At 62.9% G+C, this 223,180-nt stretch carries 210 protein-coding genes and 4 pseudogenes (1 of these 214 cut by a window edge); 98 read left to right on the top strand and 116 right to left on the bottom strand.

Features of this window, described 5'->3' with window-relative positions; all coding sequences use genetic code 11:
* A protein-coding gene (locus tag ACF8SD_RS21970) for an autotransporter outer membrane beta-barrel domain-containing protein (RefSeq protein WP_392485134.1) crosses the window boundary here: on the top strand, positions 1-2,264 show its 3' portion. It extends 214 nt beyond the left edge of the window; 2,264 of the gene's 2,478 nt are visible here — the last part of the coding sequence; its start codon lies off the left edge, out of view; its stop codon occupies positions 2,262-2,264.
* Positions 2,265-2,360: 96 nt separating this feature from the next.
* On the opposite strand, the gene ACF8SD_RS21965 is transcribed toward ACF8SD_RS21970, so the two are convergent.
* Positions 2,361-2,984: a LysE family translocator gene (locus tag ACF8SD_RS21965; protein WP_173888821.1), complete on the bottom strand. Its 624-nt coding sequence runs from the start codon at positions 2,982-2,984 to the stop codon at positions 2,361-2,363.
* A gap of 131 nt (positions 2,985-3,115) precedes the next feature.
* Here ACF8SD_RS21965 and ACF8SD_RS21960 point away from each other — a divergent pair, with 131 nt between their 5' ends.
* The gene (locus ACF8SD_RS21960; RefSeq protein WP_392485133.1) at positions 3,116-3,925 is read left to right on the top strand and encodes an AraC family transcriptional regulator; all 810 of its coding nucleotides are present in this window, start codon (positions 3,116-3,118) and stop codon (positions 3,923-3,925) included.
* Between the two features lie 103 nt (positions 3,926-4,028).
* A complete protein-coding gene (locus ACF8SD_RS21955) occupies positions 4,029-4,643 on the top strand; it encodes a LysE family translocator (RefSeq protein WP_173888817.1) in 615 nt (204 codons plus the stop codon).
* Here ACF8SD_RS21955 and ACF8SD_RS21950 read toward each other — a convergent pair.
* Positions 4,591-5,316 carry a metallophosphoesterase gene (locus ACF8SD_RS21950; protein WP_173891683.1) on the bottom strand — a complete coding sequence of 242 codons (726 nt, stop codon included), beginning with the start codon at positions 5,314-5,316 and terminating at the stop codon, positions 4,591-4,593. The genes ACF8SD_RS21955 and ACF8SD_RS21950 overlap by 53 nt on opposite strands.
* A 227-nt stretch (positions 5,317-5,543) precedes the next feature.
* On the opposite strand from ACF8SD_RS21950, the pseudogene ACF8SD_RS21945 reads away from it, so the two are divergent.
* Positions 5,544-5,714 (top strand): annotated as a pseudogene (locus tag ACF8SD_RS21945) (nitrilase-related carbon-nitrogen hydrolase); the annotation flags it as partial.
* An 86-nt stretch (positions 5,715-5,800) separates the two neighbouring features.
* A complete protein-coding gene (locus ACF8SD_RS21940) occupies positions 5,801-6,043 on the top strand; it encodes a hypothetical protein (RefSeq protein ID WP_173888815.1) in 243 nt (80 codons plus the stop codon).
* A gap of 4 nt (positions 6,044-6,047) precedes the next feature.
* On the opposite strand, the gene ACF8SD_RS21935 is transcribed toward ACF8SD_RS21940, so the two are convergent.
* Positions 6,048-6,548: a methylated-DNA--[protein]-cysteine S-methyltransferase gene (locus ACF8SD_RS21935; RefSeq protein WP_173888813.1), complete on the bottom strand. Its 501-nt coding sequence runs from the start codon at positions 6,546-6,548 to the stop codon at positions 6,048-6,050.
* A gap of 221 nt (positions 6,549-6,769) precedes the next feature.
* On the opposite strand from ACF8SD_RS21935, the gene ACF8SD_RS21930 reads away from it, so the two are divergent.
* Positions 6,770-6,940: a hypothetical protein gene (locus tag ACF8SD_RS21930; protein WP_173888811.1), complete on the top strand. Its 171-nt coding sequence runs from the start codon at positions 6,770-6,772 to the stop codon at positions 6,938-6,940.
* A gap of 54 nt (positions 6,941-6,994) precedes the next feature.
* Here ACF8SD_RS21930 and ACF8SD_RS21925 read toward each other — a convergent pair whose 3' ends face one another.
* Entirely contained in the window at positions 6,995-7,354 is a 360-nt protein-coding gene (locus tag ACF8SD_RS21925; protein ID WP_173888809.1) for a hypothetical protein, read from the bottom strand.
* A gap of 210 nt (positions 7,355-7,564) precedes the next feature.
* On the opposite strand from ACF8SD_RS21925, the gene ACF8SD_RS21920 reads away from it, so the two are divergent.
* Together ACF8SD_RS21920 and ACF8SD_RS21915 are read left to right on the top strand one after the other, a co-directional pair.
* Positions 7,565-7,879, top strand: a complete 315-nt coding sequence (locus ACF8SD_RS21920) for a hypothetical protein (protein ID WP_173888807.1) — start codon at positions 7,565-7,567, stop codon at positions 7,877-7,879.
* 62 nt (positions 7,880-7,941) lie between these two features.
* The gene (locus tag ACF8SD_RS21915; RefSeq protein ID WP_392485132.1) at positions 7,942-8,193 is read left to right on the top strand and encodes a hypothetical protein; all 252 of its coding nucleotides are present in this window, start codon (positions 7,942-7,944) and stop codon (positions 8,191-8,193) included.
* Here ACF8SD_RS21915 and ACF8SD_RS21910 read toward each other — a convergent pair.
* From ACF8SD_RS21910 to ACF8SD_RS21875, 8 genes are all read right to left on the bottom strand, one after another.
* Positions 8,180-8,488 carry a hypothetical protein gene (locus ACF8SD_RS21910; RefSeq protein WP_009686623.1) on the bottom strand — a complete coding sequence of 103 codons (309 nt, stop codon included), beginning with the start codon at positions 8,486-8,488 and terminating at the stop codon, positions 8,180-8,182. The two genes, ACF8SD_RS21915 and ACF8SD_RS21910, sit on opposite strands and share 14 nt — an antisense overlap.
* 166 nt (positions 8,489-8,654) lie before the next feature.
* Positions 8,655-9,818 (bottom strand): ATP-binding protein, encoded by a 1,164-nt coding sequence (locus ACF8SD_RS21905; protein ID WP_392485191.1) that lies wholly within the window; start codon positions 9,816-9,818, stop codon positions 8,655-8,657.
* A 10-nt stretch (positions 9,819-9,828) separates the two neighbouring features.
* Positions 9,829-10,641, bottom strand: coding sequence for an alpha/beta fold hydrolase (locus ACF8SD_RS21900; RefSeq protein WP_392485131.1), 813 nt, complete (start codon positions 10,639-10,641; stop codon positions 9,829-9,831).
* 420 nt (positions 10,642-11,061) lie between these two features.
* The gene (locus ACF8SD_RS21895) at positions 11,062-12,915 is read right to left on the bottom strand and encodes a DUF1302 domain-containing protein (protein ID WP_392485130.1); all 1,854 of its coding nucleotides are present in this window, start codon (positions 12,913-12,915) and stop codon (positions 11,062-11,064) included.
* A 180-nt stretch (positions 12,916-13,095) separates the two neighbouring features.
* The gene (locus tag ACF8SD_RS21890; RefSeq protein ID WP_392485129.1) at positions 13,096-13,530 is read right to left on the bottom strand and encodes an acyl-CoA thioesterase; all 435 of its coding nucleotides are present in this window, start codon (positions 13,528-13,530) and stop codon (positions 13,096-13,098) included.
* A gap of 2 nt (positions 13,531-13,532) precedes the next feature.
* Positions 13,533-14,696 carry an iron-containing alcohol dehydrogenase gene (locus tag ACF8SD_RS21885; RefSeq protein ID WP_173888796.1) on the bottom strand — a complete coding sequence of 388 codons (1,164 nt, stop codon included), beginning with the start codon at positions 14,694-14,696 and terminating at the stop codon, positions 13,533-13,535.
* Positions 14,697-14,737: 41 nt separating this feature from the next.
* A complete protein-coding gene (locus ACF8SD_RS21880) occupies positions 14,738-16,525 on the bottom strand; it encodes an acyl-CoA dehydrogenase C-terminal domain-containing protein (protein WP_392485128.1) in 1,788 nt (595 codons plus the stop codon).
* Complete coding sequence (locus ACF8SD_RS21875) at positions 16,522-17,793, bottom strand: 3-hydroxyacyl-CoA dehydrogenase NAD-binding domain-containing protein (protein WP_392485127.1); 1,272 nt, start codon at positions 17,791-17,793, stop codon at positions 16,522-16,524. Before ACF8SD_RS21875 ends, ACF8SD_RS21880 begins: the two co-directional genes overlap by 4 nt.
* A 67-nt stretch (positions 17,794-17,860) precedes the next feature.
* Here ACF8SD_RS21875 and ACF8SD_RS21870 point away from each other — a divergent pair, with 67 nt between their 5' ends.
* Both ACF8SD_RS21870 and ACF8SD_RS21865 read left to right on the top strand, forming a co-directional pair.
* Complete coding sequence (locus tag ACF8SD_RS21870; protein ID WP_392485126.1) at positions 17,861-18,760, top strand: LysR family transcriptional regulator; 900 nt, start codon at positions 17,861-17,863, stop codon at positions 18,758-18,760.
* Between the two features lie 106 nt (positions 18,761-18,866).
* Entirely contained in the window at positions 18,867-20,825 is a 1,959-nt protein-coding gene (locus ACF8SD_RS21865) for an alkyl/aryl-sulfatase (RefSeq protein ID WP_173888789.1), read from the top strand.
* A 90-nt stretch (positions 20,826-20,915) separates the two neighbouring features.
* Here ACF8SD_RS21865 and ACF8SD_RS21860 read toward each other — a convergent pair whose 3' ends face one another.
* Positions 20,916-22,253, bottom strand: coding sequence for a DUF1329 domain-containing protein (locus ACF8SD_RS21860; RefSeq protein WP_392485125.1), 1,338 nt, complete (start codon positions 22,251-22,253; stop codon positions 20,916-20,918).
* Positions 22,254-22,402: 149 nt separating this feature from the next.
* Between ACF8SD_RS21860 and ACF8SD_RS21855 the strand changes: the two genes are divergently transcribed.
* The gene (locus tag ACF8SD_RS21855) at positions 22,403-23,365 is read left to right on the top strand and encodes a LysR family transcriptional regulator (RefSeq protein WP_173888785.1); all 963 of its coding nucleotides are present in this window, start codon (positions 22,403-22,405) and stop codon (positions 23,363-23,365) included.
* On the opposite strand, the gene ACF8SD_RS21850 is transcribed toward ACF8SD_RS21855, so the two are convergent.
* The 10 genes from ACF8SD_RS21850 to ACF8SD_RS21805 all read right to left on the bottom strand — a co-directional run bounded on the left by ACF8SD_RS21850 (position 23,350) and on the right by ACF8SD_RS21805 (position 31,459).
* Complete coding sequence (locus ACF8SD_RS21850) at positions 23,350-24,660, bottom strand: MFS transporter (protein WP_173888783.1); 1,311 nt, start codon at positions 24,658-24,660, stop codon at positions 23,350-23,352. The genes ACF8SD_RS21855 and ACF8SD_RS21850 overlap by 16 nt on opposite strands.
* Before the next feature lie 64 nt (positions 24,661-24,724).
* A complete protein-coding gene (locus ACF8SD_RS21845) occupies positions 24,725-25,888 on the bottom strand; it encodes an acyl-CoA dehydrogenase family protein (protein WP_392485124.1) in 1,164 nt (387 codons plus the stop codon).
* Between the two features lie 14 nt (positions 25,889-25,902).
* On the bottom strand, positions 25,903-27,450 hold the full coding sequence (locus ACF8SD_RS21840; RefSeq protein ID WP_392485123.1) for an AMP-binding protein: 1,548 nt from the start codon (positions 27,448-27,450) through the stop codon (positions 25,903-25,905).
* A 374-nt stretch (positions 27,451-27,824) separates the two neighbouring features.
* A complete protein-coding gene (gene trbK, locus ACF8SD_RS21835) occupies positions 27,825-28,031 on the bottom strand; it encodes an entry exclusion lipoprotein TrbK (RefSeq protein WP_392485190.1) in 207 nt (68 codons plus the stop codon).
* 334 nt (positions 28,032-28,365) lie between these two features.
* Complete coding sequence (locus tag ACF8SD_RS21830) at positions 28,366-28,722, bottom strand: hypothetical protein (protein ID WP_110678346.1); 357 nt, start codon at positions 28,720-28,722, stop codon at positions 28,366-28,368.
* Positions 28,723-29,290: 568 nt separating this feature from the next.
* A complete protein-coding gene (locus tag ACF8SD_RS21825) occupies positions 29,291-29,803 on the bottom strand; it encodes a GrpB family protein (RefSeq protein WP_392485122.1) in 513 nt (170 codons plus the stop codon).
* A gap of 257 nt (positions 29,804-30,060) precedes the next feature.
* Positions 30,061-30,306, bottom strand: a complete 246-nt coding sequence (locus tag ACF8SD_RS21820; RefSeq protein WP_392485121.1) for an alpha/beta fold hydrolase — start codon at positions 30,304-30,306, stop codon at positions 30,061-30,063.
* A gap of 138 nt (positions 30,307-30,444) precedes the next feature.
* Entirely contained in the window at positions 30,445-30,810 is a 366-nt protein-coding gene (locus tag ACF8SD_RS21815) for an alpha/beta fold hydrolase (protein WP_392485119.1), read from the bottom strand.
* Positions 30,811-30,971: 161 nt separating this feature from the next.
* On the bottom strand, positions 30,972-31,310 hold the full coding sequence (locus tag ACF8SD_RS21810) for a VOC family protein (RefSeq protein WP_349306028.1): 339 nt from the start codon (positions 31,308-31,310) through the stop codon (positions 30,972-30,974).
* Positions 31,283-31,459, bottom strand: coding sequence for a VOC family protein (locus ACF8SD_RS21805; RefSeq protein ID WP_249414381.1), 177 nt, complete (start codon positions 31,457-31,459; stop codon positions 31,283-31,285). The genes ACF8SD_RS21810 and ACF8SD_RS21805 overlap by 28 nt, the downstream gene beginning before the upstream one ends.
* Between ACF8SD_RS21805 and ACF8SD_RS21800 the strand changes: the two are divergent.
* From ACF8SD_RS21800 to ACF8SD_RS21790, 3 genes and pseudogenes are all read left to right on the top strand, one after another.
* Positions 31,449-31,723 (top strand): annotated as a pseudogene (locus ACF8SD_RS21800) (site-specific integrase); the annotation flags it as partial. The gene ACF8SD_RS21805 and the pseudogene ACF8SD_RS21800 overlap by 11 nt on opposite strands.
* Before the next feature lie 20 nt (positions 31,724-31,743).
* Entirely contained in the window at positions 31,744-33,330 is a 1,587-nt protein-coding gene (locus tag ACF8SD_RS21795) for an ABC-F family ATPase (protein ID WP_029885780.1), read from the top strand.
* 149 nt (positions 33,331-33,479) lie between these two features.
* A complete protein-coding gene (locus ACF8SD_RS21790; protein WP_173888777.1) occupies positions 33,480-34,673 on the top strand; it encodes an MFS transporter in 1,194 nt (397 codons plus the stop codon).
* On the opposite strand, the gene ACF8SD_RS21785 is transcribed toward ACF8SD_RS21790, so the two are convergent.
* Positions 34,644-35,681: an alpha/beta hydrolase family protein gene (locus ACF8SD_RS21785; RefSeq protein WP_392485118.1), complete on the bottom strand. Its 1,038-nt coding sequence runs from the start codon at positions 35,679-35,681 to the stop codon at positions 34,644-34,646. The two genes, ACF8SD_RS21790 and ACF8SD_RS21785, sit on opposite strands and share 30 nt — an antisense overlap.
* 201 nt (positions 35,682-35,882) lie before the next feature.
* Here ACF8SD_RS21785 and yghU point away from each other — a divergent pair, with 201 nt between their 5' ends.
* From yghU to ACF8SD_RS21755, 6 genes are all read left to right on the top strand, one after another.
* Positions 35,883-36,725, top strand: a complete 843-nt coding sequence (gene yghU, locus ACF8SD_RS21780) for a glutathione-dependent disulfide-bond oxidoreductase (RefSeq protein WP_392485117.1) — start codon at positions 35,883-35,885, stop codon at positions 36,723-36,725.
* Positions 36,726-36,910: 185 nt separating this feature from the next.
* A complete protein-coding gene (locus ACF8SD_RS21775; protein ID WP_392485116.1) occupies positions 36,911-38,614 on the top strand; it encodes an amidase in 1,704 nt (567 codons plus the stop codon).
* A gap of 93 nt (positions 38,615-38,707) precedes the next feature.
* Positions 38,708-39,376, top strand: coding sequence for a transcriptional regulator (locus tag ACF8SD_RS21770; protein ID WP_392485114.1), 669 nt, complete (start codon positions 38,708-38,710; stop codon positions 39,374-39,376).
* Positions 39,373-40,290: a pyridoxal-phosphate dependent enzyme gene (locus ACF8SD_RS21765; RefSeq protein ID WP_392485112.1), complete on the top strand. Its 918-nt coding sequence runs from the start codon at positions 39,373-39,375 to the stop codon at positions 40,288-40,290. The genes ACF8SD_RS21770 and ACF8SD_RS21765 overlap by 4 nt, the downstream gene beginning before the upstream one ends.
* 177 nt (positions 40,291-40,467) lie before the next feature.
* On the top strand, positions 40,468-41,565 hold the full coding sequence (locus ACF8SD_RS21760; RefSeq protein WP_009686603.1) for a carboxynorspermidine decarboxylase: 1,098 nt from the start codon (positions 40,468-40,470) through the stop codon (positions 41,563-41,565).
* Positions 41,566-41,598: 33 nt separating this feature from the next.
* Positions 41,599-42,843 carry a saccharopine dehydrogenase family protein gene (locus ACF8SD_RS21755; RefSeq protein WP_054903974.1) on the top strand — a complete coding sequence of 415 codons (1,245 nt, stop codon included), beginning with the start codon at positions 41,599-41,601 and terminating at the stop codon, positions 42,841-42,843.
* A gap of 61 nt (positions 42,844-42,904) precedes the next feature.
* Here ACF8SD_RS21755 and ACF8SD_RS21750 read toward each other — a convergent pair whose 3' ends face one another.
* Positions 42,905-43,768: a type 1 glutamine amidotransferase domain-containing protein gene (locus ACF8SD_RS21750; protein ID WP_392485110.1), complete on the bottom strand. Its 864-nt coding sequence runs from the start codon at positions 43,766-43,768 to the stop codon at positions 42,905-42,907.
* Between the two features lie 152 nt (positions 43,769-43,920).
* Between ACF8SD_RS21750 and ACF8SD_RS21745 the strand changes: the two genes are divergently transcribed.
* The 3 genes from ACF8SD_RS21745 (at position 43,921) to ACF8SD_RS21735 (ending at position 46,983) form a co-directional block, all read left to right on the top strand.
* Positions 43,921-44,829 carry a LysR family transcriptional regulator gene (locus ACF8SD_RS21745; RefSeq protein WP_392485109.1) on the top strand — a complete coding sequence of 303 codons (909 nt, stop codon included), beginning with the start codon at positions 43,921-43,923 and terminating at the stop codon, positions 44,827-44,829.
* Between the two features lie 100 nt (positions 44,830-44,929).
* Positions 44,930-46,150 carry a putative DNA modification/repair radical SAM protein gene (locus tag ACF8SD_RS21740; RefSeq protein ID WP_009686599.1) on the top strand — a complete coding sequence of 407 codons (1,221 nt, stop codon included), beginning with the start codon at positions 44,930-44,932 and terminating at the stop codon, positions 46,148-46,150.
* Entirely contained in the window at positions 46,141-46,983 is an 843-nt protein-coding gene (locus tag ACF8SD_RS21735) for a TIGR03915 family putative DNA repair protein (protein WP_173888760.1), read from the top strand. The genes ACF8SD_RS21740 and ACF8SD_RS21735 overlap by 10 nt, the downstream gene beginning before the upstream one ends.
* A gap of 33 nt (positions 46,984-47,016) precedes the next feature.
* Here ACF8SD_RS21735 and ACF8SD_RS21730 read toward each other — a convergent pair whose 3' ends face one another.
* From ACF8SD_RS21730 to ACF8SD_RS21695, 8 genes and pseudogenes are all read right to left on the bottom strand, one after another.
* Entirely contained in the window at positions 47,017-47,274 is a 258-nt protein-coding gene (locus ACF8SD_RS21730; protein WP_009686597.1) for a PAAR domain-containing protein, read from the bottom strand.
* Positions 47,271-48,083, bottom strand: a complete 813-nt coding sequence (locus ACF8SD_RS21725; protein ID WP_392546470.1) for a DUF6708 domain-containing protein — start codon at positions 48,081-48,083, stop codon at positions 47,271-47,273. Before ACF8SD_RS21725 ends, ACF8SD_RS21730 begins: the two co-directional genes overlap by 4 nt.
* A gap of 287 nt (positions 48,084-48,370) precedes the next feature.
* Positions 48,371-48,622, bottom strand: a pseudogene (locus ACF8SD_RS21720) (PAAR domain-containing protein); the annotation flags it as partial.
* Complete coding sequence (locus ACF8SD_RS21715) at positions 48,619-49,437, bottom strand: DUF6708 domain-containing protein (protein WP_392546469.1); 819 nt, start codon at positions 49,435-49,437, stop codon at positions 48,619-48,621. The gene ACF8SD_RS21715 and the pseudogene ACF8SD_RS21720, both read right to left, overlap by 4 nt.
* Complete coding sequence (locus tag ACF8SD_RS21710; RefSeq protein WP_392484523.1) at positions 49,430-52,654, bottom strand: T6SS effector BTH_I2691 family protein; 3,225 nt, start codon at positions 52,652-52,654, stop codon at positions 49,430-49,432. Before ACF8SD_RS21710 ends, ACF8SD_RS21715 begins: the two co-directional genes overlap by 8 nt.
* Entirely contained in the window at positions 52,651-53,574 is a 924-nt protein-coding gene (locus ACF8SD_RS21705; RefSeq protein ID WP_392484522.1) for a hypothetical protein, read from the bottom strand. Before ACF8SD_RS21705 ends, ACF8SD_RS21710 begins: the two co-directional genes overlap by 4 nt.
* On the bottom strand, positions 53,574-55,646 hold the full coding sequence (locus tag ACF8SD_RS21700) for a type VI secretion system Vgr family protein (RefSeq protein ID WP_392484521.1): 2,073 nt from the start codon (positions 55,644-55,646) through the stop codon (positions 53,574-53,576). The genes ACF8SD_RS21705 and ACF8SD_RS21700 overlap by 1 nt, the downstream gene beginning before the upstream one ends.
* Positions 55,647-55,969: 323 nt before the next feature.
* Complete coding sequence (locus ACF8SD_RS21695) at positions 55,970-57,595, bottom strand: methyl-accepting chemotaxis protein (RefSeq protein WP_392484520.1); 1,626 nt, start codon at positions 57,593-57,595, stop codon at positions 55,970-55,972.
* Between the two features lie 359 nt (positions 57,596-57,954).
* Between ACF8SD_RS21695 and ACF8SD_RS21690 the strand changes: the two genes are divergently transcribed.
* Positions 57,955-59,199 (top strand): DUF1835 domain-containing protein, encoded by a 1,245-nt coding sequence (locus ACF8SD_RS21690; protein ID WP_392484519.1) that lies wholly within the window; start codon positions 57,955-57,957, stop codon positions 59,197-59,199.
* Between the two features lie 35 nt (positions 59,200-59,234).
* Here the strand turns inward: ACF8SD_RS21690 and ACF8SD_RS21685 are convergent, their stop codons facing one another.
* The gene (locus tag ACF8SD_RS21685) at positions 59,235-60,368 is read right to left on the bottom strand and encodes an alanine--glyoxylate aminotransferase family protein (protein WP_392484518.1); all 1,134 of its coding nucleotides are present in this window, start codon (positions 60,366-60,368) and stop codon (positions 59,235-59,237) included.
* A gap of 153 nt (positions 60,369-60,521) precedes the next feature.
* On the opposite strand from ACF8SD_RS21685, the gene ACF8SD_RS21680 reads away from it, so the two are divergent.
* Genes ACF8SD_RS21680 through arsH form a run of 4 tightly spaced genes read left to right on the top strand, consistent with a single transcriptional unit; the run spans position 60,522 to position 63,387 of the window.
* Positions 60,522-60,869, top strand: coding sequence for a metalloregulator ArsR/SmtB family transcription factor (locus ACF8SD_RS21680; protein ID WP_173888746.1), 348 nt, complete (start codon positions 60,522-60,524; stop codon positions 60,867-60,869).
* A 21-nt stretch (positions 60,870-60,890) separates the two neighbouring features.
* Positions 60,891-62,174, top strand: a complete 1,284-nt coding sequence (locus ACF8SD_RS21675; RefSeq protein ID WP_173888745.1) for an arsenic transporter — start codon at positions 60,891-60,893, stop codon at positions 62,172-62,174.
* Positions 62,175-62,202: 28 nt separating this feature from the next.
* The gene (locus ACF8SD_RS21670; RefSeq protein ID WP_392484517.1) at positions 62,203-62,673 is read left to right on the top strand and encodes an arsenate reductase ArsC; all 471 of its coding nucleotides are present in this window, start codon (positions 62,203-62,205) and stop codon (positions 62,671-62,673) included.
* A 12-nt stretch (positions 62,674-62,685) separates the two neighbouring features.
* Positions 62,686-63,387 (top strand): arsenical resistance protein ArsH, encoded by a 702-nt coding sequence (gene arsH / locus ACF8SD_RS21665; RefSeq protein ID WP_125854409.1) that lies wholly within the window; start codon positions 62,686-62,688, stop codon positions 63,385-63,387.
* Positions 63,388-63,423: 36 nt separating this feature from the next.
* Here the strand turns inward: arsH and ACF8SD_RS21660 are convergent, their stop codons facing one another.
* Genes ACF8SD_RS21660 through ACF8SD_RS21650 form a run of 3 tightly spaced genes read right to left on the bottom strand, consistent with a single transcriptional unit; the run spans position 63,424 to position 65,058 of the window.
* Positions 63,424-63,873 carry a carboxymuconolactone decarboxylase family protein gene (locus ACF8SD_RS21660; protein WP_110678311.1) on the bottom strand — a complete coding sequence of 150 codons (450 nt, stop codon included), beginning with the start codon at positions 63,871-63,873 and terminating at the stop codon, positions 63,424-63,426.
* Positions 63,870-64,544, bottom strand: coding sequence for an FMN-dependent NADH-azoreductase (locus ACF8SD_RS21655; protein ID WP_392484516.1), 675 nt, complete (start codon positions 64,542-64,544; stop codon positions 63,870-63,872). Before ACF8SD_RS21655 ends, ACF8SD_RS21660 begins: the two co-directional genes overlap by 4 nt.
* Before the next feature lie 31 nt (positions 64,545-64,575).
* Positions 64,576-65,058, bottom strand: a complete 483-nt coding sequence (locus ACF8SD_RS21650; protein ID WP_173888725.1) for a GNAT family N-acetyltransferase — start codon at positions 65,056-65,058, stop codon at positions 64,576-64,578.
* Between the two features lie 94 nt (positions 65,059-65,152).
* Between ACF8SD_RS21650 and ACF8SD_RS21645 the strand changes: the two genes are divergently transcribed.
* The gene (locus tag ACF8SD_RS21645) at positions 65,153-66,583 is read left to right on the top strand and encodes a PLP-dependent aminotransferase family protein (protein ID WP_392484526.1); all 1,431 of its coding nucleotides are present in this window, start codon (positions 65,153-65,155) and stop codon (positions 66,581-66,583) included.
* A gap of 10 nt (positions 66,584-66,593) precedes the next feature.
* On the opposite strand, the gene ACF8SD_RS21640 is transcribed toward ACF8SD_RS21645, so the two are convergent.
* The 3 genes from ACF8SD_RS21640 to ACF8SD_RS21630 form a co-directional block, all read right to left on the bottom strand.
* Positions 66,594-66,851, bottom strand: coding sequence for a DUF2790 domain-containing protein (locus ACF8SD_RS21640; RefSeq protein WP_173888723.1), 258 nt, complete (start codon positions 66,849-66,851; stop codon positions 66,594-66,596).
* Positions 66,852-66,961: 110 nt separating this feature from the next.
* Entirely contained in the window at positions 66,962-67,432 is a 471-nt protein-coding gene (gene cynS / locus ACF8SD_RS21635) for a cyanase (RefSeq protein WP_173888721.1), read from the bottom strand.
* Between the two features lie 35 nt (positions 67,433-67,467).
* Positions 67,468-68,127 (bottom strand): carbonic anhydrase, encoded by a 660-nt coding sequence (locus tag ACF8SD_RS21630; protein ID WP_173888719.1) that lies wholly within the window; start codon positions 68,125-68,127, stop codon positions 67,468-67,470.
* Positions 68,128-68,237: 110 nt separating this feature from the next.
* Here ACF8SD_RS21630 and cynR point away from each other — a divergent pair, with 110 nt between their 5' ends.
* Positions 68,238-69,125, top strand: coding sequence for a transcriptional regulator CynR (gene cynR / locus ACF8SD_RS21625; protein ID WP_173888717.1), 888 nt, complete (start codon positions 68,238-68,240; stop codon positions 69,123-69,125).
* Positions 69,126-69,224: 99 nt separating this feature from the next.
* On the opposite strand, the gene ACF8SD_RS21620 is transcribed toward cynR, so the two are convergent.
* From ACF8SD_RS21620 to ACF8SD_RS21605, 4 genes are all read right to left on the bottom strand, one after another.
* Positions 69,225-69,701: a DUF1348 family protein gene (locus ACF8SD_RS21620; RefSeq protein WP_392484515.1), complete on the bottom strand. Its 477-nt coding sequence runs from the start codon at positions 69,699-69,701 to the stop codon at positions 69,225-69,227.
* A gap of 53 nt (positions 69,702-69,754) precedes the next feature.
* Positions 69,755-70,330: a TetR/AcrR family transcriptional regulator gene (locus ACF8SD_RS21615; RefSeq protein ID WP_392484514.1), complete on the bottom strand. Its 576-nt coding sequence runs from the start codon at positions 70,328-70,330 to the stop codon at positions 69,755-69,757.
* Positions 70,331-70,454: 124 nt separating this feature from the next.
* Positions 70,455-71,666, bottom strand: coding sequence for a chromate efflux transporter (gene chrA / locus ACF8SD_RS21610; protein WP_173888713.1), 1,212 nt, complete (start codon positions 71,664-71,666; stop codon positions 70,455-70,457).
* 159 nt (positions 71,667-71,825) lie between these two features.
* On the bottom strand, positions 71,826-73,208 hold the full coding sequence (locus ACF8SD_RS21605) for a PLP-dependent aminotransferase family protein (protein ID WP_173888712.1): 1,383 nt from the start codon (positions 73,206-73,208) through the stop codon (positions 71,826-71,828).
* Positions 73,209-73,330: 122 nt separating this feature from the next.
* On the opposite strand from ACF8SD_RS21605, the gene ACF8SD_RS21600 reads away from it, so the two are divergent.
* On the top strand, positions 73,331-74,200 hold the full coding sequence (locus ACF8SD_RS21600) for a DMT family transporter (RefSeq protein WP_173888710.1): 870 nt from the start codon (positions 73,331-73,333) through the stop codon (positions 74,198-74,200).
* Positions 74,201-74,210: 10 nt separating this feature from the next.
* Here ACF8SD_RS21600 and ACF8SD_RS21595 read toward each other — a convergent pair whose 3' ends face one another.
* On the bottom strand, positions 74,211-75,104 hold the full coding sequence (locus ACF8SD_RS21595; RefSeq protein WP_392484513.1) for a LysR substrate-binding domain-containing protein: 894 nt from the start codon (positions 75,102-75,104) through the stop codon (positions 74,211-74,213).
* A gap of 129 nt (positions 75,105-75,233) precedes the next feature.
* Positions 75,234-76,100, bottom strand: coding sequence for a 4-hydroxy-tetrahydrodipicolinate synthase (dapA, locus tag ACF8SD_RS21590; protein WP_392484512.1), 867 nt, complete (start codon positions 76,098-76,100; stop codon positions 75,234-75,236).
* 387 nt (positions 76,101-76,487) lie between these two features.
* On the opposite strand from dapA, the gene ACF8SD_RS21585 reads away from it, so the two are divergent.
* Positions 76,488-78,338, top strand: a complete 1,851-nt coding sequence (locus tag ACF8SD_RS21585) for an ABC transporter ATP-binding protein (RefSeq protein ID WP_173888704.1) — start codon at positions 76,488-76,490, stop codon at positions 78,336-78,338.
* A gap of 24 nt (positions 78,339-78,362) precedes the next feature.
* Here the strand turns inward: ACF8SD_RS21585 and ACF8SD_RS21580 are convergent, their stop codons facing one another.
* Positions 78,363-79,133: an IclR family transcriptional regulator C-terminal domain-containing protein gene (locus tag ACF8SD_RS21580; protein ID WP_173888702.1), complete on the bottom strand. Its 771-nt coding sequence runs from the start codon at positions 79,131-79,133 to the stop codon at positions 78,363-78,365.
* Positions 79,134-79,286: 153 nt separating this feature from the next.
* On the opposite strand from ACF8SD_RS21580, the gene ACF8SD_RS21575 reads away from it, so the two are divergent.
* The 4 genes from ACF8SD_RS21575 to ACF8SD_RS21560 are packed head-to-tail and all read left to right on the top strand — an operon-like array spanning position 79,287 to position 83,854.
* Positions 79,287-80,096 carry a shikimate dehydrogenase family protein gene (locus tag ACF8SD_RS21575; RefSeq protein WP_392484511.1) on the top strand — a complete coding sequence of 270 codons (810 nt, stop codon included), beginning with the start codon at positions 79,287-79,289 and terminating at the stop codon, positions 80,094-80,096.
* Positions 80,097-80,100: 4 nt separating this feature from the next.
* Positions 80,101-81,834 (top strand): FAD-dependent oxidoreductase, encoded by a 1,734-nt coding sequence (locus ACF8SD_RS21570; protein WP_392484510.1) that lies wholly within the window; start codon positions 80,101-80,103, stop codon positions 81,832-81,834.
* A complete protein-coding gene (locus ACF8SD_RS21565; protein WP_029887308.1) occupies positions 81,819-82,139 on the top strand; it encodes an NIPSNAP family protein in 321 nt (106 codons plus the stop codon). Before ACF8SD_RS21570 ends, ACF8SD_RS21565 begins: the two co-directional genes overlap by 16 nt.
* A 41-nt stretch (positions 82,140-82,180) precedes the next feature.
* Entirely contained in the window at positions 82,181-83,854 is a 1,674-nt protein-coding gene (locus ACF8SD_RS21560) for an FAD-dependent oxidoreductase (protein WP_392484509.1), read from the top strand.
* Positions 83,855-83,924: 70 nt separating this feature from the next.
* Here the strand turns inward: ACF8SD_RS21560 and ACF8SD_RS21555 are convergent, their stop codons facing one another.
* The 20 genes from ACF8SD_RS21555 to ACF8SD_RS21460 form a co-directional block, all read right to left on the bottom strand.
* Entirely contained in the window at positions 83,925-85,061 is a 1,137-nt protein-coding gene (locus ACF8SD_RS21555; protein ID WP_392484508.1) for an OmpA family protein, read from the bottom strand.
* Positions 85,062-85,082: 21 nt separating this feature from the next.
* Entirely contained in the window at positions 85,083-85,523 is a 441-nt protein-coding gene (tssE, locus tag ACF8SD_RS21550; protein ID WP_392484507.1) for a type VI secretion system baseplate subunit TssE, read from the bottom strand.
* 4 nt (positions 85,524-85,527) lie between these two features.
* On the bottom strand, positions 85,528-86,064 hold the full coding sequence (gene tssJ, locus ACF8SD_RS21545) for a type VI secretion system lipoprotein TssJ (protein ID WP_392484506.1): 537 nt from the start codon (positions 86,062-86,064) through the stop codon (positions 85,528-85,530).
* A complete protein-coding gene (tssG, locus tag ACF8SD_RS21540) occupies positions 86,045-87,136 on the bottom strand; it encodes a type VI secretion system baseplate subunit TssG (protein ID WP_392484505.1) in 1,092 nt (363 codons plus the stop codon). Before tssG ends, tssJ begins: the two co-directional genes overlap by 20 nt.
* Positions 87,100-88,869 (bottom strand): type VI secretion system baseplate subunit TssF, encoded by a 1,770-nt coding sequence (gene tssF / locus ACF8SD_RS21535; RefSeq protein ID WP_392484504.1) that lies wholly within the window; start codon positions 88,867-88,869, stop codon positions 87,100-87,102. Before tssF ends, tssG begins: the two co-directional genes overlap by 37 nt.
* 23 nt (positions 88,870-88,892) lie before the next feature.
* Positions 88,893-90,479 (bottom strand): type VI secretion system protein TssA, encoded by a 1,587-nt coding sequence (gene tssA, locus ACF8SD_RS21530; RefSeq protein WP_392484503.1) that lies wholly within the window; start codon positions 90,477-90,479, stop codon positions 88,893-88,895.
* Positions 90,476-93,808 (bottom strand): ImcF-related family protein, encoded by a 3,333-nt coding sequence (locus ACF8SD_RS21525; protein ID WP_392484502.1) that lies wholly within the window; start codon positions 93,806-93,808, stop codon positions 90,476-90,478. The genes tssA and ACF8SD_RS21525 overlap by 4 nt, the downstream gene beginning before the upstream one ends.
* An 8-nt stretch (positions 93,809-93,816) precedes the next feature.
* Positions 93,817-95,082, bottom strand: coding sequence for a hypothetical protein (locus tag ACF8SD_RS21520; RefSeq protein ID WP_392484501.1), 1,266 nt, complete (start codon positions 95,080-95,082; stop codon positions 93,817-93,819).
* Positions 95,037-95,231, bottom strand: coding sequence for a PAAR domain-containing protein (locus tag ACF8SD_RS21515; protein WP_236186141.1), 195 nt, complete (start codon positions 95,229-95,231; stop codon positions 95,037-95,039). Before ACF8SD_RS21515 ends, ACF8SD_RS21520 begins: the two co-directional genes overlap by 46 nt.
* A gap of 119 nt (positions 95,232-95,350) precedes the next feature.
* Complete coding sequence (locus tag ACF8SD_RS21510) at positions 95,351-95,959, bottom strand: hypothetical protein (RefSeq protein ID WP_236186124.1); 609 nt, start codon at positions 95,957-95,959, stop codon at positions 95,351-95,353.
* On the bottom strand, positions 95,880-96,857 hold the full coding sequence (locus ACF8SD_RS21505; RefSeq protein WP_392484500.1) for a hypothetical protein: 978 nt from the start codon (positions 96,855-96,857) through the stop codon (positions 95,880-95,882). Before ACF8SD_RS21505 ends, ACF8SD_RS21510 begins: the two co-directional genes overlap by 80 nt.
* A 209-nt stretch (positions 96,858-97,066) precedes the next feature.
* A complete protein-coding gene (locus ACF8SD_RS21500; protein ID WP_392484499.1) occupies positions 97,067-99,574 on the bottom strand; it encodes a type VI secretion system Vgr family protein in 2,508 nt (835 codons plus the stop codon).
* A gap of 2 nt (positions 99,575-99,576) precedes the next feature.
* On the bottom strand, positions 99,577-102,231 hold the full coding sequence (gene tssH, locus ACF8SD_RS21495; protein ID WP_392484498.1) for a type VI secretion system ATPase TssH: 2,655 nt from the start codon (positions 102,229-102,231) through the stop codon (positions 99,577-99,579).
* 147 nt (positions 102,232-102,378) lie between these two features.
* On the bottom strand, positions 102,379-102,870 hold the full coding sequence (locus ACF8SD_RS21490; protein ID WP_110679618.1) for an Hcp family type VI secretion system effector: 492 nt from the start codon (positions 102,868-102,870) through the stop codon (positions 102,379-102,381).
* Between the two features lie 15 nt (positions 102,871-102,885).
* Complete coding sequence (locus tag ACF8SD_RS21485; RefSeq protein WP_392484525.1) at positions 102,886-104,616, bottom strand: OmpA family protein; 1,731 nt, start codon at positions 104,614-104,616, stop codon at positions 102,886-102,888.
* A gap of 5 nt (positions 104,617-104,621) precedes the next feature.
* Positions 104,622-105,302 (bottom strand): type VI secretion system protein TssL, short form, encoded by a 681-nt coding sequence (gene tssL / locus ACF8SD_RS21480; protein WP_392484497.1) that lies wholly within the window; start codon positions 105,300-105,302, stop codon positions 104,622-104,624.
* Positions 105,299-106,654: a type VI secretion system baseplate subunit TssK gene (tssK, locus tag ACF8SD_RS21475; protein WP_392484496.1), complete on the bottom strand. Its 1,356-nt coding sequence runs from the start codon at positions 106,652-106,654 to the stop codon at positions 105,299-105,301. Before tssK ends, tssL begins: the two co-directional genes overlap by 4 nt.
* Before the next feature lie 24 nt (positions 106,655-106,678).
* On the bottom strand, positions 106,679-108,217 hold the full coding sequence (gene tssC, locus ACF8SD_RS21470) for a type VI secretion system contractile sheath large subunit (RefSeq protein ID WP_392484495.1): 1,539 nt from the start codon (positions 108,215-108,217) through the stop codon (positions 106,679-106,681).
* A 34-nt stretch (positions 108,218-108,251) separates the two neighbouring features.
* Complete coding sequence (gene tssB, locus ACF8SD_RS21465; protein WP_182389010.1) at positions 108,252-108,755, bottom strand: type VI secretion system contractile sheath small subunit; 504 nt, start codon at positions 108,753-108,755, stop codon at positions 108,252-108,254.
* Between the two features lie 496 nt (positions 108,756-109,251).
* Entirely contained in the window at positions 109,252-111,438 is a 2,187-nt protein-coding gene (locus ACF8SD_RS21460; RefSeq protein ID WP_173888692.1) for an OsmC domain/YcaO domain-containing protein, read from the bottom strand.
* Positions 111,439-111,682: 244 nt separating this feature from the next.
* On the opposite strand from ACF8SD_RS21460, the gene ACF8SD_RS21455 reads away from it, so the two are divergent.
* Genes ACF8SD_RS21455 through ACF8SD_RS21440 form a run of 4 tightly spaced genes read left to right on the top strand, consistent with a single transcriptional unit; the run spans position 111,683 to position 116,818 of the window.
* The gene (locus ACF8SD_RS21455; protein WP_392484494.1) at positions 111,683-112,138 is read left to right on the top strand and encodes a (2Fe-2S)-binding protein; all 456 of its coding nucleotides are present in this window, start codon (positions 111,683-111,685) and stop codon (positions 112,136-112,138) included.
* Positions 112,138-114,387 (top strand): molybdopterin cofactor-binding domain-containing protein, encoded by a 2,250-nt coding sequence (locus tag ACF8SD_RS21450; protein WP_392484493.1) that lies wholly within the window; start codon positions 112,138-112,140, stop codon positions 114,385-114,387. Before ACF8SD_RS21455 ends, ACF8SD_RS21450 begins: the two co-directional genes overlap by 1 nt.
* A 17-nt stretch (positions 114,388-114,404) precedes the next feature.
* Positions 114,405-115,748 carry a c-type cytochrome gene (locus ACF8SD_RS21445; protein WP_392484492.1) on the top strand — a complete coding sequence of 448 codons (1,344 nt, stop codon included), beginning with the start codon at positions 114,405-114,407 and terminating at the stop codon, positions 115,746-115,748.
* A gap of 50 nt (positions 115,749-115,798) precedes the next feature.
* Positions 115,799-116,818, top strand: a complete 1,020-nt coding sequence (locus ACF8SD_RS21440; RefSeq protein WP_392484491.1) for an XdhC family protein — start codon at positions 115,799-115,801, stop codon at positions 116,816-116,818.
* Positions 116,819-116,839: 21 nt separating this feature from the next.
* On the opposite strand, the gene ACF8SD_RS21435 is transcribed toward ACF8SD_RS21440, so the two are convergent.
* From ACF8SD_RS21435 to ACF8SD_RS21425, 3 genes are all read right to left on the bottom strand, one after another.
* Positions 116,840-117,628 carry an ABC transporter substrate-binding protein gene (locus tag ACF8SD_RS21435; RefSeq protein ID WP_173888682.1) on the bottom strand — a complete coding sequence of 263 codons (789 nt, stop codon included), beginning with the start codon at positions 117,626-117,628 and terminating at the stop codon, positions 116,840-116,842.
* 242 nt (positions 117,629-117,870) lie between these two features.
* The gene (locus tag ACF8SD_RS21430) at positions 117,871-118,068 is read right to left on the bottom strand and encodes a DUF1289 domain-containing protein (RefSeq protein WP_173888680.1); all 198 of its coding nucleotides are present in this window, start codon (positions 118,066-118,068) and stop codon (positions 117,871-117,873) included.
* Between the two features lie 7 nt (positions 118,069-118,075).
* Positions 118,076-118,393, bottom strand: a complete 318-nt coding sequence (locus ACF8SD_RS21425; RefSeq protein ID WP_392484490.1) for a hypothetical protein — start codon at positions 118,391-118,393, stop codon at positions 118,076-118,078.
* A gap of 314 nt (positions 118,394-118,707) precedes the next feature.
* Here ACF8SD_RS21425 and ACF8SD_RS21420 point away from each other — a divergent pair, with 314 nt between their 5' ends.
* Positions 118,708-120,456 (top strand): BCCT family transporter, encoded by a 1,749-nt coding sequence (locus ACF8SD_RS21420; RefSeq protein ID WP_173888677.1) that lies wholly within the window; start codon positions 118,708-118,710, stop codon positions 120,454-120,456.
* A gap of 138 nt (positions 120,457-120,594) precedes the next feature.
* On the opposite strand, the pseudogene ACF8SD_RS21415 reads toward ACF8SD_RS21420, so the two are convergent.
* A pseudogene (locus ACF8SD_RS21415) lies at positions 120,595-120,720 on the bottom strand (OprD family outer membrane porin); the annotation flags it as partial.
* Positions 120,721-120,908: 188 nt separating this feature from the next.
* Here ACF8SD_RS21415 and ACF8SD_RS21410 point away from each other — a divergent pair.
* Positions 120,909-121,559 (top strand): TIGR04211 family SH3 domain-containing protein, encoded by a 651-nt coding sequence (locus ACF8SD_RS21410; RefSeq protein ID WP_173888675.1) that lies wholly within the window; start codon positions 120,909-120,911, stop codon positions 121,557-121,559.
* 24 nt (positions 121,560-121,583) lie between these two features.
* Here the strand turns inward: ACF8SD_RS21410 and ACF8SD_RS21405 are convergent, their stop codons facing one another.
* Entirely contained in the window at positions 121,584-122,498 is a 915-nt protein-coding gene (locus tag ACF8SD_RS21405) for a LysR family transcriptional regulator (protein ID WP_173888674.1), read from the bottom strand.
* Positions 122,499-122,706: 208 nt separating this feature from the next.
* Between ACF8SD_RS21405 and ACF8SD_RS21400 the strand changes: the two genes are divergently transcribed.
* Complete coding sequence (locus ACF8SD_RS21400) at positions 122,707-123,093, top strand: VOC family protein (RefSeq protein WP_173888672.1); 387 nt, start codon at positions 122,707-122,709, stop codon at positions 123,091-123,093.
* Between the two features lie 41 nt (positions 123,094-123,134).
* Entirely contained in the window at positions 123,135-123,704 is a 570-nt protein-coding gene (locus tag ACF8SD_RS21395) for a hypothetical protein (RefSeq protein WP_173888670.1), read from the top strand.
* A gap of 34 nt (positions 123,705-123,738) precedes the next feature.
* Here ACF8SD_RS21395 and ACF8SD_RS21390 read toward each other — a convergent pair whose 3' ends face one another.
* The 3 genes from ACF8SD_RS21390 to ACF8SD_RS21380 form a co-directional block, all read right to left on the bottom strand.
* Complete coding sequence (locus tag ACF8SD_RS21390) at positions 123,739-124,179, bottom strand: VOC family protein (RefSeq protein WP_173888668.1); 441 nt, start codon at positions 124,177-124,179, stop codon at positions 123,739-123,741.
* Positions 124,180-124,246: 67 nt separating this feature from the next.
* Positions 124,247-125,173, bottom strand: a complete 927-nt coding sequence (locus ACF8SD_RS21385; RefSeq protein ID WP_392484489.1) for an alpha/beta fold hydrolase — start codon at positions 125,171-125,173, stop codon at positions 124,247-124,249.
* 153 nt (positions 125,174-125,326) lie between these two features.
* On the bottom strand, positions 125,327-127,831 hold the full coding sequence (locus ACF8SD_RS21380; protein ID WP_173888664.1) for a UvrD-helicase domain-containing protein: 2,505 nt from the start codon (positions 127,829-127,831) through the stop codon (positions 125,327-125,329).
* 184 nt (positions 127,832-128,015) lie between these two features.
* On the opposite strand from ACF8SD_RS21380, the gene ACF8SD_RS21375 reads away from it, so the two are divergent.
* From ACF8SD_RS21375 to ACF8SD_RS21360, 4 genes are all read left to right on the top strand, one after another.
* The gene (locus tag ACF8SD_RS21375) at positions 128,016-128,714 is read left to right on the top strand and encodes a pirin family protein (protein ID WP_054903943.1); all 699 of its coding nucleotides are present in this window, start codon (positions 128,016-128,018) and stop codon (positions 128,712-128,714) included.
* 124 nt (positions 128,715-128,838) lie between these two features.
* Positions 128,839-129,756, top strand: a complete 918-nt coding sequence (locus tag ACF8SD_RS21370) for an AEC family transporter (protein ID WP_173888662.1) — start codon at positions 128,839-128,841, stop codon at positions 129,754-129,756.
* Between the two features lie 32 nt (positions 129,757-129,788).
* Positions 129,789-130,400 carry a cell wall hydrolase gene (locus tag ACF8SD_RS21365; protein WP_054914184.1) on the top strand — a complete coding sequence of 204 codons (612 nt, stop codon included), beginning with the start codon at positions 129,789-129,791 and terminating at the stop codon, positions 130,398-130,400.
* Between the two features lie 231 nt (positions 130,401-130,631).
* Positions 130,632-131,483, top strand: a complete 852-nt coding sequence (locus ACF8SD_RS21360; protein ID WP_392484488.1) for a CAP domain-containing protein — start codon at positions 130,632-130,634, stop codon at positions 131,481-131,483.
* Positions 131,484-131,517: 34 nt separating this feature from the next.
* On the opposite strand, the gene ACF8SD_RS21355 is transcribed toward ACF8SD_RS21360, so the two are convergent.
* On the bottom strand, positions 131,518-132,492 hold the full coding sequence (locus ACF8SD_RS21355) for a GlxA family transcriptional regulator (RefSeq protein WP_029887073.1): 975 nt from the start codon (positions 132,490-132,492) through the stop codon (positions 131,518-131,520).
* 105 nt (positions 132,493-132,597) lie between these two features.
* On the opposite strand from ACF8SD_RS21355, the gene ACF8SD_RS21350 reads away from it, so the two are divergent.
* Positions 132,598-133,209: a LysE family translocator gene (locus tag ACF8SD_RS21350; protein ID WP_054912745.1), complete on the top strand. Its 612-nt coding sequence runs from the start codon at positions 132,598-132,600 to the stop codon at positions 133,207-133,209.
* A gap of 41 nt (positions 133,210-133,250) precedes the next feature.
* Here the strand turns inward: ACF8SD_RS21350 and ACF8SD_RS21345 are convergent, their stop codons facing one another.
* Both ACF8SD_RS21345 and ACF8SD_RS21340 read right to left on the bottom strand, forming a co-directional pair.
* Positions 133,251-134,453, bottom strand: coding sequence for an MFS transporter (locus ACF8SD_RS21345; RefSeq protein WP_392484487.1), 1,203 nt, complete (start codon positions 134,451-134,453; stop codon positions 133,251-133,253).
* Between the two features lie 104 nt (positions 134,454-134,557).
* On the bottom strand, positions 134,558-135,463 hold the full coding sequence (locus tag ACF8SD_RS21340) for a LysR family transcriptional regulator (RefSeq protein ID WP_054912743.1): 906 nt from the start codon (positions 135,461-135,463) through the stop codon (positions 134,558-134,560).
* Positions 135,464-135,780: 317 nt separating this feature from the next.
* Between ACF8SD_RS21340 and ACF8SD_RS21335 the strand changes: the two genes are divergently transcribed.
* Positions 135,781-138,198 carry a glucose/quinate/shikimate family membrane-bound PQQ-dependent dehydrogenase gene (locus ACF8SD_RS21335; protein ID WP_392484486.1) on the top strand — a complete coding sequence of 806 codons (2,418 nt, stop codon included), beginning with the start codon at positions 135,781-135,783 and terminating at the stop codon, positions 138,196-138,198.
* A gap of 128 nt (positions 138,199-138,326) precedes the next feature.
* On the top strand, positions 138,327-139,595 hold the full coding sequence (locus ACF8SD_RS21330; protein WP_009686532.1) for a carbohydrate porin: 1,269 nt from the start codon (positions 138,327-138,329) through the stop codon (positions 139,593-139,595).
* Positions 139,596-139,665: 70 nt separating this feature from the next.
* On the opposite strand, the gene argE is transcribed toward ACF8SD_RS21330, so the two are convergent.
* Together argE and ACF8SD_RS21320 are read right to left on the bottom strand one after the other, a co-directional pair.
* Positions 139,666-140,826, bottom strand: a complete 1,161-nt coding sequence (gene argE / locus ACF8SD_RS21325; RefSeq protein WP_173888657.1) for an acetylornithine deacetylase — start codon at positions 140,824-140,826, stop codon at positions 139,666-139,668.
* A complete protein-coding gene (locus tag ACF8SD_RS21320) occupies positions 140,819-141,496 on the bottom strand; it encodes a DUF1028 domain-containing protein (RefSeq protein WP_392484485.1) in 678 nt (225 codons plus the stop codon). The genes argE and ACF8SD_RS21320 overlap by 8 nt, the downstream gene beginning before the upstream one ends.
* 395 nt (positions 141,497-141,891) lie before the next feature.
* Between ACF8SD_RS21320 and ACF8SD_RS21315 the strand changes: the two genes are divergently transcribed.
* Both ACF8SD_RS21315 and ACF8SD_RS21310 read left to right on the top strand, forming a co-directional pair.
* Complete coding sequence (locus ACF8SD_RS21315; protein WP_392484484.1) at positions 141,892-143,211, top strand: flavin-containing monooxygenase; 1,320 nt, start codon at positions 141,892-141,894, stop codon at positions 143,209-143,211.
* Positions 143,211-143,627: a RidA family protein gene (locus tag ACF8SD_RS21310; protein WP_027593581.1), complete on the top strand. Its 417-nt coding sequence runs from the start codon at positions 143,211-143,213 to the stop codon at positions 143,625-143,627. The genes ACF8SD_RS21315 and ACF8SD_RS21310 overlap by 1 nt, the downstream gene beginning before the upstream one ends.
* A gap of 170 nt (positions 143,628-143,797) precedes the next feature.
* On the opposite strand, the gene ACF8SD_RS21305 is transcribed toward ACF8SD_RS21310, so the two are convergent.
* From ACF8SD_RS21305 to pgm, 4 genes are all read right to left on the bottom strand, one after another.
* Positions 143,798-146,203 (bottom strand): TonB-dependent siderophore receptor, encoded by a 2,406-nt coding sequence (locus ACF8SD_RS21305; protein WP_392484483.1) that lies wholly within the window; start codon positions 146,201-146,203, stop codon positions 143,798-143,800.
* A gap of 66 nt (positions 146,204-146,269) precedes the next feature.
* Positions 146,270-147,214 carry a FecR domain-containing protein gene (locus ACF8SD_RS21300; protein WP_392484482.1) on the bottom strand — a complete coding sequence of 315 codons (945 nt, stop codon included), beginning with the start codon at positions 147,212-147,214 and terminating at the stop codon, positions 146,270-146,272.
* Positions 147,211-147,723, bottom strand: coding sequence for a sigma-70 family RNA polymerase sigma factor (locus ACF8SD_RS21295; RefSeq protein WP_392484481.1), 513 nt, complete (start codon positions 147,721-147,723; stop codon positions 147,211-147,213). The genes ACF8SD_RS21300 and ACF8SD_RS21295 overlap by 4 nt, the downstream gene beginning before the upstream one ends.
* A 77-nt stretch (positions 147,724-147,800) precedes the next feature.
* Positions 147,801-149,438, bottom strand: a complete 1,638-nt coding sequence (gene pgm / locus ACF8SD_RS21290) for a phosphoglucomutase (alpha-D-glucose-1,6-bisphosphate-dependent) (protein ID WP_173888645.1) — start codon at positions 149,436-149,438, stop codon at positions 147,801-147,803.
* A gap of 204 nt (positions 149,439-149,642) precedes the next feature.
* On the opposite strand from pgm, the gene ACF8SD_RS21285 reads away from it, so the two are divergent.
* Both ACF8SD_RS21285 and ACF8SD_RS21280 read left to right on the top strand, forming a co-directional pair.
* On the top strand, positions 149,643-150,290 hold the full coding sequence (locus tag ACF8SD_RS21285; protein WP_173888643.1) for a DUF1345 domain-containing protein: 648 nt from the start codon (positions 149,643-149,645) through the stop codon (positions 150,288-150,290).
* 274 nt (positions 150,291-150,564) lie between these two features.
* Positions 150,565-150,825 (top strand): DUF1652 domain-containing protein, encoded by a 261-nt coding sequence (locus ACF8SD_RS21280; protein ID WP_009686520.1) that lies wholly within the window; start codon positions 150,565-150,567, stop codon positions 150,823-150,825.
* Here the strand turns inward: ACF8SD_RS21280 and ACF8SD_RS21275 are convergent.
* From ACF8SD_RS21275 to ACF8SD_RS21260, 4 genes are all read right to left on the bottom strand, one after another.
* The gene (locus ACF8SD_RS21275) at positions 150,822-152,912 is read right to left on the bottom strand and encodes a putative bifunctional diguanylate cyclase/phosphodiesterase (RefSeq protein ID WP_392484480.1); all 2,091 of its coding nucleotides are present in this window, start codon (positions 152,910-152,912) and stop codon (positions 150,822-150,824) included. The two genes, ACF8SD_RS21280 and ACF8SD_RS21275, sit on opposite strands and share 4 nt — an antisense overlap.
* 173 nt (positions 152,913-153,085) lie before the next feature.
* Positions 153,086-154,018: a catechol 1,2-dioxygenase gene (gene catA, locus ACF8SD_RS21270; RefSeq protein ID WP_173888639.1), complete on the bottom strand. Its 933-nt coding sequence runs from the start codon at positions 154,016-154,018 to the stop codon at positions 153,086-153,088.
* A gap of 35 nt (positions 154,019-154,053) precedes the next feature.
* Positions 154,054-154,344 (bottom strand): muconolactone Delta-isomerase, encoded by a 291-nt coding sequence (catC, locus tag ACF8SD_RS21265; protein ID WP_173888637.1) that lies wholly within the window; start codon positions 154,342-154,344, stop codon positions 154,054-154,056.
* 98 nt (positions 154,345-154,442) lie between these two features.
* Complete coding sequence (locus tag ACF8SD_RS21260) at positions 154,443-155,564, bottom strand: muconate cycloisomerase family protein (RefSeq protein WP_173888636.1); 1,122 nt, start codon at positions 155,562-155,564, stop codon at positions 154,443-154,445.
* 135 nt (positions 155,565-155,699) lie between these two features.
* On the opposite strand from ACF8SD_RS21260, the gene ACF8SD_RS21255 reads away from it, so the two are divergent.
* The 3 genes from ACF8SD_RS21255 (at position 155,700) to ACF8SD_RS21245 (ending at position 158,776) form a co-directional block, all read left to right on the top strand.
* Positions 155,700-156,572 (top strand): LysR family transcriptional regulator, encoded by an 873-nt coding sequence (locus tag ACF8SD_RS21255; RefSeq protein WP_009686514.1) that lies wholly within the window; start codon positions 155,700-155,702, stop codon positions 156,570-156,572.
* Between the two features lie 136 nt (positions 156,573-156,708).
* The gene (locus tag ACF8SD_RS21250) at positions 156,709-157,476 is read left to right on the top strand and encodes an SDR family NAD(P)-dependent oxidoreductase (protein ID WP_173888634.1); all 768 of its coding nucleotides are present in this window, start codon (positions 156,709-156,711) and stop codon (positions 157,474-157,476) included.
* A 28-nt stretch (positions 157,477-157,504) separates the two neighbouring features.
* Positions 157,505-158,776, top strand: coding sequence for a D-arabinono-1,4-lactone oxidase (locus ACF8SD_RS21245; RefSeq protein ID WP_009686511.1), 1,272 nt, complete (start codon positions 157,505-157,507; stop codon positions 158,774-158,776).
* 90 nt (positions 158,777-158,866) lie between these two features.
* On the opposite strand, the gene ACF8SD_RS21240 is transcribed toward ACF8SD_RS21245, so the two are convergent.
* The 5 genes from ACF8SD_RS21240 to ACF8SD_RS21220 all read right to left on the bottom strand — a co-directional run bounded on the left by ACF8SD_RS21240 (position 158,867) and on the right by ACF8SD_RS21220 (position 165,368).
* A complete protein-coding gene (locus ACF8SD_RS21240; RefSeq protein ID WP_009686510.1) occupies positions 158,867-159,664 on the bottom strand; it encodes a helix-turn-helix transcriptional regulator in 798 nt (265 codons plus the stop codon).
* Between the two features lie 114 nt (positions 159,665-159,778).
* Positions 159,779-161,011 carry an ethanolamine utilization protein EutH gene (gene eutH / locus ACF8SD_RS21235; RefSeq protein WP_029887056.1) on the bottom strand — a complete coding sequence of 411 codons (1,233 nt, stop codon included), beginning with the start codon at positions 161,009-161,011 and terminating at the stop codon, positions 159,779-159,781.
* 184 nt (positions 161,012-161,195) lie between these two features.
* Complete coding sequence (locus ACF8SD_RS21230; RefSeq protein ID WP_392484479.1) at positions 161,196-162,251, bottom strand: lipocalin-like domain-containing protein; 1,056 nt, start codon at positions 162,249-162,251, stop codon at positions 161,196-161,198.
* Positions 162,241-164,703 (bottom strand): FtsX-like permease family protein, encoded by a 2,463-nt coding sequence (locus tag ACF8SD_RS21225; RefSeq protein WP_392484478.1) that lies wholly within the window; start codon positions 164,701-164,703, stop codon positions 162,241-162,243. Before ACF8SD_RS21225 ends, ACF8SD_RS21230 begins: the two co-directional genes overlap by 11 nt.
* Positions 164,700-165,368 carry an ABC transporter ATP-binding protein gene (locus tag ACF8SD_RS21220; RefSeq protein ID WP_392484477.1) on the bottom strand — a complete coding sequence of 223 codons (669 nt, stop codon included), beginning with the start codon at positions 165,366-165,368 and terminating at the stop codon, positions 164,700-164,702. Before ACF8SD_RS21220 ends, ACF8SD_RS21225 begins: the two co-directional genes overlap by 4 nt.
* A gap of 200 nt (positions 165,369-165,568) precedes the next feature.
* Between ACF8SD_RS21220 and ACF8SD_RS21215 the strand changes: the two genes are divergently transcribed.
* Positions 165,569-166,636 (top strand): Rieske 2Fe-2S domain-containing protein, encoded by a 1,068-nt coding sequence (locus tag ACF8SD_RS21215; protein WP_392484476.1) that lies wholly within the window; start codon positions 165,569-165,571, stop codon positions 166,634-166,636.
* Positions 166,637-166,648: 12 nt separating this feature from the next.
* Positions 166,649-167,599 (top strand): PDR/VanB family oxidoreductase, encoded by a 951-nt coding sequence (locus tag ACF8SD_RS21210; protein ID WP_392484475.1) that lies wholly within the window; start codon positions 166,649-166,651, stop codon positions 167,597-167,599.
* Here ACF8SD_RS21210 and ACF8SD_RS21205 read toward each other — a convergent pair.
* Together ACF8SD_RS21205 and ACF8SD_RS21200 are read right to left on the bottom strand one after the other, a co-directional pair.
* Positions 167,579-168,319 (bottom strand): GntR family transcriptional regulator, encoded by a 741-nt coding sequence (locus tag ACF8SD_RS21205; RefSeq protein WP_392484474.1) that lies wholly within the window; start codon positions 168,317-168,319, stop codon positions 167,579-167,581. The two genes, ACF8SD_RS21210 and ACF8SD_RS21205, sit on opposite strands and share 21 nt — an antisense overlap.
* Positions 168,320-168,375: 56 nt before the next feature.
* Positions 168,376-169,713, bottom strand: a complete 1,338-nt coding sequence (locus tag ACF8SD_RS21200) for an MFS transporter (protein ID WP_392484473.1) — start codon at positions 169,711-169,713, stop codon at positions 168,376-168,378.
* Positions 169,714-170,274: 561 nt separating this feature from the next.
* Between ACF8SD_RS21200 and mrdA the strand changes: the two genes are divergently transcribed.
* Positions 170,275-172,170 carry a penicillin-binding protein 2 gene (mrdA, locus tag ACF8SD_RS21195; RefSeq protein WP_392484472.1) on the top strand — a complete coding sequence of 632 codons (1,896 nt, stop codon included), beginning with the start codon at positions 170,275-170,277 and terminating at the stop codon, positions 172,168-172,170.
* Positions 172,171-172,409: 239 nt separating this feature from the next.
* Positions 172,410-172,727: a DUF2388 domain-containing protein gene (locus ACF8SD_RS21190; RefSeq protein WP_009686497.1), complete on the top strand. Its 318-nt coding sequence runs from the start codon at positions 172,410-172,412 to the stop codon at positions 172,725-172,727.
* A 60-nt stretch (positions 172,728-172,787) separates the two neighbouring features.
* Here the strand turns inward: ACF8SD_RS21190 and glcC are convergent, their stop codons facing one another.
* On the bottom strand, positions 172,788-173,552 hold the full coding sequence (gene glcC, locus ACF8SD_RS21185) for a transcriptional regulator GlcC (protein WP_392484471.1): 765 nt from the start codon (positions 173,550-173,552) through the stop codon (positions 172,788-172,790).
* Between the two features lie 196 nt (positions 173,553-173,748).
* Here glcC and glcD point away from each other — a divergent pair, with 196 nt between their 5' ends.
* The 6 genes from glcD (at position 173,749) to ACF8SD_RS21155 (ending at position 179,924) form a co-directional block, all read left to right on the top strand.
* Positions 173,749-175,248: a glycolate oxidase subunit GlcD gene (gene glcD / locus ACF8SD_RS21180; RefSeq protein ID WP_392484470.1), complete on the top strand. Its 1,500-nt coding sequence runs from the start codon at positions 173,749-173,751 to the stop codon at positions 175,246-175,248.
* Positions 175,248-176,300, top strand: a complete 1,053-nt coding sequence (gene glcE / locus ACF8SD_RS21175) for a glycolate oxidase subunit GlcE (protein WP_392484469.1) — start codon at positions 175,248-175,250, stop codon at positions 176,298-176,300. Before glcD ends, glcE begins: the two co-directional genes overlap by 1 nt.
* Before the next feature lie 9 nt (positions 176,301-176,309).
* Complete coding sequence (gene glcF, locus ACF8SD_RS21170; RefSeq protein WP_392484468.1) at positions 176,310-177,545, top strand: glycolate oxidase subunit GlcF; 1,236 nt, start codon at positions 176,310-176,312, stop codon at positions 177,543-177,545.
* A complete protein-coding gene (locus tag ACF8SD_RS21165) occupies positions 177,538-177,936 on the top strand; it encodes a heme-binding protein (RefSeq protein ID WP_392484467.1) in 399 nt (132 codons plus the stop codon). Before glcF ends, ACF8SD_RS21165 begins: the two co-directional genes overlap by 8 nt.
* A 131-nt stretch (positions 177,937-178,067) precedes the next feature.
* On the top strand, positions 178,068-178,406 hold the full coding sequence (locus tag ACF8SD_RS21160) for a hypothetical protein (protein ID WP_033691133.1): 339 nt from the start codon (positions 178,068-178,070) through the stop codon (positions 178,404-178,406).
* Positions 178,407-178,490: 84 nt separating this feature from the next.
* Positions 178,491-179,924 (top strand): PLP-dependent aminotransferase family protein, encoded by a 1,434-nt coding sequence (locus ACF8SD_RS21155; protein WP_392484466.1) that lies wholly within the window; start codon positions 178,491-178,493, stop codon positions 179,922-179,924.
* Here the strand turns inward: ACF8SD_RS21155 and ACF8SD_RS21150 are convergent.
* Positions 179,917-181,110 (bottom strand): CynX/NimT family MFS transporter, encoded by a 1,194-nt coding sequence (locus ACF8SD_RS21150; RefSeq protein WP_173888610.1) that lies wholly within the window; start codon positions 181,108-181,110, stop codon positions 179,917-179,919. The genes ACF8SD_RS21155 and ACF8SD_RS21150 overlap by 8 nt on opposite strands.
* A 199-nt stretch (positions 181,111-181,309) precedes the next feature.
* Here ACF8SD_RS21150 and ACF8SD_RS21145 point away from each other — a divergent pair, with 199 nt between their 5' ends.
* Complete coding sequence (locus ACF8SD_RS21145; RefSeq protein WP_173888608.1) at positions 181,310-181,750, top strand: carboxymuconolactone decarboxylase family protein; 441 nt, start codon at positions 181,310-181,312, stop codon at positions 181,748-181,750.
* 45 nt (positions 181,751-181,795) lie between these two features.
* On the opposite strand, the gene ACF8SD_RS21140 is transcribed toward ACF8SD_RS21145, so the two are convergent.
* On the bottom strand, positions 181,796-182,806 hold the full coding sequence (locus tag ACF8SD_RS21140) for an AraC family transcriptional regulator (protein ID WP_173888607.1): 1,011 nt from the start codon (positions 182,804-182,806) through the stop codon (positions 181,796-181,798).
* Positions 182,807-182,976: 170 nt separating this feature from the next.
* Here ACF8SD_RS21140 and ACF8SD_RS21135 point away from each other — a divergent pair, with 170 nt between their 5' ends.
* From ACF8SD_RS21135 to ACF8SD_RS21125, 3 genes are read left to right on the top strand one after another with little or no spacing between them, the layout of a single operon-like run.
* Complete coding sequence (locus tag ACF8SD_RS21135; RefSeq protein ID WP_173888605.1) at positions 182,977-184,161, top strand: acetyl-CoA C-acyltransferase family protein; 1,185 nt, start codon at positions 182,977-182,979, stop codon at positions 184,159-184,161.
* A gap of 12 nt (positions 184,162-184,173) precedes the next feature.
* Positions 184,174-185,022 carry a 3-hydroxybutyryl-CoA dehydrogenase gene (locus ACF8SD_RS21130; protein WP_173888603.1) on the top strand — a complete coding sequence of 283 codons (849 nt, stop codon included), beginning with the start codon at positions 184,174-184,176 and terminating at the stop codon, positions 185,020-185,022.
* A gap of 12 nt (positions 185,023-185,034) precedes the next feature.
* On the top strand, positions 185,035-185,616 hold the full coding sequence (locus ACF8SD_RS21125; protein WP_173888602.1) for a TetR/AcrR family transcriptional regulator: 582 nt from the start codon (positions 185,035-185,037) through the stop codon (positions 185,614-185,616).
* Positions 185,617-185,664: 48 nt separating this feature from the next.
* Here ACF8SD_RS21125 and ACF8SD_RS21120 read toward each other — a convergent pair whose 3' ends face one another.
* Genes ACF8SD_RS21120 through ACF8SD_RS21100 form a run of 5 tightly spaced genes read right to left on the bottom strand, consistent with a single transcriptional unit; the run spans position 185,665 to position 192,165 of the window.
* Positions 185,665-186,042 (bottom strand): response regulator, encoded by a 378-nt coding sequence (locus tag ACF8SD_RS21120; protein WP_009686481.1) that lies wholly within the window; start codon positions 186,040-186,042, stop codon positions 185,665-185,667.
* Between the two features lie 45 nt (positions 186,043-186,087).
* Entirely contained in the window at positions 186,088-187,314 is a 1,227-nt protein-coding gene (locus tag ACF8SD_RS21115) for an ATP-binding protein (protein WP_392484465.1), read from the bottom strand.
* Positions 187,308-187,883 (bottom strand): chemotaxis protein CheB, encoded by a 576-nt coding sequence (locus tag ACF8SD_RS21110; protein WP_392484464.1) that lies wholly within the window; start codon positions 187,881-187,883, stop codon positions 187,308-187,310. The genes ACF8SD_RS21115 and ACF8SD_RS21110 overlap by 7 nt, the downstream gene beginning before the upstream one ends.
* Positions 187,880-188,701 carry a protein-glutamate O-methyltransferase CheR gene (locus ACF8SD_RS21105; RefSeq protein ID WP_173888596.1) on the bottom strand — a complete coding sequence of 274 codons (822 nt, stop codon included), beginning with the start codon at positions 188,699-188,701 and terminating at the stop codon, positions 187,880-187,882. The genes ACF8SD_RS21110 and ACF8SD_RS21105 overlap by 4 nt, the downstream gene beginning before the upstream one ends.
* Positions 188,698-192,165: a response regulator gene (locus ACF8SD_RS21100; RefSeq protein WP_173888594.1), complete on the bottom strand. Its 3,468-nt coding sequence runs from the start codon at positions 192,163-192,165 to the stop codon at positions 188,698-188,700. Before ACF8SD_RS21100 ends, ACF8SD_RS21105 begins: the two co-directional genes overlap by 4 nt.
* On the opposite strand from ACF8SD_RS21100, the gene ACF8SD_RS21095 reads away from it, so the two are divergent.
* Both ACF8SD_RS21095 and ACF8SD_RS21090 read left to right on the top strand, forming a co-directional pair.
* The gene (locus ACF8SD_RS21095) at positions 192,164-192,331 is read left to right on the top strand and encodes a hypothetical protein (protein ID WP_156326363.1); all 168 of its coding nucleotides are present in this window, start codon (positions 192,164-192,166) and stop codon (positions 192,329-192,331) included. The two genes, ACF8SD_RS21100 and ACF8SD_RS21095, sit on opposite strands and share 2 nt — an antisense overlap.
* Before the next feature lie 82 nt (positions 192,332-192,413).
* Positions 192,414-192,764, top strand: a complete 351-nt coding sequence (locus ACF8SD_RS21090) for a response regulator (RefSeq protein WP_392484463.1) — start codon at positions 192,414-192,416, stop codon at positions 192,762-192,764.
* 61 nt (positions 192,765-192,825) lie between these two features.
* Here ACF8SD_RS21090 and cobF read toward each other — a convergent pair whose 3' ends face one another.
* Both cobF and ACF8SD_RS21080 read right to left on the bottom strand, forming a co-directional pair.
* Entirely contained in the window at positions 192,826-193,575 is a 750-nt protein-coding gene (gene cobF / locus ACF8SD_RS21085) for a precorrin-6A synthase (deacetylating) (RefSeq protein WP_392484462.1), read from the bottom strand.
* Between the two features lie 68 nt (positions 193,576-193,643).
* Positions 193,644-194,933, bottom strand: coding sequence for an OprD family porin (locus ACF8SD_RS21080; RefSeq protein WP_392484461.1), 1,290 nt, complete (start codon positions 194,931-194,933; stop codon positions 193,644-193,646).
* 351 nt (positions 194,934-195,284) lie between these two features.
* On the opposite strand from ACF8SD_RS21080, the gene ACF8SD_RS21075 reads away from it, so the two are divergent.
* The 3 genes from ACF8SD_RS21075 (at position 195,285) to ACF8SD_RS21065 (ending at position 196,739) form a co-directional block, all read left to right on the top strand.
* Positions 195,285-195,644 (top strand): histone-like nucleoid-structuring protein, MvaT/MvaU family, encoded by a 360-nt coding sequence (locus tag ACF8SD_RS21075; protein ID WP_054905064.1) that lies wholly within the window; start codon positions 195,285-195,287, stop codon positions 195,642-195,644.
* A 226-nt stretch (positions 195,645-195,870) separates the two neighbouring features.
* Positions 195,871-196,398 (top strand): lactoylglutathione lyase, encoded by a 528-nt coding sequence (gene gloA / locus ACF8SD_RS21070; RefSeq protein WP_173888586.1) that lies wholly within the window; start codon positions 195,871-195,873, stop codon positions 196,396-196,398.
* Between the two features lie 98 nt (positions 196,399-196,496).
* Complete coding sequence (locus tag ACF8SD_RS21065) at positions 196,497-196,739, top strand: hypothetical protein (protein ID WP_173888585.1); 243 nt, start codon at positions 196,497-196,499, stop codon at positions 196,737-196,739.
* 75 nt (positions 196,740-196,814) lie between these two features.
* Here the strand turns inward: ACF8SD_RS21065 and ACF8SD_RS21060 are convergent, their stop codons facing one another.
* On the bottom strand, positions 196,815-197,636 hold the full coding sequence (locus tag ACF8SD_RS21060; protein ID WP_392484460.1) for a shikimate 5-dehydrogenase: 822 nt from the start codon (positions 197,634-197,636) through the stop codon (positions 196,815-196,817).
* Between the two features lie 159 nt (positions 197,637-197,795).
* Here ACF8SD_RS21060 and ACF8SD_RS21055 point away from each other — a divergent pair, with 159 nt between their 5' ends.
* Both ACF8SD_RS21055 and ACF8SD_RS21050 read left to right on the top strand, forming a co-directional pair.
* On the top strand, positions 197,796-198,143 hold the full coding sequence (locus ACF8SD_RS21055) for a hypothetical protein (RefSeq protein WP_009686467.1): 348 nt from the start codon (positions 197,796-197,798) through the stop codon (positions 198,141-198,143).
* Positions 198,144-198,237: 94 nt separating this feature from the next.
* A complete protein-coding gene (locus tag ACF8SD_RS21050; RefSeq protein WP_054905061.1) occupies positions 198,238-198,420 on the top strand; it encodes a hypothetical protein in 183 nt (60 codons plus the stop codon).
* A gap of 24 nt (positions 198,421-198,444) precedes the next feature.
* Here the strand turns inward: ACF8SD_RS21050 and ACF8SD_RS21045 are convergent, their stop codons facing one another.
* Positions 198,445-198,828 carry a chemotaxis protein gene (locus ACF8SD_RS21045; protein ID WP_173888581.1) on the bottom strand — a complete coding sequence of 128 codons (384 nt, stop codon included), beginning with the start codon at positions 198,826-198,828 and terminating at the stop codon, positions 198,445-198,447.
* Positions 198,829-198,986: 158 nt separating this feature from the next.
* On the opposite strand from ACF8SD_RS21045, the gene ACF8SD_RS21040 reads away from it, so the two are divergent.
* Positions 198,987-199,811: a S24 family peptidase gene (locus ACF8SD_RS21040; protein ID WP_173888579.1), complete on the top strand. Its 825-nt coding sequence runs from the start codon at positions 198,987-198,989 to the stop codon at positions 199,809-199,811.
* A gap of 38 nt (positions 199,812-199,849) precedes the next feature.
* Here ACF8SD_RS21040 and ACF8SD_RS21035 read toward each other — a convergent pair whose 3' ends face one another.
* Entirely contained in the window at positions 199,850-200,170 is a 321-nt protein-coding gene (locus tag ACF8SD_RS21035) for a DUF1654 domain-containing protein (RefSeq protein ID WP_173888577.1), read from the bottom strand.
* 226 nt (positions 200,171-200,396) lie between these two features.
* On the opposite strand from ACF8SD_RS21035, the gene ACF8SD_RS21030 reads away from it, so the two are divergent.
* Both ACF8SD_RS21030 and pbpG read left to right on the top strand, forming a co-directional pair.
* Entirely contained in the window at positions 200,397-201,071 is a 675-nt protein-coding gene (locus ACF8SD_RS21030; protein WP_173888574.1) for a polysaccharide lyase family 7 protein, read from the top strand.
* A gap of 282 nt (positions 201,072-201,353) precedes the next feature.
* On the top strand, positions 201,354-202,280 hold the full coding sequence (gene pbpG / locus ACF8SD_RS21025; protein WP_029887028.1) for a D-alanyl-D-alanine endopeptidase: 927 nt from the start codon (positions 201,354-201,356) through the stop codon (positions 202,278-202,280).
* A gap of 30 nt (positions 202,281-202,310) precedes the next feature.
* Here the strand turns inward: pbpG and ACF8SD_RS21020 are convergent, their stop codons facing one another.
* A complete protein-coding gene (locus ACF8SD_RS21020; protein WP_392484459.1) occupies positions 202,311-202,757 on the bottom strand; it encodes a hypothetical protein in 447 nt (148 codons plus the stop codon).
* 173 nt (positions 202,758-202,930) lie between these two features.
* On the opposite strand from ACF8SD_RS21020, the gene ACF8SD_RS21015 reads away from it, so the two are divergent.
* The 9 genes from ACF8SD_RS21015 (at position 202,931) to ACF8SD_RS20975 (ending at position 210,474) form a co-directional block, all read left to right on the top strand.
* A complete protein-coding gene (locus tag ACF8SD_RS21015) occupies positions 202,931-204,265 on the top strand; it encodes a lysine N(6)-hydroxylase/L-ornithine N(5)-oxygenase family protein (protein ID WP_173888570.1) in 1,335 nt (444 codons plus the stop codon).
* Positions 204,266-204,440: 175 nt separating this feature from the next.
* Positions 204,441-205,634 carry a PepSY-associated TM helix domain-containing protein gene (locus ACF8SD_RS21010; RefSeq protein ID WP_392484458.1) on the top strand — a complete coding sequence of 398 codons (1,194 nt, stop codon included), beginning with the start codon at positions 204,441-204,443 and terminating at the stop codon, positions 205,632-205,634.
* A complete protein-coding gene (locus ACF8SD_RS21005) occupies positions 205,631-206,170 on the top strand; it encodes a thiamine pyrophosphate-binding protein (RefSeq protein ID WP_173888567.1) in 540 nt (179 codons plus the stop codon). Before ACF8SD_RS21010 ends, ACF8SD_RS21005 begins: the two co-directional genes overlap by 4 nt.
* Positions 206,167-206,487: a hypothetical protein gene (locus ACF8SD_RS21000; RefSeq protein WP_009686454.1), complete on the top strand. Its 321-nt coding sequence runs from the start codon at positions 206,167-206,169 to the stop codon at positions 206,485-206,487. Before ACF8SD_RS21005 ends, ACF8SD_RS21000 begins: the two co-directional genes overlap by 4 nt.
* Positions 206,484-207,053: a DUF6162 family protein gene (locus tag ACF8SD_RS20995; RefSeq protein WP_392484457.1), complete on the top strand. Its 570-nt coding sequence runs from the start codon at positions 206,484-206,486 to the stop codon at positions 207,051-207,053. Before ACF8SD_RS21000 ends, ACF8SD_RS20995 begins: the two co-directional genes overlap by 4 nt.
* A 16-nt stretch (positions 207,054-207,069) precedes the next feature.
* Positions 207,070-207,972 (top strand): metal ABC transporter substrate-binding protein, encoded by a 903-nt coding sequence (locus ACF8SD_RS20990; RefSeq protein WP_392484456.1) that lies wholly within the window; start codon positions 207,070-207,072, stop codon positions 207,970-207,972.
* Entirely contained in the window at positions 207,969-208,715 is a 747-nt protein-coding gene (locus ACF8SD_RS20985; protein ID WP_392484455.1) for a metal ABC transporter ATP-binding protein, read from the top strand. Before ACF8SD_RS20990 ends, ACF8SD_RS20985 begins: the two co-directional genes overlap by 4 nt.
* On the top strand, positions 208,715-209,614 hold the full coding sequence (locus ACF8SD_RS20980) for a metal ABC transporter permease (RefSeq protein WP_392484454.1): 900 nt from the start codon (positions 208,715-208,717) through the stop codon (positions 209,612-209,614). The genes ACF8SD_RS20985 and ACF8SD_RS20980 overlap by 1 nt, the downstream gene beginning before the upstream one ends.
* On the top strand, positions 209,611-210,474 hold the full coding sequence (locus tag ACF8SD_RS20975) for a metal ABC transporter solute-binding protein, Zn/Mn family (protein WP_173888555.1): 864 nt from the start codon (positions 209,611-209,613) through the stop codon (positions 210,472-210,474). The genes ACF8SD_RS20980 and ACF8SD_RS20975 overlap by 4 nt, the downstream gene beginning before the upstream one ends.
* A gap of 29 nt (positions 210,475-210,503) precedes the next feature.
* Here the strand turns inward: ACF8SD_RS20975 and ACF8SD_RS20970 are convergent, their stop codons facing one another.
* The 6 genes from ACF8SD_RS20970 to ACF8SD_RS20945 all read right to left on the bottom strand — a co-directional run bounded on the left by ACF8SD_RS20970 (position 210,504) and on the right by ACF8SD_RS20945 (position 214,575).
* On the bottom strand, positions 210,504-211,559 hold the full coding sequence (locus ACF8SD_RS20970) for a DUF1615 domain-containing protein (RefSeq protein WP_392484453.1): 1,056 nt from the start codon (positions 211,557-211,559) through the stop codon (positions 210,504-210,506).
* 23 nt (positions 211,560-211,582) lie between these two features.
* Positions 211,583-212,134, bottom strand: a complete 552-nt coding sequence (locus ACF8SD_RS20965) for a hydrolase (protein WP_173888553.1) — start codon at positions 212,132-212,134, stop codon at positions 211,583-211,585.
* A gap of 57 nt (positions 212,135-212,191) precedes the next feature.
* Positions 212,192-212,911, bottom strand: coding sequence for a thioesterase II family protein (locus tag ACF8SD_RS20960; protein ID WP_173888551.1), 720 nt, complete (start codon positions 212,909-212,911; stop codon positions 212,192-212,194).
* Positions 212,908-213,129 (bottom strand): MbtH family protein, encoded by a 222-nt coding sequence (locus tag ACF8SD_RS20955; protein WP_009686443.1) that lies wholly within the window; start codon positions 213,127-213,129, stop codon positions 212,908-212,910. Before ACF8SD_RS20955 ends, ACF8SD_RS20960 begins: the two co-directional genes overlap by 4 nt.
* A gap of 93 nt (positions 213,130-213,222) precedes the next feature.
* On the bottom strand, positions 213,223-213,624 hold the full coding sequence (locus ACF8SD_RS20950; RefSeq protein ID WP_054905046.1) for a hypothetical protein: 402 nt from the start codon (positions 213,622-213,624) through the stop codon (positions 213,223-213,225).
* 66 nt (positions 213,625-213,690) lie between these two features.
* On the bottom strand, positions 213,691-214,575 hold the full coding sequence (locus ACF8SD_RS20945) for a LysR family transcriptional regulator (RefSeq protein WP_173888549.1): 885 nt from the start codon (positions 214,573-214,575) through the stop codon (positions 213,691-213,693).
* 146 nt (positions 214,576-214,721) lie between these two features.
* On the opposite strand from ACF8SD_RS20945, the gene ACF8SD_RS20940 reads away from it, so the two are divergent.
* Both ACF8SD_RS20940 and ACF8SD_RS20935 read left to right on the top strand, forming a co-directional pair.
* On the top strand, positions 214,722-215,741 hold the full coding sequence (locus ACF8SD_RS20940; protein ID WP_173888547.1) for an alpha/beta hydrolase: 1,020 nt from the start codon (positions 214,722-214,724) through the stop codon (positions 215,739-215,741).
* 183 nt (positions 215,742-215,924) lie between these two features.
* Positions 215,925-217,298, top strand: coding sequence for a hypothetical protein (locus ACF8SD_RS20935; RefSeq protein WP_392484452.1), 1,374 nt, complete (start codon positions 215,925-215,927; stop codon positions 217,296-217,298).
* Between the two features lie 64 nt (positions 217,299-217,362).
* On the opposite strand, the gene ACF8SD_RS20930 is transcribed toward ACF8SD_RS20935, so the two are convergent.
* Entirely contained in the window at positions 217,363-217,656 is a 294-nt protein-coding gene (locus ACF8SD_RS20930) for a DUF1330 domain-containing protein (protein WP_110678535.1), read from the bottom strand.
* A gap of 77 nt (positions 217,657-217,733) precedes the next feature.
* On the opposite strand from ACF8SD_RS20930, the gene ribBA reads away from it, so the two are divergent.
* The 5 genes from ribBA to ACF8SD_RS20905 all read left to right on the top strand — a co-directional run bounded on the left by ribBA (position 217,734) and on the right by ACF8SD_RS20905 (position 223,127).
* On the top strand, positions 217,734-218,855 hold the full coding sequence (gene ribBA, locus ACF8SD_RS20925) for a bifunctional 3,4-dihydroxy-2-butanone-4-phosphate synthase/GTP cyclohydrolase II (RefSeq protein ID WP_173888543.1): 1,122 nt from the start codon (positions 217,734-217,736) through the stop codon (positions 218,853-218,855).
* A 353-nt stretch (positions 218,856-219,208) separates the two neighbouring features.
* The gene (locus ACF8SD_RS20920; protein ID WP_009686436.1) at positions 219,209-220,234 is read left to right on the top strand and encodes an ABC transporter substrate-binding protein; all 1,026 of its coding nucleotides are present in this window, start codon (positions 219,209-219,211) and stop codon (positions 220,232-220,234) included.
* Positions 220,231-221,148: an ABC transporter permease gene (locus tag ACF8SD_RS20915; RefSeq protein ID WP_173888541.1), complete on the top strand. Its 918-nt coding sequence runs from the start codon at positions 220,231-220,233 to the stop codon at positions 221,146-221,148. Before ACF8SD_RS20920 ends, ACF8SD_RS20915 begins: the two co-directional genes overlap by 4 nt.
* Positions 221,149-221,154: 6 nt before the next feature.
* Complete coding sequence (locus tag ACF8SD_RS20910) at positions 221,155-221,961, top strand: ABC transporter permease (RefSeq protein WP_173888539.1); 807 nt, start codon at positions 221,155-221,157, stop codon at positions 221,959-221,961.
* Positions 221,962-221,978: 17 nt separating this feature from the next.
* Entirely contained in the window at positions 221,979-223,127 is a 1,149-nt protein-coding gene (locus tag ACF8SD_RS20905; protein ID WP_173888537.1) for an ABC transporter ATP-binding protein, read from the top strand.
* The last annotated feature ends 53 nt before the right edge of the window (positions 223,128-223,180 follow it).

The following is a 223,180-nucleotide window of genomic DNA, read 5'->3' as shown; positions in this document are numbered from 1 at the left end:
CCGGCGACGTGACGTTCGGCGCTGGCAAGGACAGTATCGACATGGCTTCCGGCACCATCGGTGGCAACGTCAACCAAGGCGCAGGCATCGACTACTTTTTGATGAAGGCCGGGGTCATCGCCGGTAACCTCAACCAAGGCGATGGCCTGGATATCTTCCGCATGATAGGGGGCTGGATCAAAGGTACGTTCGACAGCGGCGACTTCGCCGAAATGGACGGTGGACGCATCGGCAACGTCAATATGCGCCTGGACGAAAACACCTTCATCATGCGCGGCGGTGTTGTAGACCGGAACGTGATCACCGCCTTCGACAAGGACTATGTCGAAATCTTCGGTGGCAGCATCGGCGGCAACATCAGCGTCAGTGGGGGTGATGACCAGGTACTGGTGCATGGTGGCGAGGTGGGCGGCGATGTGCTGCTCAGCAGCGGCAATGACCGTTTCACCTGGGATGGCGGCCGCATTGGCGGGCGGGTCGATGCCGGGCCAGGTGATGACCTGGCGCTGCTCAAAGGGCTGAACCCCGAGGTGCTGAACATCACCCTCGACGGCGGTGATGGCAACGACAGCCTGACCTTCGACGCCAGCCAGGCCATTGGCGGTGCACACTACGTGAACTGGGAACAGCTGGCGCTCAACAATGCCAGCCAGCTGGCACTGGATGACACACTGGTGCTGGGAGACAGCAACAGCGGCACAGGCAGCATCGCTATCGACACCAGCAGTACCCTCACCTCGCGCCAAGGTGCGATCACCCCGTTCACCACCGGCCAGCGCGTCTCGGTCAACAACTCAGGTACGCTCGACCTGAGCGCAGGTAACGATGCCAAGGGCCGCCTGACCATCGAGGGCGACTACACCGGCAGCAACGGTAGCCTGCGCCTGAACAGTGTGCTGGCCGGCGACGGTGCTGCGTCTGACCGGCTGGTGGTCAGCGGCGGTGCCATTGGCGGCTCTACCCAATTGAGCATCAACAACCTCGATGGCGCCGGCGCCGCCACCACGCAGAACGGCATACAAGTGGTGGAAGCACGTGACGGCGCAACCAGTACTGCGTCGGCCTTCGTCCAGACCCAGACGCTTTCGGCAGGCGCTTATGACTACCGGCTGTTCAAGGGCGGGGTAACGGCAGGCAGCGAGAACAGCTGGTACCTGCGCTCGACCTTGGTGGCAGCACCCGCGGTCGTCGCCGAACCGGAACCCGGCGAGCCCCCAGCGCCTGCCCCGGCCGTAACCCCGCCGGTGGCTGCACCGTCACCCGGCCAGGTCGACCTGCCGGCACCGGTGCAGGGCGAAAGCCTGCCCCTGTATCGCCCGGAAGTGCCGGTGTATGCCGCAGCGCCAAGGGGCGCCGCGATCATAGCTCGCCAGGCCTTGGGCAGCTTCCACCAGCGCCAGGGTGACCAGCAGCTGCTTCAGGGTGAAGGTGGCTTGCCCGCCAGTTGGGGCCAGGCCTATGGCGGTACGCTGCGCCAGCAATGGACCGGCACGGTCAGCCCAAGCCTGGACGGGGACCTGTACGGTTTCAAGGTTGGCCAGGACCTGTACGCCACCGTCAACGACAGTGGCTATCGCCAGCACATGGGCTTTTACGTCAGCCACAGCCGCCTGGAAGCCGACGTCAAAGGCTTCGCCCTGGCCATGCAGGACCGCAGTGTCGGCGACCTGCAACTCGATGGCGACAGCGTGGGCGGCTATTGGACGCTGGTCGGGCCGCAGGGTGGCTACCTGGATGCCGTGCTGCAGTACACCCGCCTGGACGGGCGCGCCCGCTCCGAGCGGGGTGACAAGCTGAACATCGATGGCCATGCCTGGACGGCGTCGCTGGAGGCCGGCTACCCGATCGCCCTGTCCGACCGCTGGACGGTGGAACCGCAAGCCCAGTTGATTGCGCAGAAGGTCAAGCTCGACAGCGCCAGTGACAGTGTCTCGCGCGTCAGCCATGACGCCCAGGTCGAAATGACCGGCCGCCTGGGCGTGCGCCTGGAGGGTGCCTTCAAGGGCAGCAGCGGGCGCCTGTTGCAGCCCTACGCGCAGGTCAACCTGTGGCACGGCGACGGTGGCCGCGACACCCTGACCTTCGACGACACCGACAAGATCAAGACCGACTACCGCTACACCTCGGTGCAAGTGGAAAGCGGCGTGGTGGCGCAGGTCAGCGATGCACTGAGCGTGCACGGTGGCGTGCAGTACACCACCAACCTTGACAGCCGCCAGCAGGAAGCCAGCGGGGTGAACCTGGGCATACGCTGGGCGTTCTAGGGCCCTGTGTTGGCAATACATTCTCTTTTGGCGAGTGGCTTGGCCGTTTGGCCAAGCCACCGGCAAAAGTGATCAGCGTATTAACCGGGTTGAACCCTAGCGACGCGCCGCCAGTAGGCCGAGGCCAGCGCAGCCCAGCAGCGAGGCGCTGACCCGATTGAACAGGCGCCGCGGACCTGGCTGGCTGAACCAGCGCTGCAGGTAGGCACCAAGGCCTGCATAGAGGGCGATCGCTGCCCATTCCAGCACCAGGAACAGCGCTCCCAGCCAGAGGAACTGCTCACTGACCGGCATACGACTGTCGACGGTTACGAACTGCGGCAGGAACGCGGTGAATATAAGGACCGCCTTCGGGTTACCGGCCGCTACGAAGCATTCCTGCCGCGCCAGGTGCCACATGCCCCGCAACTCACCGCCGGTGCTCGCAGCCACGCCCACCGGTGCCCGCCACAGTTGCCAGGCAATGTAGAACAGGTAACCCGCGCCCACCACTTTGATGGCCAGAAACAGGTATTCACTGGTATGCAGCACCACCGCCAGGCCCATGGCCGCCAGCGCGATCATGCCACTGAACGCCAGGATGCGCCCGGCACCGGCCACGCAGGCGGTGCGCAGCCCGTAGCGGCTGGCGTTGTGCAGCGACAGCAGGTTGTTCGGCCCCGGGGCCATGTTCAGGGCGAAGCAGGCGGGGATGAAGAGCAGCAGGCTCGATAAGTCCATTGTTGTTTTCCTTTGGCAGCAGGCGCCTATTTCGGCGGGCCCGGGGCCATTCGGTCAAGTAACAGCCAGCGATAAAAACTGTACAGGTGCCTTGCAGCTGTTACCCTGCCGACAACCCCGAGGAGCGCATAATGCCCCGTACCCACGCCGCACTGTGGCGCGACCCGAACCTGCCGCACGTGGAAAGCCGGCGCGCCTGCCATAGCCGCGCCTGCTACAAAGCCCACAGCCACCCGACATTCTCCATCGGCGCAGTGGATGCTGGCCTCAGCCTGTTCAGCGGAGCTGCCGGCGGGCAGGCGCGGTTGACACCTGGAACCCTGGTGCTGGTCCCGCCCCGGCGCGTACATGCCTGCAACCCCGCACCCGGCTATGCCTGGAGCTACCAGATGCTGCATGTGGATGCCCACTGGCTGTCGCAACTGCGCCTGGAGTCGGAACTGGGTGACGGCGGGGCTGGCGCACCTGCGCGTATCTGCCGGGAGACACTGCTGTACCAACAGTTCTGCGAGCTGAACGGCCTGCTGTTCTCCACCGCCAGCAATGCAGAGAAAGACGCGGCGCTGGTCGCCTTTCTCGGTGACCTGGACTTTGCCGCACAGCCGCCTCTGGCACCGGCACCGGCATTGGCGACGACGGCCTTGAGCGGCTTGATCGCACGGATCGAAGCCCAGGATCCGGCACAGTTGAGCCTGACAGTACTGGCGCGGGAGGCCGGGCTTGGGCGCTATCAGTTGATTCGGGCGTTTCGTGCAGCCACCGGTTTCACACCCCATGCTTACCTGCTCAACGCCAGGGTCAACCTTGGGCGGCAGCTGCTGGGCAAAGGGCAGGCACTTGCAGAGGTGGCCTACCGGTTGGGGTTTGCCGACCAGAGCCATTTCCAGCGGGTGTTCAAGGCTCATGTGGGGGTGACACCGGGGCAGTTTCGCGGCGATTGAAGGTGCAGGGCCGTAAGACGAGCCTTGGCCCCTGCAATATTCTTCAATACGCCCGGCCGGCCCGGCAGCAGACTGCGGCTTTTCCCGCAGAGCAGCCCGGCCCATGCAAATATTCCTGATCGTCGCCCTCGCCCATTTCCTTGCACTGCTATCGCCAGGCCCGGACTTCTTTCTGGTCGCACGCACGTCGGTCAGCAGCGGCTGGCGTAGCGCCAGCGGCGTTTGCCTGGGGATCGCCCTGGCCAATGGTGCGTTCATCACCGTGGCCTTCACCGGCCTGTCGGTGCTTCAGGAAGGCAGCCCACTGTTCACCGGCCTGCAACTGGTCGGTGCCCTGTACCTGGCGTACATCGGTACGCTGTTCCTGCGCCATGCAGGGCATACCCGCCTGACGGCGGCCGTTGGCGAGCACACTGGGCAAGGGTGGTGGCAGGGTCTGGGCATGGGTTTGCTGTGTGCCCTTCTCAACCCCAAGAACGCACTGTTCTACGCGAGCCTGGCCAGTATGGTCGGCAGCGCCAGTGCCGGCTGGAAAGCCGCTTGCGCGCTGTGGATGTTCGGGGTGGTGCTGCTGTGGGACCTGATGGTTGCCATGGCCATCGGCAACCAACGGGTACTGAGGCGCTTCGCGCGCTGGCTGCCGTGGCTGGAACGCAGCTCCGGGATCATGCTGGTGCTCTTGGGCGCGGCTGTACTGTTACACCTGGCCTGGGGCTGACCAGCTTCAGGCTGCGCATGTCCACCAAGGTGAAGTGGCCGCTGGCCCAGCCGCCGGTGTCCAGGTGCCAGACATTGCCCAGCAGCGTGGCCTGCGGCACCGGCGTGTGGCCCACCAGCAAGGCACGCAGCCCTCGCACCGGCTCGGTATCGCCAGCCCTGAGCCGCCGCCGCGACCACTGGCACACCTGCCTGACTTTGGGGTCATCCAGCAGCTCCAGCCACGTTCTCAATTGCAGCCAATCGGCAGTCGGGCTGTCGGCATGCAGCAGGCCGACCAGGCCTGCCGCACTTTCAACCTCGATCGCAATCGGCAGTTGCTCGAAGCGCTCGACGAAGCGCAGTTGCTCGGCACGCGGCAGGTCGATGAACCAACCGCCGCCGGCTTCGCGATACATGGCCAGGTCCAGCTTCCCACCCCGCACGCGGGTAATGGCCAAGGCCTCATGATTGCCTTGCACGGCATGAAACCAAGGCTTGGCCAGCCACTCCAGGGCCGCTTCGTTGTCTGGCCCGCGGTCGACCAGGTCGCCCACGCTGAACAGGCGGTCCACGGCGGGGTCGAACCCCACCGCATCCAGGCATTGCTGCAGGCGCTGGAAGTGGCCGTGAATATCGCCCACTGCCAGGTCGCGGCCCCGCAGGTTGGCGATCATGCGCCGTAACCGTCCCATCTCACTGTTCCTCTGCTGGCGCTGCCCAGGCAGGGATGAAAGGCTGACGGACCCGCCCTCCCCCGCGCGCATGGCGCCCTTGATGAACAGCATGGCACAACCTGCCCCAACCGCGCAGGTCGTGGGACACTTTCGCCCCTTGTGCTCCCTGAGGGCCCCTTCACTGGTGCAGGCGTCGTGGCCGATAGTATGCTGGCGGCATCAACCTTTACCAGGGAAGGGTTTACATGAAGCTGTGCGCCGTACAACTGGCATCGCTCAAAGGCGAAGTCTCAGCCAACCTGCAGCGCCATCTGGCCTGCATCGAACAGGCTGCAGCGCTTGGCGCCGAACCGGTGGTGTTTCCCGAGTTGTCGCTGACCGGCTATGAGCCCACTGTGGCACGCCAGGCGGCCATGTCGGCGCTGCTGGCAAACTGCATCGGCGAAGGCTTCATCGTCGATACCCGCCAGGCCAATGCCAGCGCCCTGCCGCTGGGCCCGGTATGACCTATTTCGTACTGGCCGTGCTCAGCTATGCCTGCGCCTACTACCTGACCGGCCTGATCATTCGGGGGCAATTGGCCGACGTGGCCGAGCATTTGCGTCACCGGCCCGACGCGCCGACACCCGGCGCCTACCTGCGTGAAGTGCAACAGGCTGCGCGGCGGGCCCACCGGCACTACACCCTGATGGCAGGATCGGGACTGGCGGTACTGGCTTGCCTGATCGCCAGCTGGTTCGGCTGAACCGCTAAAGGTCCAGCGCCAGGCTCTGCCGCCCTTCCAGCGCCAGCAGGTATTGCTTGGCGGCCAGCCCGCCGGCAAACCCGGTCAAGTTGCCTGATGCACCGATGACCCGGTGGCAAGGCGCAATGATCGAGATGGGGTTGCGGCCATTGGCCGCGCCCACGGCACGCACCGCACTGGGGTTGCCGACCTGCCGGGCAATCTCGGCGTAGCTGCGGGTTTCACCGAAGGGTATGGCCAGCAACGCGGCCCACACCTGGCGCTGGAACCCGGTACCGGCAAAATCCAGCGGCAGCTCGAACTGGCGGCGCTTGCCGCTGAAGTACTCACCCAGTTGGCGAGCGGTTTCCAGCAGCACCGGGCACTGGTCGTCCCGGTACAGTGCGCCCAGGCGCACGCGGTTTTCGCGCTCGTTCTCCCACAGCACGGCTGCCAGGCGATCGCAGCGCGCTACCAGGGTAAGCGTGCCGACGGGCGATTGCATGATGGTGAATGCGCTGGACATCAGCGGGCTCCTGCAGATTGCGATGCCGCCACTGTAAGTATCTACCGTCTGTGGCGCATCCGCTTTCTTGCTCGGGTAACTGCCCAGCCGGCACTGATCCGCACCGGACGGGGGACTGAGGCGTTCACACTATCACTTTGTAATTAACCCTAATCGAACTGAATCACGCGTTGTTCTGATGGGTCGAGAATTATGAATGCAGTCAATTCATGAGGTGAACCATGACCATCGTGGCAGAAACGCTCGCCCAGCTCGCCCAGGCACTCAAGGCTCAGGGAGCGCGGCGCATCGCTGACCTTACCTTCATCCGTGCGCCCTATCGCTGCGGCAAGCGCTGGATATGCAGTGTGGTACGCCGAGGGGCCAGGCGCAAACTGATCAAGCAGTCGTGAGCCCGGTTGAAACCTGGCGCGGTCTGAAAGGACCCAGCCGCGCTCGGCGCTGTTTCAGTCCAGGCATTCCTTGGCCGCCTGGCGCAACTTGTCCCCGGACAAGAAACTGCCTTTGTAGAACGTAGCACGGCTGCCTTCGCCTGAATCGATCACCTCCAGTACATCGTCACTGGCCACGGCACTGGATGCCGTCAGCCGATAGCCATGGGCAATCGATTTCTGCGTGGCTTGCGGGGCCACAGCCTGCCATTTAGGCAACACGCAGGCCGCATATTCCTGGGGTGTTTTCGAAGTGAGTTTGCTGGCCGTCGGCTTGCCAGGCGTGGCACAACCGGCGAGGCCGGCGATTAACAATGAACTCATAAAAATACGAAAAGTATGCATTTGCAATTGACTCGTATGGATATGCTGCATTCTAACGAGACCGATACCGACTGACCAATCAACCAAGGTCTTGCCTTGAGAAGCCTGTTGTTCAACGCCAGCGCGTTACAGCGACTATTTGCTTCTAATGACGGAACGAATTGAATCCGCTCCGCTTCTGATGAGCAACAGGCAGCGCAGATTCGGGCTGGCCCTGTTCACTTACCTTGACTCAGTGCTCGCTTCGTTCAGGAGATTGCCATGCTCTGGTGGCTGGAACTACTCACCCAATATGCAACCGCCACTGGCTTGGCTGTCCTCTGTATCCTGGTGTTCTGGGCTTTTGGGCTGGCGTTCGGACGCGCCTATCTGAAGTTGCTTTCTGGCTTGCTAGCCACCATGCTGCTGATGATCGCCGCGTTCCCGCACGGCGTAGACTTCGCCCTGAGGAATCACCTCACTCCGGGTGACGCCAGCGCCCTGCTATTGTTCATCGCCGACGCATCGGGCGTAATCACCGCGGTGCTGCTAGCCTCGTTCTTCTTCGATCCGGAATTGTTGCTGGATGAGGCCTGATCACTCAGGCCCGCCTTGCCTGACCACAGGCGCAACAGCATCAGACAATCAGGCCCCCGCATATGGAAACGCTTCGCACCATCAAGTCAGATCTGGTCAGGACAGCAGAGCACCTGGACCAGCTTAGCCAGGCCATGAGCGGCCATGCGCGATTCATGACGGGCCGCGGCAGTTCGCCAGGCGACATCGATGTTACTGCGCACGTGCTTGCTATTGATGGGGTTGCGGAGCAACTGCGCGCCGTCGCTGGGAGAATGGACGCCGGTGAGCGCGCAGATGAAAGCTTACTGCAGCGCAGGCCTAGCGAAATTTGAGCTTAACCACTTTACTCAGTGCCCAGCCGCTGAAAACGTAGAACGCGTCCAGATAAAAGCGGCCTGCGTAATTGGGCAACGGCGCGTTGTTCAGCAGCACATCAGGATCAGGCGTGGGCGGAAACAGCGCATAAATGCCATTGGGCAGCACTGCTAGTGCCAGCAATAACAGGTAAGTCGAGACTTGCAACAGGGTGGCCCGGCTGCCGAACCGGACCGACCATTTCAAACCGTAATAGGCTACCAGGCCGGCAACCGGCAATACCCAGAAATGCGTCGGGATCCCAATGAACATTTCGGCGACAACGCTTCTTGCTTCCACCCGCTGCTCTCCATTCAAACTGCTTGAATATTGCGTAGTGCTGTATCACCCGTTTTGGATACCGCGCAGACACCCACGAGGAACGCAGCGCCATCATACTACTGAGCATCACGCGGCAAAACTGACAGCTCAGGAGTGACTACGCTGCGGTGGCCGGGGGCTCCCTGTACAACTGGACCATGAAGGTGGTGCCGTAGACGGCATGGGAGGTCATGGAGATTTGCCCGCCGTGGGCGTGAGCGACTTCCTTGACAATGAACAGACCAAGGCCGATGGACCGCAGCCCTTCCTGGCGGTCACTGCCGCGCGTCATTGGCTCGTACAAGGTGGGTATCACTGCTTCGGCGATGGCGGGGCCGTGGTTGTGCACACTGATCAGCACGCTGTCCGCGAAACAGTCAGTGGTCACCGTAATCGGCTGGCGCAAGTCACCGTAGGCAACGCTATTGGCGACCAGGTTGCCTATCATTTGCTGCAGCCTGTCCTGATCCACTTCGAACATGGCTTGCCCGCGGGAAAGATGGCGGATGCTGGCGTGGCAGAAGATGATCCTCAGCTCGCTGACACATTGATCCACCACCCGCAACAGGTCGACTCGCTGACGCTTGACGCTGATACCCTGGCCTAGCCTGACCGAGGCGAAATCCAGCAGGTCGACGATCATGCGCTGCGCGCGTTCGGCCGATGTGTTGATGCTGCTCAACAGGCGCCGGGCCCGCTCGCCTTGCGCATCACGCCCCAGCAGTTCGGTCGCCATCCTGATAGCCGTCATGGGGTTTTTCAGGTCATGGCTGGCAACCGCCACCATCTGCTCGGCCAGCAGCGCACGCCGCTGGGCGTCGGCGTAGGCCAAGGCCAGGTCGTCCTGTGCGCGCTGCAGGGCCCGCTCGGCACTGATTTTTTGCGCCAGCAGCTCCTCGGCCCGCTGCATGGCCTGAAACACCGTGTGCTCGTTGCGATCGCGCTCGCCGGTACTGAACAAGGCCAGCTGAAAACGAACCCCTTCAACGGTTTCCCGGCGCACGGCATTGAGCAGCATGGCCACCACGTGACCATCACGGTGACACAGGCCGACCTTCACCTCTGAAATCGAGCCCTGCAAGTTCAGCAAAGGCCCCCAGTGGGTCAGCTGGAAGGTACGGCCCACGGTGGTCAGCAACTGATCGAAACTGCGCTGTTTCAACTGCTCTACGTCATACCCCAGCCAGTTGCCAAAGGTGGCGTTGCAGCGCAGCAAGGTGCCGTCCGCCTCCATGACGACCAGGCCACAAGGCGCATGCTCGAAGTAAGACGCGTCGAACATCACGGTCGGATCATTCACGGCCTAGCCCCAGGCGCGTGAAAAACTCGTCCATGGCCGCGGCGCAGGCGCTTGAGGCGCTGAGCTGCGGGTAATGGCCCATGTTGTCCACCAGCACAAGCTGGCTGCTGGGCATCACCCTTTCCAGGTACTCGCCCACGGCCACTGGAACTACCGGGTCCGCTCTGCTTTGCAGGATCAGCGTCGGCACATTCAAGCCTTTCACATCCTCGCGGTGGTCGGACAAGAAGATCACGCGGGCGAAATGCCGGGCGATCTCCGCGTTGGTGCGACGGAAACTGCTGACCAACTCTTCCTGCATCGCAGGCTCACCCGACGCGCCCATCAACACAGGCGCCATGGTGCTGGACCAACCCAGGTAATTCTCATCGATCATCGACAGCAGCCCCAGCACGTCCTCCTGGCTGAAGCCGCCGTTGTAACCGTTCGCGTCGATGTAGCAAGGCGACCCGCCGATCAGCACCAGCCCCGCGATTCTGCCCGGCCGCCGTCGCTCGGCCAGCACACTGATCATGGCACTGACCGAATGCCCCGCAATAATGACCGGGCCTTGGGCGAATTCATCGATGATTTCGTTCAAGTCATCGGCATAGCCCCATAGGGTCGAGTATTTTTCTCTGTTGTGGGCAGCGAGGTCGGACTGCCCGGCACCGACCAAGTCATAGGTGATGACACGCATTTGTGGCGTGAAATGCGGCCACAACGCTTTCCACATTGACTGGTCGCAGCCAAACCCGTGAGAAAAAATCAGGGTCGCCATTGCGTCACCCGCGACATGTACGTTGTTACGCTTCTGTACAGTCATACATATCCCGATTGCGGTCGACATTGCGCTGATATTGCCAGCCAGTCCAATCTGCCTGAGCGCCCTGTGGGCTGCAGATCAAACTGCCTGTGGTGGTTGCTGAAGGACATTGAGCGCGAGGCCAACCCACTTTCGAAGCCTTAAATCGGCACCATACAGGATGCAGATGCATAGTTCCGAAAAAACAACCGTTCCCGCAGCGTTTGCCGTGCCCTAGCGCTCGGTCAAATGAACGCCGATGGCGAACGCTGCCACTACCAGCACCACCTCGACCACGACATACGCAACCAGAAACTCATCGGAAAACATGACACGATCTCTGAAACGCCGCGTCGCCCAATGCGGTGCGGGAATGGCTCAGAGCCATCAATGCTGGCAAAAGTTCAGCGACGGTGCAGCAGTGCCTGCCGCCAGGCGGCACTAGAAGTTGGCGCCCACGCTGAACGCCACATAATCGCGGTCGCCGCGGGTGCCATAATCGCCGTCGAGGTAAGCGGTATAGGCCAGGCTGGCCCAGTACTGGCTAGCCAGGCTGACGTCCACGCCCACGCTGATCGAGCGTGAGCCTTCGTTGAAAGCCGAACTGTCGGCCGGCGAAAAGCCCCTGACATCGTGGGCCCAGGCCAGACCTGGGCGAATGTCCAGACCCTGGATCAGGTTGGGGTAGCTCCAGGTCGCTCGCAGGCGGTATCCCCAGGCAAAGGCGGTGACAAAGCCCTCGTTGTTGCAGTCGCCCGGGCTCTTTGAAATCGCCAGGCACAGGCTGTTGTCGGCCAGCTCGCCGTTACCGTAGGCACCCGAACGGCCATAACGCGGCCCGAACCGCCCTTCCAGCCCGCCGACATAGGTCGCCCCAACCTCGCCCATCAGCAGCAACTGGTTCGCGCCCATGACCTGGCTGAATGCCTGCACCACCGATACCTGAGCCTGGGTCACCTCCTTGCGCCGGTAACCGTCGAACGGGGTGTCGCCCGTCGCCGGGCGCAGGCCGTCGGCGTTGAGCGGGCTGCGGCCAGGGGCATTGAGCAATGACTGCAGCACATCATTGCCGTTGAGCTGCACCGGCATGTTCGGCCGGTAGCTCAGTTCCCCCTGCACGGCGGCGCCGTTGCGCAAGGTGGTGGCGAAGGTCAGGCCGTACAGGCGGATGTCCTCGGGGTACTGCGCCTGGTACTGCGAGGTACCCATGCGCAGTGCGCCAGCCAGTGTCTGCCCGTTGCCGGACGCCATGAACGCGCCGCAACTGGCCAGCGCCACGCCGATGTTGCCGCACAGTTCACGGGCAAAGCCCGTATTGGCGTAATAGCGGCTGCTGACCGTGCCCAGGTAGGGCGAGCGGCTGTGGTAATTGGCCGCAAACAGGCCGAACTCGGTATCCAGAGGTTCCACGTACCAGTGCAACGACACCCCCCATTGGCCACCGTCGCGCGCATCCTCGTCGGCGCCTCGCGGCACGCGTACGCCCTCCTCCGTCAGCGTCACACCGAACGGCGCCAGGGCCTGCGACACGGCCGGGTTGGTCAGCGCCTGCCCGCTGACATCCAGGCCCTGGCAGCCTTCGGGCATGAAGTCGTTGCCGGAAAAGAATGTTGCGCAGTTTTCCAGCCGGGTCTGCTCCCAGTCCAACTGATAAAAGGCGTCGAAAGACACCGCCTGGTTGAGGTTCTGCGTGACATACAGCAGGTTGACCGGTGCCAGGGCGTCCTTCACTTCCGCGCCCGGCCGGCGCAGCGCCGCCTGGTTGAAGGGGTTGATCACGTTCAGCCCGCCCTGGATGAACAAGCTTTCCCCCCAGTTGACCACCTGCTTGCCCACACGCAGCGAACCGGGCTCACCCGCAATGTCATAAAGGCCGTAGGCGAAGGCATCAAGCAGCTCCGCCCCTGCGGTTTTCGCCGAGACCAGGCGGTTGCGGTCGTCGATGTCGACAGCCCGCTGGCTGTGGTCGCGCTGCGCAGTGTCGTACCAATAGGTGCCCCGCAGGAATACACCCAGGTTACCGCGACGCAGCTCCAGGTCATGGGTGCCTTTGAACAGCAGCGAAAAAACGTCGCCTGACCGGTAGTTGCGTCGCCCGTCATTGCCGTTGGCAGCCTGCAGCTGCTGGGTATCGGGGTTGGCAGTGCTGACGGCGGTGCTCAATGACAGGGCCGAATCGAAACGCCCTTGCAGCGGCCCAACGTCGAATTGCCCCCCCACAACCGGGGTTGCGAGCAGGCAGCACAGGGCCGCCAACGGCGCCTGGCGCCGGCAGGTTGAAAAGATTGCGCTCACTCTTGACCTCTTGTTGTTCTAGTAGTGAGGAAAATGACGGGTTCAGCGCGCTCGCGCCGGCCGCCCAGGCCGGCGCTGTCGGTGACGAGCAGTATCAGGGTGGGCTGACTACGCTCACAAATAGCGTGTTCGGATCAATGCCATGCCGCTTCGTTATGGCCCAAGGGCAACGGCGCGCAACTAAACCGGCAGCAGGCTGGCGAAGGCACTGCGCAATCTGGCGGGAATCGCGACCGGGCGGTTGTTGCGGCGATCGACGAACACATGGGTGAAGCGGCCAGCGGCGCAGGCCTGGGGCTCGCCCTCGACGAACACCGCCAGGGCGTAATGCACCGAACTGTTGCCCAACCGCTCGACGGCAATCCCCACCTCAATGCGTTGCGGGAACGCGACGGCGGCGAAGTAGTCGCAGGCGGACCCTGCCACGTAAGCCACCACCGGGTCGTGGTGAATATCCAGGCCGGCGTGTTCGATCAGCCAGGTGTTCACGGCACTGTCGAAAAAACCGTAATACACCACGTTGTTCACATGCCCATACAGGTCGTTGTCGTGCCAGCGCGTGGTGATTGGCTGGAAGTGGCGGTAGGCGCCACGCCGCGGGCGTTCCCTGGCCATGGTCAGAACGCCGCCTCATAGAGGGCCAAGGCATCGTCGAGCGTGACCTTGCGCGGGTTGTTGACCAACAACCGTTGCTGTTGCAGGGCATCCTCGGCCAGCAATGGCAGGCTGTGCCGCGGCACCCCAACATCCCGCAGCCGGCTGGGCAGGCCGCAGCGTGGCGCCAGTTGCTCCAGCTCATCGATGAACTGGTTGCACAGCTCATGGGGGTCGCCGGGCACCAGCCGCCCGCCCAGCAATGCCGGGGCCAGCGCAGCATAGTCGGCGAACGCTGCCAGCCGGTTGAAGCGCATCACGTGCGGCAGCACCAGTGCATTGGCCAACCCATGCGGCACGTGGTAGCGCGCCCCCAACGGGTAGGCAAGCGCATGCACCGCTGCCACCGGCGCGTTGGCAAATGCCTGCCCGGCCAGGCAGGCACCCAGCAGCATGGCCTGGCGCGCCGCCAGGTTGCCACCGTTGTGGACCGCCTGGTCGAGGTTGCCTGCCAGCAGCGTCAGCGCCTCCCGGGCCAACAAGCTGGACATCGGGTTGCGCTTGAACTGGCTGGTGGTGGCCTCGATGGCATGGACCATGGCATCTATCCCCGTGGCCGCGGTTATCGCCGGTGGCAGGCCCAGGGTGCGCTCGGCGTCGAGCAGCGCCAGGTCAGGCAACAACAGCGGCGAGATCACCGCCAGCTTGGCGGCCTCGCCGGTGGTGATCACGGCGACGGGGGTGACCTCCGAGCCGGTCCCGGCGGTGGTCGGTACCTGAATCAGCGGCAGGCGCTGGCCTTTGGCCTGGTCGATGCCGTAGACCGCCTCCAAGGTCTGCTCGCAGGCCGGGTGTGCCAGCAGCGCAACCAGCTTGGCGACATCCATCGAGCTGCCGCCGCCGAAACCGACGATCAGCTCGGCGCCGATATGCCGCGCCCGGCCCACGGCCGACAGCACACAGGCATGGCTGGGGTCGGCGCTGACCTCGCTGAAGATGGCCACGCTCAGGTGCGCCTGGGTAAACCCTGGCAGCAAGTCATCGAGCATGCCCAGGTTGACGATGCCGGGGTCGGTCACGATCAGCACGCGGCGCACGCCACGGCGTTGGCATAGCTGCGCCAGGCGCCCGGCGGCACCGGTTTCGCATAGCAGGTGGGGGGTGGTGGCAAAACTGAAAGGCTGCATGCTCATGTTCCTTGTTCTTGTGGGTGAACAGCGGGGCCAGGTCAAAAGGCAAAGTGCGCTTCATCCAGGCTCATCAGGCACTGTGCGCCGCCGCGCAAGGCATCGCAGTGGGCAGTGGCGCGCGGCAATACCCGCTGCCAGTAGAAGGCAGCCGCGTGCAACTTGGCCTGGTAGAAGGCGCGGTCCTGACTGCCTGTGGCCAAGGCCGCACTGGCGGTTTCGGCCGCCCGGAGCCACAGTGCGGCCAGCAGCACGTAGCCTGAATAGGCGAGGAAATCCACCGCCACCGCGCCGATTTCCTGGGGGTCGCAGCGGCAGGCATCCAGCACTTCGGCGCTCAGGTTGCGCCATTCCAGCAGGCGCTGGGCGACCGCCTGGGCCATCCCGGCCAGCGCCTCAACGCGGCAGTTGCGTGCCGCTGCAAGTAGCTCATCGATCAGCAGGCGCAGCTGCTCGCCGCCATCGCCCAGCAGCTTGCGGCGAATCAGGTCCAGCGCCTGAATGCCGTTGGTGCCCTCGTACAACTGGGTGATGCGGCTGTCACGCATCAGCTGCTCCATGCCCCATTCACGGATGTAGCCATGCCCGCCGTACAGCTGCACGCCCAGGCTGGCAGTCTCCTGGCCAACATCGGTGAGGAAGGCCTTGACGATCGGAATCAGCAATGCAGCCCGGCGCCCGGCGGCCGCCTGCAACTCGGGTTGCAAGGCACCGTGCTCCAGGTCCAGCGCTTGGGCGGCAAAGGCCGCCAGCATGCGGCAGCCCTCGCTGAGGGTTTTCTGGGTCAACAGCATGCGCCGTACATCAGGGTGGCAGATGATCGGGTCGGCACTGCGCTCGGGCGCCACCGGCCCTGCCAGGGCGCGCGACTGCAGACGCTCGCGCGCATAGGCCAAACCACCCTGGAAGGCTGCTTCGGCAATGCCCAGCCCCTGCAGCCCGACCTGGAAGCGCGCGTCGTTCATCATGGTGAACATGCACGCCAGACCCTGGTTGGCCTCCCCCACCAGCCAGCCGCGCGCGCCATCGAAGTTCATCACGCAGGTCGCCGCGCCCTTGATGCCCATCTTGTGCTCCAGTGCGCCGCATTCGAGCGCATTGCGCAGGCCCAACCCACCGCCGGCGGTGCATTCGAACTTGGGCACCAGGAACAGGCTGATGCCACGCACACCGGCCGGCGCATCCGGCAAGCGTGCCAGCACCAGGTGGACGATGTTGTCGGTGAGGTCCTGGTCGCCGCCGCTGATGAAGATCTTGCTGCCGCTGATGCGGTAGCTGCCATCGCCCTGCGGCTCGGCACGGGTACGCAGCAGCGCCAGGTCGGTGCCGGCTTGCGGCTCGGTCAGGCACATGGTGCCGGCCCATTCGCCGCTGACCAGCTTGCCCAGGTAGTCGCGCTTGAGTGCTGCACTGCCATGCCGGTGCACGGCCAGCACGGCGCCCTCGGTCAGGCCGGAATAGATCCGGAACGACAGCGACGCGCCCATCAGCATTTCATGGAAGCAGGCCGCGACCATTTGCGGCAGGCCCTGCCCGCCATGCTCCAGCGGGCCGGTCATGCCACCCCAGCCTTGCTCCACATAGTGCCGGTAGGCTTGGCGAAAGCCCTCGGGCGTGCGCACGCTGCCTTGCTCCAGACGGCAGCCCTGCTCATCGCCCTGGCGGTTGAGCGGCGCAACCACCTCGCCGGCGAAACGTGCACCCTGCTCAAGTATGCCGTCAATGGTTTCGCGGTCCAGTTCAGTGCCCAGGCGGGCACAGTGCGCCGTCACATCGAACAGTTCGTGCAGCACGAAGTGCATGTCACGCAGGGGGGCTCGGTAATTCATGCGCGGCCCCCTCGGACGTCGGCCAGGCGTTTGCCCTCGGCCACCAGGCGCATCAACAACCCGGCCGGGCGCCAATGCTCGCCGAACAGCCCCTGCAGGCGTTCCAGCCGCGCTAGCAGCAAGCTCAGGCCCTGCTGGTCGGCCCAATGCATTGGCCCGCCGGCCTGGTGCGGGAAACCATAGCCATGCAGGTACACCCGGTCGATGTCAGCGCTGCAACCCGCCACCGTTTCCTCAAGAATTTTCGCGCCTTCGTTGACCAGCGCCAGCAGGCAGCGTTCGCGGATTTCCTCGTCGTCGATCGGGCGCCGGTGCACGCCAAGGTCCTGGGCGACCTTGAGCACCAGCGCGTCGACTTCTGGGTCGTGCCCGGCTTCACGGCTGCCGGGGGCATAACGGTAGTAGCCCTGGCCGCTTTTCTGGCCGAACCGCCCCAGTGCGCACAGGGCATTGTCGACCTGTACCAGCGGCGCATCCATGCCGTGACCAGCCAGCTGGCGCGCTCGCCACTCCAGGTCGAGGCCGACCACGTCGTACATGCGAAACGGGCCCATGGCCATGCCGAACGTCTGCAGCGCCCCGTCCACCTGCCACGGCGTGGCGCCTTCGAGCAGCAGCTTGCGCGCTTCGGCCACATAGCTGGCGAGCATGCGGTTGCCGATGAAACCCGGGCAGTTGCCGGCCACCACCACTTCCTTGCCCATGCGCTGGCCGAGGTCCTGGGCCGCGTCGAGCACCGCCGGCGACGTGCGCTCCCCGCGCACCACCTCCAGCAGCTTCATCACATGGGCCGGGCTGAAGAAATGCAGCCCCAGCACCTGTTCGGGCCGGCGGGTCACCGCCGCGATGGCGTCGATGTCCAGCGCCGAGGTATTGCTGGCCAGGATGGCATCGGCCTTGAGCGTGCTGTCCAGGGTACGGAAGATCGCCTGTTTGAGCGCCAGGCTCTCGTACACCGCTTCGATCACCAAGTCGGCTGCGGCGAGGTCGTCATAGGCCATGACCGGGTGCACGCGCGCCAGGCAAGCATCAGCTTCGGCCTGATCGATGCGGCCTTTGGCAACCTGTTGTGCCCAGGTTTGCGCGATCATGGCCAGGGCTGCTTCGGTGGCGCTGGGGTCGTTGTCCAGCCACTGCACTGCAAGGCCTGCACCGGCCAGGCTGATGACGATGCCACGGCCCATGGTGCCGGCGCCGATCACCGCCACCTGCTGAACGTTGTAGAGGGTACTCACGGGTGACGCTCCTGATTCGAGGTGTGAAGGCATTGCCCTCACCCTAGTCAGGCGCCTACTATTTTTGAAATTCTCATTTTCCATCCCATGTATTTTTTGCATGAATATTGCCAACTTCGACCTCAACCTGCTGCGCGTGCTGGACATGCTGCTGCGCGAACAGAACGTGTCGCGCGCCGCCGAGCGCCTGGCGTTGACCCAGCCGACGGTCAGCAATGCGCTGGCACGCTTGCGCGACCTGTTGGGCGACCCGCTGCTGGTGCGCGTCGGCCGGCGCATGCGCCCCACCCCGCGCGCCCTTGCCCTGGAAGGTCCGATTCGCGCGGCCTTGCTGCAGATCGAACAGACCCTTGGCGCCGGTGACCGCTTCGACCCCAGGCTTAGCCACCGGCAACTGCGCATCGCCCTGACTGACTTCGCCGAACAGCTGTGCATGCCAAAGTTGCTGGCCACCCTGCAAACCCAGGCCCCGCACTTGCGCGTGGATGTGCTGCACCTGGCGCCCAACCTGCCTGCCGAAGCCCTCGACCGGGGCGAACTCGACCTGGTGCTGGGGCGCTTCGATGACGTGCCCGCCCGCTACGAACGGCGCCACTGGCGCAGCGAAACCCTGCACGTAGCCGTGCGCCAGGGCCACCCCGACGTGCAGGGCACGCTCGACCTTCAGGCGTTTCTCGCCCTGCGCCACTTGTGGGTGCACGGCGGCCAGACCCGTGGCATGGTCGACCAATGGCTGGGGGAACAGGGCCTGGCCCGGCGCATCGTCTACACCACGCCCAATTACCTGCAGGCCGCGCACCTGGCCGCCAGCTCCGACCTGTGCGTGGTGCTGCCTACCGCCTTGGCCCGCCATTTCGCCAGACTGCTGCCATTGCAGCTGTTCGAGCTGCCGTTCGCCCTTCAACCGTTCCAACTGGAGCTGGTGTACCTTGCCCATCGTCAGCACGACCCGGCTTTGGCCTGGCTGGTGGCGCGCATCATGGACATCGGTGCTGGCTGAGCCATCGCAATTGGGCATGGGGAGCCATGCAAGAGTGGTATTGGTTCGCCAGCGAGCTCTGTCCTTAGAGTGTTTGCCCTCAGAACAGAACAATAAGGACCACCCCATGCACCTGCGCACCCTGCCCTGCCTGCTGGCCCTGGCGTTGCCCCACGCAACGCTGGCCGTAGAGCCGGCCAAGCAAGCCAGCGAGTTCACCCGCCAAAGCAACCAGCAATGGTTGCAGCGCCTGCCCTTCGACGACCGCAGCGACTTCGACAATGCCCGCCGCGGCCTGCTCGAAGCCGTCGACCAGCCCGTGGTCAATGCCGCCGGCAAAACCGTCTGGGACCTGCAGCGCTACGCCTTCCTGGCAGGCAATGCACCGGCCACGGTCAACCCAAGCCTGTGGCGCATGGCCCAACTGAACACCCTTGCCGGGTTGTACAAGGTCAGCGAGGGCATCTACCAGGTGCGCGGCCTGGACCTGGCCAACATGACCCTGATCGAAGGCGAGCACGGCCTGATCGTGATGGACCCGCTGCTGTCGGTGGAAACCGCCCGGGCCGGGCTGGCCATGTACATGCGCCATCGCCCGCAGCGGCCGGTGGTGGCGGTGATCTACACCCACCCGCACGTCGATCACTTCGGCGGGGTGCGTGGGGTGGTCGACGAGGCGGACGTCAAGGCCGGCAAGGTACAGGTCATCGCCCCGCAAGGTTTCTTCGAACATGCCGTGAGCGAAAACGTGCTGGCCGGCCCGGCAATGAAGCGCCGTGCGCAGTACATGTACGGCGCGCCACTGCCCCGCGGGCCACGCGGCCAGGTGGATGCCGGCCTTGGCAAAGGCGTGCCGGCCAATGCCACGGTCAGCCTGATCGCCCCGACCCGGCTGATCGAACAGCCCTTCGAGACCCTGCGCATCGACGGTGTCGACATCGAGTTCCAGCTCACCCCTGGCACCGAGGCGCCGGCTGAAATGAACCTGTGGTTCCCACAGTTCAAAGCCCTGTGCATGGCCGAGAACGCCACCCACGTGCAGCACAACGTGCTGACCCTGCGCGGTGCCCAAGTGCGCGATGCCAAGGTGTGGGCGCACTACCTCGACCAGTCGCTGGTGCGCTATGGCGAGCAGGCCGAGGTGGTGTTTGCCCAGCACCACTGGCCCACCTGGGGCAGCGCGGCGATACGCGACTACCTGGCCGATCAGCGCGACATGTACGCCTTCATCGACAGCCAGACCCTGCGCCTGATCAACCGCGGCCTGGGCCCTACCGAAATCGCCGCCGAGCTGACCAGCTTGCCGCCCCGGCTGGCCAGCAAATGGTACAGCCGCGACTACTACGGCTCGCTCAGCCATAACGTGCGGGCGGTGTACCAGCGCTATATGGGCTTTTACGACGGCAACCCGGCAACCCTGGACCCTTTGCCGCCTGGCGAAGCCGGTACGCATTACGTAAAGGCCCTGGGTGGCGCCGAGCGGGTGCTGACCCTGGCCCGTGAGGCCTATAGCAGCGGTGATTACCGCTGGGTTGCCGAGCTGACGCGGCACCTGGTGTTCGCTCAGCCCGACAACCGCGCCGCGCGCGAGCTGCAGGCCGACGCCCTGGAGCAACTGGGCTACCAGAGCGAGAACGCCACCTGGCGCAACGCGTACCTGACCGGTGCGCAAGAGCTGCGCAACGGCGTGGCACCTGCCGCCAGCAAAGGCGGCAGCGCGGACGACCTGATACGCGCCCTGACCCCGACGCTGTTCTTCGACTACCTGGGTGTGCGCGTGGATGCCGCCAAGGCCGCCGAGCAGGACCTGACCATCAACTGGCACTTCACCGACCTGAACGACGACTACGCCTTGACCCTGCGTAACGGGGTGCTCACCCACCGCGACCACACCCGCCATGGGCAGGCAGATGTCGAAGTGAACATGAGCAAGGCGACCCTGGACCGCATCGCCCTGAAGCAGACCGGCTTTCTCAAGGAAGCAACCGTGGGTGATATCGCGATCAGGGGGGAGCGCGTCAAGTTCATGCGTTTCATGGCAGGGCTGGACGAGCCTGACGGGCGCTTCAATATCGTCACCCCTTGAATCACCAACAGCGCCGCCCTGAAACGAGCGGCGCTAAACCTGGCGCTTGCAAAGGGTATGACGGTGCTCGGAAGCGATAAGGGGCCTGTTTCAACGCAACCCTTGGCTGCGCAATGCGCCAGGGGAAAAGTAGGAAGCATGGGTGCGTACGTCGAAGACGTATGGCCTGGGCTGCTCGTTGGTCAGGCCAGACAGCTGGTAGCGGCCAGTGCGCAGGTCATAGATCGCCTCCATGGCATTGACCAGCGCCTGGCCCGTGACGTGGTAGTAACTGTGCGCCTGGGCGGTGCGCCACAGCCGGCCCTCATGGTCGAAGAAATCCGCCTCGAGGATGGCCCAGCTGTCCTCGTCCAGGTAATAGCGGCGGCTGGCGTACAGGTGCTTCGCCCCAGGCTTGAGGGTGCCCAGCACTTCCCACACCCGGTGCAGTTCGTAGCGTGTGGGTTGCGGGTTGACATGGCCAGGCCCGATCAGTGCGGCATAACCGAGCAGCGGCGAAGCCAGGCGGTAGCTGTTATACGGTACGTGCAGGGCCTTCTTGCCCACCAGGGTCCAGTGGTAGAGGTCCGGGGCGCCGTTGAACATGTCGCGGCTGTCGGCGGTGCGCAGGCCGGCCGTACCCGGGGTGATGCTGTCATAGGCCAGCGCCGGGGCGCGACGCACCCGCCGCTGGCTGCTGCTGTACAGCCACGAGAGGCGCGGTTGGGCAACCTGGTCGAGGGTTTCGTGCAGCACCACGGCATCGCCCGCCAAGCGCGACGGCGCGGTCATGCGGTAACTCAGGTAATACAGCACCTTGCCCGCCTGGCCGCCTTCCAGCACGTCGGGGCGGGCGAAGTTCTGCTGCAGGCTGATGGTCGCGAAACGGCCATCGCCACGCGGGGTAATGCTGTCCGAGGCCAGGCTGTAACTGCCGTTGCGCGGCCGGGTGAGGTGGTTCCACAGCACCTGCAGGCCGTTGCCCGGCCTGGGGAATGCCACCACGCCGGCGAAGCCCGCCACGCCGTTGCCGTGATTGACCAGGCGCGCGCTGGCGGCATTGTGCCGGGCCCAGTCGCTGACACGTGGCGGCACCGCGACACTGCGATGCGAGGGGTACACCGGCAGGCGAAACGACTTGGGATAACGCTGCATCAAGGCCACCTGCCCCGCCGTCAACTGTTCGCGGTACTGGGTGTAGTTGCTGGCGCTGATCACATACAGCGGCCGCTCATCGGCATAGGGGTCCAGTGGCGTGCCGTTGACCGCCAGCGACACTTGCCCCGCGTGCAGGCCGCCGTTCCAGGCCGGTATGCGGCCGTCACTACTGGGCCCGCGTTCGGCCCCCACCGGCGTCAAGTCTGCGGGCAATGGCGTGGCCGCCATGCACAGGCTCAGCAGGCTGGCGTTGATGCACAGGGCGCTGCGCAGCAGGGCAAATGGTTTCATCGGGCTTGGCCTCTTGTTGTTGTATGGTCCTGGCCGGCTTGCCTTGGCAAGCGCTTTCGGGGTGATACTAGGAGCCGCGCTCCGAACCCCACAAATAACGTGTTCGGATACGTGCCATATCAGTTCGGCATACCCTTGGAACCGCTCCGATGACCTTGAAACAGCTCCGCTATCTGATCGCCATCGTCGACGCCGGCAGCTTCTCTTCGGCTGCACGTCGCGCCTACATTGCCCAGCCGGCGCTGAGCCGGCAGATCAGCCTGCTGGAAAGTGAACTGGAAATGCAGTTGCTCGACCGCCAGCACGATGGAATAGCCCTGACCGATGCCGGGCGCCAGCTCTACGAGGTGGCCCGGCAAGTAGTACAGAAACTGGACTCGGTGAAGGATGAGCTGAAATCCAGCCGCGGCGACCCCAAGGGCCATGTGGCCATCTCCATTCCGGCCACGGCCGCCGACCTGCTGCTGCCGGAAATTCTCAGGCGCGCCGAACAGCGCTTCCCCGGCGTGACGCTGACCGTGTGGGATGGCCTCAGCCGTGAAGGCGGCCAGGCCATCGAGCTGGGCAAGGTGGACTTCGGCGTGGTACCCAATGCCGAAGAACTCGAGCATGTCGAGGCCGAGCCGATCTTCACCGAGGCGCTGTACTGGGTCGGTGCATCAGCCCCTGGCACCCCCGACACCATCAGCCTCGCCGAAGCCGCCGCCACCCGGCTGGTGCTGCCGCCCAGAACACTGCACCTGCGCCGGCGCATCGAGCAAGCGGCGATGCAGGCCGCCGTGCCCCTGGCCGCCGCCTACGAACAGCAATCGGCGCCCGGCATCGCCAGCCTGGTGCGCGCGGGCCTGGCAGCGACCATCAGCAACTGGCCGCCACTGAGCACATTGCTGGAACCCACGGCGGCGCGGCGTATCGTTGAACCGGCCATCAGCCGCACGATTGCCTTGGCGCATTCCCAGCACAAGCCCCTGTCGTTCGCCGCCGGTTGCCTGCGCGACCTGGTGCGCAGCGTGCTGATCGACCTGGTCAACAGCGGCCGCTGGCGAGGCGAACTGATCGGCAAAGAAGCACAGCCGCTGGAGGCCATGCCCGGCGCTCAGCTAGCGGTCTGAGCGCGCGCTTTCCCGCCAGCGGCCACCGGCACGCGCAGGCGCTGCTGGGTCAGCTGCGGGTTCAGCGTGGCCAGCCCCACCAGCCCGGCCACCACCAGCACCGCGCCACATACCAGAAAGCCTTGGGCATACCCCGCCGGGTGTGCGCTGCCTGCGCCTTGAACCAGCAAGCCCGTCACCAGCGGTGCTGCCAGCCCGGCCAACGAGGCAATGCCATTGCCCATGGCGAGGATGCCGCCGCGCTGGGCCGCCGGGGTGAACTCGGCGAGCATCGCCGGGCCCACGGAATACATCACCAGCGCCAGGCCCCCACTGAGCGTCAGCGCGGCAACCCTTGCTACCGTGCTGAGGCCAGGCAGCATCAGCGACGCCGACAACAGGCCAGCCAGTATCAGGCACACTGAAACGAACACGCCGCGGGCCACACGTGACGGCACGCGGCGGCGCATCAGGCGCTGGGAGAACCAGGCCAGCAGCAAGCTCAGCGGCGTGGTCACGACCACGAACATGACGAACAGGCGCCCGGTCTGCAGCGGGTCGATACCCAGGCCAACCTGGAGGTAGCTGGGCACCCAGGTCAGCGTGAGCGCCAACGACCAGTTGGCGGCGAAGTGGCACAGGTAGTTGCCCAGCACGCTGGGGTCCCCCAGCAGCCGGCGGTAGGCAATAGCCGGTTCATCGGCCTTGAGCTGGCTGGCGCGCAGGCGCTCGAGGGTGCCCTCCTGGCCCAGCCGCCACCACAGCAGGCACCACAGCAGGCCGATCAGCGCCAGGATGATGAAATTGGTCCGCCAGCCGTAATGCAGGCTGACCCAGGGGATCATCGCCCCTGCCACCAGCAGCCCCATGGCACTGCCGGCATGCAGCAGGGCCACTGGCAGGTTGCGCCGGTCGTTGGGGAACCACTTGTACAGTGCATGGGTGGCCACCGGCGATGCCGGCCCCTCACCGATGCCCAGCAGCACCCGGCAGGCAACGATGGCCCACAGTGAGGTGGCGAACAGCATGGGCAGCTGGATCAGCGCCCAGAACAGACCCATGCCCAGCAGCAAGGTGCGGGTGGGGCGCCGGTTGGCCATGAAGCCACCGACCACGGCGGAGATCGCGAAGAACCAGTGCAAGGCGCCCCCGATCAGGCCGAACTCGGTAGCCGTCAGGCCCAGTTCGGCGCTCATCGGCACCGCTACCAGGCCGATCACCACCTTGTCGAGAAAGTTGACCAGCATCAGCAGGGCCAGCAGCGCGGCCACTAGCCAGGCGGTACGGGGGTTGGGCAGGGAAGAATCCGCAGTCATGGGGAGTACTCTTGTTATTGTTGTGGGGCGGTGCAAAAAGGCCGCCGCCAGGGCGGCCCATCGGTCAGGCAGGCATCAGCACCCCTTTGGCGATGGTGTTGCGCTGGATCTCGCTGGTGCCGGTGAGGATCCGCATCATCCGCGTGGCGCGGAATATCCACTCCACTGGGTGGCCCTGCAACAGCCCCGCGCCGCCGTGCACCTGCACCGCCTTGTCGGCGATGCGGAACGCCGCCTCGGAGACGAACAATTTGCACATCGGCGCCTGGGTGCGGATATCGCCCCCGGCATCGTTCACCTGGGCCGTGGCGTACACCATGCTGCGCGCAGCGTGCAGCTCGGTGGCCATGTCGGCGATCATGTGGTTGACCGCCTGGAACATGGCGATGGGCTGGCCGAACTGCTTGCGGCTGCGCGCATGCTCGATCGACAGGTTCAGGGCCAGGCCGGCCATCCCCAGCAGGGTCGGGCAATGCAACAGGCGGTTGAGGGTGATGCGCCCCATGGCCAGTTTGAACCCCTGCCCTTCCTCGCCGATCAGGTTGGCCGCCGGCACACGCACCTGGTCGAGCAGGATGTCGCCATGGGCACCGCCACCAGACATCACCGCATAATCGCTGTTGATGCGCACCCCTGGGGCGTCAAGGTCGACGAAGAATGCCGAAATACCCTGGGCGCCCTTGCCTGGCCCGGTCACCGCCAGCAACACGGCCAGGTCGGCGTACGTGGCTCCGGAGATGTACCGCTTGCTGCCGCTGAGCACATAGTGGTCGCCGTCGCGACGTGCCTGGGTGCTGATGGCGGTCGCGTCGGAGCCAGCCTCGGCTTCGGTCAGGGCAAAGCACACGGCCTTTTCAGCACGGCACACCGGCTTGAGAAAGCGCTCGACCTGGTAGGGGCTTGCCACCTTGAACAGGTGGCCGACCCGCGGCGGCCCCGACAGCTCGCCCAACACGTGTGAGGCCAACATGGAACCGGTCAGCACCGTGGCCTCCTTGACCGCGCACAGGTCGGCCACGTTCAGGCCGGCACCGCCCATGCTTTCAGGCAGCATGACGGTGTAAAGGCCCTGCTCGCTGGCGAGCTTCCACACCTGGCGCAGCACCGGTTGCGGATGCGGGCGCGCCCAGTCCAGCTGGGCTTGCTGCTCCAGCGGGCGAACCTGGTCACGGACGAAACCTTCGATTGCTTCGATAATCTGCGCAGCTTTGGCACTGGGTTGGTACATGGTCATGCTCCTGGTCAGATGCGACGTTCGCTGTGTTGCCAGTAGGTGTCCCGGACCAGGCGGCGCACCACCTTGCCATTAGGGTTTTTTGGCAGTTCGCTGACAAAATCGACGCCGCGCGGCTTCTTGAAACCGGCCAGCGCCCGGCCGCAACGCTCGATCAGCTCGTCGGCCTGCAGCTGTGCGCCCGCCTTGAGCACTACCACCGCGCGCACCGCTTCGCCCCACTGCGGGTCCGGCACGCCGACCACCGCCACCTCGAACACCTCGGGGAAGCCGTAAATCACCTGCTCCACCTCGCTGGGGTACACGTTGAACCCGCCGGAAATGATCATTTCCTTCTTGCGGTCGACAATGAACAGGTACCCCTGTGCATCGACCGTGGCCAGGTCGCCCGTGAGGTAATAACCGTCGCGCATCACTTCGGCGGTGAGCGCCGGGGCGCGCCAATAGCCCTGCATCACGTCCGGGCCCTTGACCACGATCTCGCCGACTTCACCGGGTGCTACATCCTCGAAGGCTTCGTTGACTACCCGCAGGTCGGTCTCGAAGTAGCACCGCCCGCAAGAGGCCAGGCGCTGGTAATTGCCGTCTTCCACCAAATGGTCCTGCTCGGTCAGCACAGTGACCAGCGAGCAGGTTTCCCCGGCGCCGTAGCCTTGTACGAGGATTGGCCCGAACAGTTCGATGGCCTTTTTCACCAGGGCCGGCGCCATGGGTGCGGCGCCATACATGACCAGCTTCAGGCTGGACAGGTCGAAGTGTTCGACGCCGGGGTAGTTGACCAGGCGGTTGATCATTGCCGGTACCAGGAACAGCCGCGTAACCCGCTCGCGCTGGATGGTTTCCAGCAACAGGCGGTCGTCATACCGATCGAGCAACAGGTTGCAGGCGCCCACCGCCAGTAGCGGCATGATCTGCATGCCGCTGGCATGGGTGATGGGCCCCACGTGGGCCATGACGTCGCCCGGCCCGGAGCGGCGTATGGGGCTGGCAATGCTTTTGCGCACCAGGGCCTTGCGGTTGCCGAACGACAGCATCGCGGCCTTGAGCACGCCCGAGCTGCCAGAGGTGTAATGCAGCACGGCCAGCGCATCGTCGGCCGGGTCCAGCCCCAGCGGTGCCTCGCTGCCGCGCTCCAGCAACGCGCAATAGCCCAGGTCGCCCCCTTGGCCGTCCAGCACGATCAGCTGGCGCAGCAGCGGCAACTCCGCGCGTCGGGCTGCCAGCAACTCGGCAAAGCGCGCGTCGGTGATCAGTGCGACCGTGCAGGAGTCTTCCAGTACCCGCACCACTTCATCCACCGAAAGCCGCGCATTGATCGGCACCTTGACCATCGCCGCCTTGTACAGCGCCACTTCCGCTTCGACCAGTTCCACACGGTTGGCGGCAAGAATCGCCACATGCTCGCCAACGCCCACGCCAAGCGTACCCAGCGCGGACGCCAGGCGGTTGCTGCGCCGTTCCAACTGCGCGTAGGTCAGGCGCGTCTGGCTGTCCGCCACGGCGATGTGGTCCGCCCAGTAGCGGGCACTTCGGGTAATGATCGATCCAAGGTTCACGTTATTGTTCTCGTCGACAGAAAGACATCGACGATGCTAATCAGCTGTGCGCGTGCAGATGAAATACCAGATTCAGATGTGGGCCATACCTTTATTGGCTGGCATACCGCAAGCGGCCGCCGACAGCTCGGTGATCGTCCGGGGGATTGCGGGCGCTCAGCTGTAATACTTCAAAGGAGGTGTCAGCGCTGATGAAGCGCTTTTTTCAGTAAAAAACAACGCCCCGCACAAGTCGGGGCGTGTAAGGCCGATCAGTGGGCTTTCACACAGTCTGACTAGCTCTGCTCCAAACGGGGTTATTTCTCCATAACGTCGTTCGACCGAAGGTAAACCTGTATCGACGTGCAGAGCCGAGCATTGAATCACATCAGCGGTCAGAAATCGTCCGGTGGGCTCTTCTCGAACTTCCACTCCGTGTGTTTTCGAGCTTGTTCAAAACTCTTGCAGTTGTAAATGAATTCATTGCGATCAGCGTCTTTCGAAAGACTGGCGAGGGTCTGATCGTACGTGCTACCCGAACAATTCTTCTCGTTTGGGGCAGGTACTTTCTCATCCGCCTGTACTGACAGGCTACACGCCATAACGATGGCTGCGGAAATTCCCACTATGTGTTTCATAACGTCCTCATTCATGACTCAGGGTAATCCGGTACCCTGATCTACCTAGGCACGAGTGACAGGAGGTCCTGAATCGCCCGCGCATTGCACAGTTTGCATGGGTTGCTGGCCCCGGATCATAGCGGATGGGGCGAAGGATGTCTCGGTTCATCGGGAAGGGATTCCAGAGCGCATCCAGTCAAAGGCCGATGCTGCCGGATCCCATTTCACTGACTGGCCCAGGCAACGGTACCAGACGGAAAATTAATGCAATGCGTGCGAACTGGCCCAGCAGTAGATGCTGGGCCAGAAGAGTGAGTTAAAGCAATACAGTGGCCAGCATCCCCAAGGCCCCTAGGATAAAGCCAATGAGCGCTCCCCGTCCTGGGAATTCATGAAAAAGAGACCACACGATTACGGGCTCGAGAAGCAACAACGAGGTGACCGATACTACGGTAACGATCCAGATGTCACCGACTGCAACGTATCCAAGCCAGTATGCCGCCAGTAGGCAAATCCCTGCAAAACACATCAGCACCAAGGGAAAGCTGATAGCGCCCCATGAAGCACTTCCCGTCTGCGCGAGTTTAGCGACCACGACCTCACTGTAGATTGCACAGAACTCACCGACCACCATTAAACCTAGAGCAGAAACTCCGAATAATTCTTTGGACATATCAAAAACTCCTTCGTATTCAGGGCAATATTTTTCCGCTCCCAGCTAGCGATACCACTGACTAAGAGTTCGTTGCAGGAATACGAAGCCGCCTTGAACAGGCCTGAATTACCGAAATATTTTCCCATGCTCATGTCCTTCGAAGGAAGTGAGTCTCAGCACAAACCGAGACACCGGCCTGATAATACGGCCCTTGCCCCATTCTGAACAACCAGTACCGCGTCAGCATGACGAAAGCTGCCCGGTGCACCGAGTTCTTCATCACCAGGCAGCATCGGTGTGTGATCTGAAAGCGCAGACTGATGCGCAAGAGAAATCCAACGGGCGCCGCAAGACCGGCCTAGGCTCTGTACGAAAAGGGATGTCGCAAACACCGCATGGAACAAACCAGAGATACCGTAACGGCGCAAAACTCAAACCAGAGCCAGCAGTAATGGCGATCGGAGGCCTCGGTTTGCAGTGCTCCTTTGCGTGAGTGTCTGCAATGGGTCGCAAGCTTCCGGTCGTGGATGACCGCTACCGACCCAATGCAGACACTTGATACCGGCGCCGCTTAGCAACCCATCGGTCATCCAGATACGATGCCGGCATGCACTAGTGCCGCGATAATAAACGGAGACTTTTTCTCCAGATACTCAGCCATCCCACCTGTATTGCTCGACTCAAGTTGGAGCTTCAGTACTTCATACTGCTGGCGCATAGAGGCATCGCATCTAAGCAAATCTCTGAACCTCACCATCTGGGTGATCGCAAGGTGGCCACGGACACAAGCGTGGAGCTTGTGCGTGCGAATCCCATCCACATTACGCCGATAGAAATGATGCCCTTCCGATAAGTCGCTTCCTCGCACATATCCCAAGCCCATCAACACCTCGTCCCGCGCCGAGGCGTTGCTATGATCGTGAACCTCGATGAGCACATCGATCTCAGGCTTCGCCGCGAGCCCTGGAACGGAGGTACTTCCAACATGCTGTATGGCGATCAGTTCATCGCCAAAGGCCGAAGCGATGAGTGGCTTATCTGCCAGAAAGCGGGCGGGCCAAGTGGGGTCATAGGGAGTGATTTTGCTGGTCAGTGCCATTTCCGTTCCTTGGTGGCTAGTACCTGATACTCCGAATGTTCCCTCAATACTTGTGAATTCGCCAGCCACTGATAACGATACCCCGGCCATGCGACAATTCAGTAGATCAAATTCGAATCTGATCGAGTTTGGATAGCTGTCCTGTCTACCGTGTACTTCTGGCCGACTGCCCCCCATGCGGAGGGCAGCAATGGGTCGAGAGCAGCCGCGCACCATTACCCTTAACTAGGTTGTCGTGCGCTGCTCCGTGATTCCGATCAAACCTGATCGAGTATCTGGGCGATCTCCTGCGCAAATGCCTGTGGCTGCTCAAGCATTATCAGATGGCCCACCTCACGCATGATGGTGATACTGGCCGACTGGGCTATCGCCCAGTCAGGCACATCCCATTCGGCCCGGGAGCGCTCTCCGGCCAGCAGATGCACAGGTATAGAAGAAAATACCGCCTTCAAGGCATCGTGGTAATCATCACCTCCGGTCTCGACCAGCACTGATCGGGCCATGGCTTGCACTGTGCTGGAGGGTTGATGAGCCAACCAGGCCATAGCAACCTCAAGGCGTTGCTGGCTAAAAGCAACCCCTGCGCGCTCCATCCAGGCTTTCGGATTTGCACGATAGCCGGCTAGCAGAGCCTCTGTTTCTTACGCAGACATTTTTGCCACACTAGAAGACCAGAACGCATCTTTCAGTGAAAAATTGCCCTCTACGCTTGTGATGCTGGCTACTTGATCTCGATAACGCCTCGCATAGAGCATGGCTACAACCCCACCCACGGAGTGGCCGACCAGGTGTACTCGCCCACCTGAGGCGTGCTTGCCGATCTCTCGGTGCAGGTGCTCGATCTGAGAAGGGATATTCACGTTGCATGGCGTAACACCACTCAGACGGCCATATCCGAGGAGGTCAGGCACGATGACCGGAAGTGGACACAGGCGCTTATGCAGGGAGCTGTGACCAAGGCAGCCGATGAGGCCGTTGATGAACACGACCGGCGTTTGCTTGGGCATGAGTGCACCCGATGGCATGAAGAATGATCGATCTTGCACGCTTGAGTTGGGCTCTCGCCAGATTCTGTTTATTGCATTGACGCATGTACTGACGGTGAGCAAGCAATGAGCTTGCCCGTGAACCCGTTTGAAGACAGCACACCTCAGGTGAGAGCAGAAAGCTACTCAGCCGCCTGCATCAGCTCCAGCGTAATGTTATCTGGCCCGGTCACATACACCACCAGCGTACCCTTGCGTGGGCCTGCGGGAATCGGTTGAGGCGTCCCCCTGGCCTGCCAGCCCGCTTGCTCGATGCGACCAAGTACGGCGTGCATGTCTTGCTCCCTCAGTGCCAGATGCGCTGAGCCAATCGCAGATGCCGTAGGCGGGGTGACACCGTGGCGGGCACCCTGCGAATATTCCAGCAATTCTACTCGGCTGCCATCCGGCCTTTTCACTATCGCCGTTCGCACCTTCGGATCGGCGGTGCCGGTTACATCGAGAATGAATGGTCTTCCCATTCAGACTGGCGTTCGAGCGTGAACCCAAGCCCGATTGTCCAGAAGCGAATGGCTTCTTCCAGTGAGCCGACGGCACAGCCAATATGATCGGCGGCATATACGCTGTGGTTGGAATTCGTCAACTCATCCTTCAAGGGGGTGACGGCCACGTCGGACCTGCATCATCAATGCCGGCCGAACCTCGCAGGTTTGGGGATCAGGTACCGCCCCCGTATAACTGCCGCCACACCTATGCGACAATACGCTCAATGTCTGGTCTCAACCCCGCATTTATCGCCCAACAGCTCGGGCATGGCGTGCAGATGCTCTTATCGACTTATGCGCGCTGGATTGACTCGTCCAACCACTGGTCAGAACTGGAAAAGCGCCAGACTGGTCCCAAATGGGTCCGCAGCTGCGAAGAAGCCACGTAAGTTATTGATAGGTAAGCTCCTTGATCTCCACCGCCAACATCACCATGCAGTTCGGCTCCAAGCCGCTGTTCGAAAACGTTTCTGTCAAATTCAACAACGGCAACCGCTACGGCCTGATCGGCGCCAACGGCTGCGGCAAGTCGACTTTCATGAAGATCCTCGGCGGTGACCTGGAGCCTTCGGGTGGCCAGGTCATGCTCGAACCCAACACCCGCCTGGGCAAGCTGCGCCAGGACCAGTTCGCCTACGAAGAATTCACCGTCATCGACACGGTGATCATGGGCCACGGCCAGCTGTGGAAGGTCAAGGCTGAGCGCGACCGTATCTACTCGCTGCCGGAAATGTCCGAGGAAGACGGCATGGCCGTCGCCGAGCTGGAAACCGAATTTGCCGAAATGGACGGCTACACCGCCGAGTCGCGCGCCGGCGAACTGCTGCTGGGCCTGGGTATTCCGCTGGAGCAGCACTTCGGCCCGATGAGCGAAGTGGCCCCTGGCTGGAAGCTGCGTGTGCTGCTGGCCCAGGCGCTGTTCTCGGACCCGGACGTGCTGCTGCTCGACGAACCGACCAACCACCTGGACATCAACACCATCCGCTGGCTCGAAACGGTCCTCACGGCGCGTAACAGCACCATGATCATCATTTCCCACGACCGCCACTTCCTCAACAGCGTGTGCACCCACATGGCTGACCTGGACTATGGCGAGCTGCGCCTGTTCCCGGGCAACTACGACGAGTACATGACGGCGGCCACCCAGTCGCGCGAGCAATTGCTGGCGGACAACGCCAAGAAGAAAGCACAGATCGCCGAACTGCAAACCTTCGTCAGCCGCTTCTCGGCCAACGCCTCGAAAGCCAAGCAGGCCACTTCGCGCGCCAAGCAGATCGACAAGATCCAGCTGGCCGAGGTGAAACCGTCCAGCCGCGTCAGCCCGTTCATTCGCTTCGAGCAGACCAAAAAGCTGCACCGCCAGGCCGTGGTCGTCGAGAAAATGGCCAAAGCCTTCGATGACAAGGTGCTGTTCAAGAACTTCGACCTTACCGTGGAAGCGGGTGAGCGCGTGGCGATCATCGGCCCCAACGGTATCGGCAAGACCACCCTGCTGCGCACCCTGGTCGGCGAAATGACCCCGGATGCCGGTTCGGTGAAGTGGACCGACAGCGCCGAAGTCGGCTACTACGCGCAAGACCACGCCCACGACTTCGAAGACGACATGACCCTGTTCGACTGGATGGGCCAGTGGACATCCGGCGAGCAGGTGATCCGCGGCACCCTGGGGCGCATGCTGTTCTCCAACGACGAGATCCTCAAGTCGGTGAAGGTGATTTCCGGTGGTGAACAAGGCCGCATGCTGTTCGGCAAGCTGATCCTGCAAAAACCCAACGTGCTGGTGATGGACGAACCGACCAACCACCTGGACATGGAGTCGATCGAAGCACTCAACCTGGCGCTGGAAAACTACCCAGGCACCCTGCTGTTCGTCAGCCACGACCGCGAATTCGTTTCGTCGCTGGCTACCCGCATCATCGAGCTCTCGGCCGATGGCGTGGTGGACTTCAGCGGTACCTACGACGACTACCTGCGTAGCCAGGGTGTGTTGGTCTGATTGAGCCGTGAGGCCTGGCTGCCTTGGGCGGCTGGGCCTTGCGCCACAGTGCGAGGCCTCTCGACGAAAAATTCGTTAGCCTGCTTTCATTTCCTTCGCGCAACGGCCATGATGGGTTCACGCCCAACCGCCCGCCCGCGAACAAGCCCATGACCGCGCAACAACCTGCCCCCCCCAGCGATAGCTTGCACATAACCCTGCAAATCCTGTCGATCGTCTTCTACACCTTCATTGCCTTCCTCTGCATCGGCCTGCCGATCGCGGTACTGCCCAGCCATGTGCACGATCAGCTGGGCTTCGGCGCCGTGATCGCGGGCGTGACCATCGCCTTGCAATACCTGGCCACCCTGCTCAGCCGGCCATTAGCCGGCAAGGTAGCCGATAGCTTGGGCGGCAAGCGGGCAATACGCTATGGCCTGCTGGGTATCGCCGGCTGCGGTGTGCTGACCCTGCTTTCCGCCTGGGCGCTGAACCTGCCAACCCTCAGCCTGGGCCTACTGCTTGCCGGGCGCCTGCTGCTGGGCATAGCCCAGGGGTTGATCGGCGTAGCGACCCTGAGCTGGGGAATCAGCCAGGTCGGCCCTGAGCACACCGCCCGGGTCATTTCATGGAACGGCATCGCCTCTTACGGTGCCATCGCCATCGGCGCGCCCGTGGGTGTGCTGGCCGTGGACGGGCTGGGCTTCAGCGTACTGGGCCCGGCGTTGCTGGGGTTGGCAGCCATTGCCCTGCTGGTGCTGCGCAAACGCCCCGACGTGGCTGTGACGCGCGGTGAGCGCCTGCCCTTCTGGTCGGCGTTCGGCCGGGTGGCGCCGTGTGGTGTTGGCCTGACCCTGGCTTCCATCGGGTACGGCACCCTGACCACCTTTGTCACCCTGTATTACCTTGAGCGTGGCTGGGCCGGAGCAGCCTGGTGCCTGAGCGCGTTTGGCGTGTGCTTCATCATCTCCCGGCTGCTGTTCGTCAACGCGGTAAACCGCTTTGGTGGCTACAACGTCGCGGTCGCCTGCATGGCCACCGAAGTGCTCGGCCTTGGCCTGCTGTGGCTGGCGCCCTCACCGCCGTGGGCGTTGCTGGGCGCCGGGCTGACCGGCTTTGGGCTGTCGCTGGTGTACCCGGCACTGGGCGTCGAAGCCATCAGGCAGGTACCCAGCAGCAGCCGGGGTGCCGGGCTGAGCGCCTACGCGGTGTTCTTCGACATGGCCCTGGCCCTCGCCGGGCCGGTAATGGGGGCGGTTGCCGCGCACCTGGGCTATGCCTCGATCTTCTGCGTGGCCGCCCTGCTGGCACTGGCTGGCGTCGGGCTGACGCTGCTACTGGCGCGGCGTGGCCGTGGCCGCTGACCGCTCGGCCGATTGCGGCGCCCCCAGCGCCTCGCTGAAGAACGCTGCGGTTTCACGTTGCAGTGAGCGATGAATATGCCGACGGTCAACACCTTCGGCATCCCTGCACAGCACCGGCATGCGCTGGTATTGCTCGGCATCGCAATGGGCCATGAACACAAAATGCCCGGCACCGGCCAACAGCCGGTAATCCGGTGTGACTGGCAGCTTGCGGGCCAGCGCTGCGGCGTTGCGGTCCACCGCCACCAACTGGTCACTGTCGCCGCTGTAGATCAGTGCCGGCACCTGCACCCCGGCCAGCGCATGCCGCCCGAACAGCAGGCTGAGCGGCGCCATCAACATCACCGCGCCGACACGCGGGTCGGCCTTGGGGCCAAGCTCACTGCGGTCGGCTATCAATATGCCGTGGGTCTTGCAGGCGTCGGCGTCGTTCGGACGTTCCAGGCAGTACTGGCGCAAACGCTCCAGGTCCGGGTGCGCGCCAGACAAGATCAACGCCGTTTCACCACCCGCCGAGTAGCCGATCACACCCACCTTGCCGTCCGTCAGGTACGGGCCCACCACGCTGTCTGCGCGCGCCGCGGTGATTGCGGCGCTGAGCTGCAACGGCCGGCCATACAGATTGCTCAAGGTGCCCAGGCGGCTGTGGTCGCGGGTGTTGTCCCCGGGGTGGACCACCGCCACCACCACGAACCCTGCGCGCGCCAACGCCGTAGCCAGGTAATGCAACGCCAGCGGGCTGCCGGTATTGCCGTGCGACAGCACCAACAGCGGGAAGCGCCCCATGGCGATGGGGGCCTCTTCGGCCACGTCGAGCGGGTAGCCATCGATACGGCTACTGCGGGCCGGGCCCAGCGCTGGGTAGAACGCCAGCGCCTGCATGGGCCGGTCATCGACCGGGTCGGTCAGGGTCATGTGGTGCAGGCCTGCTGCCCATTGCGCAGCCTCGGCATGGGCCAGCAGGCAGGCGCACAGCGCCAGCGCCAACACGCAACGGGGGAGAGTCATCGGCCAGCGGCTCCTTGCGTGGCAATGCGATAACCCAGCATAAGCCTGGGCCCGCAGGCGCCGCATGAAAACTGGATGAAACCGACGTCATGCCAGGCCTGCACGCGCCGCCTGCATTTGCACCTGGCGGCGAACCCGTGGCATAGATGACGGTCAACGTTTTTATCTGACCGCTTCAGCGCCCTTGAAGGAGTTTCATGCATGAGCAAACCTGACTACGTGCCACCCAAGGTCTGGCGCCGTGACGCTGCATCCGGGGGCCAGTTCGCCAGTATCAACCGCCCCGTCGCCGGCCCTACCCACGACAAGGACCTGCCCAAGGGCAAGCAACCGCTGCAGCTGTATTCGCTGGCCACACCCAACGGCGTGAAAGTCACCATTGCCCTGGAAGAGCTGCTTGAACTCGGCCACGCTGGCGCGGAGTACGATGCCTGGCTGATCCGCATCGGCGAAGGCGACCAGTTTTCCAGCGGCTTCGTTCACGTCAACCCCAACTCCAAGATCCCCGCGCTGCTTGACTGCAGCCAGGAACCCCCAATGCGCGTATTCGAGTCGGGCTCGATCCTGCTGTACCTGGCAGAAAAGTTCGGCGCCCTGCTGCCGACAGCGCCTGCTGCGCGCACCGAGTGCCTGAACTGGCTGTTCTGGCAGATGGGAGCGGCGCCCTACCTGGGTGGCGGCTTCGGTCATTTCTACGTGTACGCGCCGGAGAAGTTCGAGTACGCCATCAACCGCTTCACCATGGAAGCCAAGCGTCAGCTGGATGTGCTTGACCGGCGCCTGGCCGAAAGCCGCTACCTGGGCGGTGAGGCATACAGCATCGCCGATATTGCCGTGTGGCCCTGGTACGGCCAGCTGGTACTGGGCAACCTGTATGGCGCAGCAGAGTTCCTGGCGGTGCACGAGTACCCGAATGTGCAGCGCTGGGCGCAAGAGATTGCCCAGCGCAAGGCAGTGCAACGCGGCACCCGGGTGAACCGCACCTGGGGCGACGAAGCCAGCCAGGTGCCTGAACGGCATTCGGCTGCGGATCTGGACAACTGATACAACGCGCGCCGAAGGTGGCCCTGTGGTGATACAGGGCCGCCCCTGCCAATGCCTGCCGCGTACTCGGGCATGACAATGCCCACCTGCACAAAACCATTTGCCCCTGCGCAAACCTGCGTCGGCGTAGCCCTTCTTGTACACTCCCCGCAATAGCCCCCACCTGTACATTGTTTGGTGAACGCATGATCGAGGTAACCGAGGTTTCCATTGCCGAGCTGCGCGACGCGCTCGAATCGGGCCGCACGACGGCGGTCGAGCTGGTCGAGGCCTACCTGGCCCGCATTGATGCCTACGACGGCGCCGACACGGCCACCGCCCTGAACGCCGTAGTAGTGCGCAACCCGCAGGCGCTGCAAGAAGCCGAGGCCTCCGATGCCCGCCGCGCCAAAGGCCAGTTGCTGAGCCCGCTGGATGGCATTCCCTACACCGCCAAGGACAGCTACCTGGTCAAAGGCCTGACTGCGGCATCGGGCAGCCCGGCCTTCAAAGACCTGGTGGCCCAGCGCGACGCTTTCACCATCGAGCGCCTGCGCGCCGCCGGGGCCATATGCCTGGGCAAGACCAACATGCCGCCCATGGCCAACGGGGGCATGCAGCGCGGTGTGTATGGCCGCGCCGAAAGCCCGTACAACGCCAATTACCTGACCGCGCCGTTCGCCTCGGGCTCGTCCAACGGCGCCGGCACGGCTACCGCCGCCAGCTTCAGCGCCTTCGGCCTGGCCGAAGAAACCTGGTCCAGTGGCCGCGGCCCCGCCTCGAACAATGGCCTGTGCGCCTACACGCCCTCGCGTGGGGTGATTTCGGTGCGCGGCAACTGGCCGCTGACCCCGACCATGGATGTGGTGGTGCCCTATGCGCGCACCATGGCCGACCTGCTGGAGGTACTCGACGTGGTGGTCGCCGATGACCCCGACAAGCGTGGCGACCTGTGGCGCCTGCAGCCCTGGGTGCCGATCCCTGCGGCCTCGGCGGTGCGCCCGGCGTCGTATCTGGACCTGGCCGCCGATGTCGGCGCCCTGAAGGGCAAGCGCTTCGGCGTGCCGCGCATGTACATCAATGCCGACGACGCAGCCGGCACTTCGCAAAAGCCCGGTATCGGCGGCCCTACCGGCCAGCGCATCCACACCCGCGCGAGCGTTATCGCCCTGTGGCAACAGGCCCGTCAGGCCCTGGAAGCGGCCGGCGCGCAAGTGGAGGAAGTCGATTTCCCGCTGGTGTCCAACTGCGAAGGGGACCGCCCCGGCGCCCCCACGGTGTACAACCGCGGCATCGTCAGCAAGGAATTCCTGCACGACGAGCTGTGGGAGCTGTCGGGCTGGGGCTTCGATGATTTCCTGCGCGCCAATGGCGACCCCAAGCTCAACCGCCTGGCGGATGTCGATGGCCCTCAGATTTTCCCGCATGACCCGGGCACCCTGCCCAACCGCGAGGACGACCTGGCAGCCGGCATGGACGAATACGTCAACATGGCCAAGCGTGGCCTGAAGACCTGGGACCAGATCGAGACCTTGCCCGATGGGCTGCGCGGCCTGGAGCGGACCCGCAAGCTGGACCTGGAAGACTGGATGGACGCGCAGGGCCTGGACGCCGTGCTGTTCCCCACCGTGGCCGATGTCGGCCCGGCCGATGCCGACGTCAACCCGGTATCGGCGGACATCGCCTGGAGCAACGGCGTCTGGGTGGCCAATGGCAACCTGGCGATCCGCCACCTTGGCGTACCGACCGTGACCGTACCGATGGGCGTCATGGCCGACATCGGCATGCCGGTGGGCCTGACCTTCGCTGGGCGGGCCTATAGCGACAATGCCCTGCTGACCTTTGCGGCCGCCTTTGAAGCGACCGGTTCGCGCCGCATTGTGCCGCCGCGCACCCCTGCCCTGGGCTGAGCCCGGCACGGCACCGCACTTCAGGCAACCTTCGCCAAAATCAACGTTTCGTGTAAATATACACAAATCGTTGATTTTAGCGGTTCGTTGCCCATGACACCCACTGCCGAGCGCCAGCTCACCCTCACCGTGCTCAAGGCCGCCATCCAGGCCTTGGGCAGCGTTGCCGCGCGCAACATGGAAATCCTCCTGCACGACCTCGACCACCCCGAGCACTCGGTGGTGGCTATCGTCAATGGCCACCTTTCCGGTCGCAGCATCGGCAGCCCGATCCTTGCCGCCCCGGAACAGGATCAGGGTTTCAAGGCACTGATGCAGGCCTCGGCCGACCAGCAGGGTTGTGAGCCGGTGGTGCTGCCCGACTACCCCACTACGCTCAAAGGCCGCACGCTGCGCAGCGCCACCGCGATCTTCCGCGACAGCAGTGGCCACCCGTTTGCCAGCCTGTGCGTGAACACCGATGTCACCGGCCTGGACGCGGCCATGCAGTTCCTCCAGCACTTCCAGCCCCTGGGCGCTACGCCAACCGCCACCGAGCCTGCCGACATGGCGCTGCTGATGAGCGAGATCATCCAGAGCGCACTGCAGCGCAACGGCCACGGGCGAATGAACAAGCAAGCCAAGCTCGAAGCTGTGCGCGTGATGCAGGAGAGTGGCCTGTTCATCGTCAAGGGCGGCGTCGAGAAGGCGGCCAGCGCGCTCGGCGTGACCCGCTACACCATCTACAACTACCTCGAACAACTGCGCGGAGCCAGCCTATGACCTTGCACATCCCTACACCCCTGATCGAATCACGCCCGCTGTCGCTGGCTGCCGGGCGCAACATCTGGCTCAAGCTTGATGCCCTGCAGCCTTGTGGCTCGTTCAAGCTGCGCGGGGTGGGCCACGCCTGCGAGGTTCACTACGCGCGGGGGGCCAGGCACCTGGTGTCGTCCTCGGGGGGCAATGCCGGCCTGGCGGTGGCCTACGCCGGGCGCAAGCTGGGTGTGCCGGTGACCGTGGTGGTGCCCGAGACCACCACCGAACGGGCCAAGGAACTGCTGCGCCTGGAAAATGCCAAGGTACTGGTGCACGGCAGCTCGTGGCAGGAAGCCAACGAACTGGCACTGACCCTGGTAGGCGCTGGCGATGCCTTCATTCACCCCTTCGACGACCCGCTGCTGTGGGCCGGGCATGCCAGCCTGGTCGACGAAGTGGTTGCAGCCGGCTCCAAGCCCGATGCGGTGGTGCTGTCGGTGGGGGGCGGCGGGCTGCTCAGCGGCGTGGTCGAGGGGCTGCAACGCAATGGCTGGGCGGACGTGCCGGTGCTGGCCGTGGAGACGACCGGCGCTGCCTCGCTGCACGCGGCCATGCAAGCCGGGCACACCGTGGAGTTGCCACGCATTGCCTCGATCGCCGGCTCGCTGGGAGCCAAGCGGGTGGCCGAACAGGCGCTGGCCTGTACGCATCGGCAACCGGTACACAGCCACCTGGTCAGCGACCGTGCCGCGCTGCAGGCTTGCGAGCGCTTTCTGCTAGACCACCGGCTACTGGTGGAGCCCGCCTGTGGCGCCGCGTTGGCGCTGGCCTATGACGCCAGCGCCATGGCGCGTTACCCGAACGTGCTGGTGGTGGTGTGCGGGGGTGCTACTGCCACCTTGGAACAGATACAGGCATGGTTGCGACAGGTCGACTGATACGGGTTGTCATCTGTCTGTTTCCTTTGCCGTGTATCACTGAACCCCACACTGCTGGCGAATCTGGCCGGCAGTGGCAGCCACGCAAAGGAAAAATGCCCTGCGCCCTTTCGATCTGCGGCAAGGGAAGGCACAATGCGTGTCCTTTTTTTGGCCGGCCTGGCCGGGGGCCTCTAAATGATCAAGACGCCGTACTACCTCATCGATAAAACCAAGCTGCTCAGCAACATGGAGAAGATCGCCTACGTGCGCGAACACTCCGGTGCCAAGGCACTGCTCGCCCTCAAGTGCTTTGCCACCTGGTCGGTATTCGACCTGATGCAGCAGTACATGGACGGTACCACCTCGTCGTCCCTGTTCGAGCTCAAGCTCGGCCGCCAGAAGTTCGCCGGCGAAACCCACGCCTACAGCGTGGCCTGGGCCGACGACGAGGTCGAGGAAATGCTCGAGAATTGCGACAAGATCATCTTCAACTCGATCGGCCAGCTGCAACGCTTTGCCGACCAGTCCGAAGGCAAGGTGCGTGGCCTGCGCGTCAACCCGCAGGTCAGCAGCTCCGACTACCTGCTGGCCGACCCGGCCCGGCCGTTCAGCCGCCTGGGCGAATGGGACCCGGCCAAGATCGAGCAGGTGATCGGCCAGATCTCTGGCTTCATGTTCCACAACAACTGCGAGAACGGTGACTTCGGCCTGTTCGACAAGATGCTCACGCACATCGAAGAGCGCTTCGGCCACCTGCTGCACCAGGTCGAGTGGGTCAGCCTGGGCGGTGGCATCCACTTCACCGGTGAAGACTACGCAGTAGACGCCTTCTGCGCGCGCCTCAAGGCCTTCGCGCAAACCTACGGGGTGCAGGTGTACCTGGAGCCTGGCGAAGCCGCCATCACCAACAGCGCCTCGCTGGAAGTGACCGTGCTCGACACCTTGTACAACGGCAAGCACCTGGCCGTGGTCGACAGCTCGATCGAAGCGCACCTGCTCGACCTGCTGATCTACCGCCTGAACGCCAAGATGGCCCCCAACGACGGCGAGCACACCTACATGGTCTGCGGCAAATCGTGCCTGGCCGGTGACATCTTCGGTGAGTACCAGTTCGACCGCCCATTGGCCATTGGCGATCGCCTGTCATTCGTAGACACGGCCGGTTACACCATGGTCAAGAAAAACTGGTTCAACGGTTTGAAAATGCCGTCCATCGCGGTCAAGCAACTCGACGGCAGCGTCGAGGTCGTCCGTGAGTTCGGTTTTGAAGACTACGTTTCCAGCCTGTCGTAAGGCCGGCTTCCCAAGTAAGGAGCAACAGGTAAATTGAAGAAGAACGTTCTTATCATTGGTGCAGGAGGTGTCGCCAAGGTGGTGGCCCACAAGTGCGCGCAGCATAACGACGAACTGGGTCGTATCGCTATCGCGTCACGGAACATCTCCAAATGCCAGGCCATCATCGACAGCGTCAAGGCCAAGGGCAGCCTCAAGGTTCCCGCCGACATCCAGGCCTTCTCGCTCAACGCCCTCGATGTCGAGGCGACCAAGGCGCTGATCCGCGAGACCGAGTCGCAGATCGTGATCAACGTCGGTTCCGCCTTCCTCAACATGTCGGTGCTGCGTGCCTGCATCGATACCGGTGTCGCCTACCTGGACACCGCCATCCACGAAGAGCCGGGCAAGATCTGCGAGACCCCGCCGTGGTATGGCAACTACGAGTGGAAACACCTCGAAGAGTGCCAACAAAAGAACATTACCGCCATTCTCGGGGTCGGCTTTGACCCGGGTGTGGTCAACAGCTACGCAAAACTTGCGCAGCAGCAGTATTTCGACAGCATTGATTCGATCGACATTCTCGACGTCAACGCCGGCTCGCATGGCAAGTACTTCGCCACCAACTTCGACCCGGAAATCAACTTCCGCGAGTTCACCGGGCAAGTGTGGAGCTGGCAGAACAGCCAGTGGACCAGCAACACCATGTTCGAAGTCAAGCGTACCGACGACCTGCCGGTGGTTGGCTCGCAAAACCTGTACCTCACCGGCCATGACGAAGTTCACTCGATTTCGAAGAACCTCAACGTGCCGAACGTGCGCTTCTGGATGAGCTTCGGCGAGCACTACATCAATGTGTTCACGGTGCTGAAAAACCTTGGCCTGCTCAGCGAGCAGCCGGTGAAAACGGCCGAAGGCCTGGAAGTGGTGCCGCTGAAAGTGGTCAAGGCCGTGCTGCCAGACCCGGCCTCGCTGGCCCCGGGCTACACCGGCAAGACCTGCATCGGCGACCTGGTCAAAGGCACCAAGAACGGTCAACCGCGCGAAGTGTTCATCTACAACGTGGCCGACCACGAAGAGGCCTACGCCGAAACCGATAGCCAGGGCATCTCCTACACCGCAGGCGTACCGCCAGTGGCTGCCGCCCTGCTGGTTGCCCGTGGCGAGTGGGATGCCAAACGCATGGTCAACGTCGAGGAGCTGCCAGCCGAGCCGTTCCTCAAGGCGCTGGACGTGATGGGCCTGCCGACCCGCGTCAAGGATGAAAAAGGTGATCGTCCTTGGGACGCTGAAGCCTAAGCGGTAAGCAAGAAGGGGCGCCACTGTGGCGCCCCTTCTGCTTTGGCTGGCTGCTTGCGCTTCAGTTGGTCTCGGCCGTGAGGCTCGCGCGCTCATCGAGTTTTTCCAGCAACGCCTTGGCCAGGGCCTTGTCCGAGAACGGGTTTTGCCCGGTAATCAACTCGCGATCCACCACCACATTCGGTTGCCAGGCCTTGGCATAACCCATGTGGCCGCCGGCCATCGCCATCGCGTTCGCCGGGTAGAACAACAAGCGCTGGTCCTTGAGCGAACGCTCGAACACCTGCTCCTCCGGGTCAGAGAAGATAGTCATCTTGTAGCCCTGGTACACCCAGTCTCTGGCTGCCGCCCGCTCCCCGCGGGCCAGCGCGGCCTGGTAGCCGACCGGATCCTGCTGCGCCGACAGCAAAGCGATCGGGCCGTGGCAGATAGCCGCTGTGGGTTTGCCTGCCTGGTGGAAATGCCGCAACAAGGTGCCGACGTCCGAGTTATTGGCCAAGTCGATCAAAGGCGCGTGGCCGCCGGGGATGAACAGCCCGGCATAGCGGTCGAGGTCGCCCGCCAGCACTTCTTTCACCGACAGGGTATCGCCGATGTCTGGCAGCCCCTGCACCACCTGTTCAATCCGGCGCATTTCTGTTGCATCACCGGCGAAATACTGTGGGTCGACCGAGCGCGGATCCACACGCGGGGCATTACCCTTGGGTGTCACCAGCACCAAGCGGTAGCCGGCCTTGAGCAATTGGTCGGCGGGCACCCCGAACTCATTGAGGTAATAGCCGGTGGCGTAGTGTTCGCCGTTCTGCAACGGCAGCTGGTGTTCGCTGGACAGCAGCACCAGTACCTCGCCCTTGGGCGCCGATTGGGCACCACCGGCAAGCAAAGCGCCGGTGACTGCCAGCGCCAGTGTGGTCAGCTTCTTCATGCGTCAACTCCTGATCAGGCAAGCGCCTGCAATACCAAAGTGGCGGAGCGCAAGGTGTAATTGGCAGCTCCGGGTCAGTCATCATTGGGGGAATGCTACCGCTGCGGCTATGATTCGATAATTCTAAAGTGATCATGGCTGCCATTCGAAATATGAATATCGCCAACAAGGATTTGAACCTGCTCTATCTGTTCCATGTGCTTTACCAGGAGCGCAGCGCCACGCTCGCCGCCCAACGCATGGCGCTTAGCCAACCTGCACTCAGCCACAAGCTCGGCAAATTGCGAGACCAGCTTGGCGACCCCCTGTTCGTGCGTGCGCCCAGAGGGCTTACCCCCACACCGCGGGCCCATGAGCTGGCGCCGGAGGTAGAACGCCTGGTAGCGGGCCTGGAAGGCTTCTATGAACGCTGCGAGGGGCAAGACTTTCTCGCCCGCCCTGCCCGCGTACACCTGTACAGCACCGATTATGTGGAGCAGACACTGCTGCCCAGGCTGTTACCGATACTGCGCAGCCAAGCGCCCAACCTGACGCTGGTTACACACAACACCCGGGGCGCGTTACCCCGAGAAGCGCTGGAAAAAGGCACCTGTGACCTGGCTGTCGCCGGCTTCTACACCGACCTGCCCGACACCTTCCACCAGCAGCGGCTGCTCAGGGAGCAGTTCGTAGTGCTTGCCTCGCGCAGCCATCCAGGCCTGGATAGCGGCCTGGACCTGGACACCTTTCTGGCCAGTGACCATCTGCTCACCACCCTGACCGGTGACCTTGATGGGCTGGTTGATCGCGCCCTGCACAGCCTGGGCAAGCAACGCCGGGTGGTGGCTGGCCTGTCCAGCTTCATCGCACCCATGCGCTTGCTGCGGGGTACCGACCTGCTTTTGACCTGCCTGCGCTCGCTAGCCCTCGAAGCTACCGACCGTGACGAGGACCTGCGCATGTTCCCGCTACCGCTGGAGCTGCCGCCGGTGGAGGTGATGCAGATCTGGCATGCGCGTACCCATGCCGACCCCTTGCGGCGCTGGCTTCGCCAGCAGCTGTGGGCCGTGGCCCAGCAATAGGGATGTTTCTGACGAATGTAGTCGGGTATGGCGCACAACCTCTTGCAATCCGTAAGATCTCAAAATACTGTATGAATATTCAGTACAGCGAGACGCCCTCATGCAACTCATCGCCAAACTCGGTATTCTGGCCGACGCTGCCAAGTACGACGCATCCTGCGCCAGCAGCGGCGCGCCCAAGCGCAATTCGCGCGGTGGCGATGGCCTGGGTGCTACCAATGGCATGGGTATTTGTCACAGCTATACGCCCGACGGCCGCTGCGTGTCGCTGCTGAAGGTGCTGCTGACCAATTTTTGCCTGTACGACTGCCAGTACTGTGTCAACCGCCGCTCCAGCAACGTGCCTCGGGCACGTTTCAGCCCGGAAGAGGTAGTGCGCCTGACCTTGGATTTCTATCGGCGCAACTGCATCAGCGGCCTGTTCCTCAGCTCTGGCATCATCCGTTCGGCGGACTACACCATGGAGCAGCTGATCCGGGTGGCCCGGCTGTTGCGCGAAGAACACAACTTCCGCGGCTACATCCACCTGAAGACCATCCCCGACGCCGACCCGCTGCTGATCGAAGAAGCCGGGCGCCTGGCCGACCGGCTCAGCGTCAACATTGAGCTGCCGACCGACGACAGCCTCAAGCGCCTGGCGCCTGAAAAGCAGGCACACACCATTCGCCAGGCCATGGGCGTCATTCACCAAGGGCAGCAGGCCGTAGCCAATGAGCCCAGGGCACCGCGCTTTACCCCGGCGGGGCAAAGTACCCAGGTCATCGTCGGTGCCGACAGCACCGATGACAGCACCTTGTTGCGCAATGCCGAATCGCTTTACCAGGGTTACGGCCTCAAGCGGGTGTACTATTCCGCGTTCAGCCCGATCCCCGACAGCCCGGGCAGCGTGCCGTTGGCCGCCCCCCCACTGTTGCGCGAGCACCGCTTGTACCAGGCTGACTTCCTGCTCCGGGGCTATGGCTACAAGGCGGGTGAGCTGCTGGGTCAGCACGGTAACCTGGCACTGGACATCGACCCCAAGCTGGCCTGGGCGCTGGCCAACCGCGAGGTATTCCCATTGGACGTGAACCGCGCAGAGCCGGCACTGCTGGCACGCATCCCCGGCATTGGCCTGCGCAGCGTGCAGCGCCTGGTGGCGTTGCGCCGGGAACGGCGTATCCGCTATGACGACCTGATTCAGCTGCGCTGCGTACTGGACAAGGCGCGCCCGTTCATCGTCACCAGCGATTACCGCCCGGCACAGGCCGAACTGCGCAGCGGGTTGCTGCGTGCACGCCTGCGCGAACCGCAGGCGCCGGTGCAGATGGGGTTGTGGGGGTGATTGCGCTCGACTGCGACGATCTGTTCGCCACATGGCGTGAACAGGCGCGGGTGTTACTGGGGCATGGCATCGACCCTTCGGAAATCACCTGGAACCAGGGCCCCATGGCGGATTTGCTGGCTGTACCCGCAGCGCTCCCTGCCGGCCCTGGCCCCTTCCGGGCCAAAGTCCCGGCCCAGTTGTTGGGGCAGTTGGAACTGGCCTCTCGCTACCGTGGCGAGCAACGCTGGAACCTGCTGTACGAAGTGCTGTGGCGTGTCGCCCACGGCGACCGCACCGCAATGCTGGCGGGCGACCGCCTAGGCAGTGAGTTGCAACGGCGCATCAAGCAGGTAACGCGCGAAGCCCATCATTTGCATGCTTTTGTGCGCTTCGTGCCGCTGCCCGAAGCGGTGGCTGGGCAGTTGCAACTGGATCTGGTGGCTTACCACGAGCCGGCACATGACGTTCTGCAGAGCGCCAGCGCGCACTTCGCCGACCGCCTGGGCAAGTTGCGCTGGCTGATCGCTACGCCTCAGGATGGCATTCGCTTCGACGGTGCCGGGTTCGACTATCAACGGCGCTGCCCGGCGCAATGGCGGCAGTGGGCGCGCAGTGCCGAGGACCCAGGGGCCGAGCTGTGGCGCACCTATTACCGCCATACGTTCAACCCTGCCCGCCTCAACCCTGATGCCCTGCGCCTGCACATGCCGGGGCGGTTCTGGCGGCACTTGCCGGAAGGCATGCTGATACCCCAGCTTGAGGGCCTGGCACGCCAAGGCAAGCAGCGGGACGGCCAGGCGCTGGAAGTGGCTGCGCAGGCCGGCAAAAAGATCAGCAAGACTGGGCGGTGATGCACGCCAGCCATGCAGTGCGCGCAAATCGCCTCACTCCAGCAACCAGCCTGCATCGCCTTCATCCAGCACGCCGCCATGATCAGTCCTGTCCCCCTTGCGCGCGACAGCAGCCCCCTCGATCAGGAAGTGCTCGGCCCCGCTTTCGATTACCGCACCGCAGGTAGTCCGGTCCCCCACCCTGGCCACTGCGCTGCCGTTGAATGTATACCCAGCACTCCCGCTCTCGACCTGGTTAGCGCCATGCAATGGGCAGAGATGTCGATGACCGACAAGCACAACAGGTTTCATCGCGCTTCGCCTGCGTGCGGTGCGGTACGTGATTCGCGATCAATCGCCACTGGCCAGTAAACCTTCGGCGCCAGGCAGTGCATGTGGCTCAGGCCATCATCATCATTCCAGTCGCGCGCGGGGTGTACGAACTTCGGGAGGGCCTCGGGGCCTTGCTGCATGAACAGTCTGGCGATGGCCCAGTAGGCTTCGCCGTGGTAGAGGTCGTGGCTGAAAAACACGCGGTCAATGACTTCGTTGGTTTCCGGGTTACGGACCGACAGCATGACGTTTTCGATCAGACCGCCGTGGCCGGGTGCGTAGATCCGGTAAACCTCGGCGGTAACGTCATCCCAGTTGTAGGCAACGGGTTGCACGCCCCAATGCTTTCGGCTGCAAACAAAAAATCGATTGAACCTGTACTGGTAAAGATAAATTCTTCGGCGCAGTCTATTGAAACGAATAGGCTCGTCTCTTGGAAGCACAAAATCAAGCTTGATGTAGGGCGATAGCACCCACGCCACGAGTAGCGGCGCAAGCAAGATAACAATATTCGTTATCCAGTCCCCCTGCCAATTATCGAAAACCAGCCAATACGTAAATAACGTCATCCCACCACCCGCAACAAGAGCGGCAGAGCCTATCAGCGCACCTAGCCCCCGCAGACGAATAGTAGCCCTTGGCAACTCCAAATAGACATCATCGTAATAATTGGGCGAGGGGTTGATGTTTTGTGGTTCATGTTTGAACGTTGGCCTTTCTTCGATACCGGGTAAATCATGACTCCAACTCAATTGCCGATGCGCTAACGGTCTGGACTTGACGTTCATACGTTCTCCGCCTGAACACGACTTCCAAGGCGTGTGCTTGAAATATTTTTATCTGGCCAATACGCAACCGTCAGCGTGGCCGATTTAATGGTGTGCGCACCAGCGGTCGGCATGAGCGCTATCACACCAGTCAATTCTAATGACGGCGCGCTTTCTGGATGCGCATGCACACTTTTCATCAATGAAACATCGGGGCGATAGTCAGGAAAACGTGGTGCGGCGAAATTTAAAAACTTGTTTGTTTGAATGAGAAGCTCCGGGCAATCAGAATTATGGCTGCCGGATGCCAGAAACCAGCCTGCATCGCCTTCATCCAGCACGCCGCCATGATCAGCCCTATCCCCCTTGCACGCGACAGCAGCCCCCTCGACCAGGAAGTGCTCGGCCCCGCTTTCGATTACCGCACCGCAGGTAGTCCGGTCCCCCACCCTGGCCACTGCGCTGCCGTTGAATGTATACCCAGCACTCCCGCTCTCGACCTGGTTAGCGCCATGCAATGGGCAGAGATGTCGATGACCGACAAGCACAACAGGTTTCATCGCGCTTCGCCTGCGTGCGGTGCGGTACGTGATTCGCGATCAATCGCCACTGGCCAGTAAACCTTCGGCGCCAGGCAGTGCATGTGGCTCAGGCCATCATCATCATTCCAGTCGCGCGCGGGGTGTACGAACTTCGGGAGGGCCTGGGGGCCTTGCTGCATGAACAGTCTGGCGATGGCCCAGTAGGCTTCGCCGTGGTAGAGGTCGTGGCTGAAAAACACGCGGTCAATGACTTCGTTGGTTTCGGGGTTACGGACCGACAGCATGACGTTTTCGATCAGACCGCCGTGGCCGGGGGCGTAGGTTCGGTAAACCTCGGCGGTAACGTCATCCCAGTTGTAGGCAACGGGTTTGACGCCCCAGTGTCTGGGGCTGAATAAATACATGTAATGAAATCTGAATTGATAGAGGTAGATTTTTCGGCGTAACCGATTGAAGCGAATGGGCTCGTCTCTTGGAACAGTCAGATCCAACTTGATAAAGCAAAGGATCACCCACAGCGGTAGCACAGGAAATATCACAGTCAAGACATTGGTGACCCAATCATGGGTAAACCCTTCAACCAGCAACCCCCAATACAACCATAGCGCCACGCCTAAGCAGAGCAGCATCGATGGCACACCCAATAATGCTACAACGCCTCGCAAGCTGACTGACTGCCTTGGCAACTCCAGATAGATCGCATCGTAATAGTTGGGTGGGGGTTTGATCCTGTCCAGACACCCACTGACCTTGGGCTCTTCTCCAACATGAGGGAGATCATACCTCCAACCCAAGCCGCGCTCACTTAGAGGTGGCGATGTGAGCTTAGTCATTCACACCTCGCCTGGTCATAGCAGCATAGGCATCCACGATTGAACGATCTGGCCAATACATGACCGAAAGCGTTGCTGCAGTAATTGTGTGCCGCCCTATGACCGGCATAAGTTCGACCACACCCGATATTTCCAACCATCGTCCGGTCACGCCTTCGGTCACTACATGCTTGACTTCTCTGACCACCTCAAACCGTTTTTTGTAGTCAGGAAGTCTAGGTGGTGAATATCGAGAATAGCTGGCCATTTTTGAAAGAGACTTTACTAATGAGTTTTCAAACCCTTCAGAAATCAGTGTTTCGCCACCGCTGTATTCGGGAAATGATCCATCCCCGTCACGATGCACAACAAGGGCCCATGAGAAAGCAGAAACATCCTCTCGATATTTGGGTAGTACTATTTTGAAAATCAATTTTTGCTCTATCTCAACATGGACTAACCCACCCATCCTTCTCATGGACTCTCTGGTATCTATCGAAGATGAAAAATGAAGGTTGGCTTTGACGCCAAGCGTAACCGCATTCAACTCAGAAAATGCGATATCTGCATACTCGGGGGCATCCCAATGAATCTTCGGATGTTCGTTGGCCCTACCAAAAAAGCAACGTTTTATCCAGACCTCCAATTCGCTCGACTCTTTTTTTAGAGCGCTTCTGCCAGCAGCATATCCAATAAGCGTAAAGATAATGGCCAACCCCAGCGGCCCGAATGTTGCTGATGTCAAAACTGCGCCTACAAAGGTTAGGGTGCCAGCGGTAAATGCTGCCAGAGACATAACATTCATATTTCGTGCTGTTTTATCTCCTTTGGCGGCAGTTTGTTCAGTAGCGACAACCGCTTGTGCGATATCAAAGACTCCAGCAACCGCGCTGAATATAGCGCCGAGTCGAATTAAAGCCGCCCCAGGAGCCGTTACGTTAAGAGCCCAAGGCGTGCTTGAACCCGCAGCGCCCCTCAACACCAGCCCCACCAATTCGATTTGCCCCCCAAGCACACCCAGTTGCGAACCCTGCAGCGCCAATTTGGCCTCGTACGCCTTAGGCCCAATCTCTGCCTCGGCCTTTTCCTGATTTCTGGTCAGGCTGTCATACTGCAAATACAGCCCACCGATCCCGAGTAGCACCTCCCAACTGCCTGCAGCCCCGCGCAGGCCTGAGAAACCGCCACGCACCAGCTGGCTGGCCTGGTGCGCAGTTATCTTCATCCCGTCAAGCAACTTGCGGGCATTGCTGTCGAGTGTACCTGCCGCGACCGAGATATCCACCATGGCCGCGTGCGCCGCACTGCTCGCCTGAGTCAGCTTGATGCTGGCCGCTTCGACTAACCGGCCATGCACTTGCGCAGCCGTGCCCTCGACCCAGACCGTGACACTGATCACGGTGTTGGTCAGCCGAGGGTCGAGCAGCGCGAGGCTCATCAACCCGTGCTGCAGGATCGGCCGGACCTTGCGCATCGCCTTGAACGAACCGACTTCAAAGTCATCGACACTGCGATACATACGGTCTCTCGCCTCAGCGAGGGAGGCATTTGCGCGGTGCTGCAACTGGCGCAAGTGCGCACTCTGCAAGGCGTAGTACTCGCCCAGCTTCATCTTCACTTCAAGCTCGATCAGTTGCACCCCGTTGTAAAGAAACTGGGTTGCGCTGTTCAGGTGCCGAACAGCGTTGTGGATGCCAGGCCCGAGGCTAGGCGCCAGGCGTTGACTGGCGGCATTCACCGCGCTCTGCGTTTCGGCGATGGCCTGCTTCAAGCTATTTCGCATGCGTAAACCGGCATCGTCGCTGGCGATGACCTTGCTCAACATGCCGAAGAGCTTGTCGCTGTCGTTCCAATTGATTGCCTGGTCGCCTGAAAAACTGGGTAACAGCGCGGCCAGCAAAGCGTTGTCACGCATCAGCAGCGCGCGGTAGGGAGGGCTATCGGGGTTTTGTAGCCAGACCTGCCACTGCCATTCGCTGGTACCAGCCGCAGGCTGACGGGGTTCAAGGCTGGCGATCACGGCCTCTGTGACCCCACCGCCCAAGCACAGCCCCATGGTCTTGGTATAGGCCACACCGGACTCGCGATCACGGCCGTCATAGTCGTGGCGCTCGGCCACCTTGAACATCGGGGTATCGAATAATGCAACATAGGCCTGCGCGTCCTGGTCGATGTAGCGCTGGAACTCGGCATCCTGCGCCTCGTACTCAGCTTGGAAAGCAGCCCGCTGCGGCTCGTGGTAGCGCTCTTCCAGACGGGCATCACTTTCTCGCTGCGCACGCTCGACCAAACGCTGTCGCTCGACTGCCGGGTCCACGAAAATTGGTGGCCCGTCGCCGGTCACCGGCTGCAACGACGGCACCCCTTGTGCCGCCCACTCCCGGTGCGTGGCGCGGATCACCTGTACGATCTGCGAGGTCTGTAACTGGTACACGCGTAGTGGGTCCTCACGCCAGGCCTGGCGCTTCACTACCCAGCTCAGCCGCTGGTGGTTGTATTCCTGAATGAGACCGACGGTGTCGTCCAGCACCAACGCCAACACACCGTTTGCCAACTGGTGGCGGTCCGATGCATTGACCACATAACCACGCAGGGCAAACCTGCGCAGCCAGCGGCTGTGGAAACCATGCACGCTGTCGAACGGTGCACACGCCTGCTGGCTGTATTCGAACACCTGGTTGTCAACTTGCAACTGGTCGGCCGTCATCGCCAGGCCCAGCAATTGCGGATGGGTACGCGCCTGGGTCAGATCAATCCCTACGAAGCGGTGGCTTGGTGCCACGCCTTGCTTGTAGGCGTTCAGCACACTCACCGGCCAGGCATCACTGGAAAAGGCCAGCCAGGCACTGTTGTATTTGTCGGTGTCGATCGTGACGAAGGCCGCCGGAATATCGTGGTTTTCCTGCGCACATTTTTCCGGCAGTGGCCCAGGTGGGCCGGCTGGAGGCGCATAGGGGTCAAAGCGTCGCAGATGGCCCTGTGCGCTGACGGCGTAGGCTTGCCAGACCTGCTGGTCAAGCAAGACATACAGGTAGCCCATGCGTAACGTGCGCAGGCCAGGCTTGGCGCAGATGTGCAAATGCCCCGCCACGGTAGTGATGCACTCCGGTCGGGTATCCGGGACCAGCGCACGGCGCAGGGGCAGAATGGGCAGCCCCTGGCGCTGACAAGACATGCAGTGGTCATGCGGCAGGCCGGCTTCAGCGACAGCAAGGGCGATGCGTTGACTGATGGTCATGCAAGGCGCTCCGCTTCCGGCAGGGATTGGGTCAGGTGCCGCCAATGCGCCTCGGAGTAGCGGGCAAGCAACGGCGCCAGCGCGCGCTGCTCTTGGCGGGCTGCATCTATCAGGCCGCGCACGGCGGCAAGGGAGGTTAGCTGGGGATGAATGCACAGCTGGTGGAGGGCCAGCACCACGATATCTTCCGGGTCGGTCAAGCCCAAGGCGCGTGCTTCCTGGATATGGTTGCCGGCTCGTACAGCCGCAAACGACGGTATCTGACACTGCAAGGTATTGTTCACGCCTGCTCGTAGAGCGCTCAAGCTTCGCAGCACGCGCTCGACCAATGCTCCATCCGCTTGCATGCGCCAGGCAGACGCGGGGAGCAGACAGCGTTGCCCGCTCTGCCCCTTGAGGTTCAGCAACTGCCCACTGCTATTGAGGAACAACCAGCGGCTGATGGGCCACCACGGCGCACGCTCCCCTTGCTTGAACGTTGCCGCAAGCAGCTCCAGGCGTATCGGCTCGTAGACCGGATAGAAGCTCAGTGTCTGAGCTGTGTCGGGTAACCGGCACAAGCGACTGAGGTGAGCTGCGATGTTGGCCGCTGGCTGTTCACTGAACACCCAGCCGCATAGGTAGCGCCTTGGCTGAAACAGCCCACGCACAGCTGCTCGGGCGGTCAATTCCAATATTGCGCGGCTGGGCAGCGCCCCGGGTACAGCCAGGCATACCAGTACAGGATGCAAGTGCGGCACATGCGCCAGGTCGAACCTGGGTACACGCATCAAAGCGCTTTCCCCCAATGCCTCGCGAAGCTGGGCGAGCAAGGCTGAATCGCCTTTGTCCTCGGGGGCAAGGGGGTCCACCAACACATAGCTGTACAGGTCGGGCGCATGCTGCTGTTCGATCACGCTGGCCAGGTCATCAGCCGTCATCAGAGCTTACCCTCACAGGTGCTGGCAGCGTTCGGCGTCAATGTCAGCGACTTAGCGCTGCCTGCCCCCTGTGCAGTCGCCTGGGTTTGCCCCAACAGGTTCAGGGTCTGGCCATTGAGGGTGATACCGCGCCGGTCCAGCACGATGCAGCCACCTGGGGTTTTCAACTCTATGCGCTCACTGGCATGCAGCTGATACACCGTAGTGCGCTGCTGCATGCCATTGCCGACTTCGACCCGTTGAGCACCTTTGACCACCAAGGCGCTGTCCTTGCCGACGAGAACCTGCTGACAGCCCAGGGTCGCTTCACTGCGGTTGTTACCGACCTGGTGCGTCAGGTCATGCTTGATTTCGACCTGGCAGTTCTGCCCGATGAACTGGTTGTGGTTGCCCCCGGTTTCCTGGCGATAGTGGTTACCGATGCTAAGTTGCTGATCATTGCCCACCTGCTCCAGCCGATTGCGCCCGACACGCGTGGTTTCGTCGTTGCCGACCACCGTGTTGTAGTCGCGCTGGGCATGAATGAACACCTCCTCCCTGCCCAGTTCGTCCTCGAAGCGCAGCTCATTGAAGCCATTGCCCTTGTGGGTCTGGCTCTTGATGGTCATGCGGGTTTTGTGCTCCGGCAGGTCATACGGCGGAAGCTGATCACCGCAGTAGGTACGCCCGATGATCATCGGTTGGTCGGGGTCGGCATTGACGTACTGTATGACCACGTCCTGGCCAATGCGCGGGATGGCCATCGAGCCCCAACTGCCGCCTGCCCAGCTTTGCGAAACCCGGACCCAGCAAGAGCTGAACTCATTGCCCTTGCTCTCCCGATCCCAGGGAAAACTGACCTTGACCCGCCCCCACTCGTCACAGTAGATCTCTTCGCCGGGCGGGCCGACCACGGTGGCCATGTGCGGGCCATCGATACGGGGTTTGGCCAGGGGGGCCGGGCGCCATTCGCGGGTGCCCGGCACCAGCATGGCACGCTGCACGTAGCGGGTGCCCTGGTCGGCGCTGGCTGCCTCTTCCTGCAGGCTGGTGAACTGCACGCCTTCATGGTGCACGCTGATCGGCCGCCAATGCACGTTCAGGTCTGCGCGCGGGTGCCCGACCAGCGTGAAGCTCAGCCCTGGTTGCAGGCGCACATCATCGCCCTGCACCTCGGCAACGTGCGCGTCGTGGCGCAGCGCCGCGAGGCGCGTGGCCGTGAACGGTACGCCAACCGCGTCCCGCTTGTAGCGCCCAGGGTAGTCGAAACGCTCGTAGGCCCGCGTTTGATGGGGGGTACTGCTGTCAGCGGCCCGATGCTCCTGGCGGTAGCGCGGGTGGGTGAAGGTGTAGTCCCGCTGCACCTGCCGGGTGCTGCGGACCTGCTCGCTGTAACGCAGGCGCCGCAGGCACGGCACGGCCTGATCACCACCGCTGTTGGCGTGATACAGCACGTGGTCGGGACCAATATCACCCTCATCTACCGCTTGCGGGTCATCGGCCCGGACCGCGCCGCGGCTGATAGTGCCAAACGCCAGCAGCCGATCGGTAATGACCAGGTGGTGCTGTTGTGGCGTGTGCTCGAAGCGGTAGACAAGGCCTTCTTCGGCTGCCAGCCGGGCGATGAAATCGAGGTCGGTTTCACCGGCCTGAACGCAGAATTCGCGGACGTGATGCTCGCCGAGGCTCTTGATTCCAAAGCGGTTGATGCCCTGGCGCTGCAACACCAGTTCAATAATCTGCGGCACAGTCTTGTGCTGGAAGATGCGCCAGTTCGAACGCAGCCTGGCGCGGGCCAGCTGCGGCTCTACCAACGCGTGGTAGTGGGTACGAAACCTGCCGGTTTCGCCTTGGCTGAAACTGCTGACCAGGCCGTGCACATGGCGTAGCGGCTGCTCGCCACGCCAGACCGTGAACAGCCCGGGCTTGTCGAGCAGCAGGCCGAAGTCGACATCTGCGTCGAAACTGATCAGTTCCAGGTGCAGTTGGAACGGCGCGCTGATGGCCTCGTCGAGTTCGAACGAAACCACTTCGAACTCAACCCGGCCGGCCAGGGCCTCGAAGCTGAACCGCAGATCGGACTGGCTAGGCATGCGGACTCCCGGCTACCACCTTGAGACAAGGCTGTCGAGCGACTGCAGCACTCCGGCGCTGCTCAGCGTTCAGGCGAAATCGGTAGCTACAAAAGGCCCTGTGGCCTTCAGGTGGGCGGTGCATGAAGAGGTCCTTGTCTTCCGGCAAACTGAAGACACGAACGCTAGCGGGGAACCGATTCTGCGAGAAGTCCAGCACTTCCCGGCGCAACGTAGGAAATGTCGACTGAGTTTTTGATGACCGGCGCGTGCCGAGAGACCGAGCGCTGCGCGAGGGGCGCTCGATCTCTGCGAGGCTCATAAATGTTCTGGGCCGAAGACGTTCAAACCTTGAACTGCCCGACCAAGGCCGTCATCTCCCCCACCAGGCCCGACAGTGCCTTGCTCGCAGCGCTGGTCTGCTGCGCCCCGGCCGCCGAATGGTTGGACAGTTCACGGATGTTCAGCAGGTTGCGATCCACTTCGCGCGCGACCTGCGCCTGCTCTTCGGCGGCGCTGGCGATGACCAGGTTGCGTTCGTTGATTTCGCCAATCGCGCTGTAGATACCTTCCAGCACCTGCCCCGAGGCCAGGGTCACGTCCAGGGTCGACTGCGCACGGTGGGTGCTGGCCTGCATCGACGCCACTGCCGCTTCGGTGCCGGCCTGCACGCGGCCGATCATTTGCTCGATTTCCTGGGTCGACTGTTGCGTGCGGTAGGCCAGCGTACGCACTTCATCGGCCACCACGGCAAAGCCCCGCCCCGCCTCCCCGGCACGCGCCGCTTCGATGGCGGCGTTCAGCGCCAGCAGGTTGGTTTGCTCGGAGACCGAGCGGATCACTTCCAGCACCTTGCCGATATCACGCACCTGCCCCACCAACTGCTCCAGGTGGGTACTGCTGGTCTGGATCTCGCGGGTCATGGCCTCGGTGCCGTCGATATTGTCGCTGACCTGGCGGCGGCTTTGCGTGGCTAGCTGGTTGGACTCGCTGGTGGTTTGCGAGGTGCTGATCGCATTGCGTGCAACCTCCTCCACGGCGGTGGTCATTTCGGTCACGGCAGTGGCTGCCTGTTCCAGCTCCAACCCTTGTTGGCGCAGGTTGTTGGCGCTTTGCTCGGTTACCGCGTCCAGCGCAGTGGCGGCTTCGTCCAGTTGCCGGGCACAACGCCCGATCTGGCCCAGGGTGTCGCGCTGGCTTTGCTGCATACGCTGCAACTCGTGGAACAGCTGGCCGATCTCGTTACTGCCTTGTGCCTGCACCGGCACGCTCAGGTCGCCCCCGGCAATACGCTGGAAGTGCTGACCGGCCTCACGCAGGGGGTGAAGCACTCGCTGGGCGATGAAGCCCCAGCACAGGGCTGCCAGGGCCAAGGTCAGCGCCAGCAGGCCGAGGCTGAGCAACTGCGCACGGGCCAGGCGGCGATCGGATTCGAGCATGATCTGCTGGCCACGCTGGCCCAATTCGCCAACCAGTTGCTGGCGTAGCGCCTGCAACCGGCCCATGGCGTTACCGGCGTCGACATTGACCTTGAAGTATTGCTCCAGCGAGCGCTGGCGGGTGGCCTCACGCTGCCCGGCCACCGCGGCGGCGTATTCGGCGAAGGTCGCCTGCAACTCGGTCGCCAAAGTGCGCAGGGCCGGCTCGCGGCTGTTTTCGACGAATTCGTCGACCAGCTTCTGGCTTTTTTCGTTCAACTCGAGCGACAGTGCCATGCGCTTGGCAGCACTGTCGTCGTGACCGCCGAGTTGCTCGATGAAGCCCGACGACACGTTGGCGCTGGAACGGATGGCCATCAGCAAGGCATTGTTCAAGCGGTCCGACTGGTGCGCAGTCTGGTCCAGTTCGGTGATCTGCTGGTCACTGCCAACCGCCGCTCGCCAGGCACTGAGGGTGGAAAACAGCAGGGTCAGGCTGAACAGCGACAATACCCAGAACATTCCGGTGCGGATTTTCAAGTTGGCAAGCATGCGGGCAGTACTCCTGGTTGGCACCACTTCTGGTCGATGATTCGACGGTGGGTGTGCTGCTATCGGAGCGGCGCGGCGCCGGCTTGAGGTGCTCAGGTATGCTTGTGGGCGGTAACCGAACAGATGTTGCCTGCATGCGGGGCCTCGCCAAGCAACCCGCGCGGTGCATGGCAGCGCATGCGTTGGCGGGCTCGGCAGGGAAAGCCTGGGTTTGCCAGCCAAGCCGCGATGCGGGTAAAGTCGGGCCCTGGCGCTGGCTGCGCCTGCGGTCCGCGCAAAGGGGTTGCCCGAGCCATGCGATAACCTGTTTCCATACCAGCTCCAGGCTTGTCGGCGGACCGAGCCTCAAAGGAGTTGGCATGCCCACCATCCATGCATCCCGCCACCATGGCCTGCTCGATCTTGCCGCTTTGCGCAAACGCGCCAAGCGTTTGCTCAACGCCCTGAAGCACCACCAGGCCGACGACGCCCGGGAACAGTTGCGCACCCTTGGCCTGCCTGGCCCCCATTATCGCCTTGCCGATACCCAATGGCTGGTGGCCCGCGAAGCCGGCTTCGCCAGCTGGCCCAAGCTCAAGGCGCATGCCGATGCCGTGGCGTTCGCCGCACGCCAGCCTGGCTTCGCTGCCGATGACGAAGCCGCTGTGCAGCATTGGCGCTGCGGTAACGATATTGCCCACAGCTTGCGGGTTGCGGGGTTTGCCGGCGCTTTCCAGATGTTCGACGACCCCATGGTGATGGGGCCGGTGCCGGCCCTGCCGGAAGATCAGTACTGGCCGGTGCGCGGCGCGTACATACAGCAAGCGTTCAACCTCAGCGCCGAGGCTGTCGCCCCGCGCCAGGCTGCACAACAGGCCGCATTGGCCGGTTTGAACGGCGACAGTCAGCTGGTGCTGTGGTGCGAAGCCGACGCTTACGACCAGTTGTTCCTGATCCGCGTGCTCGCCAGCCTGCCCTGTTTGCCGCGACGCCTGGAGCTGATCGAAATCGACCAGGTCCCTGGCGTAGAGCGCTTCATCGGTATCGGCCAACTGGCCCCGGATCTGCTGGCCTGGCTATGGCCACAACGTCGCGCGCTGGGTGAGGATGCACTGACCTTGGCGCGCCAAGCCTGGGCTGCCTACACCGCCGCTGAACCCCAAGCCTGGGCCGCCCTCGCTGGCCGCCAGCACCGGCCTTTGCCGCTGTTGCGCCGGGCACTGGCGCGCCAGCTGCAAGAACTGCCTGGTGCCAGCGACGGCTTGAGCCTGACCGAACGCCTGCTGCTGCGCGCTCTGGCATCGCATGGGGAGCTGCCAGCCGGACGCGTGTTTACCCAACTGATGCAGCAGGATGAGCCGCTCCCTTATCTGGGCGACATGATGTTCCATGCGCTGCTGCAGCCGTTGCTCCATGCACCCCACCCGCTGCTGCGCGAAGGCCCGGGCGACGCCTGGGCCCATCGGCCATTACGGCTGACCGCACTCGCCGAACAGGTGCTGGCCGGCCAGCGCCACTGGCTCGACCAGCACCCTGCCCGGCGTTGGGTAGGCGGGGTGTGCATCGACGCGGCTGACAAGCCTTGGGTGGTTAGCGAGCAAGGCGAGGTCTGGCGACGACAATAGCGAAGCGGCTTGGCTGCAAGGGTGGGCGGGAACCCTTATTCCGCCAGCACCTCCTCCAGCGCCTGCTCCAGCGTGCTGACGGTGCGCTCGATATGCTGCAGTTTTTCCAGCCCGAACAGGCCAATGCGGAAGGTCTGGAAATCTGCCGGCTCATCGCACTGCAGCGGCACCCCAGCGGCGATCTGCAGCCCGTGGTCGGCAAATTTGCTGCCGTTCTTGATGCCGGCGTCATCGGTGTAGCTCACCACTACACCCGGGGCCTGGAAACCGCTGGCGGCCACGCTCTTGATACCTTTGCCGGTCAACAGGGCGCGCACCCGCTTGCCGAGGGCCTGTTGCTCGGCGCGCAGTGTGTCGAAGCCGTAGGCGCGCATCTCGTTCATCACGCCGTTGAACCGTGCCAGTGCATCGCTGGGCATGGTCGCGTGGTAGGCATGCCCGCCCTGCTCATAGGCCTGCATGATCTGCAGCCACTTTTTCAGGTCGCAGGCAAAACTGCTGCTCTGTGTCTGCTCGATGCGTTGCAGGGCCAGGGCACTGAACATCACCAGGGCGCAGCATGGGGAAGCACTCCAGCCCTTCTGCGGCGCGCTGAGCAGCAGGTCGACGGCGCATGTGTGCATATCGACCCACACCGCGCCGGAGGCGATGCAGTCCAGCACGAACAAGCCGCCCACTGCGTGCACGGCCTCGCCCACCGCGCGCAGGTAGTCGTCGGGCAGCATGATCCCGGATGACGTTTCGACATGCGGGGCAAAGACCACCTGCGGTTTGTGCGCCGCAATCGCCGCCAGCACTTCATCCAGCGGCGGTGGCGCATAGGCCGCCTGGCGCCCGGTTTCCACCGGCCTGGCTTTCAGCACCGTGGTAGCCGCCGGAATGTTGCCCATCTCAAGAATCTGGCTCCAGCGATAACTGAACCAGCCGTTGCGGATCATCAGGCACTGCTGGCCAGTGGCGAACTGCCGCGCCACCGCTTCCATGCCAAACGTGCCACTGCCCGGCACCACAGCCACGCCCTGGGCGTTGTAGACCTGTTTCAAGGTGGCGGAGATGTTCTTCATCACGCCCTGAAATGCCTGTGACATATGGTTGAGAGAGCGGTCGGTGTACACCACCGAGTACTCGATCAAACCCTCGGGGTCGACACTGGGATAAAGCTTTGACATGGGCAGGCTCCTTTGGCAGAGACGTCATTGCCATCGACCCTGCCTCAAGCCCCGGCAAATGACAAGGTGCGGCCGCGCGGCAGATCACAAAGCCGCTTGGACAAAACATATGGAAATACGTATATTCGGATTTCCATATGTACAGACGCTGCCATGATTACCCCACCTGAAGTGTTCAAATGCCTGGCCGACGAAACCCGTGCTCGCGCCACCCTGCTGATCGCCAGCCTGGGTGAACTTTGCGTTTGCGAGTTGATGTGCGCGCTGAACGACAGCCAGCCGAAGATAAGCCGCCACCTGGCCCAGCTACGCAGCAGTGGCCTGTTGCTGGACCGACGCCAGGGGCAATGGGTGTATTACCGCCTCAACCCGGACCTGCCCACTTGGGTCGCCGCGGTTCTGCAGGCGACGCTACAGGCTAACGAGCAATGGTTGGCACACAACACCCAACGCCTGCAGAACATGGATGGCCGCCCTGTTCGGGGCTCTGCCTGCTGCTGATCAACAACGAGAAAGAACCCTATGCTGGTCGCCATTGCAGTCTTCGTTTTCACCCTTACCCTGGTCATCTGGCAGCCCAAAGGGCTTGGCGTTGGCTGGAGCGCCGCGCTCGGCGCGGTCATCGCCCTTGCCACAGGTGCCGTGTCGCTGCACGACATCCCGGCGGTCTGGGGCATCGTCTGGAACGCCACGTTCACGTTCATCGCCGTCATCATCATCAGCCTGCTGCTGGATGAAGCCGGTTTTTTCGAATGGGCAGCCCTGCATGTGGCGCGCTGGGCCAATGGCAGCGGCTACCGCCTGTTCGCCTTTTGCGTACTCCTCGGCGCTGCCGTGTCGGCATTGTTCGCCAACGACGGTGCGGCGCTGATCCTCACCCCCATCGTCATGTCGATGCTGCTGGCGCTGCGTTTCTCGCCAGCTGCCACGCTGGCTTTCGTCATGGCCGCCGGCTTTATCGCCGATACCGCCAGCCTGCCGCTGGTTGTCTCCAACCTGGTGAACATCGTTTCGGCCGATTACTTCGGGTTGGGTTTCGCCGAGTACGCTTCGGTGATGGTGCCGGTGAACCTGGCCAGCGTCGCCGCGACGCTGGTGGTACTGTCGCTGTACTTTCGCCGTGACATACCGCAGCACTACACCGTTGCAGCGCTGAAAACGCCCGGCGAGGCGATCCAAGACCACGCCACCTTCACGGTCGGAGGGTGGGTGTTGCTGGCGCTGCTGGTGGGCCTGTTCGCCCTCGAACCACTGGGCATTCCGATCAGTGCAGTGGCAGCCGTGTGTGCCGCCATACTGTTCGCGGTCGCCGCGCGCGGGCAGCGCATTGCGACCCGCCGCGTGCTGCGCGAGGCCCCTTGGCAGGTGGTGATTTTCTCGCTCGGCATGTACCTGGTGGTGTACGGGCTGAAAAATGCCGGCCTGACCGACATGCTCACCCAACTGCTCGACCGCCTGGCGCAACAAGGGCTGTGGAGTGCCACCCTGGGCACCGGCGTGATCGCCGCCCTGCTGTCTTCGGTCATGAACAACATGCCCAGCGTGCTGGTCGGCGCGTTGTCGATCCAGGCCAGCGAAGCGCAAGGCCTGGTGCGCGAGGCGATGATCTACGCCAATGTGATTGGCTGCGACCTGGGCCCGAAAATCACCCCTATCGGCAGCCTGGCGACACTGCTCTGGCTGCATGTGCTGGCGCGCAAAGGCGTGCGTATAACCTGGGGTTATTACTTCAAGGTTGGCATTTTGCTGACCCTGCCCGTGCTGTTGATCACCCTTTCGGCTTTGGCACTGCGCCTTAGCCTCTGATAGTCCGCCAACAAGCGGAGGAGCCCCCATGCGAGTTCTGTTCATGTGCACGGCCAACAGCTGCCGCAGCATCCTTTCCGAGGCCGTGTTCAATCACCTGGCGCCTGACGGCTTTGAAGCCGTCAGTTCCGGCAGTTTTCCCAAGGGCCAGGTGTTGCCTCGCAGCCTGACCACCCTGCAGCAGGCCGGCATTTCGACCCAGGACCTGAGCAGCAAGGGTAACGAGGCATTCGAGGGTTGCCCGCCAGACATCGTGGTCACCGTGTGCGACAAGGCCGCCGGCGAAGCCTGCCCGGTGTACTTCGGCCCGGCACTGAAGGCGCACTGGGGGCTGGAGGATCCGTCCGATGTAGAGGGCGATGAAGCGGCCGTCGACGCGGCTTTCAACGCCACGCTGGCGCGCATAACAGCCCGTTGCCAGGCATTCTTCGCCCTGCCCTTCGACACGCTGCAACGCGAACAACTCCAGCAAGCGCTGGATCACATTGGTGCGCTTTAAGCGGGAGGCCACATGAACGAGCAACTACCTAATCTTGACCTTTCGCTGTTCGATACGCCCCCAGCAGCCAAGCCGGCCAGCCAGCACGCGCCGCGCATCCTGCTGCTGTACGGGTCGACCCGCGAGCGCTCTTTCAGCCGCTTGTTGGTGGAGGAAGCCGCACGGCTGCTTGAGCACTTCGGTGCCGAAACCCGCACGTTCGACCCGTCAGGCTTGCCGCTGCCAGACGATGCCCCCGTCGAGCACCCCAAGGTCCAGGAACTGCGGAACCTGGTGCAGTGGTCGGAAGGCCAGGTCTGGTGCTCACCAGAGCGTCATGGCGCGATGTCTGCGGTGTTCAAGGCACAGATCGACTGGATACCCCTGGCGCTCGGCGCCCTGCGTCCCAGCCAAGGCAAGACGTTGGCCGTGATGCAAGTGTGTGGCGGTTCGCAATCGTTCAACGTGGTCAACCAACTGCGCGTGCTGGGCCGCTGGATGAGGATGTTCACCATACCCAACCAATCGTCCGTGCCCAAGGCGTACCTGGAGTTCGACGACACTGGGCGCATGAAGCCTTCGCCCTATTACGACCGGTTGGTGGACGTGATGGAGGAGCTGGTGAAGTTCACGGTGCTGCTGCGCGATCACCAGGAATTCCTGGTGGACCGCTATTCGCAGCGCAAGGAAAGCGCGGAACAACTCGCTGCCCGGGTGAACCAGCGCGCGCTTTGAGCGCCTTGCCGATACTACTATCCCTGCCACCAACCCTCATGCTTTAGCGGCCGGTCGCAAGCGGAAGCTGACACCCATGCGGTTGAAAGCGTTCATCGCGGCAATGGCCGCGGTGAGCTCGACCAAATCTTTTTCTGTGAACGCGGCCGACGCGGCCGCGTAGGCCTCGTCCGATACGTGCGTCTCACTGACCCGGGTCACTTCCTCTGCCCAGGCCAGGGCCGAGCGCTCCTGCGCCGAGAACAGGTAGTGCGCTTCATGCCAGACCGGCACCAACAGCAGTTTATCCACCGACATGCCTGTCTTGAGCAGATCACGCGAATGCAGATCAATGCAGTGCGCACAGCCGTTGAGTTGAGACACCCGCAGAAAAACCAGATGAATCAAGGGCGCCGGTAGATCGGTCTGCGTTGTCACGAATTGATGGAGCCCGGTGAGGGCCTTGGCGGCCCCAGGCGATGCGGTAAACCAGTTCAGGCGACTCATGCGTGTTGCCCCTGTGATAGCGGCTTGGAAGACGCGGCGAAGAACGCCTGCACTTCAGCCTGTGCAGTTGCCCTGGCCGCTTGCAGAAACTCCGCCCCTCTGGCTGTGCCCTCGAGGGTGAAGTAATTCACCTGCTTGAGGCCAATCGTGGCAAGCACGGCGGACAGGTATGGCCGGAGAAAGTCGGGTTGGCGGGCATTCGGCCCGCTGATGTAGCCCCCGGAGGCTACGGCCACATACACTGGCCGATCCACCACCGTGCCCACCTTGCCTGCCGCGGTGCTCAGGAACGTGATGCCGACCCGTACCACGTGATCGATCCAGGCCTTGAGCGGTGCTGGCACACTGTAGTTATGCATTGGCGTGGCAATCAGCAGCAGGTCGCAGGCCTGCAACTGGCCAATCAGTTCGTCGGAACGGTGCAATGTGCCATCTTGCGCTACGGCTTCAGGCCCTCCCGGGTTGGCCAGGGCCTGGGCATACCCGGCGTCGACGGGCGCCAGGTCATTGAGGTCGAAATCGGTGACCTGTATACCGCGCCTGCCAGCCTGCTCGGCCAAGCCGAGCAAAATGTGCTGGGACAGTTTGAAGCTTTCTGATGCCTGACCGTTCGGGCTGGCGATCAGGCGAAGAATGCGCAAAGGCGCCCTGGGCTGCTCTGACGACGTCATGAAGTCACCTCGATGAGAGACGTGCTGCCGCTCAAGGCGCAGCGAACTGTTTTTGGAAGCGCGTGGCGCTGTTGTGCAGGCCTTCACGGGAATAGAAGTGTTGCGCGCGGGTGTTGGCCAACCCGGTATCGAGCACCAGGCGCGCACACCCCGTGGCCTGGGCCAACCGCTGCAAGGCAGCCAGCAATCGTGCGCCCCACTGCTGGCCACGCTGCGTTTCGGCGGTGACCAGGTCGTCCACATACAGGAACCGCCCGTAGACCAGGTTTTCCTGAAGGCGGTAACCTGCCAGCGCCACAAGCTGGCCTGAGCCGAAGCCCCCGAGCAGCCGATAGCCTTCAGCGCGCATACGCTGGACGCGGCCGATGAAATCGGCCTCGCCAGCCAGATGCGGGCGCAGTTGCTGCATGACCGGGAACGCGAGATGCAGGTCATTCTCGCCGTCCAGATGGCGCAGGCCCGAATCAGCCAGGTCAGGCTCGCGCAGTACTGAAGGGGTCGGGGTGAACGTCATGGTGGCAAAGCTCATTCGATGAGTGACGGGGCTATGATGAACCACGTTCAACCCATTTGAATGAGCCAAGAAAGGGTATATGAACTAGGCCATGATGACGTTTTCTTCCCGAACCTTCGCACAGCTCGATGAGCGCTCCGCCGCGCCGCTCTACCGGCAACTCTACAACCGTGTGCTCGCCGCGATAGCAGCAGGCACCTTGGCGCCGGGTGACCGCTTGCCATCTGCGCGGGCCATGGCCAAGGAGCTGGGGGTGGCACGTGGCACCGTCGAGCTTGCCTATTCGTTGCTCACCAGTGAGGGCTACCTGCTGGCCCTGAAGCAGAAAGGCACCGTGGTCAACCCTGAGCTGCGCCCGCCCGCAGCCGCGGCGACAGCGCAGCCCCCGGCCAGTGATGGTCCCGAGGACCCGGACGCCCTGCGGCGCCCGCCACAGCTTTTGCCATTTCAACTGGGCTTGCCGGCGATGGATGCCTTCCCGCGCAAGATCTGGGCGCGCCTGGGTGCTCGCTACCTGCGCGGGATGCAGCCGGGTGACCTGGACTACCCGCCGCCCCTCGGGCTGCCAGCACTGCGCAGCGCGATTGCCTCGTACCTGCAGATGTCGCGGGGCATCGCTTGCACGGCCCAGCAGGTGTTCATCACCAGCGGTTGGCGCAGCAGCCTGTCGCTGGTGGCGCAGACGTTGTTGCGCAACGGCGAGCGCGCCTGGGTTGAAGACCCGGGTTATCCCGTCACGCGCCAGGTACTGCGCCAATTCGGGCTTGAACTGGAGGGGGTGGCAGTGGATGCCGAGGGCATGAACGTCGAACAGGCTATCGCCAACGCCAGCGCGGCGCAGGTCGCCATGGTCACACCGGGCCATCAGAGCCCCCTGTCCATTGCCTTGTCGCTGCCGCGACGGCAACTACTGCTGGACTGGGCCGCCAGCACCGGGGCCTGGATCGTGGAGGACGACTACGACAGCGAGTACCGCTATGTCAGCCGCCCGCTCCCGCCGCTTGCCAGTCTGGATCGCAATGGGCGGGTGCTGTATGCGGGCACCTTCAGCAAAATGCTGTTCCCCGGTATCCGCCTGGCCTACCTGGTGGTGCCACTGGCTCAGGTTGCAGCGTTCGAGCGGGTCACCCACGCACTGTTTTCCGGCGGTTCACCCTCGATGACCCAGGCCATGGTGGCGCAGTTCATTGCCGAGGGCCATTTCACCCGTCATATCCAACGCATGCGCCGGCTCTACAACGAACGCCGGGCCTTGACCCTCGGCGCACTGGAGCGGAGCTTGCCCAAAGGTTGGCATGTCGAGCGGTCCCCAGGCGGCATGCATTTGCTGCTGCGCCTGCCGCAGAGGGTAAGCGACACGTTCCTGGCGGAGCAATTGCTGGCCAAGGGGATCGCGGTACAGGCCCTGTCGCGCTGGCATCTGGCGCTTCCCCGCCGTTCAGGGCTGCTGCTGAGCTTCACCAATTGCGCCAGCGCTGCCCAGGGCGAGCAACTCGGCGCATTGATCAGCGAGATCCTCGGTTAGATGCTGTGGGTCAGTTGTTCGAACAGCCATTGCCCATGATGCGGTACTCCATGATATGCCGCTGGCCATTGGAGTCGTCGTAAGTCAGCTGCATCGGCACAACCTCACACACGTTGGGCACCGGCGTAACAGCCACAACGTGCGCGATATCCAGGTGCTGAGCGTAGCGATAGGGTTCGACCGTTGCCGGTACAGTTCGAATGCCTTGGTCATCGGCCATGGCAGCAGCGCCCAGGCTGCTCAGGAACAGAACGTGTAAAAGTTTCATGGTAATCACCTGTACTGAAGGCGCAACAAGGCCTGAGCGCCCAGTCGACGCTCAGTTGTCATGAATGTCGGGGGTTGACCCGGCGCAGGGATGCCCCGGGCTAAGCTGGTTCAGAAGGGCTTGGTAGGCAGGTACTTGCCGTCCAGGGTGATTACCGCTCGGTGGCCACCGTCCGGATCTTCAACCTTCTTGATGTCCAGCTTGAAGTTGATGGCGCTGATGATGCCGTCGCCGAACTTCTCGTGCACCAGCGCTTTGAGGGTGGTGCCATACACCGACATCATTTCGTAGAAGCGGTAGATGGTAGGGTCGCTCGGCACGCCGTCGAAAAAGCTGCCGCGGATCGGCATCGATTGCAGCAGTGCGACCTGTTCAGCATCAAGGTCGAGCTTCTCGCCTACGACCTTGGCGGCGCTTTCAGGCAGCGGATGCTGGCCAAGCAGCGCAGCAGTGACAAAGGCTTCGGACAGACCGGTACCGTCCACGATCTGCGCGAAGGACAGGTCCTTGCGGGCCTTGGCCTGGATGATGAGCTCGGTCAGTTCCTGGCGAGCGGTACGGGTGGCTTGAGTCTGGATCATGGTGAATCTCCTGGGTAGGTAAAGGTGCTGGTGGTTCAGGCAACATGCCTGCCGTGGTGGGAAATGGCGTGGACTTCAGGGTTTTGCGCGAGCGACACGAACGTGCCGGTATTGCCATCAAAGGCGTCGATGCGCCCGGTCTCGATGTCATAGACCCAGCCGTGCAAGGTGACACGGCCCTCTTCCAGCGCCAGGCGAACGGATGGGTGGGTCTGGATATTGGCCAACTGCGCGATAACGTTCTCGCGCACCATGGAAGCGACTTTGCTGGGCCCGTCTGCGTGAGGACGGGCCTCGTTAACCACCTTGGCCGAGTCGGCGTAGCGCAACCAGCCGGCGACGGCGGGCATGTGATCGAGGCATTTGCAGGTGGCGATGGCGGTCATCGCGCCGCAGTCGGAGTGGCCGCAGATCACGATGTCTGCGACGCCAAGCCCGGCCACCGCGTATTCGACCGAGGCCGAAACGCCACCTGGCTCAGGCCCATACGACGGCACGATGTTGCCGGCGTTACGGATGACAAACAGATCGCCCGGCTCGCGTTGGGTGACCAGCTCAGGCACCAGTCGGCTATCAGAGCAGGAAATGAAGAGCGCCTTTGGCGCTTGCTGGTTGGCAAGGTGCTTGAACAGGTTCACCCGCTCAGGAAATGCGTTCTTTTGAAACTTCAGAAAACCGTCGATGATCGCTTTCATGGCTGCTGTCTCAATGTCGCTGTGTGTGAGACAAAGATTAAGCAGCGCATGGCATAAGGTAAAAGTCTCATTTATTATGCAGTGGATCAGATTACCTTATGGATCCAGGCATGCTCGCTCGCCATATTCAGTACTTCCTGGCCGTTGCCGAACACCTCAGTTTCACCAAGGCTGCGGCGGCCCTGCATGTCTCCCAGCCGGCCCTTTCCCAGCAAGTCAGGCAACTGGAGGAAAGCCTGGGAGCCCAGTTGTTTGACCGGTCCGGCCGCACGACGCGTTTGACGGATGCGGGGGATGTCTATCTTCTTTATGCACGCCGTGCTTATCAGGAGCTGCAGGAGGCCAAGAGGGCGATACATGATGTCAGCGACCTGAGCCGCGGCTCATTGCGTGTTGCCGTAACGCCGACGTTCACCACTTATCTGGTCGGGCCGCTGATCGAAGCATTTCACTGCAAGCACCCCAAGATCTTCGTCACCCTCAAAGAGGTCTCTCAGGAGCGTATCGAGGAACTGCTGTTGGCGGGGGAGCTGGATGTCGGGATCGCATTCGATGAAATCCATGCACCGGATATCCAGGCCATCCCCTTGCTGAACGAAACGCTCGCGCTGGTCATGAACAGCAAGCACCCCTTGGCCGGGCGACGCTCCATCACCTCGCAAGGCCTGAGCGCCGAGTCGTTGGTACTGCTCAGCACAGCGTTCGCCACGCGCGAGCAAATCGACCGCTACTGCCGCACCTATGGCATTCGCCCTAAGGTCCAGATGGAAGCCAATGCTTTGGGTGCAGTGATCGAGATCGTTCGCCGGACCAACCTGTCGACGTTGTTGCCTGCCAGAATAGCTTTAGCCCACGACGACCTGGTGGCCATCACGCTGGAGCCGGAGCGCTTGCAGCGGCGAGCAGTCCTGATGCGGCGCAGGGACGCGTTTCTGAGCGCGGCGGTGCGCGCTTTCATTGAACTGGCCAGGGAGGTGTCACGCAATCTGGATGACTGAGGTCGGGCCTGATCGCCTGCGCGCAGCCCGGTATGGCAGGAAGGAAAAACTTGAACAAAAACCTGACCCTTCAAGTGGAAGGATCAGGTGGAAGATCACTTACAGCCCGAGCTCGCTCAGCCCAGGGTGGTCATCCGGACGGCGGCCCAACGGCCAGTGGAACTTGCGCTCGCTTTCCTTGATAGGCATATCGTTAACGCAGGCGAAGCGACGGTGCATCAGGCCATCCGCTTCGAATTCCCAGTTCTCATTACCGTAGGAGCGGAACCAGTTACCGGAATCGTCATGCCACTCGTAGGCGTAACGCACGGCGATACGGTTATCGGTAAACGCCCAGAGCTCTTTGATCAGGCGATAATCCAGCTCTTTTTTCCACTTGCGGGTCAGGAAACCTTTCGCTTCTTCGCGGTTGGTGGCGAACTCAACGCGGTTACGCCATTGGGTATCCAGCGTATAGGCGTGCGAGACTTTTTCCGCGTCGCGGCTGTTCCAGCCATCTTCAGCAAGTCGAACTTTCTCGATGGCTGTTTCACATGTAAAAGGTGGAAGTGGCGGGCGAGTTTGGGCATTGGACATGGTAATGACTCCAGTCGAGTTGGGCAGCAAAGTGTGATTACAACTTCAGGCATTCAAACGTCAGGCGCAAACTCTTTCAGCAAAAGTTGCGCAACTTCCTTGGCATCATCAGCAGCGTGATAATCCCCCATGATACGCGCCGTGGTGATAGCGCCTTCGATCAGGACAAACAACTGCCGGGCCAAGACCGGCGGTTGCCGAACATTCAATTGCTCAGCCAGTTCAAGCGTGTAGTCCAAGAGTTTCTGCTTGTGCAACTTGGCGATCTGGCGAATGGGATCTTCAGGGTCGCCGACCTCGCCTGCCGTGTTGATGAATGCACAACCGCGAAAACCCTCCGACTCGAACCAGCCTTTCAACACAGTGAACATGTTCAGTATGCGAGCGTATGGCGTGGCTGCTTTATCGCATTCAGTCCTGAACCACTGCATCCAGCGTACGTCGCGGGCCCCCAAGGCCGCAGCGGCAATATCATCTTTGGTAGCGAAGTGGTTGTAGATGCCCTTTCTCGACACGCCTGAAGTTTTCACCAGTAAATCCATACCCGTGGCATGAATCCCGTTTTCGTAGATGAGTTTCTCGGCGGTGGCCAGGATCTGGTCTCTGTGATCTATCGTTGGTCTGCTCATGGGGCGAATGTAGAACGATCGTTCTCTCCGGTCAAGCACCTTTTGGTGATTTATGTTTTCAGGGCTGCGGGGGCAGTGACGCAACGCTCCGGGCAATCCACCCCGCGATTGCAGCCATCAGTAATTAGCCTGTAAGGGCGATATCCAACAGCCAGCCCAGGCCGCCGCTGCAGAGTACAACCAGCCACGGCGGCAATTTCCAGAACATCAAGGCAACCAGCGCCACAAGGGCCAGGCCAACGTCATGTGGGGCGCGAATCGCACTCGTCCATACGGGCTGATACAAGGCGGCAAGCAATAACCCCACCACTGCCGCATTGATGCCCAGCAGTGCCGCGTGGGTGCGGCTGTTGCGCAGCAGCCGCTGCCAGAACGGCAAAACACCCACAACCAGCAGAAACGCAGGCGCGAAAATCGCCACCAGGCAGATCAGGCCCCCCAGCCAGCCGCTGGGCGCCTGGTTCATCGAGGCGCCGAGGTAGGCTGCGAAGGTGAAAAGCGGCCCTGGGACGGCTTGAGCCGCGCCATAGCCAGCCAGGAATGCGTCTTTGTCGACCCACCCAGATGGCACGACTTGCGCCTCCAATAGCGGCAGCACCACATGCCCACCACCGAAGACCAGCGAGCCGGAACGGTAGAACGCGTCCAGCATCGACAGCATCTGGCCGGGGAATAACGTTGCCAGCAGCGGCAGCCCCAGCAGCAAGGTCAAGAACAAGGCCAGCCAACATAAGCCTGCGCGACGGCGAATGCTGATGGGCAGTGAATCATGGCATGCCCCCGGCTGGGGCTTGAACAGCAATAGACCGATGAGTGCGGCAACGCCAATGACGCCCACTTGCCCTAAGGCCGAAGGCAGCAGCAGCACGAAACAGGTCGCTGCCGCCATGATGGCCATGCGCGGTGTATCGGTGCACGCATTACGCGCCATACCCCATACCGCCTGTGCGACTACCGCCACCGCCACCACCTTCAAACCGTGCAACACGCCAGTGGGCACCGCATCGCCATAGCAGGCCAGGCCTTGAGCGAAGAGGATCAAGGCAATCGCCGACGGTAGGGTGAAGCCCAGCCAGGCAACCAGTGCACCGCCATAGCCCAAGCGGCTCAGCCCAAGCGCGATGCCGACCTGACTGCTTGCAGGCCCGGGCAGAAACTGGCAAAGGGCGACCAAATCCGCATAACTGCGCGCGCTTAGCCACTGTCGACGCACAACGAATTCATCCCGGAAATAAGCCAAGTGTGCGACGGGGCCGCCAAACGAAGTCAGGCCCAATCGCAAAAAAATCAAGAAAACTGCCCAGTAACTACGGTTGGCCTGGGGGGTATCGCTCATATTCGTTTGATCCATGACTGGTGATTGCGCCAAACGATAATCCAAAATCCGAACGCCACAGCATGAACCTGGCATTGCCACCTGCTGAAGCAGATGCCACTGAACCTTACGGGTCACCGCCCTGCCGGGCAACGGGGATGGCGCCGGGCACTAGACCTCTCAACCGCTCAACGCCTGCGCCAACACTTCCCAGATTCTGTCATCTGCACATTGGGCCACGTTGAAACGCAGGAAATCACCGGCAGCCCCAGCCTGGCTGAATGCATTGCCAGGGGCCAGCACCACGCCTTCACTCAAGCAGGCCTTGGCCAGCGTGGCGGCATCTTTACCGTGGGGCAACTGGCACCACACGTACATGCCTGCCTGGGGCGTTATCCAAGGCTCTATGCCCAGGGCGCGCAGCCTGGCGACCGTTGTGGTCATTGCCTCGGCCAGGCGCTGGCGCACACCCTCCATGTGTTTGCGGTAGCCACTGTCGGTAATGGCCTGGTAAATGATGTCTGCACCAAGGCGGCCACCGCCGAAGGTGGTGGCAATCTTCAGATCGACCAGGCTCTCGATCCATTCACCACGCGCAGCGATGTAGCCGCAGCGAATGGAGGCGGAGATGGTCTTGGAAAAGCTACCGATCTGGATGACCCGCGAAAGCCCGTCGAAGGCCGCCAGGCGAGGTGCCGGCGTGGCCTCGAAATCCGCGAAAATCTCGTCCTCCACGATCACCAGGCTCGAGCTGTCGGCCAACTTCAGCAACCGGTGTGCCGTGACCGGCGACAGGCTGGCGCCGGTCGGGTTGTGAATGCCGGCATTGGTGATGTACAGCCGTGGCGCATGCTCACGCAAGGCAGCACCAAACGCCTCGATGTCCGGGCCTGCCGCCGTGTAAGGCACACTGACGATGTTCACCCTGTGCGCCTTGAGCAGGGCGTGGAAATTGAAATAGCACGGGTCGTCGACCAGCACCGTGTCACCCGGCTGCAGCAGAAAGCGGCAAATCAAGTCAATGGCGTGGGTGCCGGACTCGGTGAGCATGATGTGGTCTGCCGGGGCTTCGATCCCGGTCCCCGCCAAACGCCGCGACAAGAACTGCCTGAGCGGCGGATGCCCCAGCGGTGAGGCGTAGTCGGTGAGCTTCACGGTGTCGGAACGCGCCAGGGTGCGCAACGCCTTGCGCATGCCCGCCTCGTACATCCAGGCGGCAGGCAGCCAGCCACACCCAGGTTTCATCGCGTCGCTGGCAGTTTCCAAGGACTGGCGCGAGATCCACAGCGGGTCCACTTCACGGTCGAGCCTGGGCGCCAGTTCGGTCAGCACCAATGGCGCGACCGGCCCGGCGACGTAAAAGCCAGAGCCCGGGCGAGAATTGAGCAGCCCCTCGGCCATCAATCGTTCATAGGCTTCCAGCACGGTAGACACCGACACCTGCAGGGCCCGCGCCATGGCCCGCACCGAAGGGATTCTGGCACCAGGGGTATAGGTTCGCGAGGCTATCCGCGATTTGATTTCGCCCATCACCGCATCAATCCGCGTTCCGTTCCGGCTCATCCCACCCTCGACTGTACTGGTTTCATAGGCATAACAGTTCGGCTCAACTGTACTGGATTGTACATGGCCTTCCTCGTGCTGTCGGTGCTGTACTGGGGCCTGAATGAACAAAGGGTATGGCCATGGAAAAAGCAACAAGCGGGTGGATCAACGGGTTTATCGGCGTCGCCATCTTTGCCGGCTCGTTACCGGCTACACGGGTGGCTGTGGCGGCTTTCGAGCCCACTTTCCTGACCTGTGCCAGAGCGTCCATCGCCGGCCTGCTGGGTGCCCTCGTACTGATCTTGCTGCGGCAGCCTCGCCCGCAACGCGCTGACTTGCTGCCGTTGGCCGTGACTGCACTGGGCGTGGTGATCGGGTTTCCGCTACTGACGGCATTGGCCCTGCAGCACATCAGTTCTGCCCATTCCATCGTGTTCGTGGGGCTTTTACCCCTGTGCACCGCCGGGTTTGCGGTACTGCGTGGCGGGGAGCGGCCGCGGCCGTTGTTCTGGCTGTTCTCGTTTGCAGGTGCCGGGTTGGTCGCAGGCTACGCATTGCTCAATGGCGCCGAAGCGTCGGCAAGCGGTGACCTGCTGATGTTGGCGGCGGTGCTGGTTTGCGGGTTGGGTTATGCCGAGGGCGCGCGCCTCTCAAGAAGGCTGGGGGGCTGGCAGGTGATCAGCTGGGCCTTGATCGTGGCGCTGCCGCTGATGCTGCTGCTGACCATCACCAACCTGCCAACCGCGGATGTGTTGGCCAGGGCAGGCGCCCCTGCATGGTTCAGCTTCGGCTACGTGTCCCTGTTCAGCATGCTGATCGGCTTCGTGTTCTGGTACCGGGGCCTGGTGCAGGGTGGCATTGCGGCCGTGGGCCAACTGCAATTGTTGCAGCCCTTCATGGGGCTTGGCCTGGCAGCCGTGTTGCTGCATGAACACGTCAGCTGGATGATGCTGGTGGTCACGCTGGGGGCGGTGATGTGTGTGGCCGGGGCAAGGAAATACGCCCACTAGCCGAACCGGCTCAGCGAGGGCCGGCCTGGTCCTTGAGCCATTGCAGCACGGTACCAAGCGCTTTGGGTTGCTGCAGCTTGCGTGGCCATACCAGGTAGAACGACTTGTCGAGCCGCAACGCATGGTCGAACACCTGGCTCAGCCTGCCAGCGGCGATGTCCTCGTTGACAAAGGCCAGGCTGGCCAAGGCAATGCCCTGCCCGCTGATGGCGGCGTCGATAGCCAGCGAGGTCTGGTTGAAGCGCAGATTCCGGGCGCTGGGTTGACCGTGCTGGGGGAACAACTCGGCCAGGAACCTGGGCCAGAAATCGTGGGCGTCGTGCAGCATGACGAACGCTTGCAATTGCGCGAAGCTAGTGGGCGCGTGGCCTCCCTTGAACAGGGCCGGGCTGGCTACAGCGACAATCCGCTGCTCCATCAACCGCTCACAGTTCAGCCCCGCGCCGACGTCCGGGTTGCCATAGCGCACGGCAACATCCACGCTGTCAGTGCCGAAGTGCGACAACCGATCGGTCGCCAACACCCGCAAATCGATGTCTGGGTGGCGCTCGGCAAACGCGCCGAGCCGGGGTATCAGCCATTTCGAGGCAAAGGTCGGGGTGACGCTGACCGTCAGGTGGGCAGCCTGTGGCCGGAGCAGGCGCGTGGCCTCATCGATCATGGCCAGGGCGTTGCGGATGCTGGCGCTGTAGCCCAGGCCCGCATCGGTCAGCGCCAGGCCGCGGGGCAGGCGCTCGAACAGGCGCAGGCCAAGGCTCGCTTCCAGCCCGCGTACCTGTTGCGCAACAGCGGCCTGGGTCACGCCCAGCTCCTCGGCCGCCAGCCGAAAGTTCAGGTGGCGGGCGACCACTTCAAAAACACGTAGCGCGTTAAGCGAGGGCAACGCTGGGAAACCGTCTGGCATGGCTGTGGCATGGCTACCGAATCAAGGGGGCGGGATGCCTTCTTACTCTGGCACCCGGTGGAAACCTGGACGCGGTGAAGGCGCATGGGGCCGATGCTACTCCCCGTGCCCCCGTGAAGATACCCTGGCTCAGGCGCCGAGTGCGGCCAGCACCTCTTGCAGCTTACCCCGGGTCGCCGCCGTGCACGCCTGCATAGGGGCGCGCAACTCATCGCCAATCAGGCACTGCAGCATCAATGCCGCCTTGACCACAGCGGGGTTGGGCTCGGCAAAGGCCATTTTCAGCCATGGCAGCAGTTGGTAGAAAGTGCCGCGCGCGGCCGCCCAGTCACCTGCGTCCACCTGGCGCAGCATGCGCACGTAAAGGTCCGCCCGCACATGCGCCGAAGCCGAAATGGCCCCCGCGCCCCCCAGGCACAGGTTGTTGAAGATCTGCAGGTCTTCACCGGCCAGCACTTGGGCGTTACCGTCCTGGATCAGCGCCAGGGTGGTTTCCAGGTCGCCACTGCAGTCCTTGACCGCAGCAATGCGCGGGTGGCGCACGATACGCCGCAGGGTTTCCTGCTCGATGCGTACGCCGGTACGGTAAGGTATGTCGTAGACGATCACCGGCACGCGGGCCGCATCGGCGACGCTGCGGAAGAAGGCTTCGATACCCGCTTGCGAAGGGCGGATATAGCACGGTGCGGGAACCAGCAGTCCGCCCAGCGGCCGCTGCTGGACCTGCGCCTGGAAGGCCAGCAGTTCATCCAGGTTGTAACCCGACAACCCCATCACCACCCTCCCCGGCTCCACCCAGCCCAGCACGGCATCCAGCACCGCCAGTTGCTCGGCCTTGGACAGCGCCGCAGCCTCGCCCGTAGTACCGCACACCACAAAACCGGCCACGCCCTCTTCGAGCAAATGCTTCACCAGCTTTTCCAGCCCGGCGAAGTCGATTTCATTCGCGCGCATGGGCGTGACGAGGGCGATCCAGATACCACGGAAATTCGACATGCAAAAACTCCTGATGTTGACCGAAAGTCAGCGTCAGCAGGCGAAGAGTGGAGGAAGTCGGGCGGGGTTGCCTGGAGCCTTCTGTCTCGTCAGCCCACCTGACGAGACAGCGCGCCTCGGTCAGATGAGCGGCTGTTTCTTGGATTTCTTGGCAACGGCAACGCACGCACCAGCCTGGGCGAAGCCCGAAGCGAAGATGGCGTGGTTGGTCATGGACATACTGGCAAGCCCGTTGCGTGGAGATGGCTGGATAATGGTAGGGGAAGCAGATACCTGTCAAGCCTGCCGGTTTGATCGAATGTGCGCCGCAGGTGTCTATTGGCAGGCGCATTGCGCCCAGTGCTGTATGGTTACCGGTTACGCAAAATCAGATGCCCGGAGACAAGCATGCTTCGTATTTTTGAGCGCAGGCTCGACCCCTTCCCGCCCGACGAGGTGCCACCGCCGCCCATGGGGCTGTTGCGCTTCATGTGGGCCTGTACGCGCGGCGCCCGTGGTTACATCCTGGTGCTGGCATTGCTCAGTGCCGGGGTATCGGTCTATGAGGCCTGGCTGTTCGCCTTCCTTGGCCAGGTAGTGGACCTGCTGGCCGCCTGGCAGGCGGGCAGCACGGTCAGCCCCGAGGAAAGCCGCGTGCTGTGGGGCATCGGTATCGTGCTGGTGGTCAGCGTCGGGCTGGTGGCCTTGCGCACCATGGTGCAGCACCAGGTGCTGGCAATCAATTTGCCGCTACGGTTGCGCTGGGACTTCCATCGGCTGATGCTGCGCCAGAGCTTGTCGTTCTTCTCCGACGAATTTTCTGGCCGGGTCACCACCAAGGTGATGCAGACAGCACTGGCAGTACGCGACGTGTTGTTCACCCTTATCGAGATCCTGCCCGGGATCGGCGTGTACTTCATCGCGATCATCGCCCTGGCCGGTGGTTTTGCCCTGAAACTGATGCTGCCCTTCATTGCCTGGGTGCTGTTGTTCGGCCTGGCCATGCTGTATTTCGTCCCCCGCCTGGGCAAGGTCGGGCAGGAACAGGCCAATGCCCGCTCGTCGATGACTGGGCGGGTTTCCGACGCCTATACCAACATCACCACGGTGAAACTGTTCTCCCACTCAAACCGTGAAGCGCATTTCGCGCGTGCCGCCATGGAGGATTTCAAGCAGACCGGCTTTCGCCAAATGCGCCTGGTCAGCCTGTTCGAAATCGTCAACCAGGCGCTGGTCGTGGCCTTGATCATGGGCGCTGGCGGTTATGCACTGTGGCTGTGGCACCAGGGCCAGGTCGGCGCCGGTGCGGTAGCCGCGATCACCGCCATGGCCCTGCGGATCAACGGCATGTCGCACTGGATCATGTGGGAGATCACTTCGCTGTTCGAGAACATCGGTATTGTACAGGACGGCATGGGCACCCTGACCCGCGGCCCCAAGGTGCAGGATGCAGCGGATGCGACCACGCTGGTGAGCAAAGGTGGCGCAGTCAGTTTTGACCAGGTCAGTTTCAACTACAACGGCGAGCGCCAGGTGCTCAACGACTTGACCCTGCACATACGCCCCGGCGAGAAAGTCGGCCTGGTGGGGCGCTCGGGTGCCGGTAAGTCCACCTTGATCAACCTGTTGCTGCGCTTCTATGACGTGGACCAAGGTGAAATCCGCATCGACGGGCAGAACATTGCCAAGGTCACCCAAGACAGCCTGCGCAGTGCCATCGGCATGGTCACCCAGGACACCTCACTGCTGCACCGCTCGATTCGCGACAACATTGCCTATGGCCGCCCGGATGCGACCGACGCGCAGATTCGTGCCGCCGCCGCCAATGCCCAGGCCGCCGGGTTCATCGACCAGCTCAGCGACCGCCAGGGCAACAGTGGTTACGACACGCTGGTGGGCGAGCGCGGTATCAAGCTGTCTGGGGGTCAGCGCCAGCGCATTGCCATTGCCCGGGTGATGTTGAAGAACGCACCGATCCTGCTGCTGGACGAAGCCACCAGTGCGCTGGACTCGGAAGTGGAAGTGGCGATTCAGGAGAGCCTGGATGAAATGATGCAGGGCAAGACGGTCATCGCCATTGCCCACCGCTTGTCGACGATCGCGGCCATGGACCGGCTGATCGTGATGGACGAGGGGCGCATCATCGAGCAAGGCACGCATGCCGAACTGCTGGCCAAACAAGGGACTTACGCCCGGCTGTGGCAGCACCAGAGTGGCGGCTTCCTGGGCGAAGACCAAGGTATGGCCGACGCTCTGTAGACCCGGCGGCCTGCGGTGCTGGGCTCAACCCAGCACCGGCCGCAACAATGCCTGGGCCTCGTACAATGCCGGTAGATAGCGCAAGCGGATTTCATCCATGCTCAAGCGTGAGGCATGGGTGGTAATGGTCAGCGTCGCCTGCAACTGGCCGGTGCGGTCCAGCAACGGCACACCCAGCACGCGCATGCCGATTTCATATTCCTGGTCGACGATGCAAAACCCTTGCGCCTTCACCCGCTGCAACTCGGCCTGCAGCAGCACAGGGTCAGTCTGCGTATATGGCGTCAAGGCCTGCAGCGCAATGCGCGCAAAGTATTCAGCCTGCGCGCCCTCCCCCAGCCAGGCCAGCCACACCCGCCCCCCGGCCGTGCAATACATCGGCACCCGCGAACCTGGCCGGATCGATAACGACGTCACATGGCTGTAGCGGCTGCGCACCAGGTGAATGATTTCGTCCCCATCGCGGGTGCCCACCGACACATGCTCCTGAGTCTGCCGCGCCACCTGCTCGATGATCGGCCGCAGCATGCGCGGCAATTGCGCCGAGTCGACATAGGCCTGCCCAAGGCGCAAGGCCTTGGGTGTAAGCCAGTACTCACGGCTGTCGGTCTGGGCGAAGCCCTCATGCACCAAGGTCAGCAGAAAACGCCGTGCAGCGCTGGGGGTGAGGCCTGACAGGCGGGCGGCTTGCGGCACACTGAGGCGCGGCTGCTCGGCACTGAACACCTGCATCAGCGCCAGGCCCTTTTGCAGGCCGGCGATAAGGTCGCGGGGATGAATGACGGGGGTGGGCATGCCTTACCTCAGTGCGGGAAGCTAATCGGGCCGATCAATGCGATAAACGGAGCATGGTTGCGATTATCGCATCAACTCACCGCCAAGCGCATTGTTGTCTGCGTTGTACTGCCTCAACCTTGGTGCCACAACAACGCCAATAATGAGGTCAGCATGATTCGTGGTTCCACTGAACTGGTCGCCATCGTCGGTGCCCCCATCGCCCAGGTGAAGTCCCCGGAAAACTTCAACACCTGGTTCGCCAACCACCACCGCGATGTCGCCATGCTGCCCATCGACTTGCACGAGGCAGCGCTGGACAGCTTTGTCGGTGCCCTGCGCGGTTGGCAAAACCTGCGCGGTTGCGTGGTCACCGTGCCGTACAAGCAGGCCTTGGCCAAGCGCCTGGATGCCCTGAGCGAACGCGCTGCGGCCCTGGGCTCGGTCAATGTGGTGCGCCGCGAGCGTGACGGCCGTTTGCTGGGTGACAACGTTGACGGCGCCGGCTTCCTCGGCGCTGCGCGCAAGCACGGCTTCCTGCCTGCGGGCAAGCGTGCACTGGTGATGGGCTGTGGTGGTGTCGGCAGCGCCATCGCCTATGCCTTGGGCGAGGCCGGCATCGCCAGTATTACCCTCAGCGACCCCAGCAGCGAGCGCCTGGGCGCACTGTGCGAACTGCTTGGCACTGCCTTCCCCGGGCTCACGGTCCACACCGCGTTCAATGGGCTCGAAGGCTTCGACCTGCTGGCCAATGCCTCTGCGGTAGGCATGGGCAGCCGTGCCGAGTTGCCGTTGTCCGCCGCCGTGCTGGCCACCTTGCTGCCCGAAACCCTGGTAGCCGACGTGGTCACTGCGCCCGAGATGACTCCGCTGCTCAACCGCGCCCGGCAGGTTGGCTGCAAGATCCAGACAGGGCCGGAAATGGCCTTTGCCCAACTCGGCCATCTGGGCGCCTTCATGGGCGTGACGCCGCTGGAGATCTGAAGCCATGCCAACTCATGAAGCAACACCACACAGCTACGATCTGGTTGTGCTGGGCAGTGGCGCCGGCGGCTTAGCCACCGCTGCTACGGCCGCCTGCCGTGGGCTGAAAGTGCTGGTAGTGGAGAAGGCCGGGCACTTCGGTGGCACTTCGGCCATTTCTGGCGGCGCCGTGTGGCTGTACGGCACCGACCAGGCGCGCGCGGCGGGGGCCGAAGACTCCCCCGAGGCCATGCGCACCTACCTCAGACACGTGATTGGTGACGGCTACGACGCAGCCCTGGCCGACGCCTTCATCGAGCAAGGTCACCAGGCGCTGCGTTGGCTGGAGCAACACACCGAATTGCGCTATACCCTGCGCCCGCACTCGCCGGATTACTACCCGCACGCCCCCGGCGCCACCGAGTTTGGGCGCGCGCTGGAAATGGTCGAATACGACGGCAGGCGACTCGGTGTGCATTTCAAAGCGCTGCAGATGCCACCGCCCGGCATGCTGCTGTTCGGCGGCATGATGGTCAACCGCGTGGACATCCAGCACTTTCTCAGCATACGCCGCTCAGCCCGGTCACTGTGGCACTGCCTGAAGCTGTTGGCCCGCTATGGGCGGGACAGGCTGCAGCACCCGCGCGGCACGCGGCTGACGACCGGTAACGCACTGGTCGCCCGGCTCGCCACCAGCGCTTTCGCCCGTGGCACGCAACTGTGGTTGAACAGCGCAGCCGTGGAGCTTATCACCGAGCGCGGCAGGGTCACCGGCGTGGTAATACAGCGTGACGGGCGCCATGAACGGGTAATGGCCCGAGGCGGCGTGGTGTGCGCCATGGGTGGGTTCGCCGCTGGCGCGCTGGCCGCCAGCTACCGCCCAGCGCAAGCGGGCGCGCACCTGAGCATGTCACCGCCGAGCAACGACGGTGCCGCACTGCGCCTTGGCCAGGCAGTGGCCGCCGCGGTTGGCGACGGCCTGGCGGCGAACTTCTTCTGGGCACCGGTTTCCGAACTGCGCCATGCCGACGGTCGCCACGAACGTTTCCCGCACCTGGTGACCGACCGCGCCAAACCGGGCGTGATTGCGGTAGACGCCAGCGGCCGGCGCTTCGTCAACGAATCCGACTCGTACCACCATTTCGTGCAGACCATGTTCGCCAAAGGCATCAGCAGTTGCTGGCTGGTGTGTGATGGCCAGGCGATGCACCGCTACGGCCTGGGCCTGGCGCGGCCCAGCCCCGTGAACAACCAGGCGCTGGTCGATGCAGGCTACCTGTACCGGGCGACCACAGCGCAAGCCCTGGCCCAAGCCATCGGCGTGGACCCGGAGGGGCTTGCCCGCACCCTTGAGCAGTTCAACCGTGATGCCGCCACGGGCACCGACCGTGCGTTCGGCAAAGGCGGCAACAGCTACAACCGCTACATGGGCGACCCGCAGCACCAACCCAACCCCTGCCTGGCGCCGCTTACCCGCGCGCCGTTCTATGCCATCCGCCTCCACACCGGCGACCTCGGTTCGGCCTGCGGCCTGGTCACCAACACCGATGCCAATGTACTGAACCGCAACGGTCAGCCCATCGCCGGGTTGTACGCGGTTGGCAACGACATGAACTCACTGATGAAAGGCACCTACCCCGGGCCCGGCATCACCCTGGGCCCTGCCCTGACGTTCGGCTGGCTCGCTGCCAACCACATCGCTGCCCGCCTGCAGGCGCCCACCACCCCCACGGAGACCCCAGCATGTACTACGAACTGAGAACCTACACCCTCGACCCCCTGAAAATGGCCGACTGGCTCGCGCTGTACCAGAGCCACGCGCTGGAGGTGCAAAGCGAACATTTGGGCAACCTGGTGGGCTTTTTCACCAGCGAGTTCGGCGACGTCAACCAGGTGGTGCACATCTGGGGCTATAGCAGCCTGGACGAGCGCATGGCGCGCCGGGCGGCCATGGCGGCGGACCCACGCTGGGCGGAATTCTCGCGGCGCAACCGGGAGCTGGGGGCAGTCGTGCGCCTGCACTCACGGCTGATGCGGCCGACCGGTTTTTCGCCCTTGCAGTAAACCCTGCACACCCCTTCTGACCGCCCTTACGGAACAACGCCATGCAACCTCTGCAATGCGACGTACTGGTCATTGGCGCTGGTGCCGCGGGCCTGGCGGCCGCCGTGACTGCTGCACACCATGGCCAGCAGGTAATCATCGCCGAAAAGGCCACCCACCTGGGTGGCACCAGCGCCTGGTCGGGCGGCTGGCTGTGGATACCCCGCAACCCGCTGGCCGTTGCCGAGGGCATCGTCGAGGCAGGCGACGCCCCGGAGCGCTACCTGCGCGCGCAAGCCCATGTCAGTGAACTGGATGCGCGCCAACAGGCGTTTCTGCACCACGGCCCGGAAATGGTGGCGTTTTTCCAGCGGCACACTGCCGTGCAGTTTCAAAGCGGCAGCCGCATGCCCGACATGCACGCAGGTGACGGCAGTGCGCACGGCGGCCGCTCGCTGTGCGCACTGCCCTACGACGGGCGCCGGCTGGGGCCTTGGCTGCACAAGCTGCGCCCGCCGCTGGACATTGTCAGCCTGGCCGGCATGGGCATTGCCGGGGGCGCCGACATGGCCGCCTTCTTCAACGCCACCCGCTCGCCCAAGGCGGCCATGCATGTCGGCAGGCGGCTGCTGCGCCATGGCCGCGATCTGCTGCTGCACCGTCGCGGCCAGCAGCTGGTCAATGGCAACGCGCTGGTGGCACGCCTGCTGCGCAGTGCGCTCGATCTGGGCGTGACCGTGCTGACCGGCAAAGCGGCCACGCGCCTGCTGGGCTCAGGCCGGGTCGGCGGCGCACAGTTTGCCGACGGCCAGGTGATTCATGCGCGCCGTGGCGTGGTGCTGGCTTGCGGGGGCTTCCCGCATGATCGTCAGCGTATTGCGCAACTGGTGCCGCATGCGCCGCAGGGTCACCAGCATTATTCTGCCGCGCCCCGGGAAAACACCGGGGACGGCCTGCGCCTGGGCGAACGGGCCGGTGGCCAGGTACATAGCTGCGGTGCCCATGCCGGGGCTTGGGCACCGGTGTCGCAGGTGCCACGCCGCGATGGCAGTCATGGCCACTTTCCACACCTGGTCGACCGCGCCAAACCCGGTTTCATTGCTGTACGCAGCGATGGCCGGCGCTTCGCCAACGAGGCCGATTGCTACCACGACTTCATGAATGCATTGTTCGCCGCCACCCCGCAGGGCGAGCCGGCGCAGGCCTGGCTGATCTGCGACCATGCCGCGCAACGGCGCTATGGCATTGGCTGGGCCAAACCCTTTCCGTTCCCCACCCGCATCTACCAACGCTGTGGCTACTTGCACAAGGGCGACAGCCTGGCCCAGCTGGCACAGCGCTGTGGCATCGATGCGGCGCAGTTGCAGTGCACGGTGGCGGCGTTCAACCAGTATGCGGCCCAGGGCCTGGACCCCGTTCACGGCCGCGGCGTGTCAGCCTATAACCGCGCCCAAGGGGAACCCTTGCACGGGCCCAACCCCTCGCTACGGCCCCTGCTGAACGGGCCGTTCTACGCGGTCAGGCTGTTGCCTGGCAGCCTTGGCACTTTTGCCGGCCTGGCAACAGACGCGGCCGCCCGGGTGCTGAACGAGCAGGCGCAGCCTATTCCCGGGCTGTATGCGGTAGGCAACGATATGCACAGCGTGATGGGCGGGCACTACCCGAGCGGCGGTATTACCCTGGGGCCGGGCATGACCTTTGGCTATATCGCTGGCAAGGCGTTGAGCAGTTTCTAGTATCCGCTATCGAAACTACGCTTTCTTTTGGCACACGGCCTGGATGTTCAGTTACGCACTACCTCGTGTGTCAAAGGTCGGCGAGATCGTTGCACGCGCTGCTCTGTGGCAGCATTCGGATATCCACGCGCCGATTCTCAGCGCGCCCAAGCCGGGTAGCATTGCTACTGACTGGCTGGCTGGCGGCAACACCTTGCACAGCGAAGCAACTGTCCGGGATGTTACCCATGCGCTGCATCCAGTCGCGCACGGCCAAGGCACGGGCTCTGGACAGGTCGAGGTTTCTGCTCGCATCACCCCGTGCATCCGCGTGCCCGGAGATCACGATCAGCCAACCCGGTTTAGCCTTGATACCCACCAATGCATTGATCAGCGCTTTGGTTGAACCTGATTTCAGTTCGGCACTGCCCGCCTCGAACAGGTTCAGGCTATCGAGTTGGATGGGCTCAGGCGTGGGGGCGTCTTTGGCTTGCCTGGCTGCCCATTCTTGCCAGCCGAACCATCCCGCAAAGACACAGCAGACCGTCAGTGTCAGCAGCCAGGGCAACACCGCGCGCTTCTGCACCACAGGCTCGACCACAAAACTGTAGGCCGGTGGTGCTGAGACCACTGCGGCGATCTGTGGGCTAAGCGCTGGCGTAGCGGGCGCCCCCCATGGTTGCAATGCAAGCGCCATCGGCACGTCGCGGCCTCCCGACATGCGCTGCATCACGCTGCTGAGCTGCTGTCGGAACACCTTCAGCGAGGCCAAGGGGGCGTGGCCAAGCTGCTCCAGGCGGCGCTCCAGCTGCCCCAGTTCAGTGATCAGTTCCCCCAACGTCGCCAGGCTCGCTCCGCCCCACCCCAGCATTCGGACCAAAGGATGCAACCGGGCAAACAACCAAGCGATGAGATCGATACGGGCTGAAGCTTGCAACGGCCACAAGCGCGGCCACGCGTCCGTAAGTGTACAGAGCAGTGCCACGCCCTCGGTCAAACCCGCGAGCCCTGCACGGTAACTACGCGCCAAGATGAAGGATACTGCCGTCTGCAGCTCCACCCCATTGCGCTCGAACAGCCTCAAGCACAACGCTTCGACTTTTACCCAGTCAATGTCAGGGCACGCGGGGTGATCAAGCTTGGCCAACTCGCCGCGCAACACCTTGAACTCATCAAAACTGCCTGGGTCGCCTCCCAGGCGAATCCGCATTTCAAAAAGCGCCGTCATCTGGCCCCCTTGTCTGTAGGTCTATGGCTTGGTGAGATAGCCTTCCTGCTTCAGGTGACGCACGACCACCCTTCCATCTGGCGCAAGCGTGGCCCCGAAGGCGGCCCGGCCACTGCCGTTGATGCGAACTTCGAGTGCGTATTCCAGGTGGCCCGGCCGTCGCTGCGCCAGCAGTTGGATGCGGACTTCTGCAAGCCGTGGCTCATATCTGCGAAAGGTGCTCACGATGTCATTCATCAACCCATGGGCCGAGGCCGGCAACCCTTGTAAAACCGTGCCCATATCCGGTAAGCCATATTCCGGCAGATGGGCGAGGGTTCCGGCGCGGCTGTTCAGAATGCGCTGGAGATTGTCCAGAACCGAGAGCGTCAGTTGGTCATCCTCACTGACCCGCTGCAGTTCCAGCTCGCCGCTGTAATGCTGCAGCAGCGTTTCGTAAAGCGAAGGGCCTGGCTCGGTCATGTGCTCAGCCCTCGGCGCGCGGGCGCAACTTCAAGCGGTTGTCGCCCAGTTCAATGACCCTGGGCTGGTCCGGGGCGAGGTCATCACGCTGCAAGGTCAGGCGCCACGCGTCTTGCTCCAGGTCCGGGTTTCGGAACAAGGCAACAACGGCAATGTACCGGGACTCGCAGTGCAAAGGCGTACTGAGCTGAGCCGCTTCACCAGGTTTGACCACTACAGCCTTTTCGTTCAACAAGTCACTACCCAGCACACGCCCGCCGTGGCTGACCAGATCGTCGTAGGCGGCCCGGTCCAGTGCCTGGTGATCACGCAGTTGGTAGACCCGTATCAGCACCGGAACGGACAACCCGCTCATCTCGTTGCTGTCAGTATTCATTGCTGCCCGCCCCGTGAAATCCAGATGCAGTGTTTTGACTTGCTTGTAGAAGATCGCGTGGGTGGTGGAGGCTGTGCCGTCAACGACCTTTTGGGTGAGGCCGCAGCCGCCCAGCAGTATCGCCGACGCCACGGCCGTGAAGCGTTTAGAAGTGGTACGCCACATGCGCTACCTCCCTGTTGCAAGGGTTCAGTTTCAGGCCTTGATAACGACCCAGATTGACGGTGATGGTGTGGTCCGTAGCTTCTTCGCCTGCCGGCAAACCCAGCACTGCGGTCATGCCCAGCCTCACTCGCGTATGGCCAAGCACCGGTACGGGTAACAGACGCAGCGCAATGGAAAGCTGTAGCCTGGCCGTACAGCGCCACCCGAGGTACACCTCCAGCAGTACTTGCATGTCGAGCAGCAGCTGGCCACCAGGCAGCCACTCGCGTGCCTCATCCGGGTCATTGGTGTGCAGCAACAGGCGCAACTGGCTGTTCGCATCAAGCCCGACAGTGCCTAGCGGCAAGCCTTGGGAGAGACTGACCGGGTTATCCATTGCCAGGCTGGCTGGCCGCCCAAGTACCACTCGTTGCGGCCAATGGCCGGTGACATGTGCCTGTGTGCCTGGAGCCAGCAGCTTGACCAGCGCTGAAATGCCCTCGGCATTGCGGGTGGGCAAGCGCATAACGCTGAGCAGCGCCAGGAAGCGTGACATGGGCGTGGCAATACGCTCGGCCGTACCCGGTATGCCGAGCCCAATCAAACCCAACAGGCATTGCGAGGTGGTATCGCCCCCGCCCGCCTGAAATGTGGCGGGATACGAGTATTTACGCCAGATCCGGTAGAACTGCGTGAATACCCGATGGTTGAAGATGTCGAGAAACGCCTCAACGGCTTCGTGGCCTTCACGGCGCTGGGCGATGTCGTCCAGGTAGGCTGTTGGCAGCGGGGAATCGACACCGTACAAACCCAGCAGCCGCGTTCGTATCGTGATAGGTCGTTCGGGGCAGGTGTCGTCAGACTCAATGGCCTTCAGCTCACCTGCGGGAAACCCCATACCCGGATCAGGCCGAAAGCGAACCCCGTCATCACCTGGGTGGGCGGTGCTGCCTAACGGCGGGTGATCAGCCAGTACCTGCTCCAGTAGCTGGCACACGCGATACACATTGGCCGAGGCAACCTGCCCCTGCAGCACCTGCAAAAGCCCTGCTGCTTTCAGCCGGGAATACGCTGACTGTGATGTTCGCTCCATCGCAGGCACCTCCCCGTAGGTTGCAGGATCAAGGTCAATTGCGTGCACAAGTGAATATCGGCATACAGGGCGAAGAAGCGGCTGAGCATTTCACCGAACAGGCAAATGTCCCCCTCCCCCGAAAAGCCATTGCTGTCGAGCGTCACTTCGATATCCACGCCGCGCAGCAGAAAGCCTTTTTCGAACCGCTGGATAAGGTGATGCCTGACCTCAACGATGGCCTCCAGGCGACGGCGATTGGTTTCGCTACCCGTCCACTCGTACAAGGCCAGCGTGCCGCGCAGCACTTCGGCACTGTTGAGCATGGGCAGGAAGTTCGAGCCCAGATGGCTCAGCACTCGCCAGTGGAAACGGTCACGATTCGGCGGGTAGCTCGGCAGCGTGGGTGAGGTCAGGTTGCGCACCTGCAGCCCGGCCTGGGTGGACTGTGCGGTGGCGTCGAGCAACGTACTGCGCAGCGCCTTGCGCGGCAGTTGGCCATTGGTCCCGGTAAGGCGCAGTGACAGGCTGTTGCGCTGGAGCAGCACGTCCTTGTCAAAGCCTTCCCCGCCCAGGATCAGCCAGGTGTCATGCAGGCCATTGGCGCCCTGCCTGAGGCGGGTATGAAAATACCGCTCCGGCGCTTCATCGCGGAGCATGCCACCCTTGTGGCGAAAGCTGCTGAAAGGCACGTAGTCGTGCCGAACACTGTTCTTCGAACCGGACACCCTGTCCACGGAATAGATTTCCGTGTGCCCGTCCTGCAGCCGCATCGGGCGAAGCAAGTACTCGTTTTGCAGCGGGTCCAGGTTGAGTGGGTCGGCTTCCAGTGGAAACAGGTTGATCACTGGCACCGCGTGCAAGCGAATGTGATCCTGATTGGGTATGAAGGCGTGCGACCACGCTTCATCGAGCACCACTTCCAGTTCGAACCACGGGGCCTGCGCGGGGATCGCTAGCGACTCGAGCCCGCACAGTGTGACGAACATGAACTTCTCACGGAAGGTGAAGTACTCAAGCAACAGTTGATAGCCGCTGAAGGCACTGTCGCCCTTGGGCCAAAGACGGTCATCGTCGGCGAAGCCCTTGGGCTTGAAACGGGCGTCAAGTCGCTGGCGCTCTGCCTCGCCCGGTATTCGCACGTACAGTGCTTTTACCTTCAAGGTCAGTGCTTGATGCAGTGCGCTGGCCAACGCTGCATCAGCATTCAAGTACAACGGTAGTCGGGAAAGATCCAGCCGATTCCAGTCGGCCAGGTCCCCACGGACAAAACGCAGGCGCAGCACTGCGCGCCCGTCGGGTTCATGATCCAGACGTACGGCGCCCAGCTGGAGCGGTTGTAGTGTCAGAGCCTGTGTTGTGCGATAGCGGCAGCGGGTACGTTGTGGCCCCACTGGCTGAGACAGCACCTCAAAGCCCCTGGCAAGGGTTTCGCTGCTTTTCATCTGGCTCACATCGGGCATCAGCTCAACGATGGCCAGCGAGGGTATGGTGCGCAGGTAGTGCGGCCACAGCAGGCTGACCAGCCCCTCGGTCAGTTCGGGCAAATCGTCGTCGAGTTTTTCACGCAGGCGCCCCATCAGAAACGCGAAGCCCTCGAACAGGCGCTCTACATAGGGGTCTTGCGCGCCGGGTTTGTCCAGGTTCAGCTGCGCGGCACGGTCCGGGAACGCCTGGGCGAACTCTTTACCCGCTTCGCGCAAGTAGCGCATCTCGGCATCGAAGTAGCGCAGGGTTGGGTTGTCCTTATTCAAAACAGGGTCCTGATCAATGTGAGTTAGCTGCACAGCACCGCAGCACGTACAGGGTCAATGGCGACCAACGCCGCCAGCTGCCGCTCCATCTGCCGTGCCAGGGCCGGCCGGTCGGCATCGTTGCGCTGGGCCTTCAAACGCAGCAGTTTGAGCAAACGCGCCTTTACCTCGAAGATCAGCTCGGGCTCCCAGTCGGTCAATGCGTGGTGGTGCGCGGTGGTATCCAGCTCCGTGAACAAATGAATCGCCAGTTCGGCCTTGCCGTATTGCTCGGCCACCCGCGCCATCAGCAGGCGCAGCAACCAGCGCTGGCGCCCGGCCTGCGTATCCGGCCGGTTTGCCAGCCAGGCCAGCGCCTGCTCGACACCCTCAGCATCGGCTTGCGCCAGCGCCTCGGGTTCCAGTGCAAGGATGTCGCAACTGGCCATGGGGGTTGCCGAGGCTGCAGCAGGCAGCCATTGCGCGCCGCGGCAGTCGCTGACGTGCTGGTCGATCCATTCGCGTGTGGTTTCATCTGCGAAGGCCGAGCCATCGCGCCAATACAGCGTGTCTAGCCCGGGCAAGCGCTGCAGCAGCGTGTTCAGGTCATGTTTGATGACGGCTGCCCAGCTACTGTGCGGATGGGGAGACTTGCTCAAGGCCTGGTGCAGATACCATTGCAGGTCCAGCCAGAAGTGGTTGACGCCTTCGGCATACATGCGCTCGGCCTGGTCGATCAATTCGCTCCAGCGTTGCTGCACGTGCAAACGCTTGAGCTGGGCACGGTATTCGCCGCGAGGGGGCGCCAGCCGGCTTATGCCCTGTGCGTCTTGCGGCGGGACTTGGTGCACGGTGTCCCAGCGCAAGCTCTTCATCAGCCGATGGGCCGCCAGCCAGCCTTCGGGTTGCTCGCGCAGGTAGGTCGCTAACTGCCGCCCGCTGTCCAGCAAGTCTCGCCCGGACTTGATCGACGACGAACTCGGGCGGGTGGCCGAATGAGTTGGCGCAGATTCACTACTGGTTTGCGGAACGATCGCATCCACACCACCCGCCACTGCCAGGCGAGCGGACAGCGCGGTGTACAGTCCGTCCAGGCATGGTCGTTGGTCTTCTGGCCAAGCGCTGAAGGCCTGCTCCAGCCACACTAGCGCCGCCACGGTGCGCTGGGCCTCGGCCTTGACCACCTGGGGGTGCAACGACAGGCTGGCCAGCACTCGGCTGCCGGCGAGCCACTCCAAGGCCATTTTTCGGCTGTTGGGGCGCGCCGGCAGGATGTCCGCAGAATACCGCTCCAGCAACGCAGCCAGCAGGCTCAAGCCGTCTGCCAGCCCGGGCTCGCCATCGGTGTGCAGGCGGGCCCACAGGTAATACGTCGCTACGCGCAAGTCTTTGCAGGCATGTTGCAGCAACCGTTGCCCAAGCTGTGCGACCAACTCTACATCTGCACCGGACAGCCGGTTGACCTCTTCGCGCATGCGTTGGAAATCGTCGTCATAACCGGGGTCTTCACCCACGGGCGTATCAACGCTGATGGGGGACAGCCAGGCTTCCCAGCATTGGCTGTGTTCTCGGGCCAAGGCGAGTGCATCGCGATCCGGTAGGCAACTGGCGACCAGACTTTTAAGGCTCATTGCGGGCCTCCGCTCTGGGCGAAACGCGCATCGTCCACGAGGAAGATGTCGTTGGGCAGGCGGAAACTACGCAGCTTGAGCAGTGCCAGCGGGCCTTCACCCAGCTCCGTGCGCAGGTGCCAGGTCAGGCCCAGGCCGTCCGGCGCGCTCAGTACCACCCGAAAACGGCTGTCGCCGTCATCCAGCGGGGTGACAGTGGCCTCCTCCAGCAGGCGTATCAGTCCCCAGGTGCCTTGGTAGTCCGCATACAGCCGTTCGCCGCCATGGATACCGGTCCAGGTCAGGCTGATGCCGGGGTGGTCACCCTGCCCTGGCCAGCGAAAGCGCTGCCAGCGCTCACGCTGGTTGAAATAATGATGCTTCTCGCCGTTGAGCACGAAACTGGTCTGCACCACATCCTGCACGGGTTTGCCGCGCAGTTCGAAGCTCATGCCCATGCCACCGTCGGTATAGAGCACATCCGCCAATTGGCCGAGTTGGTTGATTGCTTCCAGAAAGGCAGGGTTGAAACGCAAGCCCTGACTCTGCCGAGGATCGATGACCCAGCGGCTGCCCTCCTTGCGTACCAGGCCGCTGAGCTGCTTGTTGAGGAACTGCTCGATGCGCCCGGAGTCGGCGCGAATCATCTGCCCGAGCATGGGCAACGATGCATCGCTGCTGGAAGCGGCAAAGGGGTAGCGGTTGTCGAAAGCGGCGTGCCACTCATCGACGATGGCGCGCTGCCAATCCCGGTTCAGGCCTGCGGACGATGGCTGCAGGATCTGCTGCCAGGCCTGCGCCAACGGCTGCACGAACAACGCATGGGCCACAGGCCCCCACTCGGCGCCCAGGCTTGCGGCAATCAGGCTGCCATAGGCCTGCGCATCGGTCAGGTCGACGCCCTTGCCTTGAAATACGGTTTGCGCCAGCACTTGCGTCATGGCCTGCGGGTCTGGGGCATTGGTGATCTGCTGAAGCTTCAGTCGCACGCTGGTGACGCGGGTGAGGAAGGCTTGCAGGCTCAGATGCTCATTGCCGGATCGGCCTTCGGGGTCTTTGCCCAGCAAGGCCATCAGTGGGCCGAACGTGCTGTCGAGTGGGCCGACCGAGGTTTGAACAAGCTGGTCGACCATCGGTGCGGCTTTCTGCCCGACCAGCTTCTGCGCCGACTCGATCAGTGAGTCGGCCAGCGCCTGACCACGGATACCTGCCTGGCCTTGGTAACTTAAGGTGTTCATCAGGGCGATCAGGGGCGACTGGCGGGCATCGCTCATCACCGTCAATTGGGTGATCACGTCATGCAGGCTTGTACTCTGCTGCCAACGCAGGCTGTTGAGAAAGGCCAGCCAGGCACTGCTGTAGTCCCTGAAGTAGCGCGCTGTGAGCCGCTCTCTAAGTTGCTCAGGATTCAGCTCGTCCGCGACATCGTTCACGTTGTCGCTCAATACCCAGTCGATTTCTTCACGCCGTGCATTGGCCGCGTCGTCAATAGCCATGCGGACCTGGCCCTCCCAGGCTTCGCGGGTGAACGCGCCGGGGACTTGCGCGCGGCTGGTGAACAGGGAGGTCGCGTCCGTGTCACCGACCATCTGCTGCAAGCCCATTGGGGCATAGTGATTAGCGGCGGTGTCGAGGACGTGTTGGTACAGCGTGGCTTCGGCGTTGCGTTGCCCCAGCTCAGCCATGAGTACTTGGCGAACTTGGCCAATTAACTTGGGGTTGGCCTTGATTGCCCACTCCGGATGATCGGGCAGATGCTCGGCGTAGAAGCGCCACATGGCTGACTGGCTGGCGCCCACAGTGGCGGCCAGAAAGTCTGCATCGGCCTTTTCCGGGCGGGCCAACATCAGGTAGGCCTTGAGCTGGGCATAGGCCTGCTGCGCACGCTCGGCGCGCGCCGGGCTGCCCGGTGCGAGCTTGACCAGCGCGGTAAGTTGCCTCTCCAGGTCGGACACGGCCGGGTCACGAAGCAGTCGGTCATTGGCGTCGACATACAGTGGCCAAACCGCCTCACGCAGGTCATCGGAGCGGTTCAGGCCAAAGCGTTGGTGCCAGGGGGCGCCGTGTTCGTTGCGGTAGCTCAGGCGGGACAGTTCACGGACCAGCTCGGCCAGGGCGTGCGAAGGGTCACTGCCGGTTTGGGGATGTTGGAGCGTCCGGTATGCAGCCTCCACTCGGCCGACTTCGACACGGTTGCTGGCAAAGGACAACAACAAGCCCATGCCCCAAATGGAAGCTAGGCCCAGCAGAAAAACGTAGGCGACTCTGACTGGGTGCCAACCTAAACGTCGGGTACGGGCAGAACGGTCATTGAGGATTCCTGACCAGGCAGGATCCCCAGGCCAGTGGTGTTCTATTGCTGACGCCGGTTCTGGACTCTGAGCGGGCAAGCTGAACCACACACCACGAATCTGGATGCCCGGCGTGGCTCTTCCTGAGAGGGATTCAATCAAGCGATACCATCGACCAGCACCCTCAACCTGCAGGTCACGAGCGAGCCGCAGAAGAAAGTCGTGGGACATGCAGTTCTGCATCTGCGCCAAACCTTGTTCGCGCATCCTGCGTTGCAGGTCGCCCACACGTTCATCCCAGTGAGCAACAGATAGCCGGCCACGCAGCGCACAACCGATCGATGTCACATTACGCTCTGACTGCTCCCAGTCACTTTCGCAGATGCGCCACAGGTGCAAAGGTAGTGTCCTACCAAAAAAGCGGCTTAGGTCTTGCAGTCGGCGAAAACCGCTACTCATTGGAATGCGATCGTCGGTTTGACGATCAGTTAGGGCCCATACCAGCGCATCGATACCTCGCCAACCGAACTGCTGTCGCCATTTTTCGAGCAAATGAGTGTCTAGAGTAGTTGAAACGCTCCCCCCATAAAGCAATACGACGCTTCGCGCTTCCAGCCAGAGCTTATCGACCAACCCAGGTGCGATGGAGTTCACCTCTGAGGGCCCTCCAACCACCAATAGCAAATACACCTTTCGGCGCCAGAACCAACCGTAACGCTGGTGCAAGAGCGAGCGAATTTTAGCGATATTCTCAGGACTCTTATCATCCTGTGAAACGAAAACCGGTTTGCTCTTCGATGCAAAGTCGCTTGTTTTTACAACTAGGCGGGCGTAAGCCACCCCGCCTATATGACGTATTAAAATCCAGCCGCCGCCCCCGATAAACAACACATAAACACCGACGACAAAGATCAACCAAAATAACTCTTGGTGTTTGCTCAAACCGAAAAATCCGCCATCTGAGTCAAAACGAATAAATAGCAATCCACAGAGCATCAGAAACAAAATAAACACTAGCGCACTTATTAACGCAACCACCCCCATTCGATTCTTATCCATAAGAACTCCTAGTGAGAAAGTGGTGAGACAGGTGTAACTACAAACACCCACAAATCAGATTCAGAAAAAACGTCTCCATTGACAACGAACTGCGCGCCCGCCCCGGACTGAATAGCTTGTGTTACGATAGTGATTACCAACCAAGGGGCAACGATACCTGCATGTCCGAGAAGCAAATCCAGATCATGCACATTGTTACCTGCGCGATCTGGCAACCGTGCGCTCGCAAGCATCATTGCTACCAATGAACTCATGTCAACATCAACACCCACACGCCATACATGCTCAACTGATGAGGCCTCTATAGGTACCCAACCTAACGCCTGCAGCGCGTAATGATTAGCGTCGCAACTGGTCCCTCGTATCAATTCAGGGCGATGTACAAAAGCAATCGGAGTATGGTAGCGCGGAGCCCCACTGCCTCCAAGCAGCAGGCCTGTTACAACTTCAGCAGTTCCCTTGGGTTGCTCCGGAAGAAACTGAAATGCCACTACAAGGAGAAGAGCATCTTGCTCACAATCTTGATCTAGCCATTTATCTACAGCGTCTAAACCCGAGTTATCAATAGCCACTAAGGACTGCCTTATCCCAGACTGCCTCCAAACATACTGCCAGATCCGGCGCAATTGCCCCTCCTCCAGTTCACTATTGGACTCCAATAAAAAATTGAGTACTAGGTCATCTGGCATTTTTGACAAGATGTGTGCTAGATCGCATAAAACCACCGTAAGAGCTTCAATTAGTACACTCTCAGGATCAGCATCACCCCCGCTATATAAACGACTATGGCGCACTGCAGTACCATCCAGCCTGAAAGGTTGAGTTCTAATCACTTTCTCACCTGACATCAAGCCCGCCATTCGCTGTTCGTCTATTCCGCCCTTAGGGCTGAGGGCCGTGCACATCCGAGCCTCAAGCACTTGTAAAGCGCGTCGACCTTTTTGAAATCTAAGCGTCAAATCTTGAGCTCGCGCATCGTCCCAGCCATCAGCAAGGCGGACCTGATAGATATAAGTCAGCCCCCGCACACAGAAGGATGTTATCCAGACCAAAAGTGAGGAATTAAACACTGTCCACAGGCTGCCACCTCGCCCCCAATAATCCGGAAACAACAAGTCAAATAACAAACCTACAAGCACGAGAACAAGCAAAACACTTGACCAGAGTAATAAACGGGGGCGTTTCGGCCTTGGAGCCATCCCTGGAACATCCTCAAGCCCTACAGCCATTATCCATTTACCCCAGCGCTCATCAAGGACGATACTAAAGTGCATCCACACCCACAACGGCTTCCCTCAAAAGCAACCGGGATACCATCGTCTATAAAATTCTGACGTCCTTCTGCAACTGCAGTGTTCCCATGCCCGACCACTGGGCAATGTACTGGATCGCCCTCACGAGCGACCTGAATACCGTTGAACATCATTGATGACGAGGAGGATAGAACTACACCACCGCCTGTATTTTTATCTCCCACTCGAATTATTCCTTTCATGACCACAACACTAAAACTGTATAAGAACACACTTATTCGACCTCACTTCACTCAAGCACATCCGAAGCACAAAATAATTCACCACACTCTCTATAATGCGTAGAACTCAATGAGCGCCCATAACTATCTTTCCTGCCAAACCATTCAACCGAGAATCCATCTTTGTTCCACTCAATTGATGAAAAGTCATTTTCTTGCTCTTCTAGCCCTGAGTTCTGGCTAGCCAACGAAATGGACTCTAGGCAACTGCTCACCAAAATTCTGGAACTCATCTCGCCATTGCTTCTCATTATCTGAAGCCACACCTCAGCACCCGAACCGCACCCCCCCTCTGGGTTGCCTGGGTTGGAATCCGAAACTTGAAGAACAGAAATATATCCATTACCACCCACACAGTGCTGCACGCCATCAAAGAATACCCCCCTGACTTCTACAGGCACTTTAAATATTCGCTCACTGCCTGCCCTCGTCTTCACCACTACCTTGCCATCCTTCGCTTCAAACCAAGGCAGTTCGCTTGCGGAAACAGTGACACATGCCACGGCAAAGTAAAAAGCTGCAAAGGCAGCTATTCCTTTACTCTTTAAGGATGTGATCAGCGTAACAAACCCCGCTGTATTGCCACGGATGATCCGCTGACTGCCCCTTACCGCCATCCTTGTACTTCCCTTTATCTCTCTCATGCAAGTCAGTCTCTGTCTTCCCTTCATTTTTATCTTTACTCATAGACCAACCAATATTTCCAGTCGCAGAGTCACATAATAAATTTTTCTTTCTAATCCATACTTCTGCCTCTTGATCCCATTGATGATATGAGCCACCATTCCAACGACTAAATATCTCATGCATTAATTGGTCATCCGTGTACTCTCTACCTTGCTGACCGAGATATTTTTTTGCTGCCGCGACCTTTTCTTTGTATATAGTTGACCCACCCAGAATATTTGCTTTCCAGTTCCATACCTGCTCGTAGCTCGGAGCAGGGTTAGTCATTTGCGTAATACCATATCCTTTGTCAAAAGCGGCGATTGGTTCACCATCTAAATTGATAAAATGCTTGGTATTCGTTTCCTGCTCTAACAGTTTATCGAAACCTACCAGATCCTCCATCTCAGCAACGTACTGAGCGACCACCTCCTTAGAAGGATTCACGCCTTTGATGTTAACGGTTCGCTTTATACTCTCACGCCCATTCGACACACTAACAGTTAGCTGCCCGCCTAAAACTTCTCCCGCAAACTCCGCGAGCCATACATTGTTGCGCGTAACAAAGGAACCTGACTGACTAAACGTCTGCAAGATACTATTCTTACGGGCTCGCTCTCTAAGACCGCTAATTTTCGCTTCCCATTCAATACTCCAAGACCAACTCAGATCATTTCCTTCACCCCCCTTAACCTCAAAATTAATCTCTGGAAGCTCGGCCTGAGCTGTCAGATTAAATATAGAGTTTTCAGTCGGGCGCACCCAAGATAAACCTTCACCCGCAGAGAGCACCCTGACAAGGCTGCCATCTCGAGCATTACTACTTGCACCATGAGAAACTTGCTGCATCACGACCTCTCAAATTATAACTTCTCGAACTCGACCAGCCACCTAACCAAATTCACATACCTAATACGCAAACCAGAAAAACATCCCGAACAGACCGCGCAATTAAGACAACTAATGCCACCCACTTGCACGATTTAAAGAACCGTAGAAAATCATCAAACCGTTGCACAGGCCACTGAGCCAACAAAGTGCTAGCGCTGACTGCTCTTTTAATTATTTTTGTTCACTATCTCCCTACCAAAATCGAGCGACAAGGCTTCTTCTTTTGAAGTCCTTATTCGTTCGGTACACCCTTGCCCATCAGTCACACCCTCCCATATTTCACCAGACTCGCTGACAACTCTATATGGCATTCCTACTAATGGATTTTTCCCTTTCTCATCGAAAAGTTGAAATTGCTCATCAAATTTCTGCTGCGATATCACCTTCATCGGCAAACTGGCAATTGCAATACCTTTTGATGATGCGCTTAATCGTTCAAAGTGCGCTGATCTGATCAGGTAGTCACCTTCTGTGCCTGATTCAATACTGCAAGCATCAATCGCTATGTAGCTGCCACCCGCATTGAGTGTTATTCTTTTCTTGGCAATAATCCGGACTTCATCCTCGGTGCTGGCAATCTCCAACCCATGCCGCGCCATTAGCGACAGTACATCGTTCTGCGCCTGAATACTCACCGGCCCCTGGTTAGCAATAAGCTTGATACCCAACTTGCGAACAAACACACTAAGCCCCTGCCCCACACCCACGAACAAGCGCTTGACCACACTCATGTCGGCTTGAGCGCCGGCGTTTAGCATCATGTTCTTCCGAGCAGCCAGTTGCAGGTGCCCGCCGCTGGTCAGCGAGATACCTTGCGGCGCACTGAGCAACAGCACCGAGGACTTGAGTTCTCTCAGGTCCTGCTTGAGCAGATCCAATTGAGCCTGGACATCTGCGGGCTCCGCCTTGCTCGCTTGGGCGTCATTAGACAGTACCTCCAGTTGGTCTTTGGCCTGATCCAACCTCTCCAACGCGGCAGCCATGTCGAGCATGTTGCCCTGGGCGCCAGGCTGCGCGTCAGCGCTGATGAAGACACCGCTGCCACCTCGGATAGCTGCATGCCCATCCGTTCGCAGCTCAGCTCCTCCTCCACGCCCTTTGCGGCCCCCATCCACCAGATGCCCCAGGTTCAGCTGACTCTTCCCACTGTGTTCAGTACTGAGCTTGATGTGCTCCTGCCCGCGCGTATCGTCCATGCGCAACTTGTTGTTCGCAGGTGTACGCAGCACGTTGCGCTTGTAGTTGCGCAGCGTGACATGGTCAGGGTGCTGGCTATCGTGCAGGGCATGCGCGATATAGGGCCGGTCCGGGTCGCCTTGCTCAAACGCCACTGCCACTTCCGTACCGCAGATCAACGGCAGGTGCAGGCCGTGGGTATCGCCGGCGTAAGGTCGAGCCAATCGGAGCCAGACACTCTCCTCTCCGGCTTTCCAACTGTCCCGGTCGAACAGGAAGTTCACCCGGTACCGGCCCTCCAGGTCGATATGGCCATAGGGGTCGTTCTGCTGCGTGCTGGTAACCCGCGCCGGTACTGTGCCCGCAATCTGCGGCTTGTTCGGCAGTGGCGGCCGAAAGCATATCGACTCTGAGTACGGTATCGCTTCGAAGGTGACTTCCAGACTACGGTCCCGAGCGGCCTCGACGGTCAAATGCGTCATGACGACCCCAGGCTCGAAGACCTTTGGTGCTCCATCAGTGATGGTGACGACTTGCCCTGGGGCGAGTGTCACGCTGCTGCTTACGCCGTTGCAGCGGGTTTGCCCATTGAGGAAGCGTTCATGATTCAGGCGCGCGTAGAAGTAGCCACTTTCGCTTTCCAGGTCCTCATCCTGGGCGATTGCGTCACCCAGCGCGGTGTAGGGTTCGCCGTAGTGGTAGCCCTCGCCATAGGTCGTCGTCGCCCCCCGACTGTGATCCACGTCCCCCTCCAGAAAGGCCGCAGCGTCGCGGTGGTAATAGGCACGCACGTTGATGTGCTGCTCCACCACCTCATGGCTGACCTGCAGCGCCCAGGCGCCATCCTGGCCGTTGCTGGCCAGGCCAGACAGTGGGCGCAGCGGCAGGCTGACGTCGAACTGGTAATGCTGCTGGTGATCGTGAAACTCGACAACGTCGATAAACAGCTTGTCGTTATGGGTGAAGCGGTACCAGATGCCGACCTCTGCCAACAGGCGACTGATGAAGGCAAGGTCACTTTCACCGTATTGCATGACCTGTTCGCGCTTGGGGTATTCGCGTATCAGGTCGAACAGAAAGTGCTGCCCCTCGAACCGGTGGCGGCTGCGCAGGATGTTTTCGACGATTTCCGGCACTGACTGATGCTGATAGATCCGGTATTGCTTGCCACGGCTAAGCAGCGCCAGGCGGGCCTGCAGGGTTACCTCATAACGGGCTTCATCCCTTGAGCTGGAGAGGTGTTTGAACCCCGTGATCACACCATGCAACGTGCGGGACGCGGCCCCGACGGACGACCCCATCTGAAAACTGGCGTCCTTCCCAAGAACCTTGGCTGCATCAATGTCCTGCGTGGAAGAGGTAAACGCCACCGTGTACTTGAACGGTTGGCTCAGCCACTCCTCCCCTTTGAACGACAGTACATCGAGCTCGACCGCATCCAGTTCGTCGACTGCAAGGGTGTAGTGGTTATGGGCGGAACCTCGTAATGACTTCGCCATGATCAACCCCTCTCGCCAGCCAGCAGCGCTGCTTCGTGTTCATCGGTAAAGCTCAAATTGATGCCGCTGTGCTCGCAGTACCCAAGCGTCACTGTTTGAGTTGGCTGGCAAAGGGCCTGGCGCTGCAGTAGCTGTTGGCTGAGTACCGGCAGAATCTGTTGGTTCAGCAAGCTGTCGATATTGCGGGCACCGGTATCAGGCAGCAGGCAGGCGGCGACCAGGGCTTGGTAAAGCGTGTCCTCCACTTGACACTGCAGGCCGTAATGACGCTGCAAACGCCTGGCAACCTCGCCCAGCTTGATCGCGACAATGCGTTTGAGTGCATCGGCCCCCAGTGGGCGGAAGATCAATGTCTGGAAGCGTGCCAGCAGAGCCGGCTGGAAGTGCTCACGTAGCACTGGGCGCAACAGCTCATGCAGGGCTGCATCTTCAGTGGCTGGGTGCTGCTCGATGCAACTGTGCAGCAGGTCGCTGCCGAGGTTGGAGGTCATCAGAATGACCGTGTTGCGGAAATCGATCTCCCGGCCTTCGCCATCGCGCATGAAGCCGCGATCGAACACTTGGTAAAACAGGTTGAGTACATCACGGTGGGCTTTCTCGACCTCGTCCAGCAAGACCACGCTGTAGGGGCGCTGGCGAACAGCTTCGGTGAGTACGCCGCCCTGGCCGTAACCCACATAACCAGGCGGTGACCCTTTCAGTTGGCTGACGGTGTGCGCCTCCTGGTATTCGGACATGTTCAGGGTGATGAGCGACTTTTCTCCGCCGAACAGGCTGCTAGCCAAGGCATGCGCAGTTTCCGTCTTGCCGATCCCACTGGTGCCGACGAGCAGGAACACGCCCATCGGCGCATTGTCGTTCGTCAACCCGGTTCGGGCGGCGCGCAGCCGCTGAGCCAGTGCAAGCAGAGCCGGGTCTTGGCCGACCACGCGTTCGGCGAGCTGTGCTTCCAAATTCAACAAGCTGGCGTGTTCGTCCTTGAGCAAGCTGCCAAGGGGAACGCCTGTCCAGTCGGCAATTACCTCGGCCACGCTGCGGCCACACACGTCGAGCGACAGAAGCGGCCGGCTCCCCTGTACGTAGCTCAGCGCTTGTTGCAACTGCGCGCAGGCCGTTGTGTCGACCTGTTCGGCCTGGCGGGCATCGAGCAACTGGCGCGTGAGTTCGAGCTCCTGTTGGTACTGCAACACCAGAGCGGCCTGCTGGCTCTCCAGTTCGACCAACTGGGCATCGATCTTCGCCAGCCGGGGCTCAACCCCCTTGCCCGTAAGCTGTGCATCCTGTTCCAACGCAGTTCGCTCCGCAGCCAGGGCTGTTTGCTGCGACTTCAACTGAACCAGCGCCGGCGGCTCACAATCGAGGCTCATGCGAACGCGTGCGCAGGCGGTATCTATCAGGTCCACTGCTTTGTCAGGCAGGCGGCGCCCCGTCAGAAAACGTCGGGACAAGCTGACCGCCGCCTGTACGGCGGCGTCCTGCACATGCACGCCGTGATGGGTGGCATAACGCGCTTTGAGCCCCCGCAACATCAAGCAGGCGTTGGCATCGTCCGGCTCGTCCACCTTGATCATCTGGAAGCGCCGCTCCAGCGCAGCATCCCGTTCGAAATACTGTTTGTATTCGCTCCAGGTGGTGGCCGCGATGGTGCGCAACTCGCCCCGGGCCAAGGCCGGCTTCAACAGGTTAGCGGCGTCGGCGCCCCCCGCCTGGTTGCCGGCCCCGATCAAGGTGTGCGCCTCATCAATGAAGAGCAGGATTGGTGTTTCCGATTGCTGCACGGCCTCGATCACGCGCTTGAGCCGCTGCTCGAACTCGCCCTTGACGCCAGCCCCTGCCTGCAACAGCCCAAGGTCCAGCGTGCGGATCCTCACCGGCTTCATGCTGTCGGGGACATCCCCGCTGGCGATGCGCAAGGCAAGCCCTTCGACCAGGGCGGTTTTCCCGACACCCGGATCACCGACCAGAATGGGGTTGTTCTTGCGGCGACGGCTCAGTACATCGATCACCTGCCGGATCTCATTGTCTCGGCCGAAAACGGGATCGATGTGCCCTGCGGCGGCCTTGGCGGTTAAGTCATGGCTGTACTGATCAAGGATCGCGGGCTGCGCCACATCGCCATCCGAGTGGGTTGTGGGCTCGATCGTCCGCCCCACCGCCGGGTTGAACATTACAGTCTGCACCGGCTGGCTTTCTTCAGAGTCCCGCTCAAGCAAGGCTCCAACCTGTTGCAGTTGCGTTGCACCTACACTCAATAGAGGCCAAGCCACCGAGCACTTGAGCAGGTCCGGTGTTTCAACCAGGGCGGCCAGTAAATGCACAGAGCGCAATTGGTCACAGTCGCGATCCATCGACGCCAGAAGCCAGGCACTACTGATCAGTTGCTGTACTTGGGTGCTAAGTTGGGGCTTGCTGAGCACGCTGCGCGGCAAGGTATCGAAGTACTGAAGCAATCCTTGCCACATGGCTTCCATATCCCAGCCATGCCGGCGGGCAATGACGACCAGATCACCTTCTCCTTGCTCGAACAACTTCAACAACCAGTGCTCGATACTGATATGACTGTGCCCACGTGCCTGACACAGTGACGCTGCCGCCGTAAGTGCCTGGGTGCAGTAGGCGTTGAGACGGCGAAGCAAACGGGTAGGATCATGTGCCATAGCGGGCATCCTTGTCGTCGATGGTCAACGTAATGTCATGAGGAGACGTATCTGTAACCGAGGTGTACTGGGCTGAGCGCCCGCGCGCGGACGCTCAACCCAATACACTGGAGCCGTCAGCCTTTATAGGTGAACGGCCAGAATTCATCAGGCGGTAGTACGCTCATTCCACGAGTCCGAATGGATTATATTTCCATCCTTGAATGTCCAAGTTATCTTTTCGTAACGCAATTCAACCGCTTCCAGGTGATTGTGTTTTTCCTTCTTTGGATCTTTGATGTCGTGCATCTTCGGTGCAACTTTGACGACTTTCACGTTTTCCAGTTTGGTGTTGAAGTACTCAACCTCCTGGCCTGCGTCATTGATCTTGTACCACTTGAACTCCGCCGCCTTCAGCGTTTGGCCGGTTGTTACAGCCTTGTAGAGATACGGGGAAGACGCATCAATTTCTTTCGTGAAAAGAAATGGGGTATGGATACGCGTGCCGGTCAATTTGCCAGTGTTATTATCAGTTGGAATGTACAGATTATGATCTTGCGCGACGACTTCAATACTGCCGTTTCTATCTTGAACATCCACCGAGCCTTTGATATCGGCGCCGCCATCGTCTTGCAGCCACAGGTAAACAGGAATAGCCATTTTGAAAATCCTCTTTCAGGAGTTGGAGGTCGCGGAATGCGACAGGGGTTGCAGGCCTGAGCCCGCAGTCGAGGACTGACAAGCCCCCGCCTCCGGTACCAGGCGAATCTCAACTCGGCGATTGGCCGAACGTCCTTGTTCAGTGTCATTGCTTTCAATGGGCTGGCTGGCCCCCAGGCCTTGCACCGCTAAGCAGTTGCTGGGGATATCGCCCATGTGTTGGATCCAGTCGTGAACCGCAGACGCACGGGCACGGGACAAACGCAGGTTGTTTTCATCGTTGCCGGTAGCATCCGTGTGCCCTGTGATCACGATCAGCCAGCCTGGCTGAGCCTTGATGCCCGCCAACGCTGTGACCAGAACCTTGGTTGACTGCGGTTTCAGCTGCGCACTGCCACTGCTGAAAAGCGAAAGGCTGTTCAGGCGTACCATCTGGGGCCTCTCGGGCGAAGCCTGAGGCATCGTCGGGATACGGTGGCCGTTGATGGCAGCCAGCAATGACGGGCGTAACTTTTCACCCTGGTACAAACCAAGGCCCAGCGACCAGGGCGTACCTTGCCGGTAGTAGTGGTCCAAGCGCTGGGCATCCTGGTGAAGTACAGCCAGCGCGGTCTCGCGTTGGAGCATCTTGTTCGGCTCGACACTCATCGAAGCAGTGCCATAGCGCCGCAAGTCATCGGTAACCTGGCGTACAAGCAGTGTGTTCTGCCAGGCAGCACTGACCAGCGCGATGGAGGCTGCCAGCACAAACAGCCAGCCCCCTAGCAACAGAGCTCTGGGTGGCCTCCTGTTACGAGCACTGCGCGGCAGCAAGTGGAGCAGAGCGTCAGGGAACGGGAACGACCCATAGGCGTCATCAGCTCCACCCTGTTCAAAGCAGAGGCCGGTTCGCTCTTGCAGCCAGCGGTGCCATAGGTTGTTTTCAGGGTGCCTGCCAGAAGTCGGAACCCATGCAACGGCAACGACGGTGGCGGCTGCGATCGCCTTGGCAGAAGCCCGCAGCTGCATTTCAGGCATACAGACATTGCTCAACCAGCCAGCAGCAGCGTTCAAATGCACCGCATCTCGCAGCCGGGCAGCGCAGGAATGTGGTTCCGTGGCGGATACCTGCCATTCAGCCAGGCTCATGCACATACCTGCCTCATGCACGTGCACGCCCGACCTGGCGGCGGCCCAGCTGAACCAGGCCGTGGTGTGGGAACCACGCTGAAAATAGCCCACCACCAGCAGCGACAGCGGGCTACCACGCTCGCGCAACCTCACAACCTGGCGGTGCACGCTGCGCAGCTCATTCGCCAGCACCGCGGCATCTGTATGGACGGCAGGGTCCACGACCCACATGACACTCAGCTGGTCGTTCCACTCAGGCCTGTGCAGCCGCAGGCTGGCAACCGTCGCGGGTAGCGTCTGCACCTCGGGCACTCGCACGTAGCACCCCTCCCCCGTTACCCGCAGCGCCCATTGCGCTTCGGGCACCGGACCAAACAGCTCAGCCAGGCAATCACCAACGACCAGAACAATCGGATGGCGGTAGGACCCTGCAGGTAAGTTGGCGCCCTTGGCCCATTGCAGTTCATACGCCTCGCGGGCAACACACTTGCATCGCCGCCACGCCGCCCATACTGCGCCCGTAACGACCACGGCAGACGTGACCTGCCATTCGGTAGCCAGCGGGAGCATGGCAACAAGCAACAAGGACAGCGCACCGGCCCACAACCACAGCCCTTGCTTCGCTTTGAGCAACATCCCGCTCACCCCTGCACCGGCAGCAGCGAGGCCACAGCCTGACCCAGCGTATGGTCCAGCCCCCACCACAGGCCTATGAGCAGGCCAGATGCGGCCAGCACATGAACCAGAGGGGACTGCAGCCAACCCCAGACCGGCACGTGCGAAGTGCCCCCTGCGTGGGTGACCAGGGACTGGCTTGTATCAAGAGGGGGAACCTGCGCATTGATTGCAGCCAGCAACTGCTGCCGTTCCGGGTGATTGACATCACGGTAACGCCCCAGAAAACCCAGCATCAGCACCCGCTGAAAAACCGTGAAGACATAAGGGTGGGCAGAGGCTTCACGCAGCACCGTGCGCATGTCCTCATAAAGCGATTCACCCGCCTGGTGGCTACTGAAAAACCTGGCCTGCAAGGTTTCCATTGCCCAATCCTCATGGGCCTGGCCTTCGGCACAAGCGAGTACCGTCTCATCCAGCAAGGCACATTGCGCGTGACTGATAAGCTCGATGCTGCGACGGTCCAGGCCCTCTTCCTGAAGCGAGGTACGAACATGCTCGACATCGGCTACGCAACGCGACCAGAGTTCCGGGCTACTGTGCGCCCCTGTACCGTGCCGCAACTCGACCACCAGCAAGTACGTGTCCTGCAGCAAAGCGTCGATATCCAGCTTGGCCGCACCGTAGTTATGCTGGGCGTACGTCATGAGCGCAGCACCGCAAACAGTTCAAGTTTGGCGTCCTGAAAAACGCTCGGTACGTAGAGCGCGCAAACGCCATCGGCCAACATGGCACGGCCTTTTTCATGACTGAGGTCCAGCGCGAAATACTGGTTCTCCAAACGCAGCGGTATTGCCGCTGGTACATGGCTCAGGGGTTTCAAGGGAACGCCATCGAGTGCGGCATTGACCAGATGATCCACATCATCTGGGCAGCCTATCTTGCACAGCCGGGGGAACTGGCTTTGCACTTGCACAGCCGGCAATCGGCAGCGCACCGACAGGTAGAAGTCAGCGCCTTCCGGCTCCAGCAACCGAGGATCGCCGAGGGTCACCTGCCAACGGTTGGCACTACGCGCCTCCAGCACCAGTGCTATCACACGCGAGGGCAGGCTTGCCTCCAGCAGGGTGGAGAGCGTACGCATCAGCGGTGGAAACACAGCCTCCAGGTCTGCATGCTGATAAGCCGGGATATCCTCGACGCTCTGGTCCAGCGAAAACGTCAGCAGCGCCCCTGCACACTTCACCAACTGCTGGTACACCTGCTCCGGGTGCCGGCCAGGGTGTGCCTTGAGGTCAGCCAGCACCGGCTGGTAGGTATTCAGTGCGTTGAGCAACCAGAACAACGTCACATCTGCGACCGCGAAATCCGCCATGCGCTGGTTGCTCTCCCGGCGCATGCCCATCAACCGCTCACGCTTGGCGGACAACTGAGTCAGCAAATTGTCCAGCTGAAGCAACAGCCCCGCATGAGCATCAAACTTCAGCAGCGGGGGAACATAGGCCTGATCAATCTCCCAACCACCGCGCCCATCCCGTAGCAAGCGCGCTACCGGGCAGGTGAGGTAATCAGCATTGTCATCACCCTGCAGGCGCAAGCTCAGCGCGTGTTCGAGCACGCTGATGGGCTGCACTTCATCGGTGTAGAGATCCTGAACGTCCCGCCACACCTGGCGGTATCTGACGGGGCGCTCAACGCTGCCGCCTTCGAACACACAGTTGCTGCCGTTGGCCTGTTCTAGCGGCAAGGCGAGCACCACCGTTGCAGCCTGATGGTCGTCAGGCAAGGCCCTGGCCAGCTCCAGGGCACCGGGCAGCCGATCCAGTCGATCCGTGTCAATCAACGTTCCGTCCGGCATGCACACCTGTAGCCGCGTAGCCAGAAGTTTACCCAGCTGCAGTGCGTCTGCATCGAACGCAACTGCGCGAATGCCCCACGGATGGACCCATGCCAGCGCAGCAACTGCCTGATTGGTCCACGATTCAAAGCGGGCCTGCTGCTGAAACTGCTGCGCAGACAACACCACACCGGACGCCCACAGGGGCCGATCGATCTTCACGGTTAATAACTCCCCGGTTCGCTGTCAGGATTTGGCTTTGGGCATTTGCGAAACCAATGACAGGTTGATGTCCATGCCTTCAACCTGGAAATGCGGCACGGCAAACAGCTTGACCCTGAAGAACCCTGGGTTGTCATCAATGTCTTCGACGATTACTTTCCCCTCCCTTAGCGGATGAGAAGCTTGCAAATCATCGCCGGGATCGGTCATTTCAGTGACCAGCCCACTTAGCCACCTGTTCAGTTCCAGCTCCAACAGGCGCCTGTCCTTGGTCGTACCGATGCTTTCCCGCTGGATCACCTTCAAATAGTGCGCGATACGAGAAAGCAGGAATACATAAGGCAGCCGAGCATTGATGCGGCTGTTGGCCGTGGCCTCGGGCGTGTCATAAATCGCGGGCTTGTGCGCTGAGTTCGCCGAAAAAAAGCACGCATAGTCGCGATTCTTGTAATACGACAAGGGAATCAGGCCAAGATTGGCAAACTCGAACTCCCGTGTTTCTGGAATCATCACTTCCGAAGGAATTTTGACTTGGCTGCCCGTACCCATGTCATACAGGTGGATGGGCAGGTTGGTCACAGCACCCCCTGATTGCGGCCCTCGAATTTGTACGCACCACCCATTGGCAATGAAGCTTTTGACCATATTGGCTGCAAACGCGAACGTCGAACTGACCCAAAGATACTTGCTGTGATCCGGCCCCTTCACGCGCTCTTCATAGTTGAACAGCCGAACCGGGTTCGTATCCGGCCCATAAGGCAGGCGGCCCAAAGTGCAAGGCAACGTGCTGCCTACATAACGGGCATCATCGCTTTCGGCAAAGGCGTGCCACTTGATGTACTCGGCGCGGTCCATATAGTTGCCGATATCCTTGATCGCGGCCACTTCCTCCATGGTTTCCTTGCCAAAGAATGCGGGACCCATTGAGCACAGGAATGGCATATGGGCAGATGCCGCGACTTTAGAGATATTGCGCAACAGTGCAATGTCTTGCGCGCTACGGCCAAACGCGTAGTTCGAGACTGCTGCCGCGATAGGCTCCCCACCCGGCGTATCGTATTCCTGAGTATAGGTATGCAGGTACATACCGCTTTGCGCAATCTCGGGCGCATCTTCAAAGTCTTGAGCCAGGTGCTCTTTGCTGACATCCAGCAACTCGATGCGCACGTTCTGACGGAAATCCGTCTGGTCGATCAACGACTTCGCCCCTCGCCAGATCGACTCGACCCGCTGGAAGTCCGGGTGATGCATCACCTCGTCCAGCTGGCTGCTGATCTGGGCATCGATCGAGGCAATATGCTCATCCAGCAGTGCCCTGTCCAGGCGCTCCAGCTTGGGGGAGACGTGCTTGAGCCGTTCAAGAAAGACACTGACCGACGCAGTGACACGCTCATTGGGCGTTGCATCGGACAGCACTTCCACACTCTGGTAGGCGTCGATACCGCCCATGTGATCAAGGGGTTCGAGATTTATTTTTTCAAACAAGGCGTGATAAACATTCTGGCTGTCTTTCACTCGCACAGCGGCACCGCGCGATTGCGCAGGGGATTGCTCTTCGGACATGGGTTCGCTTCCGGTCGGTCGAAATGATGGTTGCCTAGCGTTCGCCTTGAGGGGCAAGCGCAGCCAACTCCTTACGCAACGCGTCACTCAATGCTTCATCTTTGAGTATGCGTTCCAGCTCAACACGGAACGTGGCGTTATCCAGGAGATTGGCTTTCAACTCACGCAGCAGGTTTCGCATTGCCAGCAGCGCACGTAACTGCGGTATCTGCCGCGCGACCTGTTCGGGCTCGAAATCCTTCATGCGCTGGAAGCTCAACTCGACAGGCGTTTCAGCCCCATCGTTGGCGAGCGTGTCCTTGACAAACAATTGCAGGCTTGGCGAAAACTCAGAAAGCACATTGTCGAAGTTATTCTTGTTGATATTGACTTTTACCCGCTCAGACAGCGGACGTTGCTCTTTGCCGTTGCTGTAGTCGCCCATGAGCATGAGTTTTAGCGGCAGCTCTACTTTGCGCTGAGCGCCGCCAGTATGTAAGTCAAGCTTGATGTTGACGCGTGCCTTGGGCACCTCATTCTGAAAACTGTTTGAAGCCATGGTTCCTCCTGAACGCAGGTGACCTCGAGAACTGAATTCATGGACTGAAAGCCAGAACAGTTTAAGCAGAATACTGCAGGCCCTTCGACGAACATGAACGCGAGGTAGAATCCGACTGGATCACCCGACTAACCATGACTCTTTTTTCAATAGCCCGCTAGCCCAAACGAGAAATTAGGAAGTTTCCTACAACTTAAGCAGCAAGTAGCTCTTGGGGACAGGCGGCACCGCGCCAACTTCAGGAGCCCACCCAAAAAAACAACAAAAGTTTTATGAAAAGCAGGATAACTACAGAAATATCCTACAGGCCAAGACTAAATGGCCGACATGGATAGGGTGGCAGAAATACATACTCGTTTCATTTGAGCGCGGCGTAAGCGACAGATACTGGCCACGGCCATGAGCGCCTGGTTCGAGTTGGTCCGGGGGGGGGCACAGACGGCACGTTGAATGGCACCGGGTTGCCGGTGCCATTCAACGCTGTGTAAAGCCGCTATCAGGCGAAGCGGGCGCGCGCCGCATGCAGCTTCTTGTAGCTCTCGATCAACCGCAGGTGCCGGTCAAGGCCTTCGAGCTTCATGCTGGTCGGGGTCAGGCCATGGAAGCGGATGCTACCGTCAACCGAGCCCAGCACCGCGTCCATGCGCGCATTGCCGAACATGCGGCGGAAGTTGGCCTCGTAGTCGCCCAGCTCCAGTTCGTCATCCAGTTGCACCTCCAGCACCACATTCAGCGCCTGGTAAAACAGGCCACGCTCGACGGTGTTGTCGTTGAACTGCAAGAACGCCTCGACCAGCTCCTTGGCCTCCTCGAAGCGCTGTACGGCCAGGCAGATCAGCAGTTTGAGCTCAAGAATGGTCAGTTGGCCCCAGGCAGTGTTCTCGTCGAACTCCACGCCGATCAGCGTGGTGATGGTGGTGTAGTCATCGACATCGCAGTTGTCCAGGCGCTTGAGCAGCAGTTTCAGCGAGCGGCTGTCGAGGCTGTGCAGGTTGAGGATGTCGGCACGGAACGCCAGGGCGCGGTTGGTGTTGTCCCAGATCAGGTCCTCGACCGGGTAGATCTCGGAATAACCTGGCACCAGGATACGGCAGGCTGTGGCGCCCAGGTTGTCGTACACCGCCATGTACACTTCCTTGCCCATGTCTTGCAGAATGCCGAACAGCGTGGCGGCCTCCTGCTGGTTGGAGTCCCCGCCGTGGCCAGAGAAGTCCCACTCGACGAACTCGAAGTCGGCCTTGGCGCTGAAGAAACGCCACGACACCACCCCGCTGGAATCAATGAAGTGTTCGACGAAGTTGTTCGGTTCGGTCAGCGCATGGCTTTCGAAGGTAGGTTGCGGCAGGTCGTTCAGGCCCTCGAAGCTGCGCCCCTGCAGCAGTTCGGTAAGGCTGCGCTCCAGCGCCACTTCCAGGCTTGGGTGGGCGCCGAACGAGGCGAAAACGCCACCGGTGCGCGGGTTCATCAGGGTCACGCACATGACCGGGAACTCACCCCCCAGCGAGGCATCCTTGACCAGTACCGGGAAGCCCTGCGCTTCCAGGCCCTGGATACCCGCAAGGATGGCCGGGTACTTGGCCAGGACTTCGTGCGGCACATCCGGCAGGCACAATTCGCCTTCGAGGATTTCACGCTTCACCGCCCGTTCGAAGATTTCCGACAGGCACTGCACCTGCGCCTCGGCCAGGGTGTTGCCAGCGCTCATGCCGTTGCTGAGGAACAGGTTTTCGATCAGGTTGGACGGGAAGTAGACCACTTGCTGGTCAGACTGGCGCACGAACGGCAGCGAGCAGATCCCGCGCGCCGTGTTGCCCGAGTTGGTGTCGTACAGGTGAGAGCCACGCAGCTCGCCATCGGGGTTGTAGATTTCCAGGCAATGCGCATCGAGAATCTCGGCCGGCAGCGCGTCGCGCGGGCCGGGCTTGAACCACTGCTCGTCGGGGTAATGCACGAACGCGGCATTGGCCAGGTCTTCGCCCCAGAACTGGTCGTTGTAGAAGAAGTTGCAGTTCAGGCGTTCGATGAACTCGCCCAGCGCCGAGGCCAGTGCGGCCTCCTTGGTAGCGCCCTTGCCGTTGGTGAAGCACATGGGCGACTGCGCGTCGCGAACGTGCAGCGACCACACATTGGGGACGATATTGCGCCATGAGGCGATCTCGATCTTCATCCCCAGCCCGGCGAGAATGCCCGACATGTTGGCGATGGTCTGCTCCAGCGGCAGGTCCTTGCCAGGGATGCAGGTGCTGGTATCGGACACCGGCATCAGCAAGCCCTGCGCATCGGCGTCGAGGTTGTCGACCACCTCGATGACGAACTCCGGGCCGGTCTGCACCACTTTCTTCACCGTGCAGCGGTCGATGGAACGCAGGATACCCTGACGGTCCTTTTCGGAAATGTCCTCGGGCAGTTCCACCTGGATCTTGAAGATCTGGTTGTAGCGGTTTTCCGGGTCGACAATGTTGTTCTGCGACAGACGGATGTTTTCTGTCGGTATGTCGCGGGTCTGGCAGTAAAGCTTGACGAAGTAAGCCGCACACAAGGCCGAAGACGCCAGGAAGTAGTCGAACGGGCCCGGGGCCGAACCATCGCCTTTGTAGCGGATCGGCTGGTCGGCGATCACCGTGAAGTCGTCGAACTTCGCTTCGAGGCGCAGATTGTCGAGAAAGTTAACCTTGATTTCCATGCGGGATTACCGTGATTTAAGCGTGCAAGACGAAATTGGCCGGCATTATCCGGGTTTTTACCGCGTACGTCCTGCCTGGCTGCCCAGTTGCGCATTCCAACGAATTACTTGCCTGATTCTCTGAACCTTCGACCCGCTTCAAACCGGTGGCCGCTGGCCTGTGCTAGCGTTTCCCCACCGGGGAACAATGTATTCCCCACCCGACATGACCCCGCGACAACAACCGATGACTGGCAGGTGAACCATGGAACTACGCATCAACCAGAAGACCTACCAGGTCGAGGCGGACGCCGACACGCCCCTGTTGTGGGTGATCCGCGATGACCTGGGGCTGACCGGCACCAAGTATGGCTGCGGCCTGGCCCAGTGCGGCGCGTGTTCGGTACTGGTCGACGGCAACGTGGTCCGTGCCTGCGTCACCCCGGTGGCCGGCGTGGTCGGCCGCGAGGTCACCACCATCGAAGCGATCGAAGCCGACCCGGTCGGCCAACGAGTGGTCACGGCGTGGGTCGACCACCAGGTGGCTCAGTGCGGCTACTGCCAGTCCGGCCAGGTGATGGCGGCCACCGCGCTGCTCAAGCACACGCCCAAACCAAGCGCCGAGCAGATCGACGCAGCCATGGTCAACCTGTGTCGCTGCGGCACCTACAACGCCATCCATGCCGCCATGCACGACTTGGCCAAAGGGGAGCAGGCTTGATGAACACACCCGTCGATACCCCTGCCGAACTGCTCGCCCTGCAGCGCGGCGAAACGGTCAACCTGTCACGCCGTCGCTTCCTCGCCGGCACTGCCGTGGGCGCCCTGGTGCTGGGCTTCGGCCTGCCGGTGAGCATGCCGCGGGTGCAAGCCGCCGCCGTGGCCACAGTAGAACGCGGCACCCAAGTGCCGGCGTTTCTGGAAATTCGCCCAGACGGTACGGTGCGCCTGCTCAGCCCGTTCATGGAAGGCGGCCAGGGGCCGTTCACCGCCATGGCCCAGATCGTCGGTGAAGAGCTGGACGTGGACCCCGCGCACTTCGTGGTTGAAAGTGCGCCACCCGGCGAAGCCTATGTGGTGATGGAAAACGGCATGCGGATTACCGGCGGCAGCATGTCGGTACGCATGAGCTACCCCACCATGCGCCGCCTGGGCGCCCTTGCCCGGGCCATGTTGCTGCAGGCTGGCGCCGAAAAACTGGGGGTGCCGGTGGCCGAACTGTCGAGCACCCCGGGTAACGTGGTACATACCACGAGCGGCCGCTCGGTGCCTTACGGCGAACTGGCCGGGCGGGCCATGGACCTGCCGGTACCCGACCCGGCCAGCGTCAAGCTGCGCGACCCTGGCCAGTTCCGCTGGATCGGCAAGCCGGTTCGGCGCCTGGATGCCTACGACAAATCCACCGGCAAAGCCCAATACTGCATCGACATAAAGGTGAACGGCATGCTCCACGCCGCCGTGCAGCATGCGCCGCGCCTGGGCATGACCGTTGGCAGCCTGCGTAACGAAGGCCAGGTCCAGGCCATGAACGGCGTGCACTCGGTGCATCAGTTGCCAGGGGCGGTAGCGGTGGTTGCTGAACGCTGGTGGCACGCCAAGCGCGCCGTCGAAGCCCTTCAAGTCGACTGGCAAGAGCCAGCCGCCGACAGCACGCTACGGGCGATGCCGGCTGATTTTTCCAGCGACGGCTGGCGCGAGCACCTGGCCACGGTCGATGCCCCGGCGCGAGATGAAGAAAACGAAGGCGATGTAGCGGGTGCCTTGGCCAACGCCAAGACCCGGGTCGAGGCCAGCTACCACAACCAGTACCTCAACCATGCCCAGCTGGAGCCACCGTCGGCCCTTGCCCGCTTCAATGCCGATGGCACGCTGGATGTCTGGCTGCCCAACCAGGCCCCGGACATGTTCCGTGACGACATCGCCCAACGCACCGGCCTGCAAACCAGCCAGATCAACCTGCACTCGCCACTGTTGGGCGGCTTCTTCGGCCGCCACTTCCTGTACGAATCGGCCAACCCCTACCCGCAGGCCATTGCCCTGGCCAAGGCAGTGGGCCGGCCGGTCAAACTGATCTGGAGCCGCGAAGAAGAGTTTCTGCGTGATGTACTGCGCCCGGTCGCCGTGGTGAAGTTCCGCGCAGGGCTCGATGCCGACGGCCTGCCGGTGGCCATCGAAGCGGTCAGCGCCACCGAAGGCCCTACCGAGGCCCTGGCGGGCAAGCAGGGCGACAAGGTCGACCCCACTGCGCTTGAGGGGCTGTCGGGCAAGGCCTATGCCATCGCCAACAAACGCATTGCCCAGATCTATGTCAAAGGCCCGGCCATGCTCGGCTACTGGCGCTCGGTGGGCAACTCGCTGAACGACTTCTTCTATGAGTCGTTTCTAGACGAACTGGCCGACAAAGGTGGCAAGGACCCGTTCGAACTGCGCTTGCACCTGCTGCGCGACAACCCCAGGCTGACCACCCTGCTGAACGCGGTCGCCGACTTGTCCGGGGGCTGGAAGCGCGGGCCATTCACCGCCGAAGATGGCAGTAAGCGGGCCCGTGGCGTGGCCATGGCCTCGCCCTTCGGCTCGCACGCAGCCGTCATCGCCGAAGTGTCGGTGGAGAACGGACAGGTCAAGGTGCACGATATCTGGCAGGCCATCGACCCCGGCAGTATCGTCAACCCGGCCATCATCGAGCACCAGGTCAATGGGGCGGTGGCGTTGGGCCTGTCGCAGACGCTGGTGGAAGAAGCGGTCTACGTGGATGGCAAGCCGCGCGCGCGCAATTACGACCTGTACCCGATCCTGCCGCCTTCGCGCATGGCACGGGTACATGTACGCATTGTCGAAAGCGGGGCGAAGATGGGCGGCATTGGCGAACCGCCACTGCCCGCAGTCGCACCGGCAGTGGCCAACGCGGTGGCGCAACTGACCGGCCAGCGCGTACGCAGCCTGCCAATGAGCCGCCACACCTTCAGCTGACGCACAAGGATTGCCCCATGACCCATCGTTTCGCAAGAACCGCTGGTTGGCTGGCGCTGCCGTGCCTGATCGCGGCGGGCCTGCTGACCTGGTATGTCACCCGCGAGCCCGCTTCGCCGTTCACCGACGCGCAGGCCGACACCGCCGCCGCAGCGCTGGTCAGCCGTGGCGAATACGTGGCCCGGCTCAGCGACTGCGTCGCCTGCCATAGCCTGCCAGAGGGCCAACCGTTCGCCGGCGGGCTACAAATGGCCACCCCGCTGGGGGCCATTCATGCCACCAACATCACCCCCGATCGCGACACTGGCATCGGCGCCTACAGCCTGGCGGACTTCGACCGCGCCGTGCGCCACGGCGTGGCACCCGGTGGCCGGCGCCTGTACCCGGCCATGCCCTACCCCTCGTACGCCAAACTCAGCGATGACGATGTAAAGGCCCTGTATGCGTTCTTCATGCACGGCGTGCAGCCGGCCAAGCAAGCCAACCTGCCCAGCGATATCCCTTGGCCGCTGAACCTGCGCTGGCCCATTGCGCTGTGGAACGGCCTGTTTGCCCCGACCGCGCCGTACACCGCCCAGGCGGGGCAGGACGCGCAGTGGAACCGAGGTGCCTACATCGTCCAGGGCCCTGGCCACTGCGGCAGTTGCCACACGCCGCGTGGTTTGGCGTTCAACGAAAAGGCCCTGGACGACAGCGGCACAGCGTACCTGGCCGGGGCATTGCTCGATGGTTGGTATGCACCGAGCCTGCGTGCGGACCACAACACGGGGCTGGGGCGCTGGAGCGAAGCTGAAATCGCCCAGTTCCTCAAGACCGGCCGCAACCGCCATGCCGTGGTATTCGGTTCGATGACCGAGGCATTCAACAACTCCACCCAGTTCATGACTGACGACGACCTGGCCGCCATCGCCCATTACCTGAAGTCGCTGCCCGGTGACCCTCAGCGCGATGGCGCGCCCTGGCAGTACCAGGCGGTGTCGGCTGCCGAGCGGCTGGACACCCCCGGGGCGCACACCTACGTGACCCGCTGCGCGTCGTGCCATGGCCTGGACGGCAAGGGCCAGGCGCAGTGGATGCCACCACTGGCCGGGGCTACGTCGGCTTTAGCCAAAGAAGACGTGTCGGCGATCAATATCACCTTGAACGGTTCACAGCGGGTAGTGTCTGCTGGAGTGCCTGATGCTTACCGTATGCCGGCCTTCCGCGAGCAACTGGGGGACAAGGAGGTCGCCGAGGTGCTGACGTTCGTGCGCTCGGCCTGGGGCAACCAGGGCGGCGCGGTCGACGCGCAGGCGGTAAGCAAGTTGCGCGGGCACACCGACCCGGCCAGCAGTAGCCCCATCATCTTGCATATGCGCTGAAGGGGGCATGCCTGAGCCAACCTTCTCGACAGTGTTGTAACGGAGTTTCCATGGAAAGCATCGACCTGCTGGTGCTGCGCACCACCCGCGACTGGCTTGCCGGCGGCCACCGCGCCCTGCTTGCCACGGTCGCCCGTACGTGGGGTTCTTCACCGCGCCCGGTCGGCTCGATGATGGCGCTGCGCAGCGATGGCCGGGTGGTTGGCAGCGTATCCGGTGGCTGTATCGAGGACGACCTCATCCACCGCTACACCAGCGCCTATGGCGGCCCCGGCATGCCCAGCAGCCAGCCGCAGGTGGTGCGCTACGGCGTCAGCGCCGACGAAGCCCACCGTTTCGGCCTGCCCTGCGGTGGCACCCTTGAACTGGTGCTGGAGTTCGCACCCGCGTTGTCGCACCTGGAACAACTGCTGGCCAGCCTGGACAGCGGCAACCTGATGTGTCGCGAACTCGACTTGTACACGGGTGCTGCCAGCCTGGTTGCCACCGCTACCCCACAACTGTTCAGGTTTGATGGCCAGCGCCTGTTCAGTACCCTTGGGCCTGGTTACCGCCTGCTGCTGATCGGTGCCGGCGCCCTGGCCGAGTACCTTGCAACCATGGCCCTGTTCAACGGCTTCAGTGTCTCGTTGTGCGACCCGCGCCCGGAATACACGGCAGGCTGGAGCATCCCCGGCGTTACCCTGCTGCCAGGCATGCCGGACGATGTTGTCCGGGCCTTCAAGGCAGATGTGCGCAGCGCCATCGTTGCCGTCAGCCATGACCCGAAGCTGGACGACCTGGCCTTGCTCGAAGCCTTGCACAGCCCGGCCTTCTACATTGGCGCCATCGGCTCGCGGCGCAACAGCCAGCTGCGCCGTGAGCGGCTGATCGAGCATTTCGGCGAAAGCGAAGCGTCGCTGCAGCGTTTGCATGGGCCGATAGGCATCTATATCGGCAGCAAGACCCCGGCGGAAATTGCCGTCAGCGTGATGGCCGAGCTGCTCGCGGCGAAGAATGACGTCCGTTTGCCTGGCGCGGTCAACGTCAGTAACGCCAAGGAAGCCGAGCAGCTGGCCCGGGCGCTGTAGCACCGGCCAGCGCAGGGCCTGTCATTGCCATTGCTCCATGTTCTGCTTCAACAACTGCTGCGGCAGGGCGCCGCCCACGATCTTGGCCATTTCCCGGGCCAGTGCCGCGCGCAGCTGTGGCTGGTTGCAGGCTGAATTACGCGAAATGGCCAAGTACAACCCTTCACTGGAGACCGGTGGCTGCAGTACCTGCACGGCACCACCAATACCCAGCGTGCGCGCCAGGGCCATGCCTGGGTACTGCTCGTAAACCACGTAGGCACTGCGCTTGTGCACCAGTTTCTCGAACGCCTGGCGAGCAGTGGGTACCGCTTCGAGCGTGAGATGAGCCTGCGCATACTCGTCGAACTGCTGGCCATGGCTGTTGTTCACCAGCGTACCGCCCTTGCGGCCCTTCAGGTCCGCCCATTGCCGGTAGGCAAAGGCGTCACCCTGGCGCACCCAGACCACGCTGGGGGTGGCCAGGAACGGTGGCTCGATGAAGTCCATCTGCTGTTGCCTTGCCTCGGTGCGAAAGTACCCGGCCAGAAGGTCGATCCGCCCAGTGCGCACTTCTTCCTGCGCCCGTGACCACGGCCCCGCGTAAACCACGTCGATCTCCAGCCCGAGCTGCTTGCCCAGGTGCTTGAGCAAATCGGCATTGGCACCCATCAACTGCTGCGGATTGCGTGGATCGCGCCACAGGTAAGGCGGGTATTCCGGGTTACCGGTGGCGGTCAGCCGCCGGCATGTTTCATCGGCTACCGCCGCCAGGGGCAGCAGCATCAGGCACAACAAGGGCAAGGCGTGGCGCAGGCGACGCTTGATCATCAACGACCCTCGGCAGTTGTAACTTTGCCGCCCCGCTGGGTGACCAATGGCTTGAGCAATGCTGGTCAGCTGCATCAGGTGTGGGGCTGTATACAGTCTGGACCATCAGAGGCCGACTAGCGGTCCTTTTATGGGCATAAAAAGTAGTGCGGCCCAACGCCGACAAGCCGGGCTCCCACAGGAGCAGTGCAGACCTCTAGCTGTGCGCGCCCCTGTGGGGGCTGATGGGCTGCCAGTAGGGCTTAACTGGCCTGCCGCTTGGCGGCCTTCTTGGCGATGGCCTTCATGCGCGTGGCCGCCCGCTGCACCGTCGCCATCTTCTCGGGGCGCTTCATGCCCCGCCATTTGCGGATTTCCTCGCGGGTACGGCCGCAGCTCACGCACAACTCACTGTTGAGCTGGCACAGCGAAACGCAGGGGTTGTCGATGTCTTTGGCCATATGCCGTTCAGCCGGGTAATTCAGCCCGCGCGCGCTCGCCGGCATCATTGAACACTTTGCGCACTTCATCGGCCTTGGCCTTGTTACCCGAGTGGGCGGCCAACAGTTCTTCGACTACGCGCAGGCCCTGTTCCAGGGCCGTCGCCAATTGCTCAGCGTCGCAAGCGTCAGCGACATCCCCGAGGTAAGGCGCGATGAGGTAAACGTACCGGTCTTGCAGCTTGAGCGCTTCCAGCGCATCGAGAGCATGCTGGAACCGCTCGGCTGCGGCAGGGCTCATGCTCAGTTTATCGAAATGAATCAGGCTCACACGGTCAGTGGCCATTATTACGAATCTCCGTTTCCTGGTACGGCCGGGCCCGCACGCGACAGCGCTTCTACGGTGCTTGATGTGCGGCCCCGGGTAATGCCCACCAGCGTACCAGAAGCCGAGACAGAAAGGGCCATTGCCCCCAGAACTAAAAGTATTTGCCAAGTCGCGCAAGGGCAGCCCCAGGACGCTATCGGGACAGGCGCCGGCGCCGGCCGCGCAGGATAATCCGCCAGCACTTCACCCCGCCGAGGCCGGCAACGGCCTCGGTAGCCCACACAACTACAAGCCTGTACGAACAGGTAAGCCAAACAGGGGCGTCAGCATTCATGGTAAAGGAACACATCAACGAAACACTCGACCTTGGCGTTACAGACCCCTCGAAAACCGCAGAAGCCCGCCAGGACCGGCGTTTCGAGGGCAAGCTGGACTGGGTAGTCTTCGGTTTCACCAGCATCCTGGCCATCGCTTTCGTGCTCTGGGGCTTCATCAACCAGGCCAGCCTGGCGCGCAGCGCGTCCACTGCGCAATCGTGGGTCATTCTCAATTTTGGCTGGTTTTTCGTACTGACCTCCACCCTGTTCGTGGTGTTCGTGCTGTGGCTGGCCGCCAGCCGCTACGGGCGGGTACCGCTTGGCCGCGATGGCGAACAGCCTGAGTTTCGCACGGTGTCCTGGGTGGCGATGATGTTCAGTGCCGGCATGGGTATCGGCCTGATGTTCTTCGGCGTGGCCGAGCCGCTGTCGCACTACGTGTCACCGCCGCCCGGCTCGGCCAGCGGGCAGACCAGCGAAGCGATGCAGGTCGCCATGGCGACCACCCTCTTCCACTGGACCTTGCACCCTTGGGCCATGTACGCCATCGTCGGCCTGGTCATCGCCTACGGGACCTTCCGCCGGGGCCGCTCACAGTTGATTTCCGCGGCCTTCCGGCCGTTGATCGGCAAGCACGCCAACGGCCCGCTTGGCCGCCTGATCGACATGATGGCAATCTTCGCCACGCTCTTCGGCTCGGCGGCCTCGCTGGGCCTGGGCGCCCTGCAGATCGCCGGCGGGTTGGAATACAACGGCTGGATCGAGAGCCCCGGCAAGCTGTTCTACATCTCCATCATCACCCTGCTGACCATCGCCTTCGTCTCGTCGGCGGTATCGGGCATCGGCAAGGGCATCCAGTGGTTGTCCAACATCAACATGGTGCTGGCCCTGGTGCTGGCGCTGTTCGTGTTCATGGTCGGGCCGACCCTGCTCATGCTGAACCTGCTGCCGACCTCGCTCGGCATCTACATCAAGATGCTGCCGGAAATGATGGCCCGTACCAACGCCAGCGGTGGCGAGCAGATGAACAGCTGGCTGGCCGGCTGGACAGTGTTCTATTGGGCCTGGTGGATTTCCTGGACGCCGTTCGTGGGCATGTTCATTGCCCGCATCAGCCGTGGCCGCACCATCCGCCAGTTCGTTACCGGCGTGCTGCTGGTGCCGAGCCTGGTCAGCCTGGTGTGGTTCACCATCTTCGGCGGCGCGGCCGTCGATGCCCTGCGCGAAGGTGCTTTCCAGCTGGCCAACGGGGCAGTCAACAGCAACCATGCGTTGTACCAGTTGCTGGACAGCTACCCGCTGGCCTCGGCGACGTCAGTGCTGGTGATGGTGCTGGTGGGTATCTTCTTCGTCTCCGGCGCCGACGCAGCGTCGTTGGTGATGGGCACCCTGTCGGAGCACGGCACCACCGCGCCTTCGCGGCGCACGGTGATCTTCTGGGGCGCATTGACCGGGACGGTCGCGGCCATCATGTTGGCGATCGGCGACCCACGGGACCCTGGCGAAGCGCTGACCGGGCTACAGAACCTCACGATCGTGGTGGCCCTGCCGTTTGTGGTAGTGATGGTGCTGCTTTGCCTGGCGCTGTACCGCGACCTGCGCAAGGACCCGATGATGCTGCGCCAGCTGCGCGGCAACGAGTTGATCGAAAAAGCCGTGCTGTATGGGGCGGTGAAGCATGGCGAAGAGTTCTATATCGTGGTGCAGGAGAAAAAGGCGTCGGTCAAGACGGCTGAGGCTGCGAGCGAAACCGCAAACACCTGAACCCGCGCAGCGGTAACGGCTACTAAGCGTTATTGGGGCTGCTTTGCAGCCCTTCGCGGGCGCGCCCGCTCCTACACGTTTGGCGCTGAACTCAAGAAATGCGCGATCCCCTGTGGGAGCGGGCGTGCCCGCGAAATGGGCGCGGGTGGTGGCCTGGCGTACGCGCAGCGCCAAGTCCTTGGCCGCACCGCTCTGCACCACGTACTTGACCTCGATATCGCGCTCCCAGCGTTTCTGGTCGGTCTACGGGTTGCCCTCGGCACCCCGGCGCACGATTGCGTCATCGGCAGCGCCCGGGCACGGCCTGGGCGCTGCAACATCCTGCAGATATTTCCGACGCCAGGCAGTGAACCTGCCGACAAAAAAAAGGTCATTCGCTGACGGTCAACCCACCGACCGGTTCATCGGCCCAGTCACCGGCCTACTTTTTCCCCGTTGCAGCGAAGACCAACATGCCCGATTCCCGCCCAACCGCCTCCGCCCTCCCTGCCCTGCGCGGCAGCCTGATCGCCGCCCTGCTGGCGCTTGCCGCACCCGTGCATGCCGAAGAACCCGCCAGCGACGCACGCTGGGTCAGCGACAGCCTGAGCACCTATGTGCGTAGCGGGCCGACCGACGGCCATCGCATTGTCGGCACACTCAAATCCGGGCAAAAGCTGACACTGCTTGGCAGCCAGGGCAAGTACAGCCAGGTGCGCGGCCAGAATGGCGACGTGGTGTGGATCCTCAGCGATGACCTGCAGTCTGTTCCCGGCCAGAACGAACGGCTGCCGTTGCTGGATGCGCAGGTGGCAGAGCTCACCGGCCAGTTGAAGACCATCGACGACAGCTGGAAGAACCGCGTGCAAGGCATGCAGGAAACCCTGGATTCGCGCAAGAAGCTGATCGACGAGCTGGAGGCACGCAATAAGGCACTCAACGAGCAATACGACCAGAGCCAGTCGGAGCTGCGCGATACCCAGGCGCGCCTGGGCGATGAGAACAAACAGGTGATGATGCGCTACATGGTCTACGGTGGCAGCATCGCCGGCGCGGGCCTGCTGGCCGGGCTGATCCTGCCGGCGCTGACCCGCGGGCGCAAGAAGAACGACCGCTGGTTCTGAACGGCGTCATGCACCGCGGCGCGGCTACAGGTCTTGGAACTTGGCCAGTTCTTCGCGGCAGAACGCCACGAACAACTGCGCCGGCTTGGTCAGCTGTACACGCTTCAACCAAGCCGCGGCCAACCCCGACAGCGCCACCGGCTCGGTGATGTCCAGCATGACCAGGCGCTGGCCGTCGTAGGTGTAGGGCGAATGCGGCCGGGTGACCAACAGCGAGAAACCGAACCCCTGCCCGACCATGCCGCGCACCATCTCGATCGAGGGCGAACTGAAGACGATGTTCGGCGTGAGGCCCAGTTCGTTGAACAGGCTGACGAAGTAGGTACGGCTGGGCGCCACGTCGAGCAAGATCATCGGCTCCGGGCACAGGTCGCGCAGCGAGACCTGGCCCTGGCTGGCAAAACGGTGGTTCTCCGGCAGCAATACGTAAGGCTTTTGCGGCGGCATCAGCGGCTCGGCCTCGATGGTGCCATCGAGGTCGTGATCATAGAGAAACGCCAGGTCGAAGCTGCCTGCCGTCAGGCCCTGGATCAGGTCCTGCTGCTCGCCGTCGCGCAGGCGGATATCCACGCCAGGGTAGCGCTGGCGGAAACCGGCAATCAGCCGTGGCAGGTACAACGGCGCCACGGTTTCGAAACAACCGATATCAATCTGCCCGGCAACGGTGTCATTGTCGGCCAGGGCGTTTTGTTCGAACTCATGGGCCATCTGCAGCAGCGACTTGGCCTTGGCGTAAAAGCGCTTGCCGCTGGGCGTCAACGACACACCCTGAGCATGGTGGCGGATGAACAACTGCACCCCGAAGCTTTCCTCCAGGCCTTTGATGGCCGTGGAGATCGACGGCTGGGCGATGTAAAGCTGGCGCGAAGCCTCCGCCACGCTACCGGCTTCCACCGTAGTGACGAAGTACTTGAGTTGTCGCAGGGTATAGGCAGCCACGCTTACCTCTCTGGCGCCGGCCTGGGCGCACGGAAATTGGGATCATGGCTGACACTTTACCCCCGCAGGCGCCCGGGCGGTGGCTGGCGGATCAAGCATTTGCCTATGGCTTGAGCAGGTTTTCCCTGGGTAGGCTCAAGCGCACTGGTCAAATGGCCCTGAGCGTCTTTACTGATGCTTATCGACCCTAGGCATACGGTGTGCACTCATGAAGATCGTCGTCACCAGCATCCTCGTCGACAATCAAGCCAAAGCCCTTGCTTTCTACCATTACGTACTCGGTTTCGAGCCCAAGCAGGACATCCCCATGGGCGACCACCGCTGGCTGACCCTCACCTCGCCCAACGACCCCAACGGCGTTGAGTTGCTGCTGGAGGCAGATGACCACCCGGCGTCCAAAACCTACAAAGCTGCACTCAAGCAAGCGGGTATCCCCGCCACCTCCTTCGCCGTGCGTGACATTCAGGCAGAGTATGCCCGGCTCTGCGCCGCCGGCGTCCAGTTCACCCAGCCCCCTACCGACAAGGGTGCGGTTACCCTCGCGGTGTTCGATGACACCTGCGGCAACCTGATCCAGATCGCACAGAAGCACTAACCCCATGCCGCTATGGCAATGCGCAACAATAAGGAAAACCGATGCGCCACGAATTCAGCGAAGTGCTCAATGACGGCGTCGACTACTTTCTGCTTGGCGATATCCAGTTGCTTGAACAGTTCAAGCAGCAACAGCAACTGCCCGATGACCTGGCCTACGCCTTCACCCATGGCGACAGCGGCGACCACGCGGTGAGTGAAGGTGTGGTGCTGCCACTGGCCGGCGTCGATAACCTGCCGTACCGCATTCTGTTCACCCTGGACAGCCACACACCGGCGCTGCGCGAAGCTGGCAGCCGCCTGAAGCACCAGCGCAATGGCTATGTGCTGCGCGTCGAGCACGGGGCGCTGATGCTATATACCTGGCGGATGCTTCAGCACTTCACGCCCAAGACGCTGGGTGACTTCTTGGCGCGTTACCAGGTCCCGGGGCGGCCGATCATCGAGCTGGACAATGGCTGGTATGACGTGGAGGTGCTGGCCGGCGCACTGGTGCGCGACGCCTTGTACGAGCCGGCGTTCGAGTTCGTGTTGAAAAAGCGCTGGAGCCGGGGCCGGCCGGCCACCGTGGACACCGGCTACGCGTTCGGGCTGCGTGGCTATTTCGACTGATGGTTGCCCGCCCCAGTGTGCGGCGCCGCCAGGGTTAAACCCCGAGGGGATGCACCGCTGCCACTGGCGCTATCGGCCCTTTAAGCTCGACCTGGTTGCCATCCGGATCGTAGCAGTACAGCGACGGCCCTTCGCCCTCGGCACCGTAGCGTTTCTCGGCAGGTTCTACCTGCACCCCCGCCGCCTGCAGGTAGGCCAGCAAGGCGGGCTCATCGAATGGCTCGATACGCAGGCAGAAATGATGCAGGTTGCGCCCCTCGGCGCCCGGCGCCGCACCACCGGTTCGCCCCAGTGGCCCGTCCAGCGTAACCAGGTCGATCATCGCCGTGCCCGTGGCCAGGTGCACCATGCCCAGATCCTCACGCACGCGGCTGACCGAACAGCCAAGCAGGTCGGTATAGAACGCCACGCTGCGCGGCAGGTCACTGACCCGCAGTACCAGGTGGTCGATGTGCTGGATGGCGAAGGGTCGCATGGCGGGCTCCGGCTGGCCTGGGGGTGTACCACCATAGCGCAGGCGCCCAGGCCATCACCAGCACCCGCTACTCATTCACCAGGCGTTGCAACATGCCCCCTTCGTGCCGCGCGATGATGCGCAGCAGTTGGTCGACCAGCGCCCGGTCCGGCGCGTCCAGGTGGAAGTGATGACCGCCCGGGTGCCAGGACACCTTCGCATGGTCGGGCAAAGCCGCCTGGCGCTGGCTGAACGCATCGCCGGCAAATGCCCCCTGGCGGCCGAACATCAGGTACAACGGGCAGCGGATCTGGCTGAGCAGGTCGCACGCTTCGCGCTCGGTCAGCGGCATGGGTTCGGGCAGCACCAGCCGCGGGTCGTGGCGCCAGCAATAGCCCTCGCCCAGTTGCAACAGGTCACGCATGGCCAACAAGCGGGCGGCGCCTTCGGACAGCTCGGAGTCCAGCCGCTCGCGGCGTTGCGCCAAGGCGGTGTCGAGGTCATCGAAGCGGGCGTCGCCCGGCTCGCCGAAGCCCGGTAGCTGGCTGCGCTGCACCATGCGTTTGAGCCGATAGGCCCGCGCCAGGTGCTGCACGCGGTCATCCTCGGCGACGGTGAACGGTGCCCCCATGCCGTCGAGGAACGTCATGCTGGCGATGCCGCTGGTCATGGCCGCGAGCAGCGACGCCACGCCCGTACCCATGCCGTGGGCCAGCACATGGAATTGGCTCAGGCCGAGGCTGTCGGCAACCGCCAGCATGTCCTCTGCGTGTTCCCACAGGTAATAGCCACTGTCGTGCCGACGATGGTCGGAACGCCCATGGCCGACCAGGTCGGGGGCAACGACGAAACAGTGTTCGAGCAGCGGTGCCAAGCGGTCGAACGAGGCTGCATTGTCCAGCCAGCCATGCAAGGCCAAGACCGGCATCCCGTCCTCCCGGCCCCAGCAGCGCACCGCGATTTCGATGCCATTGTTGTCCAGCAAGTAGTCCTTGGGTGTCGACGATGAACGCATGGGTAGCTTCCTGACTATGGCCTGGCAAGGCCGCGACACCCCCTACCTTGGCGCGATGCCGGCAGCCGCGTTGGTGCCGGGCCGACACTTGCATAGGCCAGACCGACACCCCTCAGCTGAACGGCACCCCTTGCTCGCCGGCCACAGCGCCCTTCACTGCCCGCGCAGATCCTCGAAGAATGCCTGCCGGCCATCGACCCGTGCAGACGCCCTTGGCGCTACAGCCGCTTCGCCGCTGGCTGCCTCGACGTGCCAATAGCAGTGCTGCACGGCACGGGTCACTGCCACGTAGGCCAGGCGCTGCACTTCTTCCTTCTGCGCGGTATCGAACGGCTGGGCGTCTGCGGCCTTGCCCAACCCGGCCTGGCGGTAGACCTGGTTCTTGTAAGGGGAGCTGGTCAGGTACTGGCAGTCGCCGAGCATGAACACCGCGTCGGCTTGCAGCCCCTTGGCACTGTGGTAGGTCAGCTGGCGCAGCCGGCGTTGCTCGGCCGGCAGCGCCGCCTCGGCTTGCACCACGCTTTGCAGGTGCTCGCTCATCAGTACCCGGTCGCTGCCCTTGCGGTACAGCATCATCACCGTCTCGCCGCGCTGGTAGTGCTCCATCAGTGTCTGGCCCAAGGCTGCCTCATCCCGGTCGAAGACCTTGACCGGCGAGCCTGGCAATTGCGCGGCGGGGCCGCTGGCGCGGGCCTTCTTGCCGGCAATTGCCGGGGTGCCCTTGACCAGGTGCTCGGCGGCATCGATCACCTGTTGCTGGCAACGGTAGTTATCGACCAGCATCACGCGGGTGTTGGCCGGCGCAGCAAAGGCCTTGGTGAATTCCATGAAGTACTTGGGTGAACTGCCGCGCCAGCCATAGATCGACTGCCAGTCGTCGCCCACGCACAGCAGTGACGAATGCTGGGCATGCCGTCCGGTATGCATGGCCGGGCCGCGTCGGCGTATTTCGCGCAAACTCGCACGCAGCCAGCTGACGATCTGTGGCGACACGTCCTGGAACTCGTCGATCATCAGGTGCGCCAATGGCCGCAACAGCGGGTCGGGTAGCAGGCGCAGGTTTTCCGGGTTGTTTTCGCCGAACAGCGCGAACATGCGGTTGTAGCTCATCACCGGTGGCGACAGGCCCAGCAGGTGCGCTTCCAGGGCTTTCCAGTACAAGGCCAGGGCCTCGAAGAACAGCGCGTCGCTGTCACCGCTGGGGAAACTCATCGACGCCACGGCCGTGTTCACCTCAAGGCCAAGGTTCTCGATGAAATTGGCAGCCCCCACGAACGCATCCAGCAGTGGCACCGCCGCCAGCTCGCCCTTGACCTTGTACTCGAAGCCAGGGCCCGCCACGGCATCACCGGCCAGCGACGCTGCCAGGCGCCGGGCCATGGCGTAGTTGTCGAGCCAGATCAGCGGCCGGTCGCAGAACGCCTGCAACAAAGTGCGTTTGACCGCCCACTCACCGCGTACCGCCAGCTTGGCGCCAGGGCGCTGGTACTGCGCGCTTTCCGTCGGGTCGAAGCCGAGCACCACCAACGGCCCGCCCCCCGCCAGGCGCCCATGCACATGAAACCGGCTGCCACGGATCTCGACGGTATCGCGGCACGGTTCGATACCTGTGATCGGCCAGGCGCCGGCAGCGAACCAGAGGTCCTCGATCACATCACACAGCTCTTCGTCGCGCTGCGCAGCCAATTGCGTAACCTGGGCGCGTTTTTGCACCTCGGGGTTGTTCGGGTCCAGGGGTTTGAGCTGCAAGGCTTCGCTTCGCAGCAAGCCGACCAGCTCGGCAAAGCGTGGGCTTTCATGCAGCACGCGGCTGTAGCACTGGTTCAGTTGCTGGCGTTGGGCGTCATTCAAACGCAGGTCGAACGGGTTGCTGTCGGCCTCGGCTTCGCGCCCGGCTGGCATGTCGCTGCCCAGCGTTTCGAAAGCACGCAGCTGGTCAAAACCCGGCAGGCTGCGCACCAGCGGCAGAATGCGTGAATGGAAGGTCCGCACCAGCTCGCGCGCCTGCGCCGGTTGCAGGTTGATCTGCCAAAGGGCGAACACCTGCAACAGGCGCTTGATGAAGTCTTTGCGCGACTCGCGGGTAAAGGTGACCACGGTCATCGCGTCCAGCTCGTAGCCCAGGTAATGGCGCAACAGCAGGATGCGCAGTACCAGCGACGTCGATTTGCCCGCGCCCGCCCCGGCCACCACGCAGGTAGACGGGGTGTCGCTGAAAATCAGCTTCCATTGCGCAGCGCTGGGTTGCGCTTCGGCGGGCAGGCGCAGGGCCACATCGGCCTTGAAGCGTTTTTTCAGTTCAGCCGTCAGCGGCAGGCGCCAGTCGTCGAAGAGGTTGTCGTCGCAGCCAGGCACGGCAGCATCCTCGGGGCGGCTGTCGCGGATCACCAGCACCTGGCGCCCGGCCTCGTAGCCGGCTTCCCGGCCACGCTCGAAACCATCGCGCACACCCTCGGCATGGCCCCTGCGTTGCCCGGTGGCATGGCCCAGGAACCATGAGTCCCGATGCTGCGCCTGCAGGCGGGTCAGGCAGCGCCCCAGCAGGCGCGCCGCCACACGGCGAAACCAGGGCAACTGGGCGGGCGGGGTAAGGTCGGCGGGGGCCTGGGGTAGCTCTTGGGCCACGGTCACTCCTTGCTGAACAGAAACAATGGGCATGTTCGCCGCATCGACCAAAAATGGCCAGCGAATGCTTGCAGATCAGGGGATTAGGCGATGAAGCGGATAAGTACTTGCAGGTTATAGAACCACTAATTCGATTGTTTTAAGCCGATATTTACGCTTATTTTCGATGCTTCTTTGGCGCATCATGGCCTCATCCACTGATTCAAGGAGCGCGACCATGCTGCAACTTCGTTCGTTCGATAGCCTCGGCCATGCCAACCACGGCTGGCTCGACGCCCACCATCATTTTTCCTTTGCCGAGTACTACGACCCAGCGCGCATGCACTGGGGCAACCTGCGGGTCTGGAACGATGACCTGATCGCGGCCGGCAGCGGCTTCCCTCCGCACCCACACCGTGACATGGAAATCATCACTTATGTGCGCGAAGGCGCGATCACCCACCAGGACAGCCTTGGCAATAAAGGCCGGACCGAGGCCGGTGACGTCCAGGTGATGAGTGCCGGTACCGGCATCGTGCACAGCGAGTACAACCTGGAAGACGTCGATACCCGTATCTTCCAGATCTGGATCGTGCCGGAACGCACCGGTGAAGCACCGCAATGGGGTAGCCGACCATTCCCCAAAGGTGAACGTGGCGAAGGCTTCGTGACCCTGGCCAGCGGCCGCGCCGGCGATGAAGACAGCCTGCAGATCCGCACCGATGCACGCCTGGTGGCTGCCACCCTGAAAGCGGGTGAGACCGCCGAATACCGTTTCGACGCCGATCGCCGGGGCTACCTGGTACCCGCCAAGGGCCGGGTGGAAGTCAACGGCCTGCGGGTCGAGGCGCGTGATGGTGTGGCCATCGAGCAGGAGCAGCTTCTGCGCGTGACCGCCATCGAAGACAGCGAGATCGTGCTGGTGGACGTGGCCTGACCTTCACCCGGCAGGCTTGGTGGTCAGCCGGGCTGTCGTTTTCAGCAGCGAGTGCAGTCAATACCGTTTCACAAATCGTTGCGTAGCCGTAGTCTGTGCCGGTACCCGACCACGGAACGTTGACATGCTGCAGTTGCTGCTGACCACCCTGCTCCCGATCATTCTGCTGATTGCCCTGGGTACTTTCCTGCGCCTGCGGGGGTTTCTGGCCGAAACCTTCTGGCCTGGCGCTGAACGCCTTAGCTACTACGTACTGCTGCCAGCGCTGTTCCTGCATGGCCTGGCCACCGCCAACCTGGAGGGTGTGCCGGTGCTGGGCATGGTCGGCGCGCTGATGCTTTCCACCTTGGCGGGCGCGGTGATGCTGGTGCTCTACCAAGGCATGGCAGACCACGAGGGTGCCGATTTCACCTCGGTGTTCCAGGGCGGTATCCGCTTCAACAACTACATTGGTGCCACCCTGGCTGCCGGCCTCTACGGCAGCGCCGGCATAGCCCTGGCCGCGGTTGCCAACGCGGCCATCGTGCCCCTGGTCAACCTGCTCTGCGTGCTGGTGTTCGCCCGCTTCAGCGCCCGCCACAGTTCGCCAGCAACCGTGCTGAAGGCAATCTTCGCCAACCCGCTGATTGTCGGCTGCGCGGGTGGCCTGCTGCTGCGCGTGACCGGGCTGGGCCTGCCGCCGGGTATCGAGCCCACGGTCAAGGCCCTGGGCCAGGCTGCCCTGCCGCTGGGGCTGCTGTGCGTGGGGGCAGCGCTGGGCGGCGCCCGCCTCGGCCAGCAGGCGCGGCCATTAATGGCGGCTTCGGCGTTCAAGTTCCTGGTCATGCCCGTGACCACCTGGGGCCTGTGCCGGCTGCTGGGCCTGGGCGGCCAGGCCGCAGTGGTGGCGGTGCTGTTCCAGGCACTGCCGACAGCCTCGTCCTCCTACGTAATGGCGCGGCAAATGGGCGGCAATGCACCGTTGATGGCCACCATCATCGCCCTGCAAACCGTGGCCGCCGCCGCCACCCTGCCTTTGGTATTAATGCTTACGCTTGGCTAGACTGGCATCAGCCCACCGTTCGGAGTTCGACCATGCGCTTTTCGTGGATGCTGATCGGCCTGACCACCGCCCTGCTTGCCGCCCCCTTGCACGCTGCCGACCCCGCCAAAGCCGCCGTGGCCGAGGGCAAGGCCGAGGCCCTTGAAGAAAAAGTGGTCGAGGCAGCGCCCCCGCCCAAGCCCGCCGAAAAGTTGACCCCGAGCGAAGCGCAGGCCGTGGACCCGGCTGGCAAGGCACCGCTGGATGACAGCCTTACCTGCCTGGCGCGCACCCTTTACTGGGAAGCCAAGGGGGCCGATGCCAAAGACATGGCCGCCGTGGCCAGCGTGGTGCTGAACCGCCTGGGCCAGGATGGCTTTCCGGATACCATCTGTGGTGTGGTCAAGCAGGGCGTTGAAAGCAAAGCCTGCCAGTTTTCCTGGTGGTGCGACGGGCGCCCCGACCAGGTCGAGGAGCCGCAGCGCTACGACGTTGCCAAGGAAATTGCGCGCAAAGCCCTCAACCAGCAGTTGCAGGACTCCACTGGCGGCGCGCTCTACTTCCATGACCGCAGTGTGCATCCAGCCTGGGCCAAGGCTTATCGCCGAACGGCCAAGACCACGCACTTTTTGTTCTACAAACCCAACCAGGCGTTGGCCCGCTGACAAGGCACGTGTTAGCGCACACTGCCCTGTCACCCGACTTGTCGCCGGCTTTTAGGTTTGTTTGCCCAAGCTTCGCACTTTTGCGGCGGGCAATGGTCTACCTCCCTTCGTGTACCGCCGGCACTGTTTGCCGGCGTTTTATTTGCCTTGCACCCGCCTGGGCCAAAAGCCCCGAGCTTGTGTAGGATGAGCAGCGCCTACCACGCCGCTGCCAGTCATAGGGAGATACACATGCGCGTGCTGTCATCCGTTGCCGCCTTGTCGCTTGGCCTGTTGATTTCGACCGGGGCATTGGCCATTACCGGCGAAGAAGCGCAACTGATCGCGTCGATCAATGCCTACCGCAGCCAGGCCCAACCTTGCGGTGGCGAGGCATCGCTGGAACTGCCACCGCTGAACAGCGATACCCGCCTGGCGCTGTCGCCGGAGGGCACCCGCGATCTGCAGCAGGCCATGACCCGGGCGGCCTACCCTATGGTCAATGTGCAGGCCATCAGCCTGTCGGGGCCGCGCGATGCGCCTGCGGCCATGCATGCCATCGAGGAAAGTTTCTGCCAGGTGGTGCTGGACCCGCAGTTCGTCGACATCGGCGTCAGCCAGGAAGGCCGCGATTGGCGTATCGTGCTGGCCCGGCCACTGCTCAGTGGCCGCCTCGGTGACTGGCAAGCCGAAGGGCAGAAGGTGGTGGAGGAAATCAACGCGGCCCGCAAGGTGGCCCGGCAGTGTGGCGGGCAACCCTTCGCTGCCGCCCCGCCGTTAAGCTGGAACACGGTGCTGGCGGGGGCTGCCGCCAACCACACGCGGGCCATGGCCAACCAGAATTTCTTCGACCACATCGACAAGGATGGCCGCACCCCCGGCGACCGGGCGGAGCTGGCCGGCTACCTGTATCAGCAGATCGGCGAGAACATTGCTGCTGGGCGTGACACTGCGCACAAGGTGGTCGAAGGCTGGCTGGACAGCCCCGGGCACTGTGCCACGTTGATGAACCCCGAGTTCCGCGACCTGGGGGCTGCCTACGCAGTGGACCCGAAGAGCGATGCGGGCATCTACTGGACCGCACTGTTCGGCACACCACAGTGAATTCGAGCCCCCTTGCAACCCTGTCAGGCGCGCTTCAGCCCTGGTGTGTAGCTGCTCGCAGCTCGAGCGCGGTACAGCCAAACCGCGCCCGCAGGCATTTGCCCAGGTAACTGGCATCGCCCAGGCCGACTTCATCGGCAATCTGCGCCAGGCTGTGGGTGGAGTTGAGCAAGCGCCAGCGTGCTTGCTGCAGGCGCATTTCGCGCCACCAGGCCTTGGCACTCAGGCCATGACTGGCATGAAACTGCCGGTCCAGCTGGCGCCGGCTGATGCCCAACGCTGCCGCCAGTTGCTCCACCGCCAGCGGCGCCCCCAGGTGATGGCGCATCAGTGCCTGCGCCTTCTGCACCTGGCGCCCCGGCCCGCTGCCCGGCTCCAGGGAGCGCAAGGCATGGCGGCTGTCGCGGGTTTCATCCACCAGCATGTCGGCCAAGCCCTTGAGTGCCCGCGTGCGACCGCAGGCACGTGACAGCAGCGCGACAGCCAGGTCGATGGCCGCCGTGCCACCGGCGCAGGTAATACGGTTGCCATCGATGCAGTACAGTTGCTCAGGCAGTAGCTGCACATGCGGGAACGCCGCCCGGAATTCGGCTTCGTGGCGCCAGTGCACCACCACCTTGTGCCCACGCAACAAGCCGCACGCCGCCAGCAGGAAAACACCATTGTCGACCCCGACCAATTTGACGCCCGCCTTGCTGGCGCGCTTGAGCAAAGCCTGGTAGCGCGGTGCAAGTGCGGCGGTGGCCATGGCATTGCGCCCGCCGAACAGCACCAGGTAGTCGAAACTGGCCAGCTCGAGGTCGCCGGCCACGGCCTCGACCTGCAGCACTGCACCGCTGCTGGAAGGCACCGGTTCACCACCCAGCCCCGCCACCGTCCAGCTGCAATAACGCTGCTGGCTGTAGTCCTCGTCATCGGCGCTGAAGCGCAACTTGTCGAGGAAGGCGCCAAACGGCAGCAAGGCAAAATCCGGTAGCGGCAAGATCAGCAAGCGAATATCGGGATACACGGTATTCACGTCCAGAAAGTACCATCGAATGTCCGGATATTACCCTGCCAGCGCCACCATTGCGCCCTAGACTGGCGCCCTGTTCATCACATGGCGTTACCCGGCATGAACCTCGACACATGGCTCATCTACCTGCTGGCGAGCATCGGTTTGTCGCTCACCCCAGGCCCTAACAGCCTGCTGGCCTTGACCCACGGCGCCCTGTATGGGGCCCGGCGAACCCTGTTCACCATTGTCGGCGGCGTGTTCGGCTTCAGCGCGCTCATCGCCCTGGCGATGTTCGGGCTTGGTGCATTGCTGCAGGCCTCGGCGTCGGTGCTTGGCGTACTGAAATGGCTAGGGGGTGCCTACCTGGTCTGGCTAGGTGTTCAGCTGTGGCGCAGCCCAGGCCTGCAGTTGGAACTCAATGCGGGCAACGCTGGGCTGAACAACGCAGGGTTGTTTCGCCAAGGGCTGCTGTCGGCCATGGCCAACCCCAAGGTGCTGCTGTTCTACGGCGCGTTCCTGCCACAGTTCATCGACCCACAGCGCGGGCTGCTGTTGCAGTTCGTGGTCATGGCGGCCACCTTCGCCAGCGTCGAGTTTCTGGTCGAATACCTGCTGGCGCGGCTGGCGTACCGAGTTCGGCCCTGGCTGAGCAAAGCAGGCAAAGGCTTCAATCGCTGCTGCGGGAGCTTGTTCGCCCTGATTGGCGTGGCCTTGCCCTTGAGCCGCTAGCCCCTGGCACAGGCAGGCCACTGCCACTGGCGTTGCAGCGCCTATCGAGCCTGGCGTGCCTGGAAAACGAAGACCAGCAGCGCCACCCCCGGCAAGGCGGCGCCCACCAATGCCACCCCTGCCCAACCAAACTGGCTGAACAGCGCACTGGCCACTGCCGAACCCAGCGCCCCGCCAAGGAAGATGCTGGTCATGTACACCGCATTCAAACGCCCACGGCTGGCCGGGTCCAGTGCGTACACTTCACGCTGGCCGATCACCATGTTCATCTGCACCGCAAAATCCAGCAGCACACCCGTCAGGCCCAGGCCGATCACGCTGTAGCCGGGCACCGTCAAACCCAGCAGCAAGGCGGCCGGCGCCAGTAACAGCGCCAGGAACGACCCCGCCCGGGCATGCCCGGCATCGGCCAGGCGGCCGGCAATGGGTGCCGCAACCGCACCCACTGCGCCGACCAACGCGAACAAGGCAATCTGGCTTTGCGACAGGCCATGCCCTGCAGCCAGGGCCAGCGGCACCGCCGTCCAGTAAAGGCTGAATGCGGCGAACATCAAGGCCTGGTACAGCGAGCGCTGGCGCAGCAGCGGGTAATGGCGCAGCAAGGTGAGCAGCGACAGCATCAGCCCTGCGTAACTGGCCTTGTGCTCGGGCCGACGCTGCGGCAGGGTCGACGCCAGCAGCAGGATGATCGCCAACATCACCCCGGCAGCGCCGATGAATACCGCACGCCAGCCGAAGTGGTCGGCCACCAGGCTGGACAACGGCCGGGCCAGCAGGATGCCCAGCAGCAACCCACCCATGATGTTGCCCACTACCCGACCGCGCTGGTGCTCGGGCGCCAGGTGCGCCGCCAGCGGAATCAGCATCTGCACCGCCACTGAACTGAAGCCGATCAGCAGGGCGTAACCCAGGAACAACTGCCCCTGGCCACTGCCACTGGTACCTGCCAACAGCAGGCTGATGCAGGCCAGAACGGCGGTGGCCACCATTAGACGACGGTTTTCCAGCAAGTCGGCCAACGGTACCAGCAACAACAGGCCCAAGGCATAGCCGAGCTGGGTGAGGGAAACGATCAGGCTGGCATGTTCGGTAGACAGCCCCAGGTCCGGGGCTATCAGCCCCACGATGGGTTGGGCGTAGTAGATGTTGGCAACGATAGCGCCGCAGCAGAACGCCAGGAGTACGACCAGGGCCCGGCTCAGGCCGGCAGTGGCCGGTTGCGCTGACGCGACGGAAGGGTTCATGCGAGGTTCCTCGACAAGGTATGGGGATGACGGCCACCTTACCTGCGGGCAGCGGCGCCGAGAATTGGGCAGCTACGCAACGCGCCTTTGCGTATAGCGCAACGCTAGCGGCCAGTATTCAGCACATTTTCGCAAAACCCGATGAAAGCGCTGACCCGTCGCGAACCCCGGTGGTTGGGCAGGTACAGGGCGTTGATACAGTCGTTGGCGGTGCCAGGGTTGGCTTGCCATTCAGGGAACAGGCGCTGCAGCCGACCGCCTTCAACGTCTTCGCGTACCAGCCAGTCGGCCAGCAATGCAATACCGCTGCCCGCCAGCGCCGTTTCGCGCAACATGTCGGCGTTGGCACTGCGCAGCGGCCCGCTTACGTCCAGCTCCAGGCTTTCCTGGCCACAGGTCAGGCGCCAGGGCCGTGCTTTTTGCCCGTAGCGAAAACGCAGGCAGGCGTGTTCAAGCAGCTGCCGGGGATGCAGGAGCGGCCCGCGCTCGGCCAGGTAGCCCGGGCTGGCGACCAGCCAGCGTTGGAAGCGGCCCAGTGGGCGGCACACCATTTCATCGCTGGGCGCTGGGTCACCCAGGCGGATCGACAGGTCATAACGCCCGTCGAGCAGGTCGTCGATGCGGTCGCTAAGGTCGATGTCCAGCTCCAGCGCCGGGTGGCGCGCCAGAAACGGCCCCAGGTGCGGGGCGATGACCCGCCTGCCGAACTCCACCGGCAAGCACAGGCGCAGCACACCGACCGGTTCCTCACCGCGGTCCGAGATGCTGGCATCGGCCTCGTCCAGCGCCTCGAAGATGCCCCGGGCGCGCTGGTAGTAGCGCGCGCCTGCCTCGGTCAGACTGACCTGGCGCGTCGAACGATTGAGCAAGGTGGCGCCCAGCGCCGACTCAAGGGCATCGACCAGGCGCGTCACCGACGAGGTCGCCACCCCCAGCCGGCGTGCAGCCGCTGAAAAACCCTGGGCATCGACGGTGGCCACGAACATTTTCATCGCCAAAAGTTTGTCCATGTCAGGCCGTCCTCGAAAACTCGCAAAGGTCTTACAAACCGTCAGCCCGGTCAAGAAGCGTGGCGCCGAGCAAACCGGGCCATGGCGGGCGCACGCCCAACCCGCGTAAAGCCTACAACCGACCGGAGCTGGATAATAAAACCTTGCCCGCCATACCCGGTGGTTTCATGCATTTTTCCAGACACGATCTAGAATTTTAGTCACATCGCGTTAAGTTCAGCCCTGCGACAATCAGCCTCACAAAATTATGTACCAACTTGTTAATTAGCAAGCTAAGGGCTTAAACTGCGCGCATTCCACCTGCTGAGATCCCTGGCATGAACGAAACACCGCGCGCCTCTGGCGCCTCTAAAATCATCCTGATTGGCCTGGGCGTGATCATCGCCCTGCTTGGCCTGCTCCTGGCTGCCGGCGGCGTCAAACTCGCCGGCCTGGGCGGTTCCTGGTACTTCCTGATCGGCGGCCTGGCCATGGCCATCGCCGGTGTGCTCATTGCCCGCCGTAAAAAAGTGGGCGCCTGGCTGTACGCGCTGTTCCTGGTTGGCACTGCCCTCTGGGCGCTGGTCGACGCCGGCCTGGTGTTCTGGCCGCTGTTCTCGCGCCTGTTCATGTTCGGTGTCATCGGCATGGTGGTAGCGCTGGTGTACCCACTGCTGGCCCGCGCCAATGGCGCCAGCGCCGGGCGCGGTGCCTACGGCGTTGCCGCGGTGATGGCCGTGGTGCTGGCGGTTGCCGCCGGCAACATGTTCGTCGCCCACCCAAGCGTAGCCCCTACTGGCAAAGGCCCGGGCATGACCGCGGTCGAGGCCGGCAAGGAACAGAAGGACTGGGCCCACTACGGTAATACCGAAGGTGGCAGCCGCTTCGCCGCGCTGGACCAGATCAACCGTGACAACGTGAACAAGCTGAAGGTGGCCTGGACCTACCACACCGGCGACGTCGCCATCAGCGACGGCAACGGTGCCGAAGACCAGCTGACACCCCTGCAGATCGGCAACAAGGTGTTCATCTGCACCCCGCACAACAACCTGATCGCGCTGGATGCCGACACCGGCAAAGAGCTGTGGAAGAACGCCATCAATGCCCAGTCCAAGGTCTGGCAGCGTTGCCGCGGCCTGGCCTATTTCGATGCCACTGCGGCCATCCCCCAGCCGACCCAGCCCAACAGCTCGCCGGTCACCGGCGGTAGCGTGCCGGCCGGCGCCAACTGCCAGCGTCGCCTGCTGACCAACACCATCGATGGCCGCCTGATTGCCGTCGATGCCGACACCGGCGAGTTCTGCCAGGGCTTCGGCAACAACGGCCAGGTCAACCTGATGGCCGGCCTGGGCGATGTGCCTGACTCTTACTACCAGCTGTCCTCGGCACCGCTGATGGCCGGCACCACCGTGGTGGTCGGCGGCCGCGTTGCCGACAACGTCCAGACCGACATGCCAGGCGGCGTGATCCGTGGCTTCGACGTGATCACCGGGGCAATGCGCTGGGCCTTCGACCCGGGCAACCCCGAAGACCGCCAGGCCCCGCAGGGCGACAACACCTACGTGCGCAGCACCCCGAACAGCTGGGCACCGATGTCCTACGACCCGGCGATGAACACCGTATTCCTGCCGATGGGCTCGTCGTCCACCGACATCTACGGTGTTGAACGCAGCAAGCTGGACCACACCTACGGCGCTTCGGTGCTGGCCCTGGACGCCACCACCGGCAACCAGAAGTGGGTGTACCAGACCGTGCACAACGACCTCTGGGACTTCGACCTGCCGATGCAGCCGAGCTTGATCGACTTCACCAAGGACGACGGCCAGACCGTACCTGCGGTAGTGATCGGTACCAAAGCCGGGCAGATCTACGTGCTCGACCGCGCCACCGGCAAACCGCTGACCCAGGTCGACGAAGTTCCGGTCAAGCCAAGTAACATTCCAAACGAGCCGTACTCGCCAACCCAGCCCAAGTCGGTGGGCATGCCGCAGATCGGCGCGCAGACCCTAACCGAGTCGGACATGTGGGGTGCTACCCCGTATGACCAGCTGCTGTGCCGCATCGACTTCAAGAAGATGCGCTATGACGGCTTGTACACAGCGCCCGGCACCGACCTGTCGCTGAGCTTCCCGGGTTCGCTGGGCGGCATGAACTGGGGCAGCCTTTCCACCGACCCGGTGCACGGTTTCATCTTCGTCAACGACATGCGCCTGGGCCTGTGGATCCAGATGATTCCGTCGCAGAACAAAGGCAATGCAGCGTCCGGCGGCGAAGCCCTGAACACCGGCATGGGTGCAGTACCGCTCAAGGGCACCCCGTATGCGGTGAACAAGAACCGCTTCCTGTCGGTAGCCGGTATTCCATGCCAGGCGCCGCCGTTCGGCACCCTCACCGCGATCGACATGAAGACCCGCCAGGTGGCCTGGCAGGTACCGGTGGGCACCGTTGAAGACACCGGCCCGCTGGGTATCCGCATGCACCTGCCGATCAAGATCGGCCTGCCCACCCTGGGCGGCACCCTGTCGACCCAAGGCGGCCTGGTGTTCATTGCCGGCACCCAGGACTTCTACCTGCGCGCCTACAACAGCGGCAACGGTGACGAAATCTGGAAGGCGCGCCTGCCAGTGGGCAGCCAGGGTGGCCCCATGACCTATGTTTCGCCGAAAACCGGCAAGCAGTACGTGGTCGTGACAGCGGGCGGAGCGCGCCAGTCGACCGACCGCGGCGACTACGTGATCGCTTACGCCTTGCCGTAACACAGCGTCGCCCCGTTCGCGGGTGAACCCGCCGCCACAGGAGGATCACTGCCCTGGCAAATGGTGCAGTCCCTGTGGCAGCGGGTTCACCCGCGAAGAGGCCCGAACAGACAACCCGAGACACAGCAATGCCATCCGTAATTCGCTTCACCCCCACCCTGCTGCTGGCGCTGGCCAGCAGCACCGCACTTGCCAACGACGACCTCCTAACCCGCAGCACCCTCACCGGTGACTGGGGCGGCCTGCGCCACCAGCTGGAACAGGATGGGGTGAAAATCACCGGCGACTACAGCGGTGAAACCGCCTACAACGCGCATGGCGGCCTGCACCGCTCGGCGCGTTACTCGCAGAACGTCAAGCTGGGCGTGCAGTTCGACCTGTCGAAGCTGTACGGCCTGGACAACGGCGGCAAAGTCCAGCTGACCATCAACGACCGTCGCGGCAACAGCGCGTCGGACGATCTGGTCGGCAACCGCCTGCCGATCCAGGAAAACTACGGCGGTCTGTACACCCGCCTGACCGAGCTGAGCTACGAACGCACCCTGTTCACCCCTGCGCTCAACGTCAAGCTGGGCTACATGGCCATGGGCAACGACGTCGGCGGCCTGGACAGCGGCATCCTGTGCAATTTCATGAACGCCGGCTTCTGTGGCCACCCGCTGAACATGTCGGGGGGCAGCGGCTGGACCAACTACCCCAACGCCCACCTCGGCGTGCGCGTGAAGTACGACCTGTCGCCCGCCTGGCAACTGCGTGTGGCAGCGTTCAATGTGGACCCCGAGAGCAATGGCAATTCCAGCCGTGCCTGGCACCTGGGGCCCAAGCACACCACTGGCACCGTGGTCCCGGTGGAGCTGGTGTACAAGCTGCAGGGCGAGCTGCCGGGCGAGTACAAGCTCGGCTACTACTACGACAGCTCCGACGTGAAGCGCATCGGCAGCGACGACGAAGTGTCGGGGCGCGGTGGGCACTACCTGCTGGTCGACCAGGCGCTGTGGAACGATCAGGCCTCGCCAGGCCGCAGCCTGCACGCCTTCGGCCAGTATTCGGCGTCGAGCAAGGCCGCTTCGCCGTTCACCAAGTGGTATGGCGCCGGGGTGGTGCTGTACAAGCCGTTCGAAGGCCGCCCGAGAGATACCGTGGCACTGGGTTACGGCCGCGCCGTACCCAACCCGCGTAGCCGCGATGTGCTGGAAGATGCTGCATTCAACGCCGGCCAGCCGTTCCCCGATATCGACAGCGCCGAGCAGTTGATCGAGCTGAGCTACGGCTACCAGGCCACGCCATGGCTGAACCTGCGCCCGGATGTGCAGTACATCATCGAGCCAGGGGCGTTCACTGGCAAGGACATCGACAACGCGCTGGTGGTGGGCCTGCAGGTAAAAGCAACCTTCTGAGTCGCCGGGGGCCGCACTGCGGCCCATTCGCGAGTGCACCCGCGCCCACAGAGCCCCGGCAGCTCAACCGTCAAGCCTGCCTGAGGTGATCCACCAGCCTGAGCAGCATGGCATCACAGCCCTGCAGCTGTTCGACACTGACGAATTCATCCGGCTTGTGCCCCTGCTCCATGCTCCCGGGCCCGCACACCACGGTCGGGATGCCCGCCTGGTCGAACAGCCCGCCTTCAGTACCAAACGCCACGGTGCCGAATTTATCCGAACCACTGAGCAGCGCCACCACCTGCGCAGCTTCACTGTTCTGCGGTGTAGCCAACCCCGGATAGGCACTCAGCGGCTGCAGGCGAATGGCGCTGTCGGCGTGGACCTTGCGCATGCGCGGCAGCAACTCAGCCTCGGCATAGGCCTGCAGTTGGTCCGCCACCGCCTGTGCCTCGAACCCCGGCAAGGCACGCACCTCGAAATCGAATTCGCACTCGGCCGGCACGATGTTCAGCGCCCTGCCCCCGTTGATCACCCCGGTCTGCACCGTGGAGAACGGTGGGTCGAAACGCTCGTCGTGATGCTGCGGCAAGGCCAGCGCGTCGCCGATATCACCCAGCTTGCCGATAAGCCTGGCGGCATACTCGATGGCATTCACGCCATACGGTGCATAAGCTGAATGGCAAGCAGCGCCATGCACCTGGCAGCGCATCGCCAGTTTGCCCTTGTGCCCCAACACGGGTTTGAGTTCAGTGGGCTCACCGATCAGGCACAGCCGCGGTTTGTGCGGGCGCTGTTCGAGCGCTGCGAGCATCGAACGTACACCCAGGCAGCCGACCTCTTCGTCATACGAAAATGCCAGGTGCACCGGCATGCGCAGCGGTTGGGCGAGAAATGCGGGTACCGCTGCCAGCACTGACGCGATGAAGCCTTTCATGTCGGCTGTGCCACGGCCATACAAGCGGCCATCGTGTTCGCTGAGGACGAACGGTTCGGCCGTCCAGGCCTGGCCGTCTACCGGCACCACGTCGGTATGCCCGGACAGCACCACGCCGCCAACATCCTTGGGGCCGATGGTGGCAAACAGGTTGGCCTTGGTGCCCTCCGGGTTGTGGAACAGCTCGCATTCCACGCCCAACCCGGCCAGGTAATCGCGAATGAAGCCGATCAGCGCCAGGTTGGAATCACGGCTGACCGTGGCAAAGCCGACCAGCCTGGCCAGCAGCGTCCGGCTGGCAAACTCACTCATCGCCCGGCACCCCGTAGCTCGGCGCAGAGGTCGGGTTGAGGGCGCGGGTGACGTAGTCCTGCATTTGTGGGCGGTAGGCTTGCCACAGGCCATCGAGCGCTCCGATGGGGTCGTTGTCGGCCCAGTCGACGCGCAGGTCCACCAGTGGCCAGGTCAGCTCGCCCGCAATTTTCAGCGCCGCCGAGTGCACCGGCCCCGCCTCACCCCCCGCAGCCATCGCCGCGTGCATGGCCGCCAGCAGGCGGTCGGCCAGGTGCCCACCGGCCTGTTCGAAGGCCAGCACCATCGCTTCGATCACCTGGGTGGAAGACAGCAGGTTGCCCGCCGCCGCGCATTGCTCGCCGGCCACGGCATGGTGTGTGCCAAGCGCCTCGCGCCCCGTGAAAAAGGCTACCTGGCCGGTGCTGTCGATCACCGTCACCTGGCGGTACTCGCTCCAGCCATTGGCGCTCAACACCCGGTCCAGCGCTGCGGCGGGTGCCAACTGGCCCTGCTCCATGGCGTCGAGAATCTGCGGGCCCAGCGCCGGCAAGGTGATGTTCTGGGTAGCGACCGCGCCCACGCCGGCACGCACCCACGGGCAACGGGCCCCCACGGCGATGCTCGACGAACTGATGGCGATACCGATCTGGCCGGTTTCCTGGCAGCGACCAATGATGGAGAACGTCATGTCTAGGTTCCTGTTGTGCTGTGCGATACACGGCATTCTGGGTGGAACCTTCGGGCAGGCGAAACCACCTTTTTCCGAGGGGCTAGGCAGGAAAAAACTAGGGTCTGCAAAGGCGCAGGCCCTGTGGGAGCGGGCGAGCCCGCGAACCAGGCGACGCAGTGGCTGGCACCGGCTTTGCCGGTGTTCGCGGGCATGCCCGCTCCCACAGCGAGTGCGCAAGCTTTCAACGTTTCAACAAGGCAGTTGCGTTCACAAGATCCGGGGCCTTCGCCGTTTTATCGGCAAGCCCCAGCTAAATACTATTTTCGCCATTTGCGCAGCGTCCCTAGTCTGGCCCCAGGCAACGGCGGTCCCCAAACCGACCTGACAAAAACCGCCTGAACAAGGGCTCGGACATGACACTGAACAACTTCGAAATCGACACCCTCGTGGTCGGCGCCGGCCAGGCTGGCGTGGCCATGAGCGAACACCTGAGCAAGCTGGGCGTGCCTCACCTGGTGCTGGAGCGCAACCGTATTGCCGAGGCCTGGCGCAGCGGCCGCTGGGATTCGCTGGTGGCCAATGGGCCGGCCTGGCACGACCGCTTCCCGGGGCTGGAATTCAACCTCGATGCCGACGCCTTCGCCGGCAAAGACCAGGTAGCCGACTACTTCGAGCAGTACGTACGCAAGTTCAACCTGCCGGTGCGCACCGGCATCGAAGTGAAGAAAGTACAGCGCAACAGCGACCGCCCTGGCTTCACCATCGAAACCAATGAAGGCGTGATCCGCGCCAACCGCGTGGTGGCGGCGACCGGCCCGTTCCAGAAGCCGGTGATACCGGCGATTGCGCCAAAAGACGCTAACCTGCACCAGATCCACTCGGCCGCCTACTTCAACCCCGAACAACTGCCCGAAGGCGCCGTGCTGGTGGTGGGTGCAGGCTCGTCCGGCGTGCAGATCGCCGAAGAGCTGATGCGTGCCGGCCGCCAGGTGTACCTGTCGGTCGGCGCTCATGATCGCCCGCCACGGGCTTACCGCAACCGCGACTTCTGCTGGTGGCTGGGCGTGTTGGGTGAATGGGACGCAGAAATTGCCAAGCCTGGGCGCGAGCACGTGACCATTGCCGTGAGCGGCGCGCGTGGGGGCCATACGGTCGACTTCCGTGCCCTCGCCCACCAGGGCATGACCCTGGTCGGCCTGACCCGGTCGTTCGAAAACGGCGTGGCGCACTTCCAGGACAACCTGGTCGAGAACATCACGCGGGGCGATGAGAACTACCTGGCCTTGCTGGACGCCGCCGATGCCTATGTGGAGCGCAACGGCCTCGACCTGCCGCAAGAGCCTGAAGCGCGCCGGCGCCTGGCCGACCCGGCCTGCATGCTCAACCCACTGCAGCAGCTGGACCTGGCCAAGGCCGGTGTCCGCAGCATCATCTGGGCCACCGGCTACGGCGTGGACTTCAGCTGGCTGCAGGTGGACACCTTCGACGCCAATGGCAAGCCCCAGCATCAGCGCGGTGTCGCTCGCGAACCAGGTGTGTATTTCCTTGGCCTGCCGTGGCTGTCGCGCCGTGGCTCGTCGTTCATCTGGGGCGTATGGCACGACGCCAAACACGTCGCCGGCCACATTGCCACGCAACGCACCTACAGCGCCTACCGCGACCGCAACCAGCGCGCGGCCGACCGGCAGCAACCCGCCTCATTCAGCAACGTCAGCACCCTCGGAGCCCACTGATGCCTACCCATACCCGCATCCGCATGTTCAACACCAAGGTCACCTACCCCAACCAGACCCTGGACAACGACCTGTGCCAGGCGGTGCGGGCCGGTAACACCATTTATGTGCGCGGCCAGGTCGGCACCGATTTCGAAGGCAGGCTGGTGGGCCTGGGTGACCCGCGGGCGCAGGCCGAACAGGCGATGAAGAACGTCAAGCAACTGCTCGAAGAAGCCGGCTCGGACCTGTCGCATATCGTCAAGACCACCACCTACATCACCGACCCACGTTTCCGCGAGCCGGTGTACAAGGAAGTGGGCAAATGGCTCAAGGGCGTGTTCCCGATTTCCACCGGCCTGGTAGTGGCCGGCCTAGCCCAGGCCGAATGGCTGATGGAGATCGACGTGATCGCCGTGGTGCCGGACCAGGCATGACCGGCAGTTGCCAGGCGCTTGCCCTGTAGGAGCGGCCTTGCGTCGCGATGGGGCGCGAAGCGGCCCCGTTTTTTTGCGGCGAAGCTGAAGTTGCGGCGAAGCTGAAAATTTAGGGCCGCTTCGCGCCCCATCGCGACACAAGGCCGCTCCTACAGGGGACCGTGCAAGGCTTAGAAGCCGACCGTGGCAGACAGCAGATAGGTGCGTGGGGTCGACAGGGTCAAGCCCGGCTCGCTGTCATCCGAGGCCCCTGCCGAGCTCCAGTAGCGGTCATCCAGCACGTTCTCGACACTGGCACGCAACGTGACCTCGGTCTCATCCACCTTGAACGCGTAGCGCGCCCCCAGGTCATAGCGCTCCCAGCCATCGATCTTCTTGCTGTTGTTCTGGTCCAGGTATTGCGAGCTGGAGTGGATACCGCGTGCTGTCAAGGTCAAGCCGTTGACCCCCGGCACGTCCCACTCGCCTCCCAGATTCACGTTGTACTCCGGCGTGGCCGGGGCGCGGTTGCCGTCGTAGGCGCCATCGACCGTGTCGGTCAGCTCGCTGTCGATGTACATCACCCCACCCAGTACCCGCACACCCTGCACAGGCTCACCGAACACACTCAGCTCGATGCCGCGGTTGTCACGCTTGCCATTGGGACCGAACACCCGCGAAGCCGGGTTGGTTTCGTAGGCCGGCTGGCGAATGCGGAACGCGCTGGCGGTGAAGGCCACCTGGCCAAAGTCATACTTGGCCCCAACCTCGACCTGGCGGCTGGTGAATGGCGGAAATATCTGGTCTTCGTTGACCGAGGTCGACGGGGCGATCTTGCCTTGGCTCAGGCCTTCCATGTAATTGGCGTACAGCGACAACTGCTCGGTGACCTTGAGCAGCACCCCGCCAGAGGGCGAGACCTTTTCTTCGTCATAGGCGGTGTCGCCTTTGACGCCATCACTCCAGTCATCCACTTGCACCCGCTGCCAGCGCGCGCCCAGGGTCAGCAGAAGGCGGTCGTCGAAAAAGCCCAGGGTGTCGGCCAGGGCCACGCCGGAGAAGCGGTTTTCCGTGTAGACCTTCGAATCGAAGCGGGTGGGTGTGCCCGGCGTGGGTGTGGCCACCGGGTGGTAGAGGTTGCTGGGTGCGGCGGCATAACGGGCGCCGCCGTTGGTGAAGTCCATGTAGTAATAGCTGGCGGCCAGGTTCAGTTCGTGGCTGACCGGCCCGGTCTGCAACCACTTGCGCAGGCCAGCCATGGCGGTACGCACAGATTCATCGCGGGTAAAGTCGCGGGGCTGCACACTGAAATCGCCGGCGTCATTGATGATCGACACGTTGTGGCGCAGGAAGTCATGGTTGCTCTTGCGCGCGCCGACCGCACCGTAGGCCAGCAGCGAATCACTGATATCGTATTCGGCATTCAGTGCGCCAAAGGTGTCATTGGTGCGCGCCTTGCTCCAGGCCTGGGCATAGTTGTGGCGCACGTCATCGGCGTCCGGCACCTTGGCGTTGGCGCCGATCAGCACACGCTCCTGCGGCGCATCGGTATCGCGCTCGGTGTGGCCCAGGTCGGCCGACAGGCGCAGGCGCTCGCCGCGAAAATCCAGGCCCAGCACCGCCATCTGGCGATCGACAGACTGGTGGTCCCATGCAGTATCGCCGGCTTGCTTGACGCCGTTGAAGCGCACACCGAACTGGTCACCTTCGCCGAAGCGCCGGCCGATATCCACGGCCCCCCCTACCTGGCTGTCGGAGGCATAGCTGCCGGTGAACGTGGTAATCGGCTTGTCGCCAGCGCGCTTGGGTTGCACGTTGATGCCACCGCCTACGCTGCCCCGGGGCGATATGCCGTTGAGCAACTGGCTGGGGCCTTTGATGATATCGACCCGCTCGGCCATTTCCATGTCGATCGAATAGGTCGGCAAGATCCCGTACAGGCCGTTGTAGGCGACATCGCTGTTGAACAGGCTGAAGCCGCGAATGGTGAATTGTTCGAAGCGCCCGCCGGCGGGGTTGGTGGCGCGTACCGAGGGGTCGCTGGCAATCAGCTCGCCCAGGGTGCGGGCCTGCTGGTTCTTGACCACCTCGCTGGTGTAACTGGTGATGCTGAAGGGGGTTTCCATGAAGTCCCGCGAGCCGAGCAGGCCTTGTGCGCCCTGGCGTGCCACCTGGCCGCCCGCGTAGGGCTGCGATTGGCCAGGGGCGACCAGCCCGCCGACGATACTGGTAGGGGCGATTTCCAGGGCGCTACCGGCCTGGGGGGCCGGCACCAGGGTGAAGGCCCCTTCACCCACCGGGAGCCATTGCAGGCCGCTGCCACGCAGCAATTGGGCAAACCCTTCGTCAACACTGTAGGCGCCAGACAGGCCAGCGCTCTGCCGGCCTTGCACCAGTGCCGGGTCCAGCGAAAGGCTGACGCCCGCCTGGTCGGCGAAGCGGGTCAACGCGGCCCCCAGGCTGGCGGGCGCTACTTGGTATGTGCGGCGCACGGGCTCATCGGCCCAGGCCGGTGAACACAGCAACAGGCTCATGGCGAACAACGGATGCGCGGCGCGCGCCAGTGGGCGCAGGCGGCAAGACTTTACTGCTGGCATTGAACAAGGCTCCCCTTTATTTTCTCCTACCGGTAATGACCGGCGAGTGAAAAAAAGGGGACAGCCTCATGCACGATTTTCTCGCGCAGACAAACTGATCCAGTAACGGGTGCGTGACTGCACCTGCAACGGCAGGCTTGCAGCCAGCAAGGCCAGCACCCGGTCGGTGTCGTCAAGGCGGAAGGTGCCGGTGACGCGCAGCCGCTCCAGCGCGGGCGCCCAGCGCAGCACCCCGGGGCGGTAGCGACGCAGCTCGTGCAACAGTTCGCCCAGCGGCCGGTCGTCCAGCCGCAGCACCCCTTCGCGCCAGCCCAGCCGCCAAGGGTCCAGCCCGCTGACCGCGCCGACGCCAGTTGCCTGCAAGCTGGCCTGCTGCCCTGCCAGCAGCGTGCGTGCCGGGCCATGGGCCGGCTGGAGCTGGGCCCTGCCGTTGAGCACCGACACCCGGCAGGCGTCGCCCAACAGGCGCAAGCACACCTCGGCATCGCCTAGCAGCACCTGGCCCTCGGGCACGTGCAAGGCCAGTTGCAGATGCGCAGGCACCTTTACGGCAACCTCCCCGCGCAGCAAGGTCAGGCGCCGTGCACCGAGGTCGAGATCGACCGCGCTGTCGGTATTCAACTGCAGGAACGTCCCGTCGCTCAACAGTACCTGGCGCTGCTCCCCCACCGCGGTACGCAGGTCGGCCGCCCAGGCATCCAAGGGCAGCTCACGGCTTGCCAGCCACGCCGCCGGCAGCACCGCCGCCACGCCCAGGGCGCGCTTGAGCAGCGCCCGTCGGCCGGCATCCGGGCGGTCCAGCGTGGCCATTGCCAACGCCCCTGGCAGCCCGGAGAAGCGCGCGCGCAACAAGGCTGCCTTGTGCCACGCCTGCTCATGCAGGCTGCTGCTGGCGCGCCATTGCGCGAGCCTCTGCAGGTCCTTGTCGCTGGCGCCGCCGGAGTCCAGCAACGCCAGCCAACGGGCAGCGGCACGCACGGCATCGCGGGTTTCGGCGCTAGGTTGGGTCATTGCAGGTCGGCCAACAGGCAATGCTCGTAAGCCTGCGCCATGTAACGTTTGACCGAGCGCTCGCACACACCCAGCCGCTTGCCGATTTCGGCATAGCCCAGTCCTTCCAGCTGGCTCCAGAGAAACGCCTTGCGCACCGGCGGCTTCAGGCCGTCGAGCAGTTCATCCAGTGCTTGCAGGGTTTCCAGCACGATCCAGCGCTGCTCGGGCGACGGTACATGCTGTTCAGGCAACTGCGCCAAGGCATCCAGGTAGGCCTGCTCCAGGCTGCGGCGCTGGTGGAAGTTGCTGAGCAGGCGCTTGCCCACGGTAAGCAGGTAGGCGCGTGGCTCGCGGATGTCTGCCAGCGGCTGGGCACTGGCCAGCACCCGCAGGAAGGTATCCTGGCTGAGGTCGGCGGCATCCCAGGCATTGCCCATGCGCCGGCGCAGCCAGCTTTCCAGCCAGCTGCGATGCTCCCGGTACAGGGCAGGCAGGCTAGGCTCTTGTGGCGGCGCGGCGTCGATCATGGGAAGGCCCTGAGGCGGCGTAAATAGGATTAATTCTAATTTACATCGCGCCGCAGTTCCAAGTGCTTTGTTGCCGCTCAGGCGATGGCAGCGTCCACCAGCACCTGCGCTTCCTGCACCAGGCGCTGCAGGTGCGCCTCGTCGATGAAGCTTTCGGCGTAGATCTTGTAGATGTCTTCGGTGCCTGAAGGGCGTGCGGCGAACCAACCGTTGGCAGTCATCACCTTCAGCCCGCCAATCGCCTGGCCATTACCCGGGGCGTGGCTGAGGATCTGCACGATCGGCTCACCCGCCAGCTCGGTGGACTTCACCTGCTCCGGTGCCAGCTTGCTCAGCAGCGCCTTCTGCCGCGCATCGGCCTTGGCCTCGACGCGGGTGGCATAGGGTTTGCCCAGTGCCTCGGTCAGGTCAGCATAGGCCTGGCTCGGGTTGCGCCCGGTACGGGCGGTCATCTCGGCGGCCAGCAGGGCGGGGATCAGGCCGTCCTTGTCGGTGGCCCACACGGAGCCATCGCGGCGCAGGAACGATGCCCCTGCACTTTCTTCGCCACCAAAACCGAGCGTGCCGTCGAACAGGCCTTGGGCGAAGAACTTGAAACCCACCGGCACTTCATACAGCTCGCGGCCCAGGCGCTGGGTAACCCGATCGATCAGGCCGCTGGACACCACGGTCTTGCCCACGGCGGCATCGCTGCGCCATTGCGGGCGATGGCGGTACAGGTAATCGATGGCCACGGCCAGGTAGTTGTTCGGCTGCAGCAGGCCATCGGCCGTGACGATGCCATGGCGATCGTGGTCCGGGTCGCAGGCGAACGCCACGTCGAAGCGGTCGCGCAGGCCGATCAGGCCCTGCATCGCATACGGCGAGGACGGGTCCATGCGGATCTGGCCATCCCAGTCGACGGTCATGAAGCGGAAGGTCGGGTCGACCTCGGTATTCACCACTTCCAGGTCGAGTTGGTAATGCTCGGCGATCGCCGACCAGTAACGCACCCCTGCCCCACCCAGGGGGTCTACGCCCAGGCGCAGCTTGGCAGCACGGATGACGTCGAAGTCGATGACGTTTTCCAGGTCGGCCACATAGTGGCTGACGTAGTCATGGCGCTGGGTGGTGGCCGCCTGCAGGGCCTGGGCATGGTCCATGCGCTTGACGCCGGCCAGGTTGGCCGCCAGCAATTCGTTGGCCTTGGCTTCGATCCACTTGGTCACGTCGCTGTCGGCGGGGCCGCCGTTGGGCGGGTTGTACTTGAAGCCACCGCTTTGCGGCGGGTTGTGCGACGGGGTGATGACGATGCCGTCGGCCAGGCCTTGGGTACGGCCCCGGTTATGGCAGAGGATGGCGTGCGACACGGCCGGGGTTGGCGTGTATTCGTCATCCTTGGACAGCATGACCTGCACGCCGTTGGCGGCCAGCACTTCCAGGGCGCTGGCGGCGGCGGGTGCCGACAGGGCGTGAGTGTCGGCGCCGATGAACAGCGGGCCATCGATGCCCTTTTCCTGGCGGTACAGGCAGATCGCCTGGGTGATGGCCAGGACGTGGTACTCGTTGAAACTCAATTCAAGCGAAGTGCCGCGGTGCCCCGAGGTGCCGAAGGCCACCCGCTGGGCCGCCACGGCGGCGTCTGGGCGGCCGGTGTAGTAGGCGGTGAGCAGCCGGGGAATATCGACCAGCACGCTGGCCGGTGCCGGCTTGCCTGCCAAAGGACTGAGCTTCATGCAAAAACCTCGAGATCAACGGATGTTGGTGTTGGAACGTGCAGTGTACTGAGAGTTGCAAGGCTGTGCGATGGGCGCCAGCAAACAACACCGGCTTTGCGCTAGACCACCCTGCAAGCGCCGGTCTGGCAGGCCGGGGGACCTTCCACCGGGTTGGCCACGACAGGCTAGAGTGATAGCCATATCGACCGAAAAAGAGGCCCCATGGCTTTCCACCGCCTGACCCGTACACACCCCCGCCTGAGCATCGCCGCCGTGGTCGGCCTGCTCGGCGGCTGGCTGATACCCGCTGACGACAGCGTGCAGCACATCCTCGCTGGCTGGAACCTGGGGGTCTGGTTGTATCTGCTGCTGGTGCTGTACCTGAGCTGCAGCGCCAACCCGGCGAAAGTCCGCCAGGTGGCCCGCGTCGAAGACGAAAATGCCGGCCTGGTGCTGCTGACGGTGTGCATTGCCGCCATCGCCAGCCTGGCCGCAGTGACGCTGCAACTGGTGTCCAGCCGGGGCCTGCAAGGCAGCGCGCAGGCCCTGCACTATCTGTACACCGGCCTGACGGTTGCGGGGTCCTGGTTGATGATCGGCTGTGTCTTCAGCCTGCACTATGCGCGGTTGTTCTACACCGGGCGGCAGCATGAGCCACCCCTGCGTTTCGCCGATGGCGAACGCAACCCGGACTACTGGGACTTCCACTACTTCTCGTTCACCATCAGCGTAGCCGTGCAGACCTCCGACGTAGGGGTGGCCGGGCGTGGATTACGCCGGGTAGTGCTGGCGCATTCATTGGTGGGATTCGTGTTCAACACGGCAATCCTGGGATTCACCATCAACATTGCGGCCGGCTTGCTGGGTTGAGCTCGCCGTTCGTCTGAAAGCCAGGGGCCAGGGCCGACAGCGCAACCTGCAGTTAGCCTGCGCCAGGGCGCACATCCAGCAGGCGAAAACGTTTGCACCGAGGCCTTCGGCACTGCGCCGGCGGGGCCGCAGATGTGACCGTTGTCATGCAACAGTACATTTGTCATGTTCGCCGCTGAGAATCGCGCATTGCAGGTGCTATGTTTACTTACCCGGCGGCCGCATCGATGTGGCCACCGGCCCACTACGTCCAGGCACGGACCAGGAGGCTGGCATGAACAAGATGACGTTCCCCAACGCCTGCCAGGTGATGCGCTGGCATTTCCACCCGCTGGGCTTCGAGGCCAGCATGGATGCGCCACGCAGCATGGTCGCGCGGTTGTTCGACCGGGCCACCGGAGAAACCGTGCTGGCGATTGCCGGCATCCCCTGTGCGGCAATCATGGCCGCCGCCGATGTCGAACGCATCATCGAGGCCGTCGAGGCCGAGATGGATGCCTTCGCCCCCGCCTTTACCTTGCGCGACGCCGGTTAACCGGCAGACTTGGCCCCCGGGCCCATCGCTTGCAGCTTGCTCAGAAATTGCTCGGCCGGTACGGGTTGCCCCAACAGGTAGCCCTGTAGCGAGTCACAGCCCAAGCGGGTCAGAAACGCCTGCTGCCGATCGGTTTCTACCCCTTCGGCGACGATGCGCAGCCCCAGTGCCTGGCCTAGCGCGACAATGGCTGAAACGATCGCTGCATCATCGCTGTCCTGTTCCAGTTCACGCACAAAGCCCCGGTCGATCTTCAATTCGTTGGCGGGCAGGCGCTTGAGGTACATCAGGCTGGAATAACCGGTACCGAAATCATCAATGGACAGGTCCACGCCCATGTCGGACAAGCGCTGCAGCACTGTGAGGCTGGCATCGGCGTCATGCATGGCGGTGGTTTCGGTAATTTCCAGGGTCAGGCAGTTGGCTGGCAAGCCATTGTGTTGCAAGGCCCGGGCCACGCTGTCGACCAGCCCGCTATGGCAGAACTGGATAGCCGACAGGTTGACCGCCATGCGCCAGTGATGATGGCCTTGGTCCAGCCAGAGACGCATCTGGCGGCAGGCTTCATTGAGCACCCATTCGCCAATCGGGATGATCAGGCCGGTTTTTTCTGCCAGCGCGATGAAGCGGTCTGGCATCAGCAAACCCTGCTGCGGGTGCTCCCAGCGCAACAAGGCTTCGGCACCGATGGGCTGGCAAGCCTGGGCGTCGAACTTGGGCTGGTAGTGCAAGCGGAACTGGCGCTGCGCCACGGCCTGGCGCAAGTCCTGCAGCAGCTGCAACTGCTGGCGGGCGTTGCTGTTCATCGACACGTCGAAGAACCTGTAGCCATTCTTGCCGGCGCTCTTGGCGTGGTACATGGCCGCGTCGGCATTGCGCAGCAGCTCGTGCTGATCCTGGCCATTGCCTGGGTAAAGGACAATCCCCAGGCTCGCCGACAACTGCAGGTCGTGCTCGGCCACCCGGAATGGCCGTGACACCAGGTTGACCTGCTTGACCGCCACGTCCATGGCATCGTCGGGTTCCTGCAACTGCACCAGCAGCACGAACTCATCGCCACCGATCCGTGCCAGGGTGTCCTGGCTGTGCAGGTGGCCGCGCAGGCGGGCGGCCACGGCCTTGAGCAGCAGGTCGCCAATGTGGTGGCCAAACGCATCGTTGACCGGTTTGAAACCGTCCAGGTCGATGAACATCAGGGCAAAACAGCCGCCCTGCTCCGCCACCCTGGCAATCGCCTGCTCGATGCGGTCGGCCAGCAAGGTGCGGTTGGGCAGGTCTGTCAGGGTGTCGTGCAGGGCCAGCTGGGTCAGTTCCTGGTTGGCCAAGGTCAGCGAACGGGCCAGCTCTGCGGTGCGCACCTCCAGGCGCGCGTCCAGCACCGAGGTCGACAAGGCTACCGCCAACACGGACAAGGTGGTGATAAGCACCAGGTAGACCAGGCCATCGCCTTGCAGGCCACCGCCCGCCAGCGCCCCACAGAAGCTGCCATCCGGGAAGTTCGCCGCTGCCATGCCGGTGTAGTGCATACCCACGATGGCCAAGCCCATGAGCACTGCTGCCAGGCCGCGAATCTGCCGCACATAGGGTGTGTGCGCACGCAGGCGGAACGCGATCCACAATGCCGCCGCCGAGGCACCGACAGCAATCAGCAGCGAGGCGCCGAACAGTGTCGGGTCATAATCGATGCCTGGCAGCATGCGCATCGCCGCCATGCCGGTGTAGTGCATGCAGGCAATGCCTGCACCCATGATCAGCGCGCCAAACGCCAATTGCAGACCTGGCAGGCTTGGCTGGCTGACCAGCCACAAGGCAAAGCCCGATGAAAGCACGGCGATCAACAGCGAGAACGCGGTCAGGCCCAGGTCATACCCCAGGTCGATGGGCAGGCTGAAGGCGAGCATGCCCACGAAGTGCATGGACCAGACGCCCATCCCCATGGCCAGTGCGCCACCGAACATCCACAAGTGGGCAGCCCGGCCCTTGGCCGTGGCGATGCGGCCGGCCAGGTCAAGGGCGGTATAGGACGCCAGGATCGCCACGCACAGCGAAATCAACACCAGCGAAGAGGAGTAGCTACCGGTCAGCATGGGGGTTTCCAGCACTGGGACGGAAGTCCCGGAAAAAGCTGACGATTGTACTCAAGCTTTGGCGAAACGCACGGGGTTTTTGCGAATGGGAATGGATCCAAAAAAGCCTGTGGCGGGTTTGCTAACGGAGCCGGTGCCGCGGCGGATCGCACCGGCTTTGCGGGTGTGTGCGGCTAACCTTGCAAGGCCCGCGGGCGGTGGCTGCGTTCCTCGGCTTGCGGCGCCGTGGCCGCCTGCAGATGGAAGTCGAAGGCCAGCTCGGCAAAGCGTCCACCCTGCACGCCACGGTCATGGGCTACCGCGGCATCCTCGACAAAGCGCAGCTCGCCAATCAATCCGTCGCGGGTGGCATAGGCGAAGTCATCCCACAGGTACCGGTCGCCAGCAAAATTGATCTGGGTGGTCAGGTGCCGGTGCCCAGGTGCCGAAATGAAGAAGTGCACGTGCGCCGGGCGCTGGCCGTGACGACCGAGCTGGTCCAGGCACTCCTGGGTAGGCCCCTGTGGGTCGCAGCCGTAGCCCGACGGCACGATCGAGCGCGCCCGGTAGCGGCCCTCGGCATCGGTGACGATGCGGCGGCGCAAGTTGTACGCGGACTGGCTCGAATCGAAGTACGAGTAGGTGCCTTGGGTGTTGGCGTGCCACAGGTCGACGGTCGCGCCCGCCAACGGCTGGCCGTCGGCAGCAAAGACCTGGCCGTGCAGGAACATCACCACCCCAGGGTCGGTGCCGTCATCCATGCGCGCCTCCCCTTCTGCCAGCGGGGCACCGGCAACGTACAGCGGCCCTTCGATGGTGCGCGGGGTGCCCCCGCCCAGGCCGGCCTCGGCATCCTTGGCATCCTGCAGCAAGTCGAGGAAGTGCTCGATGCCCAGGCCGGCGGCCAACAGCCCTGCCTCGTTACGGCCGCCCAAGCGGTTGAGGTAGTCGATGGCGTGCCAGAACTCATCCTCGCTGACCTCCAGGTCTTCGATCAGGCGTGCAGTGTCCTGCAGCACACGGCGGATGATCTTCTTGAAACGCGGGTTGCCTTCGGCATGGTCCAGCCCGGCGACCTTGTCGAAGAACGCCTGGATGTCAGCAGTGTGGGAAATGTTCACGGTCATCGTACTCACCTCGTATTGTTCTTGTTCAGCAGCAATCAGCGGTCGTCGCTGTGGATCGACGAGGGGTGCCGGCACAGGCCGTCGACCTCGATGTCCATGTACGGGAACAGCGGCAACTGCATCAGGGTGTCGTGCAGGGCCTCGACGCTAGGCACATCGAACACGCTGTAGTTGGCGTAGTGCCCGGCAATGCGCCACAAATGGCGCCAGGTGCCTTCGCGCTGCAGCCGCTGGGCCAGTGCCTTTTCATCGGCCTTGAGCTGGGCAGCGGTGGCCGGGTTCATGTCGACCGGCAGTTTCACCGTCATCTTCACGTGGAACAGCATGCGGGTTTCTCCTTTCTTGCGTCATCTTCAAAAGCTGGCAGGGGTTTGCCCGGGTGGGCTCCCCGCCGCGGTATGGGCGTGTTCCAGCAGCCTGCAGCTCAGCGCCTGGCGAAGCGCGCCAGGCGCGTTTCGTCCAGGGTCAGCCCCAGCCCGGGGGTGCGCGCAATGTGCAAGTGGAAATCGCGATACTGCGGCGGCTCGTTGACGATTTCCTCGGTCAGCAGCAATGGCCCGAACAATTCGGTACCCCAGGTCAGCTGGCGCAGGGTGAGGAAGGCATGGGCCGAGGCCAGTGTGCCTATCGAGCCTTCCAGCATGGTGCCGCCGTACAGGGCGATGCCGGCAGCCTCGGCGATCTGCGCGGTACGCAGCACGGCCCGCGGCCCACCGTTCTTGGCGGTTTTCAAGGCGAAGATGCTGGCGGCGCCGTCGGCGGCCAGGCTGAAGGCGTCTTCGACGCTTTCGATCGACTCATCGGCCATGATCGGTGCCGGGCTGCGCTGGTTCAGGCGCACCTGGCCACTGCGGTTGATGCGCGAAATAGGCTGTTCGATCAGGTCGATGCCGTTGTCGCCCAGTACCTGGCACGCCCGCAGCGCCTGGGACTCGTCCCAGTACTGGTTGACGTCGACCCGCACGCTGGCGCTGTCGCCCAGTTCGCGCTTGATCGCCACCACATGCCTGAGGTCCTGGTCCACCGGGTTGGCGCCGATCTTCAGCTTGAACATCCGATGGCGGCGTATTTCCAGCATGTGCTGGGCTTCGGCGATATCACGCGCGGTGTCGCCGCTGGCCAGGGTCCAGGCCACCTCCAGGCTGTCGCGTACACGGCCACCCAGCAGTTCGCTGACCGGCAGGCCCAGGCGCTTGCCCTGGGCGTCGAGCAACGCGCTTTCGAGCCCGGACTTGGCAAAAGTGTTGCCTTTGGCCAATTTGTCCAGCTTGAGCATGGCCGCGTTGATGTTGTCTGCCGGCAGGCCGAGCAGCGCCGGGGCCAGGTACGCGTCGATGTTGGCCTTGATGCCCTCCGGGCTTTCGTAGCCATAGGCCAGGCCGCCAATGGTGGTGGCCTCGCCAAGGCCTTCCACGCCATCGCTGCAGCGCACGCGCAATACCACCAGGGTCTGCTGCTGCAGGGTGTGCATCGCCAGCTTGTGCGGGCGAATGGTGGGCAGGTCGACGATGACTGCCTCGATACGTTCAATCAGCGCGCTTGTCATTGTTGCCAGGTCTCGTCAAGTCGGGCGGTCGAAGGCCACCCCGAATGGTGCATGTGCTTGCTTGTGCGAAGATTGCGCGAGACCCTGCGCAGCGTCCAATATCATATGAATCTCTCACCATACCCTGGAGGTCTGATGGAGCTACGCCACCTGCGCTACTTCAAGGTTCTGGCAGAAACCTTGAACTTCACCCGCGCCGCTGAGCTGTTGCACATTGCCCAGCCACCGCTGAGCCGGCAGATCAGCCAGCTCGAAGACGAGCTCGGCACCCTGTTGGTCGCGCGCGAACGCCCGCTGCGGCTGACCGATGCAGGCCGTTTTTTCTATGAGCAAACCTGCACCGTGCTGCAGCAGTTGCAGAGCATCAACGACAACACCCGGCGTATCGGCCAGGGCCAGCGCCAGTGGCTGGGCATCGGTTTTGCCCCCTCCACCCTGTACACCGTGCTGCCCGACTTGATCCGCGAGCTGCGCCAGGACAGCGACCTGGAGCTGGGCCTGAGCGAAATGACCACGCTGCAGCAGGTGCAAGCCCTGAAAAGCGGGCGTATCGACATTGCCTTTGGCCGCATCCGCATCGACGATCCGGCCATTGAGCAGCAGGTACTGTGCGAGGACCCGCTGGTAGCGGTGCTACCCAAGGGCCACCCGCTGTCTGCCAGCCCATTGAGCCTGGCGCAACTGGCGGCGGAGGCGTTCATCCTTTACCCGGCCAACCCCCGGCCCAGTTATGCCGACCATGTGCTGGCGCTGTTTGCCCAGCACGGCATGAGCATCCGGGTCAGCCAGTGGGCCAATGAGTTGCAGACAGCGATCGGCCTGGTGGCAGTAGGTGTCGGTATCACCCTGGTGCCGGCATCGGTGCAGCAGCAGCACCGCACCGACATTGAATACGTGGGCCTGCTGGACAGCAGCGCGGTCAGCCCGATCATTCTCAGCCGCCGCCAGGGGGATATCAGCCCGATGGTGCAGCGTTGCCTGGCCTTGCTGGCACGGCAGGCTGGCTGAGCCCCACTGCGTGCAGCCCGCCCCCGTATACCCATCGGTATATGGATGTTCCCGTTGATCTGTTTCATGCTCGGCCACGCGAATCGCGAAACGCCCGGGCAACAAACACTTCAACAAAGATCTTCGGGAGTCGAACATGGCGGGACGTCTAAACGGCAAGGTAGCGCTGATCACGGGTGGCGCGGGTGGCTGCGGGCTGGCCGCCTCGCAACTGTTCGCGGCAGAGGGGGCGCGGGTCGGCATTGTCGACCTGCCCGGCAGCGACGGCGCAGCGGTTGCGCGACAACTGCGCGAAGCCGGCCACCAAGCGGTTTTCGCCGCAGCCGATGTGTCGGACGCGCAGCAAGTCAAGGCCGCTGTCGCCACCGTGGAGGCAGCCTTCGGCCACATCACCGTACTGCTGAACCACGCCGGCATCCTTTCGGCTGTCCCCTTCCTCGACACCAGCGAAGAAGAATGGGACCGGATCATGGCCGTGAACGTGAAAAGCATGTTCCTGGTCACCCGTGCGGTGCTGCCGGGCATGCTCGCAGCCGGCGGCGGCAGCATCGTGTGTACCTCCTCCATATCGGCCGTGGTGGGCACGCCAATGGAGGTCCTGTATTGCACCAGCAAGGGCGCCACCCATATGTTCGCCCGGGCCATTGCCGTGGAGTTCCGTGACCGCGGTATCCGCGCCAATGCCATTTGCCCGGGTTTCATTGCCACAGCCCACGGCCTGCGGGAAATCGACATGCTGCGCAAGCACGGTGTGGACGTCAGCGAACAGGCCATCGCGGCCGCCCAAGGGCGCCTGTGCCAACCCGCCGAGGTGGCCAGCGCCGCCTTGTTCCTGGCCAGTGACGACGCCAGTTTCGTCAACGGCGCGCACCTGTTCGCGGATAACGGCTACACCGCGGTCTGACCTCAAGCACGCCAAGCAGGAGAATGACGTGAGCACTTCCTCCAATAACATGCACATCAACGAATTCGGCCTGGACCACGCGCACTGGCGCAACTGGGCCGGTAACCAGTCCTGCATTCGCGCGGCACGCGGGGCGCCGGCCAGCGAAGACGAACTGTGCACGCTGGTCAACCAGGCCAGCCGCAACGGCATGAACGTTCGGGTGGCCGGGTCCGGGCATTCGTTCACCCCGGTAGCGCTGACCAATGGCCTGCACCTGACGCTGGCCAACATGAGCGGCATACGCCATGTCGACCACGCCAGAAAGCGCGTCACCGCCGCAGCCGGCACCACCATCAATGCCTTCGGCAAGGCCCTGCGGGCAGCTGGCCTGTCGATGGTCAACCAGGGCGACATCGACAGCCAGTCGATTGCCGGGGCACTCACCACCGGTACTCACGGCACAGGCCTTACCCTGGGCAACCTGGCCTCGTCGATAGTGGGCATGAAGCTGGTGCAGCCCAACGGCGACATTCTCGTCGTCGATGAAAGCACCCCTGACCTGCTGCAGGCGGGCCGCGTTTCCCTGGGTGTACTGGGCATCGTCAGCGAACTGACCTTGCAGGTGACCGACAGCTTCAACCTGCACGAGCGCATTTGGCGCGAAGACTTCGAGAGCGTGATGGACAGGCACGACGAACTGGCACGCAAGCATCGCCATTTCAGTTTCTTCTGGTGCCCCACCGAGCAGAGCCGGCACTGCTATTGCCTGCCCGACACCGCGGCCACCAGTAGCAGCGGGCGCACCACCGACGTGTGCGAAGTCAAGGTCATGGACATTACGGATCGCCCCGCCTGGGAAAGCGCATTCGAGAAGGTCGCGTACAGCTCGGATGTGTACCCGATCGAGTACCTGCCCAATTTCCATGAACTGGAGTACGCCGTGCCGCTGCGCCACAGCAAGGAAGCCCTGCGGGCAGTGCGCAAGCTGATGCTGGAAGACTTCCCGCAAGCCATCTACCCCATCGAGTACCGGTTCACGGCAGGTGACGGCGCCTGGATGAGCCCGTTCTTCGAACAGGACAGCGTGACCATTTCGGTTTCCGGCGAGCCGGGCACCGATTACTGGGACTACTTGCGCGCGGTGGACCAGATCCTGCGATCGTATGGCGCCCGGCCGCATTGGGGCAAGTTGCATTTCCTGACGGGCGAGGATGTTAGCGCCATCTACCCGCGTGCCGAAGACTTCCGCAAGCTGCGCCGGCAGTTGGACCCGCAGGGCACCTACCTGAGCGAACACCTCAGCCCGCTGTTCAAATAAGCACCCCGCTCCTGGCGCACCTGGCAACGTGCCGGGGCGGGCTTGCACCGCGTACGGGCCGCGCAGCGGCCCACTGCCGGCAACGCGGTGCTATGCCTTGGCCAGATAATCGATGAACAGGCGAAACAGTTCGGCGTTGGTGGAAATGTCCAGCCGCTGGTAGATGTTGTGCTTGTGCACCTTCACCGTCCCCTCCGAGATATTCAACTGCCGGGCAATCGAGGCGTTGCTGTGCCCCTGCAGCAACAGCTTGGCGATCAAACGCTGGGTCTCGGTCAACTGCCCCTGCAGGATTTCCACGAAGGCATCCTCCAGCACGGCGCCTTCCGGCGATGCCCGCAGGCACTCGGCAAAGCGCAGCCGACAGTGCTGGCCGAACAGCGCGGCCAGCAATGGCGCCAGGTCCGCCAGCAGCGCCATTTCCGCCGCGCTGAAGTCCCCACTGCGCTGATGGCGCATCAGCGAATAGACCATGGCCACCTGGGGCTGCAACGGCATGATGAACCCCACCTCTTCCACTGCCGTGCCGTAGCCGGAGGCCACGCAAGGGTGGATATCACGGGAGATGGCGAAACCTGAAGAGAAGAAGCAGTCAGGCGCCAGTTCACTCATGCGCCACAGCCCGGCTGGGTGCTCGTTGACGCAGGCCACATAAAACGGGTCCAGCAAGTAACCGCCGCGCACATAGGCGTTCAGGGTGCGCTCGCTGACGCTGTGGTTGTAGCCGTTATGCACCAGCACGGCCGGCTGGTTGAACTGGAACAGGTACGCGCAGCTCATGTCGAACGCCAGCTTGTCGCCTATCACCTTGTCCAGCGCCGGCCCGAAGTGTTCGCTGCCGATCGCTTCGATCAGCGCAGCCAGCCCGTTCGCTTCGTCTTTTGTCATTGTTCACCACGCTCTCATGCACCAAAGCCTCATGACCTTACCGCCTTGGCCAGCCAAAAGCACAAAATCCGGGGCGCCCTGGACGCTCCGGATCAAATGCACGACGCTTTACGCTCAGGACGGCTCGGGCGCCACCGCGAAGGCGCCTGCGGCGTCGTCCTGGCGCCCCATTTCCTGCGCCTTGGGCACGGCCAGCCAACTGGCCAGCAACATGGCGATCAGGCCGCCACTGAGCTTGCCAATCATCAGTGGCAGGATCAGCGAGGGCTGAAAGTTTGCCGAGAAGGCCATGTGGTCGCCGAAGGTGAAGGCCGCGCACACCGAAAAGGCAATCACCAACACCTTGTCCTTGGGCGGCATCTCGCTGACCAGGCGGAACATGGCGAGGATATTGGCCGAAGCCGCCAGCACACCCGCAGCCCCGACCCCAGACATGCCGAAGCGCGATGCCACGCGCTCGATCGGCCGCGCCAGAAAGCGCTTGAGCAAATGCACCATGGGGAATGCCCCGCACAGCATCAGGCCGACGTAGCCGGCAATCTCCAGGGCGCGGAACTGGTCATCGGCATCGGCGATGATCGGCGCGAAGCCCCAACTGCCGAATACATGGCTGAACAGCCCGGTGAAGTACTGCACGATCGACGCCACCAGTACCAGCACCACGGCGATGTACATGAACTGCCCGAGCTTGAGGAACAGGTACACCATCAGTGCCGGGCAGTAACGCAGCGCCGCCGCCAGGGCAATGCAGAACAGGATCAAGGGCATCAGGTTGCGCAGCAGCATCGCCCAGGAAAAATGCAAGGCCTGGGTGGCGGCACCGGTGGTTGCGATATCCGGGCGCACCCCCAGGTCCAGTCCCTGCATGGCCATGGCGATGATCATGATGCTCAAGGGAATGGCCAGCAGCCCAGCCATGATGCCCAGTGCCATGTACTTGTGATCGACCTTGCGCAGCATGGCCAACCCGACCGGGATGACGAAAATGATCGTCGAACCACTCTGGAACCCGGTGATCAGGCCGAGGATCCAGCCTTCCGGGCTTTGCGCCAAAGCCTTGGCCAACTGGTAGCCGCCCATGTCCGAGGCGATGAAGATAGGCCCCGCGGTGCCAGGGTCGGCGCCCATCAACTGGAACAGCGGCGCGATCACCTGGCTGATGCCGGCTGAAATGTACGGGATCGCGGCCATGATGCCAGCGACCGGGATGAAGATCGGGCCGATGCTGTGCAGCCCGGCGATGAACTCCTGGCCCAGCTCGCCTTCGGGGTTATAGATGGATGCCAATGCACCCAGTACCGCACACACCATGATCACGTAGATGACATAGGTACCGATGCTTTCCATTTGCCGCCTCATTTTTAGAGTTGTGGGGTTGGCAGGTCTGAAAGGTCACAGGGGCATCGTTGTTTTTATGCTGAGCAAGGCGTGCCCCGTCGAGCATTCAAGCTAAGCGGCGGGGGGTGGGCTGTCCATATACCGGGAGGTATATGCCCCTGCAAAAGAGAGTGCCGTGCCCGGTTCGAAATGCTTAATACCCGGTCATTTCCAGGTACCCACGGCCACCGGCACTGCCGCTCAAGCGCACCGGCCCTTCCCAATACGGGAAGCGCGTCTGCATCCACGCCTGCGGCTGAACAGCATCGACCTGCACATCCAACCCGTGCTCAGGCACCTGCACCCGCCAGCGGGTCGGCAGCTGCTTGCCATTGCCCTGTGGGGCCCAGGCCAGCGGCTGCAAGCGGATCTGTGCCGGCAACAGCGCTACCCCCTGGCCCTGCGGGTCGATCCAGGTGCCGGCGCGATACGCCTCCCCGTGCGCTTCGCGCACCTGGAACAGCATCAGCTTGGCGCCGCTGTCCAAGTGCAGCGAGAACCAGTCCCAGCCCGTTTGCCCGGCGGCCAGCGGCTGGCTGCTCCATTCCCGGTCCAGCCAGGCCTGGCCAGTCACCGCGATGCACAGGCCGTCGCGCTCGACCTCGCCGCGCACCCGGTAGAACGGCTGGCTGTAGTAGTAAGAAGCCTGGCCCTTGCCCGACTTTTCGCTGTAGCCCTGCTGGCCGTGCAGCACCAGAGGCCGCTCGCTGCGCAACTGCAGGTCGTAGCGAAAACCTTTGCCAGCGGCCGTCATACGCAGGTTGTCGATACCGCCCGGCCCCTGCAGCAACCAATCGTCGATCCACGCCCGAAACGGCTGGGCCTGCACACCCGCCTGGCCAATCCCGCCACGGGCCAGGGTCTCAGCTGACCGATGGCCGCCGGGGCCGGTCAACGCGGCGTGGCCCATCCACAGGTTCGGGCTCTGCCAATCGCCGGTCTCCGGGCCGGTGCGTAGGGCTGAGCGGAACAGCGTCCACTGCGCGCCCCAGTCACGCCCTTGGGTGTCTTTGAGGTTGGCGGTGACGTACCACCACTCGATGCGGAAACCATCGTGGGCCGCATGGTCCCGGGGGAATTCCAGGCGATGGCCGCGGGTGACCTGGCTGAACCCGCCTGCCGGCTGGTCGAGGCCGGCATAGCTTTGCGGTGCCGGCTGATCACAGCCGCACAACAGGCTGCAGAGCAACAGCCAGGCTTTACGTTTCATCGGCAAACGGCCTCAACAGTTCGCGCGGCTGACGCCGGGCCAGTTGCCAGAGTGGCCAGGCGCTGGCCAACAGGCTGGTGAGCAGGCCCAGCAGGGCCAGTTGCAGCAACTGGGCGGGGAACACATGCAGCGGCAAACGCCAGCCGAATGCCTGAACATTTACCACCGCGACCAGGCACCAGGCCAGCAACAGGCCCAACGGCAGCGCCAACAGCACGGTGAGGCTGCTGAGCAGCAGTGCCTGGCCAAGGCTCAGCCACACCAGCTGGGTACGCCGTACCCCCAGGGCCCATAGCGGCGCCAGCTGGCGCAGACGGGACTGGCCCAAGGTCAGCAGGTTGATGAACAGCGCCACGCCGGCCACGCCCAGGGTCAGGCTGTTGAGCGCGGCGGTGGCGGCGAAGGTGCGGTTGAATACCTCGGTCGACCACCGCTTCAACTGCGCCTGCTCCACGACCCGACTATCGTCGAGGTGAAAGCGCTGTTGCAACGCGGCTTTCAAGGCGGCCCCCTGGGGGTCGAGCAGGTCGACGCTCAAGCCCGTCAACGCAGCATCCGGCCAATGCGCACGCAGCGATTGGGCATTCACCAGCATTTGGCCCTTGGGGTTGCCATAGTCGGCGTACAGGCCAACGACGAGCAAGCCGCGAGACGGGTCCGCGGGCAGTGTCAGGTGGTCCCCCAAGTGCAAACGCAACCGCCGCGCCAGCTGCTCACTGAGCATCACGGCCTGCCCCTTGGCCAATAGCTGCCAGGCCCGCGGCTGCTGTTCCAGCAACGGCCACCGGCTGTGATAAACGGGGTGGTCGACAATGCCCTGCACCTGGACCGGCCAGCCTTGCACCTGCGTTTCGACGCGCCAGCCAGGCAGAACTACCCGCACGGCAGGTTGCTGCCCCAACCACTGGGCTACCTGCAGGCCTTGCGCGGTATCACTTGGGGTCACGTACAGGTCGGCGGACAAGCGCTGGTCCAACCAGCCGACAAAGGTCTTGCGAAAACCCTCGGTCATGCTGCCCACACCCACGCTGGCGGCCAGCGCCAGCAGCAAGGCCATCAGCGCCAGGCTCAAGGCAGGCAATTGCTGGCGGCTGTCGGCGACGAACCACTGGGCCAACGGCCGCTGACAACGGCGCGCCAACCAGGCCAGCAACCTGTCGAGCCAGGCTGGCAACGCTAATGCCGCCCCCAGCAACAGCGCCGCCAGCATACCGAAGGCACTGGGCAGGCTGTCGCCGAACACCCCGCAAGCTGACGCCAGCACCAGCAACAGGCCCGCTACCCCAGCCTGACGCTTCAGCCACGGCCCCTGTGCCAGGCGCCATGCTTGCGGCTGCGCCAACGCCAGCAAGGGCAAGCGTGCGGCGCGCAGGACGCTGCCCAGCCCGGCCAGCAGTGCACCGATCACGCTCACCAGCACGCCCCACAACCACCACTGCGCAGGCAGGTTCAGCGTGCCTGCGACCTGCGCGCCATACAGGCCGCGCAGGCTGGCGGCGACATCGGGCAGCAACCAGGCCGCCACCGCGTAGCCACTGGCAACCCCAGCCAGCCCGCCAAGCACTGCGAACAGCCCCAGCTCCAGGCCCAGGGCACACAGCAGGGTAGCCAGGCTGACACCACAGGCGCGCAGGTTGCGAATCAGCCCGCGCCGCTGTTCCAATGCCAGGCCAATCGCGGCATGGGCGATGAACAGGCCGACGACGAAGGCCAACAGGCCTAGCGCAGTGAGGTTGAGGTGGAAGCTGTCGGTCAGGCGCTGCAAACCGCCATCATCCTGCCGGGGTTGCACGACAAGGTCCGCCGCAATGTCGGCAGGCAAAGGCCCCGGGCTTGCCGCTACCAGCAGGCGTGACAACTGCCGAGGTGCCTGCAGCAAGGCCTGCGCATGGCCGATATCGACCACGATCACCCCGGGGGCCAGCTCAGCTTGCACCAGCAACGGTGGCAGCGGTTGCCCATCGCGGTCGTGGGCCACCTGCCCAGCGGTCATGGCCAACAGGCGCAAGGTGTCTGGGCCGACCCAGGCCTGCCCGGGCACGCCGATGAACGCCTGCAGGTCGAACGCCTGGGGCTGCACCCCGGCGATACTGCTGGCCGCCGGCAGGCTCAATGGCTCGATGCCGATCAGCCGCACACTGCGCCCGGGCTCGCCTGGCAGGCGCAGGCGCCCCTCCAGCACCGGCGACACCGCCCAACCCAGCCTGCGCAGTTGCACGTACAGCGCCTGGTCAAAGCGTTCGCCGTGGCGTGGCAGCAGTTGCGTCTGTAGCGGCCCGGCCAGCACCGCACTGGCTCGGGCGTAGTCGCTGCGTGCCTGGCTGTTCAAGGCCTGCACCCCGGTCCATAGCGCCGTAGCCAGCCACAGCCCGGTGATGATGCTGAAAAACTGCACGCGGTGGCGCCGCCAGTGGCTGAGCAAAGCCAGCAGTGCCAGCGACAGCAGCCTCATGCGCCCTGCCCGCTGCGCACACGGCCACCCTGCAGGTAGCAACGTTGCTGCAGCCGCGCCGCCAGCCGGGGGCTGTGGGTGACCATCAGCAGGCCACTGCCAGCCTCGCTGACCAGTTGCAGCAACAGGCTCAGCACTTCATCGCTGGTGGCTTCGTCAAGGCTGCCGGTGGGTTCGTCAGCCAATAACCAGGCCGGGCGGCCAGCCAATGCGCGGCCGATGGCCACGCGTTGCTGCTGGCCGCCCGACAGTTGTTCAGGGTAACGCCCGAGCAGGTCAGCCAGGCCCAGGCGTTGAGCCAGGTGGGCGCCCCATTCGGGGTCGTGCCGGTTGGCCAGCCGGGCCTGGAATGCCAGGTTGCTGCCCACATCCAGGCTGCTGATCAGGTTGTACTGCTGGAACACCAGGCCAATTCCCTGCCGCCGCCAGCGTGCCAGAGACGCCTCCGAGCGGCTGTCCAGGGCACTGCCGTCAAGCATGATGCGCCCGCTGTCAGCACGGTCCAGGCCGGCTACCAGGTGCAGCAAGGTGCTCTTGCCACTGCCAGACTCGCCCATCAAGGCCAGGCTGCTGCCGCGCGCCAGGCACAGGTCGACGCCCTGCAACACCGGCAACGGTCCTTGGGGGGTGGCAAATGATTTGTGCAGGTTTTCGATGGCCAGCATCGGGGGGCCTTGGGGTCTCGGGTGACTATCCAGTAATAGCAGGTCACGGACACATAGGAGAGACGCGCCCATCAATGGATCCACAGACGATTCGATAATCGCACAAATAGCGCTATTCATTGCGTAAATGCAGATTGACCACGCACGCGCATATGGCTCTAATGGATCCATTAAATAAAAACAAAACCTGGAGAGCCTTCATGTACCCGAAAAACACCTGGTACGTTGCCTGCACCCCTGACGAAATTGCCGACAAGCCCTTGGGCCGACAGATCTGCGGCGAAAAAATCGTGTTTTACCGTGGCCAGCACAACCGCGTAGCCGCTGTCGAGGACTTCTGCCCGCACCGAGGGGCGCCGTTATCCCTGGGCTACGTGGAGGACGGCAACCTGGTCTGCGGCTATCACGGCCTGGTCATGGGCTGCGACGGCAAGACGGTGTCGATGCCTGGCCAGCGCGTTCGCGGCTTTTCGTGCAACAAGGCGTATGCGGTCGTGGAGCGCCATGGCTTCATCTGGGTCTGGCCTGGCGACCAGGCGCAGGCCGACCCAGGGCTTATCCCGCACCTGGAATGGGCAGACAATGAAGAGTGGGCCTACGGCGGAGGGCTGTTCCACATTGGCTGCGACTATCGCCTGATGATCGACAACCTCATGGACCTGACCCACGAAACCTACGTGCATGCCTCCAGCATCGGCCAGAAGGAAATCGACGACGCCCCGCCCGTCACCACCGTCACCGGCGACGAAGTGGTCACCGCCCGGCACATGGAAAACATCATGGCCCCGCCCTTCTGGCGCATGGCACTGCGCGGCAACGGCCTGGCCGACGATGTACCGGTGGACCGCTGGCAAATCTGCCGCTTCACCCCACCCAGCCACGTTTTGATCGAAGTGGGTGTGGCACATGCCGGCAAGGGTGGCTACCACGCTGCAGCGCAGCACAAGGCCGCGAGCATCGTGGTCGACTTCATCACCCCGGAAAGCGACACCTCGATCTGGTACTTCTGGGGCATGGCGCGCAATTTTGCCGCGCACGACCAGAACCTGACCGCCGACATCCGCGAGGGCCAGGGCAGGATTTTCAGCGAGGACCTGGAAATGCTCGAGCGCCAGCAACAAAACCTGCTGGCCAACCCTGGGCGCAATCTGCTGAAGCTGAACATCGATGCCGGTGGCGTGCAATCGCGCAAGGTGCTGGAGCGGATCATCGCCAAAGAGCGTGCAGCACAGCCGCAATTGATCGCCACCAGCGCCACCCCTGCCTGAGGAGCCAACGACATGATCGATGCCATCGTGGTATCCCGTAGCGATGAAGCGCAGGGTATCTGCAGTTTCGAACTGGCCTCGGCAGATGGCAGCCTGCTGCCTGCATTCAGCGCCGGGGCCCACATTGACGTGCACCTGCCCGATGGCCTGGTGCGCCAGTATTCGCTGTGCAACCACCCGCATGAGCGCCACCGGTACCTGATCGGCGTACTCCATGACCCGGCTTCGCGGGGCGGCTCACGCAGCCTGCACGAGCAGGTGCAGGTCGGCGCACGGCTGCAAATCAGTGCGCCGCGCAACCTGTTCCCGCTGGCCGATGGGGCGCGGCGCAGCCTGCTGTTTGCCGGCGGCATCGGCATTACCCCGATCCTGTGCATGGCCGAGCAGTTGGCCCACAGTGGCCATGATTTCGAGTTGCATTACTGCGCCCGCTCCAGTGAGCGTGCCGCGTTCGTCGAGCGTATCCGCAACGCGCCCTTTGCCGACCGCTTGTTCATGCATTTTGACCAGCAGCCGGAAACGGCGCTGGACGCTGACCAGGTGCTGAGCAACCCGCAAGCTGACGTGCACCTGTATGTGTGCGGGCCGGGCGGGTTCATGCAGCATGTGCTGGGCAGCGCCAGGGAGCTGGGCTGGCAGGAGGCCAACCTGCACCGCGAGTATTTCGCAGCCGCACCCGCGGACGCCAGCAACGGCGGCAGTTTCTCGGTGCAGGTCAACAGCACCGGCCAAGTGTTCGAGGTGCAAGCCGACCAGACCGTGGTACAGGTGCTGGAGCAAAATGGCATCGAGATCGCCATGTCGTGCGAGCAAGGTATTTGCGGCACGTGCCTGACCCGCGTACTGCAGGGCACGCCAGACCACCGCGACCTGTTCCTGACCGAAGAGGAACAAGCCCTCAACGATCAGTTCACGCCTTGCTGCTCGCGCGCGAAAACACCGTTACTGGTGCTGGATATCTGAAGCGGCCAGCGCGCTGGGCAGGATCACCTGCATACCGGTGCCCGAGGGGTTTGCGCCGAAGGTTTCGGCATAGCGCAAGGTCGCATTGGCATGCTCGCGCATGATCGCTTCGGCGCGAGCACCCTGGCGGTTGACCAGGGCATCGAACACGGCATGGTGCTGCATGTGGGCGAAGTTGAAGCGCCGGTATTCACGGGCCAGGTCGTGGCGGTCTACCGCCAGCGCCGTGACCGAAGCAAATGGCAGGTGGTCGTTGCGCGCCAGCGCCACGGTAATGGCCGGGTTGTGGCTCGCTTCGATGATCACCTGGTGAAAGCGCATGTTCAGATCGTGGTAGGCCTGCAGGTCTTCTTCGGTCACAAAGCCCTTGTCGAACAGCTGGTCGCCCTCTACCAGGCACTGCTGCAGTGCCGCACGGGCTGGCGCGGCCAAGCCGCGCTCGGCAGCCTGGCGGGCGGCCAGGCCTTCGAGCACACCGCGCACCTCGACTGCACCGGCAATGTCATCGGCGCTCACCGAACGCACTTGAAAGCCCCGGCCGCCGAAGCGTACCAGCAGGCCTTCCTGTTCGAGCGTGCGAAAGGCCATGCGCACCGGCATGCGTGAAACGCCGAACAGTTCGGCAGTGGGAACTTCCATCAGGCGCTCGCCGGCCGCCAGCTCGCCTGAGGCGATCATCTTGCGCAACGCGACCAGCACCATTTGACCGGGCTTGCTCATCCAGGCAACTTCCAGGGAAACGAGCTGGCATCTTAGCGCAAGCCGGGCTCAGGTAGTCAGTGGCTCAGCGCATCGCAGACCGCCCCTGGGGCAGGCCTGGGTGAGCGCAGCAGTAGCAGGCACCCCGCCGCCAGCACGAACACACTGGCAAACACCCCGTACAAATGCAGCGGCTGCCAGCCGCTATCGAGCAGCACGCCAGCCACGGTGGGCGACACAATGGCGCCCATACGCCCGATGCCGATGCCCCACCCCACGCCGGTGGCGCGCACGGATGCGTCGTAGACCGCCGGCGACAAGGCATACAAGCCGGCCACGCAGCCGTTGGCGAACAGCCCGATCAACAGGCCCAGGGCCAATGCCGCGCTGGCCGAGGCCCCGTTGGCCACGAACAGCACCAGCAGCGCCGCAGTGGTCAGCATGAACAGGGCCAGCACGCGGGTAAGCGGCCAGCGCGAGGCCAGCCCGCCGATCAGCGCCGCGCCGAGGATGCCGCCCACGCTCAACAGAACACCGCCCGTAATGCCTTGCTGCGCGGACAGCCCGGCCGCCACCAGCAGCTTGGGGGTCCAGCTCATGACGAAGTAGAAACCGAACATGACCAGGAAGAACAGCAGCCAGATCACCAGCGTGGTCCGGCGCATGGCCGGCGCCAACAGTTGCCGGAAACCGCTGGCACTGCCATCCACCCTCGCCGCAAGCGCTGGCAGTTGCGCCAATGCCGGGTGGCCTAGCCTTACCGCCAAGCGATTGACCCGCACCAGGGCGTTGGCTGGCCGGCGTGCCAGCAGAAAGTCCAGCGACTCCGGCAACCACAACCACACCAGCGGTAACACGCAGACGGTGACGATGCCGCCGAACAGAAACACCGACCGCCAGCCCCACTGCCCCAGCAGCCACACCGCCAGCAAACCGCCCACCGTTGCCCCCAGGGCATAGCCGGTGGACTGCAGGCTGACCGCCAGGCCGCGCCAGCGTTTGCTGGCATATTCGCTGGCAATGACGTTGCTGCTGGCCAGGATGCCGCCAATGCCCAGGCCCGTCAGCCCACGCAACAGGGCCAGTTGCATCGGGCTCTGGCTCAACGCCGAGAGCAGCATGCCGACCCCCGACAGCACCAGGCACAGAAGGATCAGCGGGCGCCGCCCGAAACGGTCAGCCCAAGGTGCAATGAACAGCGAGCCCGCCGCCATGCCGAACAGGCCGGCACTGAGCAGCAAGCCCACCTGCGCCCCGTTGAGGTTCCACTCGGCAGACACCGAGGCAGCGGTAAAGGCCATGACCAGCACGTCGAAGCCGTCGATCATGTTGAGCAGGATGCATATGCCGATGGCCAGGCACTGAAAGCGCCCCATCGGGTCGTTGTCCAGGCGCTGCTTGAGGTCGGTATTCATAGCGCCACCTGCCGCTTTGCAGGTGGCACAACGGCAACGCACGCGCAGGCAAAGCGCAAGGAAACCTGACGGTTCCATACCCTGGAAAAGCCATTCATGACTGAACCCTTCTTGTAGTTGTCGGCGCATCAGGCTGGAGGGCTCCGGCCGATGTCAGGCGCTAATCAAACAAATAATGGATCCACAAACAATCCATAGTGCTGGCGCAAGCACGGCTCAGACCGGCAATGATGTTCTGAGTAGCCAAAAAACAAAAACTTAAATGTTTGTTATCAATACCTTACATACCCATGATCACCGTTAATTCACGTTCGTTTATCGAACAGATTCAGCAAATGGATCCATAATGATCACGGCGTTACCGCATAGGGCTGTCATCGCATTCGGCGCCATGAACAAATCTTCATATAGCGCCCCAGCGCCCTGACCATGCGGCGCACAGCGCAGGCCAGGCTACCGCCAGCCACCACCCGGCTTGAGGCCGCCGGGTGGGTTGCGTAGCATCCCCCGCCCGTTCGCGCGCCTGCACATCGGCGCGAAACCCGCACAAAAGAGCCCCGAATGCCGCAACCTATTCCCCTCAAGGACCACGAAAAGGAAAAGCACCTGGTCAACCGCCGGCTTCTGGCCTGCGCCGCCCTGGTCTTCAGCCTGTGTGCCGTGCTGGTGGGTCGGCTCTATGTGCTGCAGGTGCTGCAGCACGACCAGCAGAGTGCCGTGTCGGAAAACAACCGCGTGCATGTGCTGCCCATAGCCCCTGAGCGCGGGCTTATCTACGACCGCAACGGCGTGGTGCTGGCCGACAACAAGCCCAGCTTCGACCTGACCCTCACCCGCGAGCGGACCGGCGGCAATTCGGCCAAGGTGCTCGATACCCTGACCCAGGTACTGGGGCTGAACGAGGACGACCGCAAGCAGTTCGACAAGGACCTGCGTCGGGGCCGCAAGCCGTTCGAGCCGGTCACTTTGATAGTGGGGCTGAGCGAAGAGCAGATCGCCCTGTTGGCGGTCAACCAGTTCCGGCTGCCGGGCCTGGAGGTCGAACCACAGTTCATCCGCGAATACCCGCTGGGCGCGCATTTTGCCCATTCGGTTGGTTACGTGGGGCGCATCAACGAGAAGGAAGCCAAGGTGCTCGACAGCACCGAATACCGGGGCACCCAGTCGATTGGCAAGACCGGCATCGAGCGCTTCTACGAAAGCCAGCTGCATGGCCATGTGGGCTATGAGGAAGTCGAGACCAACGCCCAGGGCCGGGTGATGCGCGTGCTCAACCACAAGGCCCCGACACCCGGGCAGGACATCATGCTGACGCTGGACGCCCGCCTGCAAGTCGCTGCAGAAAAGGCCCTGGGCGACCGCCGTGGCTCGGTGGTGGTGCTGGACCCGGCCAATGGTGATGTGCTGGCCATGGTCAGCAACCCCAGCTTCGACCCCAACCTCTTCGTCAAGGGCATCAGCTTCAAGCAGTACGCACAATTGCGCGATTCGATCGACCGCCCACTGTTCAACCGCGTGCTGCGCGGCCTGTACGCGCCCGGCTCGACGGTGAAGCCGGAAGTGGCCATCGCCGGCCTCGACAGCGGCGTGATCACCCCCGGCAGCCGGGTGTTCGACCCGGGCTACTACGAGCTGCCCAACTATGCCCACAAATACCGCAACTGGAACCGCAGCGGTGACGGCTGGGTAGACATGTACACAGCCATCATGCGCTCCAACGACACCTACTTCTACGACCTGGCGCACAAACTGGGCATTGATCGCCTGCACGACTACATGGCGGAGTTCGGTCTGGGCCAGAAGGTGTCGCTGGACATGTTCGAAGAAGCCGCCGGCCTGATGCCTTCGGCCCAATGGAAACGGGCCACCCGGCGCCAGGCCTGGTTCCCTGGCGAAACACTGATCCTTGGCATCGGCCAGGGCTACATGCAGGTCACCCCGTTGCAGCTGGCCCAGGCCACCAGCCTGCTGGCCAGCAAGGGCGTGTGGCACCGCCCGCACCTGGCCATGACCGTAGGCGGCGATGCACCGGTCGACCCCCACCCAATGCCCGACATCGTGCTGCATGACAAGCACGCCTGGGACCAGGTCAGCCAGGGTATGCAAATGGTCATGCACGACCCGCGGGGTATCGCCCGTGCGGCCGCGGCCGGTGCGCAGTACCGGATTGCCGGCAAAAGCGGCACCGCACAGGTGGTGGCGATCAAGCAGGGTGAGCGCTACAACCGTGACAAGACACTGGAACGGCACCGCGACAATGCCCTGTTCGTCGGTTTTGCCCCGGCTGACCACCCGGCCGTGGTGGTGGCAGTGATGATCGAGAACGGCGAAGCCGGTGGCCGGGTGGCCGGGCCGGTGGTGCGTGAAGTGATGGACGCCTACCTGCTGGACGAACAGGGGCACCTGAAGCCCGAGTATGCGGGTGCCGTGCCACCGCGCACTACGCCGCATAGCTGATGCTGCTAGGGCCTGCCGGCTGGGGGCGCCCGTGCGTCAAGCCCAGCGCAGCCCCCTTCCCTCAGCGCTGCCCACCGGTGCTAGGCATCAGCGCTTAGGCATGATTCCACCCTGGCGTGACTTGGATGCGTGCCTTCCATGCTTCGATGTGGATGAACAAGGGAACTACTTTCACACTCGTGCTTTCTTAACCTCTGAGTGGTTTATTCCTTGGGCTTCACCCTTCTGGAGAACACGACATGCGCCACCTACTCATCGCCCCTGCGCTGCTGCTCCTGCTGCCTGCCGGCGCCGCACTGGCCCGCGTCGATGCGGGCGACGTCGCCACCTCGGCCGGTGTTTCCGCTTCGCTGTATTCCACCTTCAAAGATGACAAACGCATCATTCCAGCCCGCGACGAGCTTTCCGCATTCGTTGCCAGTGGGGGTGCGATTCGCGGCGCTTATGTCGAAGCCGCACTGGAACAGGCCCGCAAGGACCACCCAGGGCTACAGGCAGACGATGAAGAGCTGGCCAGGGCCATTCTGTCGCAGGATGACCGCATCGCTGATCGTTGAACCTCACTTGCACCTGCCTCTGCGTGAATCTACCCACGCCGGGGCCGGTGCAGGCTTGCCTCACCCCCAACCATCCATACGCATGGTCGCCCTGACCAGGCGCTGCTCCTCCTGTTCGATCTCCCGCAAGCTGTCGCGTATGCCATTGATGTGTTCGCGTGCCGCCCGTTGCGCCTGTTCCGGCGACTGCTCCATCACCGCGTGATACAAGCGTGCATGCTGGCGATCGATCTGGCGTTTCTGCGCCGGCCGGCAGTACAGGTTGTTGACTGACGCGAACACTGTGCTCAACGTCAGATCGCTCAGCGATTGCAGGGTGTGTACCAGCACGGGGTTGTGTGAGGCCTCGCTGATCGCCCGATGGAACGCGTGGTCGCGGCGCGCATGCTCACGGGCATCAATGGCCTCGGCGGCCTGGTGCGCCGCTAACATGTCCTCATAACGGCGGCGGATCAGCAAGCGGTCCACGTCGGTGGCGCGCAAAGCTGCGAGCCGGGCAGATTCGGCCTCCAGCAAGGCGCGTACCTCCAGCAAGTCGAACAATGTGCGCGGTTGTGAGCTGAACAGATGCATCAAGGGCGTGTGGCCCGTCTGCCCGGTGAGGTCGGCGACAAAGGAGCCGCGCCCGTGCTCGGTGTCGATGATGCCCCGCCCGCGCAGCACCCGCAGCCCCTCACGCAGTGCAGAGCGCGAACACCCCAGCTTCTCGACAAGCCGCCGCTCCGAAGGTAATGCCTGGCCCACCTTGAGCACGCCTTCGACAATCAGCCGCTCGACCCGCTCGGCCACCTGGTCGGCCACCTTCGCCTTGCCCTCATTCGCCATTGCGCACCCTCCTGCTGGTAGGACCACTTGCACACCCGCCTGCAATCAAGCCAAGCCAGGCCAGCAACGGCCAGTACCCAGCGGAAAAACTGGTAGGACCAGTGGCGAGCCCACTCGACCCAGACTAGCACCGCGCGCAGGCTGCAACCGTGACCGCCTTGCCAACAACAATAAAAAACCGTTGCCGAGTGAGCCAATGACCATTCTCTACGACGAACGCGTCGATGGTGCGCTGCCCAGCAGTGACCGCGAGGGACTGTTGCAGGCATTGCAGGCTGCCCTGCCCGACCTGCACGTTTTGCACCGTGAAGAAGACCTCAAGCCCTACGAGTGCGACGGCCTGTCGGCCTACCGCACCGTACCGTTGCTGGTCGTGCTGCCCGAACGCCTGGAGCAGGTGCAGGCGCTGCTCAAATTGTGCCATGAACGCGGCGTACCGGTAGTGGCGCGCGGCGCCGGTACCGGCCTGTCCGGTGGCGCCCTGCCGTTGGCCAAGGGCATTCTGCTGGTCATGGCGCGCTTCAACCGCATCCTGGAGGTCAACCCGCAAGGTCGTTTCGCCCGGGTGCAGCCCGGGGTACGCAACCTGGCCATTTCTCAGGCTGCAGCCCCCCATGGCCTGTACTACGCACCCGACCCTTCTTCGCAAATAGCCTGCTCCATCGGCGGCAACGTGGCTGAAAACGCCGGCGGGGTGCACTGCCTCAAGTACGGCCTGACCGTGCACAACCTGCTCAAGGTCGAAATACTCACCGTCGAGGGTGAACGCCTGACCCTCGGCAGCGATGCGCTCGATTGCCCTGGCTTCGACCTGCTGGCGTTGTTCACCGGCTCCGAAGGCATGCTCGGCATCGTCACCGAAGTGACCGTCAAGCTGCTGCCCAAACCGCAAGTCGCACGGGTGCTGCTGGCCAGCTTCGACAGTGTCGAGGACGCCGGCCGCGCCGTTGCCCAGATCATTGCTGCCGGGATCATTCCCGGCGGCCTGGAGATGATGGACAACCTGGCGATCCGCGCCGCCGAGGACTTCATCCACGCCGGCTACCCGGTGGAGGCGGCGGCCATCCTGCTATGTGAGCTGGACGGTGTCGAGGCCGATGTGCACGATGACTGCGACCGGGTCGCCGCCGTGCTGGCGCAAGCCGGCGCCCGCGACGTGCGGCTGGCCTGCGACGAGGCCGAGCGGGTGCGTTTCTGGGCCGGGCGCAAAAACGCCTTCCCGGCCGTGGGGCGCATTTCACCCGACTACTACTGCATGGACGGTACCATCCCACGCCGCGAGCTGCCGCGCGTGCTCAAAGGCATCAGCGACTTGTCCAGCGAATACGGCCTGCGCGTGGCCAATGTGTTCCATGCCGGCGACGGCAACATGCACCCGCTGATCCTGTTCGATGCCAACCTGCCGGGCGAACTGGAGCGCGCCGAGGCCATCGGCGGCAAGATTCTCGAACTGTGCGTGGCCGTGGGCGGCAGCATCACGGGTGAGCACGGGGTCGGCCGGGAAAAGATCAACCAGATGTGCGCACAGTTCAACAGCGACGAAATCACCTTGTTCCATGCGGTGAAGGCTGCGTTCGACCCCCAAGGCCTGCTCAACCCCGGCAAGAACATCCCTACCTTGCACCGCTGTGCCGAATTCGGCGCGTTGCACGTGCATCACGGGCAACTGCCTTTTCCCGAGCTGGAGCGCTTCTGATGAGCATGGACCACGACGACAGCCAGGCCCTGCTCGAACAGGTGAACCAGGCGCTGAACCAAGGGACGGCACTGCGCATTCAAGGTAGCGGCAGCAAGGCCATGCTCGGCAACCCGGTGGCGGCTGAGGTGCTGGACACCCGCCGCCACCGGGGCATCGTCAGCTACGACCCGACCGAACTGGTGCTGACCGCCCGCGCTGGCACGCCGCTGCGCGAAATCGAGGCAGCGCTGCACCAGGCCGGCCAGATGCTGCCGTGCGAACCGCCCCACCTGGGGCCTGATGCAACGTTGGGCGGCATGGTCGCGGCTGGGTTGTCCGGCCCCAGGCGACCCTGGGCGGGGTCGGTGCGCGATTACGTACTGGGTACACGCGTGGTCACCGGCCACGGCAAGCTGCTGCGCTTTGGCGGCGAGGTCATGAAGAATGTCGCTGGTTACGATGTGTCGCGCCTGATGGCGGGCAGCTTCGGTTGCCTGGGTTTGTTGACCGAGGTGTCGCTGAAGGTGTTGCCACGCCCGCGCCAGTGCTTGAGCTTGCGGCTGCCGATGGGCCGCCACGAGGCGTTGGCCGAACTCGCCCAATGGGGCCAGCAGCCGCTGCCGATCAGCGCCGCCTGCCACCACGGCGATGCCCTGTACCTGCGCCTGGAAGGCGGCGAGGGTTCGGTGCAATCGGCGCGCCTGCGGCTGGGCGGTGAGGCGCTGGACAGCCGGTTCTGGAGCGACCTGCGCGAACAGCGGATGGCCTTTTTCAACGGCCCGGCCCCGCTGTGGCGGCTGTCCGTACCCATCGCCTGTGGCGAGCTGGCAATGCCAGGCGAGCAATTGATCGACTGGGGCGGAGCCCAGCGCTGGCTCAAGTCTGACGCAGAGGCGCACAGCATTCGCGAGGCCGTTGCCAGGGTAGGCGGCCACGCGACCGCCTACACCCCCGGTGCGGCCAGCAGCCCGCCACTGCCCGCTGCGCTGATGCGCTACCACCAGGCGCTCAAGCAACAGCTCGACCCCCAGAGGGTATTCAACCCCGGCCGCCTGTACCCGGACCTGTGAGGCCAGACCATGCAAACCAAGCTCAGCGAAAACGCCCGCCGCCTGCCCCGCGCCGACGAAGCCGAAAGCATCCTGCGCGCCTGTGTGCACTGTGGTTTCTGCACCGCCACCTGCCCCACCTACCAGTTGCTGGGTGACGAACTGGATGGCCCGCGCGGCCGCATTTACCTGATCAAACAGATGCTCGAAGGCGAGCCGGTCACCGCCAGCACCCAACTGCACCTGGACCGTTGCCTGAGCTGCCGTAACTGCGAGTCCACCTGCCCGTCCGGGGTGCGCTACCACGACCTGCTGGACATTGGCCGTGCCGTGGCCGAGCAGCAGGTGCCGCGACCACTCGGCCAGCGCCTGCTGCGCCAAGGCCTGCGCGCAGTGGTCCCACGCCCGGCACTGTTCAAGGCGCTGACCCGCAGCGGCCAGGCCCTGCGAGCACTGCTACCGGCCACGCTCAAGGGCAAGCTGCCGGCATCGGTGACACCGCCCGGCGAGCGCCCAGCGCCGCGCCATGCCCGCCGGTTGCTGATGCTCGAAGGCTGCGTGCAGGCTGCGCTCTCCCCCAATACCAACGCCGCTGCCACGCGCCTGCTCGACCGGCTCGGGATCAGTGTGCAGCCGATCCGCCAGGCAGGCTGCTGTGGCGCCGTGGACTACCACCTCAACGCCCAGGCGCAGGGCCTGCAGCGTGCAAAGCGCAACATCGACGCCTGGTGGCCCGCCATCGAGGCGGGTGCCGAAGCCATCGTGCAAACGGCCAGTGGCTGCGGCGCGTTCGTGCGTGACTATGGCCATCTGCTGGCACAGGACCACCAGTACGCAGCCAAGGCGGCGCGCGTCAGCGCGCTGGCCCGCGACCTGGTAGAGGTGCTGGCTGCCGAGCCCGTCGAGCAGTTGGGCCTGTGCGCTGAACAGCGCCTGGCCTTTCACTGCCCCTGCACCCTGCAACATGCCCTGAAACTGGGTGGCGCGGTGGAGGCATTGCTGACCCGCCTGGGCTTCACCCTGACCGCCGTGCCCGATGGCCACCTGTGTTGCGGCTCGGCGGGCACCTATTCGCTGACCCAGCCGGACCTGGCCCTGCAACTGCGCGACAACCGCCTGAACGCGCTGGAAAGCGGCAAGCCGCACATCATCGCCACGGCCAACATCGGCTGCCAGACCCACCTCGCCGGAGCAGGGCGCACACCCGTCAGGCACTGGGTGGAAATCGTCGAAGCCGCCTTGCGGCCGGAGAACGCCCATGCATAGCAAACCCGTGATCGGCCTGGCCGAGGTTACTCGTGTGCTTGAGGCTGCGCGCCAGCATGCCTTGGCCGAACAGTGGCCTGTGACCATCGTGGTGGTCGACGACGGCGGCCACCCCCTGGCCCTGCACCGCCTGGATGGCTGTGCGCCAGCCAGTGCCTACATTGCCATGGAAAAGGCCCGAACCTCGGCGCTGGGGCGCAAGGAAACCCGTGACTACGAAGAAATGATCAATCGCGGGCGCACCGCATTCGTCACCGCACCATTGCTGACCTGCCTGGAGGGCGGTGTACCGCTGCAGGTGCAGGGCCAGGTGGTGGGTGCCATTGGCGTGTCGGGGGTCAAGCCCGACCAGGACGCTCAAGTGGCCAAGGCGGGCGCAGCAGCGTTGTGAAGGCTGCACAGAGGGTTGCCACTCGGGCAGACTCAGAATTCCCCTACAAAATGTTCGGACGCGTCTTACTTGCCGCCTCAGCGTCGAGAAAACAAGATCGGCGCAGCATGACCAGCCAGGGGAAACGCCGCATGCACCCGTACGCACGCTCCATTGCCGAACTGCGCAGCAGCCTGCGCGAAATGCTCGCCCATGACATCAGCAACCCTGATGACGACCCGCACCTGTCGGGGGTGATGTTCTTCTGCGCTACAGACGAACAGACCCGTTTGCTGATCGAGCGCATCGAGCTGCTGGCCAGCGAGGTGCTTTTCGACCCGAACGGGCGCGCCATTGCCGAGCACATGCGCGCGGCGGCAATCGACGGCGTATGCATCAAACGCAACCGCAAGGCGGCCACAGACGAAACCCAGATACGCATTGCGCTGGCGGGCAAAGGCTACATCACCATCAGCACCGCCCGGCTCTGACAGCCGTTGCGCAAGGCTCGCGGCCCGGGGCACACGGCGCAGCCAATCCGCTATCCTGTGGGCACCCCTGCTCCGGACCGCTCCATGGAACTGCACATTCGCCTGGATGGCCGCAAAGGCCTCACCGACCAGCTTTACCAGCAATTGCGCGCTGGCATCGACAGTGGCCACCTGGCAGCGGGTACCCAGCTGCCACCCACCCGTCTGCTGGCCGAACAACTGGGTGTGTCGCGCAAGACGGTAGCCGAAGCCTACTCACGCCTGACCTACGACAACCTGCTCAGCGGTGTGGTGGGCCGTGGTACATTCGTGACTCCGCGCCAGCCGCTGCGCAGCAGCGAACCTGCCGCCATCGCCCTGGCCGCCAGTGCATCGCTCGAACGCTGGCAAGCGCGCGCCACGGTGCTCAGCCAACGCCAGGCGCAGGCCCCTTCACGCTACGATTTCATCGGCGGCGTATCGAGCAAGGCCCAATTCCCCTTCGACCAGTGGCGCAGTTGCCTGAACTACGCCCTACGGCGCAGCCAGCGCCACCCCGAACGGCATTTTACGGCCCAGGGTTTGCCTGAACTACGCCAGGCCATCGCCCACCACATCGCCTACACCCGTGGCGTGCACTGCAGCGCAGCCGACCTGCTCGTGTGCAACGGCGCCCAGCAGGCCCTGGACCTGATCGCCCGCGTGCTGGTCGAGCCAGGTTGCCAGGTGGCCATGGAAGACCCCGGTTACCCACCGGCACGGCAGCTGTTCCTGGCCCTGGGCGCGCAGCTGCAGTCGGTACCGGTCGACGACCAAGGCCTGTGCGTGGAGCACATCGCCGACGGCACCCGGCTGATCTATGTCACGCCATCGCACCAGTTCCCGCTGGGCATGCCGATGAGCGAGGCGCGCCGGTACGCACTGCTGGCGCGGGCTGCGCAGCTGGGGGCGCTGATCATCGAAGACGACTACGACTGTGAATTCCGCTACCACGGGCCCGCTGCGGATGCCTTGCAGCGCCTGGACCGACAGGGGCTGGTGGCCTACGTGGGCACGTTTTCCAAGACCCTTTTGCCTGAGCTACGCCTGGGCTACGCCGTGCTGCCTCCTGCCGTACTGCAAGCCGCCTGCGTGGCCAAGCACCTCAGCGACTGGCACAGCCCCAGCTTGCTGCAGTGGGCCTTGGCGCGCTTCCTTGGCGAGGGCCACCTGCACAAGCACATTCGCCGTTGCCACGAGGTCTACAGCGCACGCCGCGAGCGCATTCTGGCGCGCCTGCATGGCGACCTGGCCCCTTGGTTCAGCGCGGTTCCAGCCAGCGCCGGCTTTCATCTGAGCGCTTTGGCCAGACCAGGGGTCGACGTGGAATTGCTGGCCAACCTGGCGCGCAAGGTCGAGGTCAGCCTATACCCACTGGCGCCGTTCTTCAGCGAGGCGCCTGCGCGGCAGGGCTTGCTGATGGGGTTCGGTGCCATTGAACTGCTGGATATCGACCCCGCACTGGATCGCGTGCGCGACACCCTGCAGCACCTCAACTGACCGGTGCCGCCTTGCCGGTTGCCGGGCGGGCGATGGCGGCCGAGTAACCGCGCGGGTTGAAAAAAGTGGTGACCCACAGCATGGCCAGCACGGTGACCGTCAACAGTGTCCACGACGCCTGGAAGTCACCACTGACATCCCGCAGCCAACCGGTGATGTAGGGCACGACCCCGGTAATGATGAAGCCGATGCCCTGCACAAATGCCGCCAAACTGCCCGCCTCGGCCGGCGTTTGCAAATGCTCCAGGGTCAGCGTAAGGCACTGGCTGAAGCAAGCGCCCAGGCCGAAACCGATCAGCGCCACCCATAGCCCCGGGGCCACGGTGGGGGCCAGTAGCAGGCCGAGAAAGCCGACCAGCTGAATTGCCAGCGCCAGGCACAAACCGGGGCGCCGGTCAGCATAGCGGCGCAGCAACAGCGGCAAGCCGAGCGCACCGGCCACCTGGAAAATGGTCATCAGGCCCACCAGGTCGGCGCCACCCTGGGCGCTGCCGCCGTGTTCGGTGTGGTAGGCCGGCAACCACGCCACCATGCTGGTGTAGCCGCCATTGATCAAGCCGAAGTACAGGGCCAGCAACCAGGCACGGCGCGTGCTGAACCAGTGCCCACTGGATGCCCCTGCCAGCTTCGCTGTGCCATGGCGGGGCCGCAGCACGGCCCAGGCCAGCAACGCCAGCACGGCCGGCACCGCCCACAGGCCCAGGCCGGCCTGCCAGTGGCCGAAGTGCGCACTGATGTGCGGGCCCAGCACTGCCGCCAGGCCACCACCACTCATCAGCGCCGCCGAATACAGGCCCATGGCCGCCGCCAGGCGGCGGGGGAACCAGCGGTTCACCAGCCCCGGCATCATGCCCTGTACCACCGCCACGCCCAGGCCAGCGACTACCGCACTGGCGATCAGTGCCCAGGCACTGTCCAACTGCAGGCGCCACAGGCAAGCCACGGCAATCGCCGCCAGGCCACCCAGCATACCGCCATGCTCGCTGAGCCAGCGCCGTAGCCACGGCTGCAGCAACGGCACCAGGCCCATGCAGAGCACCGGCAATGCGGTCAGCAGGGCTGCCTGCTGGTAGCCCAGGCCGGTACTGGCGCGCATGGGCTCAAGCAAGGGGCCGATACTGGTCAGGATCGGCCGCAAGTTCAGGGCCAGCAACATCACCAGCAACAGATTCAGCGCAGGTCTCATGGTCGTTCGTTTCTCTTCGTGCAAGGTCGACCATTATCCCGGCTTGGCTGGCTACGCAGAAATGAAGAGATTGGATGCCTGTCAGTGGCCAGCTGAATGACATTGGCCTCCTGCGCAAGCGTGCAATTGGCTATCGGGGTGGCCAATCAGCGGCGCTACAGTAGCGCCATCACCCCCCACATCCTCATTGGAGACAGCCATGCACAACCGTATCGAATGGGCCAAGCACGCGCCCGAAGCCTACAAAGCCATGGTCGGCCTGGAACAGGCGCTGGCCAGGTGCGGCCTGGAAAACTCGTTGCTGGAACTGGTACGCCTGCGCGCCTCGCAGATCAACGGCTGCGCCTATTGCGTCAACCTGCATGCCAACGATGCGCGCAAGGCCGGTGAGACCGAGGCACGCCTGCAAACACTGTGCGTGTGGCAGGAAACCGCCTACTTCACCCCGCGTGAACGGGCAGCACTGGCCTGGCTCGAGAGCCTTACCCGCCTGCCTGAACAGGGTGCGCCGCAGGACGAATACGAAGCCCTGCTGCAGCACTTCGAGCCGGCCGAGGTGGTCAACCTGACCTTGGCGATCGCCACCATCAATGCCTGGAACCGCTTCGGGGTGGGCTTCGCCATGGTGCCGGCGGGCTGAGTGTTGGCGCGGTGGCACCCGCGCCAGGGTCGGCACTGGCCAAGATCAGCGCCCGGCCAATCGCGCGCGGTAGCTACCGGGGCTCTGCCCGGTCCATTTCTTGAACGCCCGGTGGAACGCGCTGGGCTCCTGAAAGCCGGCCTGCTCGGCGATCTCGGCAATGCTCAACACGCCTTCGCGCAAGCGCTCGAAAGCCATCGCCCGGCGTACCTCGTCCTTGATCTGCTGGTAGGAGCGCCCCTCGCGCTCCAACTGCCGGCGGAAGGTGCTGGCACTGATACCCTGCTGCTGTGCCAGCGACGCCAACGTTGGCCACTGTCCATAGCCCCGCGCCCGTAAATGCCGGTACACCTCGGCCACCAGGCCGTTCTGGTTGCGAAAGCGGATTACCAGCCCCTGCGGTGCGCTGTGCAGGAAGGTTTTCAGTGCCGCCACGTCTTGGACCACCGGCAGGCGCAGGCAGGCACTGTCGAACTCCACCTCGGTACGCCCGCTGCCCAGGCGCAGGTCCGGCCCCCACAACAGCAGGTCATCCTCCTGGGCTGGGCGTGCCACTGCCAGTTCGGTCCGGTCAATCGCCACCCTGCGCCCGCCCAGCCAGCACAGCAGGCCGACCATCAGCACCAGGTAGGTTTCCTCGGCGTACACCCGCGTCAACGGGTCGGCGATGCTCGACTGCACGCTGATCAGCGCCCGCCCACCGCGCACGGTCAGGCTGCCGCGCAGATCGTGCAGGAACAGGCCAAAGCCTGCCAGGCACTGGCGTAGGGCCTTTTCCAAGTTGGGTTCCAGGATCAGGCCCCGACAGATCAGGGCGAAACTGCCCAACGGCATGCCATGGCTGTCGAGGCGGAAGAACTCATCGTCCAGGCGCCGGATCATTGCCAGCCACAGCTCGGCAAAGGCCCGGGCCGGCACCCGCGCCTGCGGCTGGTCGAGCAGGTGCGGGTCGATGCCCACCGCACGCAAATGCGCGTCACGCTCGGCGGGGCAATCGCGCAGCGCATGCAGCATGGCGTTGAGGAAGTACACGGCGACCGAATCGCTATCGCGCATGGCGGTGTTCGCTGTCTATGCTGAGTGGCAAAAAGTGCCAGGTTGTTTGAACAGTTCCGGCATAGGCTGCAACAGAGCCTTTGCCTAGACTCGGACCCACTTCGGGACCTCGCCGGCCATTCTCGCAGAGCCTGGCCCAGTCCCGCCATGCCTATGCAATCGGAGCCTCTATGAGCAGCGCAGAAATCTACGTCGTCAGTGCCGTCCGTTCAGCCATCGGTGGCTTTGGCGGCTCCCTCAAGGACCTGCCGCTGGCCGACCTGGCCAGCGCCATCACCCGCGCCGCCATCGAGCGCTCGGGGCTGGCCGCCGAACAGGTCGGCCACGTGGTAATGGGCACGGTGATCCCTACCGAACCCCGTGATGCCTACCTGGCGCGGGTTGCGGCCATGAACGCCGGCATCCCCAAGGAAACGCCGGCATTCAATGTCAACCGCCTGTGTGGCTCGGGCCTGCAGGCCATTGTTTCGGCAGCCCAAGGGCTGCTGCTGGGCGACACCGACGTGGCCATTGCCGCTGGCGCCGAGTCCATGAGCCGCGGCCCTTACCTGCTGCCGCAGGCGCGTTGGGGCGCGCGGATGGGTGACTTGCAAGGCATCGACTACACCGTCGGGGTATTGCACGACCCCTTCCAGCACTTCCACATGGGCATCACCGCCGAGAACGTCTCGGCCAGCCAGGGCATTACCCGCGAAATGCAGGACGAGCTGGCCCTGACCAGCCAGCGCCGGGCCGCTCGCGCCATTGCCGAGGGCCGCTTCACCAGCCAGATCGTGCCGTTGGAACTCAAAACCCGCAAAGGCAGCGTGCAATTCAGTGTCGATGAGCATGTGCGCGGTGAGGTCACCGCCGAGCAACTGGCCGGCATGAAACCGGTATTCAAGAAAGACGGCACCGTCACTGCCGGCAACGCCAGTGGCATCAACGACGGCGCTGCTGGCCTGGTGCTGGCCAGCGGTGACGCGGTGCGGCGCCTGGGCCTCAAGCCACTGGCCCGGCTGGTAGGCTACGCACATGCCGGGGTGGAGCCCGAGTTGATGGGCCTGGGGCCGATCCCGGCCACCCGCAAAGTGCTGGAAAAGACCGGCCTGAAGGTGCAAGACCTGGACGTGATCGAGTCCAACGAAGCCTTCGCCGCCCAGGCTTGCGCGGTGGCCCGCGAACTGGGCTTCGACCCGGAAAAGGTCAACCCCAACGGTTCGGGCATTTCCCTGGGCCACCCGGTGGGTGCCACCGGGGCGATCATCGCCACCAAGGCCATCCATGAATTGCAGCGCATTCAGGGCCGCTACGCCCTGGCCACCATGTGCATTGGTGGTGGCCAAGGCATCGCCGTGGTCTTCGAGCGGGTTTGAGGGAACTGAAAGATGAACATTGAACAGATCGCCGTGATCGGCGCCGGCACCATGGGCAACGGCATCGCCCAAGTGTGCGCGGTGGCAGGCTACCAGGTGTTGCTGGTGGACGTGGCCGACGCCGCCTTGGAGCGCGGTGTGGCAACGCTGGGCAAGAACCTCGAGCGCCAGGTCAGCAAAGGGACCCTCGCCGCCGAGCAGGCAGCGGCCGCCAGAACCCGGATCCGCACCAGCACCGACTATGGCCAGCTGGCAACGATGCAGATGGTGATCGAAGCGGCCACCGAGAACCTGCAGCTCAAGCAACGCATCCTGCAGCAGGTGGCAATCAACGTGACCGCCGATTGCCTGATCGCGACCAATACCTCATCGCTGTCGGTGACCCAGTTGGCCGCCAGCATCGAGCACCCTGAACGCTTCATTGGCGTGCACTTTTTCAACCCGGTGCCGATGATGGCGCTGGTCGAGATCATTCGTGGCCTGCAGACCAGCGACAGTACCTACGCCCAGGCATTGCTGGTGACTGAAAAGCTGGGCAAGACGCCGATCACTGCTGGCAACCGGCCGGGCTTCGTGGTCAATCGCATCCTGGTGCCGATGATCAACGAGGCGATATTCGTGCGCCAGGAAGGACTGGCCAGCGCCGAGGACATCGACACCGGCATGCGCCTTGGCTGCAACCAGCCGATCGGCCCGCTGGCGCTGGCCGACCTGATCGGCCTGGACACCTTGCTGGCGATCATGGAGGCCTTCCATGAGGGCTTCAACGACAGCAAGTACCGCCCTGCCCCGCTGCTCAAGGAAATGGTGGCGGCCGGCTGGCTGGGGCGCAAGAGCGGCCGCGGCTTCTTCACCTACTGAGGCTCAAGCGCCATGCCCCCGATCAATGCCGCGATGCGTTGTGCCAATTTCGAAGAGCGACGTGAACAGGCCATGGCGCTGTTTGCCGAAAAAGGTTTTGGCCAGGTCAGCATGCGCGAATTGGCCGCGCATGTCGGGCTGACGGCAGGCTCGCTGTACCACCATTTTCCCAGCAAGCAGGACCTGCTGTTCGACTTGATCGAGGAACTGTACGAGGAGTTGCAGGCCCTGCTGGACCAGGGGCGGCGGGCCATGGCCCGCGGCGCTTCAGCCTTGAACTGCCTGATCACGGCGCATTGGCAGTTGCATGCCGAACGGCCGCTGCAGTTTCGTTTGGCTGAGCGTGACTTCTGTTGCCTGAGCGAGGCCCAGCAGGCGCGCCTGAGGCAATTGCGCGGGCGTTATGAGGCCGGGCTGTTGCGGCTGATCGCGCCGCAGGCGAAGCTGCAGGGGCAAGCCTTCGTGGCCACGGCGCAGGTGGTTGCAACGCTGCTGAACCAATTGCCCGAGGCGCTGCAGGCAGTGCCTGAAGCGCAAGCGCTGGGGCTGATGGAGAGCATGTTGCTGGGCGGGCTGGAGCGGACCTTGCGTTGATCAGCACCGGCCCTGCACCGCGCAACGGCGACAGGGCCTTGATGGGTATCAGCGCAGCAATGCCTGGATCTGCTCGTGTAAGGTATCCAGGTCGAACGGCTTGGCCAGGATCGGTGCCTTGCGGGTGATCGGGCTACCGGACTCTAGGATCTCGGCGGGGTAGCCGCTGATGAAGATCACTTTCAGGTCGGGCCGCAGCTTCACCGCCGGCTCGGCAATTTCCACCCCGGAGATCCCACCCGGCAGGCGGAAGTCGGTCACCATCAGGTCCAGGTGCGGCTTGCTGGCCAGAATGGCGAACGCCTGTTCACCGTCCTCGGCGACCAGCACGTGGTAACCCTCGCCCGCCAGGTAGTCCCGCAGAATCATGCGTATCGCTGGTTCGTCCTCGACCACCAGCACTACGTCTTGTGCATCTTCACTCATGTTAACGCCTTGAAAATTCTTCCAGTTGGCCATCAGACCCCAGGGTTATGCAGAGGTTGCCCACGCCTGGTCGTTTTGTTGTTCCACTGCAGCCAGGGGCAGTTGCAGGGTGAAGGTCGCACCTTTGCCCACCTCGCTTTGCACCACAATCCGCCCGCCGTGGGCTTGCACGATCTGATCGGATATATACAGGCCCAAGCCCAGGCCACCCGTAGCCTGCTGCGTTGCGACGCGCTCGAACTGCTGAAAGATACGTTGCTGGTTGGCCATGTCGATACCAATGCCATGGTCCTGCACTTGCACGCACGCCAGGCCGTCCTGCTCGTACAGCGCTACATGCACCGGTTTGCGGTCACCATAACGCAAGGCGTTGGACAACAGGTTGGCCAGTACTTGTTCAATCCGAAATTCGTCCCACTCCCCCTGCAGTGGCTGGCAATGCTGCAACTCGATGAACGTATCCAGTGCCGTGGCCTGGGCGGTGAAATTCTCTACCAACCGCCGCACCAGCTCACTCAGGTCGAACGGTTTGGGCCGCAGCGACAGCTTGCCGGTACGAATGCGCGAAACATCGAGCATGTCTTCGATCAGGCGGATCAGGCTGTTGATCTGCCGCTCGTCGCGCTCGACCATGGCCTGAAGCTTGTCGGCGCTGAACGCCGCCAGGTTGCCCCGCGCCAGGTGCAGCTTGCGCAGTTGGGTTTCCAGGATCAGCCCGTTGAGCGGCGTACGCACCTCGTGGGACACGATCGACATGAAGTCATCGCGCATGCGCACGGCATGCTCCAGCTCACTGCGCGCCGCCTGCAGCTGGCCCAGCAGCACTTCCTGCTCCTGGCGGCTACGCTCCAGCGCCTGCAACTGGCGGTCAAGCACCTTGCGCTGGCGGTAAAGGTCGACGAACACCGACACCTTGCTCTTCACTGCCGCGGTATCCAGCGGTTTGTGCAGGAAGTCCACGGCGCCACTTTCGTAGCCCTTGAAGGCGTAGTTCATTTCACGCCCGGCTGCGGTGACGAATACGATGGGGATGTGGCGGGTTTTTTCGGTACCGCGCATCAGCTCGGCCAGCTCGAAGCCGTTCATGCCCGGCATCTGCACATCGAGAATGGCCAGCGCGAACTCGTGTTCGAGCAACAGCGACAAGGCGGCTTCGGCAGACTGGGCCTGGTGCACCTCACGGTCCTCGCCCTGTATCAGGGCATCGAGGGCCAAGAGGTTTTCTGGCAGGTCGTCGACGATCAGCAGTTTGGCGATAGTGTTGCTTAGCATGCGCTGGATTCCAGGGCGGCGAGCAACTGCTCGATCCCACTCAAGGTAAGAATATGGTCGGGCTGATGGAGGGCCAGGGCGGCCTCGGGCATCAGCGCCACCTGTGCGTCGCGAGGGTCCTGGACAATGGTCCGGCCGCCGCTGTTCTTGATGTAAGCCAGCCCTTGGGCACCGTCTTCATTGGCACCGGTGAGCAGCACGCCAAGCAGGCCGGCACCGTAGGCATCGGCCGCGGAATAGAACAGGTAGTCGATGGCAGGCCGGGAAAAATGCACCGGTGGCTCCTGGCTCAACGACAGGGTGAAGTCGCGTTCTACCGATAGATGATAGCCAGGCCCGGCCACGTAGATCTGGCCAGGGCGCAGCGGTTGCTTGTCACGTGCCTCACACACGGGGAGAAGCAGACGGCGTTGCAGTACCTCGGCCAGTCGGCTGTGGCGGTCATCCGGCAGGTGCAACACACACACTATCGGAATGGCGAACCCCGACGGCAACCCGCCCAGCACGGTGAACAGCGCGGACACCCCGCCGGCCGACGCGCCGATCACCACCGCTTGTACGCCCTTCATGATTTGCGGAAGATCCGTTCAGGCTTGACCAGCGGCTCGAAACGGTCGCTGTAAGCGGAAAAATCGACCGACTCCTTGCTGCCCAGCACCAGGAAACCGCGATGGCACAGTGATTCATGGAACAGCCCCAGGGCGCGGTCCTGCAGCTCCTTGTTGAAATAGATCAGCACATTGCGGCAAGACACCAACTGCGTCTCGGAGAACACGCTGTCGGTGGCCAGGCTATGGTCGGCGAAGGTCACGTTTTCACGCAGGGTGCTGTCCATGATCGCGTTGCCATAGGCTGCCGTGTAGTACTCGGCGAAATCCCGGCGGCCACCGGCGATGCGGTAGTTCTCGGCGTAGTCGAGCATGTTCTGCATCGAGTAGATGCCCTGCTTGGCTTTATCCAGCGAGTGCGGGTTGATGTCGGTGGCGTAGATGATGGTGCGCTCGAGCAGGCCTTCTTCGCGCAGCAGGATGGCCATCGAATACACCTCCTCGCCCGTACTGCACCCGGCGATCCACACCTTGATCGATGGCCAGGTGCGCAGCAGCGGCACCACCTCGTTGCGCAGCGCCAGGAAATGGCCCGGGTCACGGAACATCTCGCTGACCGGTATCGTCAGGTACTGCAGCAACTGCATGAACATGCCAGGGTCGTGCAGCACGCGCTCTTGCAAGGCCGATACCGTCTGGCAACCGAACTGGCGCAGCGCATGCAGGATCCGGCGCTTGATCGAAGCGCCGGAATAATTGCGGAAATCATAGCTGTACTTGAGGTAGATGGCCTCGATCAGCAAGCGGATCTCGATGTCGGTGTTACGTTCGCTAGTCAAATTCGCTCCAGTTGCGGCAGCCATACGCGGATCAGCGAGAACAGGCGGTCCAGGTCGATCGGTTTGGCCAGGTAATCGTTGGCACCGGCCTGCAGGCAACGGTGCTGGTCATCTTTCATGGCCTTGGCAGTCACCGCAATGATCGGCAGCTTGCGCCAGCGCGGTTGCTGGCGGATCAGCCGGGTGGCTTCGAAGCCATCCATCTCCGGCATCATCACATCCATCAGTACCAGGTCGATGTCGTCATGCTGCTCCAGGCGCTCGATCGCCTCGCGGCCGTTACGGCCGATCTCGACGATCGCGCCCTTGTGCTCCAGTGCACTGGTCAGGGCGAAGATATTACGCACATCGTCGTCTACCAGCAGCACCTTGCGCCCCTCGAACACTTTGTCGCGGCTGCGCGCCGTTTTCAGCATACGCTGGCGTTCGTTGGACAACTGCGACTCGACCTTGTGCAGGAACAGCGTCACTTCGTCGAGCAGCCGCTCGGGTGAGCGGGCGCCCTTGATGATGATCGAGCGCGAGTACTTGAGCAGGTCGGTTTCTTCTTCGCGGGTCAGGTTGCGGCCGGTATACACGATCACTGGCGGGAAGGCGCGGATATCTTCGGCAGTCATGCGCTTGAGCAGTTCGTTGCCGAGCATGTCTGGCAGCTTGAGGTCGATGATCATGCAGTCGTAGATGTTTTCCCGCAGCAGTGCCAAGGCCTCCTGCGCCATGCCTACGGCGGTGATCTCGACGTCGTCGTCACCGATCAGGCGGGCGATGCTTTCGCGCTGCAGGTCGTCATCTTCCACCAGCAGAATGTGCTTGAGCTTCTGCGTGAGCTTGGCCTCCAGGCGCGCGAATACTTCCTTGAGCTCTTCGCGGCTGGTGGGTTTGACCGCGTAGCCCACTGCCCCCATGTGCATGGCGGCCTCGACACGGTCCTCGACGGAAATGATATGCACCGGAATGTGCCGGGTATCTGCCTGCTCCTTCAGGCGTTGCAGCACGGTCAGGCCGGAATGGTCGGGCAGGCGCATGTCCAGCAGGATCGCATCGGGTATGAACCGGGCTGCCAGCTCGAACCCTTCGTCGGCAGCGTGCGCCACCAGGCAGCTGTAACCCAGTTCGTGGGCCAGGTCGAAGAGAATGCGGGCGAAGTTCGGCTCGTCTTCGATTACCAGGATGCAGCGGTTACTGAAGGGCGCCCGGTCACGGTCGTCGGTGAAGGCCAGCAGCGGCACCTTCGGCGCCTGGGCAGTGGCGAGCTGTGGTACTGGCGGCAGGGTATCGACCGCCGGGCGCAGGCTGAGGGGCTCGACCTCCTGCTCCGGGTTCTCGTAGCGTTCGGGTAATACCAGGCTGAACACACTGCCCTGCCCGGGGCTGCTCTCGACACTGATCTGCCCGCCAAGCAAATGGGCAAGGTCGCGGGAAATCGACAGCCCCAGCCCAGTCCCGCCATACCGGCGGTTGCTGGTGCCATCGACCTGGTGGAACGCACCGAAAATTGCCTGCTGCTGGTCGGCAGCGATGCCAATACCGCTATCGCGCACGGCAAACACGATGCCGCTGTCCGGCTGGTAGCCGATGTTCAGGCTGACCTGGCCGCGCTCGGTGAACTTGATCGCGTTGGACAGCAGGTTCTTGAGGATCTGCTCCAGTCGCTGGCGGTCGGTGAACAGGGTGGCGGGCACCTGAGCCTGGGCGGTGACCTCGAAGGCCAGCCCCTTTTGCCCCGCCAACGGCTCGAACATGTCACGCAGGCCTTCGACCAGGCGCTCCAAGTGGGTGGTTTCAGGTCGCACTTCAAGCTTGCCGGCCTCGACCTTGGCGATATCGAGGATATCGTTGATCAGGTTGAGCAGGTCGTTGCCGGCCGAGTAGATCGACTCGGCGAACTTGACCTGCTCAGCGCTGAGGTTGCCTTCACCGTTCTCGGCCAGCAGCTTGGCCAGAATCAGCGAGCTGTTCAACGGTGTGCGCAGTTCGTGAGACATGTTGGCGAGGAATTCGGACTTGTACTTGCTCGAACGCAGCAACTCATCGGCGCGCGCCTGCAGCTCTTCCTGGGCGTGAATCAGTTCCTCGTTCTTGCGGTCGAGCGCTTCGGTGCGGTCGGACAACTGCTCGTTGGTCTGCTCCAGTTCCGCTTGCTGGGTTTCCAGGTGGGCCTGGGACTCCTTGAGCACGCGGGACTGCTCCTCCAGTTCTTCATTGGCTGTTTTGAGCTCTTCCTGCTGCACCTGCAACTCTTCGTTCAATTGCTGGGTTTCGGCCAGAACTTCCTGCAAGCGCTGCCGGTAACGGGCGCTTTCGATGGACATCCCCAGGTTGCCCTCCACGCGCTGCAGCAGTTCATCGTCCCGCGCCTGCAACGGCCGCAGGAAGCCCAGTTCGAGCACGCCGTTGATCTGCCCGCCGTCGCTGGCCGGCATCAGCAGCGCACTGCGTGGCAAGCCCTTGCCCAGGCCGGAGCTGAGCTGGAAGTAGTCTTGCGGCAGGTCGTCCAGGCGCAGCAGCCGCCCTTCACGCACGGCCTGGGCCAGCAGGCCCTCACCATCACCCAGTACCTGCTCGCGCGCCTGCTGTTCGGCATCCAGACCATAGCAGGCAACGCGTACCAGCCGGCCATGCTCGTCGCGCACGTACAACGCCCCGACCACACTGCCCAGGTAAGAGGCAAAGAACCGCAGAATGTTGTCGCCGAGCATGTTCAGGGTCAGCTGGCCAAGCACTTGTTGAGCCAGCTGGGTCTGGCCGTTGCGCAGCCAGGCCTGGTGCTCCAGGCGCTCGGCAGAACGTTGCTGGGCCTTGAGGTTGTCGTCGTAACTGCTGGACAACGCCAACAGATCGCGGCGCCCCAGGTAGGCCAGCAAGGCGCTGAGGCCAACGATCAGCAGCACGAACGCCGAAATAGAGGTGACGGTGACGGTGCTGACCTTCTCGTTGCGCGCCATGCGCAACTGTTGTTCGGTGGCAATGAGGTCGGCGAATTCCTTGCGAATCTCGTCAGTCAGGCGCTTGCCGCGGCCGTTACCGATCAGCTCCCGGTAGGGGCCGTCATTGCGGCGCAGGGTGATCATGCCGCTGCCGAAGTCATTCCAGGCTTGCTGCAAGGCTATCAGCCGGTCGATACGGTCGACTTGCTGCGGGTTGTCCTCGACCATACCGCGCAGGCCCTGCAAGCTGCTGAGAATGCGCGGCTTGGCCACCTCATAGGGGTCGAGGAAGCGCTCGTCACCCGTCAGCAGGAAGCCGCGCATGCCGGTTTCCATGTCGATCGACAGCTTCACCGCTTCGTTGGCATTGCCAATGACCCGGTCGGTGTGTTCGACCCATTGCATGGCCGAGAGCAGGTAGTTGATCACCGCAACGAAGGCCACGGCCCCCAGCAGGCCCACACCCAGAGGAAGGCCGATATTGCGGCTCAACAACTTGCGGAAGCTGCGCTGGTCCATCGAGGCTGCTTGAATCATGAGAAAACGCCCGAGCAAGAAAATCCATGAGAAAGAGTGGCGGAACAATCGTTATGGTTATGTGCCGCTGCGCCGTGCCGACAAGCGAAGTCTAACCAGCTTTGACGGCTCTGGCAGGGCATTTAGCCAGTATTTGAAAGTGCTGTGCGCCAATCGTTCCATCTGATTGCAAGTATCGGTATCCTCGGGAACTTCTGCTGTCGCCTTGTGCACAGATCATAGACATTCAATTGCACAGGACCCGAACCATGCACCTTTTGGTAGTCGAAGACGACGACATCGTACGTATGCTGGTGGTCGAAGTGCTCGATGAGTTGGGCTACTCGGTGATCGAGGCGGAAGATGCCACCGCGGCGCTCCAGGTGCTGGAAGACCCGAGCAAGCCGTTGGCGCTGATGATGACGGATGTGGGCCTGCCAGACATGCGCGGCGAGGAGCTGGCGGCCAAGGCACGCGAGCTGCGGCCACTGTTGCCGGTACTGTTCGCCAGTGGCTACGCCGAAAACATTGCTGTGCCGGACGACATGCACATGATCGGCAAGCCGTTCAGCATCGACCAGTTGCGCGACAAGGTGACGGCTATTCTCCCCCCCGCCTGAAATCGGCGACGCCCGCTTGACCAGCGCGCAGGTAGCGCAGGGGCCGACAATACGGTGCCCGTTACAGCTCCCTGCGCAACAGGTAGGTGTCCATGATCCACCCTTTGCGCGCCCTTTCCCGCGCACGCACTTCAAGAATCTGCGCCTTCACCGCCTGCAGCGGCCCGGCGATCAGCCGTTCGTCAGCCGTGCCCAGGTAAGCGCCCCAGTAAATCGTCAAGGCCGGGTCATCGACAGCCGCGAACGCGCACTGCCCATCGAGCATCACCACCACATTGTCGATACTCCCCTGCCCCGCCAGACGCCTGCCAGGCAGCACGGTCAGCGGTTCGCCAATGCGGTTGAGCGCAACACGGTGGCGCGCCGCCAGTGCCTGCACGCTGCTGATGCCTGGAATGACCTGCAGGTGCAGCGCACCAACTCGCTCGCAGACCAGGTCGAGGATGCGCAAGGTGCTGTCATAAAGCGTGGGCTCGCCCCACAGCAGAAAGGCGCCGGTTTCGCCGTCGCCCAGTTCCTGTTCGATCAGTTGCGCATACAGCGCTGCACGTTGTACGTGCCAGTCCTGTACCGCCTCTACATACGCGTCGGCCTGCCCATCGCGCAAGGGGTCGGCCACCTGAACCAGCCGATAGCCGCCCTCGGGGCGGTACCGCTGTAGGATGGCCTTGCGCAGCTGCACCAGCTCGTTCTTGACGCTGCCCTTGTCGAGCACGAAGAACACGTGCGCCTGGCGCAACCCGTCGACGGCTTCGTACGTGACCTGGCGTGGGTCACCCGGGCCGATGCCGATCAACAACAGGTGTTTCATTGTGCTGCACTCCGGCGCTGTTCAGCAGCCATTGTCGGGCGCCTGCAGGCCGCTGGCAAAGCCCCCGTTCAGAGCAGCGAGAAGTTGTAGCTGACAATCACCCGCGTTTCGTCCATATCCCGCGCCCAGCGCTCATAGTTGCTGCGGTAGGTGGAATTACGCAAACGCACGCTGACATCCTTGAACGTGCCACTTTGCACCTGGTACTTGAGCTCGCTGTCGCGCTCCCACTCCTTGCCTTCGGCATGGCTGCCTGGCACCTGGATATGGTCACCGTTGATGTACCGGGTGAAGAACGTCAGGCCTGGCACACCCAACGCGTTGAAGTCATAGTCATAGCGCACTTGCCAGGAGCGCTCCTGGGCCGCGGCAAAATCATTGACCTGTGCATAGTTGACCAGGTACGGGTTGCTGCCATCGAGGTAGGGCATGGCGCTGTCGCCATACATGCGCTGCCAGCCGACACTGAGCTTGTGACCACCCAGGCTGTAGCCGAGGATGCCGCTGACGGCGCGGTGGTCGATCGCGCCAGCGCGGGCGTTGCCGATGTCGTCGCTTTTGATCAGCCGCAGGTCGGCGGCAAGGCTACCTACCGGCAGCGGGTGGCTGGCCACCAGGCCGAAATACTGCTGGCGATAGATGTTTTCCAGCCTGGCCACTTGATACTGGGCACCGAAACGCTCGTTGAACCGGTAATCGACCCCGGCGAGGTCGAAGTGGTCGGCTTCGATATCGCAGGCGTAACGCTTGTTCTTGCAGTGCACGCGAATGTTTTGGCGGTCGGTTGAATCCCTTGCGGTGTACCGATCCAGGCGTGCCAAGGTGAACTTCAAGTCCCGGCGTTCCTCGGAGGTCAGCATAGCGCCCTGGAACATCGTCGGCAGCAGGCGGCCATCGTTGTACTTGAGCAGGGGTACATCCGGCATCATCGAACCGTACTTGAGCACCGTGTTGGAAACTTTGACTTTGGCCGCCAGGCCCATCTTTGCATACTGGTTGGCGGAGTGCCGCGGGTTGTGCCCGGAAGCCGGCAGCAAGCCGCTGTTACTGTCGGCGGGGCTGGAGTCCAACTTCACACCAAACATGCCCAGCGCATCCACACCGAAGCCTACCGGGCCTTCGGTGTAACCCGACTGTACATTGAGGATAAAGCCTTGGGCCCACTCTTCTCGCTTGGACGCCCCTTGGCCGGAACTGCTGTGGCCGTCACGGAAATCCCGGTTGAAGTAGACAGTGCGTGCTTCAACCTTGGCACTGCTGTCTTCAAGAAAACCGGCAGCCTGGGCATTGGCACCGGCATATAACAGGAACAGGCCGGCAACACGACGCCCGGGGGCGAGGGGATAGGGGGCAAACATGCAGGGAAACATCCAGATTCAAAACGGGTTGACAACCGGTGGCACAGACTTGCCACGGTGATGGGACATGACCACGCAACAGCCAGCCATACTTTGAAATGATCACGCAATAGCGCTGGCGCGGGCCATTGGACCATGGTCTAAGCGCCTTGCCAGGCAGCTTAGGCGAATCGCGCATGGGCAACTACGAAAGTTCCCCGCTTACTTGCAAAAAGTTAGCGGTTTACCCCGCCCCGATGTGTGACTACACTCGATAGCAACGAACAGTAGAACCCACCTGCGTGGCCGGCGTATTCATGCGTTTCAATGTTCGTCACGCCCCGCCACAGCCGACGTACAGGAGTGATTACAGTGTCCAGACTTGCAGAGTTTCGTGCTGCGGAAAAAGCGCTCCAGGAACAGATGGCACAACTGGAAGCGTTGAAAAAGGATGCCGGTTTAAAACGCGAAATCGAGTTCGAGCAGAAACTTGTCAACCTGATGAAAAGCTACGACAAAAGCCTGCGCGATGTCATAGCCATACTTGACCCCAAAGCCGGGGCGCGCGCCACCAGCCCTGCCCCCAAACAGCACCGCCGCCCGCGGGTAGTGAAGGTTTATACACACCCCGAGACAGGCGAGCGGATCGAGACCAAAGGCGGCAACCACCGGGGCCTCAAAGCCTGGAAAGAGCAGTATGGCGCCGCCGAGGTGGAAAGCTGGGCCCGCTGATGAAACATCAACACGTGCTTCACACTTTTTTCACAAGGGCTGGCTCAGTATCGAGGCAGCTAAAGGACTAGCGACCCCATCACGCGCCCGCACATGCGGGCCTCTAATTCCAGCGCCCTGCATTCGTGCAGGGCGCTTTCATTTGCGCAATCGGCGCACTGACGTATCATGGCCAGCCTGTCTGTTTTGCCGGCGCCCCGTGCCCGGCCCTGCCTCAGGAGTTCCCATGAGCCTGCACGATCTGCAAACCTTGCCTGGTGTCACCGCACAACCTGACGCCGCCACCGCCCAATTCGTCTTCAACCACACCATGCTGCGGGTCAAGGACATCGAAAAGTCGCTGGACTTCTACACCCGTGTGCTGGGCTTTCGCGTAGTAGACAAGCGTGATTTCCCCGAAGCCGCTTTCAGCCTGTACTTCCTGGCCCTGGTCGACCCGGCGCAGATTCCCGCCGACGACGCCGCCCGTCACCAGTGGATGAAGTCGATCCCGGGCGTGCTGGAGCTCACCCACAACCACGGCACCGAAAACGATGCCGATTTCGCCTATCACAATGGCAATACCGACCCGCGCGGCTTTGGTCACATCTGCGTGTCGGTCCCCGATGTACGCGTCGCCTGTGCGCGCTTCGAAGCGCTGGGTGTACCGTTCCAGAAACGCCTGCAGGACGGGCGCATGAACCACCTGGCCTTCATCAAGGACCCGGATGGCTACTGGGTCGAAGTGATTCAGCCGGCCGACCTCGCAGGCTAAGCGTTCGTCGCGGCGCGTTCGTCGGGGGCGGGAACCATCGCCTCCTCGCCGTGGTATATGAAGGTAACTGCTTCCTATGCCACAGCGAGGTAAGAACCATGCAATCCCTTCACTGTGAATACCGCGAGCACACCATTACCGCCAGCGTGATGCCCCATCCGGAATCCCCCCTGCCCTACGCCGCTGGTTGCCTGATCACTGCCCCTGATGGCCATACCAGCAGGCGCCTGTCGATGCCGATGAAGTTTTTCTCTGACCTGAAGAATGCCCAGCGTGTGTCGCTGGCCCACGGTCGAGCGCTGGTGGATCAGCAGCTGGACGCCGGTAAGCAGGTGTTCTGACTGTGCTCTGGCCTGTGGCGGCCTCTTTGCGGCTAAAGCCATTGCTGTACCGCGAAGGGGCCGCTGCTGGTGCAATCAGCTATCGCGAGCGTAGGCCACGGCGGCATCGACTTGCGCTTGCGTCGGCCTCACACCCGTATACAACACGAACTGCTCCAGCGCCTGCAGCGCAATCACCTCAAGCCCGGTAATCACCGGTTTGCCCAGCGCCTGGGCGCGGCGAATCAACGGTGTTTGCGCGGGCATGGCCACCACATCGAACACCCGCTCTGCAGCTGCAATGGCGATGTCCGAAAACGCCAGCGCTTCAGCTTCTGCGCCCCCCGCCATGCCGATCGGCGTCACATTCACCAGCATCGGCGGGCAGATATCGCCGAGTTCTGGCAGCCAGCGGTAGCCGCACATATCCGCCAGCTGCTGCCCCGCCTGTGCATTACGCGCGACGATGGTGCCTTCGGCAAAGCCGGCATCGCGCAGGGCGCTGGCCACGGCCTTGGCCATACCGCCGCTGCCGCGCAGGGCGAAAGCGGTTGCCGGGTCGACCTGGTGCCGGGTCAACAACTGGCGTACGGCCAGATAGTCGGTGTTGTAGGCTTTGAGGCGACCGTTGGTGTTCACCAGGGTGTTGACCGATTCGATGGCCGCCGCCGACGGGTCGATCTCGTCTACCAGCGCCATGCACGCTTCCTTGTAAGGCATCGACACCCCACAACCGCGTATACCCAAGGCCCGAATTCCCGCTACTGCGGCCGGCAGGTCGTCGGTGCGCATGGCCTTGTAGTAAAAGTCCAGGCCCAACTGCTGGTACAAGTGGTTGTGAAAGCGCACGCCGAATGTACCGGGGCGGCCTGCCAGGGAAATGCACAGCACGGTATCCCTGCCGGGAGTTGTCGACATAGCCTGCTCCTGAGTCATGACTGAAACGTTTGTGCAGCGTACCAGAGGCAACCGCTGGTCGTCCCTTACACAACCTTTACCATTGCCCTGTGCGCAATTGACAAATACCGGAGTCATATTAGCGACACCCCACTTGGGGGGTTTACTCGCGAGGTTGATATGAACCGTCTCATTCCCGGAATCGCCCTGCTGGTCGGCGCTTTGGCCATCAGCGGGCCTGCAGCTGCCCACGGTGGTTACGGCCATGGCGGCGGTTGGTATGGACCGGGCCCGCTACTGGGCGCTGCCGTGGTTGGCGCGGTGGTTGGCGCGACGGTGTCTGGCGGGCACGACCGTACGGTGTATGTGGAACGCCAGCCGGTGTACTACCCGCCGCAACCGGTGTACGTGCAACCGCCACCACAGCCCGTCTATTACCAGCCTTACTATGCGCCGGCTCCGCCACCGCCAGGCTACCGGGCCTACTACGGCCCGCCACGGGTGTATTACGGCCCGCCACGCTGGTAAGGGTTGATAGAAGTAATGACCACTATCGACAACGTTGATTTCAAACCCTGGTAGCTGCTGGGTATGGTAGGCCCATGTTTCACAGGAGGTCCCCATGGCCACTATCCAGATCATGTCCGTTGTCGGCAGCGCTGTTCCGGTTTCACTGCGTGAACAAGGCCTGTTGGCCTGCTGGTACCTGGTGCGCAACGGCGAGGCTGTGAGTGGGCCGGTGCCGACCCTCGCCCAAGCCCGCGCATTGGCTGAACTGTTGCAACCAGGCACTTTGGCCGCCTGACCCGAATTTGTTGTGCGTTGCTCCCTACGCCCTTGTGCCCGCCGAAATGGCGGGCTTTTTTTTGTCTGTTCCTGGTGGGTGCGGGTCGTCGGTCGTTTCACGCCTTTGCCTGGCCAGTTGACTGGTCAGGGCCACGACCCTGCCTTGCAAGCGACCGACGGTGATCACCAGTTCGTTACGCTCCTTGGCGAACTGGTCTGCCTTGGCCTCCGCCTCACGGCGGGCATCGCGCTCGCTATCGAGCAGTTCGGTCAGGCGGCGAATGACCGCAATGTCTGCATTGTCCAGCGCGCGGTCTGCCGCATCTCTGGACAGCCATTTGCGCAGCCATAGAAAGGCCCCGAGCAACATGGTGCCTGTACCACCCAGCCACGTGAGGGTGCCTGGGCCGAGGTCGGTGGGATCCATGTAAACCTCTTTACTGACGTGATGGGCAGTCCACGCATTACAGCGCTGTGGCTTTTATTATTTGCAGACTTAATTTAGCCTAGAGGTAAATTGACCTCAAGGAAAATTTAGCTATGCGCGCATTTAGCAGTCAGCTAAACACTGGCATGCTTCGCCTTATGGACATCTACGAAATCCGCAAGCAAAACCTGGTCAAGCTGATAGCCGACCAGAAAAAAGGCGCCTGCGCCGAGCGCTGGGGCATGGCACCTGCGCACCTGAGCCAGATTCTCTCGGACAAGACCGCCAAGAACCTGGGCGACGACGTGGCGCGGCGGATCGAGGGTATCGAAGGCTTGCCACGCGGCTGGTTCGACGCGCTGGCGCCCGGCGATCACCCGCAGGCCGCGGGCGGGCCTGCCGACGGCGCGCTGAGCGCGGCCGATCTGGTTAGGCAGATGCTGGCAAGAAGTGGCAAAGGCATACCTGAAGAAACCCGCCAGAGGCTGCTGGCCGCGGCTGCAGAGCCCGCGCAAGCCGTATTGCTGCAGGCCGACCAAGGCCGGCCCGGCCTAGTGGGTGATGAGGTATGGATTGCCCACTATGATGTGCGCGCAGCCATGGGCGGCGGCCAGATCCCCCATGACTACCCGGAAATGTTCAAGGATGTGCGGGTCAGCCCCAGCCACCTGCGTGAACTGGGTGTGGAATTCAGCGAGCATCACCACCTGAAGATGGTCACTGGCTGGGGCCAGTCGATGGAGCCCACCATCAAGCACCGTGACCCACTGATCGTCGATGTGAGCATCCGTGAGTTCGTGGGCGACGGGATCTACTTTTTCGCGTGGGGTGACCATATCTATATCAAGCGTCTGCAGATTGCCGATGACGATCATTTCGAGATGATTTCCGACAACTCACGGCACAAGGACCGCCTGATTCGCCGCGAAGAAACCTATATCCAGGCCAGGGTTCTGCTGGTGTGGAATGCCCACCTCGTGTAAGGCGCAACCTGCCCCGGCAGCGACCTGGCGCAGGGGTTTCAGAACGGGGCAGCCGACGCCAGTGACCCACAGCCCTGCTCGACGCTCACTTCGTCAAACTGCTGGCCGGCGTGGCGCTGCCAGCGCACCAGCACGCTGCCATCAGGGTTGAAGGTCAGGTCCAGCTCGGGGGTGTCCAGCAGCAGCCCCATCACCTCCTCCCATTCCGCGTCGCCATCGCTGTCCAGGCGATGCACCAGCACCCAGCGCTGGGTCTGTGCCACAGGGTGGTTGATCATCGACGATACCCGCAGGCTCAGGCGCTCTACACCCGACATGCCCAGGGGTTGAGGGATTGTCGACGCTGTGTGGATAGGCATATTGTCATCCTGATATATGTATATTTGTACAGTATCTGCCGAAAGCTTATCGCACAGCCAAATGCAGCGTAAAGGCCTTGTCTTGAAAATTTTCGCCAACAGGTAATTTCACGCCCAACACAATTTTAGCTTTAAGCTATTGACACTTAATTTAGCTACTGGCTAACTTTTCAGCCCAGCAGCATTCAGCTTGCGCTTGGAACCTGGCTGTTCATGAGGAGTTACCATGGCCGTAGACGTCAGCACCCTGTTGATCGCCACCCCGGTGGCAGTATCCGCAACCAATCCCGTCGCGCTGGAACTTGGCGGTGAGGAAGCCATCGCCCGTTTTCCTGAGGTAGTCAAAGTACTGAGCGACGGCTCGATCCAGCTTTCTGCGCCGACCAAAGGGGCGTCGAGCAAGAGTACCCACCGCACCCGCTGTGAATGGACCGAAACCCGTTCCTGGACGCTGGCCAGCGCTGCAGACCATTGGAGCCGTCAAAGCATGACGTTGACCAAGGTCAACGCAGCGCAGAAGGTGGTCATTGCCCAGATGCACGTGCACGGCGACGACGGCCCGCCCCTCAAGGTGTTCTGGAAGAAAGGCGATATCACCTTGGGCTTTCGCCAAACCTATGACCAGGCTGACCCGGTGAATTCGACGGTGCTCAAAGGCGTACCGCTGGGTGCGCAGTTCGGCATTAGCCTGCACGTCACGGCACAGGGCCTGGTCACCGTCACCGCAACCTGCAAGGGAGCAACCGGTACTTCAGGCGGTTTGCAACTCGACGGCAGTTGGGCTTCGCGCCTGTTCGAATTCCACGGCGGCGTTTACAACCAGGTCGACTACAACGATCAAACGCCGGCCGACGATGGCTCAATCTGCATTATCAGCGACCTGACGTTGATACATGGCTGAGGCGCAAACGCCTTTTCCGTGCCGGCCCGCCTGTAAATGGGGTCGGTACCGGACCTGATCAGAACTGAGCGTACAGTTTGCCCCACCTCTATTACCGCTCGGCGCCCTTTCTGAACAGCACATGAAGGGGACAGAATGGGTACGGGATTAAATTTCGTTCACGTTGCGCCCTTTAGATATAAGGCATTCGACAGCCGTTCAGCCATACTCCAGAATGCAGCGGTTTTTTGGGGGAAAACCCTTGCACAGCCAACGACATACCAACCTTTAGTGAGCCTCAACGTGAAAACATCCCTGTCCATTCTCAGCCTGCTGCTGTTGCTCACAGGTACCGCGACGCTGCCGTCGACCGCTGCTGCACAACCCCCGGCCAAGGTGCAACGCGACCCTTCCAAACTGCACCTGGCTTCGGGCAGCGCACTGCTGATCGACCTCAATACCAACCAGGAGCTGTACTCGAACCACGCCGACCGCGTGGTGCCGATCGCTTCGGTGACCAAACTGATGACCGCGATGGTGGTGCTGGACGCCAAGCTGCCCATGGATGAGATGCTCACCATGACCATCGCCAACAACCCGGAGATGAAGGGGGTGTATTCAAGGGTACGCCCCGGCAGCCAGCTCAATCGCCGCGAGACCCTGCTGATTACCTTGATGTCTTCGGAAAACCGTGCAGCCAATAGCTTGGCCAATGCCTACCCCGGTGGCTACCCGGCATTCATCAAAGCAATGAACGCCAAAGCCCGTAGCCTGGGCATGGCCCATACCCGCTACGTTGAGCCTACCGGACTTTCGACGCAGAACGTGTCGACTGCCCGCGACCTGTCCAAGCTGCTGATGGCCTCGCGCAAGTACCCTATGCTGAGCGAGCTGTCGACCACCCGCGAAAAGACCGTGGCCTTCCGCAAGCCCAATTACACCCTGGGGTTCCGTAACACCGACCACCTGGTGAACAAGAGCAACTGGGACATCAAGCTGACCAAGACCGGTTTTACCAACGAAGCCGGGCATTGCCTGGTGCTGTTGACCCGAATGGATAACCGCCCTGTGGCCATGGTCATCCTGGATGCCTTCGGCAAGTACACGCATTTCGCCGATGCCAGCCGCCTGCGCCAATGGCTGGAAACCGGTGCAGCCAAACCAGCGCCGGCCGTGGCCATGCAGTACAAGGCGGATCGCCAGGGCAAAGGGCGGGTGGCGGCCGAGTAAACAGGCCCGAAGCAACAGGCCATGGCGCCGTCAGGCCGTGGCGCTGACCATCCCGCCCGAGCTGCTGCCACCCTCTTGCTGCAGCAGCTCCAGCAACTGCGCGGTAGCGGCCATGATCTGACCGTTGAGGGTAGCGATGCTTGCCTGCTTGGCACCTACCGCAGCCGCCTTGGACGTCTCATCCATCTTGCTGTTCTGCAACGCGGCAAGCTGCTTCTGCTCCTCGGCCAGTTGCTTCTGCAAGTCCTTGATCAACTGCCGCAGCTCGCTTACCGCCTCCGACTCACCGCTGTCCGCTGTAGCCGTTGACTGTGCCTGGCTACCCGCGGATACCTTGAGGCTGTCGCTGCTGATTTGCAGCGGGCCCACCGCTTCGCCGGCCTGCTTGGCCTGATCGCGTTCTGCGGCGGCATTGGCGCTGAGCACCTGCGCCGATACGCCATTGATCATGAGGTTGCCAGCTGTGATGACGGCCATGTCGGTCCCTGTCTGAAAGATCGGTCTTTGCGTTAACCACCCTATCGGCCAATTCGCGCCGCGCTTTAGCCCAATTAAATTCCCTGTCGGCTGGCTCGTTCCACCTCATGTACTTGCACAGCGGCCGAAGCCCCGGCGGGCGTGCCTATTCGAGCATTCAGGGAATCACCATCATGAGCCAGCCCATACAGCAGGACACCATCAAAGATCTGATCGGCGTGGGCTTCGGCCCTTCCAACCTGGCCTTGGCCATAGCCCTGGAGGAACTGGCAGAGTCACAAGGCCATGCCCTGGACGCGCTGTTCATCGACAAGCAACAGGACTACCGCTGGCACGGTGAAACCCTGGCGACACAAAGCGAGCTGCAGATCTCGTTCCTGAAAGACCTGGTGTCGCTGCGTAACCCCACCAGCCCCTACAGTTTCGTCAATTACCTGCACCAGAAACAACGCCTGGCCGACTTCATCAACCTGGGCACTTTCTACCCCTGCCGTCTGGAGTACAACGACTACCTGCGCTGGGCAGCCGAACATTTCGCCGGCCAGGCCGTCTATGGCCAGCAGGTGCTGCGGATCGAGCCGCAGGTACAGGGCGGCCGGGTCGAGCACCTGCGCCTGGTGTCGCGTGATGCGCAAGGCCGCGAATACAGCCGCCGCACCCGCTCGGTAGTGGTCGGCAGCGGCGGCACACCGAAAATTCCGGCGAAGTTCGGTGCCTTCAAGGATGACCCGCGGGTGTTCCACCATTCTCAGTACCTGAGCAGCCTGAACAAACTGCCGTGCACGCAGGGCGCCCCGATGCGCATCGCCGTGATCGGCTCGGGGCAGAGCGCCGCCGAGGCGTTCATCGACCTCAACGACAGCTACCCTTCGGTCAAAGTCGACATGATCCTGCGCGGCTCGGCCCTCAAGCCCGCCGACGACAGCCCGTTCGTCAACGAGATCTTCTCGCCGGACTACACCGACCTGGTCTTCAACGAGCCTGCCGAGCAGCGCAGCAAGCTGCTGGGCGAGTACCACAACACCAACTACTCGGTGGTCGACCTCAACCTGATCGAGCGCATCTACGGCATCCTCTACCGGCAAAAAGTCGCCCACCAGTATCGCCACAACGTCTTGTGCCGCCGCCAGGTCGAAGCCGTGGTCGCCACCCGCGAGGGCCTGGAGCTGACTTTGCGTGACCTTGCCACCGACCAGCAGCAAACGCACCGTTACGATGCCGTGATTCTCGCCACTGGCTACGAACGCCGCTCGCACCGCGACCTGCTGGCACCCCTGGCCGGGTACCTGGGCGACTTCAGCGTCGACCGCAACTACCGCGTGCTGGCCAGCCCCGACCTGCAAGCCTCGGTATACCTGCAGGGCTTCTGCGAAAACAGCCACGGGCTGAGCGACACCCTGCTCTCGGTGCTGCCGACACGTGCCGCGGAGATCGCCAGGGCCCTGTACCAGGACCTCGCACAGCTGCACGGCAAACCTTCTGCGGCAGTGGCCCTGACCAGCGCCTGACCGCCACAACACGCGCCGTACAGGCCGACCTGACGCCCCTGCGCAGGTCGGCTTTGTCGTTTGAAACATTTGCTTTCATTTTAATCGGCAGGATCTCGATTCTCATTCGTCCTTATCAGTACAGCCCTCTTTGGTTGGGCGCACGCTCGACCACCCATTGCAGAAGACCCGTCTGATGGCCAAATCGTTGAAAAAATCCAAATCCAGGCTGTGGTTCCTGGTGCACAGCTGGCTCGCCTTGCCGATCTGGTTCTTTGTATTGATCGTCTGCTTCACGGGCATGCTCGCGGTGGTCAGCCAGGAAATCGTCTGGCTGGCCAACCCCGATGTACGTGCCAGCAAGCCGGACACCGACGCCGAACGCCTGAGCTTCCAACAGGTGCTGAACGCCCTGCATGAAGCAGAGCCGGATATGGTCGTGCGCTCCATCATCCAGCCTGAGGGCTCACACTTCGCCCTCACGGCCAATGTGACCTTCCCGGACGGCACCACCCCGACCTTGTACGTCAATCCTTACACCGGTGCGATTCAGGGCAAATCCCCTGACTTCAACTTCCAAGCCTTCACCCGCGCCCTGCACGGCTGGTGGCTGGTGCCCTTCACCAACGGTTTCAGCTGGGGCTGGTACCTGGTGTCGATCCTCGGCCTGCCCATGCTCGCTTCGCTGGTAACCGGGCTGGTGGTGTACAAGAAGTTCTGGAAAGGCTTCTTCAAGCCGGTACGCACAGGGCACGGTTCGCGCATCTTCTGGGGCGACCTGCACCGCCTGGTCGGTGTCTGGTCGATCTGGTTCATCGCGGTCATTTCCATCACCGGTACCTGGTTCCTGATCCAGGCGATTCTGTTCGACAACCACATCAGCATTTCCAGCGAGCCGATCGTGCCGGTCATCGCTCGCGACGAAGTGCCCCAGACCGCCGATGGCAGCCCAGCCCCACGGATCGACCTCGATGAGGCGGCGCGCATCGCTGGCCTGGCGATTCCAGGGCTGGAAATCAACTTCATTGCGTTGCCTGCCACCGCTTACAGCCATATTTCCATGGGCGGGCGGGGCTGGTATCCGCTGATGGTCCAAAGCGCCGAGGTCAACCCCTACACGCGCAAGGTAGACAGCCAGTTCCTGCTGGGCGACCGCTCCGCCCTGGAGTTCGTCACCGAGTCCATGCGCCCCTTGCACACCGGTGACTTTGGCGGCCTGCCGATCAAGCTGATCTGGTTCTTCTTCGGCCTGGTGCTCACCCTGATGGTGTTCAGCGGCTTGCTGATCTGGACCAAACGCACGGCGCAAGCCACCGCTGCCGCGCTGAAGCGTAGCGAACGCGCACCCCGCACTGCGCCCACCCAGACCTCGCTGGAGATGCAACGATGAGCCACACCCAGGCCGTGCCCGTCAGCCCGCTGAAACAGTGGTGGTTGAAGTGGCGTTTCCACTTGAACATCCTGCTGATCCTGATCCCGCTGGGTTTCATGCCCAAGTATTTCAGCGACGCAAAGCTGTTCCGCGGCGAGGCAGGGCTGGGGGCGAATGTGATCACCGGCATCCAGGCCGGCCCCTACACCCTGGACGTGGCGGAACTGCGTGACGAAGCCCCCCGCAGAGACGGCCCGGCAGGCGACTTCAAGGTATTCAGGGCAGCGCTGTGCAAGGCGTGCGTCAACGACGTGAAGGCCGTTTACCTGCGCATCGGCAAACCGCGCAGCCTGCGAGCGGCTGGCACGATCTTCTTCGGCGCGCCTTACGCCATGGCCACCAACCTGCCGATCCCCCCGCGCACCCAACCCGACGCCCAGATCTGGATCACCGTGGAAGGCTGGGACGGCAGCATGCACCAGGCGTCTGTCCCGCTGGCCCAGGCATCGCCAGCCACCGTGGCCTGGCTCGAGAAAAAAGGAGGCAAGAAATGAAATACCTGCTGCGCACCCTCGCCCTGCCCTTGCTGGCACTGGCCGCAAGCCCGGCACTGGCCCACAACCCTATGTGCGAATGCGAAGAACTGGCCAGCGGCCAAGTCAAGTGCACCGGTGGTTTCTCGGACGGCAGTGGCGCCCCCGGGGTAACCTTGGATGTGATCGGCTACGACGAGCAAGTGCTGGTCGGCGGCAAGCTTGGCGACGATTCGACCCTGACCTTCAAGCGCCCGGACGGCGAATTCTACGTACTGTTCGACGCCGGCCCCGGGCACGTGGTGGAAGTCGACTACGCCGATATCGCCCAGCCATGAGCCGCGCTCACGTGATCCGCCCGGCCGGCGCCGGGCACGAAACCCTGTACGTGCTGTTGGCCAGCCTGCTGATAGTGACGTTGGCGGCTGGCGTGGTGTGGCTGCGCGGCGAGCGCGAGGACGAACAGGCCATCGCCATCCACCAGATCGACGCCCGCCGCGACCTCACTGCGGCCGAGCAAGGCCTCTACACCGACCTACGGGTGGCATTCGACGAGATCCTGTTGCTGCGTGAAGAAAACGCCGCTGCACCTGGGGTACAGGCCCTGGCCGACGAAGGCCTGCCGCCGTTCGTGGTCGACGCCGGCAGCCAGAGGCGGGGCAGCCACCAGTGGACCTGGCTGGCGTCCGGCGCCTACCTGGGCCGCAGCCAGGCACCCGAAATTGCCGGCAGCCTGCTGCTGATCCTGCCACCCGACAGCAGCGGCCAGGCCGATATCTGGTTGCGCCGCGACAGCGCCGCACCCCTCCCGGATGACCTCGGCCAGGCGGCACTGATCGCCGCTGGCTGGCAACAAGTGGTCAGCCACTACGACGCCGGGGTTACCCGCGAACACCGCCACTGAACCGAAGGACTCGCCCATGTTTCGCTCCGCCCTCGCCCTGCTCCTGGCCCTGGCCCTGCCGGCAATGGCCCTGGCCGATAACGGCAAGCCGCTGCGTATCGGCATCACCTTGCACCCCTACTACAGCTACGTGAGCAACATCGTTGGCGACAAGGCCGAGGTGGTGCCGCTGATTCCGGCGGGCTTCAACCCGCACGCCTACGAGCCCCGGGCCGAAGACATCAAGCGCATCGGCACCCTGGACGTGGTGGTGCTCAATGGGGTTGGCCATGACGACTTTGCCGACCGCATGATCGCCGCCAGTGAAAAACCTGATATCGCCACGATCGAGGCCAACCAGAACGTACCGCTGCTGGCGGCTACCGGCATTGCCGCGCGCGGTGCCGGCAAGGTGGTCAACCCGCACACTTTCCTGTCGATCAGCACGACCATTGCCCAGGTCAACAACATTGCCCGCGAGCTGGGCAAGCTCGACCCGGACAATGCCCGGTTCTACACGCAGAACGCCCGGGCCTACGCCAAACGCCTGCGTGCCTTGCGCGCCCAGGCACTGGCCAAGGTCACCGAGGCCCCCAGCGCTACCTTCCGCGTGGCCACCATCCATGCTGCCTACGACTACCTGGTCCGCGACTTCGGCCTGGAAGTGACCGCCGTGGTCGAACCCGCCCATGGCATTGAGCCAAGCCCGGCGCAGTTGAAGAAGACCATCGACCAGCTCAAGGCACTGGACGTGAGGGTGATCTTCTCGGAAATGGACTTTCCCTCAGCCTATGTCGAAACCATCCAGCGTGAGTCTGGTGTGCGCCTTTACCCCCTTACCCACATTTCCTATGGCGAATACACCAAGGACAAGTACGAAGTGGAAATGAAGCGCAACCTCGACACCGTGGTCCGCGCCATTCAGGAGAACCGCGCATGACCGCCGCTGCCAACCTGGCAACCGCCAGTGGGCCGCGCATCACCTTTGCCGGCATCGACCTGACCCTCGGCCGCACCCGCATCCTCGAAAAGGTCAGCTTCACCGTCGCCCCGGGCAGCGTGCACGCCATCGTCGGCCCCAACGGCGGCGGCAAGAGTTCGCTGATCAAGACCCTGCTCGGGCAAATGCCCCACCACGGGCAATTGACCCTGCACTGGCCGGGGCAAGGCGAGGTGATTGGCTACGTCCCGCAGGCCCTGGAGTTCGACCGCGGGCTGCCAATGACCGTGGATGATTTCATGGCTGCCATGTGCCAGCGGCGCCCGGCCTTCCTGGGGTTGTCACGCAGGGTGCAGCCTGCCATCGATGCTGCGTTGGCGCGGGTTGGCATGCTGGAAAAGCGCAAGCGGCGCATGGGGGCCTTGTCGGGCGGTGAGCGTCAGCGGGTGCTGCTGGCCCAGGGGCTCATCCCCGAACCACAACTGCTGGTGCTGGACGAGCCGATGTCGGCGCTCGATGAAGCCGGCATTCAGGTGTTCGAACAACTGCTACTGGCCTGGCGCCAGGCCGGGACCACTGTGTTGTGGATCGAACACGACCTGGAAGCGGTGCTGCGCCTGGCCGACCGGGTTACCGGGCTGAGCCGTCAGGTACTGTTCGACGCCCCGCCAGCCCAGGCCCTGACGCCGGAGCGCCTGCTGGGCCTGTTTTCCGTCCACCCGCGTAACGAGAGCATTGCCTGATGAGTTTCGACATTTTTCGCCAAACGGTCCAGGAATGGGCCGCTGCCGGCTACCTGCCCGAGGCGCTGGCCTATGGCTTCGTGGTCAACGCCTTGCTGGCCGGCCTGATGATTGGCCCGGTGCTGGGTGGCCTGGGCACCTTGGTGGTGGTCAAGCGCTTTGCATTCTTTTCCGAAGCGGTCGGCCATGCCGCACTGACCGGCGTGGCTATCGGCATCCTGCTGGGCGAGCCCTACACCGGCCCTTATGGCAGCCTGTTCGGTTACTGCCTGCTGTTCGGCATCCTGCTGAACTTCCTGCGTAACCGCACCGGGTTGTCACCGGACACACTCATTGGCGTATTCCTCTCGGTGTCACTGGCGCTGGGCGCCAGCCTGCTGCTGATGCTGGCGGGCAAAATCAATGTGCACATCCTCGAAAACGTGCTGTTCGGTTCGGTGCTGACCGTGAGCGGGCAGGACCTGGTGGTACTGGGCATCGTCGCCGTGCTGGTGCTGGCCTTGGCGCTGCCGCTGTACAACCGCATCATGCTGGCCAGCTTCAACCCGCAGTTGGCCGCCGTACGCGGCGTGGCGGTGAAAACACTGGACTACCTGTTCGTGGTGCTGGTGACCCTGGTCACCGTGGCTGCAGTGAAGGTGATTGGCGCCATTCTGGTCGGTGCGTTGCTGGTGATCCCGGCTGCCGCCGCGCGCCTGGTGAGCCAGTCACTGAAGGGCTTTTTCTTCCTCTCGGTGCTCATCGCGAGCATCAGCACGTTGTTCGGCATTCTGCTACCGATCGTGTTCGACCTGCCGGTGCCGTCGGGTGCCGCGATCATCCTGGTCGCCGGTCTCTGCTTCGCCCTCGCTGCGCTCGCCCGCACCCTCGTTCCCCGCCTGCAAGGAAACCCGGCATGAACCTGAAACACCTGACCCTGGCACTGGCCCTGGCCAGCCTGCCGTCGCTGTCTTTCGCCACGCAGGTGCTGACCACCTTGCCGATCACCCACAGCCTGGCCAGCGCCCTGCTCGAGGGGACCGGCGTACAACTCAAGCGCGCAGCCCCGGCCAACCTGCCGGCCAGTCGCCAGCCGTCGTATTTCAGCGGCCGTGGTGGCGCTAGCCTGGACAAGGCTGCGCAACAGGCCGATGCGGTGATCGGCGTGCGTTCGATCTGGCGCGACGACCCGCTGTACCCGATGGCTCGGCGCAGCAATATCCGCATTGTCGAGATCGATGCCGCACGGCCGGTGGACGGCGCCTTGCCAGGTATTGCGGTGAGTGGCGACGATGCCTACGACGCCTACCCGTGGCTGAACCCGACCAATCTGGGGCGCATGGCGGACGTCGTGGCCAACGACCTGGAACGCCTGGCGCCCAGCGAAAAAACGAAAATCCAGGGCAACCTGGCCGCGCTCAAACGCCAGCTGTTGGCGCTTGCCGCCAGCAGCCAGACGCAGTTGGCCAAGGTCGACAACCTCACAGTGGTCAGCCTGTCGCCGCGGTTGGGTTACCTGGCCAGCGGCCTGAACCTGGATGTGGTGCAGCAGCCGCTGCCAACGGCGTGGGATGCCGCCGCGCTGAAGGCGCTGGAAGCCAACCTGAAGGCACAGGATGTGGCGTTGGTGCTGGACCATCGCCAACCGGAGCCGGCGCTGGCCGCAGCGATCAAGGCAGCCGGCGCGAAGCTGGTGGTGGTGGACAGCGACCCGGATGATGCGTTTGCCGGGTTGAAGGCCAGTGTCGAACAAGTCGTCGGGGCACTTGGCGAAAGCTGATCAACAGTCCCTCGCAAATCCTGGGGGCGCTAGCGCTTCATGCACCGTTGATAACGCTCGTCCACCCGCCCTGCAAACCACGCCGTGGTCAGCTTGCGGGTAATCTTCGGGCTCTTCAGTTCGATTCCCGGCAGCACCGCTCGCGGTAGCGGCTTGCCAGCGGCGGCGTCGGCCAGGGCAAATACCCCGGCGTACAGCTTGCTGGCCTCGAACGCCAGGCTGTCGCCGTCCTCCAGTTGGCGGCGAATCTGCGGGTTGCGCAGCCCCAGCTTCCCGCCCACTTTGCGCGCCGCCGTTTCGGTCGCGCCCGGCATGATCGACCCCGGTGCGATCAGGTCGCCGTCCAGCGCCAACCGCACACCCGTGACCTTGCTCAGCGCCGCTTGAAACGCCGCATTGCGGCTGGCGTACCAACCCGCATTGAAATCGGCGAAGCGGTAGAGCGGGCGTTCGTAGCTGGCCGGGTAACCCAGCAAGTGCGCGATACCGAAATACATGCCACCGCGCCGGCTGAACACCTCCTGGCGAATGCTGCCGTCATGGCTGTAGGGGTACCCCTGCGCATGCTGTTCGGCAAAGTCGATGCTGACCTGCATCGGCCCGCCGGTATGCACCGGATTCAGCCCGCCAAGCAAGGTCCTGCCCAACGGTAGGCGAGCAATGACCTCGTCGTACAGTTCGCTCAACTGTTTCTCGCTGCGCACTGCCTGTAGCCGCTGCTGGTAGCTTTGGCCGTTGCCAGACGGCGTTTTCAACGCACCATCGATCAGCAGCCTGGGGATGTGCAGGCGCGCGGCGCGGCGGTCGATTTCTTCACGGGCGATACGCCCCAGGTTGGGCACCTGTGGGTCGGCCGTGAAGGTCGACTCCTGCTCGGTGACCGCCAACACGGCACACAGGTTGCTCTTGCTGGGGGTGATGCGCTGGGCCTCGAAGGCCACCTGGATGTCCTTGGCCCAGCCCTCGCGGTCGCGGGCTTGCGTGGGTAGCAACCGCAGCAGTTGGGCGCGAACCTTGGCAGGGTCCGCTTCGGGCACTTCTTCGCGGCGCCCGGCGCAACCTTGCAGCAGTGCCAGGGCCATCATGCCTGCCGCCCATAACCGGCCGTTCAGGGCTGTTCACCGACCAGGTAGGTCTTGCTGATGTGGCGGAATAACGGATGCGCCGCACTCCCCATCAGCTCGAACAGCACCATTTCCCGGGTCACTACCTGCGCACCGGCTTCGCGCATGCGCGCCAGGCCCGCCGCCTTGCTGGCCGCCGTGCGGCTGTCACAGGCATCTTCGACCACGAACACCTGCTTGCCCAGCGCCAGCAGGCCGAGCACGGTCTGCAGCACGCAGACATGGGTTTCCATGCCACACACGATCACCTGTTCGCGGGCCATCAGGCTGTCGGGCAAGCATTGGGCGGCAACGCAGGAAAAATGGCTTTTCTCCACCACCTGGGCGGCCGGTGCCGCCACCAGCAACTCGGCCAGGGTATGGCCCAGGCCCTTGGGGTACTGTTCTGAAATCACCACCGGCAGCTCCAGCTCGGCGGTCGCCGCCAGCAGCCAGCGGGCCCGCGCCCGGGTGCCTTCGGCGTCGCTCATGGCGCCGATGAGCTTTTCCTGGATGTCGACGACCAGCAGCGTGGCCTTGTGTGGATTGATCAGCATGCTCTGCCCCTTGCCTGGGAAAAGGCCTAGCCTCCCCCAGGCAAGCGGTGACGTCAATCAGGCGGACAGGCGCAACGGTTGCAGCGAGGCAGTGAGGGCGTCGAGCACACGGTCTTCATGCTCGTGGATGAAGAAGTGCCCGCCGGGGAACATCTGCAACGAAAACTCGCCGTGGGTTTCTTTGCCCCAGGCCCGCAGTTGCTCGTCATTGGCCCGGTCCTCAATGCCGCCCAGCACATGCAGCGGGCAGCTCAGGGCCGGCCGCTGACGGTAGGCGTAGGTGCCGCACAGCAGGAAATCGGCGCGCAGGGTCGGCAAGGTCAGGCTCATCAACTCGGCATTGGCCAACACTTCCTCGGGCGTGCCTTGCAGCTCACGCAGCTCGCTGATCAGCTCGGCGTCGGTTTTGGGCTCGCGCCAGTGCCGGCCATCGTAATCTTCGCGCCGGGTCGGGGCCGCCGTGCCGCAGGCGAACAACGCCAGCGGCGCCGGGCAGCCAAGCGCTTGCAGCTCATGCGCCAGCTCGAAGGCCAGCAAGGCACCCAGGCTGTGGCCCAGCAACGCGTAGGGTGCATTGGCGGCCAGGCGCTGCTCGCTGGCCAGTTGCCGGGCCAGCGCCTGCATGTCGGTGTGCAGCGGCTCGGCCATGCGGGCGCCGCGCCCGGGCAGCTCCACCGGGTGTACCTGCACCCACGACGGCAGCTTGCGCCGCCAGCGGCTGTAGACCATGGCGCTGGCCCCCGAGTACGGCAGGCACAGCAGGTTCAGTGCGGTCACTGGGGGGCGGCTTCGGCCATTTTCTGGCGCAGGCTGAGGGGGCGCATGTCGGTCCACACCTCGTCGATATACGCCAGGCATTCCTTTTTCAGGCCGCTTTTGCCCACTGCACGCCAGCCGTTGGGGATGGCTTTGTAATCGGGCCAGATCGAGTATTGCTCTTCATGGTTGACCACTACCTGGAACTGGATATCTTCGCGGTCGAATACAGAAGTCATTGCCTGCCTCCTTGAATGATGAAAACCGCTGCGCGCACTGGCGCAGGGGGCTTTCAAGTAGACGTAGCAAGGCGGCGGAAAATTAACTTCATCTCATGCATCGCGCAGCAGGTCGTGGGTATCGAGCAGGCGGAACGCAACCTCGGGATTGCGCTCCAGCCCGCGCCGGATCGCCGCCGGGATCGCCTGCCGGGTTTTGCGGCATAGCCCGGGCTGGTTATCCAGTTCGATGACGATGCCGCGCATGGTCCGCACTTCATTGAAGCCCGGGGCAATGTGCACGCGAATGCCGAGATTGTCGAACAGGCGTTGTTGTAACCGCTGCAAGTCTTCAAGGTCCTTCAGGTTTTCCAGGCGGTCGAGCAGGCGCTTTTCTTCCTGGCGGGTCAGCAGGAGGATGCGCTGGGCGGTCTGCGGGTGGTCGGCCAGTTGTTCGCGGCCACAAATGCAGGCGCCAGGGGGGCAAGGCTGGCGCAACGGTGGAGAGCTGGTCATGAGGCAAGCATAGCCAGTTTTTGCGGGTGCTTGTAGAAGCGGTCTTTTATCGCACGTGCCGTGGCTTTACAGCTGCAGCAAGCGCTCGCGCAGGAAGTTCACGAACCCCTGCACCGGCCGCGCCACCTGCCGGTGCTGCGGGTACACCGCCGACAGCTGTAATGCCGGCGGCCGCCAGTCATCCAGCACCGTGACCAGGCGCCCATCGGCCAGCGCTTGCCCAACGATGAAAGTCGGCAGGTAAGTCACCCCCATGCCGGCAATCGCCGCATCCCTGAGGATTTCACCATTGTTCGCGCGCATGCGCCCGGCCACCTGAATCGCCTGGGCCTTGCCAGCCTGCCGAAACTGCCACTGCACCTGCCGCGAATGCCCATACGGCAGGCAGTCATGCCCGGCCAGGTCTTCCGGCTTGGCCGGCACACCGCGCGCAGCCAGGTAGCCCGGGCTCGCGCAGTACACCCGCTGCACATCGGCGATGCGCCGGGCGATCAGGCTGGAGTCCTCCAGCCCGCCAATCCGCAACGCCAGGTCATAGCCTTCGCCGATCAGATCCACCGCCCGATCACTGAGGTCCACCTCCACATCCACCTGCGCATGCAACTGCAAAAACTCGGTCAGCAAACAGCCCAGGTGCGCCATGGCGAACGACAACGGCGCGCTAAGGCGCAAGGTGCCGCGCAAGGCCTGGGCCTGGCCGCTGATGTCGTGCTCCACCTGCTGCACTTCACCCAGCAAGCGCAAAGCCGCCTGGTAGTAGTGCCGGCCCAGCGGCGTGGCATCCAGGCGCCGCGTGGAGCGGTTGAGCAGGCGCACGCCCAGGCGCTCTTCGAGTTGCATCAGGCGCCGGCTCACCGATTGCTTGGACATCCCCAGGCGGTCGGCGGCGGCGGTAAAACTGCCGGCCTCCATCACCTGGGCAAAGATTCGCATGTCTTCGTAGGGGTTCATTGTCTCGCTCTTGGTGACAGTTAAACGCTTTATAGCGGCTTTTTCCCACGAACGCACCTGCCTAATCTACGCACAGGTCGCAACGATGGCCCAGCAGGCCAGACAAGACGCCCATTCCCGACACTTGCACAGAAAAGGATTCGCCCATGAACATTGTCCACACAACACTGACCGCCTCGCTTCTGGCGCTGTCCGTTTCCAGCGCGTTCGCTGCGGGAAGCCCAGGCGTCGAGCAACACACCCAGGCCTTCCTCGAAGCCCTGGAGCAAGGCGGCGGCAAGCCACTGGAGCAACTCAGCCCGAAAGATGCCCGCGCGGTGCTGACCGGCGCCCAGGCCTCGGTCAAGGTTGACCTCTCCGGGGTCGAGGTGAAGGAACGCACCATCGAGGCGGACGGCCAGTCGATCAAGCTGCAGGTGGTTCGCCCGGCCCATGTCAAAGGGGCGTTGCCGGTATTCATGTTCTTCCACGGCGGCGGCTGGGTGCTCGGCGACTTCCCGACCCACCAGCGGCTGATCCGTGACCTGGTGGTTGGCTCTGGGGCAGTGGCGGTCTATGTCGACTACACCCCGTCGCCGGAGGCGCACTACCCGACCGCGATCAACCAGGCCTATGCCGCGACCCGCTGGGTGGCCGAGCACGGCCAGCAGATCGGCGTGGATGGCAAGCGCCTGGCCGTGGCTGGCAACAGCGTCGGCGGCAACATGGCAGCGGTCGTGGCGCTGAAGGCCAAAGAGGCTGGCACCCCGGCCCTGCGCTTCCAGCTGTTGCTGTGGCCGGTGACGGACGCCAGCTTCGAAACCGCTTCGTACAAACAGTTTGCCGAAGGGCACTTCCTGACCACCGGCATGATGAAGTGGTTCTGGGACAACTACACCACGGATGCCAAGGCGCGGGAACAGATCTACGCCGCGCCTCTGCGGGCCACCACCGAACAGTTGCAAGGCTTGCCGCCAGCGCTGGTGCAAACAGCCGAGTTCGACGTACTGCGTGATGAAGGTGAGGCCTATGCCCGCAAGCTCACTGCCGCCGGGGTGCCCGTGACCTCGGTGCGCTACAACGGCATGATCCATGACTATGGGTTGCTCAACCCGCTGAGCCAGGTACCGGCGGTCAAGGCGGCTATGCGCCAGGCAGGCGCTGAACTCAAAGCGCATCTGAACTGAGCCCATGACCGGAAGACCTGCCCAGGACCAATCGAGATGTTGGCGCTCGGTCACCTGGGCTTGGCCCGAATGCTGATAGAACTGCCAGTAGCCGCCACTTTTTTCCTGTGCGCAAATTGCACCAAAGCCCACGATAGCTATGCGTGCGGCTGTGCTACTCCACTCAGAAAAAGGTGCTCGCCAATGTGGACACGAATAGCCCTGTCGCTTCTAACCCTGGCAAGTTTGATCGGTTGCGTGTCGCACACGTCCTCTGTGCTGCCTGCCCGTCCGCCCGCGCAGACTCAGGCACTCACAAGCGCAACAGCCAAGTCACAGCAGTTGATCGAATTGAACAAGCGGGGTGAACAGGCGGTTACGCAACTGAAAGTCTGGTACGACTCGGTCACCGAAGACTGTGGTGGGCCTGACAAACCCAGCTACCTGTGCAGCGGTTTTGAAATGCGTGCCACCGGTTTCATCCCAGAATCGCTACCTTGGGACCCGAGCCGCAAGCACTTGGATAAAGGCGCCATAGCGTTTTCCTGGGTGCGCCGCGATACCAACTTCGGCAGGGCGGCGGAACGCTTCAATGGTTATTTGTTCCCGCCTCTGCAGGCCATCCCGCACGGCAAGCTGCGCGAGCTCGAAGTACTGTGCACCTTCCCCATCGATGGTGGCACGGACAACCGCGAAACCGCGCAGGGGTGCGGCCCGCATGATGGGTTTGAGAGCACCACGGATGCGTGCCAGAAGGTCGGCGTGAAGGATGCCGAAGCGTGGTTGGCAACGTACAGCGAAGATGACATCAGAAAATCAAGAGTCTGCGGGTGGGACCTTCGCGAAGCACCCGCGAACATGAAGGCCCGATGGTTCGAGATGCCGATAAAAGTCAGGGCAGGTTTGAGCGCAGATGCGTGGATGGGCTACAACGAGATTTTGCTCCCTGCCTGGCAAGTCGGCGTGGGCGCCGACTTGCCTGTTTTCGCATTTTTCTATGTCGAGGGTCAGACGCAGGCTGGCTTGCTGGCGCAGTTCGACCAGTTCCGGTATCACGCAGCGTATGGCCAGGCGGTGCCTGTAATCCGAATCAAGCTGCCCACGGCGAAGGATCAGGTTATGCAGCTAACCTACGATGAGCAAGACCAAGCGGTAGGTCGCCCCATCGTGACTTCGGAGGTCGATTTCGAGTCCGAGCAGGTCGGTGACCGCAAGGAATTCAAGGTTGACCAGACGACATTCAAACTACATGGCACGGGTGGGATCAGCGACGATTCGCACAGCGGCGATGGAAGCGCCATAAAGGCAAAACATCTTACGTTCGACGGTTCAACCGAAATTCTGCTGCCTGGCACAGGTACCCGCCGCGTAAGTTACGACTGGGGGTGCAGTGATCTATGTACCAGAGATCTCACCTTCACGGACAACCACAAACGGCTGAGTGACCGTGAAGGTATGCATTATGGGTCCGATGAGCTAACGGTGAACGGCCCTGAAATACTGCACCTTCACATGGTTGAAGACGGCGAAAATCCGCGCATGGTCATCGACAACGTGCACGTTACGCAAGCGCCTTGAGCCTCTGTTTTGCCAGTAGTAGCCCTATCGCCGGCTCGCCGGCGTCAGGGGCATCAACCAACACTCACGGCCCCACCCCTTCAACGATGATCACGTCGGCCTTCGCTACCCCTTGGCGATGGCTGCACGCCTCCTGGTACAGCTCAGACCGGTAACACGCCACCGCCTGCGCGTAGGAATCGAATTCGATCACCACGCTACGCTGAGGTGTGGGCCGCCCTTCCAGCGCCTCGCTGCGCCCGCCACGGGCCAGAAAGCGGCCACCGAACGCCTGGAAGGCAGCCGGGGCGCGTTGGGTGTATTGCTGGTACTGCTCGGGGTCGGTCACGTCCACATGGGCGATCCAATAGGCCTTCATGCGCCTTCTCCTGATTAGCCGATACTTGTGTATGATGGTATACCATAAAAATGACACCACCACAGCGAGCGTGCAACATGGCTTTCAACACCATCGAGGAACTTCTCGAGGACTACCGGCAAGGCAAAATGGTCCTGCTGGTGGATGACGAGGATCGAGAAAACGAAGGCGACCTGCTGATCGCCGCCGAGCGTTGCGACGCTCAGGCCATCAACTTCATGGCCCGCGAAGCGCGGGGCCTGATTTGCCTGACCCTGACCGACGATCACTGCCAACGCCTGGGGCTGGAGCAGATGGTACCGGCCAACGGCAGTGTGTTCAGCACCGCGTTCACCGTGTCGATCGAAGCTGCCACGGGCGTCACTACCGGCATCTCTGCCGCCGACCGAGCACGTACCGTGGCCGCGGCCATGGCCCCCACGGCCCGCCCCGAAGACCTGGTCCAACCCGGCCATATATTCCCCCTTCGTGCCCGCGAAGGCGGCGTACTGACCCGCGCCGGCCACACCGAAGCGGGTTGCGACCTTGCGCGCTTGGCCGGCTTCAGCCCGGCCTCGGTGATCGTCGAAGTGCTCAACGACGACGGCACCATGGCGCGCCGCCCCGACCTTGAGGTGTTCGCTGCACGGCATGGCATCAAGATCGGCACCATCGCCGACCTGATCCACTACCGCCTTAGCACCGAGCAGACCATCAAGCGCATCGGCGAACGGGAACTGCCGACCGTGCATGGCACCTTCCGCCTGGTCACCTATGAAGACCGCATCGAAGGTGGCGTGCACATGGCCATGGTAATGGGCGATATCCGTCGCGAGCAGCCAACCCTGGTCAGGGTGCATGTGATCGACCCCCTGCGCGACCTGGTCGGCGCCGAATACGCCGGCCCCGCCAACTGGACCCTGTGGGCCGCACTGCAGAAGGTGGCCGAGGAAGGCAGCGGCGTGGTGGTGGTCCTGGCCAACCATGAATCCTCACAGGCATTACTGGAGCGGGTACCACAGCTGACCCAACCGGTGCGGCCTTACCAGCGCGGGCAGTCGAAGGTGTACTCGGAAGTGGGCACCGGGGCGCAGATTCTGCAGGACCTGGGGGTCGGCAAGCTGCGCCACCTGGGGCCGCCGCTTAAATATGCGGGGCTGGCGGGTTATGAGCTGGAGGTGGTGCAGAGCATTCCATTTGAGCCAGGACGTATGGGCTGACGCAATGCCTTGTAGGAGCGGCCTTGCGTCGCGAAAGGGCCGCATAGCGTCCCCAGGTTCTCAGCGTTGACAGATGAATTGTTGGGGCCGCTTTGCGGCCCTTTCGCGACGCAAGGCCGCTCCTACAGAGGTTCACGCAAGCACGCAGAGCATAGAGTGATGGCCGGTCGCCTCATACCTCTTGCCAAAAGTTTGGAATACCATAATATGATATCCCGTAGACCTTAAATCTGCACGCCGGCGTCCACATCGCCAAATGGCCACCAACACTTTGTTTTAGCTGCTCCCCGAACACTATTGGCGGGCGCACCAAAAGCCCCGCCTCGAATAACAAAAGCAACGAGGGCGTAACCATGCTGTTGAGCAAACGTGTAACCGCAGTGCTGTCCGCCAGCCTGCTGACCCTGGCATGTCAGGCCGCCCAAGCCGCCGACAGCCTCAACTTCGTCAGCTGGGGCGGGACTACCCAGGACGCCCAGAAAGAAGCGTGGGCCGTTCCCTTCACCAAAGCGACCGACATCAAGGTAGTCCAGGACGGCCCGACCGACTACGGCAAGCTCAAGGCCATGGTCGAGAGCGGTAACGTGCAATGGGACGTGGTTGACGTGGAAGCCGACTTTGCCCTGCGCGCCGCCAGCGAAGGCTTGCTCGAACCCCTCGACTTCACCCAGATCAAGCGCGACAAGATCGACCCACGCTTTGTGTCCGACCACGGTGTCGGCTCGTTCTTCTTCTCCTTCGTGCTCGGTTACAACGAAGGCAAGCTCGGTGCCAACAAGCCTGTCGACTGGGCGGCGCTGTTCGACACCAAGACCTACCCTGGCAAACGCGCCTTGTACAAATGGCCCAGCCCAGGCGTGCTGGAACTGGCCCTGCTGGCCGACGGTGTAGCCCCCGACAAGCTCTACCCGCTGGACCTGGACCGCGCCTTCAAAAAGCTCGACACCATCAAGAAAGACATCGTCTGGTGGGGCGGTGGTGCTCAGTCGCAGCAATTGCTGGCCTCTGGTGAAGCTGCGCTGGGCCAGTTCTGGAACGGTCGCGTCTACGCCCTGCAGCAAGACGGTGCCCCGGTGGGTGTGAGCTGGAAGCAGAACCTGGTCATGGCCGATTTCCTGGTCATCCCCAAAGGCGCCAAGAACAAGGACGCGGCCATGAAGTTTCTGGCCAACGCCAGCAGCGCCGAAGGCCAGGCCGAGTTCGCCAACAAGACCGCCTACGCGCCGGTCAACGTCGACAGCGTGGCGAAACTGGACAAGGACCTTGCACCCAACCTGCCTACCGCCCATGCCCAGGACCAGGTCACCCTCGACTTCGCTTACTGGGCCAAGAACGGCCAGGCCATCGCCGCGCGCTGGAATGAGTGGTTGGTCAAATGAAAGTCGCCATCAACGCCCTGCATAACGCGCAAGGTGCCCCCACAGGGGCCGGCGCTCCGGGCACCGTACCGCGCCGTGTCAGCCTGAGCCAGCGCTGGAAAGGCAGCCGTAACCTGCTGCCGGCCTTGCTGTTCCTGGGTCTGTTCTTCTTCGCCCCGCTGATCGGCCTGTTGCTGCGCGGGGTACTGGAGCCAACGCCCGGGCTGGGCAACTATGAGCAGCTGTTCGCCAACTCGGCTTACGCACGGGTGCTGTTCAACACCTTCTCGGTGGCCGGTGTGGTCACCCTGATCAGCGTGCTGCTGGGGTTCCCGCTGGCGTGGGCCATCACCCTGGTGCCCAAAGGCTGGGGCCGCTGGCTGCTGAACATCGTGCTGCTGTCGATGTGGACCAGCCTGCTGGCACGCACCTACTCGTGGCTGGTGCTGCTGCAGAGTTCGGGGGTAATCAACAAGGCGTTGATGGCCATGGGCATTATCGATGCCCCGCTGGAGATGGTGCACAACCTGACCGGTGTCGTGATCGGCATGAGCTACATCATGATCCCGTTCATCGTGCTGCCGCTGCAGGCGACCATGCACGCCATTGATCCGATGGTGCTGCAGGCAGGCTCGATCTGTGGCGCCAGCCCGTGGACCAACTTCTGGAAGGTGTTCCTGCCACTGTGCCGCTCGGGGCTGTTCTCCGGGGCGCTGATGGTGTTCGTGATGTCGCTCGGTTACTACGTCACCCCGGCACTGCTGGGTGGGGCGCAGAACATGATGCTGCCGGAATTCATCATCCAGCAGGTGCAGTCGTTCCTCAACTGGGGCCTGGCCAGCGCCGCCGCCGCACTGCTGGTGTTGATCACCCTGGTGCTCTTCTACCTGTACCTGAAGCTGCAGCCGGAGTCCCCGGTTGGCAACCCGAGGTAAACCGCCATGCTCCTTTCCCCCAATGCCATGGGCCGCCCGCTGCGCACAGGCCTGTACCTGACCACCGGGGTGATCGCAGCCTTCCTGCTGCTGCCGGTAGTGTTCATCGTGTTGCTGTCGTTCGGTTCGTCGCAGTGGCTGGTATTCCCGCCGCCCGGCTGGACCCTCAAGTGGTACGGCCAGTTCTTTTCCAACCCTGAGTGGATGGAGGCTGCACTGGCCAGCTTCAAGGTGGCCGTGCTTACCACCGTTGCAGCGGTGCTGCTGGGTTTACCCAGCGCTTTCGCCCTGGTGCGTGGCCGCTTCCCGGGCCGTGAACTGCTGTACGGGCTGTTCACCATGCCAATGATCGTACCGCTGGTGATCATTGCGGTGTCGGTGTACGCGCTGTTCCTCAAGCTGGGCTATACCGGCACGCTGTTCGCGTTCGTGGTCAGCCATGTGATCGTCGCCCTACCCTTCACCATCATTTCGATCATCAACTCGCTGAAGCTGTTCGACCAGTCGATCGAGGATGCCGCCGTGATCTGCGGCGCGTCGCGCCTGCAGGCGATCTTCAAGGTCACCTTCCCGGCCATTCGCCCGGGGATGATTGCCGGGGGCCTGTTCGCGTTCCTGGTGTCCTGGGACGAGGTGGTCCTGAGTGTGATGATGGCCAGCCCCGACCTGCAGACCTTGCCAGTGAAAATGTGGACCACCCTGCGCCAGGACCTGAGCCCGGTGATCGCCGTGGCCTCGACCTTGCTGATCGGCCTTTCGCTGCTGGTCATGTTCATTGCCGCCGCCTTGCGCCGGCGCACCGAAAACGCCTGAGCGCGGAGATAACAACAATGAGTGCAGTGATCAAAGACAACGCGCACGGCAAGACCCTGGTCAGCCTGCGCGGCCTGAACAAGCACTACGGCGACTTCACCGCCGTGGACAACCTCGACCTGGAGATCCAGGACGGCGAGTTTCTGACCTTCCTCGGTTCCAGCGGCTCGGGCAAGTCCACCACCCTGTCGATGCTGGCCGGCTTCGAAACGCCGAGCAGCGGCGAGATCCTGGTCGACGGCCAATCGCTGGTCAACGTGCCGCCGCACAAGCGTGATATCGGCATGGTGTTCCAGCGTTACTCGTTGTTCCCGCACCTGAACGTGCGCGACAACATCGCCTTTCCGCTGGCCATTCGCAAACTCAATGCGGGCGAAACCAGCAAGCGTGTCGATGCCATGCTCAAGCTGGTGCAACTGGAACAGTTCGCCCACCGCAAGCCGTCGCAGATGTCCGGCGGCCAGCAGCAACGTGTGGCGATTGCCCGCGCGTTGGTGTACGAGCCACGCATTCTGCTGATGGACGAGCCGCTCGGGGCCTTGGACAAGAAGCTGCGTGAAGACCTGCAGGACGAGCTGCGTCAACTGCACCGCCGCCTCGGCATCACCATTGTCTACGTGACCCACGACCAGGAAGAGGCCATGCGCCTGTCGCAGCGCATTGCCATTTTCAGCCACGGCAAGATCGTTGGCCTGGGCACCGGCTACGACCTGTACCAGAACCCACCGAATGCTTTTGTGGCGTCGTTCCTGGGCAACTCCAACTTCTTGCGGATCAAGGCCAGCAGCAACGGCGCAGCCAGCTTTGAAGGCCAGCCGGTGGCCATCCGCCTGACCCCGGGGCTGGCAGCCTCGCAGGATGCACTGATCATGGTCCGCCCGGAAAAAGCCCTGGCCCTGACTGCCGAACAAGCCGCGCGCCAGCCGCTGCCGGCTGGCTGGAACGAGGTCAGCGCCAAGGTTGGCGAGGTACTGTTTTTGGGGGAAAGCCAAACCTGCCATGTGGTGACTGCTGGCGGTACCGAACTGACGGTCAAGGCGCTGTCTGCAGCGGGTATGCCGATGCAGCCAGGGGATAACGTGAAGGTGCGCTGGGCAGTGGCTGATGCCTGCATCTACACCGAATGGGCCGAGAGCGACCTGAGCAAATCGGCCGGCGCGCATTGAGACCGCCAGGGCCGCCTTGCGGCCCATCGCCGGCAAGCCGGCTCCCACAGGGA

Source organism: Pseudomonas sp. CJQ_9 (assembly GCF_043106615.1).
Lineage (GTDB): Bacteria > Pseudomonadota > Gammaproteobacteria > Pseudomonadales > Pseudomonadaceae > Aquipseudomonas > Aquipseudomonas juntendi.
The sequence above is the reverse complement of the archived record's forward strand: the minus strand, read 5'-3'. Positions and strand labels throughout refer to the sequence as shown.

Bases quoted from the DNA above. Each gene is read 5' to 3' on its own strand.
- ACF8SD_RS21390 (WP_173888668.1), bottom strand. From the start codon at position 124,179: ATGCGACCCTTCGCCATCCAGCACATCGACCACCTGGTACTGCGGGTC.
- ACF8SD_RS21345 (WP_392484487.1), bottom strand. From the start codon at position 134,453: ATGAACCCTTCCGTCGCGTCAGCGCAACCGGCCACTGCCGGCCTGAGC.
- ACF8SD_RS21505 (WP_392484500.1), bottom strand. From the start codon at position 96,857: ATGCAGCAAGTTTCTCATGGTGCAAGTAGTAATGCTCGAGATGGCAGC.
- ACF8SD_RS21425 (WP_392484490.1), bottom strand. From the start codon at position 118,393: ATGGCCACTGACCGTGTGAGCCTGATTCATTTCGATAAACTGAGCATG.
- ACF8SD_RS21155 (WP_392484466.1), top strand. From the start codon at position 178,491: ATGGAACTGCACATTCGCCTGGATGGCCGCAAAGGCCTCACCGACCAG.
- ACF8SD_RS21360 (WP_392484488.1), top strand. From the start codon at position 130,632: ATGCGCGTGCTGTCATCCGTTGCCGCCTTGTCGCTTGGCCTGTTGATT.
- ACF8SD_RS21250 (WP_173888634.1), top strand. From the start codon at position 156,709: ATGGCGGGACGTCTAAACGGCAAGGTAGCGCTGATCACGGGTGGCGCG.
- ACF8SD_RS21675 (WP_173888745.1), top strand. From the start codon at position 60,891: ATGCTGGTCGCCATTGCAGTCTTCGTTTTCACCCTTACCCTGGTCATC.
- ACF8SD_RS21395 (WP_173888670.1), top strand. From the start codon at position 123,135: ATGCGCCACGAATTCAGCGAAGTGCTCAATGACGGCGTCGACTACTTT.
- ACF8SD_RS20950 (WP_054905046.1), bottom strand. From the start codon at position 213,624: ATGACCAGCTCTCCACCGTTGCGCCAGCCTTGCCCCCCTGGCGCCTGC.
- trbK (WP_392485190.1), bottom strand. From the start codon at position 28,031: ATGGCGTGTAGCCTGTCAGTACAGGCGGATGAGAAAGTACCTGCCCCA.
- ACF8SD_RS21160 (WP_033691133.1), top strand. From the start codon at position 178,068: ATGCACCCGTACGCACGCTCCATTGCCGAACTGCGCAGCAGCCTGCGC.
- ACF8SD_RS21925 (WP_173888809.1), bottom strand. From the start codon at position 7,354: ATGCAGCATATCCATACGAGTCAATTGCAAATGCATACTTTTCGTATT.
- ACF8SD_RS21045 (WP_173888581.1), bottom strand. From the start codon at position 198,828: ATGGATCCCACCGACCTCGGCCCAGGCACCCTCACGTGGCTGGGTGGT.
- ACF8SD_RS21015 (WP_173888570.1), top strand. From the start codon at position 202,931: ATGAGCCAGCCCATACAGCAGGACACCATCAAAGATCTGATCGGCGTG.
- ACF8SD_RS21300 (WP_392484482.1), bottom strand. From the start codon at position 147,214: ATGACCCAACCTAGCGCCGAAACCCGCGATGCCGTGCGTGCCGCTGCC.
- ACF8SD_RS20940 (WP_173888547.1), top strand. From the start codon at position 214,722: ATGAACATTGTCCACACAACACTGACCGCCTCGCTTCTGGCGCTGTCC.
- tssE (WP_392484507.1), bottom strand. From the start codon at position 85,523: ATGACCGAGCCAGGCCCTTCGCTTTACGAAACGCTGCTGCAGCATTAC.
- ACF8SD_RS21080 (WP_392484461.1), bottom strand. From the start codon at position 194,933: ATGTTTGCCCCCTATCCCCTCGCCCCCGGGCGTCGTGTTGCCGGCCTG.
- ACF8SD_RS21065 (WP_173888585.1), top strand. From the start codon at position 196,497: ATGCAATCCCTTCACTGTGAATACCGCGAGCACACCATTACCGCCAGC.
- yghU (WP_392485117.1), top strand. From the start codon at position 35,883: ATGAGCAAACCTGACTACGTGCCACCCAAGGTCTGGCGCCGTGACGCT.
- ACF8SD_RS21900 (WP_392485131.1), bottom strand. From the start codon at position 10,641: ATGACTGTACAGAAGCGTAACAACGTACATGTCGCGGGTGACGCAATG.
- ACF8SD_RS21845 (WP_392485124.1), bottom strand. From the start codon at position 25,888: ATGTACCAACCCAGTGCCAAAGCTGCGCAGATTATCGAAGCAATCGAA.
- ACF8SD_RS21230 (WP_392484479.1), bottom strand. From the start codon at position 162,251: ATGAAACGTAAAGCCTGGCTGTTGCTCTGCAGCCTGTTGTGCGGCTGT.
- ACF8SD_RS21040 (WP_173888579.1), top strand. From the start codon at position 198,987: ATGGACATCTACGAAATCCGCAAGCAAAACCTGGTCAAGCTGATAGCC.
- ACF8SD_RS21260 (WP_173888636.1), bottom strand. From the start codon at position 155,564: ATGACAAGCGCGCTGATTGAACGTATCGAGGCAGTCATCGTCGACCTG.
- ACF8SD_RS21850 (WP_173888783.1), bottom strand. From the start codon at position 24,660: ATGACTGCGGATTCTTCCCTGCCCAACCCCCGTACCGCCTGGCTAGTG.
- ACF8SD_RS21280 (WP_009686520.1), top strand. From the start codon at position 150,565: ATGAACAAGATGACGTTCCCCAACGCCTGCCAGGTGATGCGCTGGCAT.
- ACF8SD_RS21370 (WP_173888662.1), top strand. From the start codon at position 128,839: ATGCTGCAGTTGCTGCTGACCACCCTGCTCCCGATCATTCTGCTGATT.
- ACF8SD_RS21460 (WP_173888692.1), bottom strand. From the start codon at position 111,438: ATGGAAATCAAGGTTAACTTTCTCGACAATCTGCGCCTCGAAGCGAAG.
- pgm (WP_173888645.1), bottom strand. From the start codon at position 149,438: ATGAAGCTCAGTCCTTTGGCAGGCAAGCCGGCACCGGCCAGCGTGCTG.
- catC (WP_173888637.1), bottom strand. From the start codon at position 154,344: ATGCTGTTCCACGTGAAGATGACGGTGAAACTGCCGGTCGACATGAAC.
- cynR (WP_173888717.1), top strand. From the start codon at position 68,238: ATGCTCGCTCGCCATATTCAGTACTTCCTGGCCGTTGCCGAACACCTC.
- arsH (WP_125854409.1), top strand. From the start codon at position 62,686: ATGAACGAGCAACTACCTAATCTTGACCTTTCGCTGTTCGATACGCCC.
- ACF8SD_RS21670 (WP_392484517.1), top strand. From the start codon at position 62,203: ATGCGAGTTCTGTTCATGTGCACGGCCAACAGCTGCCGCAGCATCCTT.
- ACF8SD_RS21060 (WP_392484460.1), bottom strand. From the start codon at position 197,636: ATGTCGACAACTCCCGGCAGGGATACCGTGCTGTGCATTTCCCTGGCA.
- cynS (WP_173888721.1), bottom strand. From the start codon at position 67,432: ATGATCCAGACTCAAGCCACCCGTACCGCTCGCCAGGAACTGACCGAG.
- ACF8SD_RS21650 (WP_173888725.1), bottom strand. From the start codon at position 65,058: ATGACGTTCACCCCGACCCCTTCAGTACTGCGCGAGCCTGACCTGGCT.
- ACF8SD_RS21030 (WP_173888574.1), top strand. From the start codon at position 200,397: ATGGCCGTAGACGTCAGCACCCTGTTGATCGCCACCCCGGTGGCAGTA.
- ACF8SD_RS21930 (WP_173888811.1), top strand. From the start codon at position 6,770: ATGACCATCGTGGCAGAAACGCTCGCCCAGCTCGCCCAGGCACTCAAG.
- ACF8SD_RS21020 (WP_392484459.1), bottom strand. From the start codon at position 202,757: ATGGCCGTCATCACAGCTGGCAACCTCATGATCAATGGCGTATCGGCG.
- ACF8SD_RS21430 (WP_173888680.1), bottom strand. From the start codon at position 118,068: ATGGCCAAAGACATCGACAACCCCTGCGTTTCGCTGTGCCAGCTCAAC.
- ACF8SD_RS21660 (WP_110678311.1), bottom strand. From the start codon at position 63,873: ATGAGTCGCCTGAACTGGTTTACCGCATCGCCTGGGGCCGCCAAGGCC.
- ACF8SD_RS21215 (WP_392484476.1), top strand. From the start codon at position 165,569: ATGTACCCGAAAAACACCTGGTACGTTGCCTGCACCCCTGACGAAATT.
- tssC (WP_392484495.1), bottom strand. From the start codon at position 108,217: ATGTCCGAAGAGCAATCCCCTGCGCAATCGCGCGGTGCCGCTGTGCGA.
- ACF8SD_RS21200 (WP_392484473.1), bottom strand. From the start codon at position 169,713: ATGAATACCGACCTCAAGCAGCGCCTGGACAACGACCCGATGGGGCGC.
- ACF8SD_RS21825 (WP_392485122.1), bottom strand. From the start codon at position 29,803: ATGGCACTGACCAGCAAAATCACTCCCTATGACCCCACTTGGCCCGCC.
- ACF8SD_RS21450 (WP_392484493.1), top strand. From the start codon at position 112,138: ATGAACACACCCGTCGATACCCCTGCCGAACTGCTCGCCCTGCAGCGC.
- ACF8SD_RS21095 (WP_156326363.1), top strand. From the start codon at position 192,164: ATGAGAAAACGCCCGAGCAAGAAAATCCATGAGAAAGAGTGGCGGAAC.
- ACF8SD_RS21190 (WP_009686497.1), top strand. From the start codon at position 172,410: ATGCGCCACCTACTCATCGCCCCTGCGCTGCTGCTCCTGCTGCCTGCC.
- ACF8SD_RS21645 (WP_392484526.1), top strand. From the start codon at position 65,153: ATGACGTTTTCTTCCCGAACCTTCGCACAGCTCGATGAGCGCTCCGCC.
- ACF8SD_RS21605 (WP_173888712.1), bottom strand. From the start codon at position 73,208: ATGAGCCGGAACGGAACGCGGATTGATGCGGTGATGGGCGAAATCAAA.
- ACF8SD_RS21500 (WP_392484499.1), bottom strand. From the start codon at position 99,574: ATGGCGAAGTCATTACGAGGTTCCGCCCATAACCACTACACCCTTGCA.
- ACF8SD_RS21320 (WP_392484485.1), bottom strand. From the start codon at position 141,496: ATGACGTTCTCCATCATTGGTCGCTGCCAGGAAACCGGCCAGATCGGT.
- ACF8SD_RS21410 (WP_173888675.1), top strand. From the start codon at position 120,909: ATGCCCGATTCCCGCCCAACCGCCTCCGCCCTCCCTGCCCTGCGCGGC.
- ACF8SD_RS21035 (WP_173888577.1), bottom strand. From the start codon at position 200,170: ATGCCTATCCACACAGCGTCGACAATCCCTCAACCCCTGGGCATGTCG.
- glcD (WP_392484470.1), top strand. From the start codon at position 173,749: ATGACCATTCTCTACGACGAACGCGTCGATGGTGCGCTGCCCAGCAGT.
- ACF8SD_RS21225 (WP_392484478.1), bottom strand. From the start codon at position 164,703: ATGAGGCTGCTGTCGCTGGCACTGCTGGCTTTGCTCAGCCACTGGCGG.
- ACF8SD_RS21565 (WP_029887308.1), top strand. From the start codon at position 81,819: ATGTACTACGAACTGAGAACCTACACCCTCGACCCCCTGAAAATGGCC.
- ACF8SD_RS20955 (WP_009686443.1), bottom strand. From the start codon at position 213,129: ATGACTTCTGTATTCGACCGCGAAGATATCCAGTTCCAGGTAGTGGTC.
- ACF8SD_RS20995 (WP_392484457.1), top strand. From the start codon at position 206,484: ATGAGCCGCGCTCACGTGATCCGCCCGGCCGGCGCCGGGCACGAAACC.
- ACF8SD_RS21090 (WP_392484463.1), top strand. From the start codon at position 192,414: ATGCACCTTTTGGTAGTCGAAGACGACGACATCGTACGTATGCTGGTG.
- ACF8SD_RS21940 (WP_173888815.1), top strand. From the start codon at position 5,801: ATGACCTATTTCGTACTGGCCGTGCTCAGCTATGCCTGCGCCTACTAC.
- ACF8SD_RS21315 (WP_392484484.1), top strand. From the start codon at position 141,892: ATGACACTGAACAACTTCGAAATCGACACCCTCGTGGTCGGCGCCGGC.
- ACF8SD_RS21595 (WP_392484513.1), bottom strand. From the start codon at position 75,104: ATGCCAGACGGTTTCCCAGCGTTGCCCTCGCTTAACGCGCTACGTGTT.
- ACF8SD_RS21375 (WP_054903943.1), top strand. From the start codon at position 128,016: ATGCTGCAACTTCGTTCGTTCGATAGCCTCGGCCATGCCAACCACGGC.
- ACF8SD_RS20990 (WP_392484456.1), top strand. From the start codon at position 207,070: ATGTTTCGCTCCGCCCTCGCCCTGCTCCTGGCCCTGGCCCTGCCGGCA.
- ACF8SD_RS21960 (WP_392485133.1), top strand. From the start codon at position 3,116: ATGCCCCGTACCCACGCCGCACTGTGGCGCGACCCGAACCTGCCGCAC.
- ACF8SD_RS21295 (WP_392484481.1), bottom strand. From the start codon at position 147,723: ATGATCGACGCCGCGCCGCCACAAGAGCCTAGCCTGCCTGCCCTGTAC.
- ACF8SD_RS20930 (WP_110678535.1), bottom strand. From the start codon at position 217,656: ATGAAGGCCTATTGGATCGCCCATGTGGACGTGACCGACCCCGAGCAG.
- glcF (WP_392484468.1), top strand. From the start codon at position 176,310: ATGCAAACCAAGCTCAGCGAAAACGCCCGCCGCCTGCCCCGCGCCGAC.
- ACF8SD_RS20970 (WP_392484453.1), bottom strand. From the start codon at position 211,559: ATGATGGCCCTGGCACTGCTGCAAGGTTGCGCCGGGCGCCGCGAAGAA.
- ACF8SD_RS21010 (WP_392484458.1), top strand. From the start codon at position 204,441: ATGGCCAAATCGTTGAAAAAATCCAAATCCAGGCTGTGGTTCCTGGTG.
- ACF8SD_RS21920 (WP_173888807.1), top strand. From the start codon at position 7,565: ATGCTCTGGTGGCTGGAACTACTCACCCAATATGCAACCGCCACTGGC.
- cobF (WP_392484462.1), bottom strand. From the start codon at position 193,575: ATGAAACACCTGTTGTTGATCGGCATCGGCCCGGGTGACCCACGCCAG.
- ACF8SD_RS20910 (WP_173888539.1), top strand. From the start codon at position 221,155: ATGCTCCTTTCCCCCAATGCCATGGGCCGCCCGCTGCGCACAGGCCTG.
- ACF8SD_RS21485 (WP_392484525.1), bottom strand. From the start codon at position 104,616: ATGTTGCTCAAAGCGAAGCAAGGGCTGTGGTTGTGGGCCGGTGCGCTG.
- ACF8SD_RS21870 (WP_392485126.1), top strand. From the start codon at position 17,861: ATGAATATTGCCAACTTCGACCTCAACCTGCTGCGCGTGCTGGACATG.
- chrA (WP_173888713.1), bottom strand. From the start codon at position 71,666: ATGAGCGATACCCCCCAGGCCAACCGTAGTTACTGGGCAGTTTTCTTG.
- ACF8SD_RS21555 (WP_392484508.1), bottom strand. From the start codon at position 85,061: ATGACGGCGCTTTTTGAAATGCGGATTCGCCTGGGAGGCGACCCAGGC.
- ACF8SD_RS21445 (WP_392484492.1), top strand. From the start codon at position 114,405: ATGACCCATCGTTTCGCAAGAACCGCTGGTTGGCTGGCGCTGCCGTGC.
- tssG (WP_392484505.1), bottom strand. From the start codon at position 87,136: ATGGAGCGAACATCACAGTCAGCGTATTCCCGGCTGAAAGCAGCAGGG.
- ACF8SD_RS21385 (WP_392484489.1), bottom strand. From the start codon at position 125,173: ATGCGTTCATCGTCGACACCCAAGGACTACTTGCTGGACAACAATGGC.
- ACF8SD_RS20935 (WP_392484452.1), top strand. From the start codon at position 215,925: ATGTGGACACGAATAGCCCTGTCGCTTCTAACCCTGGCAAGTTTGATC.
- ACF8SD_RS21115 (WP_392484465.1), bottom strand. From the start codon at position 187,314: ATGCTAAGCAACACTATCGCCAAACTGCTGATCGTCGACGACCTGCCA.
- ACF8SD_RS21120 (WP_009686481.1), bottom strand. From the start codon at position 186,042: ATGAGTGAAGATGCACAAGACGTAGTGCTGGTGGTCGAGGACGAACCA.
- ACF8SD_RS20920 (WP_009686436.1), top strand. From the start codon at position 219,209: ATGCTGTTGAGCAAACGTGTAACCGCAGTGCTGTCCGCCAGCCTGCTG.
- tssL (WP_392484497.1), bottom strand. From the start codon at position 105,302: ATGACGTACGCCCAGCATAACTACGGTGCGGCCAAGCTGGATATCGAC.
- ACF8SD_RS21420 (WP_173888677.1), top strand. From the start codon at position 118,708: ATGGTAAAGGAACACATCAACGAAACACTCGACCTTGGCGTTACAGAC.
- glcC (WP_392484471.1), bottom strand. From the start codon at position 173,552: ATGGCGAATGAGGGCAAGGCGAAGGTGGCCGACCAGGTGGCCGAGCGG.
- ACF8SD_RS20945 (WP_173888549.1), bottom strand. From the start codon at position 214,575: ATGAACCCCTACGAAGACATGCGAATCTTTGCCCAGGTGATGGAGGCC.
- tssA (WP_392484503.1), bottom strand. From the start codon at position 90,479: ATGAGCCTTAAAAGTCTGGTCGCCAGTTGCCTACCGGATCGCGATGCA.
- ACF8SD_RS21130 (WP_173888603.1), top strand. From the start codon at position 184,174: ATGAACATTGAACAGATCGCCGTGATCGGCGCCGGCACCATGGGCAAC.
- tssJ (WP_392484506.1), bottom strand. From the start codon at position 86,064: ATGTGGCGTACCACTTCTAAACGCTTCACGGCCGTGGCGTCGGCGATA.
- ACF8SD_RS21560 (WP_392484509.1), top strand. From the start codon at position 82,181: ATGCAACCTCTGCAATGCGACGTACTGGTCATTGGCGCTGGTGCCGCG.
- ACF8SD_RS21520 (WP_392484501.1), bottom strand. From the start codon at position 95,082: ATGCACTTTAGTATCGTCCTTGATGAGCGCTGGGGTAAATGGATAATG.
- ACF8SD_RS21585 (WP_173888704.1), top strand. From the start codon at position 76,488: ATGCTTCGTATTTTTGAGCGCAGGCTCGACCCCTTCCCGCCCGACGAG.
- ACF8SD_RS21575 (WP_392484511.1), top strand. From the start codon at position 79,287: ATGATTCGTGGTTCCACTGAACTGGTCGCCATCGTCGGTGCCCCCATC.
- ACF8SD_RS21865 (WP_173888789.1), top strand. From the start codon at position 18,867: ATGCACCTGCGCACCCTGCCCTGCCTGCTGGCCCTGGCGTTGCCCCAC.
- ACF8SD_RS20980 (WP_392484454.1), top strand. From the start codon at position 208,715: ATGAGTTTCGACATTTTTCGCCAAACGGTCCAGGAATGGGCCGCTGCC.
- ACF8SD_RS21910 (WP_009686623.1), bottom strand. From the start codon at position 8,488: ATGTTCATTGGGATCCCGACGCATTTCTGGGTATTGCCGGTTGCCGGC.
- ACF8SD_RS21885 (WP_173888796.1), bottom strand. From the start codon at position 14,696: ATGCAGCCTTTCAGTTTTGCCACCACCCCCCACCTGCTATGCGAAACC.
- ACF8SD_RS21790 (WP_173888777.1), top strand. From the start codon at position 33,480: ATGACCGCGCAACAACCTGCCCCCCCCAGCGATAGCTTGCACATAACC.
- ACF8SD_RS21305 (WP_392484483.1), bottom strand. From the start codon at position 146,203: ATGCCAGCAGTAAAGTCTTGCCGCCTGCGCCCACTGGCGCGCGCCGCG.
- ACF8SD_RS21210 (WP_392484475.1), top strand. From the start codon at position 166,649: ATGATCGATGCCATCGTGGTATCCCGTAGCGATGAAGCGCAGGGTATC.
- ACF8SD_RS21570 (WP_392484510.1), top strand. From the start codon at position 80,101: ATGCCAACTCATGAAGCAACACCACACAGCTACGATCTGGTTGTGCTG.
- ACF8SD_RS20905 (WP_173888537.1), top strand. From the start codon at position 221,979: ATGAGTGCAGTGATCAAAGACAACGCGCACGGCAAGACCCTGGTCAGC.
- ACF8SD_RS21680 (WP_173888746.1), top strand. From the start codon at position 60,522: ATGATTACCCCACCTGAAGTGTTCAAATGCCTGGCCGACGAAACCCGT.
- ACF8SD_RS21100 (WP_173888594.1), bottom strand. From the start codon at position 192,165: ATGATTCAAGCAGCCTCGATGGACCAGCGCAGCTTCCGCAAGTTGTTG.
- ACF8SD_RS21830 (WP_110678346.1), bottom strand. From the start codon at position 28,722: ATGTCCAAAGAATTATTCGGAGTTTCTGCTCTAGGTTTAATGGTGGTC.
- ACF8SD_RS21690 (WP_392484519.1), top strand. From the start codon at position 57,955: ATGCCCACCATCCATGCATCCCGCCACCATGGCCTGCTCGATCTTGCC.
- ACF8SD_RS21955 (WP_173888817.1), top strand. From the start codon at position 4,029: ATGCAAATATTCCTGATCGTCGCCCTCGCCCATTTCCTTGCACTGCTA.
- ACF8SD_RS21740 (WP_009686599.1), top strand. From the start codon at position 44,930: ATGCAACTCATCGCCAAACTCGGTATTCTGGCCGACGCTGCCAAGTAC.
- ACF8SD_RS21710 (WP_392484523.1), bottom strand. From the start codon at position 52,654: ATGACCATCAGTCAACGCATCGCCCTTGCTGTCGCTGAAGCCGGCCTG.
- ACF8SD_RS21275 (WP_392484480.1), bottom strand. From the start codon at position 152,912: ATGCTGACCGGTAGCTACTCCTCTTCGCTGGTGTTGATTTCGCTGTGC.
- ACF8SD_RS21400 (WP_173888672.1), top strand. From the start codon at position 122,707: ATGAAGATCGTCGTCACCAGCATCCTCGTCGACAATCAAGCCAAAGCC.
- ACF8SD_RS21240 (WP_009686510.1), bottom strand. From the start codon at position 159,664: ATGACAAAAGACGAAGCGAACGGGCTGGCTGCGCTGATCGAAGCGATC.
- ACF8SD_RS21600 (WP_173888710.1), top strand. From the start codon at position 73,331: ATGGAAAAAGCAACAAGCGGGTGGATCAACGGGTTTATCGGCGTCGCC.
- ACF8SD_RS21855 (WP_173888785.1), top strand. From the start codon at position 22,403: ATGACCTTGAAACAGCTCCGCTATCTGATCGCCATCGTCGACGCCGGC.
- argE (WP_173888657.1), bottom strand. From the start codon at position 140,826: ATGAGTGAGTTTGCCAGCCGGACGCTGCTGGCCAGGCTGGTCGGCTTT.
- ACF8SD_RS21770 (WP_392485114.1), top strand. From the start codon at position 38,708: ATGACACCCACTGCCGAGCGCCAGCTCACCCTCACCGTGCTCAAGGCC.
- ACF8SD_RS21125 (WP_173888602.1), top strand. From the start codon at position 185,035: ATGCCCCCGATCAATGCCGCGATGCGTTGTGCCAATTTCGAAGAGCGA.
- ribBA (WP_173888543.1), top strand. From the start codon at position 217,734: ATGGCTTTCAACACCATCGAGGAACTTCTCGAGGACTACCGGCAAGGC.
- tssH (WP_392484498.1), bottom strand. From the start codon at position 102,231: ATGGCACATGATCCTACCCGTTTGCTTCGCCGTCTCAACGCCTACTGC.
- ACF8SD_RS21340 (WP_054912743.1), bottom strand. From the start codon at position 135,463: ATGGACAAACTTTTGGCGATGAAAATGTTCGTGGCCACCGTCGATGCC.
- ACF8SD_RS21715 (WP_392546469.1), bottom strand. From the start codon at position 49,437: ATGACTAAGCTCACATCGCCACCTCTAAGTGAGCGCGGCTTGGGTTGG.
- ACF8SD_RS21150 (WP_173888610.1), bottom strand. From the start codon at position 181,110: ATGAGACCTGCGCTGAATCTGTTGCTGGTGATGTTGCTGGCCCTGAAC.
- ACF8SD_RS21455 (WP_392484494.1), top strand. From the start codon at position 111,683: ATGGAACTACGCATCAACCAGAAGACCTACCAGGTCGAGGCGGACGCC.
- ACF8SD_RS21330 (WP_009686532.1), top strand. From the start codon at position 138,327: ATGCCATCCGTAATTCGCTTCACCCCCACCCTGCTGCTGGCGCTGGCC.
- ACF8SD_RS21050 (WP_054905061.1), top strand. From the start codon at position 198,238: ATGGCCACTATCCAGATCATGTCCGTTGTCGGCAGCGCTGTTCCGGTT.
- ACF8SD_RS21875 (WP_392485127.1), bottom strand. From the start codon at position 17,793: ATGCCTTCACACCTCGAATCAGGAGCGTCACCCGTGAGTACCCTCTAC.
- ACF8SD_RS21165 (WP_392484467.1), top strand. From the start codon at position 177,538: ATGCATAGCAAACCCGTGATCGGCCTGGCCGAGGTTACTCGTGTGCTT.
- ACF8SD_RS21510 (WP_236186124.1), bottom strand. From the start codon at position 95,959: ATGGCGGTAAGGGGCAGTCAGCGGATCATCCGTGGCAATACAGCGGGG.
- ACF8SD_RS21775 (WP_392485116.1), top strand. From the start codon at position 36,911: ATGATCGAGGTAACCGAGGTTTCCATTGCCGAGCTGCGCGACGCGCTC.
- ACF8SD_RS21490 (WP_110679618.1), bottom strand. From the start codon at position 102,870: ATGGCTATTCCTGTTTACCTGTGGCTGCAAGACGATGGCGGCGCCGAT.
- ACF8SD_RS21860 (WP_392485125.1), bottom strand. From the start codon at position 22,253: ATGAAACCATTTGCCCTGCTGCGCAGCGCCCTGTGCATCAACGCCAGC.
- ACF8SD_RS21255 (WP_009686514.1), top strand. From the start codon at position 155,700: ATGGAGCTACGCCACCTGCGCTACTTCAAGGTTCTGGCAGAAACCTTG.
- ACF8SD_RS20915 (WP_173888541.1), top strand. From the start codon at position 220,231: ATGAAAGTCGCCATCAACGCCCTGCATAACGCGCAAGGTGCCCCCACA.
- ACF8SD_RS21335 (WP_392484486.1), top strand. From the start codon at position 135,781: ATGAACGAAACACCGCGCGCCTCTGGCGCCTCTAAAATCATCCTGATT.
- ACF8SD_RS21785 (WP_392485118.1), bottom strand. From the start codon at position 35,681: ATGACTCTCCCCCGTTGCGTGTTGGCGCTGGCGCTGTGCGCCTGCCTG.
- ACF8SD_RS21915 (WP_392485132.1), top strand. From the start codon at position 7,942: ATGGAAACGCTTCGCACCATCAAGTCAGATCTGGTCAGGACAGCAGAG.
- ACF8SD_RS21620 (WP_392484515.1), bottom strand. From the start codon at position 69,701: ATGTCCAATGCCCAAACTCGCCCGCCACTTCCACCTTTTACATGTGAA.
- ACF8SD_RS21765 (WP_392485112.1), top strand. From the start codon at position 39,373: ATGACCTTGCACATCCCTACACCCCTGATCGAATCACGCCCGCTGTCG.
- ACF8SD_RS21440 (WP_392484491.1), top strand. From the start codon at position 115,799: ATGGAAAGCATCGACCTGCTGGTGCTGCGCACCACCCGCGACTGGCTT.
- ACF8SD_RS21745 (WP_392485109.1), top strand. From the start codon at position 43,921: ATGAATATCGCCAACAAGGATTTGAACCTGCTCTATCTGTTCCATGTG.
- ACF8SD_RS20975 (WP_173888555.1), top strand. From the start codon at position 209,611: ATGAACCTGAAACACCTGACCCTGGCACTGGCCCTGGCCAGCCTGCCG.
- ACF8SD_RS21365 (WP_054914184.1), top strand. From the start codon at position 129,789: ATGCGCTTTTCGTGGATGCTGATCGGCCTGACCACCGCCCTGCTTGCC.
- ACF8SD_RS21005 (WP_173888567.1), top strand. From the start codon at position 205,631: ATGAGCCACACCCAGGCCGTGCCCGTCAGCCCGCTGAAACAGTGGTGG.
- ACF8SD_RS21950 (WP_173891683.1), bottom strand. From the start codon at position 5,316: ATGGGACGGTTACGGCGCATGATCGCCAACCTGCGGGGCCGCGACCTG.
- ACF8SD_RS21205 (WP_392484474.1), bottom strand. From the start codon at position 168,319: ATGAGCAAGCCCGGTCAAATGGTGCTGGTCGCGTTGCGCAAGATGATC.
- ACF8SD_RS21890 (WP_392485129.1), bottom strand. From the start codon at position 13,530: ATGGCCAGGGAACGCCCGCGGCGTGGCGCCTACCGCCACTTCCAGCCA.
- ACF8SD_RS21350 (WP_054912745.1), top strand. From the start codon at position 132,598: ATGAACCTCGACACATGGCTCATCTACCTGCTGGCGAGCATCGGTTTG.
- dapA (WP_392484512.1), bottom strand. From the start codon at position 76,100: ATGTCGAATTTCCGTGGTATCTGGATCGCCCTCGTCACGCCCATGCGC.
- ACF8SD_RS21525 (WP_392484502.1), bottom strand. From the start codon at position 93,808: ATGGATAAGAATCGAATGGGGGTGGTTGCGTTAATAAGTGCGCTAGTG.
- glcE (WP_392484469.1), top strand. From the start codon at position 175,248: ATGAGCATGGACCACGACGACAGCCAGGCCCTGCTCGAACAGGTGAAC.
- ACF8SD_RS21615 (WP_392484514.1), bottom strand. From the start codon at position 70,330: ATGAGCAGACCAACGATAGATCACAGAGACCAGATCCTGGCCACCGCC.
- ACF8SD_RS21630 (WP_173888719.1), bottom strand. From the start codon at position 68,127: ATGAAAGCGATCATCGACGGTTTTCTGAAGTTTCAAAAGAACGCATTT.
- ACF8SD_RS21515 (WP_236186141.1), bottom strand. From the start codon at position 95,231: ATGTTCAACGGTATTCAGGTCGCTCGTGAGGGCGATCCAGTACATTGC.
- ACF8SD_RS21700 (WP_392484521.1), bottom strand. From the start codon at position 55,646: ATGCCTAGCCAGTCCGATCTGCGGTTCAGCTTCGAGGCCCTGGCCGGC.
- tssB (WP_182389010.1), bottom strand. From the start codon at position 108,755: ATGGCTTCAAACAGTTTTCAGAATGAGGTGCCCAAGGCACGCGTCAAC.
- ACF8SD_RS21310 (WP_027593581.1), top strand. From the start codon at position 143,211: ATGCCTACCCATACCCGCATCCGCATGTTCAACACCAAGGTCACCTAC.
- ACF8SD_RS21750 (WP_392485110.1), bottom strand. From the start codon at position 43,768: ATGAAGAAGCTGACCACACTGGCGCTGGCAGTCACCGGCGCTTTGCTT.
- ACF8SD_RS21145 (WP_173888608.1), top strand. From the start codon at position 181,310: ATGCACAACCGTATCGAATGGGCCAAGCACGCGCCCGAAGCCTACAAA.
- ACF8SD_RS21695 (WP_392484520.1), bottom strand. From the start codon at position 57,595: ATGCTTGCCAACTTGAAAATCCGCACCGGAATGTTCTGGGTATTGTCG.
- ACF8SD_RS21220 (WP_392484477.1), bottom strand. From the start codon at position 165,368: ATGCTGGCCATCGAAAACCTGCACAAATCATTTGCCACCCCCCAAGGA.
- eutH (WP_029887056.1), bottom strand. From the start codon at position 161,011: ATGGAAAGCATCGGTACCTATGTCATCTACGTGATCATGGTGTGTGCG.
- ACF8SD_RS21655 (WP_392484516.1), bottom strand. From the start codon at position 64,544: ATGACGTCGTCAGAGCAGCCCAGGGCGCCTTTGCGCATTCTTCGCCTG.
- ACF8SD_RS20965 (WP_173888553.1), bottom strand. From the start codon at position 212,134: ATGCTGATCAATCCACACAAGGCCACGCTGCTGGTCGTCGACATCCAG.
- ACF8SD_RS21435 (WP_173888682.1), bottom strand. From the start codon at position 117,628: ATGATCAAGCGTCGCCTGCGCCACGCCTTGCCCTTGTTGTGCCTGATG.
- ACF8SD_RS21055 (WP_009686467.1), top strand. From the start codon at position 197,796: ATGAACCGTCTCATTCCCGGAATCGCCCTGCTGGTCGGCGCTTTGGCC.
- ACF8SD_RS21640 (WP_173888723.1), bottom strand. From the start codon at position 66,851: ATGAAACTTTTACACGTTCTGTTCCTGAGCAGCCTGGGCGCTGCTGCC.
- gloA (WP_173888586.1), top strand. From the start codon at position 195,871: ATGAGCCTGCACGATCTGCAAACCTTGCCTGGTGTCACCGCACAACCT.
- ACF8SD_RS21380 (WP_173888664.1), bottom strand. From the start codon at position 127,831: ATGCCCATTGTTTCTGTTCAGCAAGGAGTGACCGTGGCCCAAGAGCTA.
- catA (WP_173888639.1), bottom strand. From the start codon at position 154,018: ATGACCGTGAACATTTCCCACACTGCTGACATCCAGGCGTTCTTCGAC.
- ACF8SD_RS21760 (WP_009686603.1), top strand. From the start codon at position 40,468: ATGATCAAGACGCCGTACTACCTCATCGATAAAACCAAGCTGCTCAGC.
- ACF8SD_RS21705 (WP_392484522.1), bottom strand. From the start codon at position 53,574: ATGACGGCTGATGACCTGGCCAGCGTGATCGAACAGCAGCATGCGCCC.
- ACF8SD_RS21685 (WP_392484518.1), bottom strand. From the start codon at position 60,368: ATGTCAAAGCTTTATCCCAGTGTCGACCCCGAGGGTTTGATCGAGTAC.
- mrdA (WP_392484472.1), top strand. From the start codon at position 170,275: ATGCCGCAACCTATTCCCCTCAAGGACCACGAAAAGGAAAAGCACCTG.
- ACF8SD_RS20985 (WP_392484455.1), top strand. From the start codon at position 207,969: ATGACCGCCGCTGCCAACCTGGCAACCGCCAGTGGGCCGCGCATCACC.
- ACF8SD_RS21965 (WP_173888821.1), bottom strand. From the start codon at position 2,984: ATGGACTTATCGAGCCTGCTGCTCTTCATCCCCGCCTGCTTCGCCCTG.
- ACF8SD_RS21810 (WP_349306028.1), bottom strand. From the start codon at position 31,310: ATGGGAAGACCATTCATTCTCGATGTAACCGGCACCGCCGATCCGAAG.
- ACF8SD_RS21880 (WP_392485128.1), bottom strand. From the start codon at position 16,525: ATGAATTACCGAGCCCCCCTGCGTGACATGCACTTCGTGCTGCACGAA.
- ACF8SD_RS21820 (WP_392485121.1), bottom strand. From the start codon at position 30,306: ATGGCCCGATCAGTGCTGGTCGAGACCGGAGGTGATGATTACCACGAT.
- ACF8SD_RS21000 (WP_009686454.1), top strand. From the start codon at position 206,167: ATGAAATACCTGCTGCGCACCCTCGCCCTGCCCTTGCTGGCACTGGCC.
- ACF8SD_RS21815 (WP_392485119.1), bottom strand. From the start codon at position 30,810: ATGCCCAAGCAAACGCCGGTCGTGTTCATCAACGGCCTCATCGGCTGC.
- ACF8SD_RS21905 (WP_392485191.1), bottom strand. From the start codon at position 9,818: ATGTTCGACGCGTCTTACTTCGAGCATGCGCCTTGTGGCCTGGTCGTC.
- ACF8SD_RS21135 (WP_173888605.1), top strand. From the start codon at position 182,977: ATGAGCAGCGCAGAAATCTACGTCGTCAGTGCCGTCCGTTCAGCCATC.
- ACF8SD_RS21580 (WP_173888702.1), bottom strand. From the start codon at position 79,133: ATGCCCACCCCCGTCATTCATCCCCGCGACCTTATCGCCGGCCTGCAA.
- ACF8SD_RS21140 (WP_173888607.1), bottom strand. From the start codon at position 182,806: ATGCGCGATAGCGATTCGGTCGCCGTGTACTTCCTCAACGCCATGCTG.
- ACF8SD_RS21730 (WP_009686597.1), bottom strand. From the start codon at position 47,274: ATGAAACCTGTTGTGCTTGTCGGTCATCGACATCTCTGCCCATTGCAT.
- ACF8SD_RS21725 (WP_392546470.1), bottom strand. From the start codon at position 48,083: ATGAACGTCAAGTCCAGACCGTTAGCGCATCGGCAATTGAGTTGGAGT.
- ACF8SD_RS21110 (WP_392484464.1), bottom strand. From the start codon at position 187,883: ATGAAGGGCGTACAAGCGGTGGTGATCGGCGCGTCGGCCGGCGGGGTG.
- ACF8SD_RS21935 (WP_173888813.1), bottom strand. From the start codon at position 6,548: ATGTCCAGCGCATTCACCATCATGCAATCGCCCGTCGGCACGCTTACC.
- ACF8SD_RS21285 (WP_173888643.1), top strand. From the start codon at position 149,643: ATGGCTTTCCACCGCCTGACCCGTACACACCCCCGCCTGAGCATCGCC.